198 protein-coding genes, 2 tRNA genes, 1 other RNA gene and 2 pseudogenes are annotated in these 230686 nt (G+C 72.9%); 127 read left to right on the top strand and 76 right to left on the bottom strand.

Annotation, left to right across the window (positions count from 1 at the left end):
- Positions 1-67 precede the first annotated feature (67 nt).
- The 7 genes from O7603_RS17050 to O7603_RS17020 form a co-directional block, all read right to left on the bottom strand.
- Positions 68-1024, bottom strand: a complete 957-nt coding sequence (locus tag O7603_RS17050) for a trypsin-like peptidase domain-containing protein (protein WP_281570798.1) — start codon at positions 1022-1024, stop codon at positions 68-70.
- A 78-nt stretch (positions 1025-1102) separates the two neighbouring features.
- Entirely contained in the window at positions 1103-1612 is a 510-nt protein-coding gene (locus tag O7603_RS17045) for a GNAT family N-acetyltransferase (RefSeq protein WP_281570797.1), read from the bottom strand.
- Positions 1609-2538 (bottom strand): ribonuclease Z, encoded by a 930-nt coding sequence (locus tag O7603_RS17040; RefSeq protein ID WP_281570796.1) that lies wholly within the window; start codon positions 2536-2538, stop codon positions 1609-1611. The genes O7603_RS17045 and O7603_RS17040 overlap by 4 nt, the downstream gene beginning before the upstream one ends.
- 371 nt (positions 2539-2909) lie before the next feature.
- Positions 2910-3572, bottom strand: a complete 663-nt coding sequence (msrA, locus tag O7603_RS17035; RefSeq protein ID WP_281570795.1) for a peptide-methionine (S)-S-oxide reductase MsrA — start codon at positions 3570-3572, stop codon at positions 2910-2912.
- A gap of 90 nt (positions 3573-3662) precedes the next feature.
- Positions 3663-4073 carry an HIT family protein gene (locus O7603_RS17030; RefSeq protein WP_281570794.1) on the bottom strand — a complete coding sequence of 137 codons (411 nt, stop codon included), beginning with the start codon at positions 4071-4073 and terminating at the stop codon, positions 3663-3665.
- A 52-nt stretch (positions 4074-4125) separates the two neighbouring features.
- A complete protein-coding gene (locus O7603_RS17025; protein ID WP_281570793.1) occupies positions 4126-4818 on the bottom strand; it encodes a nucleotidyl transferase AbiEii/AbiGii toxin family protein in 693 nt (230 codons plus the stop codon).
- Positions 4818-5144, bottom strand: a complete 327-nt coding sequence (locus O7603_RS17020) for a hypothetical protein (protein ID WP_281570792.1) — start codon at positions 5142-5144, stop codon at positions 4818-4820. Before O7603_RS17020 ends, O7603_RS17025 begins: the two co-directional genes overlap by 1 nt.
- A 95-nt stretch (positions 5145-5239) precedes the next feature.
- Here O7603_RS17020 and O7603_RS17015 point away from each other — a divergent pair, with 95 nt between their 5' ends.
- The 4 genes from O7603_RS17015 to ilvA are packed head-to-tail and all read left to right on the top strand — an operon-like array spanning position 5240 to position 10001.
- Positions 5240-6382, top strand: coding sequence for a cystathionine gamma-synthase (locus O7603_RS17015; RefSeq protein WP_281570791.1), 1143 nt, complete (start codon positions 5240-5242; stop codon positions 6380-6382).
- 16 nt (positions 6383-6398) lie between these two features.
- The gene (locus O7603_RS17010) at positions 6399-7808 is read left to right on the top strand and encodes an amidase (protein ID WP_281570790.1); all 1410 of its coding nucleotides are present in this window, start codon (positions 6399-6401) and stop codon (positions 7806-7808) included.
- A 49-nt stretch (positions 7809-7857) separates the two neighbouring features.
- The gene (locus tag O7603_RS17005) at positions 7858-8784 is read left to right on the top strand and encodes a DUF4328 domain-containing protein (protein WP_281570789.1); all 927 of its coding nucleotides are present in this window, start codon (positions 7858-7860) and stop codon (positions 8782-8784) included.
- Positions 8781-10001: a threonine ammonia-lyase gene (gene ilvA / locus O7603_RS17000; protein WP_281570788.1), complete on the top strand. Its 1221-nt coding sequence runs from the start codon at positions 8781-8783 to the stop codon at positions 9999-10001. The genes O7603_RS17005 and ilvA overlap by 4 nt, the downstream gene beginning before the upstream one ends.
- Positions 10002-10062: 61 nt before the next feature.
- Here ilvA and greA read toward each other — a convergent pair whose 3' ends face one another.
- Both greA and O7603_RS16990 read right to left on the bottom strand, forming a co-directional pair.
- The gene (gene greA, locus O7603_RS16995) at positions 10063-10560 is read right to left on the bottom strand and encodes a transcription elongation factor GreA (RefSeq protein WP_281570787.1); all 498 of its coding nucleotides are present in this window, start codon (positions 10558-10560) and stop codon (positions 10063-10065) included.
- A 268-nt stretch (positions 10561-10828) separates the two neighbouring features.
- Positions 10829-11266: a DUF4307 domain-containing protein gene (locus O7603_RS16990; RefSeq protein ID WP_281570786.1), complete on the bottom strand. Its 438-nt coding sequence runs from the start codon at positions 11264-11266 to the stop codon at positions 10829-10831.
- Between the two features lie 198 nt (positions 11267-11464).
- On the opposite strand from O7603_RS16990, the gene mca reads away from it, so the two are divergent.
- The 6 genes from mca (at position 11465) to purE (ending at position 19312) form a co-directional block, all read left to right on the top strand.
- Entirely contained in the window at positions 11465-12346 is an 882-nt protein-coding gene (gene mca / locus O7603_RS16985; protein ID WP_281570785.1) for a mycothiol conjugate amidase Mca, read from the top strand.
- Between the two features lie 48 nt (positions 12347-12394).
- Positions 12395-12688, top strand: coding sequence for a hypothetical protein (locus O7603_RS16980; RefSeq protein ID WP_281570784.1), 294 nt, complete (start codon positions 12395-12397; stop codon positions 12686-12688).
- Positions 12689-12903: 215 nt separating this feature from the next.
- Entirely contained in the window at positions 12904-15399 is a 2496-nt protein-coding gene (locus tag O7603_RS16975; protein WP_281576715.1) for a bifunctional diguanylate cyclase/phosphodiesterase, read from the top strand.
- A 128-nt stretch (positions 15400-15527) separates the two neighbouring features.
- On the top strand, positions 15528-17570 hold the full coding sequence (locus O7603_RS16970) for a thioredoxin domain-containing protein (protein WP_281570783.1): 2043 nt from the start codon (positions 15528-15530) through the stop codon (positions 17568-17570).
- A gap of 37 nt (positions 17571-17607) precedes the next feature.
- Positions 17608-18780 (top strand): 5-(carboxyamino)imidazole ribonucleotide synthase, encoded by a 1173-nt coding sequence (locus tag O7603_RS16965; protein WP_281570782.1) that lies wholly within the window; start codon positions 17608-17610, stop codon positions 18778-18780.
- Positions 18781-18820: 40 nt separating this feature from the next.
- Positions 18821-19312 carry a 5-(carboxyamino)imidazole ribonucleotide mutase gene (gene purE, locus O7603_RS16960; RefSeq protein ID WP_281570781.1) on the top strand — a complete coding sequence of 164 codons (492 nt, stop codon included), beginning with the start codon at positions 18821-18823 and terminating at the stop codon, positions 19310-19312.
- A 127-nt stretch (positions 19313-19439) separates the two neighbouring features.
- On the opposite strand, the gene O7603_RS16955 is transcribed toward purE, so the two are convergent.
- Positions 19440-24341, bottom strand: coding sequence for a permease (locus tag O7603_RS16955; protein WP_281570780.1), 4902 nt, complete (start codon positions 24339-24341; stop codon positions 19440-19442).
- Between the two features lie 162 nt (positions 24342-24503).
- Positions 24504-25931 carry a UDP-glucose/GDP-mannose dehydrogenase family protein gene (locus tag O7603_RS16950; protein WP_281570779.1) on the bottom strand — a complete coding sequence of 476 codons (1428 nt, stop codon included), beginning with the start codon at positions 25929-25931 and terminating at the stop codon, positions 24504-24506.
- 248 nt (positions 25932-26179) lie between these two features.
- Here O7603_RS16950 and O7603_RS16945 point away from each other — a divergent pair, with 248 nt between their 5' ends.
- Positions 26180-27343, top strand: a complete 1164-nt coding sequence (locus O7603_RS16945; protein WP_281570778.1) for an acyl-CoA dehydrogenase family protein — start codon at positions 26180-26182, stop codon at positions 27341-27343.
- Positions 27344-27386: 43 nt separating this feature from the next.
- Here O7603_RS16945 and O7603_RS16940 read toward each other — a convergent pair whose 3' ends face one another.
- Positions 27387-28043, bottom strand: a complete 657-nt coding sequence (locus O7603_RS16940) for a hypothetical protein (RefSeq protein ID WP_281570777.1) — start codon at positions 28041-28043, stop codon at positions 27387-27389.
- Between the two features lie 23 nt (positions 28044-28066).
- Here O7603_RS16940 and O7603_RS16935 point away from each other — a divergent pair, with 23 nt between their 5' ends.
- The 3 genes from O7603_RS16935 (at position 28067) to O7603_RS16925 (ending at position 31457) form a co-directional block, all read left to right on the top strand.
- Positions 28067-28585 (top strand): acyl-CoA thioesterase, encoded by a 519-nt coding sequence (locus tag O7603_RS16935; RefSeq protein WP_281570776.1) that lies wholly within the window; start codon positions 28067-28069, stop codon positions 28583-28585.
- A 251-nt stretch (positions 28586-28836) separates the two neighbouring features.
- Positions 28837-30834, top strand: coding sequence for an acetoacetate--CoA ligase (locus O7603_RS16930; protein WP_281570775.1), 1998 nt, complete (start codon positions 28837-28839; stop codon positions 30832-30834).
- 56 nt (positions 30835-30890) lie between these two features.
- The gene (locus O7603_RS16925) at positions 30891-31457 is read left to right on the top strand and encodes a hypothetical protein (RefSeq protein WP_281570774.1); all 567 of its coding nucleotides are present in this window, start codon (positions 30891-30893) and stop codon (positions 31455-31457) included.
- On the opposite strand, the gene O7603_RS16920 is transcribed toward O7603_RS16925, so the two are convergent.
- Entirely contained in the window at positions 31454-32143 is a 690-nt protein-coding gene (locus O7603_RS16920) for a TIGR03089 family protein (protein WP_281570773.1), read from the bottom strand. The two genes, O7603_RS16925 and O7603_RS16920, sit on opposite strands and share 4 nt — an antisense overlap.
- 154 nt (positions 32144-32297) lie before the next feature.
- Here O7603_RS16920 and O7603_RS16915 point away from each other — a divergent pair, with 154 nt between their 5' ends.
- Together O7603_RS16915 and O7603_RS16910 are read left to right on the top strand one after the other, a co-directional pair.
- Entirely contained in the window at positions 32298-33443 is a 1146-nt protein-coding gene (locus O7603_RS16915) for a glycosyltransferase family 1 protein (protein ID WP_281570772.1), read from the top strand.
- Between the two features lie 66 nt (positions 33444-33509).
- The gene (locus O7603_RS16910; protein ID WP_281570771.1) at positions 33510-34598 is read left to right on the top strand and encodes a sugar phosphate nucleotidyltransferase; all 1089 of its coding nucleotides are present in this window, start codon (positions 33510-33512) and stop codon (positions 34596-34598) included.
- On the opposite strand, the gene O7603_RS16905 is transcribed toward O7603_RS16910, so the two are convergent.
- A complete protein-coding gene (locus tag O7603_RS16905) occupies positions 34567-35169 on the bottom strand; it encodes an NUDIX hydrolase (RefSeq protein ID WP_281570770.1) in 603 nt (200 codons plus the stop codon). The two genes, O7603_RS16910 and O7603_RS16905, sit on opposite strands and share 32 nt — an antisense overlap.
- A gap of 39 nt (positions 35170-35208) precedes the next feature.
- On the opposite strand from O7603_RS16905, the gene O7603_RS16900 reads away from it, so the two are divergent.
- Both O7603_RS16900 and O7603_RS16895 read left to right on the top strand, forming a co-directional pair.
- Positions 35209-36312, top strand: coding sequence for a hypothetical protein (locus tag O7603_RS16900; protein WP_281570769.1), 1104 nt, complete (start codon positions 35209-35211; stop codon positions 36310-36312).
- Positions 36313-36705: 393 nt separating this feature from the next.
- Positions 36706-37701 carry a winged helix-turn-helix domain-containing protein gene (locus O7603_RS16895; RefSeq protein ID WP_281570768.1) on the top strand — a complete coding sequence of 332 codons (996 nt, stop codon included), beginning with the start codon at positions 36706-36708 and terminating at the stop codon, positions 37699-37701.
- A 128-nt stretch (positions 37702-37829) separates the two neighbouring features.
- Here O7603_RS16895 and O7603_RS16890 read toward each other — a convergent pair whose 3' ends face one another.
- Together O7603_RS16890 and cofD are read right to left on the bottom strand one after the other, a co-directional pair.
- Positions 37830-38918: a coenzyme F420-0:L-glutamate ligase gene (locus tag O7603_RS16890; protein ID WP_281570767.1), complete on the bottom strand. Its 1089-nt coding sequence runs from the start codon at positions 38916-38918 to the stop codon at positions 37830-37832.
- Positions 38915-39862, bottom strand: a complete 948-nt coding sequence (cofD, locus tag O7603_RS16885) for a 2-phospho-L-lactate transferase (protein ID WP_281570766.1) — start codon at positions 39860-39862, stop codon at positions 38915-38917. The genes O7603_RS16890 and cofD overlap by 4 nt, the downstream gene beginning before the upstream one ends.
- Before the next feature lie 99 nt (positions 39863-39961).
- On the opposite strand from cofD, the gene O7603_RS16880 reads away from it, so the two are divergent.
- The 6 genes from O7603_RS16880 to O7603_RS16855 all read left to right on the top strand — a co-directional run bounded on the left by O7603_RS16880 (position 39962) and on the right by O7603_RS16855 (position 46963).
- Positions 39962-40963, top strand: coding sequence for a hypothetical protein (locus tag O7603_RS16880; RefSeq protein ID WP_281570765.1), 1002 nt, complete (start codon positions 39962-39964; stop codon positions 40961-40963).
- Between the two features lie 463 nt (positions 40964-41426).
- Complete coding sequence (locus O7603_RS16875; protein ID WP_281570764.1) at positions 41427-43940, top strand: bifunctional FO biosynthesis protein CofGH; 2514 nt, start codon at positions 41427-41429, stop codon at positions 43938-43940.
- Between the two features lie 166 nt (positions 43941-44106).
- Positions 44107-44382 (top strand): hypothetical protein, encoded by a 276-nt coding sequence (locus O7603_RS16870; RefSeq protein WP_281570763.1) that lies wholly within the window; start codon positions 44107-44109, stop codon positions 44380-44382.
- A gap of 116 nt (positions 44383-44498) precedes the next feature.
- Positions 44499-45890: a DUF4331 domain-containing protein gene (locus O7603_RS16865; protein ID WP_281570762.1), complete on the top strand. Its 1392-nt coding sequence runs from the start codon at positions 44499-44501 to the stop codon at positions 45888-45890.
- Entirely contained in the window at positions 45887-46237 is a 351-nt protein-coding gene (locus O7603_RS16860) for a phospholipase (RefSeq protein WP_281570761.1), read from the top strand. Before O7603_RS16865 ends, O7603_RS16860 begins: the two co-directional genes overlap by 4 nt.
- A gap of 468 nt (positions 46238-46705) precedes the next feature.
- Positions 46706-46963, top strand: a complete 258-nt coding sequence (locus tag O7603_RS16855) for a WhiB family transcriptional regulator (protein ID WP_007455784.1) — start codon at positions 46706-46708, stop codon at positions 46961-46963.
- 103 nt (positions 46964-47066) lie between these two features.
- Here O7603_RS16855 and O7603_RS16850 read toward each other — a convergent pair whose 3' ends face one another.
- Positions 47067-47516, bottom strand: a complete 450-nt coding sequence (locus O7603_RS16850) for a metallopeptidase family protein (RefSeq protein WP_074316962.1) — start codon at positions 47514-47516, stop codon at positions 47067-47069.
- A gap of 165 nt (positions 47517-47681) precedes the next feature.
- On the opposite strand from O7603_RS16850, the gene O7603_RS16845 reads away from it, so the two are divergent.
- Positions 47682-48044, top strand: a complete 363-nt coding sequence (locus O7603_RS16845) for a DUF3499 domain-containing protein (RefSeq protein ID WP_281570760.1) — start codon at positions 47682-47684, stop codon at positions 48042-48044.
- A 10-nt stretch (positions 48045-48054) separates the two neighbouring features.
- Here the strand turns inward: O7603_RS16845 and O7603_RS16840 are convergent, their stop codons facing one another.
- The 4 genes from O7603_RS16840 to O7603_RS16825 form a co-directional block, all read right to left on the bottom strand.
- On the bottom strand, positions 48055-48411 hold the full coding sequence (locus tag O7603_RS16840; RefSeq protein WP_281570759.1) for a nitroreductase/quinone reductase family protein: 357 nt from the start codon (positions 48409-48411) through the stop codon (positions 48055-48057).
- A 107-nt stretch (positions 48412-48518) separates the two neighbouring features.
- Complete coding sequence (locus O7603_RS16835; RefSeq protein WP_281570758.1) at positions 48519-49895, bottom strand: FAD-dependent oxidoreductase; 1377 nt, start codon at positions 49893-49895, stop codon at positions 48519-48521.
- Position 49896: 1 nt separating this feature from the next.
- Positions 49897-51243 carry an aspartate aminotransferase family protein gene (locus O7603_RS16830; RefSeq protein WP_281570757.1) on the bottom strand — a complete coding sequence of 449 codons (1347 nt, stop codon included), beginning with the start codon at positions 51241-51243 and terminating at the stop codon, positions 49897-49899.
- Positions 51244-51879: 636 nt separating this feature from the next.
- A complete protein-coding gene (locus O7603_RS16825) occupies positions 51880-52392 on the bottom strand; it encodes an Lrp/AsnC family transcriptional regulator (RefSeq protein ID WP_281570756.1) in 513 nt (170 codons plus the stop codon).
- Between the two features lie 209 nt (positions 52393-52601).
- On the opposite strand from O7603_RS16825, the gene O7603_RS16820 reads away from it, so the two are divergent.
- The 10 genes from O7603_RS16820 (at position 52602) to O7603_RS16775 (ending at position 62439) form a co-directional block, all read left to right on the top strand.
- A complete protein-coding gene (locus tag O7603_RS16820; protein WP_281570755.1) occupies positions 52602-53786 on the top strand; it encodes a spermidine/putrescine ABC transporter substrate-binding protein in 1185 nt (394 codons plus the stop codon).
- Between the two features lie 22 nt (positions 53787-53808).
- Positions 53809-54960 carry an ABC transporter ATP-binding protein gene (locus tag O7603_RS16815; protein WP_281570754.1) on the top strand — a complete coding sequence of 384 codons (1152 nt, stop codon included), beginning with the start codon at positions 53809-53811 and terminating at the stop codon, positions 54958-54960.
- Positions 54957-55868, top strand: a complete 912-nt coding sequence (locus O7603_RS16810) for an ABC transporter permease (RefSeq protein WP_281570753.1) — start codon at positions 54957-54959, stop codon at positions 55866-55868. Before O7603_RS16815 ends, O7603_RS16810 begins: the two co-directional genes overlap by 4 nt.
- Positions 55865-56707: an ABC transporter permease gene (locus tag O7603_RS16805; RefSeq protein ID WP_281570752.1), complete on the top strand. Its 843-nt coding sequence runs from the start codon at positions 55865-55867 to the stop codon at positions 56705-56707. The genes O7603_RS16810 and O7603_RS16805 overlap by 4 nt, the downstream gene beginning before the upstream one ends.
- Entirely contained in the window at positions 56704-58125 is a 1422-nt protein-coding gene (locus tag O7603_RS16800; protein ID WP_281570751.1) for an FAD-dependent oxidoreductase, read from the top strand. The genes O7603_RS16805 and O7603_RS16800 overlap by 4 nt, the downstream gene beginning before the upstream one ends.
- A complete protein-coding gene (locus O7603_RS16795; RefSeq protein ID WP_281570750.1) occupies positions 58125-59327 on the top strand; it encodes a saccharopine dehydrogenase C-terminal domain-containing protein in 1203 nt (400 codons plus the stop codon). The genes O7603_RS16800 and O7603_RS16795 overlap by 1 nt, the downstream gene beginning before the upstream one ends.
- Positions 59324-60337 (top strand): agmatinase, encoded by a 1014-nt coding sequence (gene speB, locus O7603_RS16790; RefSeq protein WP_281570749.1) that lies wholly within the window; start codon positions 59324-59326, stop codon positions 60335-60337. Before O7603_RS16795 ends, speB begins: the two co-directional genes overlap by 4 nt.
- 320 nt (positions 60338-60657) lie before the next feature.
- Entirely contained in the window at positions 60658-61335 is a 678-nt protein-coding gene (locus tag O7603_RS16785; RefSeq protein WP_281570748.1) for a G5 domain-containing protein, read from the top strand.
- 543 nt (positions 61336-61878) lie between these two features.
- Positions 61879-62031: a hypothetical protein gene (locus O7603_RS16780; RefSeq protein ID WP_281570747.1), complete on the top strand. Its 153-nt coding sequence runs from the start codon at positions 61879-61881 to the stop codon at positions 62029-62031.
- 117 nt (positions 62032-62148) lie between these two features.
- Positions 62149-62439 carry a DUF559 domain-containing protein gene (locus O7603_RS16775; RefSeq protein WP_281570746.1) on the top strand — a complete coding sequence of 97 codons (291 nt, stop codon included), beginning with the start codon at positions 62149-62151 and terminating at the stop codon, positions 62437-62439.
- A 130-nt stretch (positions 62440-62569) separates the two neighbouring features.
- On the opposite strand, the gene O7603_RS16770 is transcribed toward O7603_RS16775, so the two are convergent.
- From O7603_RS16770 to O7603_RS16760, 3 genes are all read right to left on the bottom strand, one after another.
- Entirely contained in the window at positions 62570-62914 is a 345-nt protein-coding gene (locus O7603_RS16770) for a DUF779 domain-containing protein (RefSeq protein ID WP_281570745.1), read from the bottom strand.
- Positions 62915-63060: 146 nt separating this feature from the next.
- On the bottom strand, positions 63061-64566 hold the full coding sequence (adh, locus tag O7603_RS16765; RefSeq protein WP_281570744.1) for an aldehyde dehydrogenase: 1506 nt from the start codon (positions 64564-64566) through the stop codon (positions 63061-63063).
- Positions 64567-64605: 39 nt separating this feature from the next.
- Positions 64606-65910 carry a GAF domain-containing protein gene (locus tag O7603_RS16760; RefSeq protein WP_281570743.1) on the bottom strand — a complete coding sequence of 435 codons (1305 nt, stop codon included), beginning with the start codon at positions 65908-65910 and terminating at the stop codon, positions 64606-64608.
- A gap of 143 nt (positions 65911-66053) precedes the next feature.
- Between O7603_RS16760 and O7603_RS16755 the strand changes: the two genes are divergently transcribed.
- The 7 genes from O7603_RS16755 to O7603_RS16725 all read left to right on the top strand — a co-directional run bounded on the left by O7603_RS16755 (position 66054) and on the right by O7603_RS16725 (position 73618).
- Positions 66054-66914, top strand: coding sequence for a hypothetical protein (locus O7603_RS16755; protein ID WP_281570742.1), 861 nt, complete (start codon positions 66054-66056; stop codon positions 66912-66914).
- Between the two features lie 149 nt (positions 66915-67063).
- A complete protein-coding gene (locus O7603_RS16750; RefSeq protein ID WP_281570741.1) occupies positions 67064-67729 on the top strand; it encodes a response regulator transcription factor in 666 nt (221 codons plus the stop codon).
- Positions 67726-68796, top strand: coding sequence for a HAMP domain-containing sensor histidine kinase (locus tag O7603_RS16745; protein WP_281570740.1), 1071 nt, complete (start codon positions 67726-67728; stop codon positions 68794-68796). Before O7603_RS16750 ends, O7603_RS16745 begins: the two co-directional genes overlap by 4 nt.
- A gap of 122 nt (positions 68797-68918) precedes the next feature.
- The gene (locus O7603_RS16740) at positions 68919-71102 is read left to right on the top strand and encodes a pyridoxal-phosphate dependent enzyme (protein WP_281570739.1); all 2184 of its coding nucleotides are present in this window, start codon (positions 68919-68921) and stop codon (positions 71100-71102) included.
- Complete coding sequence (locus O7603_RS16735; protein ID WP_281570738.1) at positions 71099-72232, top strand: D-alanine--D-alanine ligase family protein; 1134 nt, start codon at positions 71099-71101, stop codon at positions 72230-72232. Before O7603_RS16740 ends, O7603_RS16735 begins: the two co-directional genes overlap by 4 nt.
- A complete protein-coding gene (locus tag O7603_RS16730) occupies positions 72229-72864 on the top strand; it encodes a M15 family metallopeptidase (RefSeq protein ID WP_281570737.1) in 636 nt (211 codons plus the stop codon). Before O7603_RS16735 ends, O7603_RS16730 begins: the two co-directional genes overlap by 4 nt.
- A 79-nt stretch (positions 72865-72943) precedes the next feature.
- Positions 72944-73618, top strand: coding sequence for a hypothetical protein (locus O7603_RS16725; protein WP_281570736.1), 675 nt, complete (start codon positions 72944-72946; stop codon positions 73616-73618).
- 219 nt (positions 73619-73837) lie between these two features.
- Here O7603_RS16725 and gabT read toward each other — a convergent pair whose 3' ends face one another.
- Positions 73838-75109, bottom strand: a complete 1272-nt coding sequence (gabT, locus tag O7603_RS16720; RefSeq protein WP_281570735.1) for a 4-aminobutyrate--2-oxoglutarate transaminase — start codon at positions 75107-75109, stop codon at positions 73838-73840.
- Between the two features lie 3 nt (positions 75110-75112).
- The gene (locus tag O7603_RS16715; RefSeq protein WP_281570734.1) at positions 75113-76549 is read right to left on the bottom strand and encodes a gamma-aminobutyraldehyde dehydrogenase; all 1437 of its coding nucleotides are present in this window, start codon (positions 76547-76549) and stop codon (positions 75113-75115) included.
- Between the two features lie 141 nt (positions 76550-76690).
- Here O7603_RS16715 and O7603_RS16710 point away from each other — a divergent pair, with 141 nt between their 5' ends.
- The 11 genes from O7603_RS16710 (at position 76691) to ahcY (ending at position 88647) form a co-directional block, all read left to right on the top strand.
- Positions 76691-78130, top strand: coding sequence for an aldehyde dehydrogenase family protein (locus O7603_RS16710; RefSeq protein ID WP_281570733.1), 1440 nt, complete (start codon positions 76691-76693; stop codon positions 78128-78130).
- A 211-nt stretch (positions 78131-78341) separates the two neighbouring features.
- Positions 78342-78932 carry a DinB family protein gene (locus O7603_RS16705; protein ID WP_281570732.1) on the top strand — a complete coding sequence of 197 codons (591 nt, stop codon included), beginning with the start codon at positions 78342-78344 and terminating at the stop codon, positions 78930-78932.
- Between the two features lie 158 nt (positions 78933-79090).
- Complete coding sequence (locus tag O7603_RS16700) at positions 79091-79471, top strand: hypothetical protein (protein WP_281570731.1); 381 nt, start codon at positions 79091-79093, stop codon at positions 79469-79471.
- A gap of 134 nt (positions 79472-79605) precedes the next feature.
- Positions 79606-80355: a deoxyribonuclease V gene (nfi, locus tag O7603_RS16695; protein WP_281570730.1), complete on the top strand. Its 750-nt coding sequence runs from the start codon at positions 79606-79608 to the stop codon at positions 80353-80355.
- Positions 80356-80559: 204 nt separating this feature from the next.
- Positions 80560-81672 (top strand): hypothetical protein, encoded by a 1113-nt coding sequence (locus O7603_RS16690; protein ID WP_281570729.1) that lies wholly within the window; start codon positions 80560-80562, stop codon positions 81670-81672.
- 75 nt (positions 81673-81747) lie between these two features.
- Positions 81748-83133: a phosphomannomutase/phosphoglucomutase gene (locus O7603_RS16685; protein ID WP_281570728.1), complete on the top strand. Its 1386-nt coding sequence runs from the start codon at positions 81748-81750 to the stop codon at positions 83131-83133.
- A 61-nt stretch (positions 83134-83194) separates the two neighbouring features.
- Complete coding sequence (locus tag O7603_RS16680) at positions 83195-83380, top strand: Trm112 family protein (RefSeq protein WP_281570727.1); 186 nt, start codon at positions 83195-83197, stop codon at positions 83378-83380.
- Positions 83377-84573: an SIS domain-containing protein gene (locus O7603_RS16675; RefSeq protein WP_281570726.1), complete on the top strand. Its 1197-nt coding sequence runs from the start codon at positions 83377-83379 to the stop codon at positions 84571-84573. The genes O7603_RS16680 and O7603_RS16675 overlap by 4 nt, the downstream gene beginning before the upstream one ends.
- A gap of 67 nt (positions 84574-84640) precedes the next feature.
- On the top strand, positions 84641-85639 hold the full coding sequence (locus tag O7603_RS16670; RefSeq protein WP_281570725.1) for a cation diffusion facilitator family transporter: 999 nt from the start codon (positions 84641-84643) through the stop codon (positions 85637-85639).
- 3 nt (positions 85640-85642) lie between these two features.
- Positions 85643-86806, top strand: a complete 1164-nt coding sequence (gene manA, locus O7603_RS16665) for a mannose-6-phosphate isomerase, class I (protein ID WP_281570724.1) — start codon at positions 85643-85645, stop codon at positions 86804-86806.
- A gap of 344 nt (positions 86807-87150) precedes the next feature.
- The gene (gene ahcY, locus O7603_RS16660; RefSeq protein ID WP_281570723.1) at positions 87151-88647 is read left to right on the top strand and encodes an adenosylhomocysteinase; all 1497 of its coding nucleotides are present in this window, start codon (positions 87151-87153) and stop codon (positions 88645-88647) included.
- Positions 88648-88696: 49 nt separating this feature from the next.
- Here ahcY and O7603_RS16655 read toward each other — a convergent pair whose 3' ends face one another.
- The 3 genes from O7603_RS16655 to O7603_RS16645 are packed head-to-tail and all read right to left on the bottom strand — an operon-like array spanning position 88697 to position 90170.
- Positions 88697-88858: a hypothetical protein gene (locus O7603_RS16655; RefSeq protein WP_281570722.1), complete on the bottom strand. Its 162-nt coding sequence runs from the start codon at positions 88856-88858 to the stop codon at positions 88697-88699.
- Positions 88855-89727, bottom strand: a complete 873-nt coding sequence (locus O7603_RS16650) for a tetratricopeptide repeat protein (protein WP_281570721.1) — start codon at positions 89725-89727, stop codon at positions 88855-88857. Before O7603_RS16650 ends, O7603_RS16655 begins: the two co-directional genes overlap by 4 nt.
- A complete protein-coding gene (locus O7603_RS16645; RefSeq protein WP_281570720.1) occupies positions 89724-90170 on the bottom strand; it encodes a hypothetical protein in 447 nt (148 codons plus the stop codon). The genes O7603_RS16650 and O7603_RS16645 overlap by 4 nt, the downstream gene beginning before the upstream one ends.
- A 244-nt stretch (positions 90171-90414) precedes the next feature.
- Between O7603_RS16645 and efeU the strand changes: the two genes are divergently transcribed.
- Genes efeU through efeB form a run of 3 tightly spaced genes read left to right on the top strand, consistent with a single transcriptional unit; the run spans position 90415 to position 93757 of the window.
- Complete coding sequence (gene efeU / locus O7603_RS16640) at positions 90415-91308, top strand: iron uptake transporter permease EfeU (protein WP_281570719.1); 894 nt, start codon at positions 90415-90417, stop codon at positions 91306-91308.
- Between the two features lie 21 nt (positions 91309-91329).
- Positions 91330-92460 carry an iron uptake system protein EfeO gene (efeO, locus tag O7603_RS16635; RefSeq protein ID WP_281570718.1) on the top strand — a complete coding sequence of 377 codons (1131 nt, stop codon included), beginning with the start codon at positions 91330-91332 and terminating at the stop codon, positions 92458-92460.
- Between the two features lie 19 nt (positions 92461-92479).
- Positions 92480-93757 (top strand): iron uptake transporter deferrochelatase/peroxidase subunit, encoded by a 1278-nt coding sequence (gene efeB / locus O7603_RS16630; protein ID WP_281570717.1) that lies wholly within the window; start codon positions 92480-92482, stop codon positions 93755-93757.
- Positions 93758-93866: 109 nt separating this feature from the next.
- On the opposite strand, the gene O7603_RS16625 is transcribed toward efeB, so the two are convergent.
- The gene (locus O7603_RS16625; RefSeq protein WP_281570716.1) at positions 93867-94997 is read right to left on the bottom strand and encodes an RDD family protein; all 1131 of its coding nucleotides are present in this window, start codon (positions 94995-94997) and stop codon (positions 93867-93869) included.
- Between the two features lie 41 nt (positions 94998-95038).
- Here O7603_RS16625 and O7603_RS16620 point away from each other — a divergent pair, with 41 nt between their 5' ends.
- A complete protein-coding gene (locus O7603_RS16620; protein ID WP_281570715.1) occupies positions 95039-96052 on the top strand; it encodes a stage II sporulation protein M in 1014 nt (337 codons plus the stop codon).
- A 34-nt stretch (positions 96053-96086) separates the two neighbouring features.
- Here the strand turns inward: O7603_RS16620 and O7603_RS16615 are convergent, their stop codons facing one another.
- The 5 genes from O7603_RS16615 to O7603_RS16595 are packed head-to-tail and all read right to left on the bottom strand — an operon-like array spanning position 96087 to position 101473.
- Entirely contained in the window at positions 96087-97397 is a 1311-nt protein-coding gene (locus O7603_RS16615; protein WP_281570714.1) for a DUF58 domain-containing protein, read from the bottom strand.
- Positions 97394-98386, bottom strand: a complete 993-nt coding sequence (locus tag O7603_RS16610) for a MoxR family ATPase (RefSeq protein WP_281570713.1) — start codon at positions 98384-98386, stop codon at positions 97394-97396. The genes O7603_RS16615 and O7603_RS16610 overlap by 4 nt, the downstream gene beginning before the upstream one ends.
- Positions 98383-99852 carry a DUF4350 domain-containing protein gene (locus tag O7603_RS16605; RefSeq protein ID WP_281570712.1) on the bottom strand — a complete coding sequence of 490 codons (1470 nt, stop codon included), beginning with the start codon at positions 99850-99852 and terminating at the stop codon, positions 98383-98385. Before O7603_RS16605 ends, O7603_RS16610 begins: the two co-directional genes overlap by 4 nt.
- Positions 99849-100634: a DUF4129 domain-containing protein gene (locus O7603_RS16600; protein ID WP_281570711.1), complete on the bottom strand. Its 786-nt coding sequence runs from the start codon at positions 100632-100634 to the stop codon at positions 99849-99851. The genes O7603_RS16605 and O7603_RS16600 overlap by 4 nt, the downstream gene beginning before the upstream one ends.
- Positions 100631-101473, bottom strand: coding sequence for a hypothetical protein (locus O7603_RS16595; protein WP_281570710.1), 843 nt, complete (start codon positions 101471-101473; stop codon positions 100631-100633). Before O7603_RS16595 ends, O7603_RS16600 begins: the two co-directional genes overlap by 4 nt.
- A gap of 211 nt (positions 101474-101684) precedes the next feature.
- Between O7603_RS16595 and mtrA the strand changes: the two genes are divergently transcribed.
- The 5 genes and pseudogenes from mtrA to raiA all read left to right on the top strand — a co-directional run bounded on the left by mtrA (position 101685) and on the right by raiA (position 107568).
- Positions 101685-102374, top strand: coding sequence for an MtrAB system response regulator MtrA (gene mtrA / locus O7603_RS16590; RefSeq protein ID WP_281570709.1), 690 nt, complete (start codon positions 101685-101687; stop codon positions 102372-102374).
- Positions 102375-102386: 12 nt separating this feature from the next.
- Positions 102387-104147: an MtrAB system histidine kinase MtrB gene (gene mtrB / locus O7603_RS16585; RefSeq protein WP_281570708.1), complete on the top strand. Its 1761-nt coding sequence runs from the start codon at positions 102387-102389 to the stop codon at positions 104145-104147.
- Positions 104144-105958 carry an LpqB family beta-propeller domain-containing protein gene (locus tag O7603_RS16580; RefSeq protein WP_281570707.1) on the top strand — a complete coding sequence of 605 codons (1815 nt, stop codon included), beginning with the start codon at positions 104144-104146 and terminating at the stop codon, positions 105956-105958. Before mtrB ends, O7603_RS16580 begins: the two co-directional genes overlap by 4 nt.
- Positions 105959-105963: 5 nt before the next feature.
- Positions 105964-106679: pseudogene (locus tag O7603_RS16575) on the top strand (ComF family protein).
- 250 nt (positions 106680-106929) lie between these two features.
- Positions 106930-107568 (top strand): ribosome-associated translation inhibitor RaiA, encoded by a 639-nt coding sequence (gene raiA / locus O7603_RS16570; RefSeq protein ID WP_281570706.1) that lies wholly within the window; start codon positions 106930-106932, stop codon positions 107566-107568.
- 95 nt (positions 107569-107663) lie between these two features.
- On the opposite strand, the gene O7603_RS16565 is transcribed toward raiA, so the two are convergent.
- Positions 107664-108773, bottom strand: a complete 1110-nt coding sequence (locus O7603_RS16565; RefSeq protein WP_281570705.1) for a GNAT family N-acetyltransferase — start codon at positions 108771-108773, stop codon at positions 107664-107666.
- Complete coding sequence (locus O7603_RS16560; protein WP_281570704.1) at positions 108770-109924, bottom strand: GNAT family N-acetyltransferase; 1155 nt, start codon at positions 109922-109924, stop codon at positions 108770-108772. Before O7603_RS16560 ends, O7603_RS16565 begins: the two co-directional genes overlap by 4 nt.
- 168 nt (positions 109925-110092) lie before the next feature.
- On the opposite strand from O7603_RS16560, the gene secA reads away from it, so the two are divergent.
- Positions 110093-113017 (top strand): preprotein translocase subunit SecA, encoded by a 2925-nt coding sequence (secA, locus tag O7603_RS16555; RefSeq protein ID WP_281570703.1) that lies wholly within the window; start codon positions 110093-110095, stop codon positions 113015-113017.
- Between the two features lie 534 nt (positions 113018-113551).
- Here the strand turns inward: secA and O7603_RS16550 are convergent.
- Positions 113552-113704: pseudogene (locus O7603_RS16550) on the bottom strand (DNA-binding protein); the annotation flags it as partial.
- A 220-nt stretch (positions 113705-113924) separates the two neighbouring features.
- On the opposite strand from O7603_RS16550, the gene O7603_RS16545 reads away from it, so the two are divergent.
- Positions 113925-114434, top strand: a complete 510-nt coding sequence (locus O7603_RS16545; protein WP_281570702.1) for a hypothetical protein — start codon at positions 113925-113927, stop codon at positions 114432-114434.
- 66 nt (positions 114435-114500) lie between these two features.
- On the opposite strand, the gene O7603_RS16540 is transcribed toward O7603_RS16545, so the two are convergent.
- Positions 114501-115655, bottom strand: coding sequence for a hypothetical protein (locus tag O7603_RS16540; protein WP_281570701.1), 1155 nt, complete (start codon positions 115653-115655; stop codon positions 114501-114503).
- Positions 115656-115904: 249 nt separating this feature from the next.
- On the opposite strand from O7603_RS16540, the gene pruA reads away from it, so the two are divergent.
- From pruA to O7603_RS16490, 10 genes are all read left to right on the top strand, one after another.
- Positions 115905-117533: an L-glutamate gamma-semialdehyde dehydrogenase gene (pruA, locus tag O7603_RS16535; RefSeq protein ID WP_281570700.1), complete on the top strand. Its 1629-nt coding sequence runs from the start codon at positions 115905-115907 to the stop codon at positions 117531-117533.
- Between the two features lie 93 nt (positions 117534-117626).
- Positions 117627-118430, top strand: a complete 804-nt coding sequence (locus O7603_RS16530) for a tryptophan 2,3-dioxygenase family protein (protein ID WP_281570699.1) — start codon at positions 117627-117629, stop codon at positions 118428-118430.
- Between the two features lie 189 nt (positions 118431-118619).
- Positions 118620-119135, top strand: coding sequence for a helix-turn-helix transcriptional regulator (locus O7603_RS16525; protein WP_281570698.1), 516 nt, complete (start codon positions 118620-118622; stop codon positions 119133-119135).
- Between the two features lie 117 nt (positions 119136-119252).
- Complete coding sequence (gene prfB / locus O7603_RS16520; RefSeq protein ID WP_281570697.1) at positions 119253-120374, top strand: peptide chain release factor 2; 1122 nt, start codon at positions 119253-119255, stop codon at positions 120372-120374.
- Between the two features lie 118 nt (positions 120375-120492).
- A complete protein-coding gene (gene ftsE, locus O7603_RS16515) occupies positions 120493-121173 on the top strand; it encodes a cell division ATP-binding protein FtsE (protein WP_091083937.1) in 681 nt (226 codons plus the stop codon).
- A 65-nt stretch (positions 121174-121238) separates the two neighbouring features.
- Entirely contained in the window at positions 121239-122114 is an 876-nt protein-coding gene (gene ftsX, locus O7603_RS16510) for a permease-like cell division protein FtsX (protein WP_281570696.1), read from the top strand.
- A gap of 145 nt (positions 122115-122259) precedes the next feature.
- Positions 122260-122739 carry an SsrA-binding protein SmpB gene (smpB, locus tag O7603_RS16505; protein ID WP_281570695.1) on the top strand — a complete coding sequence of 160 codons (480 nt, stop codon included), beginning with the start codon at positions 122260-122262 and terminating at the stop codon, positions 122737-122739.
- Between the two features lie 106 nt (positions 122740-122845).
- Positions 122846-123221: a transfer-messenger RNA gene (gene ssrA, locus O7603_RS16500) on the top strand.
- A 241-nt stretch (positions 123222-123462) separates the two neighbouring features.
- A complete protein-coding gene (locus tag O7603_RS16495) occupies positions 123463-123933 on the top strand; it encodes a hypothetical protein (protein ID WP_281570694.1) in 471 nt (156 codons plus the stop codon).
- A 122-nt stretch (positions 123934-124055) separates the two neighbouring features.
- Complete coding sequence (locus O7603_RS16490; protein WP_281570693.1) at positions 124056-125015, top strand: hypothetical protein; 960 nt, start codon at positions 124056-124058, stop codon at positions 125013-125015.
- A 46-nt stretch (positions 125016-125061) separates the two neighbouring features.
- On the opposite strand, the gene mdlC is transcribed toward O7603_RS16490, so the two are convergent.
- Positions 125062-126657 carry a benzoylformate decarboxylase gene (gene mdlC / locus O7603_RS16485; RefSeq protein ID WP_281570692.1) on the bottom strand — a complete coding sequence of 532 codons (1596 nt, stop codon included), beginning with the start codon at positions 126655-126657 and terminating at the stop codon, positions 125062-125064.
- A 160-nt stretch (positions 126658-126817) separates the two neighbouring features.
- Positions 126818-127621, bottom strand: a complete 804-nt coding sequence (locus O7603_RS16480) for an S-methyl-5'-thioadenosine phosphorylase (protein ID WP_281570691.1) — start codon at positions 127619-127621, stop codon at positions 126818-126820.
- A 160-nt stretch (positions 127622-127781) separates the two neighbouring features.
- Here O7603_RS16480 and O7603_RS16475 point away from each other — a divergent pair, with 160 nt between their 5' ends.
- Together O7603_RS16475 and O7603_RS16470 are read left to right on the top strand one after the other, a co-directional pair.
- Positions 127782-128372 carry a YqgE/AlgH family protein gene (locus tag O7603_RS16475; RefSeq protein WP_281570690.1) on the top strand — a complete coding sequence of 197 codons (591 nt, stop codon included), beginning with the start codon at positions 127782-127784 and terminating at the stop codon, positions 128370-128372.
- Between the two features lie 96 nt (positions 128373-128468).
- Positions 128469-128541 (top strand) — tRNA-Ala (locus O7603_RS16470).
- A 112-nt stretch (positions 128542-128653) separates the two neighbouring features.
- On the opposite strand, the gene O7603_RS33050 is transcribed toward O7603_RS16470, so the two are convergent.
- The 7 genes from O7603_RS33050 to O7603_RS16435 form a co-directional block, all read right to left on the bottom strand.
- On the bottom strand, positions 128654-128827 hold the full coding sequence (locus O7603_RS33050; protein WP_348651020.1) for a tyrosine-type recombinase/integrase: 174 nt from the start codon (positions 128825-128827) through the stop codon (positions 128654-128656).
- Positions 128828-128883: 56 nt separating this feature from the next.
- Positions 128884-129246, bottom strand: coding sequence for a hypothetical protein (locus O7603_RS16460; protein ID WP_281576919.1), 363 nt, complete (start codon positions 129244-129246; stop codon positions 128884-128886).
- Between the two features lie 431 nt (positions 129247-129677).
- A complete protein-coding gene (locus tag O7603_RS16455; protein ID WP_281570688.1) occupies positions 129678-130856 on the bottom strand; it encodes a low temperature requirement protein A in 1179 nt (392 codons plus the stop codon).
- Positions 130857-131162: 306 nt separating this feature from the next.
- On the bottom strand, positions 131163-132338 hold the full coding sequence (locus tag O7603_RS16450) for a low temperature requirement protein A (protein WP_281570687.1): 1176 nt from the start codon (positions 132336-132338) through the stop codon (positions 131163-131165).
- Positions 132339-132669: 331 nt separating this feature from the next.
- Complete coding sequence (locus tag O7603_RS16445; protein WP_281570686.1) at positions 132670-133962, bottom strand: IS110 family transposase; 1293 nt, start codon at positions 133960-133962, stop codon at positions 132670-132672.
- Between the two features lie 778 nt (positions 133963-134740).
- Entirely contained in the window at positions 134741-136117 is a 1377-nt protein-coding gene (locus O7603_RS16440; protein WP_281570685.1) for a hypothetical protein, read from the bottom strand.
- The gene (locus O7603_RS16435) at positions 136114-136341 is read right to left on the bottom strand and encodes a hypothetical protein (protein ID WP_281570684.1); all 228 of its coding nucleotides are present in this window, start codon (positions 136339-136341) and stop codon (positions 136114-136116) included. The genes O7603_RS16440 and O7603_RS16435 overlap by 4 nt, the downstream gene beginning before the upstream one ends.
- Positions 136342-136487: 146 nt before the next feature.
- On the opposite strand from O7603_RS16435, the gene O7603_RS16430 reads away from it, so the two are divergent.
- Together O7603_RS16430 and O7603_RS16425 are read left to right on the top strand one after the other, a co-directional pair.
- Positions 136488-136558, top strand: a tRNA-OTHER gene (locus O7603_RS16430).
- A 128-nt stretch (positions 136559-136686) separates the two neighbouring features.
- On the top strand, positions 136687-138516 hold the full coding sequence (locus O7603_RS16425) for a glycoside hydrolase family 15 protein (RefSeq protein WP_281570683.1): 1830 nt from the start codon (positions 136687-136689) through the stop codon (positions 138514-138516).
- A 22-nt stretch (positions 138517-138538) separates the two neighbouring features.
- Here O7603_RS16425 and O7603_RS16420 read toward each other — a convergent pair whose 3' ends face one another.
- Entirely contained in the window at positions 138539-139393 is an 855-nt protein-coding gene (locus O7603_RS16420) for a helix-turn-helix transcriptional regulator (RefSeq protein WP_281570682.1), read from the bottom strand.
- A gap of 99 nt (positions 139394-139492) precedes the next feature.
- Between O7603_RS16420 and O7603_RS16415 the strand changes: the two genes are divergently transcribed.
- A complete protein-coding gene (locus O7603_RS16415; protein WP_281570681.1) occupies positions 139493-140257 on the top strand; it encodes an SDR family NAD(P)-dependent oxidoreductase in 765 nt (254 codons plus the stop codon).
- Between the two features lie 139 nt (positions 140258-140396).
- Here O7603_RS16415 and O7603_RS16410 read toward each other — a convergent pair whose 3' ends face one another.
- The 3 genes from O7603_RS16410 to mgrA all read right to left on the bottom strand — a co-directional run bounded on the left by O7603_RS16410 (position 140397) and on the right by mgrA (position 142570).
- Positions 140397-141191: an alpha/beta fold hydrolase gene (locus O7603_RS16410; RefSeq protein ID WP_281570680.1), complete on the bottom strand. Its 795-nt coding sequence runs from the start codon at positions 141189-141191 to the stop codon at positions 140397-140399.
- A 160-nt stretch (positions 141192-141351) separates the two neighbouring features.
- Complete coding sequence (locus O7603_RS16405; RefSeq protein WP_281570679.1) at positions 141352-141474, bottom strand: 50S ribosomal protein L36; 123 nt, start codon at positions 141472-141474, stop codon at positions 141352-141354.
- A gap of 100 nt (positions 141475-141574) precedes the next feature.
- Positions 141575-142570 carry an L-glyceraldehyde 3-phosphate reductase gene (gene mgrA, locus O7603_RS16400; RefSeq protein WP_281576714.1) on the bottom strand — a complete coding sequence of 332 codons (996 nt, stop codon included), beginning with the start codon at positions 142568-142570 and terminating at the stop codon, positions 141575-141577.
- Positions 142571-142760: 190 nt separating this feature from the next.
- On the opposite strand from mgrA, the gene O7603_RS16395 reads away from it, so the two are divergent.
- The 8 genes from O7603_RS16395 (at position 142761) to O7603_RS16360 (ending at position 151683) form a co-directional block, all read left to right on the top strand.
- Positions 142761-143675 carry an ATP-binding cassette domain-containing protein gene (locus tag O7603_RS16395; RefSeq protein WP_281570678.1) on the top strand — a complete coding sequence of 305 codons (915 nt, stop codon included), beginning with the start codon at positions 142761-142763 and terminating at the stop codon, positions 143673-143675.
- A 150-nt stretch (positions 143676-143825) separates the two neighbouring features.
- A complete protein-coding gene (locus O7603_RS16390; RefSeq protein WP_281570677.1) occupies positions 143826-144332 on the top strand; it encodes a hemerythrin domain-containing protein in 507 nt (168 codons plus the stop codon).
- A 55-nt stretch (positions 144333-144387) separates the two neighbouring features.
- Complete coding sequence (locus O7603_RS16385) at positions 144388-145635, top strand: histidine kinase (protein WP_281570676.1); 1248 nt, start codon at positions 144388-144390, stop codon at positions 145633-145635.
- On the top strand, positions 145632-146282 hold the full coding sequence (locus O7603_RS16380) for a response regulator transcription factor (RefSeq protein ID WP_281570675.1): 651 nt from the start codon (positions 145632-145634) through the stop codon (positions 146280-146282). Before O7603_RS16385 ends, O7603_RS16380 begins: the two co-directional genes overlap by 4 nt.
- Positions 146283-146518: 236 nt before the next feature.
- Positions 146519-147592: a hypothetical protein gene (locus O7603_RS16375; RefSeq protein ID WP_281570674.1), complete on the top strand. Its 1074-nt coding sequence runs from the start codon at positions 146519-146521 to the stop codon at positions 147590-147592.
- Positions 147593-147657: 65 nt separating this feature from the next.
- Positions 147658-149148 carry a sigma 54-interacting transcriptional regulator gene (locus tag O7603_RS16370; RefSeq protein WP_281570673.1) on the top strand — a complete coding sequence of 497 codons (1491 nt, stop codon included), beginning with the start codon at positions 147658-147660 and terminating at the stop codon, positions 149146-149148.
- Positions 149149-149150: 2 nt separating this feature from the next.
- Complete coding sequence (locus tag O7603_RS16365) at positions 149151-151103, top strand: VWA domain-containing protein (protein WP_281570672.1); 1953 nt, start codon at positions 149151-149153, stop codon at positions 151101-151103.
- A gap of 118 nt (positions 151104-151221) precedes the next feature.
- Positions 151222-151683, top strand: a complete 462-nt coding sequence (locus O7603_RS16360) for a hypothetical protein (protein WP_281570671.1) — start codon at positions 151222-151224, stop codon at positions 151681-151683.
- A gap of 131 nt (positions 151684-151814) precedes the next feature.
- On the opposite strand, the gene O7603_RS16355 is transcribed toward O7603_RS16360, so the two are convergent.
- On the bottom strand, positions 151815-152843 hold the full coding sequence (locus O7603_RS16355) for a helix-turn-helix domain-containing protein (protein ID WP_281570670.1): 1029 nt from the start codon (positions 152841-152843) through the stop codon (positions 151815-151817).
- A 70-nt stretch (positions 152844-152913) separates the two neighbouring features.
- Here O7603_RS16355 and O7603_RS16350 point away from each other — a divergent pair, with 70 nt between their 5' ends.
- The gene (locus tag O7603_RS16350) at positions 152914-154224 is read left to right on the top strand and encodes an MFS transporter (protein WP_281570669.1); all 1311 of its coding nucleotides are present in this window, start codon (positions 152914-152916) and stop codon (positions 154222-154224) included.
- Positions 154225-154300: 76 nt separating this feature from the next.
- Here O7603_RS16350 and O7603_RS16345 read toward each other — a convergent pair whose 3' ends face one another.
- Positions 154301-155032 (bottom strand): RICIN domain-containing protein, encoded by a 732-nt coding sequence (locus tag O7603_RS16345; protein ID WP_281570668.1) that lies wholly within the window; start codon positions 155030-155032, stop codon positions 154301-154303.
- A gap of 235 nt (positions 155033-155267) precedes the next feature.
- On the opposite strand from O7603_RS16345, the gene O7603_RS16340 reads away from it, so the two are divergent.
- Entirely contained in the window at positions 155268-156497 is a 1230-nt protein-coding gene (locus tag O7603_RS16340; RefSeq protein WP_281570667.1) for a sialidase family protein, read from the top strand.
- Positions 156498-156568: 71 nt separating this feature from the next.
- Here O7603_RS16340 and O7603_RS16335 read toward each other — a convergent pair whose 3' ends face one another.
- Positions 156569-158560 carry a beta-galactosidase gene (locus O7603_RS16335; protein WP_281570666.1) on the bottom strand — a complete coding sequence of 664 codons (1992 nt, stop codon included), beginning with the start codon at positions 158558-158560 and terminating at the stop codon, positions 156569-156571.
- A gap of 223 nt (positions 158561-158783) precedes the next feature.
- On the opposite strand from O7603_RS16335, the gene O7603_RS16330 reads away from it, so the two are divergent.
- From O7603_RS16330 to O7603_RS16320, 3 genes are all read left to right on the top strand, one after another.
- Positions 158784-159482, top strand: coding sequence for a FadR/GntR family transcriptional regulator (locus tag O7603_RS16330; protein WP_281570665.1), 699 nt, complete (start codon positions 158784-158786; stop codon positions 159480-159482).
- Positions 159483-159631: 149 nt separating this feature from the next.
- Positions 159632-161596 carry a sialidase family protein gene (locus tag O7603_RS16325; RefSeq protein WP_281570664.1) on the top strand — a complete coding sequence of 655 codons (1965 nt, stop codon included), beginning with the start codon at positions 159632-159634 and terminating at the stop codon, positions 161594-161596.
- A gap of 87 nt (positions 161597-161683) precedes the next feature.
- A complete protein-coding gene (locus tag O7603_RS16320; protein ID WP_281570663.1) occupies positions 161684-162676 on the top strand; it encodes an acetylxylan esterase in 993 nt (330 codons plus the stop codon).
- A 3-nt stretch (positions 162677-162679) separates the two neighbouring features.
- Here O7603_RS16320 and O7603_RS16315 read toward each other — a convergent pair whose 3' ends face one another.
- The 5 genes from O7603_RS16315 to O7603_RS16295 form a co-directional block, all read right to left on the bottom strand.
- Positions 162680-163612, bottom strand: a complete 933-nt coding sequence (locus O7603_RS16315; RefSeq protein ID WP_281570662.1) for a dihydrodipicolinate synthase family protein — start codon at positions 163610-163612, stop codon at positions 162680-162682.
- Positions 163609-164640, bottom strand: coding sequence for an ABC transporter ATP-binding protein (locus tag O7603_RS16310; RefSeq protein ID WP_281576567.1), 1032 nt, complete (start codon positions 164638-164640; stop codon positions 163609-163611). Before O7603_RS16310 ends, O7603_RS16315 begins: the two co-directional genes overlap by 4 nt.
- On the bottom strand, positions 164637-166601 hold the full coding sequence (locus O7603_RS16305) for a dipeptide/oligopeptide/nickel ABC transporter permease/ATP-binding protein (RefSeq protein WP_281576566.1): 1965 nt from the start codon (positions 166599-166601) through the stop codon (positions 164637-164639). Before O7603_RS16305 ends, O7603_RS16310 begins: the two co-directional genes overlap by 4 nt.
- Entirely contained in the window at positions 166601-167560 is a 960-nt protein-coding gene (locus tag O7603_RS16300) for an ABC transporter permease (protein ID WP_281576565.1), read from the bottom strand. The genes O7603_RS16305 and O7603_RS16300 overlap by 1 nt, the downstream gene beginning before the upstream one ends.
- A gap of 85 nt (positions 167561-167645) precedes the next feature.
- Positions 167646-169262 carry an ABC transporter substrate-binding protein gene (locus O7603_RS16295; RefSeq protein WP_281576564.1) on the bottom strand — a complete coding sequence of 539 codons (1617 nt, stop codon included), beginning with the start codon at positions 169260-169262 and terminating at the stop codon, positions 167646-167648.
- A 223-nt stretch (positions 169263-169485) separates the two neighbouring features.
- Between O7603_RS16295 and O7603_RS16290 the strand changes: the two genes are divergently transcribed.
- On the top strand, positions 169486-170208 hold the full coding sequence (locus tag O7603_RS16290) for an FCD domain-containing protein (RefSeq protein ID WP_281576563.1): 723 nt from the start codon (positions 169486-169488) through the stop codon (positions 170206-170208).
- Positions 170209-170229: 21 nt separating this feature from the next.
- Here O7603_RS16290 and O7603_RS16285 read toward each other — a convergent pair whose 3' ends face one another.
- On the bottom strand, positions 170230-170700 hold the full coding sequence (locus O7603_RS16285; protein ID WP_281576562.1) for a YbaK/EbsC family protein: 471 nt from the start codon (positions 170698-170700) through the stop codon (positions 170230-170232).
- A 96-nt stretch (positions 170701-170796) separates the two neighbouring features.
- Here O7603_RS16285 and O7603_RS16280 point away from each other — a divergent pair, with 96 nt between their 5' ends.
- From O7603_RS16280 to O7603_RS16240, 9 genes are all read left to right on the top strand, one after another.
- A complete protein-coding gene (locus O7603_RS16280; RefSeq protein WP_281576561.1) occupies positions 170797-172197 on the top strand; it encodes an FAD-binding oxidoreductase in 1401 nt (466 codons plus the stop codon).
- The gene (locus O7603_RS16275) at positions 172194-173537 is read left to right on the top strand and encodes a class I SAM-dependent methyltransferase (RefSeq protein WP_281576560.1); all 1344 of its coding nucleotides are present in this window, start codon (positions 172194-172196) and stop codon (positions 173535-173537) included. Before O7603_RS16280 ends, O7603_RS16275 begins: the two co-directional genes overlap by 4 nt.
- Positions 173538-173676: 139 nt before the next feature.
- Positions 173677-174234, top strand: coding sequence for a helix-turn-helix domain-containing protein (locus O7603_RS16270; protein WP_281576559.1), 558 nt, complete (start codon positions 173677-173679; stop codon positions 174232-174234).
- Positions 174227-175108: an SRPBCC domain-containing protein gene (locus O7603_RS16265; RefSeq protein WP_281576558.1), complete on the top strand. Its 882-nt coding sequence runs from the start codon at positions 174227-174229 to the stop codon at positions 175106-175108. The genes O7603_RS16270 and O7603_RS16265 overlap by 8 nt, the downstream gene beginning before the upstream one ends.
- A 357-nt stretch (positions 175109-175465) precedes the next feature.
- Positions 175466-176371, top strand: coding sequence for a CHRD domain-containing protein (locus O7603_RS16260; RefSeq protein ID WP_281576557.1), 906 nt, complete (start codon positions 175466-175468; stop codon positions 176369-176371).
- A gap of 237 nt (positions 176372-176608) precedes the next feature.
- Positions 176609-178015: an MFS transporter gene (locus tag O7603_RS16255; RefSeq protein WP_281576556.1), complete on the top strand. Its 1407-nt coding sequence runs from the start codon at positions 176609-176611 to the stop codon at positions 178013-178015.
- On the top strand, positions 178012-179112 hold the full coding sequence (locus O7603_RS16250; RefSeq protein ID WP_281576555.1) for a hypothetical protein: 1101 nt from the start codon (positions 178012-178014) through the stop codon (positions 179110-179112). The genes O7603_RS16255 and O7603_RS16250 overlap by 4 nt, the downstream gene beginning before the upstream one ends.
- Positions 179109-180608, top strand: coding sequence for a hypothetical protein (locus tag O7603_RS16245; protein ID WP_281576554.1), 1500 nt, complete (start codon positions 179109-179111; stop codon positions 180606-180608). The genes O7603_RS16250 and O7603_RS16245 overlap by 4 nt, the downstream gene beginning before the upstream one ends.
- A gap of 144 nt (positions 180609-180752) precedes the next feature.
- A complete protein-coding gene (locus O7603_RS16240) occupies positions 180753-182963 on the top strand; it encodes a tachylectin-related carbohydrate-binding protein (protein WP_281576553.1) in 2211 nt (736 codons plus the stop codon).
- A 188-nt stretch (positions 182964-183151) separates the two neighbouring features.
- Here the strand turns inward: O7603_RS16240 and O7603_RS16235 are convergent, their stop codons facing one another.
- Positions 183152-184087, bottom strand: coding sequence for a S41 family peptidase (locus tag O7603_RS16235; protein WP_281576552.1), 936 nt, complete (start codon positions 184085-184087; stop codon positions 183152-183154).
- 99 nt (positions 184088-184186) lie between these two features.
- Between O7603_RS16235 and O7603_RS16230 the strand changes: the two genes are divergently transcribed.
- The 3 genes from O7603_RS16230 (at position 184187) to O7603_RS16220 (ending at position 187966) form a co-directional block, all read left to right on the top strand.
- Positions 184187-184714 (top strand): winged helix-turn-helix domain-containing protein, encoded by a 528-nt coding sequence (locus tag O7603_RS16230; RefSeq protein ID WP_281576551.1) that lies wholly within the window; start codon positions 184187-184189, stop codon positions 184712-184714.
- Positions 184715-184878: 164 nt separating this feature from the next.
- Positions 184879-187158: an EAL domain-containing protein gene (locus O7603_RS16225; protein ID WP_281576550.1), complete on the top strand. Its 2280-nt coding sequence runs from the start codon at positions 184879-184881 to the stop codon at positions 187156-187158.
- Positions 187159-187207: 49 nt separating this feature from the next.
- Complete coding sequence (locus O7603_RS16220) at positions 187208-187966, top strand: MerR family transcriptional regulator (RefSeq protein WP_281576549.1); 759 nt, start codon at positions 187208-187210, stop codon at positions 187964-187966.
- 57 nt (positions 187967-188023) lie between these two features.
- On the opposite strand, the gene O7603_RS16215 is transcribed toward O7603_RS16220, so the two are convergent.
- Positions 188024-189298 (bottom strand): serine hydrolase, encoded by a 1275-nt coding sequence (locus O7603_RS16215; protein ID WP_281576548.1) that lies wholly within the window; start codon positions 189296-189298, stop codon positions 188024-188026.
- 138 nt (positions 189299-189436) lie between these two features.
- On the opposite strand from O7603_RS16215, the gene O7603_RS16210 reads away from it, so the two are divergent.
- Positions 189437-189721: an antibiotic biosynthesis monooxygenase family protein gene (locus O7603_RS16210; RefSeq protein ID WP_281576547.1), complete on the top strand. Its 285-nt coding sequence runs from the start codon at positions 189437-189439 to the stop codon at positions 189719-189721.
- 7 nt (positions 189722-189728) lie between these two features.
- Here the strand turns inward: O7603_RS16210 and O7603_RS16205 are convergent, their stop codons facing one another.
- Positions 189729-191291 carry a gluconokinase gene (locus O7603_RS16205; RefSeq protein ID WP_281576546.1) on the bottom strand — a complete coding sequence of 521 codons (1563 nt, stop codon included), beginning with the start codon at positions 191289-191291 and terminating at the stop codon, positions 189729-189731.
- A 422-nt stretch (positions 191292-191713) separates the two neighbouring features.
- On the opposite strand from O7603_RS16205, the gene O7603_RS16200 reads away from it, so the two are divergent.
- The 3 genes from O7603_RS16200 (at position 191714) to O7603_RS16190 (ending at position 196787) form a co-directional block, all read left to right on the top strand.
- Positions 191714-192904, top strand: a complete 1191-nt coding sequence (locus O7603_RS16200) for a hypothetical protein (protein ID WP_281576545.1) — start codon at positions 191714-191716, stop codon at positions 192902-192904.
- Positions 192905-193029: 125 nt separating this feature from the next.
- A complete protein-coding gene (locus O7603_RS16195; RefSeq protein WP_281576544.1) occupies positions 193030-195414 on the top strand; it encodes an acylase in 2385 nt (794 codons plus the stop codon).
- A 218-nt stretch (positions 195415-195632) separates the two neighbouring features.
- On the top strand, positions 195633-196787 hold the full coding sequence (locus O7603_RS16190; protein WP_281576543.1) for a hypothetical protein: 1155 nt from the start codon (positions 195633-195635) through the stop codon (positions 196785-196787).
- Between the two features lie 294 nt (positions 196788-197081).
- Here O7603_RS16190 and O7603_RS16185 read toward each other — a convergent pair whose 3' ends face one another.
- On the bottom strand, positions 197082-197666 hold the full coding sequence (locus O7603_RS16185) for a hypothetical protein (RefSeq protein ID WP_281576542.1): 585 nt from the start codon (positions 197664-197666) through the stop codon (positions 197082-197084).
- A 160-nt stretch (positions 197667-197826) separates the two neighbouring features.
- On the opposite strand from O7603_RS16185, the gene O7603_RS16180 reads away from it, so the two are divergent.
- Both O7603_RS16180 and O7603_RS16175 read left to right on the top strand, forming a co-directional pair.
- Positions 197827-198312 carry a hypothetical protein gene (locus O7603_RS16180; RefSeq protein ID WP_281576541.1) on the top strand — a complete coding sequence of 162 codons (486 nt, stop codon included), beginning with the start codon at positions 197827-197829 and terminating at the stop codon, positions 198310-198312.
- Between the two features lie 120 nt (positions 198313-198432).
- Entirely contained in the window at positions 198433-199722 is a 1290-nt protein-coding gene (locus O7603_RS16175) for a hypothetical protein (RefSeq protein WP_281576540.1), read from the top strand.
- A 106-nt stretch (positions 199723-199828) separates the two neighbouring features.
- Here O7603_RS16175 and O7603_RS16170 read toward each other — a convergent pair whose 3' ends face one another.
- A complete protein-coding gene (locus O7603_RS16170; RefSeq protein ID WP_281576713.1) occupies positions 199829-200266 on the bottom strand; it encodes a VOC family protein in 438 nt (145 codons plus the stop codon).
- A 186-nt stretch (positions 200267-200452) separates the two neighbouring features.
- Between O7603_RS16170 and O7603_RS16165 the strand changes: the two genes are divergently transcribed.
- The 11 genes from O7603_RS16165 to O7603_RS16115 all read left to right on the top strand — a co-directional run bounded on the left by O7603_RS16165 (position 200453) and on the right by O7603_RS16115 (position 213889).
- Entirely contained in the window at positions 200453-201256 is an 804-nt protein-coding gene (locus O7603_RS16165; protein ID WP_281576539.1) for a PPOX class F420-dependent oxidoreductase, read from the top strand.
- Between the two features lie 229 nt (positions 201257-201485).
- Positions 201486-202370 (top strand): hypothetical protein, encoded by an 885-nt coding sequence (locus O7603_RS16160; protein WP_281576538.1) that lies wholly within the window; start codon positions 201486-201488, stop codon positions 202368-202370.
- Between the two features lie 108 nt (positions 202371-202478).
- Complete coding sequence (locus O7603_RS16155; RefSeq protein ID WP_281576537.1) at positions 202479-203414, top strand: hypothetical protein; 936 nt, start codon at positions 202479-202481, stop codon at positions 203412-203414.
- 94 nt (positions 203415-203508) lie between these two features.
- Positions 203509-203817 (top strand): helix-turn-helix transcriptional regulator, encoded by a 309-nt coding sequence (locus O7603_RS16150; protein ID WP_281576536.1) that lies wholly within the window; start codon positions 203509-203511, stop codon positions 203815-203817.
- A gap of 83 nt (positions 203818-203900) precedes the next feature.
- Positions 203901-205145: an RNA polymerase sigma factor gene (locus tag O7603_RS16145; protein ID WP_281576535.1), complete on the top strand. Its 1245-nt coding sequence runs from the start codon at positions 203901-203903 to the stop codon at positions 205143-205145.
- Positions 205146-205297: 152 nt separating this feature from the next.
- Positions 205298-205669 (top strand): YciI family protein, encoded by a 372-nt coding sequence (locus O7603_RS16140; RefSeq protein ID WP_281576534.1) that lies wholly within the window; start codon positions 205298-205300, stop codon positions 205667-205669.
- Between the two features lie 273 nt (positions 205670-205942).
- Entirely contained in the window at positions 205943-206611 is a 669-nt protein-coding gene (locus O7603_RS16135) for a hypothetical protein (RefSeq protein WP_281576533.1), read from the top strand.
- A gap of 3 nt (positions 206612-206614) precedes the next feature.
- The gene (locus O7603_RS16130) at positions 206615-207448 is read left to right on the top strand and encodes a cobalt transporter (RefSeq protein ID WP_281576532.1); all 834 of its coding nucleotides are present in this window, start codon (positions 206615-206617) and stop codon (positions 207446-207448) included.
- Between the two features lie 51 nt (positions 207449-207499).
- Positions 207500-211705, top strand: coding sequence for a LamG-like jellyroll fold domain-containing protein (locus tag O7603_RS16125; RefSeq protein WP_281576531.1), 4206 nt, complete (start codon positions 207500-207502; stop codon positions 211703-211705).
- 108 nt (positions 211706-211813) lie between these two features.
- A complete protein-coding gene (locus O7603_RS16120; RefSeq protein ID WP_281576530.1) occupies positions 211814-212929 on the top strand; it encodes a MerR family transcriptional regulator in 1116 nt (371 codons plus the stop codon).
- A gap of 702 nt (positions 212930-213631) precedes the next feature.
- A complete protein-coding gene (locus O7603_RS16115) occupies positions 213632-213889 on the top strand; it encodes a TM2 domain-containing protein (RefSeq protein WP_281576529.1) in 258 nt (85 codons plus the stop codon).
- 528 nt (positions 213890-214417) lie between these two features.
- Here the strand turns inward: O7603_RS16115 and O7603_RS16110 are convergent.
- The 7 genes from O7603_RS16110 to O7603_RS16080 all read right to left on the bottom strand — a co-directional run bounded on the left by O7603_RS16110 (position 214418) and on the right by O7603_RS16080 (position 222436).
- Positions 214418-214783 (bottom strand): hypothetical protein, encoded by a 366-nt coding sequence (locus O7603_RS16110; RefSeq protein WP_281576528.1) that lies wholly within the window; start codon positions 214781-214783, stop codon positions 214418-214420.
- 198 nt (positions 214784-214981) lie between these two features.
- The gene (locus tag O7603_RS16105) at positions 214982-216298 is read right to left on the bottom strand and encodes a toxic anion resistance protein (RefSeq protein WP_281576527.1); all 1317 of its coding nucleotides are present in this window, start codon (positions 216296-216298) and stop codon (positions 214982-214984) included.
- 12 nt (positions 216299-216310) lie between these two features.
- Positions 216311-217447: a hypothetical protein gene (locus O7603_RS16100; protein ID WP_281576526.1), complete on the bottom strand. Its 1137-nt coding sequence runs from the start codon at positions 217445-217447 to the stop codon at positions 216311-216313.
- A 10-nt stretch (positions 217448-217457) separates the two neighbouring features.
- Entirely contained in the window at positions 217458-218054 is a 597-nt protein-coding gene (locus O7603_RS16095) for a hypothetical protein (protein ID WP_281576525.1), read from the bottom strand.
- A gap of 9 nt (positions 218055-218063) precedes the next feature.
- Positions 218064-219698, bottom strand: coding sequence for a vWA domain-containing protein (locus O7603_RS16090; RefSeq protein ID WP_281576524.1), 1635 nt, complete (start codon positions 219696-219698; stop codon positions 218064-218066).
- A 236-nt stretch (positions 219699-219934) separates the two neighbouring features.
- Positions 219935-220192 (bottom strand): hypothetical protein, encoded by a 258-nt coding sequence (locus O7603_RS16085; protein WP_281576523.1) that lies wholly within the window; start codon positions 220190-220192, stop codon positions 219935-219937.
- Positions 220193-220372: 180 nt separating this feature from the next.
- Positions 220373-222436, bottom strand: coding sequence for an MMPL family transporter (locus O7603_RS16080; protein WP_281576712.1), 2064 nt, complete (start codon positions 222434-222436; stop codon positions 220373-220375).
- 180 nt (positions 222437-222616) lie between these two features.
- Between O7603_RS16080 and O7603_RS16075 the strand changes: the two genes are divergently transcribed.
- Together O7603_RS16075 and O7603_RS16070 are read left to right on the top strand one after the other, a co-directional pair.
- The gene (locus O7603_RS16075) at positions 222617-223921 is read left to right on the top strand and encodes a histidine kinase (RefSeq protein WP_281576522.1); all 1305 of its coding nucleotides are present in this window, start codon (positions 222617-222619) and stop codon (positions 223919-223921) included.
- Positions 223873-224517 (top strand): response regulator transcription factor, encoded by a 645-nt coding sequence (locus O7603_RS16070; protein WP_281576521.1) that lies wholly within the window; start codon positions 223873-223875, stop codon positions 224515-224517. Before O7603_RS16075 ends, O7603_RS16070 begins: the two co-directional genes overlap by 49 nt.
- Positions 224518-224750: 233 nt before the next feature.
- Here O7603_RS16070 and O7603_RS16065 read toward each other — a convergent pair whose 3' ends face one another.
- Entirely contained in the window at positions 224751-225602 is an 852-nt protein-coding gene (locus tag O7603_RS16065; RefSeq protein ID WP_281576520.1) for a hypothetical protein, read from the bottom strand.
- Complete coding sequence (locus O7603_RS16060; RefSeq protein WP_281576519.1) at positions 225599-226108, bottom strand: SigE family RNA polymerase sigma factor; 510 nt, start codon at positions 226106-226108, stop codon at positions 225599-225601. Before O7603_RS16060 ends, O7603_RS16065 begins: the two co-directional genes overlap by 4 nt.
- Before the next feature lie 317 nt (positions 226109-226425).
- Between O7603_RS16060 and O7603_RS16055 the strand changes: the two genes are divergently transcribed.
- Positions 226426-228570: an MMPL family transporter gene (locus tag O7603_RS16055; RefSeq protein ID WP_281576518.1), complete on the top strand. Its 2145-nt coding sequence runs from the start codon at positions 226426-226428 to the stop codon at positions 228568-228570.
- A 67-nt stretch (positions 228571-228637) separates the two neighbouring features.
- Positions 228638-229186, top strand: a complete 549-nt coding sequence (locus O7603_RS16050; protein ID WP_281576517.1) for a hypothetical protein — start codon at positions 228638-228640, stop codon at positions 229184-229186.
- Positions 229187-229210: 24 nt separating this feature from the next.
- Here the strand turns inward: O7603_RS16050 and O7603_RS16045 are convergent, their stop codons facing one another.
- Positions 229211-229546: a helix-turn-helix domain-containing protein gene (locus tag O7603_RS16045; protein WP_281576516.1), complete on the bottom strand. Its 336-nt coding sequence runs from the start codon at positions 229544-229546 to the stop codon at positions 229211-229213.
- A gap of 192 nt (positions 229547-229738) precedes the next feature.
- Here O7603_RS16045 and O7603_RS16040 point away from each other — a divergent pair, with 192 nt between their 5' ends.
- Complete coding sequence (locus tag O7603_RS16040) at positions 229739-230635, top strand: alpha/beta hydrolase (RefSeq protein WP_281576515.1); 897 nt, start codon at positions 229739-229741, stop codon at positions 230633-230635.
- The last annotated feature ends 51 nt before the right edge of the window (positions 230636-230686 follow it).

Raw genomic sequence — 230686 nt, 5'->3', positions numbered from 1 at the left:
ACGGGCCCCGCGCCGACGCCGGACGTCGACGCGGGGCCCGGTCCGTGCTCGGTGGTGGCGGCCGCTGTCAGCGGGTCAGCTCGGTGGGCACCGCCACCACGTCGACGAAGGCGCCCTGGCGCAGCACGGTCACCGGCAACCGGGTGCCGATCACCGAGCCGAGCATGAGCCGTTGCAGGCCCTGGCCGTCGCCGATCGACCGGCCGCCGGCGGAGAGGATCACGTCGCCGAGGTAGATCCCCGCCGTTCCGGCCGGGCTGCCCGGCACGACCTCCACGACCCGCAACCCGCGCCGCTGCCCGGTGCGCGCGGCCACCTCGGGCGGCAGCGGCACCGGCACGCCGGCCACGCCCAGCCAGGCCCGGCGGACCCGACCGTCGGCGGTGAGGTCGGCGATGATCTGCTGCGTGGTGGTGTTGATCGGCACCGCCAGCCCGAGCCCGTACCCGGCGACCGCGGTGTTCACCCCGATCACCCGGCCGGTCGAGTCGGCCAGCGCACCGCCGGAGTTGCCCGGGTTCAGCGCCGCGTCGGTCTGGATCACGTCTTCGATGAGGCGGGTGACCCGCCCGTCGCGGGCCGGCAGGGACCGGCCCAGGCCGGAGACCACGCCGGCGGTGACCGAGCCGGCCAGCCCCATGGGGTTGCCCACGGCGACCACGAGCTGGCCGATCCGCAGCGCGTCGGCGTCGCCCAGCTCGACGGGCGGCACGGTGGTCTCCTCGACCCGCAGCACGGCGAGGTCCGACAGCGGGTCGGCGCCGACCACCCGGAACCGGGTCTCGGTGCCGTCGGCGAAGGCGGCCGTCCCGTCCCGGGCGCCCTGCACCACGTGTGCGCTCGTCAACAGAAGGCCATCGGTGCCCACGGTGACCGCGGAGCCGGCGCCGGCCCCGCGCGCGGTCCGCACCGACAGGGCGGCCACGCTGGGCAGCACCCGGGCCGCCACGGTCGTGACCACCTGGGAGTACGCGTCCAGAGCGGCGGCCTCGGCCCGCTCCGGCGCGGTGTGCTCGGTGTCCATGACCCTGCCAACGCGGCCGGATCGACGGGCATGCCCGGATCAGCTCAGAGCGAACGGGCGGTCACCCGGAGCGGGCGGTCACAGCGGACGCGTGTAGCGCAGCTGGGTGGTGACCGCCGACCCGATCGCGTCCTCCCGCTCCACCCCGGCCGCCGACCAGCCGCCGCGCTCGTAGAAGCGCCGGGCATGGCCGTTCTCGGCGAGCACCCAGAGCGCCGCCCGCCGCCAGCCGCGGCCCCGCATGGTGGCCAGGGCGTCGATCATCAGCTCCCGGCCGACGCCGCGTCCCCGCTCGGCCGGGTCGAGGTGGATCGCGTAGAGCAGGCCGGTCGCCGGGTCGCCGTCGTCGTCCGGGCCGACGTAGCTGAAGCCGACCAGCCCGCCGTCCCGCTCGGCGACGGTCATCAGGTGGGTGTCCGACTCCCAGCTCCACCGCTCGGCCCAGTACCGCCCCATCGCCTCGGGCGTCGGCTCGGCCAGCGCCTCCGCCGGCAGGAAGGACGAGTACGCCGCGAGCCGGGAGCGTTGGTGCAGCGCGCCGATCGCCAGGAGGTCGTCGGTGGCGGCCCGGCGCAGCGTGACGGTCACCCGGGCGAGGGTACCCGCCGTGGCGGGACCTGGACGGTGGTCAGGTCCTCGGCGATCACCAGGTCGCCGTCGAAGTGCGCCCGGGCCTCGTCGAGGAACCGGCGGGGGTCGGCGTAGCGCTGCGAGAAGTGGGTGAGCACCAGCCGGCGTACCCCCGACTCGGCCGCCACCCGGGCGGCCTGCGCCGCGGTGAGGTGCCCGACCTCGGCGGCGAGCGCGGCCTCGGAGTCGAGGAAGGTCGACTCGATGACCAGCAGATCCGCGTGCTCGGCCAGGGCGTAGACCCCGTCGCACAGGCCGCTGTCCATGACGAAGGCGAACCGCTGCCCCGGCCGGGGGACGCTCACCTCGTCGCGGGTGACCCGGCGCCCGTCGAGGTCGAGGTGGCCGACGCGGATCAGCTCCCCGACGGCCGGGCCGCCGATGCCGTACGCGGCCAGCTTCTCCGGCAACATCCGGCAGCCGTCCGGCTCGACCAGGCGGTAGCCGTACGTCTCGATCGGGTGCCGCAGCCGGCGGGCCTCCAGGGTGCCGCAACCCAGCGGGATCCGTTGGCCGTCCGCCTCGATCGGCTCGACCCGCAACTCGGCGGTCTCGTAGAAGCTGGACGCGTGCCGGAGCCGGGCGAAGTACTCCGCGCCGCCGGCCGGAAAGTGCACCGCCACCGGGTGCGGCACCCGGTCCAGGGAGAGCCGCTGGATGGTGCCGGGCAGGCCCAGGCAGTGGTCGCCGTGGAAGTGGGTGACGCAGATCCGGGTCAGGTCGGTCGCGGTCACCGTCGTGTGCAGCAACTGCCGCTGGCTGCCCTCGCCGGGGTCGAAGAGGATCACCTCGTCGTCCCAGCGCAGCACGTACCCGTTGTGGTTGCGCTGCCGGGTCGGCGCCTGGCTGGCCGTCCCGAGCACCACCAGCTCGCGCATCGACACGGCGTGCCCCTCCGCTGCGTATGAAGCGACCCCCGGGGTTTCCGCGCTCGCGCGCGGGCCGGCTGGACTGAGGCCGGCACCCCGGGGGTCGGGTGGCTGTCGTGGTTTCGCCGCACCGCTGCCACACGGTCTCGACGATCGTGCCTGTGCCCGCCTCGCGGCGGACGTGAATCACTGTCGAGGACAGCGGCTAGCGGACAGCCACCTCACGAGTCCGATTGCTATACAAGTCTGGACCACCTCCTTTCCCGTGTACGGCCACGCTATCCAGACGCCGCGGGGCCCGGCAACGGATTTCGATCACACGGCCGGCGGGAATGCGCGTCGCCCGCGGCGCGGGGCCGCGGGCGACGGACGGCGTTCGGGTGAGATCAGCCGGCGGTACGGGCCACGCCCACCGGGCAGCTCAGCCCGTTCGGGCCGTGGTTGCAGTACCCGTTCGGGTTCTTGGTCGGCGCCAGGTACTGCTGGTGGTAGTCCTCGGCCAGGTAGTAGTTGCCGAGCCGGTCGATCTCGGTGGTGATCTCGCCCTTGCCGGCGCGGGCCACGATCGGCGCGAACGCGTCACGGGAGGCGGTCGCCGTGGCCAGCTGGTCGTCGGTGGTCGCGTAGATCGCCGACCGGTACTGGGTGCCCACGTCGTTGCCCTGGCGCATGCCCTGGGTCGGGTCGTGGTTCTCCCAGAAGACCTTCAGCAGGTCCTCGTAGCTGATCTTCGAGGGGTCGTAGACCACCTGGACGGCCTCGGTGTGCCCGGTCATCCCCGAGCAGACCTCCTCGTACGTCGGGTTCGGCGTGTAGCCGCCCGCGTAGCCGGCGGAGGTGGTGATCACGCCGGGCAGGGTCCAGAACAGGCGCTCGGCCCCCCAGAAACACCCCATACCGAAGACGGCCACCTGGCTGCCTTCCGGGAACGGGCCCTTCAGCGGGGTGCCCAGCACCTCGTGCCGGTCGGCCACGGGCATCGCGATCACACGGCCCGGCAGGGCCTTGTCGGGGGTGGGGAGCTCGGCCTTCATGCGGCGCAGGAACACGGTGGGACTCCTCTCCTACCTCTCCCAGCGTGCAACACCAGGGGGCCTCGCTTCCTTACCCGCGCCACGCTGAGTCAGGCCCCACCTCGCTCAGAGCGCGGCGGCCACGCGGTCGGCGTAGGCCTGGGCCTCGGTGTCGTCGGTGTAGCGGGTGCGGGGCCAGAAGAAGCCGCGCAGCCCGTCGCCCTTCGTCCGCGGCACGACATGGGTGTGCAGGTGCGGGACGGACTGGGACACCCGGTTGTTCATCGCCACGAAGGTCCCACCGGCTCCCAGACCGGCCTCCACCGCCACGGCCACCCGCTGCACCAGCCCGAAGTAGCCGGGGAGCGACGCCGGCGGGAGGTCGGCGAGCGTCACCAGGTGGGTACGCGGCACCACCAGCACGTGGCCCTTGAACACCGGCCGGGTGTCCAGGAACGCCACGCCGTCCGGCTCGTCGACAACCCGGAACGCGGGCACGTCACCCGCCACGATCCCGCAGAACACACACCCGGCCACCGGCCCAGGTTAGTGCGGCCGGCTGCGGAGCGCCCCGTCCCGCCCGGCGCGGTCACCGCCCGTCCAGGTAGCTGTCCCACTCACTCTCGACGACCCCGACCGGCCCGGTCTCGCCGCTCGCCAGGCGGGCCCTGATGTCCGCCTCCCACCGTCGCGCCCAGCCTCGCAGCTCGTCGATCTCGGAGTCGCCGAGCCCGTACGACCGGAAGGTGCGCTCGTCCCGCTCGTCGACGGCACCGAGTCTGTCGGCCAACTCCTCCAGCGAGAAGTCCCCGGTATGACGGGCGCCCAGCCGTTCCAGCTCGGCCCATTCGAGCCGGCTGTTCGCGGCGCGGATGTCGATGAAGTCACGGTGAGCCGCACGGTCATGGAGGGCGCGCATCTTGAGCCCGACCGCGTCGTCGAAGGCGACGACCGGGCCGACGGTCAACCTGGCCGGTGGCCCGAGTGCCTCCTTGAGCAGGTCAACTTCACAAGTGCCCGTGGCGTCCGAGACGACCAGGCGGCCCATTCGAGGTGTGACCTCGATGATCGAGGCGGAGAAACCGGCATTCGCGAATGCCGCGGCGAGTCGGTCCGCCACCTCCGGAAGCGGGAGTGCGGAGGCGGTGGCGAAGTCGATGTCCTGTGACGGTCGGTCCAGCAACTCGTGTGCGCACATCGCGTACCCGCCGGCCAGCACCAGACCGAGATCGTCACCGGCCTCGAAGCCGATCTCGAGTAGCCGGCGGTGCAGGGGTTCCATCAGGCGCCGGCGAGATCGGGCAGCAACTGCTCCCAGAGGGAGATCATCCGCCGGGCGGTCAGCCGGCGGATGCGTGGCCAGTCCTGACGCAGCAGCCGGGCATTCACGTAGCGGACGACGTCGTCGCGTTGCCCGCAGTCGAGCAGGAGGCAGTAGAGCGTCAGCCGTTGCCCTGGGTCGTCGACGACGAAGTCGCTCGGCCCGGACCAGGCGAGCCGGACGGGAAGCTCGACCCGGCCGTGATCCGGGCCGGTCAGCTCGTCGAGCGAGGCCGGGATGCGGTCGGCCGCGCCGATCAGGCGGGAGGGGAGGCCGGTCGAGGTCACCGAGCCAGTATCACCGACCCCTACGACAGGCTGCTGGCGTGACCCGCCTCCGGGTTCCCCGCATCGGGACGAGGTGGCGGACTAACGTCACGGGAATGAACCACGGCTTCGAGACGCTCGCCATCCACGCCGGCCAGGACCCCGAGGCCCGCACCGGCGCGGTGATCCCACCTATCTACCAGACCAGCACGTACGCGCAGGACGCCGTCGGGGCGCCGCGGCTCGGTTACGAGTACAGCCGTTCCGGCAACCCGACCCGGGACGCGCTCCAGGAGTGCCTGGCCGCGCTGGAGGGCGGGGCGGTCGGCCTCGCCTTCGCCAGCGGCCTCGCCGCCGAGGACACCCTGCTGCGCACCGTCTGCAAGCCCGGCGACCACGTGGTCATCCCCGACGACGCGTACGGCGGCACCTACCGGCTCTTCGCCCGCGTGGTGGAGCGGTGGGGGCTCGACTTCACCCCCGCCAAGGTCTCCGACCCGGCCGCGATCCGGGCCGCGATCCGCCCCGGCCGCACGAAGATCGTGTGGGTGGAGACGCCGACCAACCCGCTGCTCGGCATCGCCGACCTCGCGGCGCTGGCCGCCGTCGCGCACGACGCCGGCGCCCTGCTGGTGGTCGACAACACCTTCGCCTCCCCGTACCTCCAGCAGCCGATCGCGCACGGCGCCGACGTGGTGGTGCACTCGACGACCAAGTACATCGGCGGACACTCCGACGTGGTCGGTGGCGCGCTGGTCGCCGCGGACGCCGGGCTCGGCGAGGACCTGCGCTACCACCAGAATGCGATGGGCGCGATCAACGGACCGTTCGACGCCTGGCTCACCCTGCGCGGCATCAAGACCCTGGGCGTACGGATGGACCGGCACTGCGACAACGCCGAGCGGCTGGCCGCGTACCTGGACGGGCACGCGAAGGTGGCACAGGTGATCTACCCGGGGCTGCCCTCGCACCCGGGCCACGAGGTGGCCGCGAAGCAGATGCGCCGGTTCGGCGGCATGATCTCCTTCCGCGCCGCCGGTGGCGAGGAGCACGCGGTGGAGATCTGCAACCGGGCCAAGCTCTTCGTCCTCGCCGAATCGCTCGGCGGGGTGGAATCCCTGATCGAGCACCCGGGCCGGATGACACACGCAAGTGCTGCCGGCTCGCCGCTTGAAGTTCCCGGCGATCTCGTGCGACTGTCTGTCGGCATCGAGACGGTCGACGACCTGCTCGCCGATCTGGAGCAGGCGCTGGGCTGACCGCTGGCTGGGGAGGGTGGCCGTGCAGGACATCATGCCGACCTGGGTCGGGGCGACCGCCAAGCAGATCGCCCGCGGCGTGCGGCGGGGCGACGTCTCCGCCACCCAGGTCGTGGCGGACCACCTCGACCACATCGCCCGGGCCGACGCCGACCTCGCTGCGTTCCGCACGGTACGCGGCGGGGAGGCGATCACCGAGGCGGAGAAGGTCGACGAACAGGAGGACCTGGCCAACCTTCCACTGGCCGGGGTGCCCGTGGCGGTCAAGGAGAACACTCCGGTCGCCGGCCTGCCCACCTGGAACGGCTCGGTCGCCGCGCGTACGCCGGTGGCCGAGTTCGACCACGAGGTGGTCCGCCGGCTGCGCGGCGCCGGGGCGGTGATCCTCGGGGTGACCCGGATGCCCGAGCTCGGCCTCTGGGCGCTCACCGACGACGACACCGCGGTGACCCGCAACCCGTGGGACGTCCGGCGTACCCCGGGCGGCTCCTCCGGCGGTGCGGCGGCGGCCGTGGCCGCCGGCCTGGTGCCGATCGCGCACGGCAACGACGGCCTCGGCTCCATCCGCATCCCGGCGGCCTGCTGCGGCCTGGTCGGGCTCAAGCCCGGCCGGGGCGTCATCCCGCGCCAGCTCGGCGCGGAAGACTGGTTCGGCCTCGTCGAGCACGGCATGCTGACCACCACGGTCGCCGACGCGGCGGTCGGCTTCTCGGTGCTCGCCGGTCGGCGTCCGGAGAAGCTGGTGCCGCCGCAGCGGCTGCGGGTGGGTGTCTCGCTCCGCTCGCCGGTGCGTGGGGTCTCCCCGGACGCGCCGAACCGGGACGCCGTCGCCACCGCGGGCCGCCTGCTCGCCGCCGCCGGCCACGACACCGTGCCGGCCGACCCGGTCTACCCGACCAAGCTCGGTCTGAAGGGGCTCGCGACCTGGTTCGCCGCGGCCGCTGCCGACGTCGAAGCCGCCGGCATCGCGCGGCGCGACCTCCAGCCGCGCAGCCGCCGGCACGTGGCGCTCGGCGAGTGGGCGCAGCGGCGCGGGTACGTGCGGGAGGCCGACCGGACGGCCTGGCGGGAACGGTCCATCGGCTTCTTCACCGACCACTCGGTCGACCTGCTGCTCACGCCGGCGCTGGCGGGCGCGCCGCCGGAGGCCACCGCCTGGTCCGGCCGGTCCTGGCGCGCCAACATGGCGGCCAACATCCGGTACGCCCCGTACGCGGCGCCGTGGAACATTGCCGGCCTGCCGTCGATCGTGGTGCCGGTGGGCCGCCGCCCGGACGGCCTGCCGGTGGCGGTGCAACTGGTCGGGCCGCCCGGCTCGGAGCTGCTGCTGCTGGGGGTGGCCGGCCAGTTCGAGATGGCCGCCCCGTGGTCGCGGCACGCCCCCGGCTACCCGCGCGTCGGCACGGGGTCGCCGGCCGTCGCATGATCGTCTAGCGTGTGCGCGCACCCATCGCGCCGCACCCTGGACGGTCATCATGCAGTGCCCGACCTGCGGGGACGCCACGTCCCCCGCGCTCGACGAATGTGCCCGCTGTTTCACCCCGCTCGGGCAGCCGGCGGTCAACCCCGGCCTGCCCACGTACGCCGTCCGTGGCCTGGGTCGGGCCGCGTCGATCGCGGTCGGCGCCGCCGCCCTGCTCTACCTGCCGGCCGCGCTGTTCCCCCTCGTCGGCATGCAGATCGCCCGTACGGCGACCGAGCAGGGTGACCGCGATCTGCTGCTCGGCGCGGTGCTGGCGGAGGTCGCGCTCACGGTGCCCTACCTGCTGGCAATCCTGGTCGCGTCCGTACTGGTGATCATCTGGACCTGGCGGGTCCGGAAGAACATCGACGCCTTCCCGGGCGCGCTGCCGTCGCTCAGTTCGGGCTGGGCCATCGCCGGGTGGCTGGTGCCGTTCGCCAACTTCGTGGTGCCGGCCCGGGTGGTGGCCAACGTCGCGCGGGACAGCCTGTGGCGCCGGAGCACCCCTGGGCTGGTCGTTGTCTGGTGGGCGGCGTGGCTCGCGTTCACCATCGGCGACCGCGTTGTCGCCAAGAACGACGACCGCAGGTACGCCGAACTCACCGAGTTGCCCCGCAACGAGGCGGAGTTCCAGACGTACGTCCGCTACTACCAGGAGACGATCGGCCCCCGACTGATCCCGGCGGTGGCGTGCGTGGTCGCGGGCGTCGCGTTCATCGTGCTGATCCGGCGGATCTCCGCCGCCCAACAGGACCGGATTAGCCGCGCTCCGGGCGCGTGGCCGTACCACCACCCCGGCTGGCCGACGCCGGGCGCGCCGGTCGGCTACGCCCCGCCTCCGGCGCAGCCCGTCACCGGTTCGTCGCCGCAGGTGGCGACCGACTCGACCGTGGCGTCGCCGCCGGTCCCGCCGCCGGCGGGTGGCACGATCGGGGCATGACGGAACTGGTCGGTCTCGCCGACGTACAGGCCGCGCGGGAACTGCTCGCGGGCGTCACCCGGACCACCCCGCTGGAGCCGTCGCGTCCGCTCAGCGCGGCGCTGGGCGGGCCGGCCTGGCTGAAGTGCGAGAACGTGCAGCGCGCGGGCTCGTACAAGGTGCGCGGCGCGTACGTGCGGATCTCCCGGCTCTCGGCGGAGGAGCGGGAGCGGGGCGTGGTCGCGGCGAGCGCCGGCAACCACGCCCAGGGGGTGGCGCTCGCCGCCGGCCTGGTCGGCACGCACGCCACGGTCTTCATGCCGGTGAACGCGCCGCTGCCGAAGGTGGCGGCGACCAAGGGGTACGGCGCGCAGGTCGAGCTGGTCGGGAGCACGGTGGACGAGTCGTTGGTCGCGGCGCAGACGTTCGCCGAGCGGACCGGCGCGGTGCTGATCCACCCGTTCGACCACCGGGACGTGATCGCCGGGCAGGGCACGGTGGCGCTGGAGATCCTCGAACAGTGCCCGGACGTGAAGACGATCATCACCGGGGTCGGCGGTGGCGGGCTGGTGTCGGGGATCGCGGTGGCCGCCAAGGCACTGCGGCCCGAGGTCCGGGTGATCGGGGTGCAGGCGGCCAGCGCCGCGGCGTACCCGCCCTCGCTGCTCGCCGGGGAACCGGTGCGGTTGCCGGCGTTCAGCACCATCGCCGACGGCATCGCGGTCGGCCGGCCCGGCGACATCACCTTCACCCACGTCCGCAAGCTGGTGGACGACGTGGTCACCGTGTCCGAGGAGGACATCTCCCGCGCCCTGTTGATGCTGCTGGAGCGGGGCAAGCAGGTGGTCGAGCCGGCCGGGGCGGTCGGCGTCGCCGCGCTGCTGGCCGGCGTGGTGGAGGTGGAGGCCCCGGTGGTCGCGGTGCTCTCCGGCGGCAACATCGACCCGCTGCTGATGCTGCGGGTGATCGAGCACGGGCTGGCGGCCGCGGGGCGCTACTTGCGGTTCACCGTGCGCTGCACGGACCGGCCGGGCCAGCTCGCCTCGCTGCTCAGCGAGATCGCCGAGCACCGGGCGAACGTGGTGGACGTGGAGCACCAGCGGGCCAACCCGCACCTGCACCTGGGTGAGGTGGAGGTGGCGCTGTCGGTGGAGACCCGCGGGGTGGAGCACTCGGACACGCTGATCAGCGCCCTGCGGGCGAGCGGCTACCAGGTGGTCTTCGCAGGCGAGGCGTGACACCGACCGGTGTCACGCCTCGCTCGTGGAAGTGGTGCGGCGCGGGGCCCCGGCCGCCGGCTCAGCCGGAGTACGGCTCGAAGCTGACCACGGTCACCTTGATGTCGGCGCCGCTGGGCGCCGTGTAGGTGCAGGTCTGCCCGGCCCGGCCGCCCAGGATGGCCTTGCCGAGGGCCGACTCGGGGCTGTAGACGGTCAGGTCGGTGGTCGACGCCACCTCGCGGGAGCCGAGCAGGAAGGTCTCGGTGTCGTCCTTGTCGTCGTCGAAGTAGATGGTCACGACCATGCCGGGCGACACGGCGTCGGCCGACGGGGCCTCGCCGACCTTGGCGGTGCGGAGCAACTCCTGGAGGTAGCGGATGCGCCCCTCGGCCTTGCCCTGCTCCTCGCGGGCGGCGTGGTAGCCACCGTTCTCCCGCAGGTCGCCCTCCTCGCGCCGGGCGTTGATCTCGGCGGCGATGACCGGCCGGTTGGCGATGTGCTCGTCGAGCTCAGCCTTGAGTCGGTCGTGAGCGTCCTGGGACAGCCAGGTGGCCGGCGCCTCGTTGCCAGTGGACACAGGCGGTCTCCTCAGTTGTGCGTGGCTGACGACAGGTGAACTTCCGAGTTTACCAGCGGGGGACGACACGAGGTGGCGTCGATCACCACCCGTGCCGTCGTCGGGCACGGGCGGTCACCGTGTCGACCCCGTCGACCGGCCGCCTGTCGTCCCAGCTCACCGGGGGTTTGCGGGCGACAGCGCGGCGGTCGGCCGACTCAGGCGGGCGGGCCTGCGCGGCGCGTCGGCCGACTCAGGTGGGCGGGCGACAGCGCGGCGGGCGGCCGACTCAGGCGGGCGGGCGGCAGCGCAGCACCTCGCCGATGAAGGGTCGGCCCGTGGTCGTGAGCATGTGCCGCGTGGTGACGTGCCGCTTCCCCGGGGGCGCGGTCACCGTGACCTGTTCCCGGGCCACCTCGGCGCCGTCCCGGCTCCGGGCGCGTAGCAGGCAGACCGCCGAGCCGCCGGTCGGCACGGTCAGCCGGAACTCGATCTGCACCTGAGTGTCCGTGATGTCGGTGTACGTCACGACCTGGGCGTCGTAGTTCGGATCGCCGTACTGGCGGTAGAGCCGGACCGCGATGAGGCTCAGGACGGTGGCCAGCACGACCAGGACCACCGCGGCCAACAGCAGGGGGCGGCGCCCGCCGGACTCCCGGCGGCGGCCGTACCGCCCGGGCGGGAAGACCGGCGTTCCCGGTGGAATTGTGGCGTGCGTCTCGCTCACCGGCGGGTATCTCCTGGCGTTGTTGTCGGTGGCATCGGCAAGAATGGCAGAGTCCATCCTCCCAGCCCGGCTCCGCGTCAAGCATGGCAGGTCGGCCGTCGGCACTGACCGGCCGCCGCCGGTCGGGCCGCGGGAGGGCGGAATTCCGGCAGGTCAGCCGGCCGGCCCCGGGGCCGACCCAGACGAGGAGCGCCGAAGTTGGCAGAACAGCTGCGTCTCATGGCCGTCCACGCCCATCCGGACGACGAGTCCAGCAAGGGCGCCGCGACCACGGCGAAGTACGTCGCCGAGGGGGTGGACGTCCTGGTCGTGACGTGCACCGGCGGAGAGCGCGGCAGCGTGCTCAACCCGAAGCTCGACCGACCCGACGTCTGGGCCAACATCGCCGAGATCCGCCGCGGCGAGATGGACGCCGCCCGGGCGATCCTCGGCATCGAGCAGGCCTGGCTCGGCTTCGTCGACTCGGGGCTGCCCGAGGGCGATCCGCTGCCGCCGCTGCCCGAGGGGTGCTTCGCCCTGCAGGACGTCGAGGTGGCCGCCGGCCCGCTGGTGCGGCTGATGCGCCAGTTCCGCCCGCACGTCGTCACGACGTACGACGAGGAGGGCGGTTACCCCCACCCGGACCACATCATGTGCCACAACGTGAGCGTGGCCGCCTTCGAGGCCGCCGGCGACCCGCAGCGCTACCCGGAGCTGGGCGAGCCGTGGCAGCCGCTGAAGCTCTACTACGACATCGGCTTCTCCAAGGGCAAGATCATGGCGCTGCACGAGGCGATGCTCGCCGCCGGCCTGGAGTCGCCCTACGAGGAGTGGCTCAAGCGCTGGGACGAGCGCCCGGACAAGGGCCCGCGGATCACCACCCGCGTCGAGTGCGCGGAATACTTCCCGGTCCGCGACGACGCGCTGCGCGCCCACGCCACCCAGGTCGACCCGGACGGCTTCTGGTTCCAGGTGCCGATGGAGCTCCAGCAGGGTGCGTGGCCGACGGAGGACTACGAGCTGGTGCGCTCGATGGTCGACAGCCCGCTCCCCGAGTCGGACCTGTTCGCCGGCGTGCGCGAGACCGCGCATGCCCGCTGAGCCGGCGCGGCGCTACGCTGGTCACCAGTCGTCCATCGGAGGAACGCCATGCTGACCGCCGCACAGGTGCTCGCGGAGAACAACTTCGGGGACACCCGCACGGGTGGCCTGGCCGGGCCGATGGGTCTCTTCCTCATCCTGGTGCTGGGCACCGCCACCGTTCTGCTGATCCGCAACATGAACGCCCGGCTGCGCCGGCTGCCCGACCGGTTCCCCGAGCAGGGGCGCCCGAGCGAGACGGGCCGGGCGGACGCGGCAGTCACCGATCCGACAGACGGGACCGGAGGACCGGATTCATCCTCGGACGCTCCCACGGGGCGTCAGCAGCGCCGGAACGGGTAGTCCGCGCATGAATCACGCCGAACCCGGTCGTCGACCCCTGTTGCGGCCATCGGGTTTGGCTTAGCCTTCCGCCGGGGGGACCAAAAGTCCCCGAGCCGTGCGCGGAAGGGGGCGCCGATGACCGTCACAGCAGCGGCGGCCCGTCGTACGGTCGGTCGGTCGGTCCAGAGGGCGGGTCGGTGACGTCCGGTAGGGCCGGCGAGCAGCTCGACCGGCTGGGGGTTCGCAGCACGCCACCCCGGGTGCTGGTGCTCACCGCCGCGGTGACCCTGACCGCGGTGATCGCCGCCCTGGTCGGTTTGAGCCTGCCGCACCGGCTTCCCGCCGACGATCCGATCCCCGCTCCGGCCCGCTACGCCATCGCCGTGGCCGTCCTCGCCCTCGCCCAGCTGGCCCGGCTGCGGTTCCGCGCCGCCGCCGGCATGGTGAGCATCAGCTGGGGCGAGGCGGCGCTGATCATCTGCCTCTACCTGGCGCCCGCCGGCTGGCTCCCCTCCGCCACCCTGCTCGGCGCCGGGCTCGCCTGGTCGGCGCTCTCGGCCTTCGGGGAGCGCAGGCCGGTGCTGGAGGTCGTCCGCATCGCGGCGTCGCTGGCCGCCGCGTCGGCGGTCGCCGTGTCGGTGACCACCGCGCTCGGGCGCCCGCTGCTGGCCGCGCCCACGCCGGGGCTGGCCGTCGCCGCGATCGCCGGATCGGTGACCTACCTGCTCGTCACAGCTTGGATCGGAGGGGTCACGCTGGGCCTGCGGCACGGTGTGCCGATCGGGCCGTCGCTGCTCGCGGCGCTGCGCGGCAAGCTGCTGATGTTCGTCGGCAACGTCGCGGTCGGCCTGCTCGTCGTGGCGCTGCTGGAGATCGACCCGCGGTGGCTGCTGCTGCTTCCACCGCCGCTCTGGCTCCTCCAGCAGACCTACCGCCACCGGCTCCGCGTCGACCAGGAGCGCCGGACCTGGCGGGCGTTCGCCGACGCCACGGCCGCGCTCAACCAGCTCGACGAGCGGGGCGTGGCCAGCGCCGCGGTCACCGGGGCGCTGACGCTGTTCAACGCCGAGCTGGTCGATGTGGACGTGGCGCGCGGCGACGGGCGCTGGCGGCGCTACCGGGGCGACGCCGCGGGCGGGATGGTCGACCGGGAGATCACCCGGCCCGTGGCCACCGAGCCGGACGAGCGCGAACTGGTGCGCCCGCTCACCGTCGGCGCGGTGCCGGTCGGCCGGCTGCGGGTGCGCTTCCCCCGATCCGCGAGCCCCGGTGGGCGCGACCGGGACGCGCTGGCCGCGTTCGGCGAGGCGCTCGCCGCCGCGTTGCACGACGCCGCCACCCACCGCGAGCTGAGGTTGGTCACCGCCCGGTCGTCGTACGAGGCGGTGCACGACCCGCTCACCGGCCTGATCAACCGGGCGGCCATGCTCAACAAGGGTGACCAGGCGCTGCGGCAGCTCGCGCACGACCACCCCGTAGCGCTGCTGCTGCTCGACATCGACCAGTTCCGCGGGGTCAACGACACCCTGGGCCACGCGGCCGGGGACCAGCTGCTCCGGCTGACCGCCAACCGGCTGGGCGCGCTGGCCCGCTCGGGTGACCTGCTCGGCCGGCTCGGCGGCGACGAGTTCGCGCTGCTGCTGACGTCGGTGCCGGTGATCGGTGACCGCGCCGCCCCGATGGCGTACGCGCTGCGCCAGGCCCGCGAGATCGCCGAGCGGCTGGCCGCGCCGACCGAGGTCGCCGGAGTGCGGATGTCCGTCGAGGTGTCCGTCGGTGTGGTGGTGGCCGACGCCGGCACCGCCGACCTGACCGAGCTGCTGCGCCGGGCCGACATCGCGATGTACCAGGCCAAGGAGGGCGGCGGCAACGTCGCCGCGTACGACAGCACGCGGGACGCGGCCAGCACCGACCAGCTCGCCCTGCTGGCCGAGCTGCGCGAGGCGCTCAAGGTCGAGGACCAGCTCGTGCTGGCGTTGCAGCCGGCGGTCGATCTGGCCACCGGCGCGCCGACCGGTGTCGAGGCGCTGATCCGCTGGCGGCACCCGCGCCGCGGCTGGCTCGGCCCGGTCGACTTCATCCGGCCCGTGGAGAACAGCGAGCAGCTCGGCACGTTCACCCGGTACGTGTTGGACAAGGCGCTGGGGATCGCCGCCGGGTGGGCGCGGGAGGGGCTGGAGATCCCGATCTCGGTCAACCTCTCCGCGCGGAGCCTGCTCGACCCGCGACTGCCGACGGAGATCGCCGACGCGCTGCGCCGGCACCAGGTGCCGGCGCAGCGGCTGGTCCTCGAGATCACCGAGACGGTGGTGATGAGCGAGCTGGAGGTCATCGACGAGGTGCTGGCCACGCTCCGGTCGATGGGTGTGCAGCTCGCGGTGGACGACTTCGGCACCGGATTCTCGTCGCTGACCTTCCTCACCCGGATCGCGGTGGACGAGCTGAAGGTGGACCGCTCGTTCGTGATCCGGATGGTCGACTCCCCGGAGGCCGCGGCGATCGTCCGGACCACCGTGGGCCTCGCGCACGAGCTGGGGCTGCGGGTGGTGGCCGAGGGCGTGGAGACCGCCGAGCAGCGCTCCGCCCTGGCCGAGCTCGGCTGCACCGCGGCACAGGGCTACCACTTCTTCAAGCCGATGCCGGCCGACAAGATCGGCGCAGTGCTGGGCACCCTCCTCGACGAGGCCCGCCCCAACGTCTTCCCGCTCCGCGCCGACGGCGCGTCCTGACCCTTCTGGCTCCGGCTCTGCGACCGTGGCGTGTTGATCATGAAGTTGGTGCGCCGACACGCCGCCCTCGGCGGCAATAACTTCATGATCAACAGGGCGAGGTCGGGCGGGGTGGATATGGTCGTCGGGTGAATCGACTCGCCGAGGCGACCTCGCCGTACCTGCTCCAGCACGCCGACAACCCCGTTGACTGGTGGCCGTGGTGCGAGGAGGCGTTCGCCGAGGCGCGGCGGCGCGACGTACCCGTGATCATCTCGGTCGGCTACGCCGCCTGCCACTGGTGTCACGTGATGGCGCACGAGTCGTTCGAGGACGAGTCGGTGGCCGCGCTGATGAACGCCGACTTCGTGTCCGTCAAGGTGGACCGGGAGGAGCGCCCGGACGTCGACGCGGTGTACATGACCGCCACCCAGGCCATGACCGGCCAGGGTGGCTGGCCGATGACCGTCGTCGCCACCCCGGACGGCAGCCCGTTCTTCTGCGGCACCTACTTCCCCCGGCCCAACTTCGTCCGGCTGCTCCAGTCGGTCACCAGCGCGTGGCGGGACCAGCGGGACGCCGTTCTCCAGCAGGGCGCCGCGGTGGTGGAGGCGATCGGCGGCGCCCAGGCCGTGGGCGGTCTGACCGCCCCGCTCACCGCGGACCTGCTCGACGCCGCAGCCGCGCAGCTCGCCGAGGAGTACGACGAGACGAACGGCGGCTTCGGCGGCGCCCCGAAGTTCCCGCCGCACATGAACCTGCTCTTCCTGCTGCGGCACCACCAGCGCACCGGCTCGGCCCGCAGCCTGGAGATCGCCCGGCACACCAGCGAGGCGATGGCCCGGGGCGGCATCTACGACCAGCTCGCCGGTGGCTTCGCCCGCTACTCGGTCGACGGGCACTGGACCGTCCCGCACTTCGAGAAGATGCTCTACGACAACGCGTTGCTGCTGCGGTCGTACACCCAGCTCTGGCGGCTGACCGGGGACCGGTTGGCCCGCCGGATCGCCCGGGACACCGCCCGGTTCCTCGCCGACGAGCTGCACCGGCCCGGCGAGGGCTTCGCGTCCGCGCTGGACGCGGACACCCAGGGCGTCGAGGGCCTCACCTACGTCTGGACCCCGACGCAGCTCGTCGAGGTGCTGGGAGAGGAGGACGGCCGCTTCGCCGCCGACCTGTTCGGGGTCACCGAGTCCGGCAATTTTGAGCACGGCACGAGCGTGCTGCGGCTGGCCCGGGACGTGGACGACGCCGACCCGGCGGTGCGCCGACGCTGGCAGGAGGTGGTGGGTCGGCTGCTGGTCGCCCGGGACGCCCGGCCCCAGCCGGCCCGCGACGACAAGGTGGTCGCCGCCTGGAACGGGCTGGCGATCACCGCGATCGCCGAGTTCCTGCAGGTCGCCGCGCTCTACGCGAACCCGGACGACGAGGACGCCAACCTGATGGACGGCGTCGCCATCGTGGCCGACGGCGCGCTGCGCGACACCGCCGAGCACCTGGCCACCGTGCACCTGGTGGACGGGCGGCTGCGCCGGGTGTCCCGGGACAAGGTCGTCGGCGAGCCGGCCGGGGTGCTGGAGGACTACGGCTGCGTGGCCGAGGCGTTCTGCGCGCTGCACCAGCTCACCGGCGAGGGGCGTTGGCTGGAGCTGGCCGGCCGGCTGCTGGATGTCGCGCTGGACCGGTTCGCCGCGCCGGACGGCGGGTTCTACGACACCGCCGACGACGCCGAGCGGCTGGTCACCCGGCCCGCGGACCCGACCGACAACGCCACCCCGTCCGGCCGGTCGGCGATCGTCGCGGCGTTGGTGGCGTACGCGGCGCTGACCGGCGAGACGCGGTACCGGGAGGCGGCGGAGACCGCGCTCGGCACGGTGGCGCCGATCGTCGCCCGGCACGCCCGCTTCACCGGGTACGCGGCGACCGTCGGCGAGGCCCTGCTCTCCGGGCCGTACGAGATCGCGGTGGTCACCGACCAGCCCGCCGGCGGCCCGCTGCTCGCGGCGGCCCACCGGTACGCCCCACCGGGCGCGGTGATCGTGGCGGGTCGGCCCGACCAGCCGGGCGTGCCGCTGCTCGCCGACCGTCCGATGGTCGACGGGCGGCCCACCGCGTACGCCTGCCGCGGTTTCGTCTGCGAGCGTCCCGTCACCGAGGTGGATGACCTGGTCGGGCAGCTCGGCGGCCGGTAGCGGCCGGCGTCCCCGGCCCCGATAGGCTGGCGCCGCTATGGATTCCCGTACCGGTCTGCCTGTTGTCGGCATGGTGGGTGGCGGCCAGCTGGCCCGGATGACCCACCAGGCCTCGATCGCCCTCGGCCAGTCACTGCGCGTCCTCGCGCTGGCCCCCGACGACGGCGCCGCCCTGGTCGCCGCCGACGTCCAGTACGGCGACCACACCGACCTCGCCGCGCTGCGCACCTTCGCCAAGGCCTGCGACGTGGTCACGTTCGACCACGAGCACGTGCCGAACGAGCACATCCGCACGCTCGCCGCCGAGGGTGTGACCCTGTACCCGCCGGCCGACGCGCTGCGCTACGCGCAGGACAAGCGCGCGATGCGGGAGCGGCTGAGCGAGCTGGGCGCCCCGGTGCCGGCCTGGCGACCGGTCGGCGAGCCGGACGACCTGGTCACGTTCGGTGCCGAGGTGGGCTGGCCGGTGGTGCTCAAGGCGGCCCGCGGTGGCTACGACGGGCGGGGCGTCTGGATGGTGACCGACGCGACGCACGCCGCCGAGCTGGCGGCCACGCTGCTCGCCGGGGGCACCGAGCTGATCGTCGAGGAGCGGGTGCCGCTGCGTCGGGAGCTGGCGGTGCAGGTGGCCCGTTCGCCGTTCGGGCAGGTCGCCGCGTACCCGGTGGTGGAGACCGTCCAGGTCGACGGCATCTGCGTCGAGGTGCTGGCCCCCGCGCCGGACCTGCCCGAGGAGCTGGCGCTCGCCGCCCAGCAGCTCGCCATCGACCTGGCCACGTCCCTGGGCGTGGTGGGTCTGCTGGCGGTGGAGCTGTTCGAGGTCGCCGACGGCGCCGGTAGCCGGGTCGTGGTCAACGAGCTGGCGATGCGGCCGCACAACTCCGGGCACTGGACGATCGAGGGTGCCCGGACGTCGCAGTTCGAGCAGCACCTGCGGGCCGTGCTGGACTACCCGATGGGAGACACGGCGCTCGCCGCGCCGGTCGTGGTGATGGCGAACGTGCTCGGGGGCGAGCCGGGCGGGATCTCCATCGACGAGCGGCTGCACCACCTCTTCGCCGCCGAGCCGGGCGCCAAGGTGCACCTCTACGGCAAGCAGGTTCGTCCGGGCCGCAAGATCGGGCACGTCACGGTGCTCGGTGACGACCTGGCCGACGTACGGGCGCGGGCCGCGCGCGCGGCCCGCTGGCTGCGCGAGGGACACGAGTGAGCGGGCGAGCCCGACGATCGGGAACGAGAGGGAGTCGAGCGTGAGCACGGTCGGGCTGATCATGGGCAGCGACTCGGACTGGCCGACCATGAAGGCTGGCGCCGAGGTCCTCGACGAGTTCGGGGTGCCCTACGAGGTCGGCGTGGTCTCCGCGCACCGGACCCCGGTCAAGATGATCGAGTACGGCCGCACCGCCGCGGACCGTGGCCTCAAGGTGATCATCGCGGGGGCCGGCGGCGCCGCCCACCTGCCCGGCATGGTCGCCTCGGTCACCCCGCTGCCGGTGATCGGCGTGCCGGTGCCGCTGAAGCACCTGGACGGGATGGACTCGCTGCTCTCCATCGTGCAGATGCCGGCGGGCATCCCGGTCGCCACCGTCTCGATCGGCAACGCCCGCAACGCGGGCCTGCTGGCCGTACGCATCCTCGCGGCGGGTGACGCTGACCTGCGCGCCAGGATGGTCGCCTACCAGGAGAGCCTGGAGCAGCTGGTCGCCGACAAGGAAGCCAAGCTCCGAGCCACCCTGCCCTGACCCACCCGTCCCTCTCCACCCCGCGATCTTGCACCTGTTCCGGGGCGCAGACTGCAAGATCGCCCAGGGCCGCGCGGACCAGGCGCTCTCGACCCACGCACGACGGCGCCCGCCGTGACCCTCCGCTTCATCTCATGCCGCGCAGCGCGGACTGCAGGCGTTCCTGCGCGCGGCGGCGGCGCTCGTTGCTCGCCCCGAGCACCAGGAGCAGGATGCCGACCGGGATCAGCGCCAGCCACGGCCCGAAGGCGAACAGCGCGTGGATGGCGGTGATCGCGGTGACCGTCGCCCCGACGATGACCGGTGCCTGTTGGCGGCTCGACGAGCCGAAGACCAGAACGGCGACCGCGCCGAGCAGCAGGAGCACCTGCCGCAGCGTGCTCGACTCGGTGGCCAGCACGATCGCCAGGGTCGGCAGGAACGCGGCGACCAGCGCCGGCCCGTACGCCACCCAGCTGCTCAGGTCGGGCCGCTGACGCAGCTCCAGCACACCGACCAGCAGGGCCAGCGCGGCGAACGGCAGCGTGTACGCCTCCGGCAACGCCACGTCGGCGACCCGCATCAGGATCCACCAGGCGGTGATCTCGCACAGCACCACGGCCCAGAACAGGATCCGCCGTTCCACCGGTCGGCGCCCGGGCCGGGCCGCGGCCACCCCGAGCACCGCGCCCCAGGCGGCCAGCAGGGCGGCGATGTGCCGGGGCGAGTCGAAGGCGAGCGCCAGCGCGATCAGCGCGGCCGCGTAGCCGCTCCACTCCACCGTGGCCGCCTCGCGCTGTGCCTCCGGGCGGCGCAGCCAGGGCAGGGTGGCGGCGAAGACCTGCAGGACCGCGCCGACGGCGAGCACCCCGAACGCGGACCAGACCGCGGCGAGCCCGGCGACCAGGCCCGCGGTGAGCACGAAGAGCTGGGCCATCAGTGAGGCGAAGAGCCAACCCAGGATCCGCGCCCGCTGGGTGGTGCCGAAGAGCGCCGCGACCGTGCCGACGCCGACCGCACCGCCGAGGGTGAACAGCGTCAGCTCCCGGGTGGCCAGGCTGCCGGCCAGCCCGGCGCCGCCGGCGGCCAGGCCGATGACGAAGACCAGCACCCGGGCCAGTCGCAGCGACCGGGCCGGCTCGACCAGCGACGGTGGCGGGGTCAGGGCCAGGCCGAGCATCGCGATGGTGAACACCGAGAGCGCGGCGAGCACGCTCGCGGGCCAGCCGCTGCCCAGCGCGATCGGAGTGATCAGCAGCGTCACCGCCGCGCCCGGCAGCACCACCGGCACCGCCCGCGCCCGCCGGCCGCCCGCGAAGCCGGTGGCGGCCAGCGCGGCGGTCACGGTGAGCAGCAGCGCGGTCAGCACGTGGGTCGGATCCACCGCGCTCTGCGGCGGAGTCAGCAGCTCCGGAGGCGGCCCCTCCCAGATCCTCGTCAATGTGCGGTGCGGCTCGACCAGCGCGACCTCCAGGGCCCGCGCGATCGAGGCGAGCGCCAGGGCGGTCGGCAGGGCGGCCGCGGCCAGCGCCCCGGCTGCCGGGCTGACCCGCCAGCGGCGGCGCTCCGGGTCGTCCGGCAGCCGTCGCAGGGCGCCGTTCAGCAGCACCGACCAGCGCCGCACTGGTTGGGCCGACCCGGCCGGCGGGGTGGTGGCCGCGCGGGCCAGCTCCGCCAGCACGCCGAGCAGGGCCGCGGCGGCCGCGTACACGCCGACGTCGAGGCCGGTGGGGAAGGCGGCCAGGGCGCTGACCGTGGCGCCGCCGGCCACGGCCACACTGGCCCAGGGCAGGTACTGCGGCACCTGCCGGCGAGCCGCCGCCACCGCCGCCAGCCCGAGGCTGGACGCGGCCAGCGCTCCGGTCAGCACCACCTGGGCCGAGTGGCCGAATTCGGCCGCCAGCGCGGCGACCGCGCCGGGGAGCGCGAGCAGCGCGGCGCCGGTGGCGACGCCCCCGATCTGCGCCAGGTGCGGCGGCATTCCCTCGGTGTCGACGTCCTCCACCAGGGGTGCGGCGAGGCTACGGGCGAGCCCTGCCACCACCATGCCGATCAGCGTGATGCTGGCCAGCGCGAGCGCGGTCGTCCACGGGCGGACCAGGCCGGCGCCGGCCGCGTGCAGGGCGACCACACCGGCGGCGGTGGCGCGGGACAGCGCGGCCCGTGGGTCGACCGCGGCCACCGCGGCCATCCCGAGGACGGTGGCCACCATGCCGCCGACCAGGACCGGTGACCACCAGGGCAGGTCGAAGGCGGCCGGTACGCCGATCGTGGCGAGCACCATCGCCACGCTTGAGACGTCGTACTTCCACGGGGGAGGCAGCAGGATCCCGGCCGCGAGCGCGAGCAGCGCCAGGGCTACCGGTGCCTGCCAGGTCGAGCCCCCGGTGGGCGCGGCCGGCCAGTCGGAGAGGTCACCTGCCCAGATCGGGCCGGGGGTGGCCAGCACGCCGACACCGCCGCGCAGCGCGGTCCAGCCGGCCAGCAGACCGATCAGCAGGCCACCCACGGCGATGCCGAGGATCGGCCCGCGCCGCCACTCGTCGGGCATGGCCCGGGCGGCGACGGCCACGACCAGCACCAACCCGGCCGCCACCGCGAGCTGCCCACCGGGGGCGAGCACGGCCGCGACCCGGACCAGCGTGGCGATCAGCGCCGCGGTCACCGCGGCGGCGGCGAGGTCCGAACCGTCCAGGGTGAGGTCGGAGCGCCGGCCGGCGTCGATCGACGGGGCCAAGAAGAGCAGCACGGCGGCGACCAGCAGCAGCGCGCCGACCCACGCGTCGGCGACGGTCGCGCCCGGGGCGCCGAAGGCGGCGGCGGTCACCACCAGCGCGCCGAGCCCGGTGCCGACCGCCAGCGGCGCCGGGATGTGCCGCTGGGACACCTGCACGATCGCGGCGTACCCGAGCGTCACGCAGACCGCCAGGAAGGCGGCCGCCAGCACCGGCACGGTCACCTCGCGCAGGCTCCCCGGGGTGGGTGTCGGGTCGGTCGGCGCGGTCGCGGTGACGAAGGCGGCCACCGCCCCGGGGAGGGCGAACGCCGCTCCGCCGGCGGCCCAGGCGGAGACGACGTCGGCCGGGGCCGGTGCGATCCGGACCCGGGGCGCGACCGCCACCAGGACGCCCGCGACGAAGAGCACCAGCAGGACAGCCGTGGTGAGGGCGGGTCGGGCCAGACCCGCGCCCGCGCCGAACAGGCCCACCCCGGCGGCCCCGATCGCGTGCGCCTGCGCGGCCCGGACGGTGCGAGCGGAGAGCCCCGCCACCCCGATGCCGACGGCGGCCAGCACCATCGGCCACGGTGCCAGGGCCCAGCCGAGACCGAACGAGGCCGGGACGGCCAGCGCGGTCAGCGCCGCCCCGGCCACCGCGAACTCGCGGCGGATGCCCGACGGCAGGGCCAGCATGGCGGCGACGGTGAGCAGGAACGCGCTCGCGGCGAGCTGCCCGGCGGCCGGGCCGACCGAAGCGGCCAGCTCGGCGGGGTGTCCGTCGAGGTCGGCCGCCCAGGCGGGGAGCGCGGCGCGGATCGGGGCGACGCCGGCTCGCAGCGCGCCACCGGCCACCACCAGCCCGCTTACCGTGAGCGCCACCGCCGAGGCGAGCTGCGGCCCGCGCCGGGCCGCCTCCGGGACGGCGCGGACGGCCAGCCCGGCGACCGCGATGACCGCGGCGATCAGCAGCAGCGCCCGCCCCGGCAGCGCCACCGACGCGATCCGGCTCAGCGCGCCGATGACGGCGAGGGTGAGGATGCCGGCGCCGACGTCCGGTAGTGGTGGGCGGCGCAGCACCAGCGTGCCGGCGAGGCCGGCCGCGGCGGCGAGCAGCAGCACCAGCCCGGCGCCGGTCGCGGTCGGCAGGGTGCTCGCGCGCAGGAGCGCGGTGACCGCGTAGGCGAGGGCGACCGCGACCGCGATCCCGTGCAGCAGCCACGTCAGCTCGCGCAGCCCGGGAACCGGCCGGACGGGGGAGTCGACCGGTGCGGCCACCGGCGAGACCACCTCGCCCGTCTCTTCCGGCGCGCCCTCGGGGCGGCCGTCGGCGGTCCGCTGGCGGGGCGCCGCGGCCGGTGGGGGCGGCGCCGGCGGCTCCGGCAGGTCCCGGCGGACGGGGCGCTCCACCACGATCCCGGAGCGGACCAGCCCGAGGTCGAGCAGGGCGACCACGGTCAGCGCCAGCGCCCAGCCGGCCGGCCCGGTGATGCGCTCGTACGCTAGCAGCGGCACCACCGGCTGGGCGGCGAGCACGGCGGCGTAGCGGGGCACGCGCAGGCCGGTCCAGCCGGCGTAGCCGACCGAGACGGCCGCGGTGACCGCGAAGATCACTCCGGCGAAGACCGCGCCCGAGGCGCCGCCGTTGCCGATCCGGTCCACCGCCCAGAGCGCGTACCCGGCGAGGGGCACCAGCAGCAGGCCGACCGCGGCGATCGTCTCGGCGGTCGACGTGAGCCCGCGCTTGGCGAGCACGGGCGGGGCGAGCAGCAGCAGCACGGTCGCGACGACCAGGATGGCGAGCCGGGCCACCGCGTCCATCGAGCTGGTCGCCACCGCGGCGAAGACCACCGCGGCCACGCCGAGCAGCAGGGCGCCCAGCCCGAGAGGGATGTTCTGCACCTCCCGGGAGGAGGCCTCCGGCGGGTGCTCGGGATCGTCGGCGTCCAGCCAGGTGGCCGGAGGCGGCGGGGGCGGCTCGGCGGGCCCGGCCGGCGCGCCCTGGCGGGGCACCCGGGGCGGGGCGCCGGTCGTGGCGGTGGGCGGGCGGCGGCCGGGCCGCCGGCGCAGCACCCGGCGTGGCCGGGTGGTCTGCTTGAGCCGCTCCTCCCCGGCGTGCGCGAGGATGTCCCGCTGGAAGAGCGCGGCCTGCATCTTGGCGGCGATCTGTCGCTGCTCACGGGCGATGGCGGCGTCGCGCGCCTTCATCTCCGCTATGGACCGCTCGATGTCCGCCAGGTGCTCGACCCACTGGGGTTGCTCGGCGCCGCAGTGCGGACAGCGGACGGCCGGCTTGATGTCCCGACCGCACGAGGAGCACTGAAACGTCGCCACGACACCCCTCCACCCGCACTGTGGACTCTCACTGTCGCAGCATGCCCAAACCTGGCGCGTTTTTCGACAGTTGTCGGCGGGTCCAGGACAAACGAGTCCGGGGCGTAAAGGAAACGGCCGGCCGCGGAGCAGCTCCGCGGCCGGCCGTCGTGGCGGTACGGGTCAGGGACGGCCCAGGCCGCGGTACTCCCAGCCGGCCTGCGTCCACAGTGCCGGGTCGAGGCAGTTGCGCCCGTCGACCACCTTGCGGCCGGTCACCAGCTCGCCGAGGGCGACCGGGTCGGCGTTGCGGAAGTCGGCCCACTCGGTGAGCACGCAGACCAGGTCCGCCTCGGTCACCGCGTCGGTCATGCTGCCCTCGTAGGTCAGCTCGGGCACCGCCCGGCGGGCGTTCTCGGTGCCCTGCGGGTCGTAGACGTGGACGTCCGCCCCGGCCTTGTGCAGGAGCGCCGCGACCGCGAGCGCCGGGGCGTCGCGTACGTCGTCGGTGTTGGGCTTGAAGGTGGCGCCGAGCACGGCGATCCGGGTGCCGGAGAGGTCCGGCCCGGCGGGGCCGGAGCGGCGGCCGAGCAGCTCCGCGGCGAGGTGGAGCACCCGGCTGCGGCGGCGCTGGTTGATCAGGTCGACCTCGTGCAGGAAGCGCAGCGCCTCGCCCGCGCCCAGCTCCTGGGCCCGGGCCTGGAAGGCGCGGATGTCCTTGGGCAGGCAGGCGCCGCCGAAGCCGAGGCCGGCCTGGAGGAAGCGGTTGCCGATCCGCGGGTCGTAGCCGATGGCCCGGGCGAGCTGGGTGACGTCGCCCCCGGCGACCTCGCAGACCTCGGCCATCGCGTTGATGAACGAGATCTTGGTGGCCAGGAACGCGTTGGCGGCGACCTTGACCAGCTCGGCGGTGGCGAAGTCGGTGACCACCAGGGGCACCTCGCGGTCCTCGGTGGCGGCCAGGTCGAAGACGCCCTTGTGGGCGGCGTAGAGCATGCCGTTGGCCCACTCGCTCTTCACGCCGACGACGATCCGGTTGGGCCGCAGCACGTCGTCGACGGCGAAGCCCTCCTGGAGGAACTCGGGGCTCCAGGCCACCTCGATCCCCAGGTCGGCCGCGGTGTGCTTGCCGACCAGCTGCTCCACCCACTCGGCGGTGCCCACCGGCACGGTGGACTTGCCCACGATCAGCGCCTTGCGGTTCAGGTGCTGGGCCAGGCCGGTTACCGCCGCCTCGACGTACGACAGGTCGGCGCCCATGCCGTCGGCGCGCTGCGGCGTGCCAACGCAGATGAAGTGCACGTCACCGAAGTCGGCGGTCTCGGCCATGTCGGTGCTGAACCGCAGCCGCCCGGCGGCGAGGTTGCGCTTGAGAAGCTCGTCCAGGCCGGGCTCGTGGATCGGCACCTGGCCGGCGTTGAGCATGGCGATCTTGTCGGCGTCGACGTCGAAGCCGAGCACCTCGTAGCCCAGTTCCGCGTAGCAGATGGCGTACGTCGCACCGAGGTAGCCGGTGCCCAGGAAGGTCACCCGCGGCCGCGCGGCGCCCGAGGGAGGCGTCACGGCGGCGATGGCGGGCACCGGCTGGCTGTTGGGGTACGGGATCGTCACGCCTGTCTTCTCCGCTCGCACTGGGCGGCGCACCGTCGCGTCGCGTTCTGCTGCGGCGCCTGGCCGGGCACCGGAGGGGTGGCACTGTTGTCTTCCATCATCGCGCAGTGGCGTGGGTGCTCCGTCAAGCCTCTACCTACGCGCCGGTAACATCACCTGAACCCTGGTCGCTATCCTTCAGTCTGCGCGGTCAGCGGTCAGGAGACGGTACAGACTGCGCATGATAGCGGTGAAGGGGAGGGGCCGACATGGCCGCAGAGGAGTCGTTCGACGTCTACCGCTTGCCCGAGGAGCACGAGGCGATCAGGGAGGCGGTCCGGGAGGTCTGCGCGGCGAAGGTGGCCCCGAACGCCGCCGAGGCGGACGAGACCGGCGAGTTCCCCAAGGCGTCGTACGACGCGCTGCGCGCCGCGGACTTCCACGCGCCGCACATCCCGGTCGAGTACGGCGGCGCCGGAGCGGACGCTCTGGCCACGGCCATCGTGATCGAGGAGGTCGCCCGGGCCTGTGCCTCGTCCTCGCTGATCCCGGCGGTCAACAAGCTCGGCACGATGCCGCTGATCCTGGCCGGCTCCGAGGAGCTCAAGCGGCGCTACCTGACCCCGGTCGCCGCCGGTGACGCGATCTTCTCCTACTGCCTCTCCGAGCCGGAGGCGGGCAGCGACGCCGCGTCCATGACCACCCGCGCGGTGCGTGACGGGGATCACTGGGTGCTGAACGGCGTGAAGCGGTGGATCACGAACGCCGGCGTGTCCGAGTTCTACACCGTCTTCGCCGTCACCGACCCGTCTGCCCGGTCGCGGGGGATCTCCGCGTTCGTGGTCGAGAAGTCCGACCCTGGCGTGAGCTTCGGCGCGCCGGAGAAGAAGCTCGGCATCAAGGGCTCGCCGACCCGTGAGGTCTACCTGGACAACGTACGGATCCCGGCGGACCGGATGATCGGCGCCGAGGGAACCGGCTTCGCCACCGCGATGCGCACCCTCGACCACACCCGGGTCACCATCGCCGCCCAGGCGGTCGGCATCGCCCAGGGCGCGCTCGACTACGCCAAGGGGTACGTGAGCGAGCGCAAGCAGTTCGGCAAGGCGGTCGCCGAGTTCCAGGGCGTCCAGTTCATGCTCGCCGACATGGGCATGAAGCTGGAGGCGGCCCGGCAGCTCACCTACGCGGCGGCCGGCAAGTCCGAGCGCGGCGACGCTGACCTGACCTACTTCGGCGCGGCGGCCAAGTGCTTCGCCTCCGACGCGGCCATGGAGATCACCACGGATGCGGTGCAGCTGTTGGGCGGCTACGGCTACACCCGGGACTACCCGGTCGAGCGGATGATGCGGGACGCCAAGATCACCCAGATCTACGAGGGCACCAACCAGGTCCAGCGCATCGTCATGGCCCGTCAGCTACTCAAGGGCTGACAGCGGGTCGGGGGCGGGCCGGCGGTGCCGGCCCGCCGCGGTGTCAGCGGATGCCGGTGTTGTCCTCGGGCCGGTTGGCGGCGCGGGGCGGCGCCGACCAGGGCGATTCGCCGCCGGTCCGCCGGGGCAGCGGCTCGGTCGGCGTGGGGTCCGGGTAACCGAGGGTGAGCGGCGCGGTGTCCCGGTCCGTCGACTCGGTCGACGGCCAGTCGGTGAGCGTGAAGTCGCTGCGCGCCGGCGGGTCGGTGGCGGCCGGAGCCGCCGCCATCTCCGGATGCGGCCAGCGCCGCCAGCGCTGCACGCTGAACGTCGCCATGAGCAGCAACAGGCCGATCAGGAAGAGCGTGCCGTTCTCGACGGGCAGCTGGAGCGGCAGCGGATCGCCGAACACCTTCCAGCCGTCCGGGATGTTGTCGCGCACCGCGAACGGCGCGGCGAACAGCCCGATGTACGGAGTGACCAGCAGCAGCCCGGCCACCAGCGGACCGGCCGGCGAGATGCGCAGTGTGCCGAGCAGGCCCAGGAGGACACCGCCGACACCGAGGTAGACGGCCGGCTCGATCAGGTTGGCCGTGTTGAACGTACCGATCTCCACCCAACGGTCGACCGTTCGGCTCGACCCGTCCTGTCCGAGCGTGACCAGCACCCACGTGATGGGCGCCACCACCAATCCGGCGAGGAAGCTCCAGAGATGACGCATTCGCGCACCGTACCGTTTCCGGCATGACCGAGCACCCCTCGACCACCCCGGTCGGCAAGCCGACGTCGTACTCCCGCGTCACGCTGAGCCGAATCATGACCGCCGTGGACGTCAACCTCTACGGCAGCGTGCACGGCGGAGTGCTGATGAAGTTCGTCGACGACGTGGCCGGCGCGTCCGCCGCCCGGCACAGCGGCGGGACGGCGGTGACCGCCGCGATCGACGAGATCGTCTTCTCCGAGCCGGTGCGGGTCGGTGACCTGGTGCACGCGCACGCCCAGGTGAACTGGACCGGCCAGACCTCGATGGAGGTCGGCGTGCGGGTGGTCGCCGAGCGGTGGGACTCGGCCGAGGACGAGCCGGTGCGGGTGGCCACCGCGTACCTGGTCTTCGTCGGTGTCGACGTGGGTGGTTCGCCGCGCCTGGTCCGGCCGGTGCTGCCGGAGACACCGGAGGACGAGCGCCGGTTCCGGGAGGCGGAGATCCGCCGGGCGCACCGGCTGGCCCGACGCCGGGCGATCCAGGCGCACCGGGCCGGCTGACCGGCGGGGCGTGCGGTGACCGACCCCGATCCGGGCGCAGCGGGCCGGCGACCGGCGGGGCCGCGGTGACCGCCGATCCGGGCGCACCGGGCCGGCGGCCGGCGGCCACCCACACAGGGTGGTCGGTGGGGGTGTGGGGCGGGCACGCGTCGGCGACGGCACCCGGTGCGCAGAATGGCGCTCTGAGGTAGGGCAAGATGGCGCCACGGCCCATTCACAGTGTCGTGCCAGGGCCAGGGGAGGGTGGAGCAGTGGGTGACGTGCTGTGGACGCCGCCGGCGGACGTGAGCGAGCGGTCCCGGATCGGGGCCTACCTGCGCTGGCTCCGGGAGCACCGGGGCCTGGACTTCGCCGACTACGACGCGCTGTGGCGCTGGTCGGTCACCGACCTGGACGCCTTCTGGCGCTCGATCTGGGACCACTTCGAGGTGGTGGCGCACACCCCGCCGACCGCCACGCTCGCCGAGCGGGCGATGCCGGGGGCTCGGTGGTTCCCCGGCGCGACGCTCAACTACGCCGAGAACGTGCTGCGGATGCCCGGCCTGGACGACCACGACCCGGTGGTGATCGCGCACGGCCAGACCCGGCCGCCGGTGACCCTGACCGCGGCGGAGTTGCGCGACCAGGTCCGCCGGGTGGCCGCCGGGCTGCGCCGGCTCGGCGTGACCGAGGGCGACCGGGTGGCCGCGTACGCGCCGAACATCCCCGAGACGTATGTGCTGCTGCTCGCCACCAGCAGCCTGGGCGCGATCTTCTCCTCCTGCGCGCCCGAGTTCGGCACCCGCAGCGTCACCGACCGGTGGCAGCAGATCGAGCCGACGGTGCTGGTCGCGGTCGACGGCTACCGGTACGGCGAGAAGGCGGTGGACCGGCGGGCCGAGGTGGCCGCCATCCGGGCCGCCCTGCCGTCGCTGCGGCACACCGTCGGGATCGGCTACCTCGACCCGGCGGCCGCGCCCGAGGGGGCGGTCTCCTGGGCCGAGCTGGCCGCGCCCACCGACGAGCCGCTGGCCTTCACGCCGGTCGCGTTCGACCACCCGCTCTACGTGCTCTACTCCTCCGGCACCACCGGCCTGCCCAAGCCGATCGTGCACGGGCACGGGGGCATCCTGCTGGAGCACCTGAAGATGCTCGCCCTGCACCACGACCTGGGCCCGGCGGACCGGTTCTTCTGGTTCACCACCACCGGCTGGATGATGTGGAACTTCCTCGTCTCCGGGCCGGCGGTCGGCGCCGCGATCGTGCTGTTCGACGGCAACCCCGGCCACCCCGACCTCGGGGCGCTCTGGCGGCTGGCCGAGGAGACCGGCACCACCTACTTCGGCACCTCCGCGCCGTTCCTGCTGGCCTGCCGCAAGGCCGGTCTGGTCCCGAAGGAGATCGCCGACCTCGCCGCGCTGCGCGGCCTCGGCTCCACCGGCGCGCCGCTTCCCGCCGAGGGCTTCACCTGGGTGTACGAGACGGTCGGCGACCAGCTCCAGCTCCAGTCCCTCTCCGGCGGCACCGACGTGTGCACGGGTTTCGTCGGCGGGGTGCCGCTGCTGCCGGTGCACGCCGGTGAGATCACCTGCCGGGCGCTCGGCGCCAAGGTCGAGGCCCGCTCGGCGGACGGCACGGCGGTCGTCGGCCAGCTGGGCGAGCTGGTGATCACCGAGCCGATGCCGAGCATGCCGGTGGGCTTCTGGAACGACCCGGACGGCTCCCGCTACCGGGAGGCGTACTTCGACGTCTACCCGGGGGTCTGGCGGCACGGTGACTGGATCACGATCAACGAGCGCGGTGGCTGCGTGATCACCGGGCGCTCCGACGCCACGCTCAACCGGGGCGGCGTCCGGCTCGGCACCGCGGAGTTCTACTCGGTGGTCGAAGGGCTCGACGAGGTTGTCGACTCGGTCGTCGTGCACCTGGAGGACGACGAGGGCGGCGCCGGCGAGCTGCTGCTCTTCGTGGTGCTCGCCGAGGGTCTGGAGCTGGACGACGCGCTGCGCGGGAAGATCTGCCGGGAGCTGCGTACGGCGCTCTCGCCCCGGCACGTGCCCGACGAGATCCACCAGGTTCGCGCGGTGCCGCGCACCCTGTCGGCGAAGAAGCTCGAGGTGCCGGTCAAGAAGATCCTCACCGGCACTCCGGTGGACAACGCCGCCGCCAAGGGCGCCCTGGCGAACCCCGAATCGCTGACCGCCTTCGCCGCCTTCGCCCAGCGCCGCGCTCACGCCGGCGAGTCCACCAGCCTGACCCGCCGGCACTGACGCTCCGCAGTTCGTGGCGCCGGAGCCCGGCGACGTGCGGGCTAGAGTTGCCCGCCATGGAGGAGGTCCGGCAGTCGCGCCGTGACGGCGGCATCACCGCCCTGGTGGAAGGATTCTTCGGGGCGGCCTGGTTCGGCTGGGGGCACGCGGCCCCGCCCGCCTGGTTGGACCCATGGCTGACCGTTGGCAGTGTGGCCGCCCTGCTCGTTGCGGTCGCCGGGGCGGTGGTCGGCTTCGCCAGCGCGGCGTCGACCGCTGCGATCAACAACCGTGCCGCCGGCCGGCGGTACGGGATTATCGTGGGTGTCGAGTTCGCCCTGGCGGGCCTGGGCGCCGCCCTGTTGGGGGCGCTCGGACAGCCGGACTACATCCCCGTGTGGATCTGCGCCGTGGTGGGTGTCCATTTCCTGCCGCTGGCGCCGGTTCTCCGCGACCGGAACCTCATCCCGCTGGGCATCCTGGTCTCGGCCACCGCGGCCGTGGCGCTGGTCGGTGGCCTGACCACGGACGTGGTGCCGAGCACGATCACTGGGGTCGGGGCGGGATTGTCCCTGTCGGTGTTCGGCGCGTACGCGCTCATCGGGGCGCTGCGCCAGCCGCGCCGTCGCCCCGAGGCGGCCTAGGCGAGGCTGCGGGTGACCTTCTCGGTCGCGGTGCGCGCGTCGAGGCGGGAGGGGTCGAGGTTGCCGCAGAGGACGACGCTGGCGCCCACGGTGAGCGGGGCGAGCAGCCAGTCGACGAAGTCGGGGTGGCGGGCCGCGTCGACCAGGACCCGGTCGCCGGCGGCGAGCCCGAACTCCGTCGCCCGGCCGGCCGCGCGGGCCAGCAGGTCCGTGTCCGCCGCCCCGCCCGAGGGGTACGGCGTGAAGTGGTCGCCGTGGCCGCGTACCTCGACCACGTAGTCGGCGAAGCCGGGCGGCACCTCGCGTAGCGGCATGGCGAACGGGGCGAGCGCGAGCGCGTACCGCTCGTTCGCCGGCCAGGCGGGCGCCTCGGGCACCCGGTCGGCGGCGGCGAACAGCACGTCGACCGGGCCGGGGGCCTCGGCCACGGTGAGCCCGGCGGACCAGCAGCCCACCAGGACCGCCGCGGTCTGCCAGTGCGGCGGCAGGAGCACCCCGGCGGTGTCGTCCGGCCCCACGGCCAGCTCGTCGACCAGCAGGTTGGCGGTCTTGTTCACCCAGTTGGCCAGCGTGGCGCCGGAGAGTTCGGTGCGCTCGCCGGTGGCGTCGTCGTACCAGGTGAGCAGCGGTCGGGTCGGGTCGGGCGCCACCGCGTCGGCGAACACCCGGGCAATGTTCTCGGCCATCGGCGCGAACGATACGCCCCGGCGGGACGTACTCGATGACGATGACAACTCGGCGTACGGTCGGGTCGCAGTCAGCGTCCGGGCCCGGCTCCGGCGTAGGCTACCCCCCGGAGTGTTGTTCCCCACAGATCCACCAGCATCAAGGAGTCGCCCCGTGACCGCCGGTCGCCCGCCCCGCGTGCTCATCGACGCCACGAGTGTCCCCGCCGACCGCGGCGGCGTCGGTAGATACGTCGACGGCCTGCTCGGCGCACTCGGAAAGGTGTGCGGGACGAGCGTGGAGCTGGCGGTGGTCAGCCTCCGCACGGATCTGGAGCGCTACACCCGCATGCTCCCGGGAGCGGAGATCATTCCCGCTCCCGCGGCCGTGGCGCACCGGCCCGCCCGGCTCGCCTGGGAGCAGACCGGGCTGCCGCTGCTGGCCCAGCAGGTCGGCGCGCATGTGCTGCACTCGCCGTTCTACACCTGCCCGCTGAGGGCGGGTTGTCCGGTCACGGTGACCGTGCACGACGCGACCTTCTTCACCGAGCCGGAGCACTACGACAAGTCCCGGCGGACGTTCTTCCGCAGCGCCATCAAGACCTCGCTGCGCCGGGCCGACCGGGTGATCGTGCCGAGCAAGGCCACCCGGGACGAGCTGATCCGGCTGCTGGACGCCGACCCGACCCGGATCGACGTCGCCTACCACGGGGTGGACCACGCCGCCTTCCACGCGCCCAGCGAGGAGGAGAAGGCCCGGGTGCGGGCCCGGCTGGGCCTCGGCAGCAGCAGCTACATCGCGTTCCTCGGCGCCAAGGAGCCCCGCAAGAACGTGCCCAACCTGATCCGCGGCTGGGCCCGGGCGGTGGCCGACCGGCCCAACCCGCCCGCGCTGGTGGTGGCCGGCGGCCAGGGGCACGACGACGACATCGACCGCGCGGTCGCCGAGGTGCCGTCACACCTGCGGCTGCTGCGCCCCGGCTACCTGCGCTACGCGGATCTGCCCGGCTTCCTCGGCGGGGCGTTGGTGGCGGCCTACCCGTCGTACGGGGAGGGTTTCGGCCTGCCGATCCTGGAGGCGATGGCGTGCGCCGCCCCGGTGCTCACCACGCCGCGGCTGTCGCTGCCCGAGGTGGGCGGCGACGCGGTGGCCTACACCAGCGAGAGCCCGGAACAGATCGCCACCGACCTGGCGGCCCTGCTCGACGACGAGCCGCGCCGGTTGACGCTGGCCAAGGCTGGCTTCGACCGGGCCAAGGAGTTCACCTGGGAGTCCAGCGCCGAGGTCCACATCGCCGCGTGGAGCCGGGCCCGCGCCTGATGTCCCGTTCCGGTCGGCCCCGGCAACCTCCCGTCCGTCCGTGCGAGCGTCGGGCATGATGTGCTGATGCTCTACGCCGTCATCCCTGCGGGTGGCAGCGGCACAAGGTTGTGGCCGCTGTCCCGAGCCGGGCACCCCAAGTTCCTGCACCCACTCACCGGGTCGTCCGCGTCGCTGCTACAGGCGACCGTGGAGCGGCTGGGGCCGCTGACCACACCCGAACGGACTCTGGTGGTCACCGGGGCCGCGCACGTGGCGGCGGTGGCGCGGCAACTCACCGGCCTGCCCGAGGAGAACATCCTGGTCGAGCCCTCGCCGCGGGATTCCTGCGCGGCGATCGCGCTGGCCGCCGCGGTGATCGCGTTGCGCGACCCGGACGCGGTGATGGGTTCCTTCGCGGCCGACCATCTCATCGCCGACCCGGAGAACTGGGCGGAGACGGTCCGCGAGGCGATGCGGGGCGCCGAGCAGGGCCTGCTGATGACGGTCGGGATCACCCCGACCCGCCCGGAGACGGGCTACGGCTACCTGGAGTGCGGGGAGCTGCTCGGTGGCGGCCCGCTGCGCATGGTCGACGAGTTCAAGGAGAAGCCGGCCGCCGAGGTGGCCGACGCGTACGTGCGATCCGGCCGGCACCTCTGGAACGCCAGCATGTTCGTCTGGCGGGTGGACGTCTTCCTCGCCGAGCTGGCCCGGCAGCGGCCGGCCCTGCACGCCGGCGTTACCGCGATCGCGGCCGCCTGGGGCACCCCGGAACAGGACGACGTGCTCGGCACGGTGTGGCCGACGCTGCCGAAGATCTCCGTCGACTACGCGGTGATGGAGGGCGCGGCGACGGCCGGCCGGGTCGCGACCGTGCCCGGCGACTTCGGCTGGAACGACGTCGGCGACTTCCACACCCTGGGCGACGTGCTGCCGGCCGACCCGGCGGGCAACGTGGTGCTCGGCGGCGCCAAGCCCGGCGTCCTGCTGCGGGACAGCAGCGGCATGGTGGTGGTGCCGCACTCGGGGCGGCTGGTGGCCGCCGTCGGGCTGCACGATCTCATCGTGGTGGACACCCCCGACGCGGTGCTGGTCTGCCCCCGGCACCGCGCCCAGGAGGTCAAGGCCGTGGTCGACGAGCTCAAGGAGCGGGGCGAAGAGGGCTACGTCTGAGGGCCGCCCGGGCCGGCGCGACGAGCTGGACGGTTCCGTCGGCCAGCGGCTCAGGCAGCTGGTCCGGCGGGAACCAGCCGAGCGCGGCGGACTCGTCGCTGACCCGCTCCACCGCGCCCGTCGGTGCCAGGACGGCGAACCGGACGTCGTGGTGCAGCGAGCCACCCTGGCAGGCGACCGGGTGGATGTCCACGTCGATCGGCACCGGGTCGATTCGCAGGCCGGCGATCCCGGACTCCTCGGTGGCCTCGCGCAGCGCCGCGTCGACGAGAGCCCGGTCGCCCGGCTCGCAGTGCCCGCCGAGCTGCACCCAGCGCTGGAGCTTGCCGTGCAGGCAGAGCAGCACCCGCGTGCCGGTGGCGTCGAGCACCAGCACGCTGGCGGTGACGTGCCCGGGACGGTGAGCCCGGCTCATCGCCACCGGTCCGGCGTCGAGCAGCGTCAGGGTGCGGTCCCGGGCCAGGCCGCCGGCCCGGCTGGTCGGGATCCATCCGGCCAGCAGCGCGGCCGCGTCGGCGTGCAGGGCGGCGTACGTGTCGGCGGGGGCGGTCGCGGGTGGGGCGTCGGGCATGCCGACACTCTACGAGCGGGCGCCGCCTACGCTGGCCGGGTGACCTTGCGACTCGTGGAGTTCGTCGTCGGCGGGAACGAGGCCAGCGACCTGCTGCCGGTCCGGTCCGCGGCGCTGCTGCGTGCCCACGGCGCCCGGCGTGGCTTCTGGACGGTGCTGGACGAGGGGCCGGTGGAGCGCTGCCTGGCGCTGCTGCTGGAGCGCGACGACGGTGTGTGGGTGTCCCACCACGTGGCGGCCGACGCCGGGGCCGAGAACGGCCGGACCGAGGACGGCGAGGCGCTCGCCCACCACGACGGCTGGGTGTACGTCTTCGGCTCGCACTTCGGCTCGAAGTCGGGCCCGCTGCGGCCCCGGCGAGCCTTCGTCGCCCGGTTTCGGGAGGACGACGCGGCGGCCGGCCCGGTGCCGGTGCGGGTGGTGCGCAACCGGTTCCGGCTGCACCGGGCGGTCAACGACGCGCTCGCCGGGGCGGCGCTGACCGCGCTACCGCCGGGCGAGCGGGTCCGGGCCCGCTTCATCGTGGAGACGCTGGCCCGGGGCACCGCCCGGGCGAAGAGCTGGGTCAGCCGCCTGACTCCGGACGACCTGCCGCTGAACGTGGAGGCGGCCGTCTTCACGCCGACCGGGACGGTCCTGCTGGGGCTTCGTTTCCCGGTCACCACGGACGGTGAGCCGATCCTGGTCGAGCTGGCCGGCGTGCCGGCCATGTTCGACGCCGAGCCGGCCTGGCCGCGGGCGCTGCGGGCGTACGCGGTCACCGGGGTGACGCCGCCGGGGGCGCTCACCGGCTTCCGGGCGATCGCCCCCACGCCCGACGGCGCGTACGCGGCCGTGATCGGGTCGATCGACGCGCTGGGCAAGGGGTCGGTGCTGCTGGACGACCATCCGAAGGGCGGCGACGTCACGTCCCGGCACATCCGCTTCCGCCTTCCGGCCGGGTCGGACCGGGCCGTCACCGACGGGCCCCTCGGATCGGACGGAGCCGCGACCGGCGCACCGGCGGCGGAGGGCCACCTGCTCGCCGGGGAGTTGGTCGCCGAGCTGTCGCCGTTCCACCACGTCGAGGGGTTGGCGGAGCTGGACGGCCGGTGCTTCTACGTCACCGACGAGGACCACCGGGTGGCGCTCTGGGTGAGTTGAGCGGGCCGCGGGCCCACGGCGCGCCGCATCGCGGAGCGGGCCTCCCCGAGAGGAACTTGCGGGCATCGTCGGGTCGCACGTGTGTGCGCACCGCCGACAGAGCGGGTGCGGCGGCCGGCCTCGAGTGTGCCGGGCGGGACGGCCGGGCGGCACCCCTGCGGTGCAAGGGCCGCAGACCCTCGTGGTGCCGCCCGGGCGTCGGTCCTCCCCGGTCCCGGTGCCCAAGTGCCGTGCGCGGTCGACGCGCCGACACCATCGGGCAGTGGAAGCATGCCCAACGGGCCCCAGGGGCGTCGAGGTTTTTCAGCCCACGCTTAAAGATGGAGATAAGTGCCGGCCGGTAGAGTTCGAACGGTCGCCCGGTAACCCCCGTCGGGCGAGCGGGAGCGCACCATGCTGAAGATCTACTTTTCTGGCGAGGACATCCTCCGGACCCGGGTGGCGCCGACGGCCGACCCGGTCTGGGAGCTGATCCTGAGCCTGCACCTGTTGCAGGGCCGGAGTCGGGATCCGCTCATGTCGACCTGGCGCCGCACTGTCGCGCGTACGTTGCGCCAGGACATCGCCTCCGACCACCTCCGCCTCCTCTTCGCGCTGAACCCGCCGCGCGGCTACTTCCCGGACTTCCTCACCCCGTACGCCAGCGTGGGTGGCTTCGAGGCGGGCCTGGAAGCGGTCCGCAGCACCCCCGCGTCGCTGCTGCACCGCGACCTGACCCTGCTCGCCACCGAGAACGCGCTGCCCTCGTCGGCCTCGTCGCTGGCCCGGGGCGAGCCGGCGGCGCTGCGGCACCTGACCGACTCGATGGAGCAGTACCGGTCGCTGGCGATCAGCCCGTACTGGACGCGGATTCAGGCCGCGGTGGAGGCGGACCGGAGCCGCCGGGCCCGGGCCCTGCTCGACGGCGGTGTGGAGGGCCTGCTGAACAGCATGCGCCCGGCGATGCGCTGGGACGCCGGGCTGCTGGAGGTCCGCGACTACCCGGACAGCCGCGAGTTGCACCTGGACGGTCGAGGGCTGCTGCTGGTGCCGTCGTTCTTCTGCGCGCGTACCCCGGTGGCGCTGCTCGACCCGGCGCTTCCGCCGGTCCTGGTCTATCCGGTGGACCGGCTCGGCGGGCTGGCCCCGACGGCGGGCGACGGCGGCGGGCCGAACCAGGGGCGGGAGGCGCTCGCCGCGCTGCTGGGGCGTACCCGGGCGGCCGTGCTCCAGGTCAGCGACGACGGCTGCACCACCGGCGAGATGGCCCGGCGGCTGAACATCTCCCCGGCGGCGGCCAGCCAGCACGCCACCGTGCTGCGTAACGCCGGGCTGCTGGTCAGTCAGCGGGACCGCAACACCGTGCTGCACACCCTGACCCCGCTCGGCCGCGCCATGCTCGACGCCTGACCCACCCCGGCGGGCGCCTCGCCCCATTGATCATGAAGTTGTTGCCCGTCGGCGCGGCGTGTCGCGGCAACAACTTCATGATCAACCTGTCGGGCGGCGGGCGGCGGGCGGGCGCGGGGGCGCGGGAGTTACAGGGCCAGGGCGGCGCTGGCGGTGCTGCCGGCGGGGGGTGGCAGGAGCAGCGACGGGATCCCCTCGACGGCGAGGGCGATGCGCAGCCGGTGCAGGTCCGCCCCGAACCGGACCAGGTCGCTCGGATCCACCGGCGTCGGCGGCGAGCCGAGGACCAGGGTGGTGGCCTGCGGCGGCCAGCCGGGCACCGCGGCGACGAGTCCGGCGCGTACCTCGTCGTCTCCGCCGACCAGGGTGAAGACGGTGCCGGGTGCGACCACGCCGGCCACCGCGTCGATCACCCGGCGCACCGCGAGCGGGTCGGCGGGCGTCGGGCCCGGGGCGTCCGGCAGGGTGACGCCGGCGGCCAGGCCGGCGGCCCGCGCCTCGGCGGTGCCCAGCGAGAAGAGGTCCTGTGCGGCGTCGCGGACCAGCGCCGACGCGCCGGTCTCGTCCTCGCGGGTGGCGGTCAGGTAGCCGCGCACCACCGCGACCGGCACCTGGTCGATCTTGCCCTTGATCAGCTCGCCGGCGGCGGCCAGCTCGTCCACCACGGCCATCTGGGTCAGCTGGAGCTCGTTGCCGTACGGGTCGACCTCGCCCCGATGGTCGCGGATCGCCTCCATCCCGGCCACGCCGAGCGCCACGTCGGTGAGGCCGTTGCGCCACGGCCGCCCCATCGTGTCGCTGATGATCACCGCCACGTCCCGGTCGTGGCGCTCGCGTAGCGCGGCGCGCAGCGCCCGGGCCGAGGCGTCCGGGTCCTTCGGCAACAGCACCAGCTGGGTCTTGTCGACATTCGACGCGTCGATCCCGGCCGAGGCCATCACGAAGCCGTGGTGGGTCTGCACGATCCGCGTCGCGCCCCGGGTGGCGACCACCCGGGCGGTCTCCGCGGCCAGCACCTCGTTCCGGGCGGTGTCCCGCTCCGGCCCGTCCGCAGGGACGTCCACGAGGCGGCCCTCCGCCTTGGAGACGATCTTGCTGGTCACCACCAGCACGTCACCGTCGCGCAGCCAGGGGGCCGCGGTGGCGATCATCGCCGCAAGGTCGTCGCCCTCGGACACGTGGCCGATGCCCAGCACCGGCAGGATCTCCAACCTCACCGGAACTCCACCGCGGCACGGACCATGGCCGCCGTCGCCGCCTCGTCGGTCATCCGCAGCGGTACCGCGCGGACGGTCACCTCCGGCACCAGCGTGCCCTCGTCCTCCTCGGCGACCAGCCAGCCGTCCAGCAGGCCGCCCGCCGACCGGGCGCCGTAGAGACCGCCCACCCCGGCCGCGCTGCAGTCGACGCCGAGCACGGCCAGGCAGCGGTCGGCCATCCCCCGCACCGGGGCGCCGCCGATGATCGGCGACACGCCCACCACCGGCGCCGGACCGTCAGCCACCGCCTCGCGCAGGCCCGGCACGGCCAGGATCGGCGCGATGCTCACCACCGGGTTGCTCGGCGCGACCAGCACGACGTCGGCCGAGGCGAGGGCGTCCAGCACGCCGGGCGCCGGCTTGGCGGTCTCCGCGCCGACGAACACGAACCGGTGGGTCGGGATGTCCGCCCGGTACCGCACCCACCACTCCTGGAAGTGGATCGCCCGCTGGCCACCGTCCCGGTCGACCACCGCGTGCGTCTCCAGCCGGTCGTCGGTCGCCGGGAGCAGTCGTACGCCGGGCTGCCAGCGGGTGGCCAGCGCCTCGGTCACCGCGGAGAGCGGGTAGCCGCCGTTGAGCATGGTGGTGCGCACCAGGTGGGTGGCGATGTCCTTGTCGCCCAGCCCGAACCAGGACGGCTCCGCCGCGTACGCGGCCAGCTCGGACTTGACCGTCCAGCTCTCCCCGACGCGTCCCCAGCCCCGGTCCGGGTCGGCGCCGCCGCCCAGGGTGTACATCACGCTGTCCAGGTCGGGGCAGATCTTCAGGCCGTGCAGCCACAGGTCGTCGCCGACGTTGACCACGGCGGTCACCTCGGCGCCCACCTGTCGGGCGTACGCCCGCACGCCGACCAGGAACCGGGCGCCTCCGATGCCGCCCGCGAGAACCACGATGCGCATACCGACCATCCTCGCGCACGCGACGCCTGCGGTCCGCCGCTGACCGGGGAGACTAGGCTCACGTCGGCAACTGTCCGCATTCGCCCCTAGGGGGAGCTCGTGACCAGCCCCGCCGAGCCTGCGTCCGCCGACGCGAACCAGGCCCGCCAGCTGACCAAGCCGCTACGCGAACTCGCCGCGCTCGTACTGCTCGGCGCGAACGCCGTGCTGCTGTTCGTCGGCCTGATCCGGCTGCTGACGCCGGCCGACTTCGGTTCGTTCACCGACCGGGCCGGTGCCGCGTACGGCGCGTTCGTCGGCGTCGAGGCGGTGGTGATGCCGGTGCTGGCCGTGCTGCTTGCCACCCACGTGCAGCCGGTGCTGCCGAAAGCGAAACTGATCACCCAGGTGGCCCTCGGGGAGTACGCCGTCAGCGCGCTGTTCGGCGCGCTGACCCTGATGATCTGGCTGGTCGGCCGGCTGGCCGAGGCCGAGGTGCTCGACGCCCTGCTCGGCCTGCTGGCCCGACTGGCCTGGCTGGCCGTCTTCGCGGTCGCCGCGTACGTGGTCTTCACGATCTGGCGCGCGTGGTACTACGTGCCGAAGCCCAAGCCCCAGCCCGGCGTCTACGGCTCGCCGCAGCCCGGCTGGCCGCAGCAGCCCGGTGGCTGGCCCGGCGCTGGCCAGGCCGGCGGCTACCCCGGGCAGCCCGGCGGCTACCCGGCCCCCGGCCAGCCGGGCTACCCGGCCCCCGGCCAGCCCGGCGGCTACCCGGCCCCGGTCCCGCACGCCGGCCAGCCCGGTCAGCCCGGCCAGTACGGCCAGTACGGTCAGTACGGCCAGCCGACCCCGCCGTTCGCCCCGACGCCGCAGTCCGCTCCGCCGTTCAGCCCGGCGCCGCAGTCGGCCCCGCCGGTCAACCCGGTGCCGCAGTCCGCCCCGCCGGCCGGCCCGGCCCCGCACTCCGCGCCGCCGTTCGGACAGCCGCCGTCGGCCGATCCCACCCAGGCCATTCCGCGTCAGCCCGCCGAGCCGACCCAGGCCATCCCGCGCCCCGCGGACGGCGAGAGTGACCGCACCCAGCGGATCAACCCGGGCGACGACCCGAGCGCAACCCGCTGACCGTCCGCCGCGTCCACCCAGATCCGGCGCCACGGGCGCCTGGGCGGGGCGCGCGGGCGCGGTGGCCGCGCAGTTTCACGGAAAGAGTGGCCTCCCGACGCGGGGAGGCCACTCTTTCCGTGAAAGAGATGCCTCGGCCCGGCGCCTTGGCCCGGCGCCTTGGCCCGGCGCCTTGGCCCGGCGCCTTGGCCCGGCGCCTTGGCCCGGCGCCTTGGCCCGGCGCCTTGGCCCGGCGCCTTGGCCCGGCGTCTTGGGCCGGCGTCTTGGCCCGGCGTCTTGGCCCGGCGTCTTGGCCCGGCGTCTCGGTCTGGCGTCTCGGTCTGGCGTCTCGGTCTGGCGCCTTGGTCCCGCCCGTCGGTCGGACGGGTGGCGCGATCGCCCCGGGCGGCGTCGACGGGGTGCGGTTGCCCACGGAGCGGGCGGACGTGGCGGCACTGTCCCGATCACCGCTTAGTCTGGGCGGATGGTTGATCGCATCGACTCCGGCCCGACCGAGGCGAGCGTCCGTCGGGCGTTGCACCGGGCCGCGACCGGGCGGGCGCTGGACGTCGACGAGGCGACCGCGCTGCTCGGCGCCCACGGCGAGGCCCTCGACGAACTGCTCGGCGTCGCCGCCGGGATCCGCGACGCCGGGCTGCGCGAGGCCGGCCGGCCGGGCGTGGTGACGTACTCCAAGAAGGTGTTCATCCCGCTGACCCGGCTGTGCCGGGACCGTTGCCACTACTGCACGTTCGCCACCGTGCCGCACCGGCTGCCGGCGGCCTTCCTCGACCGGGACGAGGTGCTGGAGATCGCCCGGGCGGGCGCGGCGCAGGGCTGCAAGGAGGCGCTGTTCACCCTCGGTGACCGGCCGGAGGAGCGCTGGCCGGCGGCCCGGCAGTGGCTGGACGAGCGGGGCTACGACTCCACACTGGACTATCTGCGGGCGTGCGCGGTGGCGGTGCTGGAGGAGACCGGTCTGCTGCCGCACCTGAACCCGGGCGTGCTGTCCTGGTCGGAGCTGCAACGGCTCAAGCCGGTCGCGCCGAGCATGGGGATGATGCTGGAGACCACCTCGACCCGGCTGTGGTCGGAGCCGGGCGGCCCGCACTTCGGCTCACCGGACAAAGAGCCGGCGGTGCGGCTGCGGGTGCTCGACGACGCCGGCCGGGTCGGCGTGCCGTTCACCACCGGCATCCTCATCGGTATCGGAGAGACCCACGCCGAGCGCGTCGACGCGATCTTCGCGATGCGGCGCGCCCACCGGGAGTACGGCCACCTCCAGGAGGTGATCGTGCAGAACTTCCGCGCCAAGCCCGACACCGCGATGCGCGGCATGCCGGACGCGGAGCTGCACGACCTGGCCGCCACGGTGGCGGTCGCCCGGGTGCTGCTCGGCCCGCGGGCACGCATCCAGGCACCACCGAACCTCATCGCGGGCGAGTACGACCTGCTGCTGCGCGCCGGCATCGACGACTGGGGCGGGGTCTCCCCGCTGACCCCGGACCACGTGAACCCGGAGCGTCCGTGGCCGCACCTGGACGATCTGGCCCGGCGCACCGCGGAGGCCGGGTTCACGCTGCGGGAGCGGCTCACGATCTACCCGGAGTACGTCCGCGCCGGCGACCCGTGGCTCGATCCGCGCCTGCTCGCGCACGTCACCGCGCTGGCCGACCCGGAGACCGGGCTGGCCGTCGAGGACGCCCGCCCGGTCGGCCGTCCGTGGCAGGAGCCGGAGGAGGTGTTCGGCGGGCGGACCGACCTGCACGTCACCATCGACTCCGCCGGGCGCGCCACCGACCGCCGGGGCGACTTCGACAGCGTCTACGGCGACTGGGCCGAGGTGGCCACGAAGGTGACCGCCGCGCCGGCCGGCGCCGGCGCCGGCGACGCGGACCTGAGGGCCGGCCTGCGGCTGGCCGCCGACGACCCCGGGGCCCTGCTGGAGCCCCGGCACACCGACGCCGCGCTGGCCCTCTTCGGCGCGGACGGCAAGGCGCTGGACGAACTGTGCCGGCTCGCCGACGACGTCCGCCGCGCCGCCGTCGGCGACGACGTCACCTACGTGGTCAACCGGAACATCAACTTCAGCAACGTCTGCTACGTCGGCTGCCGGTTCTGTGCCTTCGCGCAGCGGGAGCGGGACGCGGACGCGTACCGGCTCTCGGTCGACCAGGTGGCCGACCGGGCCGAGGAGGCGTGGGCGGCCGGCGCGACCGAGGTGTGCCTCCAGGGCGGCATCGACCCGAAGATGCCGGTGACCGGGTACGCGGAGATCGTCCGGGCGATCAAGGCGCGGGTGCCGGGGATGCACGTGCACGCGTTCTCGCCCATGGAGATCGTCACCGCCGCCGCCAAGGCCGGGGTCCCGGTCCGGGAGTGGCTGACCCAGCTGCGCGAGGCCGGGCTGGACACCATCCCGGGCACCGCCGCCGAGATCCTCGACGACGAGGTCCGCTGGGTGCTGACCAAGGGCAAGCTGCCGGCCGCCGCCTGGGTCGAGGTGGTGAGCACGGCCCACGAGTTGGGCATCCGGTCCAGCTCCACGATGATGTACGGCCACGTCGACCACCCGGGGCAGTGGCTGGCCCATCTCCGGGTGCTGGCCGGCGTGCAGGACCGCACCGGCGGCTTCACCGAGTTCGTGGCCCTGCCGTTCGTGCACACCAACGCGCCGATCTACCTGGCCGGCCTTGCCCGGCCCGGGCCGACCTGGCGGGAGAACCGGGTGGTGCACGCCATGGCCCGGTTGCTGCTGCACGGCCGGATCGACAACATTCAGTGTTCCTGGGTGAAGCTCGGCGACGCCGGAACGGTGGCGATGCTCCAGGGCGGCTGCAACGACCTGGGCGGCACGCTGATGGAGGAGACCATCTCCCGGATGGCCGGCTCGGCCAACGGGTCGGCGCGTACCGAGGAGCAGTTGCGGGCGATCGCGGCGGCGGCCGGGCGGCCGGCCCGCCGGCGGACCACCGCGTACGGCCCCGTCCACCACTGAGATCGAACCTTTCCGCTCCGCCGGCCGTACCACCGGGCGCTGGCGGCGGTGACGGCGAGAACCGCCGCCGGCGCTCCCAGGCGGGGCCGGCGGCGGCCGTCACTCGGCGCGCCGCCGGCTTCCGTCCGCCATCGCGGGCGTGCCCGCGCCGCCGGAAAGGTTGCCCATGAGCAGTGACGAGCGGAAGCGGCCCTGGCCGCGACTGACCCGCCGGCAGACGCTGACCGCGGCGGCGAGCGCCACGCTCGGCGCCGCCGCCCTCACCGTGCCCGGGTTGTCGGCCGCACAGAACGCGCCGGGCGCCGAAGCGGCCGACGAGCCGATCGTCGTGCACCTGCGCGACGCCGACACCGGGACCATGGACGTCTTCGTCGGCACGTCCCGGATCGAGGTACGCGACCGCGGCCTCGCGGAGCGGCTACGGCGCGCCGCCCGTCGCTGATCCCGGCCGTCAGCTCTGCTCCGGCCACCCCCGTCCGCCCGGCCGCACCCGGCCCGGGGCCGTCCGGCACCGGCCGATCCTCGACCCGTCCCCCCGTCCAGTGAGGTTGGTCCGCCATGTCTTCGCACCGCGAGGCCCCGGAAATCGCCAAGGATCCGGTCGCCGATTCCGCCGACCTGTACGCGTTCGTCAGCCCCGACCGGCCCGACACGGTCACGCTGATCGCCAATTACGTGCCGCTGCAACTTCCGTCCGGCGGGCCGAACTTCTTCGAGTTCGGTGACGACGTGCGGTACGAGATCCATATCGACAACGACGGGGACGCCCGTCCCGATGTCACCTACCGGTTCGAATTCACCACCGAGGTCACGAATCCGAACAGCTTTCTCTACAACACCGGCCCGATCGAGTCGCTGGACAGCCGGAACTGGAACCGGCGGCAGTTCTACAGCCTGACCCGGGTGGCGGGCGGCAAGGAGCACCGCCTCGCGCACACGCTGCCCTGCCCGCCGTGCAACGTCGGCCCACTGTCCACCCCGAAGTACACCGAGTTGGTGCGGCAGGCCACTTTCAGCCTCTCCACGGGTGAGCGGGTCTTCGCCGGGCAGCGGGCGGACGGATTCTTCGTCGACCTGGGCGCGGTCTTCGACCTGGGCACGCTGCGGCCGTTCCAGCAGCTGCACGTGGCCGGGAAGAAGCTCTTCCGGGCCGAGGGGGAGCCGGTCAACGCCACGGACCGGATGAACGTGCACAGCATCGCCCTCCAGGTGCCGTTGAACCTGGTGCGCCGGCGGGCCAACCGGTACGGGGCGGCAGACCGCTCCTCCGTGCTCGGGGTCTGGACGTCGGCCTCCCGCCGGCAGGTCCGGGTGCGGGGCACCGACCCGGGCGGCGACGTGGCGACCGGGCCGTTCGTGCAGGTCTCCCGGTTGGGCAACCCGTTGTTCAACGAGGTCGTCGTGCCGATGTCCAGAAAGGATCTGTGGAACTCGCTGCCGCCCTCGGAGGACAAGCGGTTCGCCCGCTTCGTCGAGCAGCCGGAGCTGGCCGCGCTGCTGCCGGCGCTCTACCCCGGCGTCTTCCCCAACCTGGAGAAGCTGACCAAGGCGGGGAAGCCCCGGGCGGATCTGGTGGCGTTGCTGCTCACCGGCGTGCCGGAGGGGTTGGTCGACGGGTTCACCAACGCCACGGGCGACATCCAGGCGGACATGCTGCGGCTGAACACCGCGATCCCGCCGAGCCGGCGGCCGGACCGGTTCGGGGTGCTCGGCGGCGACCTGGCCGGCTTTCCCAACGGCCGCCGGGTCGGCGACGACGTGGTCACCGTCGCGCTGCGGGCCATCGCCGGGTTGACCGTGCCGCTGGTGGACCGGGCGTTCCGGCCGGACGCGGCGGCCGCCGCGGTGACCCCCGGGCTGAGCGCCGCCGACGTGACCGCGCCGTTCCTGGCCGGCTTCCCCTACTTGGGCACGCCGTACGACGGGTTCGGCAACCCGTCGGCGGCGTGAGCGGGAGGGCTGACGTGTACCGGCACGCGTACGGGCCGTCGACGACCGGCAGCGTGGTGCTCGACCTGGGCGGTGAGACCGGTGCCCTGATCATCTACACCGGACCGGATCTGCACGGCCGCGAGATCGAGGTGAGCCCGGGGGTGGCGGGGCCGCGTACCCACTCGGCGGTGCGGGAGCGCCACGTCCGCGACGGCACCTTCCACAGTGCCGTGTACCCGGACCTGGCCGCCGGGGTCTATACCGTCTGGTGGGACGAGGACACGCCGGCCGGGACGATCCGGGTCGCCGGCGGTGTGGTGGCTGAGTTCACCTGGCCGAGCAGCGCCCCGGCGGGCTCCGGTTGACGTCCGACCCGCTCCCGCACCCGCGCTCCGTCCACATGGTGGACGGAGCGCGGTCGTCGTCTACCGGTCGACGGGCGGTCCGGCCCGAGGCGCGTTAACCTGTGCCCCACCAAGATCAGCATCTCGGTCCGGGGGCGCCCCCGCGGCGTGCCGGCCACTGTCGGATGGGCGCGGCACGGAGGCGCCACGGCAGAAATCTCCGGCAACTCGCCGGAGAGGGCGTTACTCGGGCGGGGTCTGAATCGATAGGGCAGGTTGCGAGGCCGGGTGGCCGGATGGCCGACCGGGGCGTGTCGGGAGGGCGACTCCATTATCAAGTTTGGCTTGACGGCGCACGCATTACACGCGTGTAATTTGAATGGGGTTGTTCGCACGGAACGCATCAAAACGGGTCCGGACGGACAAGCACGCCTTTCGCGTGGGGGGTTGCAGCGGCGATGACGCCGGTGCGCGGCAAGGAGGCATTTGATGGACGGCCAGCTTGAGGTGGCCGACCTGCTCGGAAACGCGCCGGAGTGGCAGGAGCGGGCGCTGTGCTCGCAGACCGATCCGGAGGCGTTCTTTCCCGAGAAGGGCGGTTCGACCCGCGAGGCGAAGCGGATCTGCTCTCGCTGCGAGGTCAAGACGGAGTGCCTCGAATACGCTCTCGGCCACGACGAGCGGTTCGGGATCTGGGGTGGGCTCTCCGAGCGGGAGCGGCGCAAGCTGAAGCGGCGAGCCGCCTGATGGACGCCGGGCCCGGGCGGTGGGGGCCGCCCGGCTCAGGCCGCGTCCCAGCGGGAAAGGCCCGGCCCGGTGGCGGCTGGCGGCCCGGTGGGGGCCGGGTCGCTCACGCCAGCTCGTCCGGGTCGACCCCGAGCAGGTTCGCCACCTGCTCGATGATCACGTCGTGCACCAGGTCGGCGAGATCCTCCCGGTCCATCGCGCGGAACTCCAGCGGCCGCCGGTAGAGCACGATCCGCGGCGGCACCTCCTGCCGGCCCGGCCGGCCGGGCAGCAGTCGGGCCAGCGGCACCTCGCCGTCCTCGAGCACGTCGGAGTCGTAGACGTTGAGGTCGGGCGGAACGTCCTCCACCGCGAACTCGACCCCGGCCAGCTCCTTGGCGAACCGGCGCTCCAGCGTCTCGACGGTGTCGAGGACCAGGTCGTCGAAGACCTCGGCCTTGGTCCGGGCCAGTGGCACGGTGGCCGGCACCAGCCGTCCGCGCAGGCCGCGCCCGTGGCGGTCGCGGTGGGCGCGCCGGCCGGAGCCGGGGCGGCGGTGTTCCGGGCTCGTCATGAGGCACAGGGTAGCCCGCGCGCCGGCCTGGCCTGCGGCAGCGCCACCGTCGGGCGCGCCGGAGCCGGAAGCGACGCGCAGAGGGCGCGAATTGTGATCACCGTGACGGGCGTGTCGCAACGCGAAGCGGTGCGCCGGACCCGGTAATGGGGATACCCTGCCGCCGTGAGGTCACCACGGCGCTGCTCCCGTAACGGCTGCCCCCGGCAAGCGGTCGCCACATTGACCTATGTCTACAACGAGTCGACGGCGGTGGTGGGCCCGCTGGCCGCCTTCGCCGAGCCGCACACGTACGACCTCTGCGAACCGCACGCCCGCAGCCTGACCGCGCCCCGGGGCTGGGACGTGGTGCGCCACGAGGGCGAGTTCGAGCCGCCGCCGCCCACCACCGACGACCTGGTCGCGCTGGCCGAGGCGGTCCGTGAGGCGGCCCGCCCGGCCCCGCGCCCGCCGGAGGACGACCAGGACGCGCAGTCGCACCCCACCGGCCGTCGGGGCCACCTCCGGGTCATCCCCCCGAACGTCTGAGCCGGGGCGGTCAGCCGAGCGGCACCTGCACGGCGACGTCGTGCTTCGGGTAGTAGCTCGTCACCTGCTCCGCGCCGTATTTGTCGCGGAACATCCCCACCACGTGGTCGACCTGGTCCGGTTCGATGATCGGGGTGGCCGGGGCGTTCACCGCCGTCCCGTTCGCCGCCACCCGGATCATCGGCGTCCGGCTGACGTTCTTGAACCAGTCGCTGTCCGAGCCGGTGATCGGCATCAGGAACATGCTCTGTTCCTCCTGCACGAACCAGACCGGGTGGCTGATCTGCCGCCCGCTCTTCCGCCCGGTCACGGTGAGCTCGACCTCCTGCTCGCCGTCGAACGCGTCCATGATCGCCTCAGTGCTCACGCCGGCCTCCGTCAACGTTCCGAGCTGCTCCTGAGTGCCAGGCTAGGGAGCCGGACGCGGGCCGGGTGCCGGTTCCCGCACACCCGTCCCGGGGCGCGGCGGCCGGCTCAGTGGCCGAGGAAGCGGCCGAAGACCGCCGCGCGGCGCGCCGGGCGGCCGGTGCGGGCCTCGGCCGCGTCGGCCGAGAACATGACCCGCAGACCGGCGTTGACGGCGAGCCAGCGCAGCGGCTCCGGCTCCCAGCGCGGAGACCGGTGACCCACCCACGGCAGCGCGGTCAGGTCACTCGCCACGCCGCGGATCAGGTCGGCGAGCGTACGCCCGGCGAGGTTGGTCGTCGAGACGCCGTCGCCGACGTACCCGCCCGCCCAGGCGAGCCCCGTCGACCGGTCCAGCCCGACGGAGGCCGACCAGTCCCGGGCCACCCCGAGCGGCCCGCCCCAGCGGTGGGTCACCGGCACGTCGGGCCCGAGCACCGGGAAGAGATCGCCGAGGGTACGACGCAGCGCCGCGAAGACCGCCGGCTCCCGGTCGTAGCCGGGCCGGACCCGGGAACCGAAGTGGTACGGCGCGCCCCGCCCGCCGAAGGCGAGCCGCCCGTCCGCGGTGCGCTGCCCGTAGATGATCACGTGTCGGTGGTCGGCGAAGGTCTCCCGGGCGGCCAGCCCGATCCGCGCCCAGGTCTCCGCCGGCAGCGGCTCGGTGGCCACCATCAACGAGTAGACCGGCACCACCGTGCGTCGCTGCCCGGGCAGCTCCGGCGTGTACCCCTCGGTGGCACGGACCACCACCGGCGCGCGGACCATCCCGGCCGGGGTGACCGCCGCGCCCGACCGGATCTCGGTGACCGGCGTCCGCTCGTGGATGCTCACCCCGAGCCGCTCCACCGCCCGGGCAAGCCCCCGGACCAGCTTGGCCGGGTGCACCGCCGCGCAGTGCGGCGTGTACGTCCCGCCACGTACGCCCTCGGCGCCGCAGCGGGCGGTGGCCTCGTCGGCGTCGAGCAGCGCCAGGTCGTCCGGGCCGAAGCCGAAGGCGCGCGCCTCGGCGACGGCAGCGCGGGCCCGGCCGAGCTGGACGTCGGTGCGGGCGAGCACGACGGTGCCGCCGGGCGCCCAGTCGCAGTCGATGCCCTCGGCCGCGACGACCCGTCCGACCTCGCGCACCGTCTCCCGCATGGCCCGCTGCATCGTGATCGCCGCGTCCCGGCCGTGCCGCCGGGCCAGGCCGGTGAGCGAGGTGGGGAAGAGCGCGGAGCACCAACCCCCGTTGCGCCCGGACGCCCCGTAGCCGGCGATCTCCCGCTCTAGGACGGTGATCCGCAGCGTGGGGTCGGCAACGGCCAGGTAGTACGCCGTCCACAGCCCGGTGTAACCGGCCCCGACGATCACCACGTCCGCGTCGGCGTCTCCGGGCAGCGGCGGGCGGGGTGTCAGCGGTTCCTCCAGGCTGGACAGCCAGTACGACAGGTCCCGGTAGCCCACGTCAGAGGCGCTGCCAGGCCTCGGTGAGCACGGCGCGGAGGATCTGCTCGATCTCGTCGAACTGCTGCTGGTCGGCGATCAGCGGCGGGGCGAGCTGCACGACGGGGTCGCCGCGGTCGTCGGCGCGGCAGTAGAGACCGGCCTGGAACAGCGCGGTGGAGAGGAATCCGCGCAGCAGCCGCTCCGACTCGGCCTCGTCGAAGGTCTCCCGGGTGGCCTTGTCCTTCACCAGTTCGATGCCGTAGAAGTAGCCGTCGCCCCGCACGTCGCCGACGATCGGCAGGTCGTTGAGCTTCTCCAGGGTGGCGCGGAACACCGCCTCGTTGGCCCGGACGTGACCGACCAGGTCCTCGCGGGCGAAGACCTCCAGGTTGGCCAGGGCCACCGCACAGGAGACCGGGTGACCACCGAACGTCACGCCGTGGGCGAACATGCCGGTCTCGGTGAGGAACGGCTCCATCAGCCGATCGCTGGCGATCATCGCGCCGAGCGGGGCGTAGCCGGAGGTGATGCCCTTCGCGGTGGTGATGATGTCCGGCTGGTAGCCGTAGCGGACGGCTCCGAAGTACTCGCCGAGCCGGCCCCACGAGCAGATCACCTCGTCCGAGACGAGCAGCACGTCGTACGCGTCGCAGATCTCCCGGACCCGCTCGAAGTAGCCGGGCGGCGGCGGGAAGCAGCCGCCGGAGTTCTGCACCGGCTCCAGGAAGACCGCGGCCACGGTGTCCGGCCCCTCGCGCTCGATCGCCCGCCCGATCTCGTCGGCGGCCCACCGGCCGAACGCCTCCGGCGAGTCGCCGTGCTCCGGGGCGCGGTAGAAGTTGGTGTTCGGCACCTTGATGCCACCCGGGACCAGTGGCTCGAAGTCGCTCTTGATGCCTGGTAGGCCGGTGATCGACAGCGCGCCCATCGAGGTGCCGTGGTACGCGATGTAGCGGCTGACCACCTTGTGCTTGTTCGGCTTGCCGGTGCGCTTGAAGTAGGCGCGGGCCAGCTTCCACGCCGCCTCCACGGCCTCGGAGCCGCCGGTGGTGAAGAAGACCCGGTTCAGGTCGCCCGGCGTGAGCGTGGAAATCTTCTCGGCCAGCTCGACCGCCTTCGGGTGGGCGTAGGACCAGAGCGGGAAGTAGGCCAACTCGGCCGCCTGCTTGGCCGCGGCGTCCGCCAACTCGGTGCGGCCGTGGCCGGCGTTCACCACGAAGAGGCCGGCGAGCCCGTCCAGGTAGCGGCGGCCCTGGGAGTCCCACACGTACGCGCCTTCGCCGCGCACGATGGTCGGCACCTCGCCGGCGGAGTAGCTCGCCATCCGGGTGAAGTGCATCCAGAGGTGGTCGGTGGCGTTGGCCATGTCAGCCCCATCGGTCTCGGGCCGGTCAGGGGGACGTACCGGCCGCTCTGCCCACGGTTATCGCACAGCTCGCACCGCTCTGGCAAGTGGTATCGGTGGTGTATAGCCTGCATGGCAACGAATTCTGCTTATCGGTGTCGGCCATACAACGGAATCCGCATCGCCGTGTTGGGCCTGGTGGAAGCCCGCTCGCGGGTGCCGCCTCCCCCGCCGGTCTGCTCGCCGGCGACCCGCCACGGTCTGGCTGGTGGGTGGGCCGGGTCCTTTGGAGCTGAGTCGTCTACGACATCACGCGGTCGGCGCGGCGGCAGAAGCGGGGCAGTTCCCGCCGGGGCTGGGGCACGGGCCGGGGTCGAGGCGCGGGGCCGGGCGCGGGGCGGGGGTGCGGGGTAGTGGCAAGGGGCCCGGGCTCGGGGCCCGCGCTTGGGGCCGGGGCCGGGGCCGGGGCGCGGGGCGTCGGGGTGGGTGCCGGCACGTCCGGGAACTCCAGCGCCATCGGCAGCATCGGTGCGGTCGGGCGAGCGTCGGGGTGGTGCCGCGCCCTGCGGTGAGTCGTTTACGACATCAGCTCTAAAGCGTCGGCATCACAGGTTGCAGGTGGGCCGGGCTCGCGGCGGGCCGCGGGGGCGGGCGGCGTCAGGCCGTACCCCAGGTGTAGGTCTGCTTGCGGAGCTTGAGGTAGACGAACGCCTCGGTGGAGAGCACTCCCTCGACGGCCCGCAGCCGCTGCAGGATCTCCAGCAGGTGGTCGTCGTTGCGGCAGACCACCTCGGTGAGCAGGTCGAACGAGCCGGCGGTGATCACGACGTAATCGACCTCCTCCAGCTCGGCGAGGCGGTCGGCCACTGCCTCGAGGTCGCCGTCGGTGCGCAGGCCGATCATCGCCTGCCGGGGGAAGCCGAGCTGGAGCGGGTCGGTGACCGCGACGATCTGCATCACGCCGGCGTCGAGCAGGCGCTGCACCCGCTGCCGCACCGCCGCCTCGGAGAGCCCGACAGCCTTGCCGATGGTCGCGTACGGCCGGCGCCCGTCCTCCTGGAGCTGCTCGATGATCTGCTTGGCCACGTCGTCTAGCAGAGCGTGACTGGCGCCGTCGCGCACGGCCAGCCGCCGTCCGCCGTTGCCGTTCTCCTGCTGCCGGTTCGTCATCGACCGCTCCCCATGTCGGTTCCCGCGCTGTGAGCCTAGTGCCTCGCGCAGTCTGGCGTATTTCGTCGTCCAGAGCTAATCCCGCAACGGAATCCCTTGTAAGGAAGGTCACCCCATGTCAGGATCAGTCGTCCATCGCACTTGACCCTCCCGCCGGCGTCGCCACCCCCGTCCCCGCCGCCGACGATGACCCCCGAAGGAGTCGTCACATGCGTAGTCCCCTCCGGCCCCTCTCCCGGCGCGGTCTGCTCACCGGCACCCTCGGCTCGGCCGCGATGCTCGCCGTCGGCGGGTCGCTGGCCGGCTGCGGCACCAAGGGCGCGCAGCAGACCGAGGCCGGCTGCGTCAGCGAAGACCTCTCCGGCACGGAGAAGAAGGTGGCCTTCTCGAACTGGCCGCAGTACATGGACGTCGACGAGAAGGACGAGTCGAAGCGGCCGACGCTCGACGCGTTCATCGCCAAGAACGGCATCGAGGTCACGTACACCGAGGACGTCAACGACAACAACGAGTTCTTCGGAAAGGTGCAGAACCAGCTCGCCGGCTGTCAGTCCACCGGCCGGGACATCATGGTGCTCACCGACTGGATGGCGGCGCGGATGATCCGCCTCGGGTGGGTCCAGAAGCTGGACAAGTCCAAGATCCCGAACGTCGAGGCGAACCTGCTGGCGTCCCTGCGCGGTCGCTCGTTCGACAAGGACAACCAGCTCGCCGTGCCGTGGCAGTCCGGCCTGGCCGGCATCGCCTACAACGGCAACGTCACCAAGGAGCTGCGCACCGTCGACGAGCTGCTCACCCGCCCCGACCTCAAGGGCAAGGTGACGGCGCTGTCCGAGATGCGCGACACCATGGGCCTCCTGCTGCAGTCCAACGGCCACGACCCGTCCAACTTCACCGCCGCGCAGTTCGACGACGCGGTCAACAAGCTGAAGAAGGCGGTGGACTCGGGGCAGATCCGCAAGTTCACCGGCAACGACTACGCGCCCGACCTGGCCAAGGGCGACATCGCCGCCTGCATCGGCTGGTCCGGCGACGTCATCCAGCTCGGCTTCGAGGACGAGAAGGTCAAGTTCGTGGTGCCCGAGTCCGGCGTGATGCTCTGGTCGGACAACATGTTGGTGCCGAACAAGGCCACCCACAAGGGCAACGCCGAGCAGGTCATGAACTACTACTACGACCCGGCGGTGGCCGCCCAGCTGGCCGCGTACGTGAACTACATCTGCCCGGTCCAGGGCGCGCAGGCCGAGATGGAGAAGATCGACCCCGAGCTGGCGGCCAACCCGCTGATCTTCCCGGACGAGGCGATGCTGTCGAAGTCCAAGGTCTTCATGGCACTGGACGAGAAGCAGGAGCGCGAGTACGAAGGCAAGTTCCAGCAGGTCATCGGGGCCTGACGACGGATTGGGCGGGACGACAGTGGGACGCGACACCCCGGCCGGCGACCTGCGACTGGCCAACCTCACCAAGCGGTTCGGCATCTTCACCGCGGTGGACGACCTCAGCCTGACCATCGCGCAGGGTTCGTTCTTCGCCCTGCTCGGCGCGTCCGGGTGCGGCAAGACCACGACGCTGCGGATGATCGCCGGGCTGGAGGAGCCGACGAGTGGGCAGGTGTTGCTCGGCGACCGGGACATCGCCCGGCTGCGGCCGTACAAGCGGCCGGTGAACACGGTGTTCCAGAGCTACGCCCTCTTCCCGCACCTGGACATCTTCGAGAACGTGGCCTTCGGGCTGCGGCGGCGCGGGATCCGCAAGGTCGACGACCAGGTCGAGCGGATGCTGTCGCTGGTGCAGCTCGACGGGTACGCCCGGCGTCGGCCGGCCCAGCTCTCCGGCGGGCAGCAGCAACGGGTCGCGCTGGCCCGCGCGCTGATCAACCACCCGCAGGTGCTGCTGCTGGACGAGCCGCTGGGGGCGCTCGACCTGAAGCTGCGTCGGCAGATGCAGATCGAGCTGAAGCGGATCCAGACCGAGGTCGGCATCACGTTCGTGCACGTCACCCACGACCAGGAGGAGGCCATGACGATGGCCGACACGGTCGCGGTGATGAACGCGGGGCGGATCGAACAGCTCGGCGCCCCGGCCGACCTCTACGAGTTCCCGGCCACCGCGTTCGTGGCGAACTTCCTCGGCCAGTCCAACCTGCTGGCCGGCGACGCCGCCGGCACCGCGGGGAGCGACGTGCCGGTGACCGCGCACGGCGCCCGTCACACGGTGCCCGCTGACCGGGCCCGGGTCGACCGTGGGCCCGTCTATCTGGGCGTACGCCCGGAGAAGCTGCACCTGGTCGGCGGAGCCGACCAGGTCCCCGACGGCCACCAGCACGTCACCGGGGTGGTCACCGACGCCTCCTACGTCGGCGTCAGCACCCAGTACCTGCTGCGGACCGGCTGGGGCAGCGAGCTGTCGGTCTTCGCGGCCAACAGCGGCGCCGCCGAACGGCTCGCAGTCGGCACCGAAGCCGTCGCGCACTGGGACCCGCGGCACGCGTTCCTGCTGCCCCGGGAGCCGGGCGAAGCCGACCGGACCAGCCCGGCGGTCGACGAGCCGGTGGGTGTGACCTCGTGAGTGCTCTCGCGCACGTACCCACCGGGCAGTCGACGGCGACGCCGCCGCCGGCCGCCCGGCGCGGGCGGTACCGGTTCCTGCCGTACCTGCTGCTGCTCCCCGGCGCGGCCTGGCTGTTCGTCTTCTTCGCCCTGCCCCTGGTGCAACTCGCCGCGGCCAGCCTCTACGACCCCACCGGGTCACTGTCCACCGGTTACGCGTTGACCTGGGCGTTCGGCAACTACCCGGACGCGCTGTCGGCGTACTGGCCGCAGTTCCTCCGGTCGTTCCTCTACGCCGGACTGGCGCTGGTGCTCGCCCTGCTGATGGGCTACCCGCTGGCGTACGCCATCGCGCAGAAGGCCGGCCGGTGGAAGAACCTGCTGCTGGTCTGCGTGGTCGCGCCCATGTTCACCAGCTTCCTGGTCCGCACGCTGGCCTGGAAGACGATCCTGTCGGACAACGGCTGGCTCGTCGGGCTGCTGCGCGACATCCACCTCCTCGGCCCGGACGGCCGGCTGCTGGCCACCCCGTTCGCGGTGGTGCTCGGCCTGACGTACAACTTCCTGCCCTTCCTGGTGCTGCCGCTGTACGCGAGCCTGGAGCGGCTGGACCACCGGCTGCTGGAGGCGGCCAGCGACCTGTACGCGAGCCCGCTGCGGGCGTTCCGCAGGGTGACGCTGCCGCTGTCCATGCCCGGTCTGGTCGCCGGCACGCTGCTCTTCTTCATCCCGGCCAGCGGCGACTACATCAACGCCGAACTGCTCGGCACACCGAACGAGTACATGATCGGCAACGTCATCGATTCGGCGTTCCTGGTCCGGCTCGACTACCCGCAGGGCGCGGCGCTCTCGTTCCTGCTGATGGCGGCGATCCTCGCGGTGGTCTTCGTGTACCTGCGGCGGGCCGGCACGGAGGAGGTCCTGTGAGACTGTCCCGTTGGCTGGCCGAGCGGTGGGTGATGGTCGTCGCGCTGCTGGTGCTCGGCTACCTGTCGCTGCCGATCCTGGTGGTGGCCGGGCTGTCGTTCAACCGGCCGTCCAGCCGGCTGTCGTACGACTTCCACGAGTTCACCCTGGACAACTGGCGGAACCCGTGCGCCACCTCGGACATGTGCGACGCGGTGGTGCGCAGCGTGCAGATCGGCTTCATCGCAACGGTGGTGGCCACGGTGCTCGGCACGCTGATGGCGTTCGCCCTGGTCCGGCACCGCTTCCGCGGCCGGTCCGGGATCAACGTGCTGATCTTCCTGCCGATGGCGACGCCGGAGCTGGTGATGGGCACCTCGCTGCTCGCGCTCTTCGTTTCCGCCGGGGTGCCGCAGGGCTTCTGGACCATCGTCATCGCGCACGTCATGTTCTGCGTCTCATTCGTGGTGGTGACGGTCAAGGCGCGGCTGGCCGGGATGGACTCCCGGCTGGAGGAGGCCGCGATGGACCTCTACGCCAACGAGTGGCAGACGTTCCGGCGGATCACCCTGCCGCTCGTGCTGCCCGGCATCGTGGCCGCCGCGCTGCTCGCCTTCTCGCTGAGCTTCGACGACTTCATCATCACGAACTTCAACGCCGGCACCACCGTCACGTTCCCGATGTACGTCTGGGGCGCCGCCCAGCGGGGCATCCCGCCGCAGGTCAACGTCATCGGCACCGCGATGTTCGTGATCGCGCTGCTGCTGGTGCTGGCCAGCTCGGTGCCCGGCCGACGCCGTCAACGCGCCGCCCTGCGGGTCGGCGCGGCGGGGGACGCACCGGCGCGGCGTCCGTCATGACCGGTCCGCATACCGGCCGGGCGCTGGCCGACGCGGCGCCCGTGCCGCACTGGCTCGACCGCCCGGAACGCCCCGACCCGCTCCCGCCGCTGCGGGGCACCCACACCGCCGACCTGCTCGTGATCGGCGGCGGGTACAGCGGGCTCTGGGCGGCGCTGCTGGCCAAGCGGGACGACCCCGGGCGGGACGTGCTGCTGCTCGAGGCGGGCACCTGCGGGTGGGCGGCGTCCGGGCGCAACGGCGGCTTCTGCGCCGCCTCGCTCACCCACGGCCTGGCCAACGGGGTCGAGCGGTTCCCCGACGAGATCGAGGAGCTGGAACGGCTGGGCCGGGAGAACCTGGACGCCATCGCGGACACGATCGCCGAGTACGGCATCGACTGCGACTTCGAGCGCACCGGTGAGCTGGCGGTCGCGGTCGAGCCGTACCAGCTGGACGGGCTCGCGGAGGAGGCCGAACTGGGCCGCCGCTACGGCCGCGACGTGCGGCTGCTCGACCGCGACGAGGTACGCGCCGAGGTGGACTCACCGACGTACCTCGGCGCGCTCTGGGACGCCGACCGGGTCGCCCTGCTCGACCCGGCCAAGCTTGCCTGGGGGCTGCGCCGGGCCTGCCTGAGCCTCGGCGTGCGGATCGCCGAGCACACCCGGGTGACCGGGCTGCGCCGCGACGGCGGCGCGCTGCGGGCGGTCACCGCCGGCGGCGCGGACGCCGCCCCCGGCAGCGTGCGGGCCGGCCGGGTGGTGCTCGCCACGAACGCGTTCCCGCCGCTGCTGCGCCGGCTGCGGGCCTGGCTGGTGCCGGTCTACGACTACGCGCTGATGACCGAGCCGCTCACCGCCGCGCAGCGCAAGGCGATCGGGTGGGCCAACCGCCAGGGGCTCGCCGACACCGGCAACCAGTTCCACTACTACCGGATCACCCGCGACGACCGGATCCTCTTCGGCGGCTACGACGCCGTCTACCACTACGGCAACCGGATGGCCCCCGCGCTGGAACAGCGGCCGGCCACCTTCACCACGCTCGCCGCGCACTTCTTCACCACCTTTCCCCAGCTGGACGGCCTGCGGTTCAGCCACCGCTGGGGCGGGGTGATCGACACCTGCACCCGGTTCTGCCCGTTCTTCGGCACCGCCTACGACGGACGGCTGGCGTACGCGGCCGGGTTCACCGGCCTCGGCGTCGGGGCCACCCGGTTCGGCGCCCGGGTCATGCTCGACCTGCTGGCCGGCGCGGACACCCCGCTGACCCGGCTCGACCTGGTGCGCAGCGCGCCGATGCCGTTCCCGCCGGAGCCGTTCCGCGCGGCCGGCATCAACCTCACCCGCTGGTCGCTCGCCCGCGCCGACGCGCGCGAGGGGCGGCGCAACCTCTGGCTCCGTACGCTCGATCGTCTTGGTTTGGGGTTCGATTCCTGATGCGCATCCTGCTCGTCGGGGCCGGTGGCGTCGGCTCCGCCGCCGTCGCCATCGCCGCCCGCCGTTCCTTCTTCGAGATCATGGTGGTGGCCGACTACGACCTGGGTCGGGCCAGCCGGGCCATCGCCGACCACGACGCCCGGTTCGTCGCCGCCCCGGTCGACGCCTCGTCGGCCGACGCGGTCGCCGCGCTCTGCCGGGAGCACCGGATCACCAACGTGCTCAACGCGGTCGACCCGCGCTTCGTCATGCCGGTCTTCGAGGGCGCCTTCGCGGCCGGCGCGGACTACCTGGACATGGCGATGTCGCTGTCCCGACCGCACCCGTCGCACCCGCACTCGCAGACCGGCGTCAAGCTCGGCGACGAGCAGTTCGCGGCCGCCGAGCGGTGGGCCGAGACCGGCCGGCTCGCGCTGTGCGGCATCGGTGTCGAGCCGGGCCTCTCCGACGTCTTCGCCCGGTACGCCGCCGACGAGCTGTTCAGCGAGATTGACGAGATCGGGATCCGCGACGGCGCGAACCTGACCGTCGACGGCTACGACTTCGCACCGTCGTTCTCGATCTGGACGACCATCGAGGAGTGCCTGAACCCGCCGGTGGTCTGGGCGGCCGAGCGCGGCTGGTACACCACACCGCCCTTCTCCGAACCGGAGGTCTTCGACTTCCCCGAGGGCATCGGCCCGGTCGAGTGCGTCAACGTGGAGCACGAGGAGGTGCTGCTCGTCCCGCGCTGGGTCGACGCGAAGCGGGTCACCTTCAAGTACGGGCTCGGCGACGAGTTCATCGAGGTGCTCAAGACGTTGCACAAGCTCGGCCTGGACTCGGTGGCACCGGTGCGGGTGGGTGACCTCTCGGTGTCCCCGCGCGACGTGGTGGCCGCGTGCCTGCCGGATCCCGCCACGCTGGGCGGGCGGATGCGCGGTAAGACCTGCGCCGGCACGTACGTCACCGGCACCGGCGTCGACGGCCGGCCCCGCCGGGTCTACCTCTACCACGTCGTCGACAACGAGTGGTCGATGAAGGAGTACGGCCACCAGGCGGTGGTCTGGCAGACCGCGGTCAACCCCGTGGTGGCCCTGGAGCTGCTGGCCGGTGGCGCGTGGGCCGGGACGGGCGTGCTCGGCCCGGAGGCGCTGCCGCCTCGTCCCTTCCTCGACCTGCTCGCCGGCTACGGTTCGCCGTGGGGGATGGAGGAGCGATGACCCGCTACGGGGCCATGTACGGACCGGACCTGACGTTCCTCGGGGTACCCGCGTGCGACCTGTCCGACCCGGCGTCCTTCGCCGACGCCGACGTGGTGATCGTGGGCGCGCCCTTCGACGGCGGCACCTCGCACCGGCCGGGCACCCGGTTCGGGCCGTCCGCCATCCGGCAGGCCTGCTACCTGCCGCACGACGGCTCCCGCCCGTCCCTCGCGCTGCGCGTCGACGGCCTTCAGGACCTGCGGGTGTACGACGCCGGCGACGTGGAGATGTTCTCCGGCGACATCGAGCGGTCGCTGTCGGCGTTGGAGGCTGCCGTCCACACGGTCGCGGCCGCGGGCGCCATCCCGATCGTGCTCGGCGGCGACCACTCCATCGCCCTGCCCGACGCCACCGGGGTGGCCCGACAGCACGGGCTGGGCCGGGTGTCGCTGGTGCACTTCGACGCGCACGCCGACACCGGGGACATCGAGTTCGGCAGCCTGCACGGGCACGGCCAGCCCATGCGGCGGCTCATCGAATCCGGCGCGGTACGCGGCGACCGGTTCCTCCAGATGGGGCTGCGCGGCTACTGGCCCGGCCCCGACGTGCTCACCTGGATGGCGGAGCAGCGGATGCGGTCGTACGAGATGACCGAGCTGGTCGCGCGGGGGCTGGACACCTGCCTGTCCGAGGCTTTCGAGATCGCCGTCGACGAGTGCGAGGGCGTCTTCCTCTCCGTCGACGTGGACGTGGTCGACCCTGGCATGGCCCCCGGAACCGGGACCCCCGAGCCGGGCGGGCTCACCTCACGGCAACTGCTCGACGCCGTCCGGCGCTGCTGCTACGAGCTGCCCGTGGTCGGGGTGGACGTGGTCGAGGTCGCCCCTCCGTACGACCACGCCGACATTACCGCGTACCTGGGCAACCGGGTCGTGCTGGAGGCGCTGTCGGCGATAGCCCGCCGCCGCCACGACGCCACCACCGGCACCCCCTGGAACCCGCGCCAACCCCTGCTGGACAACCGCTGACCCGACACCGGCGCGGCGATCCTCGTTCTCGAAGAGGAATGCGACCACCGCGTTCGGCTCGGTCCCCGTTGGCCGATCGGTTCACGCCCTCGTCGACTGGTTGAGCTCACAACTACCTTTGTTGTCAGTCACCATCCGCGCTGTTGTCGTCTTCGACGGTCGTCGCAGGTGAAGCAACAAGTCAGGGGATCTCTAGAACGGGTCCGGCGACGAGACTCGGCGGGGTGACACATCAACCGCCGCCATTTCCCCCGCCGCATGGGACCGGGTTCGTCCCGCCATCCGCGGCTCGCCCGAACTGGTTCCGCCGGCTCAGTCCCGTGCAACGGGCCCTGACGATCGTCGGCGCCGGGGTGCTGTCCTTCGTGCTGCTCTGTTGTGGAGGAACAACCGTCGTCGCCGCGGTGTTCGGGGAGCCGAAACCGAGCCAGCCGGGTGCCGCGGCGGCCCAGCAGGGCGAGCCGATCGTTGCCGGGCCGAACGAGGAGCCGACGAGCGAGGCCCCAGTGCTGCCGGTCGACCCTGCCAGCCCGTCGCCGGCCCCACCCGCCAGCCCGTCGCCGGCCGAGACGTCCCCCGCCCCGAGTCCGAAGGTGGAGACCCGCACGGTCACGGAGACGGCCACCATCAAGTACGGCGAGCGCACCGTGAAGGACCCCAATCTGGCCGAGGGCAAGCGGGTCATCCGGACCAAGGGCGTGAACGGCGTGCGCACCCTGACCTATCAGGTGACCCTGACCGACGGTGTGCAGACCGGAAGGAAACTGATCAAGTCTGTGGTCAGCAAGCAGCCGGTCACCCAGGTCGTCGCCGTCGGCACGAAGCAGGAGCGGCAGTGCCATCCGGGCTACGGCGGCTGCGTGCCCATCGCCAGCGACGTCGACTGCGCGGGCGGCTCCGGAAACGGTCCGGCCTACGTCACCGGACCGGTGAAGGTGCTAGGAGACGACCCTTACGACCTGGACCGGGACAACGACGGCTACGGCTGCGACGACTAACCCGGCCCCACCCACCCACCCGCCCACCCCACCCTCCCCACCCACCCACCCTCCCCGCGTGGATCATGCAGTTGTGGTGCCAGTTTCCAGCCGACTCGCGCCTTTGTGAGGCACCACAACTGCATGATCGGCGAGGTGGTGCGTGGGGGCTAGCACGTGGGGGTGGCTTGTGGGCGGTTTCCACAGGGGTGGACGTTGTCCACAGGCTCGCCGCGTGGGGGTGGGTGGGTTCCTGGGGTGCGGCAGGGTGCCGGGGCATGGCACAGCTGTACCGCTACTCGGATCTGATCGGTTCCGGCATCAGTCGTGAGCAGGTAAGACAGCGACTTGAGGCCGGGCATCTGGGTCGGCTGTCGAGAGGCGTCTACGGACCGGCCGACGAGCGGGAACGGCCGGCTGGCGGCGCTCTTCCGCCGGCTCCCAGAAGGTGCCGTCGTCGGATTCTCCACCGGCGCTCGACTGCACGGCTTCGGAGCCGCCGGCAATGGCGTCCACGTGATCGTGCCGGCGGGTGTGGTCGTACCGAGGATCAGGGGCGTCATCGTGCACGAGGCTGTGCTGCCGGTCCGGGATTCCGTACGGCTGGTCGGGGTGCCCTGCGCACCGGCTGCCCGATGTGCCGTCGACCTTGCCCGGACGGTCCGCCGCATGGACGCGATGCCGTTGCTCGACCTGCGTCTGCGGGTGGGGGCGTGACGGCCGGAGGAGCTTTCGGCCGAGATCGTGCGCCACGCCCGGCTGCGCGGAATATGCCAGGCACGACAGTTGGTCCGGTTCGCCGACCCGCGTTCGGAGTGCCGTCGGGAGAGTCAATTGCGTCTTCTGCTGATCGACGGCGGCCTGCCGGTGCCCGAGCCGCAGTTGTGGGTGCGGGACAGAAACGGAATCCCGCTCTACCGGCTTGATCTCGGCTACCGGGAACGCCGCGTGGGCATCGAGTACGACGGCCGGACCCACCTCGAACGGGAACGCCTGCGACGCGACCGGTCACGGATGATCTGGCTCGCTGCCAACGGCTGGCGAATGCGCTACTTCACCGACGTGGACCTCTACCAACGCCCGGCCCACATCCTCGCAACGGTCAAGCCTCTCCTCCACGCGTAGCTCCGCTCTCTGACCCTGGCCGATCATGGAGTTGTGGTGTCTCACAAAGGACGGCGAACCGTCAGCAAATCGGCACCACAACTGCATGATCGACGGGGCGGGGAACCGGGGGGCGGGGAGGGGGTCGGGGTCAGGCGAGGTGGGAGCGGGTTAGGAAGCGCACGCCTTCGGGGGCTTCCAGGGAGAAGCCGCTGCCTCGGCCGGGGACGACGTCGACGGTCAGCCTCGTGTGTTTCCAGAGCTCCCACTGGCTCTTCGACATCCAGAACTCCACCGGCTCGGGGACGCCATCGACCTGCAGCGCGGCGAGGAGCACGTCCGAGCCGCCGGTGCGGAACTCGCCGGCCGGGTAGCACATCGGTGCGCTGCCGTCGCAGCAGCCGCCGGACTGGTGGAACATCAGCGGCCCGTGCTGTTCCCGCAGTGACCGCAGCAGTTCGGCCGCGGCCGGCGTCACGGACACCGGATCCGTCACGGGCGGCAGCGAGATCGGCGACACCGCCCGAGGCGGCGGAACCACGGGCGGCGGGACCGCAGGCGACACCGCGCGCGGTGGAATCGCGGGCGGCGCCGCGGTGCCCGGCGGACCGGGAACCGCGGCGCCCTCTCCGGAGCCACCCATCAGAAGAAGCCGAGCTTCTTGGGGGAGTAGCTGACCAGCAGGTTCTTGGTCTGCTGGTAGTGCTCCAGCATCATCTTGTGGTTCTCCCGCCCGATGCCGGACTGCTTGTACCCGCCGAACGCGGCGTGCGCCGGGTACGCGTGGTAGCAGTTGGTCCACACCCGGCCGGCCTGGATCGACCGCCCGGCCCGGTACGCGGTGTTCATGTCCCGGGTCCAGACGCCCGCACCGAGTCCGTACAGGGTGTCGTTGGCGATCTTCACGGCGTCGTCGAGGTCGGCGAAGGAGGTCACCGAGACGACCGGCCCGAAGATCTCCTCTTGGAAGATCCGCATCGAGTTGTCGCCCTCGAAGATGGTCGGCTCCACGTAGTAGCCGCCGGAGAGCTCACCGCCCAGGTCCGCCCGCGAGCCGCCTGCCAACACGCGAGCGCCCTCCTGCCGGCCGATGTCCAGGTAGGACAGGATCTTCTCGAGCTGGTCGTTCGAGGCCTGCGCGCCGATCATCGTGTCGGTGTCCAGCGGGTGTCCCTGCCGTACCGCCTTCGTCCGGTCCACCGCCGCCGCCAGGAAGTCCGAGTAGTGACCCTGCTGGATCAGCGCCCGCGACGGGCAGGTGCAGACCTCGCCCTGGTTGAGGGCGAACATGGTGAAGCCCTCGAGCGCCTTGTCGTAGAAGTCGTCGGACTGCGCGCTCACGTCGTCGAAGAAGATGTTGGGGCTCTTGCCGCCCAACTCCAGCGTGACCGGCTTGATGTTCTCGCTGGCGTACTGCATGATCAGCCGCCCGGTGGTGGTCTCGCCGGTGAACGCCACCTTGGCGACCCGGGACGAGGAGGCGAGGGGCTTGCCCGCCTCGACGCCGAACCCGTTGACCACGTTGACCACGCCGGACGGGAGCAGGTCGGCCACCAGCGAGAGCCAGTAGTGGATCGACGCGGGAGTCTGCTCGGCCGGCTTCAGCACCACGGCGTTGCCGGCGGCCAGTGCCGGGGCGAGCTTCCAGGTGGCCATCAGCAGCGGGAAGTTCCACGGGATGATCTGCCCGACCACGCCGAGCGGCTCGTGGAAGTGGTACGCGACGGTGTCGTCGTCCAGCTCGCCGAGCGAGCCCTCTTGGGCCCGGATGGCCCCGGCGAAGTAGCGGAAGTGGTCGATGGCGAGCGGGATGTCGGCCGCGAGGGTCTCGCGTACCGGCTTGCCGTTCTCCCAGGTCTCGGCGATCGCCAGGGATTCCAGGTTCTCCTGCATCCGGTCGGCGATCTTGTTGAGGATCAGCGAGCGTTCGGCGACCGGGGTGCGGCCCCACGCGTCGGCAGCGCCGTGCGCGGCGTCGAGTGCCTTCTCGACGTCCTCGGCGGTGCCCCGGGCCACCTCGCAGAAGGTCTGTCCGGTCACGGGGGTGGGGTTCTCGAAGTACCGTCCGCCGTGCGGCGCGACGTACTCGCCGCCGATAAAGTGGTCGTAGCGGGACTGCCAGTGGGTGGGCGCGTCGTAGCGAGTCATGGTTACCTCCGCCGTCGAGGTGCGGTGACGGCGGCGACGTTAGTTTCCGGGACGTTGCAGCCACGTTGCGCGCGGTAGGTCGTACTCCCGCGCGAGCTGGTGGATCCGGGCGACCGCGAGTGGCCGGCGCGGCGCGCCTGGCGGCAACGCCCGGGCGAGGGTCTGCCAGGCGGTCAGGTCGTCGGCGCCGGCGGGCGTCGCGGTCCAGGCGGCCAGCAGCGCCGGGTCCGCGGTGGCCAGCACGGTCGCGCGGAGCTGGCCGTCGATCAGCTGGCGCAGTCGCGCCACTCCGGGTGCGTCGGAGGCGGGCAGGAGCGGTCCGGCGTATGCCCCGAGCGCGCCCGCCGGGTCGCCCCGGTCGAGCAGTTCGGTCACGGTACGGAAGTCGGCGCGCACGGTCGGCCGTAGCCGGTACGGGCGGGAGTCGAGCAGCTCGGGGCCGAGCACCCGGCGTAGCCGGGACAGCTCGGCGCGCAGGGTGACCGGGTGCAGCCGGTCGTCGCCGTAGAGGTCGAGGCCGAGCTGCTCCCCGGTGCGTCCCTCGGGGTGGTCGACCAGCAGGACGAGCAGTTCGCTGTGCCGGCGGCCGAGCCGGATCCGTCGGCCGTCCACCCGGAGCTCCGCCTCGTCCCGGCCGAGCGCGGCGATGGTGGCCACGCCCGGCTCGACGGGCCGGTCGGCGGCGAGCTGCGCCTCGGCGGCCCGGGCGGTGGCGCGGACCAGCGCGAGGCTCTGCGGGTTGGCCAGGTGGTCGCCGCCGGTGATGTCGACCGCGCCGAGGAGCCGGCCGGTGACGGGGTCGTGGATGGGCGCCGCGGCGCAGGTCCACCGCTGCACCGGTCGGCTGAAGTGTTCGGTGGCGAAGATCTGCACGCTGTGGTCGACGGCGAGGGCGGTGCCGGGGGCGTTGGTGCCGGCGTGCGACTCGTCCCAGCGGGCGCCGGGCACGAAGTTCATCCGTTCGGCGTGCCGGAGCACGCCGGGGTGCCCCTCCACCCAGAGCAGCCGCCCGTGCGCGTCGCAGACCGCCATGAGGTGTGCGCCGTCCTGGGCGATTCCGCCGAGCAGGTCCCGGAAGAGGGGCAGCACCCGGGCCAGCGGGTGGGCGGCCCGGTAGCTCTCCAACGCGTCGTCGGTGAGGTCGACGGGCGGGGTGGTCTCCGGGTCGAGGAGCGCGCCGGCCGAGCGGCGCCACGAGTTGGCCACCACGTCGCGCAGGTGCCGGTCGGTCCGCCGGGCCGCCTCGGTGCCGCCGGCCAGGAACGCCTCGTGGGCGGCACCGACCTGCGCGATCCGCTCCGCCGGATCGACGCCGAATTCCAGGGCGAGCCACGGGTCGGCCATGGGCGACCTCCTCGGGCCCATCGTGACGCAGCTCACCCTCGATCGCCAACGGCGGAACGGCCGACCTCCATCTTGTCATTGACAAGATGCCCTCACCTCGATAACTTGACAGTGACAAGATTCGCCGTTCGGGGAGGTCGACAATGGAACTCGCGATGGTGCGGCGGCTGTGGCAGCTGATCGAGCCGGTGCATGCCCTGCTCTACTACGCGCCCGAGGTGACGGAGGAGGCGGCCGGGCTGGGCCTGGCCACCGACGAGCGGTGGCCAGGCTACTTCGCGTTCCGCTCCGCCCCGCTCGGCGCGGCCGGGCCGCGCCTCGTCACCGCCACCTACTACAGCTTCAGCCCGGGCATGGTCGCCGAGTACGTCCCGGCGGTCTGGGCGGCCGCCGACCCGGTCAAGGTGCTCGCCGCCCGGCTGTCCGGGATCGACCGCGCGCTGCGCGCCGTGCTCGGCGACCGGGTCGACTCGCCGGAGCTGGCCGAGGCCGCCGCGCTGGCCCGCCGGGCGGTGCGGGCCGCCGACCTCGCCGGGCGCCCGTTGGCGGCCGCCAACGCCGACCTGCCCTGGCCGGACGCCCCGCACCTGGCCCTCTGGCAGGCCGCCACGATCCTGCGCGAACACCGCGGTGACGGGCACCTCGCCGCGTTGCTCGCCGCCGGGCTCGACGGCGTCGAGTCGCTGGTCTCGTTCGCCGCGGTCGGCGCCGCTCCGCAGGAGGTCTTCGCCAGCCGCCGGTGGTCCGCGCAGGAGTGGGCCGCCGCCCAGGACCGGCTCGCCGGCCGTGGCCTGATCGACGCCGCCGGCGTGGCGACCGAGGCCGGCCACCGGCTGCGCGACGAGGTGGAGCGGCGGACTGACGAACTGGCCGCGACGCCGTGGCGCGCGCTGGGCCCGCAGGTCGGGCGGTTCGCCCAGTTGGTGGCGCCGCTGACCGGGGCCGTGCTGGCGTCCGGGCTGCTGCCGGCGCAGAGCACCCTCGGGATCCGCCGTCCGGTGTGACGCGGATCACCCCCCGGCCTCGGCCCTCTTGGGGGGATTTGTCCGCAGCGCTGCCGCGTGGAAGATGGCTCCGGCAGGTCCTTACAGAACCCTTAACTCCAGCTTGAGACTGTATGCCGGACGACGAGGGACCACGGGGGAGCGGAAGCGTGCGGGTGCTGGTGGCGGACGACGAGCGGTTGCTGGCGGACATGGTCGCCGAAGGGCTGCGTCGTCTCTCGATGGCGGTCGACGTCTGCTACGACGGCGACGGCGCGCTGGAGCGGATCGGGGTGAACCGGTACGACGTCGCCGTCCTGGACCGGGACATGCCTGGCCACACCGGCGACGAGGTGTGCCAGAGCCTCGCCGGCTCCGCCGCCGGCACCCGCGTGCTCCTGCTCACCGCGGCCGCCGGCATCCGGGACCGGGTGGAGGGCCTCGGGCTGGGCGCCGACGACTACCTGACCAAGCCGTTCGCCTTCGCCGAACTGGTCGCCCGGGTGCAGGCCCTCGGGCGGCGGTCCGCACCGGCGGTGCCACCGGTGCTGGAGCGGCACGGGCTGGCGCTGGACGTGGCCCGGCACGCGGTGACCCGGGACGGCCGCCCGCTCAACCTCAGCCCGAAGGAGTTCGCCGTGCTCCACGTGCTGATGCGCGCGGAGGGCCGCGTGGTCAGCGCGGAGGAGCTGCTGGAACAGGCGTGGGACGAGTTCGCCGACCCGTTCACCAACGCGGTGCGGGTCACCGTGATGACGCTGCGCAAGAAGCTCGGCCAGCCGGCCGTCATCCAGACCGTGCCCCGCGCCGGCTACCGGATCGGCGGCCCCGAGTGACCCCGCGCCGGCGCGTCCTGCTGGTCGGCGTGCTCGCCCTGCTCGTCGGGTACTCGCTGCCCGCCCTGGACAAGCAACTGCTCATCACCCTGTGGAGCCGCGGCCGGCAACTCTGCGGGCTGCCGTTGCCCGGGCTGGGCGTGGTGTGTGAGCCGGCCCGTGGCGTCTTCGGAGAGCTTCCCCAGCTGGTCCTGCTGGTGGTGTCCGTTGTCGCGCTCGTGGCCGCGGTGGTCGCGATCTGGGGCGCCGCGGTGTGGTGCCTGCGTCCGGTGCGCGATCTCGTCGAGCCGATCGCGCACGTCGGGCCGCAGAACCTCGGCCACCGGATCCGTCGCCGGGGCAGCGACGAACTGGCCCGGCTGTCCCAGTCGATCGACGAGATGATGGAGCGCATCGCCGCCGGGTACGAGGGGCAGCGGCGGTTCGCCGCGAACGCCTCGCACGAGCTGCGTACGCCGTTGGCGGTCCAGCGGACGCTCATCGAGGTCGGCATGTCCCGGTCGCTCAGCGGTGACCAGATGGAGCTGGTGACCGCCCAGCTGCTGGAGACCAACGAGCGCAACGAGCGGCTCATCGAGGGGCTGCTCGCGCTCAGCGAGAGCGACCAGGGCCTGCACTCGCGTACCCCGCAGCGGCTCGACGAGATCGTCACCGGGGTCCTGGTGGCGTACCAGGACCGGGCCACGGCGGCCGGGGTGACGGTGGAGGGCCACCTCGTCCCGCGCGTGGTCCTCGGCGAGCGGGTGCTGCTGGAGCGCCTGGTGACCAACCTGGTGGAGAACGCGATCAAATACAACCGGCCCGGCGGCACGCTCACCGTCGCGGTCGGCGACGACCCGGCGCTGACCGTGGTCAACACCGGCCAGGTCGTGCCGGCCGAGGCGGTCGCCGGCCTGTTCGAGCCGTTCCGGCGCCTGGCCCGGGACCGTACGAACCACGGCGGCGGGGCCGGGCTCGGCCTCGCCATCGCCCGCTCGATCACCCAGGCGCACGACGGCATCATCGCCGCCCGCCCCGCCGAGTACGGCGGACTGCGGGTCGACGTCCAGCTGCCCGCGCCGCACTGACCCGGCCCGCCGGCCGGCACCACATCCCCAACGCCCTGGAGGGGGTCCGCATACGCGGCACCCCGGCCTCCGGCGTGCCCGAAACCGGCCGATCCGTGTACCGCCGGCCGAGAGGAGAGACCGTGACGACCCGTACCGACCCGACCCGGCCGACCGCCGCCGGCGGCGAACGCCTGGCCTGGGCGGACGTCGCCAAGGGCGGCTGCATCGTCCTGGTGGTGCTCTGGCACGTGATCGTCAAGGACTACCTCCAGGTCGACTGGGCGGTCGGGCTGCCGGTGGCGGGCGCCTGGGGGACGCTCGGCGAACTGCTGCTGCCGATGCGGATGCCGCTGTTCTTCACCCTCTCCGGGATCTTCGCGGCCAACGCCGTACGGCGGTCGTGGCCGGTGGCCGGCCGACCCCGGATCGCCCGGAACCTCTACCTGTACGCCGTGTGGCTGCTGATCCACACTGCCGTGCTGGCCCTCGCGCCGGGCTTCCCGACCGACCGGGCCACCAGCGTGGGCGGGCTGCTCGCCCAGCTCACGGTGACCCCGTCCAACCTCTGGTACCTGTACGCGCTGGCGCTCTACTTCGTCCTCGCCAAGGCGCTGCGCCGGGTCCACCCGGCCGTGCTGCTCCCGGCGGCGGCCGCGCTGTCCGCCGTCGCGGCGGCCGGCCTGCTCGACACGCCGGGAAACCGGGGCGGGCTCTACCAGAACCTGGTGTTCTTCCTCGCCGGCGTCCACCTGCGGCCGTCCGTCCACCGCTGGGCGGCCGCCGTGACCGGCCCGCGCCTGCTGCTGGCCCTCGCGGCGTACACGGCCGCGCTGACCGCCGTGGCGGCGACCGGCACCGGCCAACTGCTCGGGGTGGCGCCGGTCGTGTCCGTCGTCGCGGTGGTGTTCGGCATCGCCGCGGCGGTCCGGCTGGCCCGGCGGCCGGCACTGGGTGGCGCGCTCGCCGCGCTGGGGCGCCGGACGTTGCCCGTCTACGTGATCCACATGCCGGTGCTAGCGCTGCTGCACCGGTTCCTCGTCGGCCCGGTCACCGAGGTCGGCGGTCCGGCGCGGCTGCTGCTGGCGACCGGCTACCCGGTCCTGCTCACCGCGGCGGTGCTGGCGCTCAGCCTCGCCGTCCACCGAGGGCTGTTGGCGGCCCGTGCGGGGTGGCTGTTCGACCTGCCCCGCCGCGCCGGCGCCCGCCACGTCCACGAAGGAGAGACCATGTCCCGCACAGATTCGTCGAGTCCGGCCACCGTGCCGGACCGGGCCCGCGTCGAGGAGGCCGCCTGGTGGCTGTCCGGCCGGGTGGTCCGTACGCCCGTGCTGAACTCGCCGGCGATCGACCGGCTGGCCGGCGCCCGGATCCTCCTGAAGGCGGAGAACCTCCAGGCCGGCGGCTCGTACAAGATGCGCGGCGCGATGCTGGCCGTGGGCCGGATCGCCGCGGCGGGCGACACCGGGGTGGTCGCGCAGAGCACCGGCAACCACGCCGTCGCGGTGGCCCTGGCCGCCCGACGGCACGGGATGGCGGCGACCGTGGTCCTGCCGGTCGACGCGGCGGCGACGAAGGTGGCCCGGGCCCGGTCGGCCGGGGCGCGGGTCGTCCTCGCCGGCACCACGCTGGAGGAGCGGGTGGCCGTGGCGCGCCGGATCAGCGACGAGTCCGGTCATCCCCTCGTCGACGCGTACGACCATCCGGACGTCATCGCCGGGCAGGGCAGCGCGAGCCTGGAGCTGATCGAGGAGGCGGAGCGGGCCGGCACTCCGCTGGACGCGCTCGTGGTGCCGGTCGGCGGGGGTGGCGGCGTCGCGGGCGCCTGCCTGGCCGCGGCCGGGAGGCCGATCGAGGTGTACGGCGTCGAGCCGGTCGGCTGCGACTCGCTGGCCCGCAGCCTGGCGGCCGGCCGACCCACCCCGGTCTCCCCGGCGCCCACGATCGCCGACGGTCTCCGGCCCACCTGCGTGGGTGAGCTGCCGTTCGCCGTCCTGCGGGACACCGTGCGGGGCGTCGTCCGGGTCGACGACGACCAGATCGCCGAGGCGTTCCGGCTGCTCCTGCTGGACCTGAAGGTGCTTGCCGAGCCGTCCGGGGCGGCCGGGCTGGCCGGCGCGCTGCGGCTCATGGCGGGCCTGGACGGCGAGGCGTCCGGCCGGGCCGGCGGCGGCCCGGGGGACGGGGGCGGCGGTGGCCCGGCCGGCGGGCCCGGCGCGGGACGGGAGAGGTACCGCACGGTCGGCGTCGTGCTGACCGGCGGCAATGTCGAGGCGGACCTGGTCGCCCGGTTGGCGACCCGGCAGTGGGAAGGGGTGGCGGCGTGAGCGCGCCGGTTCGGATCGGAATCCTGTTCGGAGGCCCGTCGGCGGAGCACGAGGTCTCCTGCGCGTCCGCGCTCGGCGTGGTCCGGGCCCTGGCCGCCGGTGGCCACCGGGTGGTCGCCATCGGTGTCACCCGCACCGGTGGCTTCCGGCTCGTGCCGGAGGGGGTGCTGGCCGAGCTGCGGGACGGCGTGGCCGAAGGCCGGGCCATCGACGACCGGCTGACGGTGACCGGACCGGTCGTGGAGCTGCGGGCCGGTCACCGCGCCGGGACGGCGTTGGTCACCGCGACGAACGCGCCCGGCGCCGTCCACGCCAAGCTGGACGTCGTCTTCCCGGTGCTGCACGGCCCGTTCGGCGAGGACGGGGTGGTGCAGGGGCTGCTCGAGTCGTTGGGCGTGCCGTACGTGGGGTGCGGCATCCTCGCCTCCGCGGTGGGGATGGACAAGGTGGCGATGAAGCGGGCGCTGCGGGCCGAGGGCGTGCCGATCACACCGCACGTCTCGTTCGACGCGCAGACCTACCGGGCGACCGACGACCCGGAGAAGCTGGTGGTGGGGCTGCGCCGGCCCCTGTTCGTGAAGCCGGCACGGATGGGCTCCTCAATCGGGATCTCCCGAGTGGCCGACGGCGACGACCTGGCGGCGGCGGTCGAGGAGGCGCTCCGCCACGACACCGTCGTCGTGGTCGAGCAGGGGGTGACCGGCCGGGAGCTGGAGTGCGGCGTGCTCGGCGGCACCCGGCCGGACGCCTCCGCGGTCGGCGAGGTGCGGGTCACCGGTGGCTGGTTCGACTACCGGCAGAAGTACTTCGGCGACGCGGACCCGATGGTCGTGCCGGCGCCGCTGCCCGACGACGTGACGGAGCGGATCCGGGAGCTGTCGGTACGCGCGTTCGCCGCGATCGGCGGCTGGGGGCTCGCCCGGGTCGACTTCCTCTACGACGAGGCGGCCGGCGACCTCTACGTCAACGAGCTGAACACCATGCCGGGCTTCACCGCGCACTCCATGTACCCGAAGGTGTGGGCCGCCGCCGGCGTCGGTTACCGGGAGATCGTCGACCGGCTCGTCGCGCTGGCGCTCGCCCGGCACGCGGAGCGCCCCGGCGTGACCCAGGCGGGCGGCCCGCGATGATCCTCCTCTCCGACCCTCGCGTGGCCGCGGTGCCCGGCGCCGACGACGGCGAACCATTGGTCGACCTGCGTGACCTGCCCGACCTGTGGCTCGACGCCCGCGCGGCCGATCCCGGCGGCGCGTACGCCCGGGTGCGTCGTGGGGTCGCGGAGCGGTTGGTGGCCGCGCAGCGCGCGCTGCCGGTGGGCCTGCGCCTGCTGGTCATCGAGGGGTACCGGCCGCACCAGGCACAGCTCGGCATCTTCACCGGCTACCGGGACGAGCTGCGCGAACGGCATCCGGACTGGTCGGCGGAGCGGCTGCACCGGGAGACCACCAAGTTCGTCTCGCCGGTGGAGGTGGCGCCGCACAGCACCGGCGGGGCGGTGGACCTGACGCTCTGCGCCGACGACGGCGTCGAGCTGGACATGGGCACCGCCGTGGACGCCACCCCGCTCGCGAGCGCGAACGCCTGCTTCACCGCCGCGCCGACGATCGGCGCCACCGCCCGACGGCACCGCCGGATCCTGGTGGACGCGCTGAGCGGCGCCGGTCTGGTGAACTACCCGACCGAGTGGTGGCACTGGTCCTACGGCGACCGCTACTGGGCGCTGCTGACCGGTGCGCCACGGACCCGTTACGGTCCGTTGTAATCTTCCGCCCCCGCTGAACGTTGCGGCTCTCCCGTCCGTACCAGGCGTCGACGGACACCACCGGACGACGGGAGACACGGTGAAGGTGCAGCGGAAGCACATGCTGGCGGCGGGTGTGGCGGTGGCGGCGACGGTGGTCGTCTCGATCGGCACCGGGCTCGGGTTCGCGGACACCGCGCCGGCGCGGGCCTCGGTGTGCTCGGGGTCGGTGACCTTCTCCGCCGAGGGCGGCGCGCCCGCGGCGACCAGTGACCGGTTCCCGGTGGGCACCCGGCTGCGCGTGACCAACCTGGACAACGGCAGGTCCGCCACGGTGACGGTGACCGGCCCGTCGGGCAGCTGCGTGCTGCTCAACGCCGCGGCGATGGAGCTGGTCCGGGAGCCTGGCAAGAACGTGGTCCGCCGCAACGTGGTGGAGCAGGTGGACGGGGCTGCCGCACAGCCCGCCCCGGCGCAGCCCGGTGCGGTCCGCCCCGGCATGGCCTCGCCCGGTGCGCCGGGGCCGGCGCCGGCGTCGGCCTGCTCCGGGGCGATCACCTTCTTCGAAGAGGGCGCGGCGCCGGCGGCGACCAGCGGCCGGTTCCCGGTAGGCACCCGACTGCGGGTGACGAACCTGGACAACAACCGGGCGACCACGGTGACGGTGACCGGCCCGTCGGGCAGCTGCGTGCTGCTCAACAACGCGGCCATGGACCAGATCCGGGAGCCGGGCAAGAACGTGGTTCGCCGCAACACCGTCGAAGTGCTGCGCTGACGTCGCGCCGGCCCGGGCCCGCTGCGCGTGGGCCCGGACTGCGACACGGGGGGCGCGACCTACTCCGACGAGCGTTATGACTCAGCGGCATATTTCTGCCGCTGAGTCATAACGCTTCCAGGGCCATGCCGCTTCTCCGGCGATTCGAGGAGCACGACGGCGGCAGGAACCGGCGTGACACGGCGACCGCGCCCGCGACACCCCGTCGGTGTCGGGCGGTCAGCCGAAGGCGGTGTCCAGGACGTCGAGGCCGCGGGTGAGCTCGTCCTCGGAGATCACCAGCGGGGGGAGGAAGCGCAGCACGTTGCCGTAGGTGCCGCAGGTGAGGGTGAGCAGGCCGGCCGTGTGACAGGCGGCCGACACCGCGGCGGCCGCCGCCGGGTCCGGGGTGAGCGTGCCCGGCCGCACCAGCTCCACGGCGAGCATCGCGCCGCGACCGCGCACCTCGGCGACGCGCGGGTCCCGATCGGCGATCGCGCGCAGCCGGGGCGCCATCACCGATTCGATCCGCCGGGCCGCGGCCGCCAGGTCCAGCTCATGCATCGTCTCGATGCTGGCCAGGGCGGCGGCGCAGGCGATCGGGTTGCCGCCGTACGTGCCGCCAAGGCCGCCGACGTGCACCGCATCCATCAGGTCGGCGCGGCCGGTCACCGCGGCCAGCGGCAGCCCACCGGCGATCCCCTTGGCCAGCGTGACCAGGTCCGGCTCGACGTCCTCGTGCTGGCAGGCGAACCAGTCGCCGGTCCGGCAGAACCCGGTCTGGATCTCGTCGGCGACGAAGACCACTCCGGCCGCCGTCGCCCACGCGCGCAGCGCGGGCAGGAACCCCGGCGCCGGTACGACGAAACCGCCCTCGCCCTGGATCGGCTCGATCAGCAGCGCGGCCACGTTCTCCGCGCCCACCTGCTTCTCGATCATCTCGATCGCCCGGGCCGCGGCGGTCGCGCCGTCCAGCCCGCCGTCGCGCAGCGGGTACGACATCGGCACCCGGTAGATCTCACCGGCGAACGGCCCGAACCGGTGTTTGTACGGCATGTTCTTCGCGGTCAATGCCATGGTCAGGTTGGTCCGCCCGTGGTACGCGTGGTCGAACACCACCACGGCAGGCCGTCCCGTGGCGTGCCGAGCGATCTTCACGGCGTTCTCCACCGCCTCGGCGCCGGAGTTGAACAGCGCCGAGCGCTTCTCGAACCCGCCCGGGGTCAGCGCGTTGAGCTGCTCGCACACCGCCACGTACGACTCGTAGGGCGCGACCATGAAACAGGTGTGGGTGAACCTCTCGACCTGGGCCCGCACCGCCTCGACCACCCGCGGCGCGGAGTTGCCCACGCTGGTCACCGCGATGCCGGCGGCGAAGTCGATCCACTGCCGCCCGTCGACGTCGATGAGAGTGCCGCCGGCGGCGCGGTCCACGTAGGACGGGATGACGCTGCCGACGCCGCGGGCGACGGCCGCGCCGCGCCGCTTGTGCAGTTCCTCCGAGGACGCCATTGGTCAGCCCTCGATGTTGTGCATGACGTGCTTGAGCCGGGTGTAGTCCTCCAGGCTGTAGACCGAGAGGTCCTTGCCGTGCCCCGAGTGCTTGAAGCCGCCGTGCGGCATCTCGGAGATGAACGGGATGTGGGTGTTCACCCAGACGCAGCCGAAGTCGAGCCGCCGGGTCATCCGCATCGCCCGGCCGTGGTCCTTGGTCCACACCGAGGCCGACAGGCCGTACTCCACGCCGTTGGCCCAGCGCACCGCCTCGTCCTCGTCCGAGAAGCGCTGCACGGTGATGACCGGCCCGAAGACCTCCTGCTGGATGACCTCGTCGGCCTGCTTGACCCCGGACACGACGGTCGGCGCGTAGAAGTAGCCGCGCTCACCGACCTGCGAACCGCCGGTCACGACCTTCGCGTGGTCCGGCAGCCGGTCCACGAAACCGCGCACCCGGGCGAGCTGGTTGGCGTTGTTCAGCGGGCCGTAGAGCACGTCCTCGTCGTCCGGCGCGCCGGTCTTCGTGTTCCGGGCCTGCTCCGCGAGGGCGGCCACGAAGTCGTCGTGGATACCCGGGCCGGCGAGCACCCGCGTCGCCGCGGTGCAGTCCTGGCCGGCGTTGAAGTAGCCACCGACCGCGATCGCCTCGGCCGCCGCGGCGACGTCCGCGTCGTCGAAGAGCACCACCGGGGCCTTGCCGCCCAGCTCCAGGTGGGTGCGCTTCAGATCCGGCGCGGCCGCGGCGGCGACCTCCATGCCCGCGCGGGTCGAGCCGGTGATCGACACCAGCTGCGGGGTGGGGTGCGAGACCAGGGCGCGACCGGTGTCCCGATTGCCGCAGACGACGTTGAACACGCCGGGCGGGAAGAACTCGGCGGCGATCTCGGCCAGCAGCAGCGTCGACACCGGCGTGGTGTCGGAGGGCTTGAGCACCACCGTGTTGCCGGCGGCCAGGGCGGGGGCGATCTTCCAGACCGCCATCATCAGCGGATAGTTCCAGGGCGTCACCTGGGCGCAGACGCCGATCGGCTCACGCCGCACGTACGAGGTGTGGCCGGCCAGGTACTCGCCGGCTGAGCGGCCCTCCAACAGGCGGGCGGCGCCGGCGAAGAAGCGGAACTCGTCGACGGCCGGCGGCAGCTCCTCCTCGGCGGTGAGCTGGCGCGGCTTGCCGGTGTTGCGCACCTCCGCGTCGACCAGCTCGGCGGCCCGGGACTCGACCGCGTCGGCGAGCTTGAGCAGCGTCTTCTGCCGCTCGGCCGGCGTGGCGTCGCGCCAGCCCTCGAAGGCGTCGGCGGCGGCCTTCATCGCCGCGTCCACGTCGGCGGCGCCGGAGACCGGCGCCTGCGCGAAGACCTCGCCCGTGCACGGATCGACGAGGTCGGCGTACCCGCCGTCCACCGGGTCGACGTACTGGCCGTTGACGAAGTTGCGCAGCTGCTGCTGGTCACTCATGAGGAGTCTCCGAAAGGTGGCCGGGGGCGAGGTCAGCGGAGGTTATCGCAATCTGACTGCCATCTTGGCTACTGAATTCGCGGCAGACAAGGCCTTGAGCGACTGTTTCCGTGAGCGGAGGCGGTCGTCTACGCTGCGGGCGTGGAGTCGAGAGCCTTCTACGTCGCCGGTCGTCCCGCCCACGGCGAGGGCGAGCTGACCGTCCACCATCCGTACGACGGCCGGGCGGTGGGGCGTACCACCCTCGCCACGCCGGACCAGGTCGAGGCGGCCGTCGCGGCCGCCGCCGGCGTCGCCGCGGAGGCCGCGGCCCTGCCCGCGCACGTGCGCGCGACCGCGCTCGACCACGTCTCCCGGCGGCTCGCCGAGCGGGCCGACGAGGTCGCCCGACTGATCACGGCCGAGAACGGCAAGCCACTGAAGTGGGCCCGCGCCGAGGTGGGCCGGGCGGTCTCGACCTTCCGGTGGGCGGCCGAGGAGGCCCGGCGGTTCTCCGGCGAGCTGCAACGCCTCGACACCGATCCGGCCGCCACCGGCCGGATCGCCCTGGTGCGCCGGGTGCCCCGCGGCCCCGTGCTGGGCATCTCGCCGTTCAACTTCCCGCTCAACCTGGTCGCGCACAAGGTGGCCCCCGCGATCGCGGTCGGCGCGCCGATCGTAGTCAAACCGGCGCCGGCCACCCCGCTCTCCGCGCTGCTGCTGGGCGACCTGCTCGCCGCGACCGACCTGCCGCCGGGGATGTTCTCGGTGCTGCCGCTGCCGAACGAGCGGGCCGCCGAACTGGTCACCGACCCCCGGCTCCCGGTGGTGTCGTTCACCGGCTCCGGGCCGGTCGGCGCGGCCATCCGCCGCTCGGTGCCGGAGAAGCACGTCACCCTGGAACTGGGCGGCAACGCGGCGGTGGTGATCTGCGAAGACTGGACCTCCGACGAGGACCTCACCTTCGCCGCGCAGCGGATCGCCACCTTCTCCAACTACCAGGCCGGCCAGTCGTGCATCGCCGTGCAGCGGGTCTACGTCCACGAGTGGATCTACGACGGGTTCCTGCCCCGGCTGGTCGCCGCGGTGCAGGAGCTGCGCACCGGGGACCCGGCCGACGAGCTGACCGACGTCGGGCCGCTGGTGTCTGAGGACGCCGCCCGCCGGGTCGAGGAGTGGGTCGACGAGGCGGTGCGAGCCGGCGCCAGCATCGAGGTCGGCGGCCGGCGGGAGGGCGCGACGTACCCGCCGACGGTGCTCTCCGGCGTGCCCGCCGACGCCAAGGTCGCCGCCGAGGAGGTCTTCGGGCCGGTGCTGGTGGTCGGCCCGATCACGGACGACGATGCCGCGTTCGCCGCCGTCAACGACTCGGCGTACGGGTTGCAGGCCGGCGTCTTCACCCACGACCTCCGGACGGCGTTCCTCGCCGCCCGGGTGCTCGAGGTGGGCGGGGTGATCGTCGGGGACGTGCCGTCGTACCGCGCCGACCAGATGCCGTACGGCGGCGTGAAGGGCAGCGGCGTCGGCCGTGAGGGGCTGCGCAGCGCCATGGACGACTACACCGAGCCACGCGTCATGGTGCTCACCGGGCTGCAGTTGTAGTGACTCATGGTCTACGTCTTCCTCACGATTGCGAGGGCGCAACGGTGATTGCAGGAGACGACCCCGAGTACGACGAAGAGATCTGGACGAGCAGGTGCGCCAACACAAGCAACGCCACCTGGCCGGTGAGCGGCCGCGATTGGGGCTGCGGCGAATCTGACTACCCGAAACGGGGTTGCGGGTGCGACTACGCGTGGGCAAGTGTCGCCGTATGGCGGACTCACCCACCGACGACGCGGGCGACGAGAAGCGTGCGCAGGGCTTTGCGTGGTCGAACATGTTCGTGCACCCGGACGACGACCCGCGCTCCGATGGCGGGTTCGACGACGAGCGGACGACGCTCGTCGGGTACCTGCGCGACCAGCGCCTCACCCTGGAGCTGAAGTGTGCCGACCTGGACGCCGAACAGTTGACCCGGCGGGCCGTACCGCCGTCGACGCTGTCGCTGCTCGGCCTGGTCCGGCACATGGCCGAGGTGGAGCGGGGTTGGTTCCGGCGGGTGATGGCCGGCGAGGACGCGCCGAGGATCTACAAGACGGAGACCGACCCGGACGCGGACTTCAACGATGTGGTCGCCGAACCGGAGGTGGTCGCGGAGGCATGGCGGAGTTGGCGCGCGGAGGTCGAGTTCGCCGAACGACTGGTCGACGCGACGCCTGACCTCGGCACCACCGGCACCATGCGTGACGGCGACACGATCTCGTTGCGTGAGCTGCTCGTGCACATGATCGAGGAGTACGCCCGGCACAACGGCCACGCCGACCTGCTCCGTGAACTGATCGACGGCCGCATCGGGCAGTAGCGGCCATGGACCCGGTGACCGGTGACGACCGGCTCGGCGGGGCGACGTAACCCCGCGAGCGTGCCGTTGGTCGAGGAGGCAGGGCGCCGGCGAGCGGCGACCAGCGCCGCGGGATCGCGAGGAGCGTGCCGCTCGTGCTGCCGGAATACCATCGAGCGATGGCGAGATCCGACAACGGAAGCGCGCAGCCCGCCTACTGGGCCTGGCCGGTCGGCCTTCTGCTCGGCCTCGTCATCGGCTTGGCCGCGATAGGTGGGGCGGGCGGCGTCGCCTTCGGCATCGGCATCGGCATCGCCTTCGCGATCGCCTTCGGCGCGACCACCCGCAGGAACACTGAACGCGGCCCCGAGCAGGACCCGGGCAAGGACCAGGCCGGCGGTGGAATGCAGCGCGGTTCCGGCCAGGAGCCGGGCAACGACCAGGCCGGCGGTGGAATGCAGCGCGGTTCCGGCCAGGAGCCGGGCAACGACCAGGCCGGCGGTGGAATGCAGCGCGGCGGCGACGGGGGTACGGACTCCGACTCCGGGCCGCCCGCCTGATCCACTCGAGATCAGGGAAGTGGGGGTGTCCGAGCGTGCGGAAAGCCCGACTTCCTTGACGTCGAGTCGATCATGAGCGGGCCGAGGGGATCGAGGGCGCGGCCACGCCGGGGGCCGGGATCAGGACGGGGGGCATGCTGGGGATGACAGCCGCAGCGGTGCCGGAGCCGGCACGGGGGCCGGTACCGGAGGCCACCGGCGGCGGGTACGCCGTCGGGACGCCGCGCAGCGTGGCGGAGGCGGTGGCCGTACAGGAGGAGTTGCGGTCGCGGGTCGACCTGGTCGGGCCCGGTCCGGCCGCGCCCGCGACGGTGGCCGGGCTGGATGTGGCGTACGCCGAGAGCGGTGACCTCCTCGCAGCGGCCGTCACGGTGCTCGACGGCCGGACGCTGGACGTCGTCGACGAGGCGGTCAGCGTGGGTCGGCCCGCCTTCGGCTACGTGCCGGGGCTCTTCGCGTTCCGGGAGTTGCCGGCGCTGCGCGCCGCGCTCGACCGGCTGACGACCCGCCCGGACCTGCTGGTCTGCGACGGGCACGGGCTTGCTCATCCGCGCCGCTTCGGGCTCGCCTGTCACCTCGGCGTGGTCACCGGCCTGCCAGCGATCGGGGTGGGGAAGACCCCGCTGGTTGGCGACTGGACAGCGCCCGCGGCGCACCGCGGCGCCTGGTCGCCGTTGCGGGACGGGGGCGAGGTGGTGGGCCGGGTGCTGCGTACCCGGGACGGGGTGAAGCCGGTCTTCGTCAGCGTCGGCCACCGGATGAGCCTGGACAACGCCGCCGGGCAGGTGTTGGCACTGACTCCGCGTTATCGGCTGCCGGAGACCACCCGGACCGCCGACCGGCTCTGCCGGAACGCCCTCGCCGCGGCTGGCCAGGGCACCTGAGCGGCCGGCCGGGCCACGCAGGCGGGGCCAAGCCACCCACCTGAGCTGCCGGGACAGGCGCCTGGTGGTCGGCCCCAGGGCTGCGGCGGGCGGGTCGGGGAGCGTAACGCGGCGCACATCCGGGGCGCTCTATGACCGGTGCGTCGGATGGGGCGGTAGTAGCCTACCGGCGGACCCCATCCGGGGAGAGACGGCGAGGTGATCATGGCGGTACGTCGGCACACGGCACGGCTCGCGACGGTCTGCGCGGTGCTGGGCGGCCTGGTCATGGTCGGCGCGTCGCCCGCGCTGGCCGACGACGACTCGGTGCGGGTGCGTTCCGCCAGCAGCTTCACCGCCGGCGGCTCGGCCCAGGGAGTGACCGTCGAGGTGCGCAAGCGCAGCGAGGGTTGTGTGCTGCTGCGTACGGCGCTCGGGCTGCGCCTCGCCGGTCTCGGTGCGGACCAGGTGACGGTGCACGTCAGCTACGGCGGCCGGTGGTTCCCCGTGCCGGTGGGCGGCGGCTCCGGCCAGGTGGCCACCTCGCAGACCTCGCCGGCCAAGCCCAACCTCTGCAAGGGCAAGGGCATCACGGTCCGGTACCGGGTCGCCTTCGCGGCCGGGGCGCCGGACGGCCGGCTCAGCGTGACCGGCGAGGCGACCGACGCGATGGGCCGTGCGCTCGGCCGGGCCGCCGACTCGTCCCGGGTGGTCGGTGGCCGCGCCTCCGCCTCCCCGACCCCGTCGAAGAAGCCCTCGCCCACCCCGACCCCGGTGGCCACCGAGGCGGCCACCGACGGTGACTCGACCCCGGCGGCGCTCGCCGAGCCGAGCGGCGGCGGGGGCGGGAACAGCGCCGCCGAGGAGTCCTCCGGGCTGTCGCCGGTGATGTTCATCGGCCTCGCGCTGGTGGTCGCCGGGGCGTTGCTGATCGTGCTGCTGGTCCGCCGGTTCCGGGAGGACAAGGCGTCGACCGACGAGCCGGGGGCGCTGGGCGACCCGGGTGGCAACACGTACCGCTCCGCGGGAGGAGCGTCGGGCGGACCCGGCTGGCCCGGGCAGGTGTACGGCCAGCCGCCGGCGGCGGGTGGGACGTACGGGGCGCCGCGGCCGGCCGGCGGTGTCTACGGCGCCCGTCCGGACGCCGCGCCGGATCCGACCCGGCCGCTGCCCGGGCAGTGGAGCGAGCCCACCCAGCTCGGGCCGACGCTGTCCGGCCCCACCGCGCCCGGCCCGTCCGCCGGTCCGGGCGCGCCGCCGTCGGCCCCCGGGCAGCCGGATGTCCCGCCGGCTCCCTCCGGCGGAGGCGACCACACCGTCTACATGCCCCGGCTCTGAGGCTGGGGCAGGCGGGACCGGAACCCTCCGATACGCTCAGGGTGCGTGACGACCTGCAGCCAAGGAGTGGAATCGGTGTCTGATCTGTCCCAGATCGTGAAGGCGTACGACGTCCGAGGGACGGTGCCGGACCAGTGGGACGAGCGGGCGGCCGAGGCCCTCGGCGCCGCGTTCACCCAGCTGCTGAACGCCACCGACGAGCCGGGCGACGCCGTGGTCATCGGCTATGACATGCGGCCCACCTCGCCGGGGCTGGCCGCCGCGTTCGCCGCCGGTGTCCGCGCCGAGGGGCGCTCGGTCATCGAGATCGGGCTCGCCTCCACCGACATGCTCTACTTCGCCTCCGGTTCGCTCGACCTGCCCGGGGCGATGTTCACCGCGAGTCACAACCCGGCGCAGTACAACGGCATCAAGATGTGCCGGGCGGGGGCCCGGCCGATCGGGCAGGACAGCGGGCTCGCCGAGATCCGCGACCGGGCTCAGGCGCTGCTGGACAAGGGCGAGTCGCATCCGGCCGGCGCGCCGAGCCGGCCCGTCGAGCAGCGGGAGATGCTGGCGGACTACGCGGCGTACCTGCGCAAGCTGGTCGACCTCGCGGACATCCGTCCGCTTCGGGTGGTGGTCGACGCCGGCAACGGGATGGCCGGCTACACGGTGCCGACGGTGCTGGGTGACGCCACGCTGTCGCCGCTGCCGCTGGAGATCGTGCCGCTCTACTTCGAACTGGACGGCAGCTTCCCCAACCACGAGGCCAACCCGCTGGACCCGGCCAACCTGGTCGACCTTCAGCGGGCGGTGGTCGCGCACGGCGCCGAGATCGGGCTGGCCTTCGACGGCGACGCCGACCGCTGCTTCGTGGTGGACGAGCGGGGCGAGCCGGTCTCGCCTTCGGCGATCACCGCGCTGGTCGCCGCCCGCGAGTTGGCCAAGCATCCCGGTTCGACGGTCATCCACGGCATCATCACCTCCCACGCCGTTCCGGAGATCATCCGGGAGCACGGCGGGGAGCCGATGGTGGCGCGGGTGGGGCACTCCTTCATCAAGGCGGAGATGGCCCGTACCAACGCCATCTTCGGCGGCGAGCACTCCGCGCACTACTACTTCCGTGACTTCTGGTTCGCCGACACCGGCATGCTGGCGGCGATGCACACACTGGCCGCGCTCGGTGAGCAGTCGCAGCCGCTGTCGGTGCTGGCGGCCGAGTACGAGCGCTACGTCGCCTCCGGCGAGATCAATTCGACGGTGGCCGACCAGGGCGCGACGATGCGCGAGGTGCGGGCCGCGTATCCGGACGCCGAGGTGGACGAGCTGGACGGGCTCACCCTGCTCTTCTCGGACGGCGCCTGGTTCAACCTGCGCGCGTCCAACACCGAGCCGCTGCTGCGGCTCAACGTCGAGGCGCCCACCCGCGCGCGGATGATCGCGCTTCGCGACGAGGTGCTCGACCGCGTTCGCCGATAAGATCGCCTGCGCCGCCGGCACCGCCGGCGGCTGACGCCGCACACGTGGAAGGAGCCGCGCCGTGGCCCTGGACCCGCAGTTGCTCGAGATACTGGCCTGTCCGGACACGCACCACGCACCGCTCGACTACGACGCGCAGGCGCAGACGCTGACCTGCACCGAGTGCGGCCGGATCTTCGAGGTCCGCGACGACGTGCCGGTGCTGCTGCTGGACGAGGCGCGCGGCGGCCCGGGGCAGCAGCCGTGATCGACGGTACGGCCGGGGTCAGCGGTTACCGGAACGCCGACGAGGCCCTGCTCGACGACCCGGACGCGCTCGCCGAGCGCGACCCGGGCGGCATGCTGCGGCACACCGCCTCCGCGGGGGCGCAGGTGCGCGAGTCGGCCGCGCTGGCCGCCGAGGCGAACCTGTCCGCGCTCGCCGACGACGGCCGGCCGCGGGCCGTGGTGATCGCCGGCATCGGCACCGCCGGCCGCACCGGTGACGTGCTCGCCACGGTCGCCGGCCCGCGCTGCCCGGTGCCGGTGATCGCCCACCGCAGCGCCGGTGTACCGGGCTGGGTGGGCGCCGCCGACGTGGTCATCGCGGTGAGCGCCTCCGGTCGCAGTCCGGAGGCGTTGGGCGCCGCCGAGGCGGCGCACCGCCGCGGCGCCCGGCTGGTCGCGGTCGGCGCGCCCGACTCGCAGCTCCAGTCCGTCGCCGAGCGGGCCCGGGCGCCGTTCATCCCGGTGCCCCGCCGCGCCCCGGCCCGAGCCAGTCTCTGGGCGCTCACCGTGCCGGTGCTGCTCGCCGCCCGTTCGCTCGGGCTGGTGAAGGTGAACGAGGCGGACCTCGCCGAGACCGCGGCGCGGCTCGACGCGGACGCCGACCGGAGCCGGCCGACCGCGGAGTCGTTCGTCAACCCGGCAAAGTCGTTGGCCCTGGGGCTGGCCGGCTCGATCCCGATCGTCTGGGGCTCGTCCCCGCTGGCCACCGTCGCGGCCCGCCGTTTCGGCGACACCCTCTCGGCCAACGCCCGCTACCCGGTGGTGACCGGAGCGCTGGGTGAGGCCGGGCGGGGCCGGGTGGGGCTGCTCGACGGCGTCTTCGGCGGCCTGGTCGAGGGGGAGCGGGACATCTTCGCCGACCCCGACGAGGACGCGGGCGACGCGACGCGGCTGCGGTTGGTGCTGCTGCGCGACGGCGGCCTGAACCCCGAGGACGACGCCGACGAGCCGCTCGCCGTCGAGGAGCGTCGCGCCGACGCCGTGCAGACGCTGGCCGAGCGCCGCGGGGTGCGCTGCGACGTGGTGACCGCCGAGGGCGGCTCGGCGCTGGAGCGGCTGGCCTCGCTGGTCGCGGTCCCGGACTTCGCCTCGATCTACCTCGCACTGGCCCACGGGCTGGACCCGATGGCGGTGCCCGCCATCACCGAGATGAAGGAGCTGTCGAACCAGTGAACGGACGTAGCCGGCGGCGCGCGGCGCTCGGACGAGGCCGCGTCCCGCGGCGGAGCGGAGCCGGGGCGTGAGCGCCGAAGGCGGGACCAAGGCGATCGTCGCCGCTCTGCTGGCGAACATCGGCATCGCCGTCACGAAGTTCCTCGCGTTCGCGCTGACGGGCTCCTCGTCGATGCTGGCCGAGTCGATCCACTCGGTCGCCGACTCCGGCAACCAGGGACTGCTGCTGCTGGGTGGCAAGCGGGCCAAGCGGGAGGCCACCCCGCAGCACCCGTTCGGCTACGGCCGGGAGCGCTACATCTACGCGTTCATCGTCTCCATCGTGCTGTTCAGCGTCGGTGGCCTGTTCGCGCTCTACGAGGCTTACCACAAGTGGCACGACCCGCACGGCATTGACAACTACCAGTGGGTTCCGGTGACCGTGCTGGTGATCGCGATCATCCTGGAGTCGTTCTCCTTCCGGACGGCCATCAAGGAGTCCAACCACGTCCGCGGCAACCAGTCCTGGGTGAAGTTCATCCGGCGGGCCAAGGCCCCGGAGCTGCCGGTGGTGCTGTTGGAGGACTTCGGCGCGCTGCTCGGCCTGATCTTCGCCCTCTTCGGCGTCGGGATGACGCTCGCCACCGGCAACGGTGAGTGGGACGCCCTGGGCACCGCGATGATCGGCGTCCTGCTGGTGACCATCGCGGTCGTGCTGGCCATCGAGACGAAGAGCCTGCTGCTCGGCGAGGGCGCGGAGTCGCACGACCTGGCCGCCATCGAACGGGCCGTGACCGACGGCCCGGAGGTGGAGCGGATCATCCACATGAAGACGCTCTACCTCGGGCCGGAGGAACTGATGGTGGCCGCGAAGGTCGCCGTGGCACCGTGCGACAGCGCCGAGGAGTTGGCGCGCGGCATCAACGTCGTCGAGGCGCGGATCCGCTCGGCGGTGCCGATCGCCCGGGTCATCTACCTCGAGCCGGACATCTACAGCGCCGCCGCCGAGCAGGCGGGCACCGGCGCCGCGTCACACACCGCCGTGGCGGAGCCGGAGGACGAGGCGTCCGGGCGGCCTGGGAGCTGATACGTGGAACTGCTGTACGGGCCGATTCGGGACTACGCCTGGGGGTCCCGCTCGGCGATCGCGACGCTGCAGGGGCGCCCGGTGCCGAGCGACGGCCCGGAGGCCGAGCTGTGGCTCGGCGCGCATCCGGGGGCGCCGGCGGCGGTCGAGCGCGACGGTACGCGGGTGAGCCTGGCCGACGTGCTGGCCGCCGACCCCGAGCACTGGCTCAGCACGCCGGTGGTCAACCGGTTCGGCACCCGGCTCCCGTTCCTGCTCAAGGTGCTCGCCGCCGACGCGGCGCTGAGCCTGCAGGCCCACCCGGACGCGAAGCAGGCCCGGGCGGGGCACGCCGCGGACCTGGCGCGTCCGGAGGGGCAGCGCAACTACGTCGACCCCTACCACAAGCCGGAGTTGCTGGTCGCGCTGTCGCCGTTCGAAGCGCTCTGCGGATTCCGTGACCCGATGGAGTCGGCGGCCGCGATCGCCGCGTTCGGCGTACCGGCGTTGGAGCCGGTCGTCGCCGCGTTGCGGAGCGGGGTTCCGGGTCTGCGCAGCGCCGTACGCACGCTGCTGACCTGGCCGGGGGACGATCGGGCCGGGCTGGTGGCCGCGGTGGTGGCGGCCCCGGTCGACGGGCCGGACGCCGCCCTCGCCCGCGCCCTGGCGGCCGACTATCCGGCCGACCCGGGCGTGCTGGTCGCGCTGCTGCTGCACCACGTGCGGCTGGCGCCCGGTGAGGCGATCTGGATGCCCGCGGGCAACCTGCACGCCTACCTGCGGGGCTGTGGCGTGGAGATCATGGCGGCGAGCGACAACGTGCTGCGGGGCGGTCTGACGCCGAAGCGGGTGGACGTCGACGAGTTGCTGCGGGTGCTGCGCTTCGAGGTGCTGGACGAGCCGGTGTGCGCGGCCCGCCCGGTGGGTCCCGGGGTGGACTCCTGGCCGGTGCCGGTGGAGGACTTCGCGCTGTACCGGGTCACCGTGGGCGGCGACGTGCCGGCGGTGGACCTCCCGGTGACCGGGCCCCGGGTGGTGCTCTGCGTGAGCGGCTCGGTCACCGTGGACGACGGCACCGGCGCGCTGACCCTCGGTTCCGGTCAGGCGGCCGTGGGCGGTGCGGCCGCCGGGTCGGTGCGAATCGGCGGGTCGGGTGAGGCGTACGTCGCCTCCAGCGGCCTGCGGTGAGCCGGCGGCGGCCCGACGGCCAGGGCGCAAGTCCGACTTTCCCGGAATAGCTTGACGCGCCGCTCGCGCAGTGTGACTCTATGGGTACGCAGCGTTATCGCGACGACGGTCCGAGAGCGCGCGGGGAACCAAACCGGGGGGATGCACGGGGCGGCCGAGTGGTGAGCGGAGAGTCCGTTCACTGTCGACCGCCCCGTGCGCTGTCCGCCTCCGGGCCCCGCCCCGACGGCCGGTTGGCGCCGCGTCGACGGCCGGCAGGCGCCGCATCGACGGCCGGCCGGGCGCCGCCGCCGGGCGCGCGTAAGGTGGAGGGTCGCGCAGCACATCGTCCGACAGGAGCTTTCATGACCAGCACCCTCCCGGCGTCCAGCGGCACGCCGTCCGAGGCCCGGCCGAGCACCGTCGCCGAGGGCGACTTCAAGGTGGCGGATCTGGCGCTCGCCGAGTTCGGGCGCAAGGAAATCCAGCTCGCCGAGCACGAGATGCCCGGCCTGATGGCTCTCCGCCGTGAGTTCGCCGACGCCCAGCCGCTGGCGGGGGCCCGGATCACCGGCTCGCTGCACATGACCATCCAGACGGCCGTCCTGATCGAGACCCTGACCGCGCTCGGCGCGCACGTCCGGTGGGCGTCCTGCAACATCTTCTCCACCCAGGACCACGCCGCCGCGGCGATCGTGGTCGGCCCGCACGGCACGCCCGACGCGCCGTCCGGCGTGCCGGTGTACGCCTGGAAGGGCGAGACGCTCGAGGAGTACTGGTGGTGCACCGAGCAGGTGCTGACCTGGCCGGACGGCCAGGGCCCCAACATGATCCTCGACGACGGCGGTGACGCCACCCTGCTGGTGCACAAGGGCGCCGAGTTCGAGAAGGCCGGCGTCGTGCCGCCGGTCGAGTCCGCCGACTCCGAGGAGTACGCGGTCATCCTCGGCCTGCTGCACCGCTCGCTCGCCGAGGACGGGCAGCTCTGGACCCGGGTCGCCGGCGGCATCAAGGGGGTCACCGAGGAGACCACCACCGGTGTGCACCGGCTCTACGAGATGCAGCGCGAGGGCAGCCTGCTCTTCCCCGCGATCAACGTGAACGACTCGGTGACGAAGAGCAAGTTCGACAACAAGTACGGCTGCCGCCACTCGCTCATCGACGGCATCAACCGGGCCACCGACGTCCTCATCGGCGGCAAGATGGCCGTGGTCATGGGCTACGGCGACGTGGGCAAGGGCTGCGCCGAGTCGCTGCGCGGGCAGGGCGCCCGGGTGGTGGTGACCGAGGTGGACCCGATCTGCGCGCTGCAGGCGGCGATGGACGGCTACCAGGTGGCCACCCTGGACGACGTGGTCGAGCAGGCGGACATCTTCGTCACGGCGACCGGCTGCTTCAGCGTCATCACCCACGAGCACATGGCCCGGATGAAGCACCAGGCCATCGTCGGCAACATCGGCCACTTCGACAACGAGATCGACATGGCCGGGCTGGCCAAGCGCTCGGACGTCGAGCGGGTGAACATCAAGCCGCAGGTCGACCTCTGGCGCTTCGAGGACGGCCACGCGATCATCGTGCTCTCCGAGGGGCGCCTGCTGAACCTCGGCAACGCGACCGGGCACCCGAGCTTCGTCATGTCGAACTCGTTCTCGAACCAGACGATCGCCCAGATCGAGCTGTTCACCAAGACGGACGAGTACCCGATTGGCGTCTACGTGCTCCCCAAGCACCTGGACGAGAAGGTCGCCCGGCTGCACCTGGACGCCCTCGGCGCCAAGCTGACCACGCTCCGCAAGGAGCAGGCCGCCTACCTCGGCGTGCCGGTGGAGGGCCCGTTCAAGCCCGAGCACTACCGCTACTGATCCATCCGACGACCCGGGCCGGCCGCACACCGCGGCCGGCCCGGTGTCGTCAGCGGGGAGGGTGGTCGCGGCGGCGGTTGGGGCGGATCCAGGTCCAGACGCACCAGGCGAGCCAGGCGAGCGACACCGCCGTCGCCAGCGCCCGCAGGCGCAGCGCGCTCAACAGGACAACCACGGCCAGCACCGCCAGCCAGGGCCCGAAACCTCTCACGGCCGCCACCGCCCTTGAACGAGCCGCCGGACCAGGGCCGGGGCGATCAACGCGTACGCGCAGTAGGTGATCCAGAGCAGCCCGAGCAGCCCGGCGAGCAGGTCCAGCCCGGCCAGGGCGGGCAGCGCCATCATGGCCACCGCCACCAGCCAGGTGCGTAGCATGCCCCATCGGCGCAGCGGTCGCAGCGGCAGCAGCAGCGGGTGGACGTGCAGTCGCGCCTCCCAGGCCGCGTCAGCCGCTCCGACGTCATCAGGGGAGTGCGACACGGCCTGCCCGAAGGAGCGGTACGCCGCCCCCATCCGGCCGCGCTGGGCGGCGGCCAGGCCGTGCATCGCGAGCGCCGCCGGGTCGTCCGGCCAGGCGCCGAGGAAGTCCCGGGCGATGCGCTCCGCGGCCCGGTGCCGGCCCTGGACGTACGCGACCTGGAAGCGGGACGCGAAGACGGCCGGTGACCGCGGGGCCAGCGCGGCGGCCCGCGCGACGAGCCGTGCCGCCTTGTCGGTCTGGCCCACCGCCGTGCAGAGGTCGGCGTACTGGCAGAGCAGCCCCGGGTTCGTCGGCTCGACGGCCAGCGCCTCGATCAGCACCCGCTCCGCCGGCGCGTACTCGCCGTGGCGGCGCAGCGCGAGGGCGAGCCGGGCAGACAGTTCCGCGTCCGGCCCGGCCTCGGCCAACCCCTGCCGCGCGGCGGTCGCCACCTCGTCCCAGCGGTCCAGGCCGGTGAGCGCGGCGGCCCGCAGCCGGAAGGCGGTCACGCCGAGGGCCACGTCGGCCGGCAGCCGGGCGAGTTCGTCCAGGGCCGCCTCGGCCCGGTTCACCTCGAGCAGGTGCGCGGCCCGGGCGAGTGCCACATCCGCCCCGCTCACCCGCGCACGACCAGGCGGATCAGCAGGCCGTCGACGAGGCCGAGCAGCAGGATCGCGGCGAGGCCGGGCAGCAGCAGTGCGGCCGGCTCGCCGCCGCGCCACTCGTACGCCCGGTAGCGCGTCTTCTGGGTGACCGAGACGGCCACCCAGGCCAGCGCCCCGGCGAGCGACCCGATCAGCCGGGCCGGCCCGAAGGTGGCCTCGGGCAGCAGGGTCGCGGTGACCGCCACCCGGGCGGCCAGCGCGGCGAGGCCGGCGCCGAGCACGGTCAGGGTGGCCCGCCGGGACAGGCCGAGCCGGCCGGCGTTGAGCAGCGCGAGGACGGTGACCGCGGTCGGGCCGCCGAGGATCGCCGGCACCAGCAGCGACTGTGGACGCCACGGCTTTCGTTTCAGCTGATAGTCGGCGGGCGCGATGGTGGGGGTGAGCAGATCGTCGGGCACCGTCGTCCTGTCTGCGGTAGGGACGTGCCGGATCCTGCCACAGCCGTCCGCCGGCCACGGTCCGCCATCTGGGGCGTGCGCCCGGGCCGTCCGCCGCCCCTCCGCGCCGCGCCCCGTCGGCTGGGCGACGTGCGGGAACGCGACGGTGTGCTGTTGCCCTGAACAACTTGACGGGGCCTCCCATCAGGAGGAAGGTATGGCTGCCCTAACTAAGCTGAGGCGTGCCTAACCACCCGGAGCTCGGATGTTCGCCACCTACCTGATCGGCCTGCGCGAGGGTCTGGAAGCGACTCTCGTGGTCAGCATCCTCGTCGCCTTCCTGGTCAAGTCGCAGCGCCGGGACCGGCTGCCCCAGGTCTGGGCCGGCGTCGGCTTGGCGGTGGCGCTGTCGGTGCTCTTCGGCTGGCTGATCGAGTACACCTCCACCACGCTGCTGGCCCGTTCGGAGGATCGCGAACTGTTCGAGGCGGTGACCTCCGTCGCGGCGGTGGTCTTCGTCACCTGGATGATCTTCTGGATGCGGCGGGCGGCCCGGACCATCGCCGGCGAGCTGCGCGGCAAGCTCAGCGAGGCGCTGGCGGTCGGGTCCCTCGCCGTGGCCGGGATGGCCTTCCTGGCGGTGATCCGCGAAGGGCTGGAGACCGCGCTCATCTTCTACTCGGCCGCCCAGGGCGCGGCGGGCGACACCGGCCCGCTGCTCGCGCTGATCGGCGGCATCGTCACCGCCGTGGTGATCGGCGTGCTGCTCTACGCGAGCGCCCTCCGGATCAACTTGACCCGCTTCTTCACCTGGACCGGCGCGCTGCTGATCCTGGTCGCCGCCGGCATCCTCAAGTACGGCGTGCACGACTTCCAGGAGGCCGGCGTCCTGCCCGGTCTGAACGACCTGGCCTTCGACATCACCAGCGTGCTCGACCCCAGCACCTGGTACGCGGCGCTGCTGACCGGGATGTTCAACATCACCGCCGCGCCGACGGTGCTCGAGACGATCGCCTGGGTGGCGTACGCCGTGCCGGTCCTCGTGCTCTTCCTGCTTCCCGCCCGCCGCGCCGCGGCGCCCACCCCCACGAAGGCCGCGCCCGAGGCCGGCCGGACCGACGCCGACACCGAGGCGGCCTCCACGCCGCAGCGTGCCTGACCCACGAGGAGAACAGCTCAGATGCGTACGACCCGTTACCTGGCGCTGGCCGCCGCCGGTGTGCTGGCCGCGGCCGGCGTCGCCGGGTGCTCCGACTCCGGGGCGAAGGACGCGGCGGCCGGCGGCCCGATCACGGTCAAGGCCAGCGACACCGCCTGCGACGTCGGTGACACCGACCTGGACGCCGGGACGGCCACCTTCAAGGTCACCAACTCCGGGGCGAAGGTGACCGAGTTCTACGTCTACGCCAGCGGTGACCGGGTGATGGGCGAGGTGGAGAACATCGCCCCCGGGCTGAGCCGCGAGCTGCGCGTCGAGCTGCCCGCCGGGACGTACGAGACGGCCTGCAAGCCGGGCATGAGCGGCAAGGGCATCCGGGGCGCGCTGAAGGTCAGCGGGTCGGCCGCGCCGCTCACCGACGACGCCGCGCTCGCCGGCGCGACCGACAACTACCAGCGCTACGTGAAGAGCCAGACGACGGCCCTGCTGGAGAAGACCGAGGAGTTCGTGACCGCGGTCAAGGCTGGGGACGTGGCGAAGGCCAAGGCGCTCTTCCCGGTCGCCCGGACCTACTGGGAGCGCATCGAGCCGGTCGCGGAGATCTTCGGCGACCTCGACCCCAAGATCGACGGCCGCGAGGAGGTCATCGAGGAGGGGATGGAGTTCACCGGCTTCCACCGCATCGAGAAGGACCTGTGGACCACCGGCGACGTCAGCAAGGACGGCCCGATCGCCGACCGGCTGCTGGCGGACGTCAAGGAGATCGTGGCGAAGGCCAACGCCGAGAAGCTCTCCCCGCTCCAGCTCGCCAACGGTGCCAAGGAACTGCTCGACGAGGTGGCCAGCGGCAAGATCACCGGCGAGGAGGACCGCTACTCGCACACCGACCTCTGGGACTTCAACGCCAACCTCGAGGGCTCCAAGGCCGCCGTCGCCGCACTCCGCCCCGCGCTGGAGCAGCGCTCGCCGGACCTGGTGAAGCAGCTCGACACCGAGTTCGCCAACGTCGAGACGCTGCTCGGCAAGCACCGGGACGGTGACGGCTGGAAGCTGCACACCGCGTTGAGCAAGCCCGAACTCAAGGAGCTGTCCGACGGGATCAACGCGCTCGCCGAGCCGATCAGCAAGGTCGCCGCGGTCGTCGCGAAGTGACCGGGGGCGGGGGGAGTCGATGAACGGGAACAGGTTGTCCCGGCGGCGGGCGATCACCATCGCCGGCGCCGGGGTGGCCGGTGCGGCCGGTGCGGCGGCCGGCGTCGGTGCGCTGATCCGCGGCACCGGTGAGCAGGCCGCGGCGAGCGACCACGCCGCCGGCGCGGTGCCGTTCCACGGCGAGCATCAGGCTGGCATCGTCACCCCGGCGCAGGACCGGCTGCACTTCGTCGCGTTCGACGTGATCACCAAGGACCGGGCCCGGCTCGTCGAGCTGCTCCAGGAGTGGACGGCCGCCGCCGCCCGGATGACCGCAGGTCGCGACGCCGGCATCCTCGGTGCGGTCGGCGGCCTACCGGAGGCCCCGCCGGACGACACCGGCGAGGCGCTCGGCCTTCCCCCGTCGCAGCTCACCCTGACCATCGGCTTCGGCCCGACCCTCTTCCGGGACGCCGACGGCCGGGACCGGTTCGGCCTCGCCGACCGGCGTCCGGCCGCCCTGGCGGACCTGCCCCGGTTCCCCGGCGACGCGCTGCAGCCGCAGCTCTGCGGCGGCGACCTCTGCGTCCAGGCGTGCGCCAACGACCCGCAGGTCGCGGTGCACGCGATCCGCAACCTGGCCCGCCTCGGCATGGGCGTGGTGAGCGTGCGCTGGTCCCAGCTCGGGTTCGGCCGGACCTCGTCCACCTCGCGCGGCCAGGCCACCCCGCGCAACCTGTTCGGCTTCAAGGACGGCACCGCCAACCTGAAGGCCGAGGACGCCGACCTGCTGCGCGACCAGCTGTGGGTGCAGCCGGGCGACGGGCCGGACTGGCTGACCGGCGGGTCGTACCTGGTAACCCGCAAGATCCGGATGTTGGTCGAGACCTGGGACCGGACCTCGCTCGCCGAGCAGGAGGAGATCGTCGGCCGGGTCAAGGGCAGCGGCGCGCCGCTCGGGCAGGGCGACGAGTTCGACGAGCCGGACTTCGCGGCCAAGGGCGACGACGGCGAACCGCGCATCCCCGAGCACGCGCACGTCACCCTCGCCCACCCCAGCCGCAACAACGGCGCGCACCTGCTGCGCCGCGGTTACAACTTCGTGGACGGTTCGGACGGGCTGGGTCGACTGGACGCTGGGCTGTTCTTCATCGCCTACCAGCGCGACCCGCGCAAGCAGTTCGTGCCGATCCAGACCCAGCTGGCCCGGCACGACGTGATGAACGAGTACCTGCGGCACGTCTCCAGCGGCATCTTCGCCTGCCCACCCGGCGTGCGGGACGGCGGCGACCACTGGGGACGCGCGCTCTTCGGGTGACCCCGCCCAGCGCCCCGGGGACGCTGTCGACCTGCCCCAGATCCGGGGCTCCGCCGCGAAGGCCCGCACTCCCCGCCCGTCCGCCGGCTGGTCGCCGGCGGCCGGACGGTCAGGCGCCGGGCCGCTCGCCGGTCGCGGTGGCCGGGCGTACCACCTGCGGACTCGCGGGGGTCGATGGCGCGGGTGCGGTCGCGGGGCGTACCACCGATGGGTTGGCTGGTGTCGACGGCGCGGGTGTGGCCGCCGGGCGGAGTATCGGCGGGCCGGGCTGGGCGGGGGGCGCGGGCGGCACGGGTGGTCTGGCCGCGAACGCGGGGGTGGCCTCCGGCGCGGCCGGACGGATGGGCTCGGCCGGCGGGACCGGCATCAGCTCCGGCCACAGCGCGGCGGCTACCGACCGGCCGCGCCGCATCCGGTGCATCGCCCGGCGGTGCCGCTCGCCGAGGACCGCGGCCAGGTAGACCGTCTCCGGCGCGGCCAACGGCGGGGGCGGGGTGGTCAGCGCGGCCACCTCGGCCCAGAGGCCACGAGCCAGCCGCGTCCGGGCCGGCTCGGCGAGCTGGTGCACCCGGGCCAGGTACTGCCGCGCGGCGAGCGCCAGGCCGTCGTCGAGCCGGCTCAGGTCCAGGGTGTACGCCCAGGCGACCAGCGGCGGCACCGCGGTCGCCACCGGCCGCCACACGGCGGCGGTGCGGGTGTGCACGACCAGGGTGCCGGCGACCAGGTCACCGAGCCGCCGCCCGCGCCGGTCGGTCAGCATGACCGTCACCCCGGCCACCCAGCTCAGCAGGGGCAGCACGAGGCCCGGCCACTCGACGGCGACGCCGACCAGGGCCCGGGTCAGCGACTGCCGCAGCCCGACCGGGCCGCCGTCGGCGCTGACCACGCGCAGCCCGACCGCCGCCTTGCCCGGCGTACGCCCGTTGTTGAACCGCTCGAAGAGCACCGGATAGCCGACCAGGACCAGGACCAGCGAGATCGTGCCGACCGCGCCGCTGAGCGCCGCGTCGACCAGTTCGATCGGCAGGGCCGAGAACAGGATCGCGACCAGGATCGACAGCACCAGCGCGAACCCCAGTTGGGCCAGGACGTCCAGCAGCAGCGCGAGCACCCGGGAGCCGAGCCGGGCGACCCGGATGTCCAGCTCCACGGCTTCGCCGCTGACCAGCCCGGCGTCGCCCCACGCCGGCGTGCGGGCGGCCGGGCGGGTGGCGGTCGACGACGGCGGGTGCGCGCTCACCCCGACAGTGAACACTATGATCGCCGGGACGGGGGTGGGGAGTGGATCTCGACGCGTACGTCGCGGAGCACGGGGGCCAGTGGCGGCGGCTCGAAGAGCTGTGCAAGCGCCGCCGGCTCGACGCCGCCGAGGTCGACGAGTTGGTGGCGCTCTACCAGCGGGCCGCCACCCAGCTCTCCGCGCTGCGCAGCCGGTCACCCGACCCCGCGCTGGTCAGCCAGCTCTCGCACCTGGTGCTGCGGGCCCGCGCCCGGCTCACCGGCCGACCCCGCCCGTCCTGGGCGGTCGTCACCCGCTTCCTGCTGGCCGGCTTCCCCGGTGCGGTCTACCGGGCCTGGCCGTGGTGGTGCGGGGTCGCGACCGGGTTCAGCCTGCTCAGCTTCTTCCTGATCTGGTTCGTCGCCAACAACCCGGACAGCGCCGCCGCGTTCATCGGCGAGGACGCGGCGGCCGACTTGGTCGACTCCGGCTTCGCCGGCTACTACACCGAGTTCTCCGCGCCGACCTTCGCCTTCCACCTCTGGACCCACAACGCCTGGATCGCCGCGCAGTGCCTGGCCTCCGGGGTGCTGATCGTGCCGGTGTTCTACCTGCTGTGGCAGAACGCGCTCAACATCGGCGTGGTCGGCGGGGTGATGGTCTCGTACGGTCGGGCGGACGTCTTCTTCGGCCTGATCACCCCGCACGGCCTGCTGGAGCTGACCGGCGTGTTCGTGGCCGCCGGGGTGGGCCTGCGGACGGGCTGGGCGTGGATCGCGCCGCCGGCCGACCTGACGCGGGGCCAGGCGGTGGCCCGGGCCGGGCGCTCCGCGATCCTGGTCGCCCTCGGCCTGGTCGGGGTCTTCGCGGTCTCCGCGTTGGTCGAGGCGTTCATCACCCCGGCCCCCGTGCCGGTCGCGCTCCGCGTGGGCCTCGGCGCCGCCGTCTGGCTGGCCTTCCTGGCGTACGTCGTCGTCCTCGGCCACCGCGCCACCCACTCCCAGCCCGCCGACGCCCCGACCCAGTCCGTTGATCATGAAGTTGTTGCCGCGACACGCCGTGACGGCGCGCAATAACTTCATGATCGACCGACGTTGTCGGGTGGTGGGGTCAGAGCTGGCCCAGGGACTTCAGGCGTAGGTAGGTGTCGGCGAGGGTGGTGGCCAGGGCGCCGGCGGGGGCGTCGACCACGGTGACGCCGTAGCGGGCCAGGGCGGCGCGCACCCGGTCCCGTTCGCCCAGGGCCCGCCAGCCGGCCGCCGCCGCGTACGCGTCCTCGGGCCGGGCCGGGGTGCCGGTGGTCAACTCCGCGAGCACCGGGTCGTGGATCGCCGCGATCAGCACCTTGTGCCGGGCGGCCAGGCGGGGCAGCACCGGCAGCAGGCCCTCGCCCAGCGCGCCCGCCTCCAGCGCGGTGAAGAGGACCACCAGGCTGCGCTGGCGTTGCCGGCGCAGCACCTCGCCGGCGATCAGCTCGAAGTCGGTCTCGACGAGCGCGGGCTGGAGCGGGGCGAGCGCATGCACCAGCCGGGGGAGCAGCGCCGGCCGGCCGGTGCCGGTGACCGTGGCGCGGATCGCGGTGTCGGCGGCGAGCAGGTCCACCCGGTCGCCGGCCCGGGCGGCGAGTGCGGTGAGCAGCAGCGCCGCGTCGATCGCGGTGTCCAGCCGCGGCTCGTCGCCGACCCGGACCGCCGAGGTGCGGCCGGTGTCGAGCACGCACACCAGCCGCCGGTCCCGCTCCGGCCGCCAGGTGCGTACCAGCACGTCGGCCTGCCGGGCGCTGGCCCGCCAGTCGATCGACCGGACGTCGTCGCCGACCACGTACTCGCGCAGCGTGTCGAACTCGGTGCCCTGGCCGCGGCCCCGGCTGACCTGGGTGCCGTCGATGACCCGCAGCCGGGCGAGCTTCTCCGGCAGGTGTCGGCGGGAGTCGAAGCGGGGCAGTACCCGCAGCGTCCACGGCGGGGTGGCGGGCCGCCCGGCGCGTTGGCGGTACGCGAGCCGCAGCGGGCCGAGCGAGCGTACGGTGAGCGCGGCTGCCGGCCGGTCGCCGCGTCGGGTTGGGGTCAGCCGGCTGGGCAGTAGCACCGTGTCACCGGGAGCCACCGTGACCAACCGCCGCGGTGGGGTGTGCGGGACCGCGCCGGCCGAGGGCACCCAGGCGTCGCGCACCTGGGCGCGCAGTGTACGCCCGGAGGGGTTGCCGAGCCGGAGCGCGACGGTCGCGGTGCCACCGAGCCGCACCACCCGGTCGCCCTCGCGTTCGACGGTGAGCGCCGCCGGCGGGGCCGCCAGCAGCCGGTCCACCGCCACGAGGAGCAGCACCGCGCCGGTCATCACCAGCACGCCGGCGAACGGCGACGGCCAGAGCGGCAGGGTCAGCGCCCCGGCCGCCAGCAGCAGCGCCGCCCGCCAGGTCATCGCGGCGTCGGCACGGTGGCGAGCACCGTGTCCAGCACCGCGTCGACACCGACGCCCTCCAGCTCCACCTCGGGCCGCAGCCGCAGGCGGTGCCGCAGGGTCGGGCGGGCCACCGCCTTCACGTCGTCCGGGATGACGTGGTCGCGGCCGGCCAGCCAGGCCCACGCCTTGGCGGTGTTCAGCAGCGCGGTCGCGCCGCGTGGCGAGGCGCCCAGCTCCAGCGCGGGGGTGCCGCGGGTGGCCCGGCACAGGTCGACGAGGTAGCCGAGGAGTGGCTCGGCCACGTGCACCCCGCCGACGGCGGCGCGGGCGGCGGCGAGGTCCGCCGCGGTGGCCACCGGGCGTACGCCGGCGGCGGCCAGGTCGCGCGGGTCGAAGCCGGCGTGGTGCGCGCGGAGCACGCCCAGCTCCTCCTCGCGGGTCGGCAGCGGCACGGTGAGCTTGAGCAGGAACCGGTCCAGCTGGGCCTCGGGCAGCGGGTAGGTGCCCTCGTACTCGATCGGGTTCTGGGTGGCGGCCACGATGAACGGGTCGGGCAGCGGACGCCGGGCGCCCTCGACCGACACCTGCCGCTCCTCCATCACCTCGAGCAACGCCGACTGCGTCTTCGGCGGCGTCCGGTTGATCTCGTCGGCGAGCAGCAGGTTGGTGAAGACCGGCCCTTCGCGGAACGTGAACGCCGCGGTGTGCGGGTCGAAGATCAGCGAGCCGGTGACGTCGCCGGGCATCAGGTCCGGGGTGAACTGCACCCGCTTGGAGTCCAGATCCAGCGCGGTGGCCACGGTGCGGATCAGCAGCGTCTTGGCCACCCCCGGTACGCCCTCCAGCAGCACGTGCCCCCGACAGAGCAGGGCGATCACCAGCCCGGTGACCACCGAGTCCTGGCCGACGACCGCCTTGCCGACCTCGGCCCGCAGCCGGTGCAGGGCGGCGCGGGCGTCGTCGGGGCCGGTGGTCGGCAGCTCGGCGGTTCCGGTGGGTCGGGTCACCGGGGTCCTCCTTCGGTCGGGTCGGTTCGGGGCGCGGCGGCGGGGTGCGGCGCGTCGGGCGGGACGCCGGCGACGGTACGGGTGACCCGGTCCAGTGCCTGGGCCAGGTCCAGCAGTTCCTGGTCGGTGGCCGGGTCGTCGCCGAACAGCACGTCCTCGGTCCAGCCCGGGTCGTCGCCGGTGCGGGCGGCCACGGCCGTGGCCACCCCGTCGGGTGGGGTGTCGGCCGGCAGGTTCAGCCGGGGCAGCAGGCGGGCCAGGGCGGCGGCCCGCAGGGTCCGGGCGGCCGGTCCGCGGGCGCCGGCCCGGCGGTAGAGCCGGGCTCGCCCGAGCACCGTCTCGGCGGAGCGTACGGTCACCGGCAGTGGTTCCGGGGCCGGTGGTCCGAGCCGGCGGGCCCGCCAGAGCGCGGCCAGCAGCAGGGCCAGCGCGAGCTGCGCCAGCAGCGCCCAGAACCAGAGCGGGAACGCGTTCCAGAGCGGGTTCGGCGGGTCCTGGTCGGGTGGGCCGTCGGCCGATCCCTGGTCTCCGTCGCCCTGCCCGGACGAGTTGTCGGATCCGTTTCCCGACCCGCCGGGCTGTCCGTCGCCACGCCCCGGGCGGCCGCCGTTGCCGGGGCCGTTGTCGCCCTGGGAGCCGTCCGGTGCCGACGAGCCGGCCGGGCCGCTGCTGCCCGCGAACGGCGGGGGTGGGGCGGGACCGTCCAGGTCGAGCCAGATCACCCGGCCGCGTGCGCCGAGGACGGCGGTGGCCAGCGCCTGGTTGTCCTGTTCGCCGATCCGGTTGTTGCGGAAGGGGTCGTCGGCCCCGGCGACCACCGTCTCGGCCGACCCGGGAACCCGGGCCAGCCCGGCGGCGAAGCACAGGTCGGCGGTGGCGGTGCCGTCGGAGGCGTACCGCTGGCGCTCCGCGGCGGCCTGGCGCACCGGTCCCAACTCGGCGAGCGGGCAGGGTCGACCGGCGGTCTCCGGGCCGGTCACCCTGGTGGTCCACCGCCGGTCCGTGCGGGTCAGCGGCACGTCGGCGCCGGCCAGTACGCGCCGGGACGGGTCCACCAGCACCAGGCGGGTGCCGCCGGGCAGGGTGGCCAGGCCACCCAGGGTGTCCGGATGCAGCAGGTCGGGAGCCGGCACGAAGAGGGTGGCCGACCCGGCGCGGGTGGCCCGCAGCGCGGCGAGGGTGTCGGTCTCGCGCTGGACGTTGACACCGCGCTGGCGCAGGGCCTCGGCGAGCCGGCTGCCGCCGTGCTCGCCGGTCTCCACGGGGGAGAGGTAGCCCCGGTCGCCGGGGTCGGGCCGGTCCAGCGCCCGGGTGACCAGGCTGGTGACGACCAGCGCGGCGACCAGCCCGAACGGGATCGCCACCCGGTGCCAGCGGCGGCGTTGCCGGGCCGGCGGAGCGGCCGCGGGGCGTGTCCGGCCCGGTGCGCCGGCCGGTGCGCCGGCGGTCTGGGGTGCGGCGGTCACGGTCGATCCTCCCGCGCGGCGGCCTGCTCGGGAACGGTGTGCGGGGCGGCCGGCGGCACCGCGGGCGGGGAGGTGGCCGGCGGCCCGGCGGGCACCGCCGGGGGCGGTGCGACGGCGGGGAGCGCGGTGGGGCGCGGCAACGTGGTGCCCGGCGGGCCGGTGAGCACCCGGTGCAGGTCGGCGGCGAGGTCCCGCATGCGGCGGTCGTGCTCGGCCGAGGCGGGGCGCTGCGCGTACCAGAGGTCGGCGAAGATCGCGCCGGCGGCGGCCACGGGTGGGCCGGTGGGTGGCCGGTTCCGGGCCGCGGCCGACACGACCTCGATCACGGTGAGCCCGGGCTGGAGGGAAACCACCTGCCGGGCGACCAGCTCGGCGATCATGTCGCGCAGCCGCTCCCGTACCGCCTCCGCGTAGCGGCCCTCTGCGGCGAGCCGGTCGGCGAGCGACAGGTGGGCGGGGGCGGGCCCGGTCGGGACGTCCTGCGGCGCGGGCGGCGCCGGTTCGGCGGCCGGCGTGGCCTTCCGGTCGGGCCGGGGGCAGCGCCGGAGTCGGGGCAACCGCAGCCTCGGCAGCCGGAAGCGGGGCAGCCGGAGGCGGAGTCGGGGTAGCCGGAGGCGCGGAAGCCGGAGGCGGGGCAGCCGGCGCGGCACCCAGGCCGGGAAGGTGTGCCAGGCCAGCGCGGCCAGCGCCGCCGCGACGAGCAACAGGAGCAGGACCGCCGGCAGCGGGACGCGGTCGCCGAGCGTCGCGGTGGTCTCCGTCCACCAGCGGCTGAAGCTCATCGGTCCGCCGCCAGCAGGACCGGCTCCGGCGTGCCGGCCGGGGCGCGGGAGAGCAGGATGTCCAGACCCTCGGTGCGCATCCGGGTCTCCAGGTGCAGCACCGCGTCGAGGCAGGCCAGCGCCGGGTAGGCGATCGTGTTCACCCCGGCCCAGACCAGCAGGCCGGCCGGTACGGACTGGGGGCTGTCGATGAGGTCCAGCTCGGCCAACCCGAAGAGGGCGCCGACCGCCAGGCCGACCCGGAGGATCCACCAGCCGACGTAGCCGAGGATCCGGACAAGGCCCGCCCGGGCCCCGCCTCGCGTGGCCAGGGCGACGGCACGGGGTAGCGCGCGCAGCACCGGGACCCGGTCGACGGCGAGTGCCGGCACGACCGCGCCGAGCAGGGCGAAGCCGACGAACCAGGCCGGTCCGCAGAGCGCGGCGGTGAGCATCAGGGCACCGACCACCAGCGCGAGCGGGACCGTGGCGCCCCACCGGGCACCGGCGGGGCGGAGCAGTTCACGGGCGCCGGCCCGCCGGCCGAGCAGGGCGGCCGCGGCGGCGCGGGAGGCCGGGTTGCCGAGCAGCGCGATGATCAGCCCTTCGGCCGCGGCGCCGACGGCCAGCAGCAGCCAGTACGCGGAGAACTGACCGGTGGCGAACCACCAGATCGGCGGCTCGCTGCCGGCCGCCAGGCGCAACGGCAGCAACAGGAGTTGCTCGGCCGCGGCGAGCAGGGCGGCGAGTGGCACCAGCACGCGGGCCTGTTCACGCAGCAGCAGGACCGCCGAGTCCAGCAGCTCGCCCACGGTGAGCGGGCGGCGCGGGAGCACGGCGATCGGGCCGGCGTCGGGCACGCGTACTCCTGGGGGAAACGAGCGACGGTGGCGCGCGGCGGCGCACGCAGGGATCATGGTGACACGCGCAGCCCGATCCGGTGGACCGCAGGTCCGTGCCGCGCGCGGTCGCTCGGCGGCGCGGGTTCACTGTGGCAAGCTTGCCCGCGGCGGTACCGTTCCGGCCGAACGCCGATCCCACAGATGTGAATGGGGATGGAAAATTAATCCCATGAGAGCCCGGGTACTGGTGGTCGACGACGACCCCGCGCTCGCCGAGATGCTCGGCATCGTGCTGCGCAGCGAAGGTTTCCTCCCGTCCTTCGTTGCCGACGGGGAACGGGCACTCGCCGCGTTCCGCGACAACCGGCCCGACATCGTCCTGCTCGACCTGATGCTGCCCGGAATGAGCGGTATCGACGTGGCACGGGCGATCCGGGGCGAATCGGGCGTCCCGATCGTGATGCTGACGGCCAAGAGCGACACCGTCGACGTGGTGCTGGGGCTGGAGTCCGGGGCCGACGACTACGTCGTCAAGCCGTTCAAGCCGAAGGAGTTGGTCGCCCGGATGCGGGCCCGGCTGCGGCGGGGCGAGGACGTGGCGCCGGAGATGCTGACCATCGGTCCGCCCGGCAACCAGATCAGCATCGACGTGCCGGCGCACACGGTCAGTCGCGACGGCGACGAGGTGAAGCTGACGCCGCTGGAGTTCGATCTGCTGGTCGCGCTCGCCCGCAAGCCGCGTCAGGTCTTCACCCGGGAGGTGCTGCTGGAGCAGGTCTGGGGCTACCGGCACGCCGCCGACACCCGGCTGGTCAACGTGCACGTGCAGCGGCTCCGGGCCAAGATCGAGCCAGATCCGGAGCGGCCGGAAATCATCCTCACAGTGCGGGGCGTGGGCTACAAGGCGGGTACCGGATAGCCTGGTCGCACTGTGGCCTCCTCCCCGCTCCCGCACCCCGAGTCAACGACTCCCCGTCGGCGTGGCGCCGTCGGGGAGCTATGGCGTGGGTTGGCCGGGCGGGGCGCCCGGCTGGTCGCCGGCGTGCACCAGACCTGGCGCCGCTCGCTCCAGGTCCGGGTGGTCACCATCACGCTGGTCGCGTCCAGCCTGCTGGTGGGCGGGTTCGCCTACCTGATCGCTGACAAGATCACCAACATCCTGCTGGAGAACGCCAAGACGGACGTCCGGCTGCGGCTGAACAGCGGAGCGGACTACGCGGCGAAACAGGTCTACCTCTACGGCCAGCCGCAGGAGGCCCAGCTCCAGGAGACCATCGAGGGCACGGTCAACTACCTGGCCGGCGGAGATCCGCAGCAGACCAGTGGGGTCGTGGTGGCCATCACCGCGGACCGCTACCCCGGCGTGATCCAGACCCGGACGGCCCCAGCGGTCAACGTCCAGCCGCTGATCAGCCGCGAGCTGCGGGCCGCGGTCGCCGACGGCAACGTGGCCAGCCAGATCAGCACCGGCCGGCTGACCGGCGACCGGACGAAATACCTGGTCTACGGCTCGCCGGTGCCGACCCGGTTCGGCCAGGTCGAGCTCTACTACCTCGTGCCCCTGGCCCGGCAGGACGCCACCGCGGCGGACGCCCGGGCCACCGTGGTGGCCACCGGTGTCGCCCTCGTGGTGCTGCTCGGGCTGCTGGCGGCCCTGGTGACCCGGCTGGTGGTGAACCCGGTGCGGGTGGCGGCCCGGACGGCCCAGCGGCTCTCCGCGGGCCTGCTCGACCAGCGGATGGTGGTCAACGGGGAGGACGACCTGGCGTTGCTCGCCGCCTCGTTCAACCAGATGGCCACGAACCTCCAGCGGCAGATCATGCGGCTGGAGGAGATGTCCCGGTTGCAGCGCCGGTTCACCTCGGACGTCTCGCACGAGCTGCGTACCCCGCTCACCACGGTCCGGATGGCGGCCGACCTGATCTTCGCTGAGCGCGACGAGTTCGACCCGGCGGTGGCGCGCAGCGCCGAGCTGCTCCAGGCCGAGCTGGACCGGTTCGAGGAGCTGCTCACCGACCTGCTGGAGATCAGCCGCTTCGACGCGGGCTTCGCGATGCTGGACGCCGAGCCGACCGACCTGGTGCCGGTGGTGCACCGGGTGGTGGACCGGCTGGCCGGGCTCGCCGAGCGGGTCGGCGTACCGATCGAGCTGGACCTGCCGGGTGCCGAGGTGATCGCCGAGGTGGATCCGCGCCGGGTCGAGCGCGTCCTGCGCAACCTGGTCGGCAACGCCGTCGAGCACGGTGAGGGGCGGCCGGTCCTGATCACGCTGGGCGTGGACGACACCGCGGTGGCGATCACCGTGCGCGACCACGGCGTGGGGCTCAAGCCCGGCGAGGAGAAGCTGGTGTTCAACCGGTTCTGGCGGGCCGACCCGTCGCGGGCCCGGCAGACCGGCGGCACCGGGCTCGGCCTGTCGATCAGCCTGGAGGACGCCCGGCTGCACGGCGGCTGGCTGGAGGCGTGGGGTGCGCCGGGCCAGGGCGCCCAGTTCCGGCTGACCCTGCCGGCCCGGGCCGGGGACCGGCTGACCACCTCGCCGCTGCGCCTGGTGCCCGGGGACGCCCGACTGCCCTTCGGCGGCCCGCGTGACGGCGGCCCGCTGGCCACCGGGTCCGGCAGCGGCGCGCTGGCCATCACCCCGGTGCCGACCGGGGACCCGGACACCGCGCGGGCGGAGGTGCGTTCATGAGGCGACGGATCGTGGCCGGGGCGCTCTGCGGCACCCTCGCGGTCGCCGGGATCACCGGCTGTGGGATCCCGGAGCGGTCCGACGTGCGAGTGGACGAGCGACGAGAGCCGGCCGCCGAGCCCGGCTCGGTCAACGGCCGGCGCAACGAGCCGCCGAGCCGGACGGCGAGCGGCGCGGACGCCGCGGCGTTCGTCCGCAACTTCATGTCCGCGGCCGCCGGCGAGCCCGACCGGGCGTACTACCGGGTCAAGCAGTTCATCGCGCCGGAACACAAGGGCCGGCTCCAGGAGAAGCAGGGCAGCGAGGTCGCGCTGACCGTGGTCCGGCCGGTGGACCGCCCGGTCTTCACCGGCAACAGCGACAGCACGACGACGGTGAGCATCGAGGTGCGGCAGGTCGGCCTGCTCCGCGCGAACGGCACCCTGGTGCCGCCGGTCTCCACCGAGACGAAGTACGAGTTCCGGCTGCGCAGCGCGTCCCCGGCCGGCCCGGGTGACGACGGCGGCGGGCTCTTCGTCCTCGATCCACCGAACGTGCTGCTGCTGAGCGACATCGCGTTGCAGGACTACTACCAGAGCGAGTCCATCTACTTCTGGAACTCGGATCGCACCCGTCTGGTGCCCGACCAGCGGTACCTGCCGCTCGCCGTGCCGGACGAGCGGCGGCTCAACGAGGTGGTGAAGTGGCTGGTCGGCGGTCCGTCCGACTGGCTGCGGCCGGGTGTGGTGGGCCTCCCCGACCGGACCGAGATGATCAACAACGCCACCGGCGACAACGGCCGGTGGGAGGTCAACCTGGACATGTCCGGCGACGACCGGAACCGGATCGACCAGCTGGTCACCCAGCTCGCCTGGTCGCTGCCCGAGCTGGACGGCCAACTGGAGCTGAAGATCCGCAACAATCCGCAGCCGGCCCAGGATCTCGCCCAGCGGCGGCTGACGCACCCGCTGTATCCGCTCACGGTCGGTCCCCAGCGGTTCTGCGTGTACGAGGGCGCGATCCATCCGCTGGACTTCGCCGGAGAGCCCAGCGGCACGGTGCCGCTCCGGCCCCAGGACAACCGGAACGTGGTGTCGGCCGGGTTCGCCCGCACCGCGGACGAGGTCCTCGCCGCGCTGGTGGTGACGGCGTCGGAAGGACGGCAGCGGCTTGCCGTGGGCACGGGCGCCAACCCGGTGACGGTCCTGGGCAGGGGCCCGGAGCACGGTGCGATCGGCCGTCCGGTCTGGTTGCGCGCCACCGACCCGCACCAGCCGCAGGGCCTCGTGGTGGCCGACGGCAAGCTCTACCGGTTCAACCAGAGCGCACAGATGACCCAGGTCGCGCTCAACCTGCCGCCGGGCCAGGTGACCGCGGTCGCCACCTCGCTGGACGGCCAGCGGATCGCCCTGATCGCCGGCGGCGCGCTCTACGTGGCGGCGGTCAGCCTGGACGGTGGTGGGGTCGCCGTCGGGCCACCCCGGCGGGTGGTCACCTCGATGACGAACCTCTCGGCCGTGGACTGGGGCGGCGAGGACCGGCTCATCGTGGCCGGTTCGGCCGGGCGCCCGGCGATCTACGAGGTCAGCGTGGACGGCGCCCTGCAGACCCCGCTCAAGGACGACGTGGGCGCCAAGGTGACGCACCTGTCCGCGTACCCCACCAACCGGACCATCAAGGTGCCGGCCGGCGCCTTCATGTACGAGGCGAACGGCGTGGCCTACCGGAGCAGCCCGGTCGACCGCATTCATCCCGACCAGGTGCTCGAGGTGACGCCTCCGCCGACCGGGGTGCGCCCCGGTAACCCGTCCGCCCCCTTCTTCCTCTTCTGACGCCGGTGCGCGGCCTCGGCGGGCTCTGGACGGACCTCGCTGACCTGGTGCTGCCCGCCGACTGCGCGGGCTGCCGGCAGCGCCGCCCGGGGCTGCGACACGGCGTCTGCCCGGAGTGCGTGGAGGCGATCGACGCTCTGCGTCCCCGGCCGGTCCGGCCCACTCCCGCGCCACCGGGCCTGCCACCGTGCTTCGCCCTCGGCCCGTACGCCGGGCCGCTGCGGGAGGCGCTGCTCGCGTACCAGGAGCACGGCCGGCACGGGCTGGCCCGGCCGCTCGGCGCGCTGCTGGCCGAGGTCGTCGCCGCCGGCGTCGGCACGGTCCGTCCGGTGGCGCTGGTCCCGGTGCCGGACACGGCGGCGGCGGCCCGGGCCCGCTACGGCGACCACCTCGACCGGCTGGCCCGGCGCTGCGCCGAGCGGCTGCGCGGAGCCGGCTGGCCGGTACGGGTGGTCCGGCCGCTTCGGGCGCTGCCCCGGCCGGACTCGGTGACGCTGGACAGCGCCGGGCGCGCCGCGGCGGCCGAGGCGGCGTTCCGGCCCCGGCCGCGACAACGGATCGGGCGCGGGGACGGCGCCGCCCCGACGGCGCTGGTGGTGCTCGACGACATCGTCACCACCGGGTCACCCTGGCCGCGGCGAGCCGCACGCTCGCGGTGACCGGCCGTTCACCTCTCGTCGCGGCGGTGCTCGCGGCGACCAAGAGACGGTCACCGGCGTAACCGTTCGTGTTTCCTTTTCACCCGTTGGTGTATGAGCCGTGAAAAATCCTGGGCCTTCTCGGCAACCAGGGGTGACTGCCGGGAGAACAGGAGTTAGCGTTTTGCTGTCGGGGGTAGGAGGTCTTTCCACCCGCCCCCGGCGGTGAAAGGAGGCGTAGCCGTACTGACCGGTCGACGCCGAGCGGGGCCCTCCCCCTGGGGCGAGCGACCGGGTTACCGGATCGAGGACCGTCCGAACAAGGGAGGTCACGTGGACATCGTGGTCAAGGGCCGAAACGTCGAAGTGCCAGACCATTACCGGGTGCACGTAGCCGAGAAACTCGCGAAGATCGAACGCTACGACCACAAGCTTATTCGGGTCGATGTGGAGCTGTTCCACGAGCGCAATCCGCGCCAGGCCGATCACTGTCAGCGGGTGGAGATCACCTGCGTTTCCCGTGGCCCGGTGATCCGGGCCGAGGCCTGCACGAACGACTTCTACAGCGCGCTGGACGCCGCCATCGCGAAGCTCGACACCCGCCTACGCCGGGCGGCCGACCGCCGCCGGGTGCATCGGGGTCGGCACGCGCCGCTCTCCGTCTCCGCCGCGACGGCGGGTCTGCCGGTCGCCGACCTGGGCAGCGACCCGTTCGGCGCGCTCAGCGACGGGGCGGCCACCGCCACCGCGGTCGCGGAGCGGGTCGAGGAAGACGAGTACGACGACCAACCGTGGCACCTCGCGCGGGAGAAGGTGCATCCCGCCGAGCCGATGACCATCGACGACGCCCTGTTCCAGATGGAGCTGGTGGGCCACGACTTCTACCTGTTCCAGGACAAGGAGTCAGGCCGCCCGAGTGTGGTCTACCGGCGACACGCCTACGACTACGGCATCATCTCGCTGGCCACCTGAGCCGCGCGCGTCGGTCGGGGAGCCGCGGTGGCCGCCACCGCGGCTCCCCGACCGGCCGGCGTGCCCGAGATCCGGGGGTGAAACGCTCGGCGCCGTCAGCGAAGCTCCGCCTTGAGCAGGCCGAAGACCAGGTCGTCGACGCGGGTGCCGGCCAGGCCGGGTAGCCGGCCGCGCAGCAGGCCCTCCCGGCGGAATCCGACCTTCTCCAGGACCCGGTGCGAGGCGACGTTGTCCGGCACGGTCCCGGCGGCGAGCCGGGCGAGGCCGGCCGGCCCGAAGGCATAGCCGGCGAGGAGGCGTACTGCGCGGGTGGCGTACCCCCGGCCGCGCCAGTCCGGCAGCAGGGCGTACCCGACGCTGCCCTCGCCCGCGGCCGCGTCACTCACCGAGAGCCCGCAACTTCCCGCGGGCGTGCCGCTCGCCGCGTCGAGGATGAGCAGCCGAGCGATCCCACCGACCAGCCACTGACTCTCCGACAGCCGGCACCGCCGCTCGATCGCGGCCCGGGCCGGCGGCACCGGCGGCGCCTGGTTCGCCACCACCTCCGGCAGGGTGTGCAGCCGGTACATCAGGTCCGCGTCCGCCGGCTCCAGCGGGCGCAGCGTGACCACCCCGTCGGTCAGCCGCCCCTCCGGCAGGTCCGGCAGCGGTCGCGGGGCGGGACCCGGCGGGTCGTCGGCGACGCGTACCCAGGCCAGCAGGTCGTGCCGCCCCCCGCCGCGCGACGGACTGGCCGCCCGGCGTACCCCCTCGTAGCGGAAGCCCGCCGCCAGCGCGACCCGCTGGCTGGCCGTGTTCTCCTCCTGGGTCAGCAGCTCGAGCCGGGCGGTCCCGGTGGCGAAGGCGTGCTCGCTGAGCGCGCGGGTCGCGGCGCCGGCCACCCCGCGTCCACGGGCGGCCGGCATCACCCAGTAGCCGATCTCGGCTTCCGCCCGGAAGGGGACCGGCTGACTCAGCCCGATCGTGCCGAGCAGCCGGTCCGTCGCCGGATCGGCGACGGCGTACGCGGCCCCGCCGGCGGCCCAGGCCGCCGGGGCGCCCTCGGCGATCCACCGCACGGCGTCCGCCTCGGTGTACGGCGCGGGCAGGCCGGTGAGAAAGCGCTGGGTCAGCGGGTCGGCGCAGCCCACGGTGATGTCGGCGGCGTCGTCGGCGCGGAACGGCCGCAGCCGCACCCCGTGCGCCTCGACGACCTCGGGCGTCACGCCAGGTCCCCGGCGAGCAGGGCGCCCACCCAGGCGTCGGTGCGCTCGCCGCGGTGGTTCAGGCCGCCCCGGGCGGTGCCCTCGACCGTGAAGCCGGCCTTCTCGGCGGCGCGCCGCGAGGCGGTGTTGCCCACGTTGGCCTTCCACTCGATCCGGGCCAGCCCGAGGGTGGTGAAGCCCCAGGCGCAGAGCGCGACCAGCGCGGCCGGCATGAAGCCGCGGCCCCGGGCGGCCGGGGCGGTCATGAAACCGACGTCGGCCAGCAGCGGGTCGCTGGGGCTGAGTCGCAGGTCGATCGAGCCGGCGTACCGGTCGTCCGGACCGCTGAACACGAAGCAGGCGCTGGTGCCGGCCGCCCAGGTGCCCCGGACGAAGGCCAGGAACGCCTCGGCGTCCGCCCGCTCGTACGGGTCGGGGACGGTGGTCCAGCGGATGGTTTCCGGGTCCCGGCAGGCGCCCACGATCGCGTCGAGGTCGCGCTCCTCCACCGGGCGCAGCCGCAGCTCGGTGGGGCCGGCGGTGGCGAAGAGCGTGGGCTGTGGCCGACCGAAGACGGCGGCCCGGAGGGCCTCGACGGTGCCCGGGCCGGCGGGACCGGGTTCGCCGACCGCGGGCACCTCGGCGGGGAGCAGGGAGCCGATCCAACCGTCGGCGCGGCCGTCGGGGGCGGGGTCGGCGAGCCGCAGCCGACCCTCGACGCGGAACCCGGCCCGCAAGGCGACCAGCCGGGACGCGTGGTTGCCCACCTCCGCCTGCCAGATCAGCCGGCGCAGCTTCAGCGAGTCGAACGCCCACCGGGCGACCGCCCGGACGGCGCGCACGGTCACGCCCCGGCCCCGCGCCCAGGGGGCCGTCCAGTAGCCGATCTCCCCGGAGCCGAGGCGGGCGTCGATCGTGACCAGCCCGCAGGAGCCGAGCAGCTCGCCGGTGGCGGCGTCGCAGACCGCGAACGGCGCCCCGGTGCCCTCCGCCCAGGCCCGTCCGCTGATCTCCGTGACGAAGCCGTTGGCGTGTTCCGGCAGGTACGGCCGGGGTACGGTGGTCCAGCGCTGGATGTCCGGATCCTGGCAGGCGCGGTGCACGGACTCGGCGTCGGAGGCGCGCCACGGGCGCAGCAGCAGGCCTTCTTCGGTGATCTCCACGGACTCCATCCGAGCATCGTGCCGGACCGTTCGCCGACGGCGTAACCGGATATCCACCGCCGCCCGCGCCCGGCGCGCCTTATGTCGGTTTCCTGGCGCCGGTCCACCGCCACCAGTGACCATCGCCCCGATGGAGCGCCTACGATGGTTCGAGACTGTCTAGGGGAGCGTTGATCCGTGTCGATTCTGGAAAAGGTCCTCCGCGCCGGCGAGGGTCGCATGGTGCGCCGGCTCAAGGCCATCGCCGCCGCCGTCAACTCGATCGAGGACGACTACGTCAACCTCACCGACGATGAGCTGCGCGGCATGACCGAGCAGTTCAGGGAACGGCTGGCCGACGGCGAGACGCTCGACGACCTCCTGCCGGAGGCGTTCGCGGTCTGCCGGGAGGCGGCCGCCCGGGTGCTCGGCCAGCGTCCGTACGACGTCCAGGTGATGGGCGGCGCGGCGCTGCATTTCGGCAACATCGCCGAGATGAAGACCGGTGAGGGCAAGACCCTGACCTCGGTCATGCCGGTCTACCTGAACGCGCTCTCCGGCAAGGGCGTGCACGTGGTCACGGTCAACGACTACCTGGCCCAGCGCGACGCCGCCTGGATGGGCCGGGTGCACGAGTTCCTCGGCCTCACCGTCGGCGTGGTGCTGCCCAACCGGCCGGCGAGCGACCACCGCGAGGCCTACGAGTGCGACATCACCTACGGCACGAACAACGAGTTCGGCTTCGACTACCTGCGCGACAACATGGCCTGGTCGAAGGACGAACTGGTGCAGCGCGGCCACAACTTCGCGGTGGTCGACGAGGTCGACTCGATCCTGATCGACGAGGCGCGCACGCCGCTGATCATCTCCGGCCCGGCCGAGCACTCGGCCCGCTGGTACGGCGAGTTCGCCGGGGTGGTGGCCCGCCTTCAGGCCGGTAAGGACGGCGAGGGCGACTACGAGGTCGACCTCTCCAAGCGGACCGTCGCGGTCACCGAGCGAGGCGTGGCGAAGGTCGAGGACCGGCTGGGCATCGACAACCTCTACGAGTCGGTGAACACTCCGCTGGTCGGCTACCTGAACAACGCGATCAAGGCCAAGGAGCTCTACAAGCGGGACAAGGACTACATCGTCAGCGACGGCGAGGTCCTGATCGTCGACGAGTTCACCGGCCGCATCCTGCACGGGCGCCGCTACAACGAGGGCATGCACCAGGCGATCGAGGCCAAGGAGGGGGTGGAGATCAAGCAGGAGAACCAGACCCTGGCCACCATCACCCTCCAGAACTACTTCCGCCTCTACGAGAAGCTGTCCGGGATGACCGGTACCGCGCAGACCGAGGCCGGCGAGTTCAACAAGGTCTACAAGGTCGGCGTGGTGACCATCCCGACCCACCGGCCGATGGTCCGGCAGGACCGGCCCGACGTGATCTACAAGACCGAGAAGGCCAAGTTCAACGCCGTGGTCGAGGACATCGCCGAGCGGCACGAGCAGGGCCAGCCGGTGCTGGTCGGCACCGTCTCGGTGGAGAATTCCGAGATCCTCTCCCAGCTGCTGCGCCGCCGCGGCATCCCGCACTCGGTGCTGAACGCCAAGTTCCACGCCCGGGAGGCGGAGATCGTCGCCCAGGCGGGGCGCCGGGGCGCGGTCACCGTGGCCACGAACATGGCCGGCCGGGGCACCGACATCCTGCTCGGCGGCAACGCCGAGTTCCTCGCCGCCAACGAGCTGCGCCAGCGCGGCCTCGACCCGGTGGAGAACGAGGAGGAGTACGCCAAGGCGATGGAGGAGGTCCTGCCCCAGTGGAAGCAGGCCTGCGACGCCGAGGCGGAGGAGGTCGCCGCCGCCGGTGGGCTCTACGTGCTGGGCACCGAGCGGCACGAGTCGCGCCGGATCGACAACCAGCTGCGCGGTCGTTCCGGTCGGCAGGGTGACCCGGGCGAGTCCCGCTTCTACCTGTCGCTCCAGGACGAGCTGATGCGGCGCTTCCGGGCCGGCGCGGTCGAGGCGGTCATGGAGCGCTTCAACATCCCGGAGGACGTGCCCATCGAGTCGAAGATGGTCACCCGCCAGATCAAGAGCGCCCAGGCCCAGATCGAGGGCCAGAACGCCGAGATCCGCAAGAACGTGCTCAAGTACGACGAGGTGCTCAACAAGCAGCGCCAGGTGATCTACGCCGAGCGGCTTCGGGTGCTCAACGGCGAGGACCTCTCCGAGCAGGTCCGCAACATGATCGACGACGTCGTCGGCGCCTACGTGCAGGGGGCCACCTCCGAGGGTTACGGCGAGGACTGGGACCTCGAGCAGCTCTGGTCCAACCTCAAGCAGCTCTACCCGGTCGGCATCACGATCGACGAGCTGGAGGAGGAGGTCGGCGGCTCGCGCGCCGGCATGGACGCCGACTTCCTGATCGCCCGCCTCAAGGAGGACGCGCACGCCGCGTACGACCGCCGTGAGCAGGAGCTCGGCGAGGAGGGCGTCCGGCAGCTGGAGCGGATGGTCCTGCTCCAGGTCATCGACCGCAAGTGGCGCGAGCACCTCTACGAGATGGACTACCTCCAGGAGGGCATCAGCCTCCGGGCGTACGCCCAGCGCGACCCGGTGGTGGAGTACCAGCGCGAGGGCTTCGACATGTTCGCCACCATGATGGACGGCATCAAGGAGGAGACGGTCGGCTTCCTCTACAACCTGGAGGTCCAGGTCGAGGCGCCGGAGCCGGCGGCCGAGGAGGAGGTCCAGCTGCTGGACAAGCCGGTGGAGCTGCGGGCCAAGGGCCTCAACCGGGCCCCGCAGCAGCAGCCGCTGCAATACTCCGCCCCCACCATCGACGGCGAGGCGAGCCCCGGCGCGCCCACCGTGGAGCAGACCGACCAGCAGGCGCCGGCGCTCGGTGTCGGGCGGTCGCCGAAGGCGGCGCCGGCCGGCCCGGGACGGACCGCTCCGGCGGCCCCGCAGCGCCCCGCGACCGGGCTTCGCGGCCCGGCGGTCGCCGGCAGCTCGACCCGCCGCGCCGACCCGGGGCAGGCGGACGCCGGCAACGGCCCGTCCCGCAACGCGCCCTGCCCGTGCGGCTCCGGCCGCAAGTACAAGCGGTGCCACGGCGCGCCCAACGGCGGCGCCTGATCACCGCGCCGGCGCCGCTCGGCGCCGGCCCTGAGGTGGAGCCCGGGGCGCCTACTGACCGATCCAGGTGGACCCCGGGCGCATCGTCCGACGTGCCCCGGCCTTCTCGGCCGGGGCACGTCGCGTTCCGGCCCTTCCCCGTCCGGTCCTGTTGCCCGGCTGGCCGGGGCGTCCGTGACGCGGTGGGGCGGCTGGGGCCGCGGGCCGCTGGTCGCGCGGTCGCTGCGCTGTGGCTCGGTCGCACGGTGTGGGCCCTTGTCGTCGCTGGTCAAGGTCAATTCGCCTTCAATGAAGTTGGGGTGCCCGGGCCGGGGGACACTCCGACTTCCTTGTAAGGCGAGTCGATCATTGCCCGCCGGGCCGCGCGGTGTTCCGCGCGCTTCGTTGCCCCTTCGCGCCCTGCCCCGTGCGCCCTGCGCCCCGCGCGCCTTCGTGCCACGCCCGCGCCCTGTGCTTGCTGGAACGGCCGGGGCTCGGACCGGATTGTGGCGTTGGCCAGCTCGGCCAGCAGGTAGTGCGCCCGGGCCGGGGTTGCTCCTCCGGCCGGGCGCGCTCCACGCGCCACTGGCCGCGTCCACCGATCTTGATCGGGGGCAGTTCAGCGCTGGCCACCATGTGGCAGACCTGCGAGTCCGACACGTTCAGCTCGGCGGCGACGTCGGACAGCAGCAGGAACCTCGGTTCCACGGGGGAGTCCCTCGATTGTCATCGGTTGCTTCGGTTTGCCATCGCCTGCCGACAGCCACCCAGCTCGGAGGGTCGCTGGTGGCCTGGCGTCGGGCGGGGACACACCGGCGGGGGAACTTCCACCGGTCGGACGCGAGGTGTATGACGGTCACGGCGTACGGCATGATCTGCGCCCGGGCCGGCGGACGCCGGTGGAAGCACCTGAGCGGGGAGACGACCGGTGACCGACGAGCTTGTCCGGGTGTACGTGCCGGCGACCGTGCCCATGCTGGCCCGGCTGCGCGAGCACGGGCTCACCGCCGCCGAGGCGCACGCGGTCACCCCGTCGCTGCGCGAGTGGTACGCCGAGGGCGACGAGGAGGAGTTGGAGTACGTCGCCTTCACCCGCGCCGCCCAGGACGCGCTGCAGCTGCTCCGGGCCGACCCGGGCGCCCCTCGTCGTCGGGTCGTGGTCTCCGCTGACCTGCCGGCCGCGGCGGTGGGCCGGGCGGACCCGGAGCTGGGGTCCAGCCGGGTCGGGCTGGCGGCCCCGGTGCCGGTGGGCGCCGTCGCGGCGATCCACGTGGACGGCGCCGAGGCGGTCGAGGAGGTCGCCGCCGCGGCCGAGGTGGTGGCCGAGGCGCTGGCCGGTGACCCGGACGCCCAGTTCACCGTCGACGGCGCCGAGGATCACGAGCTGGAGTGGTACGACGTGACCGAGCTCGACCTGCTGCTCCGCGACGCCTCCTGACGGGAGCGCCGGTCAGCGGGCTCCGGGCGGCGGCGCGGGCGGCCGGGTGCCGGAGCGGCGCGCCGGTCAGCGGGCGGCGTCGGGTTCCAGCGCGTCCTCGGCAGGCTCGTCACCGGCCGCCACGGGCTCGTCGTCGGACCGGGCCGGGCCGAGCGTGCGGCCGAACGCGATGAGCGCGGTGAGCGCCCCCACGAAGAGCACCCAGATCCCGTTGTCGACCCGCGAGGTGCCGAGGCTGGTCTGCGCCACCGCGTCGGCCTCGCTCAGCGCGCTGGCCAGGTCGAGCAGGGAGCGCCCGCCGATCCGGATGATCACCTCGGCCAGCAGCAGGAGCAGGCCCGGCCCCGCCCCGGCCAGCAGGTACGCGGGCCAGCGCGGGGCGGTCGCGGTCCCGCGGGCGGCGGCCCGGCGCCGCGCCCAGGTCAGGTATCCGAAGGCGAGCAGCCCGGCGAGCAGCCCGGCGAGCAGGGACTCGGTGCGGGACACCCACTTGGCCGCGTTCACCATCGACTCCTGCGTCTCGCCGGCCCCGAAGAGGTTGAAGAGCGGGTCCCGGGCCTGACTGAACGCGACCACGAAGATCAGCGCGCCCAGCGCGGCGGAAACCACGGCGCCGACCACCGGCGCGGTGCGGGCGCCGGCCATCGCGCCACCGATGATCGCCGCGGCCGCGGTGGTGCCGGCGATGACGTTGGTGATCGAGTTGTCGGCGTAGGTGAGGTTGACCACGACCGCGGCGGCGAGCCCGATCAGCGCACCGGTGCCGATCGCGGCGACGAAGCGCAGGGTGGCGCGCTCGCCGACCCGGTGGGCGAGCAGGTCGACACCGAAGAGCGCGAAGGCGGCGCCGGCGACCAGCGCGGCCGAGATGACCCCCGGGAGCGCGAAGGCGGAGAGACTGATCGCGGTGACGCCGACCGCCGCGGAGTGGATCGCCTCGCGGGTCGACCAGAGCATCGCGGCCAGCCACCCCAGCGACAGCAGCGCGAGCAGCACCGCGGCGGGCACCGGCACCGGCCCGTCGACGGTTCCGGCGGTGCCGTGCGCCGCGGTCCCGTCGTCTTCCGGGGCGTCGCCGGCGTCGCGCCCAGCCTCGCCGTCGACGGTCGCCGGGTCGGCGTCCGCCGTCGGGGCGGCCTCGCCCGGCGTGGTCGGTGCGCTGTCGCCGACCGCGGGCTGGTCCGGCTCCGCGGCCGTGGAGCCGCCGGGCTGCTTGGTCATCGTGTTCCCTTCGCGGGTCGGCAGGTCACCGGCCACCCAGCCTATCCGCCCCCGGTTCCGGCACCCGGCACGCATCGGCCCCCGCCGTGCCCTGGCCGGGGGGAGCGGGACGTTCACCGGCGCGTGGGAGAATCGCGGCAGGTCCCGCCGCCGTGGCCGGTCATCCCGGGTGGCGTGCGGCGTCCGACCGCCCGGTCGGTGCCCGCGGGTCCGGTTCCGCCACCGCTGTCGAGATCGCCAGGAGCCTTGATGGACGCCGTGTTCTCCGTACCCGAACCGCGCAACGAGCCGGTACGCACCTACGAGCCGGGCAGTGCCGACCGGGAGCGGCTGCAGCGGCGCCTGACCGAGCTGGCCGCCGAGCGGATCGACCTCTCGATGACCATCGCCGGCGAGCAGCGGATGGCCGGCGGCGAGTCGATCAATGTGGTGCAGCCGCACAAGCACGCCCACGTCCTCGGTGTCACGGGCCACGCCACCCACGACGACGCGCGCGCGGCGGTCAAGGCCGCCAAGGACGCCGCCCCGATGTGGCGGGCACTGCCGTTCGAGGAGCGGGCCGCCATCTTCCTGCGGGCGGCCGAGCTGCTCGCCGGCCCGTGGCGCGACACCTTGAATGCCGCCACCATGCTGGGTCAGTCGAAGACGGCGGTGCAGGCGGAGATCGACTCGGCCTGCGAGTTGATCGACTTCCTCCGGTTCAACGTGCACTTCGCCCGCAGGCTCCTCGCCGAGCAGCCGCTCTCGTCGGCCGGCACGTGGAACCGGTTCGACCACCGGCCGCTCGAGGGCTTCGTCTACGCGGTGACCCCGTTCAACTTCACCGCGATCGCCGGCAACCTGCCGTCGGCGCCGGCACTGATGGGCAACACCGTGGTCTGGAAGCCGGGCCCGACCCAGCAGTTCGCCGCGCACTTCACCATGCGGCTCTTCGAGGCGGCCGGCCTCCCGCCCGGTGTCATCAACATGGTCACCGGTCGCGGCGAGGAGGTCTCCGACGTCGTCCTCGCGGACCCGGACCTGGCGGGCATCCACTTCACCGGCTCCACGAAGGTCTTCCAGCACCTGTGGCGCACCGTCGGCGAGAACATCTCCGGCTACCGGGGCTACCCGCGGCTCGTCGGCGAGACCGGCGGCAAGGACTTCGTCGTCGCGCACTCCAGCGCCGACGTGGACGCGCTGCACACGGCGCTGATCCGGGGCGCCTACGAGTACCAGGGCCAGAAGTGCTCGGCGGCCTCGCGGGCGTACGTGCCGCGCTCGCTCTGGGAGGGTGGGCTGCGGGATCGGCTCGCCGCCACCGCCGACTCGCTGTCCTACGGCGACGTCACCGACTTCCGCAACTTCGGCGGTGCGGTGATCGACGACAAGGCGTTCGCCCGGCACACCGCCGCGCTGGAGCTGATCTCCGGTGACGACACCTGCCGGATCCTGGCCGGCGGCACGGCGGACGACTCGGTCGGCTGGTTCGTGCGCCCGACGCTCTTCGAGTGCACCGACGCGTCGCACGAGAGCTTCACCACCGAGTACTTCGGTCCGATCCTCGGCGTGCACGTCTTCGACGACGCCCGCTTCGACGAGGTGGTGGCCCAGGCGGAGGCGATCGCGCCGTACGCGCTGACCGGGTCGATCTTCGCGACCGACCGCCAGGTCGTCGACGCGGTGGCGGAGAAGATGCGCTACGCGGCCGGCAACTTTTACATCAACGACAAGCCGACCGGCGCGGTGGTCGGGCAGCAGCCGTTCGGCGGCGCCCGGGCCAGCGGCACCAACGACAAGGCGGGCTCCTGGCACAACCTGGTCCGCTGGACGTCCCCGCGGACGATCAAGGAGACCTTCGTCCCGCCGACCGACCACACGTACCCCCACATGGGCTGACCCGGCTCGGCCGCCGGCGACCCGGGTCGCCGGCGGCCGGACCGGCCCCGCGGCCGAGGGCGGGAGCGCCAGCGCGGGCGTAGCCTGACCGGGGTGACCGACGTGACCCCTCCTCACGACGCCCGGTTCGGCGAGCAGGGCGGGCTGCTCACCTACAGCGACTACCTGCGGCTGGCCGACCTGCTTGCCGCCCAGGTGCCGGAGTCCGACCCGGCCTCGCACGACGAGTTGCTCTTCATCACCATCCACCAGGTCTACGAGCTCTGGTTCAAGCTGCTGCTCGCCGAGCTGACCGACGCCCGCGACCGGATGTTGGCGGGCGAGACGTACCTGCCCCGGGTGCGGTTGGAGCGCTGCCACGTGGTGGAGCGGGTGCTGATCGGGCAGGTCGACGTGATCGACACCATGACCCCGCAGGACTTCCTGGCCTTCCGCACCAAGTTGGCCCCGGCGTCCGGTTTCCAGTCGGTCCAGTTCCGGGAGATCGAGTTCCTCTCCGGGCTCAAGGACCCGGACTTCCTGCGCCGGTTCCGTCGTCTGCCGCCGGGGGAGCGGGAGCGGCTGGAGCGGCGGCTGGCCGAGCCGAGCCTGTGGGACGGCTTCCTCGCCGTGCTGAGCGCCGCCGGGTTCCCGGTCGGCACGGCGGCGGAGCGCTTCGCGGCGTATCAGGAGATCGCCGCGGACCGGGAGCGGTTCGGGCCGCTGTGGGATCTCGCGGAGGCGCTGGTGGGGCACGACCAGTCGTTCTCGCTGTGGCGGGCCCGGCACGTGCTGATGGCGGAGCGGCAGATCGGCACGAAACCGGGCACCGGCGGCTCGGCCGGCGGCGTCTACCTGCGCTCCCGGGTCGAGACCCGGTTCTACCCGGAGCTGTGGGAGTTGCGCAGCAGGCTCTGAGCGGCCCACGCGGCCGGCTCTCCGCGCCCGCCGCCGGCGCGGGACGGCGGCGTCGGCGACACCCGGGATCGGAGGCATCGATAGTCCTCAACGGACTGTCGTCGGCCGACAGTGCACATTGGAAGTCCTGTCGGGTGGCAAACCGTGAAATCCTGGACGCCGCGTCGGCAAAGTGGCAGCGTAATGGCCATGGCGGATTCCGGAGTCAACCCCACGGCGGCGGCCCTGCTAGGGCTGCTCCACGAGGGCCCGATGACAGGCGGTCAACTGATGGCCGCCGCTGAGCGCCGGCTGGCGCCGTACTGGTCGATGACCCGTAGCCAGGTGTACCGGGAGTTGCCGGTCCTGGCCGAGCGGGGTCTGGTCCGGATGGGCAAGCCCGGGCCGCGGTTGAGCCAGCCCTATTCGATCACCGCGTCCGGAAAACGGACATTCTCGAAGTGGTTGGCCGAAAACCCCGGTCGGGACACCATCCGGAATCCGATCGCCCTGCGGATGGCCTTCGGCGACCTGCACTCGCCCAGCCAGCTGAAGAGCCTGTACGCGTCGGCCAACGAGTACCACACGGAGGCCCTGGCGGCGGTCCGCGAGCAGGTCAAGAACGCCAAGAAGGAGGGCGAGACCTACGACGCGAGCGCCCTGGAGTTCGCCGTCGCCTATCACCGGGCGGCGCTGTCCTGGCTGAAGGCCTCCCCCGTCGGGTGACCTCCGGCGGTTCCGCCGTGAGAAAGCGCCACTCCGGCCGCGGCGCCAGGGGGTTTTTGGCCTCGGCCCGCGGGGCTCGCAAGCTCACTCGGCGCCCGAGCAGTACGCTTGTCTGTCGTGACCGCTGCCGATTATGCCGAACAGCTCAAGGAACTCGACGCCACCCTGCGCAACATCGAGGCCGTGCTCAACCTTGACCGGCTGCGCGAGGAGAAGGCCCGCCTGGAGGAGGAGGCCTCCGCGCCCGACCTTTGGGACGACCAGGCCAAGGCGCAGCAGGTGACCTCGCAGCTGTCGTACGTCAACGGCGAGATCGGCAAGCTGTCCAGCCTCCGCTCCCGGCTCGACGACGCCCAGGTCCTGCTCGAGCTGGCCGAGGCGGAGTCCGACCCGGGCGTGCTCAACGAGGTGGAGAGCGAGATCACCGGGCTGACCAAGGCCATCCAGGAGATGGAGGTCCGCACCCTGCTCTCCGGCGAGTACGACTCCCGGGAGGCGCTGGTCGCCATCCGGGCCGGCGCCGGCGGGGTGGACGCGGCGGACTTCGCCGAGATGCTGCTCCGCATGTACCTGCGCTGGGCCGAGCGGCACGGCTACCCGACCGAGGTCTACGAGACCTCGTACGCGGAGGAGGCCGGCCTGAAGTCCGCCACCTTCACGGTCAAGGTCCCGTACGCCTACGGCACGCTCAGTGTCGAGTCGGGCACCCACCGGCTGGTCCGGATCAGCCCCTTCGACAACCAGGGGCGCCGGCAGACCAGCTTCGCCGGCGTCGAGGTGCTGCCCGTGGTGGAGCAGACCGACCACATCGACATCCCCGAGAATGAGATGCGGATCGACGTCTACCGCTCCTCGGGTCCGGGTGGGCAGAGCGTCAACACCACCGACTCGGCGGTGCGGATCACCCACATCCCGACCGGCATCGTGGTCACCTGCCAGAACGAGAAGTCCCAGCTGCAGAACAAGGCGTCCGCGCTGCGGGTGCTCCAGGCCCGGCTGCTGGAGCGCAAGCGTCAGGAGGAGCAGGCCAAGCTCCAGGGTCTGAAGACCGACGCGGCCGGCTCGTGGGGCGACCAGATGCGCTCGTACGTCCTGCACCCTTATCAGATGGTGAAGGATCTCCGAACCGAGCAGGAGACCGGCAATCCGAGCTCGGTCTTCGACGGCGAACTGGACAGCTTCATCGAAGCCGGGATCCGGTGGCGTAAGCAGCGGGAGCTTGCCGGCGACAGTGCGTGACGGCCTGCGGGCGGAGCGCGTCATCGATCTCCGCACAACCCACTAAATCGATGACGCGCCTCGCATCATCGGGGCGTGGCACTTGGCTCTCCGGTTACACCGCGTAGACTCACCACCCGTGATTCAGCTTGAGCAAGTGACGAAGACGTACCCGAAGGCGTCCCGGCCTTCGCTCGACAACGTGTCCGTCTCCATTGAGAAGGGCGAGTTCGTCTTCTTCATCGGGCCATCCGGCTCCGGCAAGTCCACGATCATCAAAATGCTGCTGCACGAGGTCAGCCCCAACAAGGGCCGGGTCGTCGTCAACGGCAAGGACGTGACGTCGATGCGGTCCTGGAAGCGACCCCACTTCCGGCGCTCGATCGGCTGCGTGTTCCAGGACTTCCGGCTGCTGCCCAACCGCACCGCGTACGAGAACGTGGCGTTCGCCCTCGAGGTGATCGGCAAGACGAAGGCGGTCGCCCGCCGGGTCGTGCCCGAGGTGCTGGAGCTGGTCGGGCTCGGTGGCAAGGAGCACCGCTACCCGCACGAGCTCTCCGGTGGTGAGCAGCAGCGGGTGGCCGTCGCCCGGGCCTTCGTGAACCGTCCGCTGATCCTGCTCGCCGACGAGCCGACCGGAAACCTGGACCCGGACACGTCGATCGAGATCATGCGCCTGCTGGACCGGATCAACCGCACCGGCACGACCGTCGTGATGGTCACGCACGACTCCAACATCGTGAACCAGATGCGCCGCCGCGTCATCGAGATCGAGAGCGGCCGCATCGTGCGCGACCAGGCCCGCGGCGTCTACGGGTGACCTGACCCCCTCACCCCGCAGCCTGACGACGAACACCTCATGCCGGAGACCCGGAGGAATTCCCGATGCGCGTGAAATACGTCCTGTCCGAGGTACTGGTCGGACTGTGGCGCAACGTGACCATGACCATCGCGATGATCATCACGATGGCGGTCTCGCTGACCATGCTCGGCGCCAGCGGTCTCATGTACCGCCAGGTTGACGACATGAAGGACCTCTACTACAAGAACATCGAGGTCTCGATCTTCCTCAGCCAGGAGGTGACCGAGCAGCAGCGCACCGACCTGGACAGCAAGCTGAAGACAGACCCCCTGGTCAAGGAGGTCCTGTACGTCAACAAGGACGAGGCGTACAAGCGCTTCAAGGAGATGTACCAGGACGCGCCCGACCTGGTGAACGCGGTCAAGCCCGACCAGCTGCCCGAGTCGTTCCGGCTGAAGCTGGTCAACCCGGAGCAGTACAAGAACATCTACGACCAGTACAAGGACACCGAGGGCGTCGACGAGATCGTCGACCAGAGCCGGCTGCTGGACAAGATCTTCAACATCCTCACCGCGATCCAGAACATCGCGCTGGCCGCCGCGGTCGTGATGGCCATCGCCGCACTGCTGCTGGTCGCGAACACGATCCAGGTGGCCGCGTACAGCAAGCGACGTGAGGTCGCCGTCATGAAGCTGGTCGGCGCGTCGAACTGGTTCATCCAGGCGCCGTTCGTGCTGGAGGCGGTGGTCGCCGGTCTGATCGGCGCCCTGCTCGGCCTGGTGGCCCTGATCCTGGCGAAGTATCTGCTCTTCGACGGCTCGCTCGAGGCGCTCCAGGGTCTGCTCTCCCCGATCAGCTGGGGCGACATCCTGTTCATCTTCCCGTTCATGGCGCTGATCGGCGGCCTGGTCAGCGCGATCACCGCGTGGGTCACGCTCCGCTTCTACCTGCGGGTCTAGTCGCCGTACGGGTCGTCCCAGACGTCGTCCGAGGGCCCTTCCGCGCCAGGAATAAACGGCGCGGGAGGGCCCTTGTCATTCGGGTAGCATGATCTCCGCCGTCCGGCCGGATCACCCCGGCCCACCAGGAAGGGAGGTGGCGCCGATGCCACGGGAAAAGGGACGAAAGGTCGTCGCCTCCAACCGCAAGGCGCGCCACGACTACGCCATCCTCGACACGTACGAGGCGGGCATGGCGCTGACCGGCACCGAGGTCAAGTCGCTGCGTGCGGGGCGCGCCTCGCTGGTGGACGCCTTCGCGCAGGAGCGCAACGGCGAGCTCTACCTGCACGGCATGCACATCCCCGAGTACACCCAGGGCACCTGGACGAACCACGAGCCCCGGCGTACCCGGAAGCTGCTGCTCAACCGCCTGGAGATCGACCGGTTGATCGGGAAGACCCGGGAGGGCGGCCACACGCTGGTGCCGCTGCAGGTCTACTTCGCCGACGGCTGGGCCAAGGTGGAGATCGCCCTGGCCAAGGGCAAGAAGTCCTACGACAAGCGGCAGGACCTCGCCAAGCGGGACGCGGACCGGGAGATCGCCCGGGTCAGTGGCCGGCGTGGCAAGGGGATGAACGACTGAATTGTCCGCCCTGTCCGGGTCGGCGCGCCCGACCCGGGCCTCGGGATGAAACCCGTTGCGGCAGGCGTTAGGCTTGTCAGTGCCGCCGCATCCGGCGGCCTGTCGAGGGGGTGACTGGTTTCGACTTCGTACGTTGCGGCAGGGGAAGCGAGCCGAGGAAGCCGACGTCGTCTCGAGAATCGGTCGTCGGAAACCAATAAGCGCCAAGAACAATCGCGCTGACTTCGCTCTCGCCGCCTGAGGCGAGTAGTGAGTCTGTCGGCCTGGGAGCGCCTTCGACCCAGTTAGCCGGCATCAGCTAGAAGGCTGGCCAATCGGACCCGGTCGCGGGGTCCGTGCGGCGAGATCAATCAGCGACTGGGCCCGTCACACCGACTCGCTCGCGTGATCGGAGGGGCCGAGTAGAGGCATAGCGAGCTGCGCTCGGAGAAGCCCTGACAAACCGGCGAAGGACCCGGGTTCGATTCCCGGCACCTCCACCACCTGACCTGTGCGCCCCGGTCCACCGGACCGGGGCGCACCGGCGTTTCCGGGGACGGCGCCCGCCGCCTGTTGTTAAGGGCGCCCGGTCCAGCGCCGCCGGAAGGCGCACTCCAGGGGCGGTTGTGGCCACTGCGACTGCTGGTGCCCATGGGACATATGAGGCGATCGGGGAGCCTGGACAGCCGGCAGCGGCGGGTTCACCATCGGCGTACGCGGTCAGACGCAGCGCGGGAGGTGCCCATGGCCACCCAGCCGATCCAGCAACCGTCCGCCGTCAGCGGGGTACTCCAGCCGCCCGCCGCCCGTCCCGGCCCGGCCTCCCTCCTCCGCGACCTGCACGCCCTCACCCGGCTGCTCGCCGCCGCGCCGGGAGAGCCGCGCTGGCGGGAGGGGGTGGAGATCGGACTCGCCCCGGTCCGGCAGGGCTTCGCCGAGCACGTCGCGGCGACCGAGGGGCCCGCCGGCCTCTACGCCGAGCTGCTCGCGCAGGCGCCGCGGCTGGACCGCGGGGTGCGCCTGCTGACCCGGGAGCACGAGGCGATCGCCGCGGCGCTCGCCGCCCTGCAGCACGCGGCCGAGCGGCCCGGCGCGCCGGCCCATGAGCTCCGCATGCTCGCCGCCCACCTGCTGCGGGCCCTGTCCCGGCACCGGCAGCGCGGCGCCGACCTGCTCTGGCTGGCGTACGAGACCGACCTCGGCGGCGAGACCTGACGCCGCCGGACCGGGCTGTCACCCGCCCGGGTCGGCGTGCGGTCCGCCCGGGATCCGGCCGTCCCCGGGCCGGCGCCCCGGCTCGGGGGAACCGGCCAGCCGGGTCGGGCGTCGAACCGGGCATGCGTCGCTCACTCGTCCTGCTCAGCCTGCCCCTGCTGGTGCTGGCCGTCGGCTGCGCGCCCGCCGGCTCCGGTTCCGACGCGCCGGCCACCAGCCCGGACCACCGCTGGGAGGGGTTCCACCAGCGAGCCACCGAGGTCGCCGAGGCCTGGCGCCCCGGTCCGACGTGGACGCAGGGGTACGTGCCGCTGCAGGGTCCCACCGTGCTGACCGGCGACCCGGGGTTCACCGTGGACACCGAGACGGCATTCCAGGCCGGCTGGTACCGGGAGCAGGTTCCGCTGCCCGGCACGCCTCCGGCCGAAGGCACGATCCGCTTCCCGGACGGGACGCTGACCGTCCCACTGGTGAGCGCCGCCGAGGCGTACCGGCAGCTGGACCAGGGGGATCCGCCGCCGTGCGAGGAGCGGCCGCAGGCGCCGTCGCCGCGGACCAAGGGCGGGCCGACCATCGAGCCGGGCCCGGACGGCTGGGTGACCGGCCCGCCGCAGTCCGCCTGCACGCCGCTCACGGTCACCGCCGTGCGGCTCGGCACGGCACCGGTGCGCACCAGCCGGGGCGAGGCGCAGGTGCCCGCGTGGCTGTTCACGGTGGAGGAGCTGTCCGGCCCGGTGGCCCGCCTGGCGGTCGCGCCGGACGCGATCGCCGCCGCGCCGGAGCCGAGCGCGCCGGCCCGTCCCGCGCCGGACGGGGTGGTCGGCGCGCAGGACCTCCAGGCGGTCGACGGCGTCCGGGTCACGTACCGCCTCGGGGTGGGCGCCTGCGACACCGGGATCACCCCGCTGGTGCAGGAGCGCGGCGACGCGGTGGTGGTCGGCGGCGGTGTGATCCGGTCCAGCGGCGTCTGCACCGACCAGTTGAAGCTCGCGCCGGTCACCGTCACGCTGAAGGCACCGCTGGGCGCCCGCCCGGTGCTGGACGTGCTCACCGGCACACCGCTGCCACTCGGTCCGCGCTGAGGACGGGCGGGTCGGAAGGCCGGCCCCAGCGCGGCCGCCGGAGAGGTCAGAGGATCCGGGGCGGGTCAGTGCTGATCGGCACCGGCAGCACGGTGGGACCGTCGGCCCGCAGTCCGGCGGCGAGCGCCTCGCCGAGCTGATCCGGCGTCTCCAGCACGGTCGTGGCGCAGCCGTACCCCCGCGCCACGGCCGTGATGTCCAGGCCCGGCAGGTCCAGGCCGGGCACCCCCGGCGTGTGCTTGAGCTCGGCGAACGCCTTCAGGATCGCGTACTGCTGGTTGACCGGCACCACGACCACCAGCGGCAGCCGCAGCCGGGCGGCGGTCCAGAGCGCCTGCACCGAGTAGTGGAACGAGCCGTCGCCGATCACCGCGACCACCGGCCGGCCGCGGCCGGTGTCCCGCTCGGCCAGCGCCACCCCGACGGCCGCCGGCAGGCCGTAACCGAGGCCGCCGCTGGCCATGGTGAAGTACGACGCCGGCCGGGTGATCCGCAGATGCCGGCGCAGCGCGGGCAGGTTGGACGGGCTCTCCTGCACCAGCACCGCGTCCGGTGGCAGGTGCCGGGCCAGCGCGGCGAAGAGCGCGTCGGCGCTGAGCGGTGTGGTCACCTCGGGCGGCGCGGGTGCGGGTCGGGGGGTCGGTGGTGGCCGCTGCGCCGGCGGCAGCAGGTCGACCAGCGCGGCCAGGGCGAGCCCGGGGTCCGCGAGCAGGCTGTCCCCGACGGGCGCCCGGGCGGCCTCGTCGGGGTCGTCGGTGACGTGCAGCAGCCGGGTGCCGTCGGGCAGGTACGCGCCCGGCACGTACGGGTAGTAGCGGAATACGGGCGCGCCCACCACCAGCACCGTGTCGTGGCCGCGCAGCTTCTCGGCGAGCGGGCCGATGGCGAACGGCAGCACGCCCCGGAAGTGCGGGTGGTCCTCGGGGAAAGCGGCCCGCTCCGGCGCGGGGGCCGACCAGACCGGCGCGGCCAGCCGGTCGGCGAGGGCGGCGGCGAGCGGCCAGGCCTCGGCCCGGTCCACCGCCGCGCCGAACACCAGCGCCGGGTTGCCGCTGCCGGCCAGCACGTCGGCGAAGCGCCGCAGCTGTTCGGGGTCGGGCGCGAAGCGGGTGGCCACGGATCGCGGCGGTGGCGGCGGGTCGGCGGGCTGCGCCCAGTCGTCCAGCGGCAGCGAGAGGAAGACCGGCCCGGCCGGCGGCTGCACCGCGGTCGCGTAGGCCCGCAGCAGCGCGCCGGGGATGTCCTGGGCACGCACCGGTTCGTAGGCCCATTTCACGTACGGCTGGGCGAACTCGGCCGCGCGGCGGCTGGTGAGCCGCGGTTCGAGCAGCAGCATCTCCCGTGCCTGTTGGCCGGCGGTGATGATCAACGGAGTCTTGTTGTGCCAGGCCGTCACCAGGTTGCCCATGCCGTTGCCGGTGCCCGGGGCGGTGTGCAGGTTGACGTGCGCGGGGCGGCCGGTGGCCTGCGCGTAGCCGTCGGCGATACCGACGGCGGACGCCTCGTGCAACGCGAGCACGTAGTGGAAGTCGGCCGGGAAGTCCTGGAGGAACGGCTCCTCGGTGGAGCCCGGGTTGCCGAAGACGGTGGTCATGCCGAGGCTGCGGAGCAGGTCGTACGTGGTCTCCCGGACCGTTGCCATCGCCACCTGCCTCCGCGTCGCGGGCGTGCTCCGCTCGCCGGAGACGGCGCGCCCCGACCCTGCCGAATCTATCGGGACGAGCCGGGCAGTTCGGGCCTTTCCCCGTCGCCGACGAGCCGTGATCACCCGGCCGGGTCGGAGGTGGTCGCGGGGCCGGCCGTCAGGGCAGCGCGAAGGGCAGCCGGATGCCCTCTAGCGCCCGGCCGCACGGGCAGGTCCGCTCGGCGGGGAGCGCGGCCAGCGCGTCCAGCAGCACGCCACGCAGCCGGTCGGTGTTCTCGCCGAAGACCCGGAACACCTCCTCCTGGGTCACCGACTCGCCGGCGGTGAGCCCGGCGTCCAAGTCGGTGACGAGGGCGATCGCCGAGTAGCAGAGCGCCAGCTCCCGGGCAAGCACCGCCTCCGGGTGACCGGTCATGTTGACCACCGTGCCGCCGATCGAGGCATACCAGCGGGACTCGGCACGGGTGGAGAACCGCGGTCCCTCGACGACCACGACCGTCCCACCGTCGACCGCCGCGACGTCCCGGCCGGCCGCGGCGGCCAGCAGCGTACGACGCCCGTCCGGGCAGTACGGGTCGGCGAACGGGACGTGCACCGCACCGCGGTCGTAGTACGTCTGCGCCCGCCCGCTGGTGCGGTCGATCAGCTGGTCGGGCACGACGAAGGTCCCCGGCCCGAGGTCGGGGCGCAGCCCGCCGACCGCGCACGGGGCGAGCACCTGGCGCACCCCGAGCGAACGCAGCGCCCAGAGGTTCGCCCGGTACGGGATCAGGTGCGGCGGGTGGCGGTGATCCCGGCCGTGCCGGGGCAGGAACGCCACCCGCCGGCCGCCCACCTCGGCGATCGTCACCGCATCCGACGGCGGCCCGTACGGGGTCGCCACCTCGTGCTCCGTGGCGCCGTCGAGCAGCGCGTAGAGACCCGAACCGCCGATGACCGCCACGTCGGCCGTAGGACCCACCGGTGCTCCCCCTCCACTGCCCGATCACCCGCCGCTCAGACCTTAGCCAGCACCCCGGTCGCAGGCTATGGTGCCAGGCATGGCGTTGACAGCGCGGAGGCCGGCCGGCCCGCGGGACAACGGGTCCCGAGTCCGGGTGCGCGGGTGACAGGTGCGTGACATGCAGGGAGAGGGCCAGGCGATCGGCGGGCGGGCGATGGAGGCGATGACCGGGCGGCTGCTGGTCGCGACTCCCTCGCTGAAGGACCCCAACTTCGACCGTACGGTAGTGCTGCTCGTGGCCCACGAGCCGGGCGGTGCGCTCGGCGTGGTGCTCAACCGCGCCACCGAGGTGCCGGTGGCCGACGTGCTCGGCGACTGGAGCGACCTGGCCCGCGACCCGGCCGTGCTCTTCGAGGGCGGCCCGGTCCAGCCCGACTCGGCCATCTGCCTGGCCCGGATGCGTCACCCGGTGAAGCGGGTGAAGGGGTTTCACCAGGTCTCCGGCGCCGTCGGCACGCTCGATCTGTCGGTCGACCCCGAGCGGTTGCGGGAGAGCATCGGCTCCATCCGGGTCTTCGCGGGCTACTCCGGTTGGGGCTCCGGCCAGGTGGAGCAGGAGATCGAGGAGGGCTCCTGGTTCGTGCTCGACGCGCTGCCCGGTGACGCCTTCGTCGACCGGCCCGACGACCTGTGGCCGATGGTGCTCCGCCGGCAGGGCGGGATGATGGCGGCGGTGGCCCACTTCCCGCCGGACGTGGCGCTCAACTGAGCCCCGGAGGCGCCGGCACGGGACCCCCGCGATGTGACCGCGCCGGCCGGGATGTGTATAGTTTCGCAAGTGCCCGGGCGACCGGGACAGCAGCATGGGGCCGTGGCGCAGCTGGTAGCGCACCACACTGGCAGTGTGGGGGTCAGGGGTTCGAGTCCCCTCGGCTCCACCCTCGCGATAAGGGCGTTCGTCGGACACGACGGACGCCCTTCGTCATTTCGGACGTCGGATGTAGCCAACCGAGTAGCCAAGCTAGTGCCCCTCGGCCTACAGCACGTTCTTCATGGCGTCGGCGGCCTGGACGAGCTGAGTGGGCATGACGTGGCTGAGATGTTCATGGTGATGCCGATCTGAGAGTGGCGCAGGAGTTCCATGAGCACTCGGGCCGGCACGCCTTGCGCCAGCAGGAGCGTGGCAGCGGTGTGCCGCAGGTCATGAAGCCGGACCTTCGGCACGAGGCGGGCCGATACGTCGGGAGCTACTACTTCCTCGCATCGAACATTGGCCGCTATCAGGAGCGCCTTGAAAGACCGGGTGTCGTTCCGGTGGGGTCTACCCAAGTCTCACCGAGGGCGTCTCGCTCCTGGCGCTGCCGCTGCTGGTGCTCCCCGAGAGCGACGACCAACGGAGCTGGCAGCGGTAGGACCCGCATGGATTTGGCCGACTTCAACGGGCCGAATGACAACTTCTCGACTGGTATACGGGCGCGGGTGAGCTGCCGGCGTACCCGAAGCGTCGCGGCGTCGAGGTCGATGTCCTCCCACCACAGGCCGAGTACCTCGCTCTGGCGCAGTCCGAGCGAAAGACCGATGATCCGCCGGGCCTTCATCCGGTCACCGTGTGCGGCCGCGACGAGCTGCCGCGCCTCTTCCACGGTGAGAGGGCTTACCTCCTTGTGACGCAGGGGGCGCCGAGGGTCGTGGCGGTTCGGGTTTGCGGCCCTTGAACCTGGCGACGTCCATGGCGGTGGTGCGGGCGACTTCGGTGAGGAGTTGGTCACCGTTGTGGACGCGGAAGGTGGTGTCGGCGGCTTCGACGGTGAGGGTGGATCCAGCGTGGGCGACGCCGACGTGGATGCGTTGACCGGCGATGACTAGGGCTCCGCGGGTGCTGACGCGGCGTTCGACCCGCAGCGGCTGGGACGCGGGCTGCGGTGGTGGTCCGGCCGGGACGCCGTCGTCGGCGAGGAGCTGGTGCAGGTGGCCGGGGGTGAGCCGGGACGGGACGGTCTTGGGTCGGACGCCGTCGCTGACTGATGGCCAAGGCTCGGGGATATTGCTGGTTCTTCACGGTGTGGGTGAGTAATCATCTGGCACCTGCGGTCGGCTGCCACATGATTCGTTCGTAGCAGACGAGGGCGGCGAGGACAGCGGTGATCACGCCGAAGGCGCCGAGGGCGGGCAGGCTCCGGGCGACGGGAAGCAGTGCGAGCATGATGCCGGCCGCGACGATTGGGGCGCGTGGGGTGTGTCCGACGGTGAAACGGAGGAACAGGCCCCGGCCGATGAGGTAGACGACCGGGCCGCCGAACAGGGCCGCTGTGGAGGTCCAATCCAGGGGCGCCCCGGCAGGATGCTGCAACGGGTGGTGGGCCAGGTGCTCGACGACGAGTTCGATGCCCAGGGCCAGGTAGATGATCCCGGCGATGAGCGGGAAGTGGGCCAGGCTGTAGGCGTTGATGGCAGGCCGGACGCGGTCCTGTTCGGGGAGGCGCGCCAGGGCCTGTCCGGCCGGTGCGGCGGCGTTCTCGAAGTACAGCCACCACAGGGCCGTGGCAATGGCCACGGCGAGCAGTGCGGCGATCAGGACAGGCCAGTGGGTGACCGCCGATCCGGCGCCAGCGCCCACCGCGATCAGCGACTCGCCCAGGGCGATAATCAGTAACAGGCCATGCCGGTCGCACAAGTGGCTAGCGCTGCGCAACTGAAATCGGTCTCTGCTGAACACCGAGGCGCACGCGGTACCGAGGCAGTCGATGAGGAACGCTACGGCCCACAACAGCGTTTGTGTGGCGCCGCCGAGCACCGCCCCGAGCAGCAGCGGAATCCAGCCCCCCGCGATCGGGATGGCATAGCGGAAGCCGGGCGCCGGGATTCGCGGCTTAACGACGGCGACGTGCCAATTGAGTAGGTAAAACGCGGTCCGGATCACGATGTACGCCACCGCCACCGTCAGCGCTTCGGAAACCGTCCACCTGCCGTTCCCCCACGCGTACGGGATGACCAAGCCGGCCACGAACATTGCGGCCATCACCACGACCAGCCCGGCGCGGACCAGGCCCACGTCGGCGCGGACCTGGTTGGCCAGCCAGGCGAAGGTAGTGAAGGGCCACCACAGCAGCATCAGGAACACCAGGCCCTGCACCAGGACGAGCGGCGTCGGCGACCCTGCCATGAACGTGGCCACGCGGATGAAGGCGAACGCGAACACCAGGTCGAAGAAGACCTCAAACGGGGTGGTGCGTTGGGCCTCGCCGATCGGCACCGGTCGCCGAATCCCCAAGATTTGCCCCATAGGCGCATCTTCCTACCGATCCGGCCAATACGGACCCGGACGTCTAATATGGTGCCAGTCCACCAACGGTCCACAGCCGAGACGTTCCCAACGGTTCGGGCGATCTCCGTCGTCGACGCACCGCCTGGACTTCCAGCACCACGCGATTCCGCTGCTCCGTCGCGGCAAACTCCACCAGCACACGGCGCACTGTCACGCAGGTTCTGCAATCAGACAGGTGTCGGGTCTCAGAACGTCCGTGACAGAACAGCCTCGGGACGTGGTGACACTTTCCGGCTAGCCCGGTGGTGCGGGCGGCTCGGGTGGGTGTCCTCGGGCGCGGGCTGCGTCGGATACGGCGATCCCGGCCAGGACGAGAGCAGCGGTGGCGGCGACCAGGAGCGGCGGCAGGACGATCGTTGCCGGGGAGGTGGCGGGGAGTACGAGGATCCCGGCCACGCAGCCTCGGGACACTCGGCCGAACACCGAGTACTCGAAGATGGCCCGTCCGGCGAGGAACAGTGCGGGTCCGCCGAGGATGACGGCGGCCCACGCCGGTGGTGTGTTCCCGAGCGGGTGCTCGATGACGAGCTCGTCGCTGACGGAGATCGCGACGATGCCGCCGACCATGACCGGGTGGGCGAATCTCGCCGGCAAGGCAACGCGGAGCGGATCACGGGCCGTGGCGACGGCCTCGCCCAAAACCTCCCCAGCACGGTGGATGTAGATCCGCCACAGCAGCACCGTGGTCGCGAACGCCACCACGGCCGCCGCGCTGCGGTCCGCCTCGAAGCCGTTGCTGCTGAGCCCCAGCCCTGCCACCAGGATCAGCTCGCCGAGCGCGATGATGACGAACTGCCGATGCCGCTCGGCCAGGAACTCACCCGAGATCGAAAACTCCGCCGCACTGACGCGGCCCAGCCTCGGCGTGGGCCAGCCGAGTATGGCCACCGTGTATTCCACCACCACCGCCAGCGCCCATAGCGCCCCACGCGGCCAACCCTGCACGGCAGCGCCCGCGAGCCATGGCACCGCCGACACGCCGAACCAGAACAGCGCCCGCGTCTCGGGACGCTGCCGTTTGTCGCCCCGCGTAACGATCACGAGAAACAGGCTGCGACCGACCTGGACGGCGACGTACGCGCCGGCGAAGACCAGGCCATGCGCGCCGAACGCCTCAGGCACCGCGGCTGCCAGCACGAAGCTGCCGAACATGCACCCGATGGCCAGCACCTGCATCGCCGGCCGTCGCGGGTCGAACCTGTCGCCTGCCGCCGCCGACTGGTCCCACACCCACCACACGGCGAGCAGCAACACCAGCGTTTGGAAGGCGCCGCTCCAGTCCAGCTGTTCCCGCAGCCCGTGCGAGAGCCGGAAGAGCGCGAAGACAAACACCAGGTCGAAGAACAGGTCCAGGAACGTCGCCCGCTTCTCCTCCGGTCCCCGCACCAGCCGGGCTGCGCCACCCGTCATCGGTTCGCCCCGTTTCTGCCGCTTCTGTCAGCCTTGAAGCAGTCGTACCACCCGGCACCGCTGGTTGATGTGGATGTGCTGCTGCGGCCCGGGATCGAACGGCCCCGCTCGTGGCGGGCGACGGTAGAGGCCGATCAGGTCCCGCCAGCCGTCGCCGCCGGTTCTGACCAGCTCGTCGACCTTGGCCCAGGCGTCGGGGCTGCTAGAGGTGGCAAACTGTCACGCAGGTCCTGACCCGTAAATCAACGGACGTGTGGGCAGGCGGCAGCGTCGGGGCAGCGCCCCGACAGCGTGCCGTGTGGAGTGCTGTCGTTGCGTGACAGCGGTGAGGTTACGCGGCTTGGACTTCGATGATCGCTTGGCCATCCCGGATGGTGATCTTCTGGCCGGTGACGGCTTGCAGTGCGGCGGCCAGGCTGCGGGCCCGGCGGTTCCTGTCGATGCGCGTGGTGAAGTAGTCGGCGCCGAGGTCGTGGAACTGGGCGGTGGGGTCGGACAGCAGATGGTAGGCGATGGTCAGCACGCAGTTGCCGGTGGCGACAATCGCTTTCTGCGGCCCGCGGCGTCGGGCGATGCGTCGGTGCCGGGCGCCGAGGAAGCCGGCACCGCTGCGGGCGACGGTCGCGGCGATGTTGCCCAGGGTGGCGGCCAGCCAGGGGTTGCCCTTGGCACGGCCCTTGTTCTTCTTCTTGCCGGCCGACTCGTGGGTCTGTGGGCAGAACTTGGCCCAGGACACCAGGTGGGCGGCGGACGGGAACCGGGCCATGTCTACGCCCACTTCGGCGATGATCTCCTGCGCGGCGATGGGGCCGGCTCCGGTGATCTGCGCCAACTGCTGTGCTTGATGTGCGAACGGGGTGATCGCCTGCTCGACCATCGTGTCCAGGGCGGCGATCTGGGCGGTGAGCCGGTCGATGTTGGAAAGCATCATCGCCAGGATGGCACCGTGATGATCGGTGAAGAACCCGCGCAACGCCTCCTGCAGCTGTGCGATCTTCGGCCGTAGGCGGCCCTTGGCCAACTGCGCGAGCACCCTCGGGTCGCGCTGCCCGGCGACCAACGCGTCCAGGATCAGCCGCCCGGTCACCCCGAACAGCTCACTGACCACCGAGGACAGCTTGATCTGGGCGTCCTCAAGCAGCTTCTCCGCCCGTTGCATCTCCCGGGTGCGATCGCGGATCAGAGAACGCCGGTACCGGGTCAGGTTGCGTAACTCCCGGATCGGTCGGGGCTGCACCAGCGACGGTCGGCACATACCCCGCTCGGCAACCTTGGCCAGCCACACCACATCGAGCTTGTCGGTCTTGGCTCGGCCCGGGACGTTCTTGACGTCCCGGGCGTTGACCAGCCAGCACTCGAAGCCCTCCGCCTCCAGCAGGTAGTAGGCACCTTTCCAGTAGTCGCTGGTGCTTTCCATGACCACCCGGGTCACACCCCAGATGCGGAACCAGTCCGCCATCTGCAGCAACGCCACCGTGGTGGTCGGGTAGGTCCGCACCTCCTGCATCCGCCGGCCCGGCCTGGACTCGTGCGGCACCCGCACACACGCCTCCAACACCGCCTTGCCAAGATCAAGCGCGGCTACCCGCTCGACGTGTAGCTCCTGCTCATCGACTTCTTCCATGACAACCTCTGAGGAGGAAAGGGGGATCGGGGACGGTCACCCGCGGGAGCCATCGGGGAAACAGGAAGAGTCGGACCCTCGTGCTCGTAGCTACAATGCGCAGCCCCTCGTGGCGGCTCCCAGCGTCAAACTGATACACGGCCTCACCTGCGCCAAGGACGACCGACGTCGGCGGGCGACCAACCCGATTTTCCCGCACGCGCGGCGTCCCCATGGACCAGAAAACTGATACCGATCTGTCATCCATGTCCCGAGACCGGACAACCGGCTGCCGGCGAAGTGGTTCATAGTCCACGCCAAGCGGCGGTGGCGTGCCAGATCCGTGCCAGGTCGACAAGTTACACGAGGGGAGTGGCGGGGACTGGCGGAGTAAGAGGAGGGCTGACCGCAGGCCGGCGCAGCACGAGGTCAGAGAGATCCGAGAGACCCCCTCTGGCAGTGTGGGGGTCAGGGGGTTCGAGTCCCCTCGACTCCACCCATCACGATCAGGGCGTTCGTCGGACACGGCGGACGCCCTTCGTCAGGTCCGGCACCAGAAGTAGCCAAGCAAGTAGCCACAGCTATTGCCCCCGATCCCACCGCACCTCCTTCATGGCCTCGGCCTGGACGAGTTGCGTGGGCATGACGTGGCTGTAGGTGTTCATGGTGACGCCGATCCCCGAGTGGCCCAGGGTTTCCATGAGCACTCGGGCCGGCGCGCCCTGGGCAGTACAGCTAGCAGGAGCGTGGCAGCGGTGCCGCAACGCGTGGTCCGAGCGCGCCGCGGTTAGAAGATCGGCTATTCCACTTCCGGTCGTCGGAGACGCGTGGACGGACGTATCCGGCGCCAGAGCAGGAACGCGGCGGCGAGGACGACGACGCCGAGGACGACGGTCACGAGTGTCGGCCGGGGGCCGCGCTGCGGTCGACCGGCGCTCCTTACCGTCAGGTCGGGCAGCAAACCGGTGGCGAGGTGCAGGTCGAACACCTGGCAGGTCTGGGTGCCCAGTTCGCAGTTGTGGCCCGTGTCGAAGCGGGACAGGGTCCGGCGGGTGCCGGTGTCGAGTTGTATCTCTGCCAATGACGTGTGACCCGCGGTGTTGATGGTCGCGACGACCACACTGGCCGCCGAGCGCCAGCCGAGCAGTTGCACGACATCGCGGACCGGCGTCGGTGGGGTGCTGGTGCCCTCGACGGGCATGAAATCGACGTCGCCGACCTTCCAGAGGAAGGTCCCGTGACGGCCGGTTTCGCCGCCGGAGGTGCCGTTGAATGGCCCGTCGTAGATCCATGGCACGGTGGCGAGGAACCTGCCGTCCGGCGACCAGCCGACGTCGGCGGCCAACTCGCGTCCGGCCTTGATTTCGAGGCTGCCGTACTCGCGGCCGTCGAGGTCCATGAGGTGGGCCTGCTGACCGACCTGCGCGGCGAGGCGCCGACTGTCCGGCGCGAACGCCGCCGTCCAGGCGGGTTTGATCGCTGGCACCTCGGTGCTGTGTCCGGTCGACAGGTCGAGCAGCCGCAGCGTGCCGGTTCGGGCCACCTCGGCCTCGACCAGGTTGACGGTGCCGAACTCGCCGGAGTTGGTGAGGGGCGCGGCGCTGTACGCGATGTGGCGGCCGTCGGGGGACCAGGCCAGCAGCCGCACGCCGACCGGGTCGCCGAGCGGGATCGACCGGCGCTCGCCGGTGCTCAGATCGACGAGGATCAGATCATCGGTCGCGCCACGTTCGTCGCCGAGCAGCACACGGGTGCCGTCCGGGGCGAGCAGCGCCGACGGCCGGTCCCGCTCCTCCATGGCGTCGACGCGCCGGTATGTGTCCGCGTCGGCTCCGACGACCAGTGACTGGAACATGTTGAACGTCTCGCCATTGCCGTAGCCGTAGAGGGCGATCGCACGGCCAGGCGGAGCTTTCGCGACGGTGCTGGTGAGCATCGAGTACCCGGCGAAGCTCTCCGGCAGGCTCGGCTTCGTCGACGGGGCTGCTGGACGGACGGGGAGCGGGACATCGGGCACGACCAGGGCGGCCAGGATGAGCACGACGACCGCCCACACCGCGGCCGCGCCGATCCGCTGGCGCCGAACCGAGCGACGGCCCCGGGTCAGCACGGTGTCCAGGTAGCCGGGCGGTGCCGGCGGCGGTTCGTCGGGCAGGGTGGCGAACAGTTCTCTCATGGCGCGTCCAACCCTCCTGGCACGTAGTTGGGCAGCAGGCGGCGCAGCGCCGCTATGGCGAACGAGGTCTGGCTCTTGACGGTCCCGGTCGAGCAGCCCAGCGCCTCTGCGGTAGGTGCGATGTCGAGGTCCTCCCAACACTGTCCGCACAGTCTGTACGTCAGCCGTCGCAGCCACGGCATGCGTGCCTGCACGTACTCGACGTACTCTCGTTCACTCCGCAATCTGGCCTCCCACCAACACTATGAGTGGCCCGAGACCCGATGCGGTTGTGGTGGGTCGTGATCGAAATCGCGCGGTGGTCGTATCGAGGCTGATCCAGCCAAGCCGGTCCGAGCCTCGCCACACTCATCCGTCCCGGCTGCCGGCAGGCGGCGCTGGCGCGACCTCGCCCGCTCCTGGCAGTGCGGGGGGTCAGGGGTTCGAGTCCCCTCGGCTCCACCCATGCGAAAGGCCCTGATGGGAACGCCAATCAGGGCGTTTTGTCGTATTCTCCCCGGACCGGGGCCCGGCCCGCTCTTAGGCTGGACATATCGCTCTTAGCGTGTGACCAGGGACAGAGAGGGCCGATGGACTCGTACCCCGCCGTGGAGGCGCACGGTCTGATCGGCGACCTCCAGACGGCCGCGCTGGTGAGCGACGACGGGACGGTGGACTGGTTCTGCGCCCCTCGCTTCGACTCGCCGAGCATCTTCGCCGGACTGCTGGACAAGCAACGGGGTGGCCACTTCCAGATTTCGCCGGACGGCGTCGACTACACGAGCAAGCAGTTGTACCTGCCGGGCACGCCGATCCTGATCACGCGGTTCCTGACCACGGACGGCGTGGCCGAGGTGGTGGACTTCATGCCGGTGGCCGGTGACCGGGCCACCGACCGGCATCGCCTGGTCCGCATGGTGCTGGTGGTGCGCGGCACCATGCGGTTCCGGGTCGACTGTCAACCGCGGTTCAACTACGGACGGGACCGGCACGAGGTCGACGTGCGTCCGGACGGGGTTGTCTTCCGCAGTCCGACGCTAACCGTGAACCTGAGTCACGTCCGTTCTGGCGGGCGGCTGTTCGAGGACGCGGAAGTGGTGCGGATCGAGCAGGGAATTCACCTGGTCGTGACGCTGCACGAGGGCCACGTGGGCGGCGTGATTCTGGAGACCGCCCCGGCCGGAGCGCCGCGCGTCGTGACGCCCGACGAGGTGCGGGAGTTGGCCGACCTGACTCAGAGCTTCTGGCGGCGGTGGCTGGCCGGCTCCCGCTACCGGGGTCGGTGGCGGGAGATGGTGGAGCGGTCGGCGATGACGCTCAAGCTCATGACGTACGCGCCCACCGGCGCGCTGGTCGCCGCGCCGACGGCCGGGCTGCCCGAGCAGGTCGGCGGGGAGCGCAATTGGGACTACCGCTACGCCTGGGTCCGCGATGCTTCCATCTCGGTGTTCGCACTGCTCAACCTGGGCTTCACCGACGAGGCCGAGCGGTACCTGACCTGGGTCGAGGACCGGGTCCGGGACAGCGCGGGCGACGGGGCGCCGCTTCAGATCATGTACCGGGTCGACGGTTCACGTGATCTCGGCGAGGAGGTGCTCGACCACCTGGAGGGCTACCGAGGATCGGCGCCGGTGCGGATCGGCAACAACGCGGCCGACCAGTTGCAGCTCGACATCTATGGCGAGGTGCTGAACTGCATCTACCTCGCCGCCGGCCGGGGGCTGCAGAGCTCCCACCACGGGTGGCGGAGCGTCGTGCGGATGGTCGACTGGCTCAGCGAGAACTGGGACCAACCCGAGGACGGTGTGTGGGAGACCCGTGGTGGCCGTCAGGAATTCACCTCCGGACGGTTCATGTCCTGGGTGGCGCTGGACCGGGCCGTCCGCCTGGCCGCGGGGACCGGCTGGCCGGCGAGCACGGCCGGGTGGGCGCGCGCCCGCGACGCGATCTACGAGCAGGTCATGTCCCGCGGCTTTCACCGCGGACGCGGCGCGTTCGTGCAGCACTACCGGACCGACGTCCTGGACGCGTCGATGCTCGGCATGCCGTCGGTCGGTTTCATCTCGCCCAGAGACCCGATGTGGCAGTCGACGCTGCGGGCCATGGACGACGAGCTCGTCTCCGACAGCCTTGTCTACCGCTACAACCCGGCCGCGTCGCCCGACGGCCTTGCCGGGAGCGAGGGCACCTTCAGCATGTGCAGCTTCTGGTACGTCCGCTCGCTCGCCGAGTCCGGCCGCCTCGACGATGCCCGCCTGACGTTCGAGAAGATGCTCACCTACAGCAGCAACCTCGGCCTCTACTCGGAGGAGATCGCGGCGAGTGGTGAGCAGATCGGCAACTATCCCCAGGCGTTCAGCCACCTGTCCCTGATCACCGCCGCCATGTACCTCGATGAGCAGATGGACGGCGTGCCGTAGGTGCAGGTCGGAGGAGGCCGAGCTAATCGCCGGAGACGTCGGCGGCGAACCTCTCGTGCCCCAACACGCGCAGCAGCTGCAGCTTCTCGTAGCTCTCCGTACGCGGAGCGGCGGTGAGCACGAGCAGTGCCTGGGACTGGTCCTCGGTGAAGAGCGCCTGGCAGTCGAGTTCGATCGCGCCGAGTTCGGGATGGACGAGCGTCTTGTGGTCGCCGAAGCGCTTGCCGACCTCGTGCCGTTCCCACAGGTCGGCGAACTCCGGGCTGGCCTTCCGCAGCGCCCGCACCAGCTCGCCGGCCCGCGACTGCGCGCCCATCGACCCGTAGGCGGCACGCAGGTTGGCGACCTGGGTGCGGCTCTGCCGGTCGCGGTCCTCCGCCGGATAGCGCAGCCGCTCGGCGGGGTCGGTGAACCAGCGGTAGATCTCGCTGCGGGCCAGCCCGGTGTAGCCGGACCGGTCGCCCAGCAGGGCCGCGGCCATCCGGTTCTGGACGAGCACCTCGCCGAGGTTGGAGAGGATGAGCGCCGGGGTGTCCTCCAGGCGGTCCAGCACGCGCAGCAGGGCCGGCGCGACGTGCGTCGCGGCCGGTACCGAGGACGGGGCGTTGCGCCCGGCCATCTGGAACAGGTAGTCGCGCTCGCCCCCCGTCAGCCGCAGGGCCCGGGCCAGCGACGCGAGCATCTGCTCGCTCGGCTGCGGGCCGCGCTGCTGCTCCAGCCGCGTGTAGTAGTCGGTCGACATCGCCGCGAGCGAGGCGACCTCCTCGCGCTTGAGCCCGCGGGCCCGGCGACGCGGCCCTTCGGGCAGGCCGACGTCCCCGGGCTGCAACGCCTCGCGGCGGCGGCGCAGGAAGTCGGCCAGGGCTGCACGGTCCATGAATCCAGTATCCGCCGGCGCCCGGCGCGAACCAGGGACCGCGGATCCCCCGATGAGTGCTCTCTGCCCCCGCCCCGGGCGGTCGCCCAGTCTCGAAGCATGAACATCACCGGAAACACCATCTTCATCCCCGGCTCCACGAGCGGTATCGGTCTGGCCCTCGCGCTCCGCCTGCGGGCCCGGGGCAACACAGTGATCATCGGTGGCCGCCGCGCCGACCTGCTCCGGCGGATCTCCGAGGAGAACCCCGGCCTCGACACCGTCCAGATCGACACCACGGACGCCGCGAGCATCGAGTCGGCGGCCAAGGAGGTGCTGGCACGGCACCCCGACCTCAACGTCCTGGTCACGATGTCCGGCATCATGCGGATCGAGGACTGGCGCCGGCCCGAGGACTTCCTGGCGTCCGCCGAGTCGGTGGTGACGACCAACGTGCTCGGTCCGATCCGTCTCATCGCCGCGTTCGTCGAGCACCTGCAGACGCAGCCGGACGCCACCATCGTCACCGTCTCCTCGGGCCTCGCGTTCACCCCGCTCAAGGTCACGCCGAGCTACAACGCGTCGAAGGCCGCCATCCACATGCTCAGCGAGTCGCTTCGGCTCCAGTTGGCCGACACGAGCGTGAAGGTCGTCGAGCTGGTGCCGCCGTCGGTCCGTACGGCCCTGCTGCCCGGCCAGGAGACCAGCGAGTTCGCGATGCCGCTCGACGAGTTCGTGACCGAGGTGGTCGGCCTGCTGGAGGCGCAGCCGGACGCGAGGGAGATCCAGGTCGAGCGCGTGAAGTTCCTGCGCTACGGCGAGGCACGCGGTGACTACGACCAGGTCGTGGCGACGGTCAACGCCGCCGACCCGCACGGGAAGTAGTCCCGGCCGGGCTGCCGCCGGCGCGGTGTCCACGCCGCGTCGGCGGCCCGACGGCGGCGACCGGCACCGCGCCGACCGGGCGGCGTCGGGCGCGGTCGCGATCCGCCCGACGCCAGGAAGGCGGACGTCGGGTGCCGGGCTACCGGGCGTGCGCGAGGGCCCAGGTGAGGACCTCGTCGGCGATCTGCTGCCAGCCCGGCTGCGCGGGCAGCAGGTGGGCGTAGCCGGGGTACTCCTTGACCTCGGTGAGGGCGCTCGACTTGTAGTGCTTGGCGTTGGAGCGCTGGACGCTGGGTGGCATGAGGTGGTCCTCGCCGCCGGAGACGAAGAGCAGCGGGGCCCGGTCGTCGTTGCCGTAGTCGACCCAGGTGTCCTGGCGGCCGGGCTGGAGGTTGGCGAGCACGCTGGCCCAGACGAGCGATCCGGACGCCGGGACGTGGTAGCGCTCGTAGAGCGCGCGCGACTCCGGCTCGCTGAACGTGTTGGTGAAGACGTAGTGCCACTGCTCGGGCGTGAAGCCGACCGCCTTGTGCCGGTTGGCCGGGTTGCGGAGCACCGGAAACAACGACTTCAGCTGGGACGGCGGCGCCGTCAGGACGCCTTCGGTGGGCGCCGAGTTGAGCGTCACGCCGGCCGCGCCGAAGCCGTGGTCGAGCAGGATCTGGGTGAACGTGCCACCGGCCGAGTGCCCGATGAGGATGGGTGGCGTGGGCAACTCGCGGACGATCGACTCCAGGTGGGCGACGATCTCCGGCGCGGTGACCCTCTCGATCGGGGTCGGGTCGGCGTTGAGCGCCTCGACCTCGACCTCGAACCCGGGGTACGCGGGCGTCAGCACCCGGTAGCCCTGCCGCTCGTAGTGCGCCTTCCAGTGCTCCCAGCTGCGCGGTGTCACCCAGAATCCGTGGATCAGGACGATCGTGTCCGGTTTCATCGGTCCTCCAGCCGGAAGGTCGCGCAGGTCAGAGCCACTCCTTGTGAGTGTCGGTGATTCCGCGCGCTCGCCTCGGCTGGATGGCCAATCCCGTGCCCGGAATCGGGCACGACGCACGATCGGCGCCGTCGCGGTGCGACGGCGCCGATCGGTGGTTCATTCAGCCCTGGCGGCTCTTCCACTGCGGGTTGGAGCGGTTCACCACGACCACCCGACCGCGGCGGCGGACCACCACGGAACCCGGCTTCTGCTTCAGCGACCGCAGGGAGCTACGTACCTTCATGTCTCATTCTCCTCCGGCTCGGGTCCTGCCTCGTGCCGTACGCAGGAGAAAACGCCGGTGCGGGCGCGGTGATTCCCCGCTGGTGATCGACTCGGGGCGGTCAGCCGAGCTGCCGCTCGATCTCGGCCAACTCCTCGGCGGTGAAGTCGAGGTTGTCCAGCGCGGCGATGTTCGTCTCCAGCTGCGGGACGCTGCTCGCCCCGATGATCAGGCTGGTCATGCGTGGGTCGCGCAGCGCCCAGGCCAGCGCGAGCTGCGCGAGCGACTGGCCGCGCCGCTCGGCGATCGCCCCGAGCCCGCGGATGGTCGCCATGCGCTCCTCGCTGAGGTCGCTCTCGTTGAGGAAGACGCTGGTGCGAACCCGCGAGTCGGCCGGGATGCCGGCCAGGTAGCGGTCGGTCAGCAGGCCCTGCGCCAGCGGGCTGTACGCGATGCACCCCGCGCCGACCTCTGCCAGGGTGTCCAGCAGGCCGTCGGCCTCGGTCCAGCGGTTGAGCATCGAGTACGACGGCTGGTTGATCAGCAGCGGCGTGCCGAGGTCGCGCAGGATCGCGGCGGCCCGGGCGGTCTGCTCGGCGTCGTAGTTGGAGATGCCGACGTAGAGCGCCTTACCGGAGCGGACGATGGCGTCCAGCGCCCCCATCGTCTCCTCCAGCGGGGTCTCCGGGTCGAACCGGTGCGAGTAGAAGATGTCGACGTAGTCGAGACCCATCCGGCGCAGCGACTGGTCCAGCGAGGAGATCAGGTACTTGCGGGAGCCCCACTCGCCGTACGGGCCGGGCCACATGAGGTAGCCGGCCTTGCTGGAGACAACCAGCTCGTCCCGGTAGGGCTTCAGGTCGGTGGCGAGCAGCCGGCCGAAGTTCTCCTCGGCGGCTCCGGGCGGCGGGCCGTAGTTGTTGGCCAGGTCGAAGTGGGTGACCCCGAGGTCGAACGCGCGGCGGACGATGTCCCGCTGCCGCTCGAGCGGACGGTCCGGGCCGAAGTTGTGCCACAGGCCGAGGGAGATGGCGGGCAGCCGCAGGCCGCTGCGTCCGCTGCGCCGGTAGGTCATGGTGTCGTAGCGGTCGTCCGCGGCGAGGTAGGTCACGATCATGAGACTAGTCGCCACCCGCGGGACATGATCGGTGCGCCCGGGCGGTGGTGCCGGCGAGGGTGGAGGCGGAAGGTAACCGCTGCGCATCGATAGTCGACGACGGCCGGCGTCCCCGTCCGGCGCTGCCTACCGTGACGTTCATGCTGGCCGTCTCCGTCGCCGTCGCGACCGCACTCAACGCGGTGCGGCGATGAGCGCCGGCGCCCAGGGCGCGGGCGCGTCGGTGGCCTGCCACCGCCTGATGCACATCTACCCGACGGCGGCCAGCGACGTCATCGCGTTGTCGGGCGTCGACCTGCGCATCGAATCCGGCGAGATGCTCGCGCTGGTCGGCCCGTCGGGCTCGGGCAAGTCCACCCTGGTGTCGATCCTCGGCGGCCTGATGCGCCCCAGCGCCGGGCGCCTGTTCGTCGGTGACCACGAGCTGTCCCGGCTGTCGACCGGGCAACTCGCCGCCCTGCGAGGAACGCTGATCGGCACGGTGCTGCAGGGCGCCGAACGGAACCTGCTCCCGTACGCGTCGCTGTCCCGCAACATCTGGCTGGCGCAGCGGTCCGCCGTGCGGGTGTCCGACCGCCGGTTGGATCCTCCCGAGAGGATCCTGGAGCTGGTGGGTCTGGGTGGGGCGGGCCAGCGGCGTAGTGGCGAGCTCAGCCCGGCGCAACGACAGCGGGCCGCCCTGGCGCAGGGCCTCGCCGCCGGCCCTCGGCTGCTCCTGGTCGATGAGCCGACCAGCCAGCTCGACCATGCCGGGCGCGACGAGGTGCTGGATGCGTTGGAGACGATCAACGCCGCCCATGGCACCACCGTCGTCGTGGTGACCCACGACACCGAGGTGGGGGCCCGGCTCGGGCGGGCCGTCACGATCCGCGACGGTCGAGTGGGCGCCGAAGGGCGCGGCGGCCAGGATTTCGCCGTCGTGGCGGGTGACGGCACCATCCAACTGCCGCCCGAGACGCTGGCGACGTTCCCGTCCGGCACCCTCTTCACGGTCGACCACACCGAGGAGACGGTCACCCTGCGGGTACGGGGAAGGCCGACGACCGACTCCGACGGGCCGTCCGGGGCGGGCGCACCCGGGCCGGCGGCGGACGACCTGGCCTGAGCACCGACGCGGCAACACCGACCCCGCGCCAACCAGAGGTCCGCCCGCCGGTCATCGCCGCTCGCGTCGCGCCGCCCGCTCGCCGTCCGGTCGCGTGACCAAGTGCGCAGCCGGGAAGTTGACCCTCACGCCGAACATCAGAGCGGGGGAATGACCACGATGGACGACATCACCGCCATGATCATGGACGACCACGCCGCGTTCCGGCGCGGCTTCGCCCGCCTCGACGACGCCCGGGACGAACAGGAGCTGCTCGCGATCTGGGACGCGCTCGCCCTGCACCTGGACATCCACGCCGAGGCCGAGGAGGCCATCCTCTACCCGCACCTGGTGCGGCACGGCGACGACGGCGAGGCGGAGACCGCCGACGCGGTCGGGGACCACAACAAGATCCGGGACGCGATCGCGGAGGCGAAGCTGCACCCGGTCGGCTCCGACGAGTGGTGGGCGGCGGTCTGGCGGGCCCGCCGGGAGAACAGCGAGCACCTCGCCGAGGAGGAGGACGAGGCGCTGCCGGACTTCCGCCGGCATGCCGGCACCGAGCTGCGCGCCGAGCTCGGCCGGCGCTGGCTGACCTTCTACGGGGAGCACAAGAACGGCCGCAACCTGCCGTTCGTCGACAAGGACCCGCAGCGGTACGTGCGCGAGCACCGCTGACAACTCCCCGACGCGGGGGAGTCGCCGACAAGCCGGCCGGCGGCAGAATGAGCCGGTGACCCCCCGAGCGGCCCTGGCCCCGCTGATCGCCGCCACGACCTGGCGGCGCGGCGTCTTCCTGCTGCTCGGCGGGGTGCTCGTGCTGCCGTACGTGCTGCTCGCGGTGACGTTCGCGCAGCTCTTCACCGGCCCGGCGGTGCCCTGGCCGCTGTCGGTCGGCCTGCTCGTGGTGGCCGTGGTGATCGCCGTGGTGCCGCTGCTGCTCGACGGCAGCCGGGCGCTGGAGGTCGCCGCGGCCCGGGCGTTGCTCGGTGTGGACCTGCCCGATCCGGAACCCGGGCACCACGGCGACCGGGAGACCCGGCTGCGCGCCGCGCTCTGGATCGCCACCCACCTGACCGTCGGCGGGCTGGTGATGTTCGCGCTGATCAGCGCGGTGCCGATGGCGCTGGCCTTCATCGCCCAGCAGTTCGGCATCGGCACCGAACTGATCACCGCACAGCGGTTCGGGCCGCTCGACGGGCGCGACAGCGGCTGGCTGACGCTGACCGGGGTGCTGCTGCTGGTCGGCCTGGGCTACGCCGTCGCAGGCCTGGGCGCGCTGGCCGCGTCGATGGCGCCGGTGCTGCTCGGGCCGGCGCCGGCCGAGCGGATCGCCGCGCTCGAGGCGCGGGCCACCCGGCTCGCCGAACGCAACCGGCTGGCGCGGGAGCTGCACGACTCGGTCGGGCACGCGCTGACCGTGGCCACCCTCCAGGCCGGGGCGGCCCGGGCGGTGCTGGACACCGACCCGGAGTTCGCCCGCCGGGCGCTGGCCGCGATCGAGGAGGCCGGTCGCACCGCCATGGACGAGCTGGACCAGGTGCTGGGGTTGCTCCGCGAGCCGGACACGGCCCGGCCCGGCGTGGCGCCGCCGCGCACCCTCGCCGACCTGGACCGGCTGGTCGCCGACACCCGCGCGGCCGGCCTCGCGGTGGACGCCCGGCGCGCCGGCGACCCGGCGGCGCTGCCGGCGACGGTGTCCCGGGAGGGTTACCGGATTGTCCAGGAAGGGCTGACCAACGCCGCCCGGTACGGCCGGGGGCCGGTGACGCTCCGGCTCGACGTGGGGCCGGACGAGCTGCAGCTGGAGTTGGTCAACGACCTGCTGCCGGCCCCGCGCGGGCGGGACCCGGGCCGGGGCGGCCGCGGCCTCGACGGGATGCGCGAGCGGGTGCTGCTGCTCGGTGGCCGGCTGACCGCCGGGCCGGAGGGGGACCGGTGGCGGATCCGGGCCCGGCTGCCGTACCAGGGGGCGCAGTGACCGTCGGAGTGCTGATCGTCGACGACGACGAGCTGATCCGGGTCGGGCTGCGGGCGATCATCGACGCCCAGCCGGACCTGCGGGTGCTCGCCGAGGCCGCGGACGGCGCCGAGGTGCTGCCGCTGGTCGCCCGGCACCGGCCGGCGGTGGTGCTGATGGACGTGCGGATGCCCGGGATCGACGGCATCCAGGCCACCCGGCGGCTGCTCGCCGCGTCCGCCGACCCGCCCCGGGTGCTGGTGGTCACGACGTTCGCCAACGACGAGTACGTCTACGACGCGTTGCGCGCCGGCGCGAGCGGCTTCCTGCTGAAGCGGGCCCGGCCGGCCGAGGTGGTGGAGGCGGTGCGGATCGTCGCCGCGGGTGAGTCGCTGCTCTTCCCGGCCGCGATCCGCCGGCTGGTCGGGGCGTACGGCGGGCGGGGCGGCGACCGGCTGCGCGCGGCGCGGCTGACCGAGCGCGAGGCCGAGGTGCTGCGGCTGATGGCGGCCGGTCTGTCCAATCCGGAAATCGCCGCGCAGTTGGTGGTCGGCGTGGAGACGGTGAAGACGCACGTCGGCAACGTGCTGGCGAAGCTGGGCGTGCGGGACCGCACCCAGGCGGTGATCGCCGCGTACGAGTCCGGCTTCGTCACCCCGGCCGGCTGAACGCCCGCACCGCCCGGCGGCCCACATCGCCGCCCGGCGGCCGGCGAGCCGGCCGGTCGGGCGCGGTGGCCCGGGGTCATGGTGTCGCCGGGAGTCGACGACCGGGGTGCCCGGCCCCGACCCGCGGCCCGCCGGGGCCGGGTCGCGGGGCGTCCCCGCCGAGTTCCCCCGGCCGGGGGAGCGGGTTCCCCGGCGCACGGGAGGGTTTCGAAGCCGTGCCGGCCGAGGCTGAGGGCATGACGATCCTCGATGCACCGCCTCGCCCGGCCATCCGCTGGCCCGACCGACTCGCCCCCCTGGCCGCCGCCTGGCTCGGCCTCTGGGGCGTCCTCGCCCTGCTCGCCACCGTCACCGGCGCCGGCTACCCGTTCGGCGCGAACGACCCGGACGGCGACACCAACCTGCTCCGGGTGATCCCGGTCCGCGTCGGCGCGCCGCTGTTCGCCGCGCTGCTGCTCACCGCGGCCGTCGCCGCGCTGGCCATGAGCCGTCCGGCGGTCCGCCCGGCCGGTCCGCTCCGCTGGCTGCTCGCCGGCTACGCCGGGGCGGTCGCGCTCGTCCTGGCCGTGGTGGTGCCGGACGCCCGGGTGCTGGTCATCCTCGGCTACGCCCCGATGCTGATCATCGGTGCGCCGTTCGGCTGGCCGGACGTCGACTACGCCGAGATCTTCACGTGGCCGCTCTTCGCCCGGTTCGCCGCCGTGGTCGGTGGGCTGCTGCTGGCCGGCGCGGTGCTGGTGTGGCTGCGGCGGACCGCGAACGCCTGCGTGGCCTGTGGCCGGGCCGACGCCGAGCGCGGCTGGAACACCCCGGCCGCCGCCGCCCGGTGGGGCCGGTGGGCTGCCGGCATCGCCGCGGCCATCCCCTTCGCGTACGCGCTGACCCGGCTCGCCTGGGCGGCCAACATCCCGCTCGGCATGTCCCGGGAGTTGCTGACCGAGATGCGGGACGACGGTATCGCCTGGGCCGCGTTCGGGCTGGGGGCCTTCGCCGCCGTCGGCGGGGTGCTCACCCTCGGCCTGGTCCAGCGCTGGGGCGAGCGGTTCCCCCGCTGGATGCCCGGGCTGGCCGGCCGGACCGTACCGGTGCGGCTCGCGGTGATCCCCGCCACCGTGGTCGCGGTGGCGGTCACCGCGGCCGTCGTCGGGCTCATGGCGAACCCCCACTTCTGGGAGCTGACCGATGACGGGTTCAGCCTGGCCACCGCGCCGATGCTGCTCTGGCCGGCGTGGGGGCCGGCGCTGGGCCTGGCCACGTACGCGTACCACCTGCGGCGGCGCGGCGCCTGCGCGCGCTGCGGGCGCGGCTGAGGGTGGGAGCGGGGGTACCCGGCAACGCGGGGGCGCCCCCGCTCCCCGCGAGCTAGCGTGGGCGGGTGACTGCGCCCAACCCGGTAATCCCGGTCCCACCGGCCGACCTGCCCGGCACGCTCGGCGAGCTGCGGGCGGCCGGCCACCGATACCGCACCGTCAAGCAGGAACTCCGCGACAACCTTCTGGCCCGGATGCGCACCGGCGCCGATCGCTTCCCCGGCATCGTCGGCTACGACGACACCGTCCTGCCCGAGGTCGAGCGCGCGCTGCTCGCCGGGCACGACGTGGTGCTGCTCGGCGAGCGGGGCCAGGGCAAGACCCGGCTGATCCGCTCGCTGGCCGCGCTGCTGGACGAGTGGACCCCGGTCATCCCCGGCTCGGTGCTCAACGAGCACCCGCTGCACCCGCTCACCCCGGCCTCCCGCGCCCAGGTCGCCGAGGCCGGCGACGACCTGCCGGTCGGCTGGCTGCACCGCTCGATGCGGTACGGCGAGAAGCTGGCCACCCCGGACACCAGCGTCGGCGACCTGATCGGCGACGTCGACCCGATCCGGATCGCCCAGGGGCGCACCCTCGGCGACCCGGAGACGATCCACTTCGGCCTGGTGCCGCGGACCAACCGGGGCATCTTCGCCGTCAACGAGCTGCCCGACCTGGCCGAGCGGATCCAGGTGGCGCTGCTCAACGTGCTGGAGGAGCGGGACATCCAGGTCCGCGGCTACCAGCTGCGGCTGCCGCTGGACCTGCTGCTGGTGGCGAGCGCCAACCCGGAGGACTACACCAACCGCGGCCGGATCATCACCCCGCTCAAGGACCGGTTCGGCGCGGAGATCCGGACCCACTACCCGGTGGACCTGGACCTGGAGCTGGCGCTGATCCGGCAGGAGGCCGACCTGGTCGCCGAGGTGCCCGAGCACGTGCTGGAGGTGCTGGCGCGGCTCGCCCGGGCGGTGCGCGAGTCGCCGTCGGTGGACCCGCGCTCCGGCGTCTCCGCCCGGTTCGCCATCGCCGCCGCCGAGACGGTCGCCGCGTCCGCGCTGCGCCGCTCCGGTCTGCTGGCCGCCCACGCCACGTCCGGCTCCGCCGCCGCGTCCGGTGCGGTCTCCGGCGACCCGGCGACCCGGCCCGAGGCTCCGGTGGCCCGGGTGGGTGACGCCGTGTCGGTGACCTCGACGCTGCGCGGGAAGGTCGAGTTCGAGAGCGGCGAGGAGGGGCGGGAGGTCGAGATCCTGGCCCACCTGCTGCGGACCGCGACCGCCGAGACGTTCCGGGCCCGGTTGGCCGGGCTGGACCTCTCCGGCTTCACCGAGCTGGTCGCCGAGGGCGACGTCATCGAGACCGGCGAGCTGGTCGGCTCGGCCGAGCTGCTGCGTCAGGTGGGCACCGTGCCGGGGCTGGCGAAGGTGCTGGACCGGCTGGGGATGGGCGACGCGCCCACCCCGGAGGAGGCCGCCGCCGGAGTGGAGTTCGTCCTCGAAGGGCTGCACCTGACCCGCCGGCTCGGCAAGGACGTGACCGACAGGGGTCGCACCGTCTACGGCGGCCGGGGCTGAGCATGGCCGGCAACCGGTTCCGGTACGGGCAGTGGCGCGGCGGGCCGGACCCGCTGGCACCCCCGTACGACGTGCGCGAGGCGGTGGACGCGGTCGGCTCCGAGGTGCTGGCCGGCGGCAGTCTGCGAGAGGCGTTGCGGGACCTGCTGCGTCGGGGTCCGCAGGGGCGCGGCGGCCTGGACGACCTGGCCGCCCGGGCCCGGCGGCTGCGCCGGGAGGCGCTGCGCCGCGGTGACCTGGACGGGGCGGTGACCCGGTCGCAGGCCCTGCTCGACCAGGCGCTCGCCGCCGAGCGGGACGAGCTGCGCGGCCGGGACGACGACGCGGCCCGGTTCGCCGAGGCGGTGCTGGACAACCTGCCCCGCTCCACGGCGCGGGCGGTGCAGGAGCTGGCCGGCTACGAGTGGGCCAGCGACGAGGCCCGCCGGTCGTACCAGCAGATCCTCGACGGGCTCCGCGACGACGTGCTGGGCCAGCGGTTCGCCGGGCTGCGGGACGCGGTGCGCGCCTCCGCGGACCCGGCGGCGCAGCAGCGGCTGGCCGAGATGATGGGCGACCTGAACGACCTGCTGGCCCGGCACGCCCGCTCGGAGGACACCACCGACGCGTTCGCCGAGTTCATGCGCCGGCACGGCGAGTTCTTCCCGGAGCGGCCGGAGAACGTCGACGAGCTGGTCGACGTGCTGGCCCGGCGGGCCGCGGCCGGGGAGCGGCTGATGCGCTCGCTGTCGGACCGGCAGCGCGAGGAGCTGGCCGGGCTGATGCGGCAGTCGCTCGGCGACCGGCTGGCCGGTGAGCTGTCGACGCTCGACGGCCACCTGCGGGCGCTCCGGCCCGACCTGCGGTGGGGCCGCGGCGAGCGGGTGCGGGGGGAACAGCCGCTCGGTTACGGCGAGGCGGCCGGCGCGCTCGACGAGATCGCCGAGCTGGACGACCTGCTCGATCAGCTCGACCAGGAGCACCCCGGGGCGACCCTGGACGACGTCGACGTGGACGCGGTGGCCCGCACGCTGGGCCGGGAGGCGGCCGACGACGTACGCCGGTTGCGGGAGCTGGAGCGGGAGCTGCGCCGGCAGGGCTGGGTGAGCCGGGACGCGGACGGCCTGACGTTGAGCCCGAAGGCGCTGCGCCGGCTCGGCGGCACGGCGCTGCGGCGGGTCTTCGCCGACCTGACCGCCGGGCCGCGCGGCCAGCACGACCTGCGCTCGGCGGGCGCCGCCGGCGAGGTCAGTGGCGGGTCCCGGCCCTGGGAGTACGGCGACGAGCAGCCGCTGGACGTCGTCCGCACGCTGACCCGGGCGGTCCGCCGGGCCGGCCCGCGGGTGCCGGTGCAGCTCGCGGTCGACGACTTTGAGGTGGTGGAGACCGAACGGAGGTCGTCGGCGGCGGTGGCACTCTGCGTCGACCTGTCGTACTCGATGATCTCGCAGGGTCGGTGGGGCCCGATGAAGCAGACGGCGCTGGCCCTGTCGCACCTGATGGCGACCCGGTTCCCGCAGGACGCGCTGCAGATCATCGGCTTCGGCCGGCAGGCCATGCCGCTGACCCAGCAGGAGCTGGCGGGGGTGGACCCGGACCTGGAGCAGGGCACGAACCTCCAGCACGCGCTGCGGCTGGCGGCCCGGCACCTGCGCCGGCATCCGGACGCCGAGCCGGTGGTGCTGGTGGTCACCGACGGGGAGCCGACCGCCCACCTGGACCCGGACGACGGGGAGGCGTACTTCCACTGGCCGCCGCTGCCGGAGACGATCGAGGCGACGATCCGCGAGGTCGACCGGCTGGCCCGGTACGGGGCGACGTTGAACCTGTTCATGCTCGGCGACGACCCGGGGCTGCGCCGGTTCGTCGACGCGGTGGCCCGCCGCTCGAAGGGCCGCATGTTCACCCCCGACCCCGACGACCTGGGCGAGTACGTGGTCTCCGACTATCTCCGCGCCCGCCAGTCCCGCCGCTAGTCCCGTCCGCCCGCCCCGTCGATCATGCAGTTGTGCTGGTGCACGAAAGCCGCCCGTCCGGGTGAACCGGGCACCACAACCGCATGATCGACGGGGTGGGGCGGGGTTGACTGAGCCGGTGGACAGCGGGAGGTTGCGGCAGGCGTACGACGAGCTGCTCGTGGAGATCGACGCGGGCGGGTTCGGGGCGCCGCCGGAGGGCCAGCTGAGCGCCGAGCAGATCGTGGCGCACCTGGCCGCCAACGACGAGCTGATGAGCGAGGCGACCGAGGCGGTGCTGGCCGGGTCGCCGTTCGCGTACTACGACCTGGAGACGATCCACCGCCCCCAGGTGGACGCGCTGGTCGCCCAGTGCGGCGGGCTGGACGGGCTGGCCACCCTGTTCCGCGCCACCAGCCAGAAGCTCTGCGCACTGACCGAGCGGCTCGGGCTGGCCGCGGAGACCCCGGTCGACACCCACCTGCGGGAGGGCTACGACCTCAACGTCGACGATTCACTGCCCTGGGGCCGCACCCTGGACCTGCACACCAAGGTCCACCTCCCCAAACACCTGTCCCAACTCCGCCTCCTGCGCACCTGACGCCCCCTCCCGCGCCCCGCGATCTTGCACTTTGTGCCCCAGCAAAGCGGGCGTAACAGGGCAAACGAGGGACCGAAAGTGCAAGATCGCGGGAGCGGGAGCGGGAGCGGGAGCGGCGCGGGCGGCGGTGATCACACGGGTTGGCGGAAGGCACGGCGGTAGGTCGACGGGGCCACGCCCAGGCGTTGGTGCAGCTGTTGGCGTAGGGCGGCGGCGGTGCCGAAGCCGGCGCGCCGGGCCACCTGGTCGATGGTCAGGTCGGTGGTCTCCAGCAGCAGCCGGGCGTGGTCGGTGCGCTGCTGGAGCAGCCACTGCGCCGGGCTGAGCCCGGTCTCGGAGCGGAACCGGCGGGTGAACGTGCGTACGCTCATCCGCGACTGTTCGGCCAGGTCACGCAGGCTGACCGGCTCGTGCAGCCGCTGCCGGGCCCACTCCCGGGCGGCGGCGGTGCTGGTGTCGGCGACCTTCGGCACCGGGTGCTCGATGTACTGGGCCTGGCCGCCCTCCCGCCACGGCGGCACCACGCAGCGCCGGGCCGCCCGGTTGGCCACCTCGGTGCCGTGGTCGGTGCGGATCACGTGCAGGCACAGGTCGATTCCAGCGGCCACCCCGGCCGAGGTGAGTACCCGGTCGTCGTCGATGAAGAGCACGTCCGGGTCGAGGTCGACACCGGGGTGCAGCCGGCGGAACCGGTCGGCGTACGCCCAGTGGGTGGTGGCCCGGCGGCCGTCGAGCAGGCCGGCCGCGGCGAGCACGAAGGCGCTGGTGCAGATCGACATGATCCGGGCGCCCCGGTGGTACGCCGTGCGCAGCGCCTCGGCCACCTCCGCGTCCAGCGTCCCGTCGGTCAGTGGCGACCCGTCGTGGATGCCGGGGACGATCACGGTGTCCGCCGCCTCGATCAGCTCCAGCCCGTGCTCGGGGACCACCTGGTAGCCGGCGGTGCTGCGGACCGGCCGGCCGCCGGGGGTGCAGACCTCGACGGTGTAGAGCGGGTCGCCGTGCGCGTCCCGGGCGGTGCTGAAGACCTGCGCGGGGGTGCCGAGGTCGAGGCCGACCACGTTGTCGAGGGCGACCACGGCGATCCGGTGAGCGCGAGGGGTGAGCTTGCGAGCCTCGCAGTCGTGAACGGAAGGTTGGCACGGGGGCGAGAGGGTCATGGCCCGATTATTGCGCATCATGGCTTTCCGGCCACTCGTCGCGGCGGCCGCCGCTCCCCAGACTCGTACCGTGACCACACGCCGCCTGCACCCCGCCTGGGTCGTCGCCGCCGTCGCCTTCGTCGCGCTGGTGGGCGCGGCCGGCTTCCGTGCCACCCCGTCGGTGCTGCTGCACCCCCTGCACTCCGAGTTCCGCTGGCCGCTGGCCACCATCTCCGCCGCCGTCTCGGTCAACCTGCTCCTCTACGGCCTGACCGCGCCGTTCGCCGCCGCCCTGATGGACCGGTTCGGCATCCGTCGGGTGGTCGCCGCGGCGCTGCTGCTGGTCGCCGCCGGGAGCGGGCTGACCGTGTTCATGACCGCGAGCTGGCAACTCGTCCTCTGCTGGGGCGTGCTGGTCGGGCTGGGCACCGGCTCGATGGCACTGGCGTTCGTGGCGACCGTGACCGGCCGCTGGTTCGTCCGGCGTCGGGGCCTGGTCACCGGGGTGCTCACCGCCGGTGGGGCGGCCGGGCAGCTGGTCTTCCTGCCTCTGCTGGCGCTGCTGGTCCGCGACCACGGCTGGCGGGCGGCGGCGCTCGTCGTCGCCGGGGCCGCGCTGGCGGTCGTACCGCTGGTGGTGTGGCTGCTGCGCGAGCACCCGGCGGATCTCGGCCTGCCCGCGTACGGCGCGGCCGAGGTCACCGCGGCGCCGGCGCCGGCGGGCGGGGCCGCCGCCCGTGCGATCGGCGCGTTGGCCCAGGCCGCCCGGACCCGGCCGTTCTGGCTGCTCGCCGGCGGCTTCGCGATCTGCGGCGCGACCACCAACGGTCTGGTCGGCACGCACTTCGTGCCCGCCGCGCACGACCACGGCATGCCGGAGACGACCGCGGCCGGCCTGCTGGCGCTGGTCGGGCTCTTCGACATCGTCGGCACCATCGCCTCCGGCTGGCTCACCGACCGGGTGGACAGTCGGCTGCTGCTCGGCGCCTACTACGCGCTGCGCGGCGCGTCCCTGCTGGTGCTGCCGGCGCTCTTCGCCGACAGCGCCCAGCCGAGCATGCTGGTGTTCATCATCTTCTACGGGCTGGACTGGGTGGCCACCGTGCCGCCGACCGTGGCGCTGTGCCGGGAGTACTTCGGCGACGCCGGCGCGGTGGTCTTCGGGTGGGTGTTCGCCTCCCACCAGTTCGGCGCGGCGCTCGCCGCCACCGGCGCCGGACTGGTCCGCGACCGGCTCGGCGACTACGCGCTGGCCTGGTACGTGGCCGGGGCGCTGTCGATCGGCGCGGCCGGGCTGTCGCTGCTGCTGCGTCGCCGGCGCGCCGCCGGTGCCGAGCCGGCGCCGGTGCTGGTCAGCGCCGCGCCGGTCGCCCGGCGGGCGTGGAGCTACCGGGGCTGAGGGTGGGGCGGCGACGGGCGCCCGCTGCCTCCCCGCGGGCGCCGCGCCCGGCCGCCGCGGTCCGTGAGCGGCCGGGTCAGCCCAGCGCCCATTGCTGCCGCGGGGTGCCGTCGCACGGCTGCTGCTTGATCGAGTCGCCGGCCTCGGCGCCGTCGTCCTCCGCCTGGCCGCACTTGCCGCTCACCGCGGCGACCAGGAGCACCGGGCCGGTACCGGTCGGGACCAGCCGCCACTGCTGATTGGCCTGGCCGTGGCAGGGGAACTGCTGCAGCTTCGCCCCGTCGTCGGCGCTGCCGCCCTCGATGTCCAGGCACTGCCCGTACGCCGCGTTGGTCAGCGTCACCACGTCCCCCGAGACGGGGTTGGCGACCCACTGCTGCTCGGGCCCGCCCGAGCAGGCGGCGAGCTTCGCCTCGGCCTTTTCGCCGCCGCCGTCCAGCCCGAGGCAGAGCCCGGAGGTGGCCACCCGCAGGACCGTCGGCCCGGTGGGCGGTCCGGCCGGGGTCGTGGGCGCCGGTGGCGGGGTGGTCGGTGACGGGGTCGGCGTGGGCGCCTGCGAGGTCGGTGCCGGCTGGCTCGCCGGGGAGGTCGCGGGGGCCGTCGACGGGGTGGGGACCGCCGCCGGCGTCACCGGGTCGTCGGCTCCGCCGAACACCCCGGTGGCGAACATCAGCCCGAGGAGTACGCCGACCACCGCGACGGCGAGCGCCACGCGCATCAGCGGGTCGCGGGGCAGCAGGGCCGGTGACGAGCGGCGGCCGCCGTAGACGGTGCCGGTCGGATCGGGGCGGTCATCCGGTGCGGGCATGCGGCCCATCCTCACCCACCCCGGCGGGCGGAGGCCAATCGCCGGACCCCGCACCTGCGCGCGCGCTCCCGGTAGGCGGCAGGGCTGGCGGCCGTCGTCGACCTTGACCATATCGAACTCCGCCATTAGCGTCTGGATCGGACAGAGGACGTCCTACCTCATGCCCGACCAGGCGCGTCTCCGAGGACGCGCCGGCTCCACGAAGGGCCACCCCACCACCACGAAAGAGGTGCGCATGTCCCGGTCACCCCGTTCGATGATCGCCCTTGGCGCTGTCGCACTCGCCGCATCCCTCACCCTCGGCGCCCCACCGGCCACGGCGGAACAAGCCACGGCGGAGCCGGCCGCGGCCGGTGGCCGGTGCGGCACGTCCGTGCCGTTCACCTCCGGCGCCGAGGGCTACACCGGATTCCGGATCCCCGCCGTGGTCACGGCCCGGTCCGGGGTCCTGCTCGCCTTCGCGGAAGGGCGGCACGGCTCGTTGAGCGACGCCGGCAACATCGATCTCGTCCTGAAGCGGTCCACGGACGGCGGGTGCACCTGGGGGCCGCTGCAGATGGTGCACGACCGCGGGCCGGACACCGCCGGCAACCCCGCCCCGGTGCTGACGGCGAGCGGCCGTCTCGTGCTGTTGTCCACCGTGAACGCCGCCGACGCGTCGGAGGCCGAGATCATGCGCGGCGAGGTCACGGCCGAGCAGAGCCGCCGGGTCTTCGTCCAGCACAGCGACGACGAGGGAGCCACCTGGTCCGCTCCTCAGGAGATCACCGGGCAGGCGAAGGCGGAGAACTGGCGGTGGTACGCGACGGGGCCGGGCCACGCCCTGCGCCTGGCCGGCACGGCGCACCGGGGCCGGCTGGTGGTGCCCGCCAACCACTCGATCGCGCCGCCGGCCGGCTCGCCCGATCTCGGCACCGAGGCCAAGTACTACGGCGGCCACCTGCTCTACAGCGACGACGACGGCGCGAACTGGCAGATCGGGGCGGTCGACGACAACCCGGACGGCTACGTGAACGTCAACGAGTCCACGGCCGCGCAGCTGCCGGACGGCCGGCTCTACCTGAACACCCGGGAGCACAACGGCAGCGGGCCGGGGAACCGGGCCGACACCTACAGCGCCGACGGCGGCCAGTCGCTGGTGCTGCCGTACCGGCCACAGGCGACGCTGGTGGGGCCGGTCGTGCAGGCGAGCGTCCTGCAGTTGACCGGCCCGAAGGCGCCACTGCTCTTCTCCGGGCCCGCCGACCCGGCCAGCCGGGCCGCGATGACGCTGCGGATCAGCACGGACCAGGGCGCCACCTGGTCGCCGGCCCTGGCGCTGTCCGGCCTTCCCGCCGGCTACTCCGACCTGGTGCAACTGGACGCGCGTACGGTCGGTGTGCTCTACGAGACGGGCAACTTCGGCCCGTACGAGACCATCACCTTCCGCCGGATCCCGACCGGTGAACTGAAGCCGCGCGGGTGAGCGCGGGGGTGCGCCGCGGCCGCCGGCCGCGGCGCACCCCTCCCGGCCGGCAGCGGCGCCGGCTGGTCCGGTCAGGAGCGCAGGACGGCGACGCCGCGCGGCGGCAGGGTGACGCGCTCGGTCGGTCGGTCCGCGTCACCGAGCAGGTCGACGGCCGGGGACGGGAGCGCCACCGTCGCCTGCGTGTCGCCGTGGTTGAGCAGGAAGAGGTACGACCGGTCGTCGCCGTGGCGGCGGACGGCCTGCACGCCGTCGGGCAGGTCCGGCAGGACCGGTGCGACTCCGGCCTCCGCGCGGACCTGGTCGAGCACGGTGCGCATCAGCGCCGGGTCGGGGCGGGTCGCCAGGTACCAGGCGGTCCCGGCGCCGTAGCGGTGCCGCAGCACCGCGGGCCGGCCGGCCAGCTCGCCCTCGGTGAACCTCCCCGCCACCTGGGCCCCCGCCGGCTCGACCCATTCCGACCATTCCAGACCCCGACCCTGCCGACCGTCGAGGTCCAGGCCGATGGTGCCCCCGGCGGGCAGGGGCCAGAACTCCTCCACCCGCAGTCCGAGCACGTCCCGCAACGGCCCCGGCGCGCCCCCCGGATGAAGCCGCTCGGTGCCGTCGACGACACCCGTGAAGTAGGACACGAGCAGGGTCCCGCCGCGGTCCACGTGCTCGCGGAGCGCGGCGGCCGTCGCGTCCGACAGCAGGTACAGGTTGGGCACGATCACCAGGCGATATCCGGCCAGGTCGGCGTCGGGTGGCACGACGTCGCAGGTGACGTGGGCGTCGAACAGCGGCGCGTAGTGCGCCCGGTGGGCCGCCAGGAGGTCCAGCGGGGCCGGGTGCGCCTCACCCTCCACCGCCCACCAGTTGGGCCAGTCGTGCAGCAGGGCCACCTCGGCCCGTACCCGGGTGCCGGCCAGCTCGGCCGTCGCCGCGAGCTCGGCGCCGAGGTCGCGTACCTCGCGGTGGGTCCGGGTGTGCGCCCCGGCGTTCGGCAGCATCGCCGAATGGAACTTCTCGGCGCCGCCCGCCGCCTGCCGCCACTGGAAGAACAGCACCCCGTCGGCGCCGTGGGCGACCGCCTGCCAGCTCCACAGCCGCATCACCCCGGGTGGCTTGGGGGCGTTGCGCTCCCGCCAGTTGACCGCGCTCGGCGCCTGCTCCATGAGCAGCCAGGGCTGCCCCTGACGGGCCGAGCGGACGAGGTCGTAGCCGAACCCGGCGTCGACGTGCGTACGCGGGTCGTACGGGTCGGGATAACTGTCCAGGCTGACGACGTCCTGCTCGGCGGCCCAGCGGAAGGAGTCGATCGGCTTGTGCACGAGGCCGGTGAAGTTCGTGGTCACCGGGACGTCCGGGGTGTGCCGGCGCAGGATGTCGCGTTCCACGGTGTAGCAGGCGAGGATCGCGTCGTTGCTGAAGCGGGCGAAGTCGAGCTTGTGGGCGGGGTTGCCGAAGGTGGGCGCGGTGCGCGGCGGCAGGACCTCCGACCAGTCGTCGTAACGCTGGGACCAGAAGGCGGTGGACCAGGCGGCGTTGAGCGTGTCGACGTCGCCGTGGCGTTCGCGCAGCCAGCGCCGGAAGTCATCCGCGGAGACGTCGCAGTAGCAGGCCCGCACATGGCAGCCGTACTCGTTGCCGATGTGCCACAGCCGCAGGGCCGGGTGGTCGCCGTAGCGGGTGGCGACCTGTTCGACCAGCCGGGCCGCGTGTTCCCGGTAGACCGGACTGGACGGGCAGTAGTGCTGGCGGGCGCCGGGCCAGAGCGTCACGCCGTCCGCCCTGCTGGGCAGCACCTCGGGGTGCCGGCGGGACAACCAGGGCGGCGGCGAGGCGGTCATGGTGGCCAGGCTCGCGCCGATGCCCGCCTCCGCCAGGTGGTCCAGCACCCGGTCGAACCAGCCGAAGTCGTACTCGCCGGGCCGGGGCTCCACCTGGGCCCACGCGAAGATGCCCACCGAGACCAGCGAGACGCCCGCCTCCACCATCAGCTTCATGTCCTCGGCCCAGACGTCCTCCGGCCACTGTTCCGGGTTGTAGTCCCCGCCGAACATGATTCGGGGCATGGTCATCCTGCTCCACTCCTCGTCGCCGCGCGGTGCCGCCAGATGCCCCCGATTCGGGCGAGGCGGACATGGGATGTCATCCGTCAACCGGGCACACTAGGTGGGGGCGTGATGACCGTCAAGGCGGGGCGGGTGTAAATTCTGGCCCACCGCCCCCGCCTCGTCAGGGCCATGACGTGGGATGTTCGGAGCGTGAGAAGACCTGGTGGCGCGGAGTGTGGGAGGCAGCATGCGGGCACGCACGAGGGAGACCCTGCAGGACCGCATCGTCGCCCTCATTCACGAGCGTCAACTCGCGCCCGGCGCCCCGATGCCGACCGAGCCGCAGTTGATGGATCTGCTAGGGGCCAGCCGCAACAGCGTGCGGGAGGCGATCCGCGCCCTGCAGGCGCTGGGCATCGTGGAGATCCGGCACGGCTTCGGCACGTTCGTGGGGCATGCGCCGCTGGACGTCCTCACCCCGTCGCTGACGTTCCGGGTGCGTACCCGGCCCGGGCACGGCGTACGGGCGCTGCACGATCTGGTGGCCGTTCGCGAGATCCTGGAGACGGGGCTCATCGCCTCGGTGGCGCTCGACGTCAGCGAGGCCCGCCTCGCGGCCCTGGACGCCCTGGTCACGGCGATGGCCAGGGACAAGGAGGCGGACCGGGCCTTCCACTCGTTGCTCTACGAGTCCTGTGACAACGAGTTGGTGCTCCAGTTGATCGGGCTGTTCTGGGACGTCTACCACGAGGTGGAGCCGGCGCTCGGGCCGCCCGAGGACCGGGCGGCGGACATCGTCGCCAATCACCGGCGGATCGTCGAGGCGCTGCGCAACCGCGACGGGAGCGGCGCCCAGGAGGCGATGCGCCGGCACTTCCGCGACGTCAAGGCCAGGATCGCCCGGGCCGAGCGGTGGCTCGCCGAGGCGGGTCAACAGCCGGCCTGATCTCTCCGGTCGAGGGTGGCGGGCCCTCGGCTGCCCCGCCGAGGCGAAGCGCGCCCACCCGGTGGCCGAGCGGTGAACTGCCCCTTCCGGACATCCCACGTCCCACATAGGATGACCGACGCCATCACCGTCGATCTGAAGGGCGCGACATGAGTGAAGGGCATCGAACACGGCACCCCGCCGGCTGGCGTGGGCCCCGCCGCCGCGCCGGCGTCCTGCTGGCCGTGGCCGGCCTGCTCGCCGGCACGCTGACCGCGCCGCAGGCGGCGGACGCGGCCGACGCGGGCGCCGTGCGGGCAGGCGCGGCCGATGCACGGCCCGGGGCGACCGGTGCCGCCCCGTTCGTCGACGAACAGGTGCTCTACGGGCAGGGCCAGTTCGGATACGCCTGCTTCCGGATCCCGGCAGTCGTCCGGGCGGCGAACGGCATGGTCCTGGCGTTCGCCGAGGGCCGGGTCGACGACTGCGGCGACGACGGGGACATCGACCTGGTGCTGCGCCGGTCCGCCGACGGCGGGCGCACCTGGGGTCCGCTCCAGGTGGTCGTCCAGGGCGACGGCCGGACCCGGGGCAACCCGGTGCCGATCGTCGACGAGCGCACCGGACGGGTCGTGGTGGTGGGCACGAGCAACGGCCCCGCCCCGTGCCCGAACGGCTGCGACCGCGACCCCTACCTGGTCACCAGCGAGGACAACGGCGCGACCTGGTCGCCGGTACGGGAGTTGACCGAGGCCAAGCGCCCGGAGTGGAACTTCTGGTACGCCACCGGGCCGATGCACGGCATCCAGCTCCAGCGTGGCCCGCACGCCGGGCGGCTGGTGGTCGGGGCCAGCTTCGAGAGCTACGACGGGGTGGGCCCGCACGTCTACGGCACGCACCTGCTCTACAGCGACGACGGAGGGCTGACCTGGCAGATCGGCGCGGAGACGTCCCGGGACGACGGCTCGGTGATCGCCCAGGAGGTGACCGTCGTGGAGCGGACGGACGGGCGGATCTACGCGCTGGCCCGGGAACGGGGCACCGACCCGGGGCACCGGGCGTACGCGCTCAGCAGCGACGGCGGGCAGACGTTCGACGCGCCCTTCCGGACCATCCCCGACCTGGAGATACCGGACGTGCAGGCGTCGCTGCTGCGGTTCGGCGCGACCGACGCCGGCCAGCGCCGGAACCGGATCCTGCTCTCGTCCCCCGCCCACCCCGTGGCGCGGGAGGTGATGACGATTCGTTCCTCCTTCGACGAGGGCCGGCGCTGGCAGGACTGGGACGAGGGCAAGGTCTTCCACTGGGGCCCGACCGCGTACTCGGACCTCGTCCGGCTGGACGGCGACGAGGCGGCGCTGCTGTACGAGGCGGGGCAGGCGAGCCCGTACGAGACCATCCGGTACGCCCGGTTCAACGAGGCCTACCTGGCGACCCCGAACGGTACGCCGCCGGGGATCCCGGGCCCGCCGGCGCCGGGACCGACCACGCCCGACATCTCGCACCATCGCAACCCGGCGTACGTCCGCGGCGGGGCGCAGCCGACGGCGGGCCGCTTCGGCGACGGGCTGGCCCTGGACGGGGTGGACGACCGGGTCGAGGTGCCGTTCGACCGCTCGATCGACCTCGGCGGTGGGGACTTCACGTTCGCGACCTGGATCCGGTACGCGGACACGACGGGCTCGCACGCCATCATGTGGGCGTACCGCACCGGTGGCGGCACGACCCCTCAGCTGTGGCTGCGGGCGGAGCCGGCCAGCAACCGGATCCGCGCACTGATCATGGTGGATCGCTTCAACGTATCGGTCTCCTCGCCGCAGGCGTACAACGACGGACAGTGGCACCATGTGGTGCTGCAACGGGTCGACGGCCGGCTGGTTCTGCGGGTCGACGGTGCCGAGGTGGCCGCGGCGGCGGTGCCGCCCGGATCCGTCACCGCGGGTAAGGAGTTCGGTGTGCAGGGCATCCACCTCGGGCAGCGGGTGGACGGCGTGGACCGCTTCCGCGGCACGCTCGACGAGGTCCGCCTGTACCGCCGGGCGCTGTCGCCCACCGAACTCGAGCTGATCCGCGAGCGGAACCTGCCGATCGGCGGCCAACTCGGCCTGCGGCTGCCGCTGGAGACCGTGCGCTGACCCGCTGCCGCCGACCGGCACCGCGGCGCCCACCAGACGGTGGGCGCCGCGGTGCGCCGGAGGACGAACCGATCAGGGAGGAACGCTGTGCTCACCGACTGGCCACTCGACACGCTGCGCGACTACCGGCCCGCCCGGACCGAACCCGACGACTTCGACGATTTCTGGACCGCGACGATCGGCGAGGCCGCGGCCGCCGCCTGGCCGGCCCGTCTCGACCCGTACGACGCGGGACTCGCCACGGTGGAGGTGTACGACGTCACCTTCGCCGGCTACGCCGGCCAGCCGGTACGCGCCTGGCTGCTGCTGCCCCGCCACCGGTCCGGGCCGCTGCCCTGCGTCGTCGAGTACATCGGCTACGGCAACGGCCGCGGCCTGCCGCACGACTGGCTCTTCTGGAGCGCCGCCGGGTACGCCCACCTCGTCATGGACACCCGGGGCCAGGGCGCCGCCGGCTCGTTGACCGGGGACACCCCCGACCCGGACCCGTCCGGGTCACCCCAGGCCAACGGCTTCCTCACCCGGGGCGTCACCGACCCCGGCAGCTACTACTACCGCCGCGTCTTCGCCGACGCGGTGCGGGCCGTCGAGACCGCCCGGCTCCTCCCGCAGGTCGACCCGACCCGCATCGTGGTGGCTGGCGGCAGCCAGGGCGGCGGGATCGCGCTCGCCGCGGCGGGGCTCGTCGACGGCCTGGCCGGGGTGCTCGCCGACGTGCCGTTCCTGTGCCACTTCCGCCGGGCGGTGGACATCACCGACGCCGGACCGTACGCCGAACTCGGGTCGTACCTCCAGACGCGCCGCGGCGAGGTGGACCGGGTGTTCCACACCCTCGGGTACGTCGACGGGGTGAACTTCGCCCCCCGGATCACGGCGCCGGTGCTGATGTCGGTGGCGCTGATGGACGCGGTCTGCCCGCCGTCGACCGTCTTCGCCGCTTACCACCACTGCGCCAGCGCGGACAAGGACATCGTGGTCTGGCCGTACAACCGGCACGAGGGAGGAGCCGCCTTCCAGCGGGTGGAGCAGCTGCGCTGGCTCGGCACGCGGGTGCCCGCCGGCGGCCCCTCGACCCCCTGACGCTCAGAGCAGCCCGGCGTCGGCCAGGTACCGGCCGACCCGGGCGGTCTCCTCGCTGTTCAGCGGCACCTGCGGCCGGGCGGTGGTCGGATGGTCGATGATCCCCCGCAGGTGCAGCGCCGCCTTGAACGCGCCGAGCGCCGACGAGCTCATCCCCATCCGGTGCGCTCCCACGAACACCAGCTCGAACATCCGGAACAGCCGCTCCTGCTCCGTGCGCGCCGCCACCCAGTCGCCCTTGGCCGCGGACTGGTACAGCCGCACGTAGCCGTCCGGGTCGACATTGCCCAGACCGGGCACGACACCGTCGGCGCCCATCCACAACGCCGAGTCGACGGTGAGCTCCGAACCGGTCAGCACGCTGAATCCGGTGAGGTCCGGCCGGTCCCGCCGGCCGAGCAGCAGCCCCCGCATGCCGGCGTCGTCGCCGCTGGAGTCCTTGACACCGGCCAGCACCCCGTCCGCGGCCAGCCCGAGCACCAGTTCCGCGCCGAGCTTGGTGTGCACCGACACCGGCAGGTCGTACGCGTACAGCGGCAGGCCGGTCCGCTCGGCGATGGCCCGGAAGTGCGTGTCGATCTCCACCGGGTGGGTGCGGGCGTAGAACGGCGCGGTGGCGACGAGCGCCGCCGCCCCGGCCTGCGCGGCGACCCGGGCGTGGTCCAGCACCCGTGGGGTGGTCATGTCGATGACGCCGGCGAGCACCGGCACCTGACCCGCGACGTGATTGACCACCGTGTCCAACACGGTCCGCCGGTGCCCGTCGGGCAGGAAGGCCACCTCGGACGAGGAGCCGAGCACGAACAGCGCGTCCACTCCGCCCCGGAGCTGGTGGTCGACGAGCCGGGTGAGCGAACGGGTGTCCACCTCGAAGTCGGGGGTCAGCGGGGTGCACACCGGGGGGATGACGCCGGTGAGTGCGGCGGCGATGGTCATGGACGCTCCTGTGCTTGGCTGATCAGTTCGAGGTCGGTGGCGCCGACCGGCACGGGGTGGTGACAGCGGAACAGGTGCCCGTCCGTCCCGCCCTGCGCCGCGGGAAGCTCACGGGCGCAGGTGTCGTCCGCCTTCCAACATCGGGTGCGGAACGGGCATCCGGACGGCGGCCGGGTCGCCGAGGGGACGAGGCCGGACAGCGGGATCGGGTCGATCGGCGAGAGCAGGCCCGGGGTCGCGGAGAACAGCGCCCGCGTGTACGGGTGCCGTGCCTGCCCGGGCACGGACCGGGCGGGGGCCTGCTCCACGATCCGCCCGAGGTACATGGTGACCACCCGGTCGCTCATCCGCCGTACCGTCTGGATGTCGTGCGAGACGAAGACCATGGCGAGCCCGAGCTGGTCCTTGAGGTCCAGCAGCAGGTTGAGGATCTGGGCCCGCACCGACACGTCCAGCGCGCTCGTCGGCTCGTCGGCCACCACCAGGTCGGGTTCCAGCGCCAGGGCCCGGGCGATGGCGACCCGCTGCCGCTGCCCGCCGGAGAGCTGGCCGGGCAGCACGTCGGCGGAGCTGGCCGGCAGTCCGACGAGGTCGAGCAGCTCACGGACCCGCCGCTCCCGGTCGCCCGCGGTGCCGCGCCGGTGCACATCCAGCGGGTCGCGCAGGATCTGCCGGACGGACAGGCGGCGGTTCAACGCGGTCGACGGGTCCTGGAAGACCATGCCGGTCGTGGCGCCGATCGTCCGGCGGCGCCGCGACTCCGGTGTCGCCCACACGTCCTGGCCCCGGAAGCGGACGGTCCCGGCGGTGGGGCGCTGCAGCGCGACCAGCACGCGGGCCAGCGTCGACTTGCCGCAGCCCGACTCGCCCACGATCCCGACCGTCTCCCCGGGCGCGACGGTGAGATCGGCGCCGGTCAGCGCGTACACCCGGTCGCGGGCGAAGATGCCGCCCGAACGGGCCCGGTGGACGACGTGCACGTCGGCGAGTTCCAGCAGGGGGGCACCTGCCGATCCGGTCGGGTTCACCGGGCCTCCGTTCCCGCCGTGAGCGGCTGGGTGAGCGTGATCGCCGGGTGGTGGCAGGCCGCCGCATGCCGACGTTGGTCGCCGACCAGGTCGGGGGCGACGGCGTGGCACACGTCGGTCGCCATGGGGCAGCGGTCGGCGAACCGGCAGCCGGCCGGGAAATCGGCGGGGGACGGGACGACGCCGCGGATCTGCGACAGCCGGGCCGCCCCGGATTCCAGGGACAGCACCGAACCGAGCAGCCCCCGGGCGTAGTGGTGGGCGGGTGCGCCCACCAGTTCGGTCGTCACGCCGGTCTCGACGATCTGCCCGCCGTACATCACCACGACCCGGTCGGTCACGTCGGCGACCAGGGCGAGGTCGTGCGAGACCAGGATCAGCGCGAAGCCGAGTTCCGCGCGGAGCCGCAGCAGCAGCTGGATCACCTGTGCCTGCACCGTGACGTCCAGCGCGGTGGTCGGTTCGTCGGCGATGATGAGCTTGGGATCCCGGGACAGGGCCATCGCGATGAGGACCCGTTGCCGCTGGCCGCCGGAGAGTTCGTGCGGGTAGGCGGAGAGCGTGCGGTCCGGGTCGAGCCCGACCAGTTCGAGCAGCTCCGTCGCGGTACGCCGGCCGCCCCGCCGGACGAGCTGCTTGAGCTGGGCGCGGACGGTCATCGCCGGGTTGAGCGACGAGAGCGCGTCCTGGTAGATCATGGCCAGGTCGTGGCCGAGGAGCCGCCGTCGCGCCGTGCGGGGCATGCGGAGCAGATCGGCGCCGGCGAACCGGATGGCGCCGCGGATCCGGGCCTCGCGCGGTTGCAGGCCCATGACGGTCAGGGCGGTCAGGGACTTGCCGCAGCCGGATTCCCCGACGAGCCCGAGCACTTCTCCGGGTCGGACGTCGAAGGAGATCCCGTCGACGACGTCCACGCCGTCATGCCGGCCGTCGAAGCCGATGGCGAGGTTGTCCACCTCGAGGATCGGCGGGCCGTCGGGCAGGGGGCGGGCCCGTTCGGCGAGCCGGCGGGCGGCTTCGGCGAGCCCGGGCAGTTCGGTGACCTCGCCCGATCCGGGTCGGGCCTGCTCGATCGTGTCGACGTCGCCGGCGCGCCGGGTCGCCGGGCGGCGGGCGGCCGGTGTGGCCCAGGCGTCGGAGATGCCCTCGGACAGGATGTTCAGGGCCAGCACGGTGAGCAGGATCAGCAGGCCCGGGAAGACGGTGGCCCACCACCCGCCGAGCAGCACCAGGTTCTTGCCATCGGCGATGACACTGCCCCAGGAGGGGTCCGGTGGGCGGACGCCCGCGCCGATGAAGGACAGCGACGCCTCGAACACGATCGCGTCGGCGACCATGACGGTGCAGAAGACCAGGATGGGCGCGGCGCAGTTGACCGCCACGTGCCGGACGAGGATGTACGGCGTACGGGCGCCGATGGTCTTCTCGGCGGCGACGTAGTCCTCGCCGTACTGGGCGAGCACGTTCGCCCGGACGATGCGGGCGACGGGCGGGGTGTTGAGGAACCCGATCGCGGCGACCAGGACGCCGACCCCGCCGCCGAACACCGCAACCAGGACGGCCGCCAGCGCGATGCCGGGGAAGGCCATGATCACGTCCAGGACGCGCATGACCCCTTCGTCCACCCACTTGCGGGAGGTGGCCGCGACGGCCCCGATCACCGACCCGGCCAGCAGCGCCAGGCCGGTCGCGCCGAGCCCGATGAGCAGTGACCACCGGGCGCCGTGCAGCAGGCGGCTGAAGATGTCCCGGCTGGCGCTGTCCAGGCCCATCCAGTGGGTGGCGGAGGGGCCGCCGCCGGCGGAGTGCTGGGTCAGCGGGGAGTGCGGCGCGATGATCGGGGCGAGCAGGGCGGCGAGGGCGACCACCACGAGGACCCCGAGCGCGACCCAGGACAGGGGCGGCAGCCGGCGGAATCCGATGCCGGGTCGGGCCAGCCGTTCGGTGAGTCGTCGACGCATCAGCCGGCACTCCTCAGGCGTGGGTTGACCAGTAGGTAGAGGACGTCGACGACGAGGTTGACCACGACGAAGCCGGTGGCGATGGTCAGCACGACGCCTTGCACGACGGCCGGGTCGCCGTTGGTCACGCCGTCGATCATCAGCTTCCCCATGCCGGGGAGGGAGAAGATCGTCTCGATGACCACCGCGCCGCCGAGGAGGTAGCCGACCCGCAGGCCGAGCACGGTGAGCGGATTGATCAGCGCGTTGCGCAGCACGTTGCGGCCGACCACGACGACCGGCGGCAGGCCGCTGCCGATCGCGGTGCGTACGTAGTCCTTGTCCAGCTCCTCCACCATCGACGTCCGGACGATCCGGGTGAGCTGAGCCGCGACGGGCAGCGACAGGGCCAGGGCCGGGAGGGTCAGCGACCGCAACCAGCCGGTGAAGGAGTCGGCCGGGTTGATGTATCCGCCGGTGGGGAAGAGGCCGGCGTCGACGGCGAGGTACTGGATCATCAGCAGGGCGAGCCAGAACGACGGTGCGGCGACACCCGTCAGCGACAACACCCGGATCAGCTGGTCCGGCCAGCGGTCCCGGAAGATCGCCGCGGTGACGCCGAAGACCAGGGCGGTGACCACGGCGATCAGCAGGCCGAGGAAGGTCAGCTGCAGGGTCAGCGGCAGCGCGGTGAGCACCGAGTCCAGCACGGGAGACTTGGTCAGGACGCTGGTGCCCATGTCGCCCTGCGCGAGGTCGCCCACGAACCGGACGTAGCGGACCGGCAGCGGATCCAGGAGGCCGTTCTCCAGTTGGAACTGGTGGATCTGTTCCGGCGTGGGGTTCGCCCCCTGGAAGTACGCGTACTCGGGCTTGTTCTCCGAGAACCGCATGACGATGAAGACGAACAGGATCACGCCCAGCAGGAGCGGGATCAGGATGAGCAGGCGGCGGACCAGCATTCTGGCGATGACTGCCACGGTGTGACTCCTCGGCGGGTGGGACGGCCGGGCCGGAGGTGCGGCCGGGCGGGCGGCGACGCTCCGGTCGCCGCCCGCCCCGCCGTCAGACGCGCTCCGCTTGGAGCAGGTTGATGCCCGGGTAGGCCTGCGGGCGGATGCTGGCGAGCCGCTTCGGGTCCCAGGCGGTCATCAGCTCGGTGTGCACCACCGGGTAGAGGACGGCCTGCTCGGCGATGACGTCCAGGTACTGGTGCGTCAGCGCGAGCTTGCGGGTCTGGTCCGGCTCCCGGGTCGCCTGGTCCATCAGCGCGAAGAGGCTCTTGGCCTCGGCGCTGCTGTCCCACTTGGTGTACTTCATCCAGGTGCCGCCGGGGGTGTAGTTGTAGCGGAGGATGAGATCGGCGTCGAGGCCGAACTGGTTGGGGTTCGACGCGGCCGCGACCACCTGGTAGTCCTGCGACTGGTCCATCTTGGTGAACAGCGCGCTGGTGTCCTGCGGCTGGAGGGTGGTCTTGACGCCGATCGCGTTCCAGGAGTTGGCGATGGTGGGGAGGCAGTCGGCGATCCAGCTGACGTTCACCGCCATGAGGGTGACCGACAGGTTGCTGACGCCGGCCGCGGCGAGCAGGGACTTCGCCTTCGCCGGGTCGTAGCCGTAGACCGTCTTCGCCTTGGCGTACGAGGGGTTCTGCTCGTTGAGGAAGCTCGTGGACGCGCTGCCGTGGCCCTTGAGCGCCACGTCGATCATCTTCCGCGTGTCGATGGCGTAGAGCAGCGCCTGCCGGACCCGCACGTCGTCGAAGGGCTTGGCGCCGGTGTTGAACATCAGGAACATGTGGTTCATGCCCTTGCCGCCCTCGACGGTGAGCCCGGACTTCTTGAGCTGGTCGATGTTGGCGTAGGGGATGTTGTCGGCGATCTGCGCCTCGGCGGACCCGCCGGAGATCTTCGCGACCCGGGCGGAGCTGTCGACGATCGACAACCAGTTCATCTTCTTGAACCGCGCCTTGCGGGGCCCGTTGTAGTCGGCGAAGGCCTCGAAGGTGCTGTTCGACTTGGGGTTGTGCGCGGTGAGCCGGTAGGGGCCCGACCCGACCGCCTTGCCGCCCTTGGCGGCGTCCCAGCCACCGGCGGCGCCGAACACGTGCTTCGGCATGATCTTGGCGATCGACAGGCGGCGCAGGGCGTCGGGGAACGGGAAGTGGAAGACGAGGTCCACACTCCGGTCGTCGACGCGCTTCACCTCCTTCAGCCAGGAGCGGAAGAAGGAACTGACCAGGGTGGACTTGTCGAGCACCCGGTCGAAGGTGAAGAGGACGTCGTCCACGGTGACCTGCTGGCCGTCGTGCCACTTCGCGCCCTCGCGCAGGGTGAAGCGCCAGGTGGTGGCCGCGGTGTCGGTGGGCAGCGCGGTGCCCAGCGCGGGGTAGGGCTCGCGGCTGACCGGGTCGGTCTCGACCAGCCCCTCGTAGATGTGGTTGTTGGCGGCCATGGAGAACGCCGAGGCCGTCATCGTCGGGTCCCAGCTCTGGTCGTTGCCGTAGCCGATGACCGCGGTGACCAGGTCCTTGTCGGTGCCCGCGCCCACCGAGCTGGTGGACGCCGGGCCGGACTGGCAGGCGGAGATGTTGGCGGTCACGACAGCCGCCGCGCCGAGCATCCCACTGAAGCGCAGGAAGTCTCGGCGGCTGTAGTGGGCGCGGGATACCGGGGCGCTCACGGTGCCTCCTACCGAGTTGAGGTGATTGACGTTACTGCTAGGACGTGGGACGTTCCACATCCCACCTCCCCGGTTAGGATGGAGGCTAGAGTGGCCGTGGCGACCGGGTCAAGGGAATGGGTCAGACAGGTTTCCCGGAGGTTTCGACCTCGTCCGGCTCGGTCGACGACCCGTCGGCCGGCCTGCGAGTCATAGGATGTCCAGCGGAAGGTTGAGCCTGACCATGAGCGTTGCCGACCGTCCCGTCCGCCCTCGAACGAGCCGCGCCGCCGAAGCGCGGGAGGCCGTCAAACGACTGATCCTCGACCGGGGCCTCGGCGTGGGGGACCCGTTACCCACCGAGTCGGAGCTGATGCGGGAACTCGCCATCAGCCGCAACTCCGTCCGCGAGGCGCTCAAGGCGCTGCAGGCCGTGGGCATCGTGGAGATCCGGCACGGCTTCGGCATGTTCGTCGGGCAGATGTCCCTCGGCGGGCTGGTCGACGAGCTGGCCTTCCACGGCCGGATCACCCCCGCCGGCGGTGGTCACCAGCTCGGCTATCTCATGCAGGTCCGGGAAGCGCTGGAGAGCGGGCTGGTCATCCAGCTCATCGAGCGGCACCGCGAGGCCGATCTGAGCGCGGCGGTCGACGTGCTGGACCAGATGGCCGCGGAGGCGCGCCTCGGGGCGGTCTCCCCGGAGACCGACCGGCTCTTCCACGACGTGCTCTACCTGCCGCTGCGCAACCCGCTCGTCGGCCAGCTGCTCGGCGCGTTCTGGGACGTCTACCACCAGCTGCGGCTGGACCTCGGCGCGCCGACCGAGTCGCCGGAGGAGGTCGTGCACCGCCACCGGGTGATCCACGAGGCCGTGGTCGCGGGCGACAAGGAGGCGGCCGTCATCGCCGTCCAAGCCCACTTCGACGGCGTACGCGAGCGGCTGGCGCGGCTGCGCGACCGGTCCTGACCCGGCGCGCCCGGTGGTCGTTCAGCGGGTCGGTTCCGGGTCGGTGACGTCGGCGACGGTGGCGCCCAGCACGTCCAGCGTCGTGTCCGCGTCCACCGCCACCGCCACCCCGTGCTCGCCGGCGCCGAGCGTGATGGTGCGGCCGCGCACCCGCTCGTCGGCCACCACGGGCCAGGCCGTGGTGGCGCCGAACGGGGTGATGGTGCCGCGCTCGTAGCCGGTGACGTCCTTGGCGGTGGCGGCGTCGGGCATCGACAGGCGACTGACGCCGAGCAGGGCGCGCAGCTTGGGCCAGGAGATGACCCGGCCGCCGGGGGTGAGCACGAAGAGGTGGTCGTCCGGGCCGCGTCGCACGACGATGGTCTTCACCACGTCGGGTACCTCGACACCGCGCACCGCCGCGGCCTCGGAGAGGCTGGTCGCCGGCCCGTGCCGGATCACCCGGTAGGGGAGGCCGGCGGCGTCGAGGGCGGCGAGCGCGGGGGACGACATGCCGTGCACGGTAACCCGCCGGGACCTGGCCGGAAGTGTGAAAAGGCCAACGTGGACAACCGGTGCTTCGGGCAACGAGGAGCGTACAGTGATCACATGCGCGCCGTCCGTGTGGATCATGAATCGGTCGACCATGACAGTGCGGTGGACCTGCTGCGGCGGTCGTACGCGGCAGTGCCGCCCGGGGAGCCGGTCCGGCTCGCCAAGCGCACCTCCAACCTGTTCCGGCCCCGCGCCGCGGTGCACACCCCGGGCCTGGACGTCAGCGGCCTGACCGGCGTCCTCGCCGTGGACCGGGAGGCCCGCACGGCCGACGTGCAGGGCATGTGCACCTACGAGGACCTGGTCGACGCGACCCTGCCCCACGGCCTGATGCCGCTGGTGGTGCCGCAGCTGCGCACCATCACCCTCGGCGGCGCGGTCACCGGTCTGGGCATCGAGTCGACCTCGTTCCGCAACGGTCTGCCGCACGAGTCGGTGACCGAGCTGGACGTGCTCACCGGCTCCGGCGAGATCGTCACGGCCCGGCCGGACGGCGACCACGCCGACCTCTACGCGGCCTTCCCGAACTCGCTGGGCAGCCTCGGCTACGCCACCCGGCTGCGCATCGAGCTCCAACCGGTACGCCGCTACGTGGCGCTGCGCAACATCCGGTTCACCCGGTTGGAGGACCTGACCGACGCGATCGGCGAGGTGACCGCCACCCGGGCCTGGGCCGGGTCGCCGGTCGACGCGATGGACGGGGTGATGTTCAGCCCGGGGGAGTCATACCTGGTGCTGGCCACCTTCACCGACGAGGTGGAGCGGCCCAGCGACTACACCGGGCAGGACATCTACTACCGGTCCCTGCGCCGGCGCACCCGCGACACCCTGACCACGTACGACTATCTCTGGCGCTGGGACACCGACTGGTTCTGGTGTTCCGCGGCGTTCGGTGTGCAGCACCCGGTGGTGCGCCGGCTCTGGCCGGCGCGGTTGCGGCGCAGCGACGTCTATCACCGGCTGGTCCGGCTCGAGCACCAGTACGGTGTCGCCGCCCGGATCGACCGGCTGCGCGGCCAGCCCACCCGCGAGCGGGTGGTGCAGGACGTGGAGATCCCACTGGAGCGGACGGCCGACTTCCTGCGCTGGTTCGCGGGCAGCGTCGGGATGACCCCGGTCTGGCTCTGCCCACTGCGACTGCGTGAGCCGGCGGGTCCCGGCTCGGCCCGGTCCTGGCCGCTGTATCCGCTGCACGCGGGGCAGGACTACGTCAACATCGGTTTCTGGGGGAGCGTGCCGATGACCGAGGGCGCCGCCGACGGCGACGTCAACCGGTCGATCGAACGCGAGGTGTCGGAGCTGGGCGGGCACAAGTCGCTCTACTCCGACGCGTACTACGACCGGGACTCCTTCGACCGGCTCTACGGCGGGCCGACCTGGCGTGCGGTGCGGGACCGCTACGACCCGGAGCACCGGTTCACGGGACTGTACGAGAAGGCGGTAGCACGAGCATGAGCCTGACCGACCGAGACCAGGGGGCGACGAGCGCCCCCGGCACACCGCCGGCGGGGGGCCGGCGTCCGGGGCCGACCGTGGCGGAGGTGGTCCGCACGGTGACCGTCGGTGACCTTCCGGTGCGGATCACCGGCTACGACGACAGCGCCGTCGGCCCGGCCGACGCCGGGATCACCCTGTCCATCCGTTCCGAGCGAGGACTGTCCTACCTGCTCACCGCCCCGGGCGACCTGGGCATGGCCCGCGCCTACGTCAGCGGTGACCTGGAGTTGCAGGGGGTGCACCCGGGCGATCCGTACGAGGCGCTGCGGGTGTTGAAGGACGAGCTGCGGCTGCGCGTGCCGCCGCTCAGTGAGGGGCTGGCCCTGGTGCGCGGGCTGGGCTGGGAGCGGCTGCTCCCGCCGCCCGCCCCGCCGCAGGAGGCGCAGCCGCGGTGGAGGCGGGTCATGAACGGGCTGCGGCACTCCCGGGCCCGCGACAGCTCCGCGATCTCGCACCACTACGACGTCTCGAACGCCTTCTACGAGAAGGTGCTCGGCCCGTCGATGACGTACACCTGCGCGGTCTTCCGGTCCCCGGACGACACGCTGGAGCAGGCCCAGGCGTCGAAGTACGACCTGGTCGCCGGCAAGCTGGCGCTCAAGCCCGGGATGCGGCTGCTCGACGTGGGCTGCGGCTGGGGCGGCATGGTCCGGCACGCGGCCCGCGAGTACGGCGTGAAGGCGCTCGGGGTGACGCTGTCGCAGGCGCAGGCCGAGTGGGCGCAGGCGGCGATCGAGCGGGAGGGGCTCACCGAGCTGGCCGAGGTGCGGCACCTGGACTACCGGGACGCGCCGCGCGAGCAGTTCGACGCGGTCTCCTCGATCGGGTTGACCGAGCACATCGGCGTGCGCAACTACCCGGCCTACTTCGGCTTCCTGCGTGACCGGCTCCGTCCGGGCGGGCGGCTGCTCAACCACTGCATCACCCGCGCGGACAACCGGGCGCCGCACCGCTCCGGCGCGTTCATCGACCGGTACGTCTTCCCGGACGGCGAGCTGGCCGGCCCGGGCCGGGTGATCAGCGAGGTGCACGACGCCGGGCTGGAGGTGCACCACGAGGAGAACCTGCGCCAGCACTACGCACTGACGCTGGCCGGCTGGTGCCGCAACCTCGTGGACAACTGGGACTTCTGCGTCTCCGAGGTCGGCGCGGGCACCGCCCGGGTGTGGGGCCTCTACATGGCCGGGTCACGGCTGGCGTTCGAGCGCAACGGCATCCAGCTGCACCAGGTGCTGGCCACCCGCAACGAGCCGGACGGCCGCAACGGATATCCGCTGCGCCCGGACTGGCTGCCCTGAGCACCACCCGCTGACGAGAAGACCGCCCGTGCGCGGCCTTCTCCCGGCGGGCTGACACCACGGAAGGGCCGCGCGACCCGCGCGGCCCTTCCTCGAACCGATTGACAAAATCGCTTTGTACGTACAAACTGATTTTGCCATGAGAGATGTCCTGTACCTGGAGCAGATCGAGCAGGCCGAGGCCCTGCTCAAGCCGCAGCGCGTGGAGGTGCTGCGGCAGCTGGCCGAGCCGCGCACCTGCACCGAGGTGGCGGCCCGGCTGGAGCAGACGCCGCAGCGCGTCTACTACCACGTCAAGCAACTGGTCGCGGCCGGCCTCGTCGACCTCGTCGCCGAGCGCAAGGTCCGCGGCATCACCGAGGGCATCTACCAGGCCGCCGCCCGGTCCTACTGGCTCTCGCCCCGGCTCGTCGGCCGGATCGGGCTACGCCGGGCGCGCGACGAACTGAGCCTGGGCTACCTGCTCGACCTGATGGAGGAGGTCCAGGCCGACATCGCCGCGCTCGATCGCGCCGCGCCCGAGCTGCCCTCGGTCGGGGTGTCCGGCGAGATCCGGGTGCCGGCGGAGCAACGCCAGCAGTTCCTGCACGACCTGCAGACCGCTCTGCAGGACCTTTTCACCCGCTACGGCGGCGCCGAGGGAGACGCCTTCAAGCTCGCCGTGGCCTGTTACCCGAAGGGGAAAGACCGTGAGTGAACCGATGAAGCTGAGCGCCCGCCTGGCCGCCCCGATCGAGGCCGTCCGCCGGGCCGTCACCGACCCCGCGGAGCTGCGCGTCTGGTTGGCCGAGCACGCCGAGGTCGAGCTGCCGCGCCGGTACGAGTTCTGGGGCCGCTACACGCCCGAGGGGGACGCGCCGCACCAGCGGCTGCTGCACGCCGACGACGACACCGTGCGCTTCGCCTGGCTGCTGGGCGGCGTCGAGACCACCAGCGAGCTCCACCTGCGCGCCGACGGCGCCGAGGCGACCATCCTCACGCTCAGCCAGAGCCACTTCGACTTCGCCGAGGCGATCAGCGGCACCGGAAGCATCCGGGGTGTGCTCCAGACGTACTGGAGCCTGTCGATCGCCAATCTCGCTGCCCACCTGGAGGGCCGGCCGCAGCTGCCGAAGGTCGACTTCACCTCCGCCGACTTCCGGGGTGAGCTGCTGATCGACGCGCCGATGGCCACGGTGTACGAGTCGCTGACCGACTCCGAGCAGGCCAGCGCGTGGTTCGGCTACCCGATCGGGATCGAGCCGTGGGTCGGCGGGCGCTACGCCATGGGTGGCTTCGACGCCGGCTACGCGGCCAAGGTCATCGACGTGGACCCGGGCCGCAAGGTCTCGGTCGACTGGGGCCCGACCGGTGTGACCACCTGGGAGCTGGCCGAGTCCGGCGGGAAGACCAAGCTCACGTTCGTGCAGAGCGGCTTCGACGAGACCAACCCGCCGTACGCGGCCTGGGCCGGGTCGGTGGCGGGCCTGGCCGAGCTGCGCCGCTACCACGAGATGGCGGACTGGACTCCGATCTGGCTCGCCGAGGAGGTTCCCGGAGCGCAGCCGGAGACGGCGGCCGCCGCCGGCTGAGGTGTGGGCCTCGCCCCCTGTCACCGCATTCGCTGTGGTGGCAGGGGGCGATGCGTTTTCGGGCACCGGTTGGGGTCGCCCTTACCGTCCCGGCGCACTCCTTGTGGCATGAGCAGCGGCATATCACCTGATCCGGTGCCTTATTACCCCTGACCATCGGATCAGGGAAGCCGCCACCCGTATCCGCCAAAACGTGGGAAACTTTCACCAAAGGGGGCGTCGACCCGGCCGAGTGCCGAAGTTCTCAAGGACTCCCAATCCACGGTGAACGGCGCCTTCACGCCTGCGCGCCCCACGGATGGTCATCGCCGTCGGCGAATCCGGGCCCAGGCGTCATCTAGGGAAGGAGCAGCAGTGATGGTGGGACGTACCCGACTGTGGGCGGTGGCGATGGCGGTCAGCGCCGCGGTGGCGGCCACCGCCGTGGGAAGTGCGGCCATGGGCGACGGAAGAAGCGACTCCCGCGACTCGCACGACTCGCACGACTCTTTCGACTGGCGAGACGCGGGCAACCGGGACGGGCGGGACCGGGGTGACGAACGGGACGACCTGGAGACGGTGCGGGCGAAGCTCAGCGGCTACGAAGAGGACCCGAAGACGATCTCGACGCCGGGCTCCGGCCGATTCGAGGCCAAGATTGACGAGCGGGACAAGGAGATCAAGTTCCTGCTCAGCTACGAGGACCTGAAGGATGTCCAGCAGGCGCACATCCACTTCGGTGGGCGGCACCAGAGCGGCGGCATCGCCGTGTTCCTGTGCTCGAACCTGAAGGACATGAAGGGTGGCCACGCGTCCAAGGACACCCAGTCCTGCCCCGAGGCGCCCGCCAAGATCGAAGGGACCATCAAGCCCGATGACGTGGTCGGCCCCGCCGACCAGGGCATCGAGCCGGGCGAGTTCGACGAGCTCGTCGACGCGATCAAGGCCGGCGTCACGTACATCAACGTGCACACCAAGAAGTACCCGAACGGCGAGATCCGCGGTCAGGTCGAGAGCGACGACCGGGACAAGGGTCACGACGACGACTGGGGCTGGAACGACGACGACTGGGGCCGGGGCGAGGACGACCACGGCGACAAGGACGACCACGGCGACAAGGACGACCACGGCGACAAGGGCGACCACGGCGACAAGGGCGACCACGGCAAGGACGACCACGGCAAGGACGGCAAGGACAAGGACGACCACGGCAAGGACAAGGACGACCACGGCAAGGACGACAAGGACAAGGACGACCACGGCAAGGACAAGAGCAACGGCTGACCGTCGCGCTCACCCGATCGGCTGAACGCCCGACCCGGCATTACGGGCCGGGCGCTCAGCCGTACGCGGCGTCAGCGCTGCGGAGGCAGCCCGGGTGACCGGGCGCCCGCTTTCCCCCGTTGGCTGAGCGGCCGCCGACTGGCAGCCCCAGCAAGGGTGTGATCTTCCACCCGCATCGGGCTCGCCACCACCTGCGGCGCTTACGCTCAGGGGCTGCCGTCCAAACGGGGAGAATCGTTGCGCAACCACCCGGCCGTCGTGCTGGTCGCCGTCCTGCTGTCCACGTTGTCGTTGCCGGTGTCCCTGACCGGCGCGTCGGTCGCCCTGCCGGACATCGGCCGCGACCTCGACGCCGGGCTGGCCGCGGTGCAGTGGGTGGTCAACGGCTACAACGCCACGTTCGCGAGCTTCATGCTCGCCACCGGCGCGCTCGCCGACCTGCTCGGCCGGCGCCGGGTCTTCGCCGTCGGGGTGACGATCTTCGCCGGATCCGGGCTGCTCGGCGCGGCGGCCGGCGACATCATGCTGCTGGACGCCGCACGGGCGCTCGCCGGTGTGGGCGCGGCCGCCGCCGCGACCAGCGCGTCCGCGCTGCTCGCCGGCACGTTCCACGGCCGGGCGCGGGCCCGCGCGTTCAGCATCTTCGGTACGACCATCGGTGTCGGCCTCGCCTTCGGCCCCTCCATCGCCGGGCTGCTCATCGACACCATCGGCTGGCGGGCGGTGTTCGCCGTGCCGGCCCTGGCCGGGGTGGTGGTGCTCGCCCTGGTCCCGCTGCTGCCCGAGTCGCGGGCGCCGGAGGCCGGCCGGATCGACTGGCCGGGGACCGTCTCGTTCACCGCCGCGCTGCTGCTGCTGATCTTCGGCTTCGTGCAGGGGCCCGAGTTCGGCTGGTCCGACCCCCGCATCGTCGCCGCGTTCGTCGGCGCCGGCGTGCTGCTGGCGCTCTTCGTGCGGGTGGAGCGCCGGCGCGCCGACCCGATGTTCGACCTCGCCCTGCTGGCCAGCCACCGCTTCCTCGGCATCTGCCTGGCGGCGGCCACCATCGTCGCCGTGCTGGTGCCGCTGCTGGTCTACCTGCCGTCGTACCTCACGACGGTGGTCGGGCTGACGCCCGGCGCGGCCGGGATGACGCTGATCCTGCTCACTGCGCCGACCCTGGTCCTGCCACTGCTGACCGGGGTCCTGACCCGCCTGGTGCCGGCGGCGCTGGTGATCGTCGTGTCGGTGGCCGTGGTGGCGCTCGGCGCGGCCTGGGCCACGGTGCTCAGCCCGCACAGCCACCCCGCCGGGTTGGCCGGCCCGCTGCTCAGCATCGGCGTCGGGGTCGGCCTCTCCATCGGACTGCTCGACCAGCTGGCCATCGGCAGCGTGGCGCCGAGCCGCGCGGCGACCGGCGCCGGCATGATCAACACGGCCCGCCTGGCCAGCGAGACCATCGCCATCGCCGTGGCCGGCGCGGTCCTCGCCAGCACCACCGCCGGCCGGCTCGCCGACCCCGGCTTCACCGGCGGCCTGCGGACCGTGCTCTGGGTGATGGCCGGCCTCGCGGTGCTCGCGGCGGCGGTCACGGCGCTGCTGCTGCGCGGGCGGAGCGCCACACCGGCCGAAGGGGCGTTGACCGCCTATCGTGGCGGATCATGACGAGCAGCGAGCAGCGACTGGCCGCCATCCGGGGTGGCGCGGCGCCCCGGCGGCACAACGCGCGGACGATCGCCGCGCTGACCGGCAACCCGGGCTGCACCCGGCGTGCGGTGCTGGACGGCGCGGGCGTGGACAAGCCGAAGCTCGCCGAGCGGATCGGCTTTCCCGCCCGCTTCGGTCAGTCCCGGTTCGCCATCACCCGGGGCAACGCGTTCGAGGCGCAGGTCAAGGCCGACGGTGGGGCCGAACTCCTCCGGCTGGTGGCGGAGCGGCTCGGTGTGGAGCCCGGCGACCGGGCCGACTGGACCGACCTCGGCGCCGACGACGACCTGCCCGAGCGGCACGCCCGGTCGCGGGAACTGCTGACCGCCGCCGTGCCCGCCGGCGCGGACCAGCCGGCGGCGCTCTTCGACCACCCGCTGCTCGGCCTGGAGGTCGCCGGCCGGCGCGTGCACCTCGAACCCGACCTGGTCGCCGCTCGCCTCGCCGGCCGGTTCCACGTCGTGGAGGTCAAGTCGTTCCCGGTCATCGACGGGCAGGCCGACCCGGCGAAGGTGTCCGCGGCCGCGATCCAGTCCGCCGTGTACGTGCTGGCGCTGCGCGAGCTGCTGGCCTCGGCCGGCCACGACCGGGAGCTGGTGTCGCACGAGGTCGTGCTGGTCTGCCCGCGCGACTTCGCCAACCGGCCGGTCGCCAGCCTGCTCGACGTGCGCAAGCAGCTGCTGGTGCTGCGCCGCCAGCTGGACCGGATGGCCCGGCTCGACGACCTGCTGGCGACGGTGCCGGAGGACTTCACCGCCGACCTGACCGCCGAGCCGGCGACGCTGCTCGCCGCACTGTCCACCGTGGAGGCCCGCTACGCGCCGGAGTGCCTGGCCGCGTGCGAGCTGGCGTACTTCTGCCGGCACGAGGCGCGGGGCGGCACCGGCGTGCTCGGCCGGCCGGTCCGCGAGTCGCTCGGCGGGATCGCCACCGTGGCGGAGGCGCTGGCGCTCGCGGCCGGCGAGCGCACCCCCGACCCGGAACAGGCCGAGGCCGCCGCGCTGCTGCGCGCCGCCGCCCGGTTGCGCGCCGACGCACTCGCCGCACCGGCATGAGTACGCTGCGCGCGCTCGCGAAGGCCCAGGCCGTCGCCGCCGGGGTGGCCCAACCGGTGGCCACCGTCCGGCACCTGCACCTGCACGACCGGCCCCTGGTGCTGGTGCCGCTCGCCCTCGCCGGCGAGGCCAACGCCCCACTCGCCGCGCTGGTCGGGGCGACGCCCGACGAGCCGCGGCTGCTGGTCGTGCCGCAGCCCCGCAACCGGGACCACCGCTACCGGTTCGCCGCGGAGCTGGCCGCGATCGTCCTGCCGCACCTGGACGCGCACCGGGGGGTGAGCGAGGCGGTGCCGGTCGACCGGGGCCGGGACGTCCGCCACCGGTACGTGGACGCCCCGCAGCTGCTGGTGCCCAACCCGGCCGGGATCACCTTCCTACGGCTGCTCGGCCGCTCCACCCGGTTCCGCCGCACCGACGGCGACTACCCGGTGCCCCCGTCGGTGCCGCTGCTCGGGCGCTGGCTGACCTTCTTCGCCGAGCGGGCCGAGCATCCCGGCTCGTCGGCGCTGCTGGCGATGACCGACGCGATGACCCTGCACTGGGCGACCGGGCAGAGCGCGGTGGAGGACCTGCACCTGCCGGCCCTGCTCGGCTGGATCGACCCGCCGCCCGGGCTCAGCGGTGCCGAGGCGGCGGCCCGCGCCGAGGACCCGGACACGCACCCGCCGGCCGGCCCGGCGACCGACCCGGACTTCGACAACCACCGCCTCGCCTCGGCCATCACCGCGTACGCCGAGGCGGACGACGACCCGAGCGCCCGCGCCGAGGCGTACGCGGCGCTGGAGGGCCTGCTCCGCGACCAGCTGACGCCCACCTGGGAGTTGATGTGGCGTGGCGTGGGACTGCTGCGCGGCCTGCCACCGGGCGCCCGCATCGAGGGCCGGTGGGCCGGCGACCGGGACGCGTTCACCGGTCACGCGGAGCACGTCGACGCGGGCGGCGGCCCGCAACCGCGCCGGGACGGCCCGGTGGCCGCGGCCGCCCGGCTGCACCGGCTGGAACGGGCCCTGACCTCGTACGCGGTCCAGCGCGCCTACGACGACCCGCTGGTGATGGCCGAGCACCGGCTGACCGGTGAGGCGTTCGTCGGCGAGGTGACCCTGGCCGACCCGAAGCGGGTCGACGACAGCGGCAAGCGCCCGGTGCTGCGTCCTCGGATCCAGCTGGTTACCACCGAACCGGTGCTGGTGCCGGTCGGCGCGGCGCTCTCCTCGCCGGCCCGGCCGGGGCAGAAGGCCCGGGTCGTGTTCGTGACCCCGGCGGACGGCAAGACCGAGGTGGTGCTGGAGCTCTCCGGCGGGATGGGGCGCGGGCTGACCGCGGCGCCAGGCAGCGTGCCGGAGGTGGGGGAGCGGCTCTGCTACACGACGCTGTCGGACGCGTTCCTGCCGTCCGCCGCCTTCCCGGCGCCGGAGGAGACACCGTGGACGCACGGCGGCCCGCCGTCGGGCGTGGGCAGCGGTGACGGCGACCCGGCGGAGGAGTGGACCTGACGCTCCGGTGCGCAGTGTGTGGAGATCGCCAGGAGTGGGTGTTATGCACGCGGGAGCCACACGAATTCGCATCTCTCGATAACATTCGCTGGCCCGGACGAACGGTCCGTCCGGGGCTCATGACTCGAGACACGGGGGCCTGCTTTGTCAGCTCGTCGCGCCCGCCGCTGGGGCGCCGCCCTGGTCGGCGCCACCCTCGCCGCCGGACTGCTCGGTGGCGGATCGGCCTCGGCGATCGCCGCCGCCGATCCGGTGCCGGACGGCACGTACCGCTTCAGCTCGAAGATCACCTTCGGTGACCTGCGCTCCTGCTCCGGGGCGCTGGTCGACCAGAACTGGCTGCTGACCACCCGGTCCTGCTTCGCCGTCGACACCCCGCCGACCGCGCCTGGCGCGCCGGCCCGGCCGACCACCGCGGTCGTCGGCCGGACGGACCTCACCGGCACCGCCGGCCAACAGCGCACCGTCACCCACGTGGTGCCGCACCCCGGCCGGAACCTCGCCCTGGCCCGGCTCTCCGCGCCGGTGACCGACGTCCCGCCGGTGGCGCTGTCCACCACGGCGCCCACCGCCACCGAGACGCTCACGGTCACCGGTTACGGCCGGACATCCACCGAGTGGGTGCCGGACCGGCTGCACCGCGGCTCCTTCACCGTCCAGGAGGTGACCGGCGGCTCGATCGGCCTGCTCGGGGCGTCCGCCGGCGCCACCCTCTGCAAGGGCGACGCCGGCGGGCCGGCGTTCCGCGACAACGCCGGCACTGTCGAGCTGGTCGCGGTCGCCGCGTCCTCCTGGCAGAAGGGCTGCCTGGGCGAGACGGAGACTCGCGACGGGGCCACCGCCACCCGGGTCGACGACCTCGGCGCCTGGGTGCGCGAGCAACTCGCCGACGTGCAGATCTTCGGCGTCAACTCCGACAACCGGCTGACCTACGGCGTGATCGACTCCGTCACCGGTGACCTGCGCGCCAACCGGACCTCGACCGCGGCCCTGAGCTTCACGCCGAAGGCGATGGCGACGCTGAACGCGGACACCATCCTCATGAACGACGCCGCCGGCAACCTGTACCGGATCGACGTGACCGGGAACGACCCGCTGACCTTCACCGCCACGGACATCGCGGACGGCTGGTCGGCCTACAACCGGCTGACCTACGACGGCTACGGCTCGCTCTACTACATCAACGGCACCAGCAACCAGCTCTACCGGCGCACCATCACCAGCGCCAAGCCGACCGGAGCAGACCTGACCTGGGCCACCGCCATCGACACCGGGTTCAGCCAGAAGACCATCACGTCCCCGGCCGCCGGCCGAATCCTCGGCACGACCTCGGACGGGCGCCTGCTCTCCTACCGGGTCTACGGCAACGCCACGACCGGCGTCGGCTGGACCGTCAGCCCGCTGGCCACCACCGGGTGGGCCGGCCCGACCCAGGTCGTCTCCCCCGGCGGGGGCCTCTACTACGCCCGCACCGCCACCGGCCGGTTGGACCGCTACCGGGACGCCAACCCGGTCGACGGCAGCGGCGCCGACCTCCAGAGCTTCCCGACGGACCCGGTGAGCACCTCGGGCTGGAACCAGGTGCTGCTGTCCGCCCGGCCGTGGGCCGGTCTGGTCTCGGTCTTCGGCACGAAGGCGGACGGTCGGCTGTCGTACACGGCCTTCGACCCGGTCACCGGGCTCAAGCGGGTCGCCACGGTGTCGCAGCAGACTCTCGGCTTCACGCCGAAGGCGATGGCCACGTTGAACTCGGACACCCTGCTGGTCACCAGCACGGCCAGCCAGGTCTACCGGGTCGACGTCACCAGCTTCGACCCGCTGGTCTTCACCCGCACCGAGTCGCTCGCCGGCGGCTGGACGCACGACCGGCTGGTGTACGACGGCAACGGCGCCCTCTTCGGCACCGCCGGCGGGTTCCTGCGCCGCTACAAGGTGAACAAGGCCAAGCCGGTCGCCGCCGACCTGCCGGGGTGGCCGGTCTACAACGGCGACGGCACCCCCGCGGACGGCTTCAGCCTGCCGACGCTGGGCGCCACCGGCCGCAACCAGCTGATCGCCACGGCGGGCACCAACCTCGTGCAGTACGAGATCGACGCGAGCAACATCTGGCGCCGCACCAACCTCGTGACGACCGGGTGGAGCGGATACACCTCGCTCCTCTCGCCCGGTGGCGGCCACTACTACCGCCGCGACGCGAACGGGGTGCTGACCGGCTGGCTGGACCGCACCCCCTACGACCGCAACGGCAGCGACGTGGCGGCGTACGTGCCGGCCGGCACCGTCAGCGGCGGCTGGGACCCGATCCTCTCCGCCCGCCCGTACGACTCCTGGCCGGACAGCACCCGCCGTTGGTGACGTGTTGACCGACCGACCGCAGTGATGGTGCGGGCCGCCCGATCACGGGCGGCCCGCACTCTGGTGAACCGGCCGAGCCGACGACCGCGTCGGCCAGGGGCGCGGTCTCTCTCCCGGCCGTCGCCGCAGCCGTGCGATCCTGCCCGTGCGACCGGGCGGTGCGGCGCGCTGGTTCATCGGGCGATGGCTCAGCGTGGGGCGGTGGCCAGCGGCGCGGTGGACGACACCGCGTCGAGGCGGGCCCGCGCGGCCCGGTGTGCCACGTCGAGGGCCTCGGCGGCCGGCGCCTCGATGTCGGGGGTGACGCCGGTGCCCTCCCAGTTGGTGCCGGTGACCGGGTGGACCGGCCGGGCCACCGGGACGGTGACCTCCAGATGGGCGTGCGCCCGGAAGCCGATCCGCGGGTGCCCCCCGCCACCGGTCCGCTCGCCCACCACCGTGGCCCGGCCGAACTGCTGGAGGTTGTAGGTCAGCTCCTCGCCGCCGGAGAAGGTGCGGCGGCTGGTCAGCACGTGGACGGGCTTGTCCGGGGCGTATCGGGGGACCGGCAGGTAGGCGGCGCTCCAGGACTGGCGGACGGGGTCGCCGGCACGGTCGTACATGGTGTGCAGCAGGGTCGGCTCGTCGAAGAGCCAGCCGCAGAGCAGCGCGACCATCTCGGGGGTGCCGCCGACGTTCTCGCGCAGATCGATCAGAAGCGCGTCGGTGCCGGCGAGCAGCCGCAGCGCCGCGGTCATCTGGTCACCGGCGAGCTGCGGCGGAAAGAGGTACGGCCGGATCTCCAGCACGCCGACGTTGCCCGCCAGCAGCTGCACCCGCCCGATCCCGCCCATGGTGCTGGCGGCCAGCCGGATGATGCGGTCGTCGTCCGGGTCCCGATCCCGGTCGGCCAGTGGCTCGTCGTGGTGCTTGAGCCGCAGGTGCAGGTCGTTGTTGACGGACTGGAGGTCCGCGGTGACCAGCTCCCCGAGTGCGCGGGGGTCCTCGGCGGCGGCGTAATGCCCGGCGGCGAGGTGGTCGGTGAGCAGGCTCGCCAGCCGGGCCGCGACGTCGGGAAAGACGTAGTGCTCGTCGACCAGCGTCGCGGTCCGCTCGACGACCTCGGTGATCTCGGCCTGGCGCATGGCGGTCTCCTGCCTGTCGGCGATGTCCGGTCCGTTGTGGTGCTGAGCAGTAGATCAGGACGATTGACAAAGCGTCAAGAGGGCTAGACACTTTCTGGCATGGCCGACCCGCTTCCCGACCGTCCGCTCGACGAGCTGCTGGAAGTCACCACTCCCGAGCAGTTCAAAGCGCTCGGCCACCCGTTCCGCCAGCGCCTGCTCTTCTCGCTCGGCCAGCGGCCGGCCACGATCAGCCAGCTCGCCGCCGCGCTCGGCGCGGCCAAGGGCAATGTGGCCCACCACCTGAAGGTGCTGCGGGACGCCGGCATGGTGCGGGTGGTGCACACCCGGCCGGTGCGCGGCGGCACCGAGCAGTACTACCAGCGCTGCGCCCGGCGGCTCAGCGTCGCGCCCGGCCACCCCGGCGCCACCGCCGCGTTGCTGGGCGCCGTCGCCGAGGAGATCGCCGCCGCCCCCGACGAACCGCTGCTCCAGTTGCGGCACCTGCGGCTGACCGCCGCCCAGGCCGAGCGGCTGCGCGCCGCCCTGCTCGCTCTGGTCGAGGACGCCGAGGAGGCCGGCGACGACGAGCCGCGCCACGGTGTCCTGGTCAGCCTCTACCGGCAGGGCACCCCGCCACCGTCCTGAACGGACCGTCCTTTCGCCCCGGTGTCGGGGATGCGACCTCCGACAACACCGGACGCGCCGGTCGGCCCTGGCGAGCGCACCCACGGGCTGGCTAGGCTGCGGTGGTTTGCCGGGGACCGGTCCGTGCCGTCGAGGTGCCCGCACGGGAGGGAGCCGGAGCGACCGTGTCGCCGCAGGAGCTTGAGCCTTCGCCGGCCAGCGCGCCGTCCAGGGTCGCCGCGGCCGGCCGCGCGGGTCTCCTCGCCGCCGGCTCCGTCGTCCTCCTCGAGGCGTTCTGGCTGGTGGCGGCACTTCCCGGCGCGGCCCTGGTCAGCGATCTCGGCGCGTTGCTGGTGGCCGGTGTGGCCACGGCGGCCTGCCTGGACGCCGCCCATCGGCACCCGCCCTCGCTGCGGCGGTTCTGGGTGCTCCTGGCCGCCACCATGGCGCTCGCCGCGGCCGGCCGGGTGTTGTGGACGGTGCAGCGGGTCGCCGGCGGCGAGCTGCCGCACACCCCGCTGATCGGGGCGGTGTTCACCGCCGGCATCCTCACCGGGACCGCCGCGCTGCTCTGCTCGCTCACCGCGCCCCGCACCGCGGTCGGCCGGGCCCGCACCCTGCTCGACGGGGTGATCGTCGGTCTGGCCCTGGTGCCGATCGGTTGGGTGGTGGTGTTCCGGGACGTCGCCGAGGCCGACCTGGCGGATCCGGTCCGCACCCTGGGACTGCTCTACCCGATGCTCGACCTGATGCAGCTCACCATCCTGGTGGCGGTCGCCGGTCCGGTTCGGCCGATGTGGCGGCCGATGACGCTCATCGCGGCGAGCCTGGCCACCCGGGCGCTGGCCGACACCGCGTACGTGTCGCTCGCCGTGCGCGGCGACTACTTCTCCGGCCACCCCGTCGACGTCTGCTGGCCGCTCAGCTACCTGCTGATCGTCGCGGCCACCCGGTACCCACCCCCGCCGACGTGCCCCGACACGGACGACACCGCGGACGTGCCGCTGCCGCCGTGGTGGCGGGTGGCGCTGCCGTACCTGCCGGTCGGCGGGGCGATCGTGGCCGTGGTACTGGCCAGACAGCCGACCGGGCAGACCCCACAGCTGATCTTCGTCGGCATGATGGCGCTGCTGGCCGCACTCGCGGTGCGGCAGGGGCTGGCCGCCAACGAGAACCTGTGGCTGGTGGCCCGGCTGCGGCGGCTCGCGTACACCGACCAGCTCACCGGGCTGCCGAACCGGCTCCTGTTCACCCGGCGGCTGCGCCGGGCGCTGCGCGGCGACGGCCGGGTGGCCGTGCTGCTGCTCGATTTGGACGGGTTCAAGCAGGTCAACGACCGGTTCGGGCACGCCACCGGCGACACGCTGCTGACCGGGTTGGCGGCTCGGATGCAGACCGCGGTCGACGGCGACGGGACCATCGCGCGGCTCGGTGGCGACGAGTTCGCGGTGCTGGTCGACGGCGTACGGGCGGTGTCGCCGCAGCGGCTGGCCGAACGGCTGCTCGACGCGTTGCAACCCTCCGACGGTGACGAGGACGTCGGGGTGCACCCGTCGGCGAGTATCGGCATCGCCGAGTACGGCCCGCAGCACGCGTCCCACACCGACCTGCTGCGTGACGCGGACATCGCGATGTATGCGGCCAAGGCGGCGGGCAAGTCCGCGTACCGGATCTGCACGCCGCTGCTGCGCGAGTCGGCGGTGTCCCGGGCCGAGCTGATCGCCGACCTGCGCCGGGCCGTCGACGAGCGGCAGCTTCGCCTGGAGTTCCAGCCGATCGTGGACGTCGCGACGGGGACGGTGCGCAGCGCGGAGGCGCTGGTGCGCTGGTGGCATCCACGGCTGGGGGTGCTGACCCCGGCCCGGTTCCTGCCGCTGGCCGAGGAGGCGGGCCTGATCCTGCCGATCGACCGGTGGGTCATCCACGAGGCGTGTCGGGCCGCCGCGACCTGGCGGGGCCGGGCGCCGGACGCGACCGTCGCGGTGAACATCTCCGCCGCGCACCTGCGCCGGCCGGATCTGATCGCCACGGTCACCGCCGCGACCGCGGCCGCCGGCCTGGCGCCCCGCGCGCTCACGCTGGAGCTGACCGAGTCGGCGTTGATCGAGGGGAGCGACACTGTCCTGGACCGGCTGCGGCAGCTGCGCGAGTTGGGGATCGGGATCGCCATCGACGACTTCGGCACCGGCTACTCGTCGCTGAGCTACCTGCACCGCATCCCGGCCACCGAGCTGAAGATCGACCGTTCGTTCGTGGCCCGGCTCGACTCCGCCGACGACCGGGCATACGCGACGGTCGAGATGGTGACCCGGCTCGCCGGCGCGTTCGACCTGTCGGTGGTGGCCGAGGGGGTGGAGACCGAGCGGCAACACGCGGCGATCGCGGCGATCGGCTGCCCACGCGGTCAGGGCTACCTCTACGGGCGGCCGGACCAGCCCGCCGCGGTGGGCCAGAATCGGACTTGACCCTCACGTAGCGGCAGGCGGGAGCCTGGTTTCCGGAAGGGAGGGAACCATGGCGTACACGGTGGGCCAGGTGGCGAAGGTCGCCGGCGTGACGGTACGGACGCTGCACCACTACGACGAGATCGGGTTGCTGTCGCCGAGTGGGCGTACCGCGGCCGGCTACCGCCGCTACGACGACGCGGACCTGGAGCGGTTGCAGCTCATCCGCTACTACCGGGAGCTGGGGTTCCCGTTGGAGGAGATCGCCGCGATCCTCGACGACCCGGCGGCCGATCCGGCCGCGCACCTGCGCCGTCAGCACGAGTTGCTGACGGTACGGGTGAAGCGGTTGCAGGAGATGGTCACGGCGATCGAGTTCGCGATGGAGGCGAGGAAGGTGAACATTCGGCTGACCCCGGAGGAGCGGTTCGAGGTGTTCGGGGACTTCGACCCGGACGCGCACGCCGAGGAGGCGGAGCAGCGGTGGGGCGGGTCCGACGCGTACCGCGAGTCGAACCGCCGCGTGGCCCGGTACGGCAAGGACGACTGGCTGCGGATCAAGGAGGAGAACGAGGACTGGGGCCGGCGGATGGTGGCGGTCATGTCGTCCGGTGCGGCGGCGGACAGCCCGGAGGCGATGGAGTTGGCCGAGGAGCACCGGCAGATCATCAGCCGCTGGTTCTACGAGTGCTCGTACGAGATCCAGACGGGTCTGGCCGACATGTACCTGGCGGATCCGCGGTTCACCGCGCACTACGAGAACATCGCGGCCGGCCTGGCGGCGTACCTCAACGAGGCGATCCACGCCAACGCGATCGGTCGCGCCTGACGGCGCCGACCGGTCCGGCGGGCCGCGCCCGGATGGGCGCGGCCCGCCACCGGGGGGTTACTCCTCGACGGCGCCGGGCAGTGGGCCGTCGAGGTAGTCGTAGACGGTGCGGGCCAGTTGGCGGACTGTCTCGTCGCCGCCGGCCATCGGGCCGGAGGTGAGGAACGCGACCGCGACCTGCGAGCCGGGGATCAGGTAGTAGCCGACGTCGTGCGAGGCGTCCGGCAGGTCGCCGGTCTTGTGGGCCACCGGCACGCCGGGCGGCAGCGCGGCCGGGATCTTGGTGTTCAGGGTCTGCTCGGCCATGAAGCTGATCATCAGGTCCCGGGAGGCCGGGGTGAGGATCTGCGCGTCCCAGACCGCGCCGAGCAGCGCGACCACGTCGTCGGGGCTGGTGTAGTTCTCCTCGCCGCGCATGGCGGCCTCGGTGTCGAGCATCTTGCGCGCGAGGATCGTCGCCCGCTGGTTCATCGAGTCGATCAGGTCGTTGACCGGCGCGAAGCCGCCGAAGTAGTCGATCAGCACGTTCGCGGCCGTGTTGTCGCTGTACTTGATCATGTATTCGGCGAGCCGGTGCAGGGTGACGACCTGCGGGAAGGTCTCGTGTTGCAGCTCGCCGGTGCCGTCGACCACCTGGGCCGGGGTGACCAGGACTCCGTCGTCCAGCGACACCTGGCCGCAGTCCACGCGGCGCAGCAGCTCGACGAGGATCCACAGCTTGATCACGCTGGCGGCCTTCGGGCGGAAGGTGGCGTTCACCGCGACCTGCTGGTCGCCGTACCGGCCGGAGAGGTCTCGGACGGTCACGCCGGCCGGGTTTGCGGTGGAGGCGTCGACCACCTCGCGCAGTTGGCCGGTGAGCGGGAGCAGCCGCCGGCCGGCGATCGGGTCGGTGGGTGGCTGGGGTTCGGTGACCACGTCGCCGACCAGCCCTTCGGGCTCGGCGTCGGGCCGGGTCACCTCGACGATGCCCCGGGTGCGGCCGACCAGCGGGACGTCGTAGGCGTAGGTCGTACCGTCGACGGTGACCTCGCCGCTGGCGATCCGGTGGTCTACGCGCATGTCGGGGTCGGCGATCCGGCCGGTGTCGCCGTCGCAGGCCCGGTAGCGCACGGTGCGTGATTCGCTGTCCACCGAGAACACCCCGCCGGGGAAGGCCAGCCAGGCGAGCGTGCTGGCCGGCGGTCGCGGTGCCGCGGGGCCGCCGCCGTCGGCCGCCGCCGGCTCGGGGGCCAGCAGCGCGAGCGCGAGGCCCGCGGCGGTCAGGCCCGCCAGTCGTACGCGGGACACCGCGCCCCGGGAAGATGAGCGCCTCTTGTCGGTTTTACTCACGTTTGTACGATATGAAGCGCACGGATCGGATGGCGCGCGTGCCGACCGTGTCACCCGTCCGAGGGTGGCGACGGCGCGAAAACGTCACACTGCGGGAGTATCACCGGGTCACCGATATCACCGACCCGGAGGTCCACAGTGCTCATCGTCGCCGGCAGCCTGTACGTCGATCCGGCCGGGCGGGACGCCTACCTGGCCACCTGCCTCGAGACGGTCCGGCAGGCGCGGTCCGCGCCGGGCTGCGTCGACTTCGCGATCAGTCCGGACCCGGTCGAGCCGGGGCGGATCAACGTCTACGAACGCTGGGAGTCCGACGAGCAGTTGCTCGCCTTCCGGGGCTCGGGGCCGGCCGAGGAGCAGACCGTGGCGATCCTCGGCGCCGAGGTGCACCGCTACCGCATCTCCGCCGTCGAGGCGCCCTGACGGCGGGTCACGTCGGCGGTGGGGCGGGGTGCGGTTCCGGGGGCAGGCCCGGCGCCAGCCGGCGCAGTGAGGTGAAGGTGGGCACGAGCGCGTCGAACAGCTCGGCGAACAGCGGCAGCAGCGAGGCGTACGTGGCGGCGGCGGCCGCGTCGGGGCGGATGGTCTCCTCGATGTGGACCAGGTCGGCGGCCACGTCGATGGAGGAGATCAGGCCCAGCGCCTGCATGCCGAGCAGCGCGGCGCCGAAGCTGGAGCCCTCGGGGCCGGTGGGGAAGCTCACCGGCATGCCGAGCGTGTCGGCGAGCATCTGTCGCCACAGGCCGCTGCGGGCGAACCCGCCGCTGGCCCGCACCTCGTGCACCTCGTTGCCGGCGGCGCGGACCGAGGCCAGCACCAGCGCGAGCTGCTGGCACACGCCCTCCAGCGCGGCGCGGATCAGGTGCTCGCGGCGATGTCCGTGGGTCAGTCCCACGTACGCGCCGCGGGGCAGCGCACTCCAGTTCGGCGCGCGTTCGCTGAGCAGGTACGGCAGCATGATCAGCCCGCCGGAGCCGACCGGGGCGCGGGCGGCCAGCGCGGTCAACTCCTTCTCGGAGTGTGCGCCGAGGTCCGGAGCGAGCGCGTCGCCGGCCCACCGGAGCACGACGCCGCCGTTGTTGATCGCGCCGCCGACCACCCAACGGTCCTCGGTCAGCGCATAGCAGAAGACTCCGCCGAGCGGGTCGACGCCGGGGCGTTCCACCATCACCCGCATCGCGCCGCTGGTGCCGATCGAGCAGGCCACCACGCCGGGATGCACCGCGCCGAGCCCGAGGTTGGCCAGCGGGCCGTCGCCGGCCCCGACCACCACGGGGGTGCGCTGGGGCAGTCCGGTGGCCGCCGCGGCCCGCGCGGTGAGCCCGGGCAGCACGGTGGTGGTGGAGACGAGCCGCGGAAGCTGCTCCGCGGTGATGCTGGCGATGGCGAGGGCCTCGGTGTCCCAGTCCAGCCGGTGGATGTCGAACAGCCCGGTGGCCGAGGCGAGTGAATGGTCGGTGACCAGCGTCCCGCACAGGCGCAGCAGCACCCAGTCCTTGATCCCGACCCAGTGCGCGACCCGCTCGAAGAGCCGCGGCTCCTGCTCGGCGAACCACAGCAGCTTCGGCAGTGGGGACATCGGGTGCACCGGCGTGCCGGTGCGGCGGTGCAGCGCCAGCCCGGAGGGGACCGCGCGGAGTCGTTCGGCCTGTCGGCTGGAGCGCGAGTCGGCCCAGGTGATCGACGTGGTGAGCGGATTGCCGTCGGCGTCGAGGCCGATCAGGCTGTGCATCGCGCCGCTGAGCGACAGCCCGGCGACCGGCCGGTCCAGGTCGGCGACCGTCGCGCGGAGCGCGGTCAGGACGGCGTCGAATATCTGCTGCGGGTCCTGTTCGGCGTACCCGGGTTGCGGCTCGTCGAGGGGGTAGCCGGCGGAGTGCGCGGCGAGTTGCGTGCCGCGGGTGTCGTAGGCGACGGCCTTGGTGCTGGTGGTGCCGATGTCGACGCCGATCACCACTTCCGGGGCTGCGCCCGAGTCGGCCACGACGCTCACCCCCTCGCACCGGACCGGTGGGCGACGCCACCCCCGCTGCGGCCGACATTACCGACACACCCGGCACGCCGTACGGGGATCACGCGGCTCGCCCCGGCACGGTCGGCCGGGACGGTCCGGCAACGGCAGGCCGGTTTCGCGAACAGCGTCGGAATGCTTGGTTCTGTTACATCTCGTGGCTTCGGCCGCGCCTTTTCACGTTCCGCGTATTCAAGCGAATAAGACGGATCGGCCGGCCGGGAACGCAGCGGACCTCACGGGGTGCCCGGTGACTGGCGATGCTCATATGCTGCCCGGCAGTCCCCTTCCTCTGTCAATAGAGGAAGTCCAATGTTCTTCCTTCGTCCCAGTCAACGCGGAACGGGAAGTCGGGAATGGGTTCGGCGACCCCCACCGCTCATGCGTTATCGCCGGGGGGATCTGTGGCTGTCGTCGTCGTTCTCGACATTGATGAGACCGTGCCCGAGCGGCAGAGCCTGACGATCGAGGTGCGCTCCGACGACGCGCGGGCTCCCACCGGGATGGCCGCGCTTCGGGACGCGCTCCTTCGACTCGAGGCGATAGGCGTCGGCGGGGAGCTGCTGGGCCCGGCCTTCGTCTCGGCGCCGATCCCCCTGCCCGGCGCGCATCTCCTCCTCGTCGACCTCGGCCCGCTCCCCGCCGAGAACATCCTCGCCGTACCGGAGCTGCTGGCCTGGCAGCTGCGGGACGCGGGGGTGCGAGACGCCGTCGTCTCGGTGGTCCGGCCTGCTCCGGTCGACGCCGTCGAGGAACTCGGCCCGTCGGCCCGCGCCTACCTGCGCGGTCCGCTCGGCATGCCCTTCGGCGACCGGCGCGTGGCCGAGGTCTCGGCCGGCAGCCCGTCGGCGCGGCTACCACTGCCCCTGCTCGACATGGCGCTGCACTGGTGGCACGCCGAGCGCCACCCCACCGACCCGGTGTCTGCCGCCGTGCTCGGGGTCCAGGTGCCGCTGACCGCCGAGACGGCCGGTCCGGCCGCCGCCGCCGTGCTGTCCACCCTGCCGACGGCCACCGCGGTGACGCTGCTCGCCGGCGACGGCGCCGACCGGCTGGCGGCGGCAACGGTCGGCAGCACCCAGCACGGTGCCCCGCCTGCGGCGGCGCTCAGCGTCGTGTCGCCGCGCGGCGACCCCGCCGACCTGACCGGGCGGATGCGCCGACTGCGGGACCTGCTGTGCGCGCACGCGGCGACGCTGCTGTGGGCGGGCGTGGACGTCGAGCCGGACAGCCGGCGGGTGCTCGTGCCGCAGTGGTCGCAGCGGCCCGAGGCCGGCCGGACGCCGGTCAGCCGCCGACCCGGGGTGGAGGTGCTCGCCGACGAGCTGGTCCCCGACGCCATGTGGTTCCAGGTCCTCTCGGCCGGGCATCTCGACCGGCTCGGCGGGCTCCCGCCCGGCGCTACGCCGCTGCCCGAGGGGCGGGCCGAGCTGACCGTCGGGCAGCCGGAGCAGTGGCTTCCCGGGCACCCCGACGCCGCCGCGGTCCGGGCTCGGGGCCGCAAGCTGCTCGCCGGCCTCCTGGTGGACGAGGCGTACGCGTGGAAGATGTCGGCCGACCGGCTGCGCCGCTGCGCGCCGCCGGACAGCCGCTGACCGCACCGGGTCGGACGGTCGGCGCGCCGGGGGTGTACGCCGCGACGCGGCGGCGACGAGAATGCCGACCAACGTGAATGTCCCTCGGGCAACGGCGTTCGAGGGACGCGACGGGGGGAGGACGCGTGAAACCATCCACACGCCTCGGTGCGGCGGTGGCCGCCCTGGGGCTGGTCGTGACCGGGCTCGGCGCCGCACCGGCCGGCGCGCACCAGCGGGACGGGGGCTACTCGGCGGAGATCCGACGCGCGTCGTACGGGGTTCCGCACATCACCGCTGCCAGCTTCGCCGACCTCGGCTTCGGCGTCGGCTACGTGCAGGCCGAGGACAACCTCTGCGTCATCGCCGAGAAGGTGGTGACGGTCAGCGCCGAGCGGTCCCGGTGGTTCGGCGCCACCGGCGCGACGGACCCGAACGTGCGCAGCGACCTGTTCTTCCGCAAGGCGATCGACGACCGGGCCGTCGAGCGGCTTCTCGACGGCCGCCGCGACGGCGTGCACTCGCCGTCCGACGACGTGCGCGACCAGATCCGCGGCTTCGTCGCCGGCTACAACTCCTACCTGCGCCGCACCGGCGCGGCGAACCTGACCGACCCGGCGTGCCGGGCCCGGCCCTGGGTTCGTCCGCTCACCGAACTGGACATCTGGCGTACCACCTGGGCCAGCATGGTCCGGGCCGGCTCGCGGGCGATGCTGGACGGGATCGTCGCCGCCGCCCCGCCCACGGCTACCGGCCCGGCCGCCGTGCAGGACGCGCCCGGCGCGGCCGCGGTCGTCGCCGCCGCCGACGGCGCGCCCGCGGGCGTGGGCAGCAACGCGTACGGGCTGGGCGAGCAGGCGACCGCCAACCGCGGCGGGATGGTGCTGGCCAACCCGCACTTCCCGTGGGACGGCGCGGAGCGCTTCTACCGGATGCACCTCAAGGTCCCGGGCCGCTACGACGTGGAGGGCGCCGCGCTGATCGGTGACCCGATCGTCGAGATCGGACACAACCGCACGCTCGCCTGGAGTCACACCGTCTCCACCGCCCGCCGGTTCGTCTGGCACCGCCTTACCTTGGTCCCCGGCGACCCCACCTCCTACTACGTCGACGGCCGGACCCGGAAGATGACCATCCGCACCGTCACCGTCCAGGTGCCCGGCCCGGCCGGCGGCCTGGTGCCGGTCAGCCGCACCTTCCACGACACCCACTTCGGGCCGGTCGTGGTGGTGCCCGGCACCTTCGACTGGACCGCCGACACCGCGTACGCGATCACCGACGTCAACGCCACCAACAACCGGGCGTTCGACGGGTGGCTCCAGATGGGCCGCGCCTCGACGGTCCGGGAGTTGGAGCGGGTGCTCGACCGCTACCAGTTCCTGCCCTGGGTGAACGTGATCGCCGCCGACTCCCGGGGCGAGGCGCTCTACGCCGACCACTCGGTGGTGCCCCGGGTGACCGACGCGCTCGCCGCCGCCTGCATCCCCGCGCCGTTCCAGCCGCTCTACGCGAGCAGCGGCCAGGCCGTGCTGGACGGTTCCCGGTCGGCCTGCGCGCTCGGCGCCGACCGGGACGCCGTGGTGCCCGGCATCCTCGGCCCGCGGAACCTGCCGGTCCGCTTCCGCGACGACTACGTGACCAACTCCAACGACAGCTACTGGCTGGCCAACCCGCAGTCGCCGCTGCAGGGCTACCCGCGGATCATCGGGGACGAGGGCACGGCGCGCAGCCTGCGGACCCGGCTCGGTCTGGACCAGGTGCGGCAGCGTCTCGCCGGCACCGACGGGCTGCCCGGCCGGGGGTTCACCGCCGAGCGGCTGTGGCGCACGGTGTTCGGCAACCGGGCGTACGGCGGCGAGCTGGTCCGCGACGACCTGGTGGGGCTCTGCACCGCGCAGCCCACGGCGACCGCCTCGAACGGCGCGACCGTGGACCTGCGCGACGCGTGCGCCGCCCTGAGGGGCTGGGATCAGCACGTCGACCTGGACAGCCGCGGCGCCCACCTGTTCACCGAGTTCGTGCTCGCCGGCGGGCTGCGCTTCGCCGATTCCTTCAGCGTCACCGACCCCGTACGCACCCCGAGCCGGCTCGCCACCACCGACCCGCGGGTACGCACCGCGCTCGCCGACGCGGTACAGCGCCTCGCCGGCATCCCCCTCGACGCCCGGCTCGGCGACGTCCAGACCGAACCGCGCGGCGACCGGCGCATCCCCATCCACGGCGGCCGCGCCGAGGCCGGCGTCTTCAACATGATCATCAACAACCGGGTGCCCGGCGTCGGCTACCCGAAGGTGGTGCACGGCTCGTCGTTCGTGATGGCCGTCGAACTGGGCCCGCACGGCCCGTCCGGGCGGCAGATCCTCACCTACTCCCAGTCGACCAACCCGAACTCCCCCTGGTACGCCGACCAGACGGCCCTCTACTCGGGCAAGGGCTGGGACACCATCAAGTACACCGAGGCGCAGATCAAGGCCGACCCGAACCTGCGCACCTACCGGGTGGGGGAGGGCCGCCGCCACTGGCACCGCTGACCCGTCCCGTCCCGTCGCGCCCGCCGGATCGCCCGTCGATCGGCGGGCGCGACGCGACACGCCCGAGGGGCAGAAATCGACGCGGCAATACCGCCCTATCGTCCAACTTGCTCCGCCGATTGGCCAATTCGTCCGGTGCCGGCGTGTCCGCGCCGCACACCGCCGCAGTTGTCCCGAGTGACACCCCGGTTGGTGGCCTGCGCGGCGAAGGAGTCGGCGTGGCAAAGACTGATTCGACGGGTTCCACATGGCGGTACCGGTGGGCGCACCGGCAGAACGAGCGCCGACACCGGACGTACCGCAGCGCCGAGGCCGCCTGGCGGCGGCGCGACGACGAACTGCGCCGGCTGCGGGCCCTCGCCGCCGACTTCCAGGGCTCCGCGGCGGCCGGCGCCGGTCTCCCGCTGGAACTCGCCGCCGACGAGGTGGTCCTCTGGGTGCTGCCCGCCGCGCAACTGGTCGAGGTCCGGCACACCGCGGTGCTGCCCGCGCCGGACCTGACCGTCCAGCCGGAGACGGCGACGTCGCTGCGTCCACGCCGCCCGGACGGGGTCCGGGTCACCGACGCGGGAATGGCCGTGATCACCAGCCGCCGCCTGGTGCTGCTCGGCGGGCGCGGCCGGCGCGACTGGGCGTACGGGAAGATGACCGGGCTCGCCCACGACCCGGCGGCGCCGGTCACCCTCATGCAGGTGTTGGACCGGCGCCGCACCTCCGGGCTGATGGTGCCGGTCGACGCGGCGGCCGACTTCCGGTTCACGCTGACCCTGGCGTTCGCCGACGCCATCGAGCAGCGCCCGGCGGTGCTCGCCCAGCTCGACGAGCTGATCGCCGAACACGCCCAGCTCAAGCCGTTCCGGCCGGCGGTCGCCACCCCGGGGCAGGCCCGGCTGTCCGCGCTGGTGCCCGGCGGCCGGCGGACCGTCGCGGTCGCCGCGGCGATCGCCCTGCTGGTGCCGGCCGCGCTCATCGAATCCAGCCCGTCCGACCCGGCGGGGGAGCGGGCCGTCGCGGCCACCCCCGCGCCGAGCGCCAGTCCGGTCCCGGCGCTGGTCCGCCCGGCGGCCTCGGTCCCGGCCGCCCCGACGGCGAAGCCGACCGAGCCGAAGCCCAAGCGCACCACGCCGTCGCCGACACCGAGCGCCGAGCGGCGCTGCGGGGCGCCGGTCAACCCCATGGGGTACGACTTCTGCGGCGGCTACCGGGTCCGCAAACCCGCCGCCGAGGTCTGCGACTTCTTCGACTGCGCCCAGGAGTTCTGGGCCGGTCGGGGCTACCTGGTGCAGTGCCGCGACGGCGTGGTCAGCCTGACCGGCGGTCAGCGCAGCGCCTGCGCCGGGCACAGCGGCGTGCGCCGCACCGTCTGGACCTGACCGGCGGCCCGGCTCGCCGCCGAGCTGGCCGAGACCGCCACCGACCGGCGGCCTCGCTCGCCCGTTGTGCGCGGGTGAGCGGCCGGGGCGTCGCTGTCGAAGTTGAGCAGTGGTTACGGTCGCCACCGACCGCGGCCCGCACGCACGCTCGTCGGGTGCCCGCCCGGACCATGGCGCCACGTGCGATGCGGGATGCCCACCCGAGCCGGGCGCTGGCGTGAATTCCGCCGTGCGCAACCCAGGAAATGACCCGCACCGTGCGCGGGCCGCTGTCTCGTCCACTGGCCCCGGCGTTCAGCGGCCGTCGTCAGTGAGCGGGTGGCCGCGCAGGGGCAGGAGCCCGGCGAAGATGAGCGCGCCCGCGATCGGCAGCAGGTCGAGGTTGACCGCGATCGCGGCGAAGCCGAGCAGCACCACCGGTGGCGCCCAGCGCGGCAGCCGGCGGGGCCGGACGGTGGCGGCCTGGACGAGCAACGTCAGCAGGCCGAGCTGGAACAGCAGCGGCCCGACGAGGAGCAGCGGATCGGGCAGGGGTGCCGCGTCGGCCAGGCCGGCGACGAGATCACCCAGGATCACCCAGAGGAACGCCGCGGACCCCGACAGCGCCGCCGCCGTGGCCACCTCGGTGAGGACGCGCAGGCGGGGTGTGGCGGCCAGCAGCATCCGCCGCAGACCCACGGCCAGGACGGCGAAGAGCGCGATCGAGGCGAAGAAGAGTGTGTGGCCGACGTTCCACGCCCAGCCCGGCCCGTGGCCGCCGTCCAGGCCGTCGAGCAGCCGCAGGATCCCGTAGAGCAGGAGCAGCACGGGTGCGCCGAGAGAGGCCACCCGGAGCGCGGGAACGATCGGCGCGAAAATGCGCGCATCGGTGGCAATCATTGTCTTAGCCTGACAGCTCCACGAGCGGCCCGGCATCCGGGTCTCCCCGCAGTCGACCCGGAAACGCCACCCCGGAGCAGGTCAGGGGCTGGATGTGAGCTATCCGATCATCACCCGGTTTCAACCCAATTGGTAGCTGATGTCCGAGATGATGACCGGCATGGAGATACGCTCCGACGACGGTGCGCGGCTGAGGATCCGGCCGGTCGGCTACCAGCCGGGCGTCGAGCCGCCGGTCGATCCGGAGGAGGCGGCGGACTGGGACGACTGGCTGCTCATCGAGGCGGACGCCCGCACCGCCGACGGCCAGGCCTGGTCGCACTGCGACCCGAGCCTGACCGTGACCGAGGCGGGGATGCTCGCCGACTGGCTGCGGTGGCAGGCCGAGAGCGCCGCGGGCGCGGGAGCGCCGGCCGCCCTGCTGCGTTTCACCGAGCCGAACCTGGCGTTCCGCACCCAGGTCATCCGCCGCCGGCGGCTGGAGTTGACCGTCGAGTTCTCCTACGAGTCGTTGCCGCCGTGGATGCGCCGTCCGCTGACCGCCGTGTACCGCCTGCCGCTGACCGTCTCCGCCGACGCGCTGGCGCTGGCCGCCGAGCACTGGACGCAGGAGGTCGAGGCGTACCCCCATCGGGTCATCTCCTGATCGGCCACTTCCGGGGACGGGGCCGGCATCGGTGCGGGCCAATTCTCTCTTATCGGGAACAAAGGGAAGCATCGATCCCTGACGCGTGACCTGTCCCGAACACGAGCTGTTGTACCGCGTGTGACCATCACATCACCCGGCAGCACTGCACCGGCGACCGCGCGACCTCCCGCCTGGCGGGTCGCCTGGGCGGAACGCGAGAACGAGCGGCGGCGCGGCGCCCACCGGGCCGAGGTCGAAGCCTGGAGCCGGCGCGCCGACGAGCTGGCGCGGCAGCGGATCGAGGCCGCCGGCTTCCTCGGCGCCACCCAGCCCCGCACCGGCCTTCCGGTGGAACTCGACCACGACGAACTCGTCTACCGGGTCCTGCCCCACGTCGAACTGGTGGAGGCCGTCGCCAGGCACGTACCCGGACTGCCCGCACCCGACCTCACCGTCGGGCCGCCCGACGCGACCGGCCGGGCGCTGCCCAGGGGACTGCGGGTCGTCGACGCCGGCCTGGCCGTGGTCACCAACCACCGCGTGGCCTTCGGCGGCCGCGAGCACCGGCGCGAGTGGCGGTACGCGGACCTGACCGGCCCCGCCCACCACCCCGACGTGCCGCTCACCCTGCTGCACACCAGCGAGGCGGGTCGGCTGGCCGGGCTGCTGGTGCCGGCCACGACCGCCGCGAACACCCGCTTCTACCTCACCCTCGCCGTCGCCCACGACCGTGGGGAACGCGCCTTCGTCGTCGCGGAACTCGACGCGCTCGCCGAGGCCCACCAGCGCCACCGGCCGCCCCCGCCGCCGCTGGCGGGCCCGCACCAGGCGCCCCTGACCGCGATACGTCCCGAGCGGCGCGCGGTCGCCGTCACCGCCGCCGCCGCGATGGCATTCGCGACGCTGAGCGCGACCGCCATCGGCTCGGAGCAGAGCGGACCGCGCTACCAGGTGGAAGCGGGCGCCGCGGACACCGACGGGCCCTGGGCGATCGGAGCCGTCATCCCCACCCTCACCGCCGCACCGACCGCGCCGGACACCGGTGCGACGCCGCCCGGCGGCGACCCGGTGTCACCGCCCACCGTCGGCGATGCGCCGACCGGGCCGGCCGAGACGGCGCCGACCCCGCGCACCGAGCCGACCCGCCGCCCGCAGGCCCCGGGAGCGGGCGGTGGGTCCGGCCCCGGCGTGGCCCCGGCGCCCGGCCCGACCACCGCACCGGCACCGCCCACCGGCGGCACGACGCCGGCCCACCCTGCCCCGACGCCGACTCCGACCACCCCGCCGGCCCCCAGCAGCCCACCGCCGACCGCGGCCCCCGCGCCGACCACGCCGCCCGCATCGCCGGAGGCGCGGCTGCTCACCGTCTGCCTCGACCCGATCCAGCTGCCGCTGTTGGACCCGCTGCTATGCCCTCGCCCGGAGTAGCCCTCGGCGCGGCCCGAGCGTTGACGCGCAGGGCAGCGGCCTGCTCCGCCGGACGCCGGCGGCTGGCCTGCGGCGTCGTGCGCTCGCGCGGGCCGCTGGGCAGGGCTCAGCCGGTGGCGCCGAAGTCGGGGAGGGTCAGCGCGCCGTCCGGGCCGAGCGGGAAGCCGGGATTCCAGGCGATCTCCCAGACGTGACCGTCCGGGTCGGCGAAGCAGCCGGCGTAGCCGCCGTAGAACGTCTCTCGGGCCGGCTGCGTGACCGCCGCGCCGGCCGCGGCGGCCGTTGCCATCAGCTCGTCGACCTCGCCGCGGGACCGGACGTTCTGCGCCAGTGTCATCCCGCCGAACCCGTCGCCGCCCGCGTCGTCGACGCCCGCGTCCGCGGCCAGCTTGGCCCGCCCCCACAGCACCAGCGCCAGACCGCCGGCCTGGAAGAACACCGTCTCCTCGACCTCCTGGCCGCGCCAGCCCAGCTGTTCGTAGAACGCCCGGGACCGGGGCAGGTCGGCGACGCCGAGGGTGACCAGGCTGATCCGCTGCTCCATCGTCACACCCCGATCATTCCTGGCAAGGCCCGCACCGCGTCGCGGACCTGGATGGACAGGTCGATCATCACTGCTCCTCCGGGCTGTCGTCCGCCTCACGGTAGGCCCCGGGTGTGACCTGCGGCGGGATTCGGCCCCGGACCGTCACAGGGCCGGACGCCGCCGCGTCCCGCTGGCATGACACGAATGATCCGTACCATCGCGGTCCTGCTCGGCCTGTCGGCCGTCGCCGTCGGGGTGTGGGCGCTGTTCGCACCGGCCTCGTTCGCCGAGGCCGTCAACTTCCCGCCGCACCGGCACTTCGTGCACGACATCGGCTCGTTCCAACTCGGCATCGGGGCGACCCTGCTGTTGGCCACCGTCTGGGCCGACGCGTTCACCGTGGGCCTCGCCGGCTACCTGGTCGGCAGCGTCGCGCACACGATCGTGCACGTCGCCGACCACGACCTCGGCGGCAGCGCCGGACAGACCCTGATCATCGGGGTGTCGTCGCTACTGGCCGCCGTGGCGCTGGTGGAGCGCTGGCGCGAGCTGGGCTGGGTGCTCGGCCCGGTCGAGCCGGCCGGGTCGCCGCAGTGGGCGTCGTTCATCCGGCAGAAGACCGTCGCGCTCACCACGTTTCGCCGCGACGGCACCCCGGTCGCCACACCGGTGAGCATCGCCGTCGTGGGGGAACAGGCGTACGTGCGAAGCTACGAGCGGGCGTGGAAGTCCCGGCGCATCCGCAACAACCCCGCCGTCGAGGTGGCCCCGTCCACCGGGCGCGGCACGCCGACCGGCCCGGCCGTCCAGGCCACGGCCCGCCCGCTCAGCGGCGAGGAGTACGCGACGGCCCGGCGGGCGCTGCGCCGCAAGTACCCGCTGCTGCACGGCGTGGTGGTGCCGCTCACCCACCGGCTCGGCCGGGGCCGGACCGGCCGCACCGTGCACTTCGCGCTCGTGGCGGTGCCGGCTCGCGTCGACGTGCCGGCGACCAGGGGGCGGCCGTGAACGTCCAAGGAGCCTGACGCTCAGCGGAGGACTCGTCCGCCGGTGACCGGACTGTGCGGCAGCGATGTTGGCCGGCTGCGGTCCGGCGGCCGGTCCCGAGGCGGAGACCCCATCGGCGGCAGGGCTGCGTACGCCTCGCGCCGGCGCGGCTGAGGTCAGTTTCCGGCTTGTACGAGTCGACAACAATCCGGAGACAGGTACGAGTCGATTTCTACGGAAGGAGCGCTCCATGCGCCGACGCCGCACCTGGATGACCATGGGGACGGTCGTCATGTTGGTGATCGCCCTGCCGACCTCGGTGGCCAACGCTGCGACCGCCACGCCCGGCGGCCGGATCCTCTACACACACTCCGTCGGCAGCACCTCCGGCGTTCACGGAGAGTTGCGCAGCGTCCGACCGGACGGGACGGCGATGTACGTCTACAGCCTGCCTCCTGGCGCCTTCGTGTACCCCGACTACTCGCCGGACGGCACCCGGATCGCCTACGTCTCACAATTCAGCGTGCGCACCATGTCGGCGCAGGACGGCTCGGACGACCGGTGGCTGATCGACGGGCCGTGCGCCCCGGCCAGCCCGCGCTGGTCGCCGGACGGCACGCAGGTCGGCTTCGAGTCGTGCGGCGACATCTACGTCGCCAGCAGCGACGGTCCCTCGTTGCGTAACGCGACCGAGAGCGAATTCAATGACCTGCAAACGTCGTGGGCTCCCGGCGGCAAACGTTTCGCGACAGCGACCATGGCTGGCGTGCAGATCTATCGCACGGACGGTTCCCGCTCGCGCACACTCACCGACCTGCCGGGGGCCTGGCACCTCGACTGGAACCCCAACGGCCGCAGCATTGCCGTCCAAGCGGACGGCGACCTGTGGCTCGTCGATGCCGATACCGGCAGCACCAGGCGGCTCACCGATACGCCGGACATCACGGAGCTGAGCCCTACCTGGTCCCCGGACGGGCGCTGGTTGGCGTATGGCCGCGGCCCGAACGACCCCGAGGCCGGGGACCCGAACTCCGCGGCGATCGATCCGCAGATCTGGCTGATGACGCGGACCGGCGGCCGGCCCCACCCGATCGGCGTGCACGGCGTTCCGAGCAGCTGGCGCGCCGCCGGCTGACCTCGAGCGCGGCGGGACCGGCCGCACCGTGCACTTCGCGCTCGTGGAAGTGCACGGTGCGGGCCCACCTGTCGGCAACCGGGGCGCGGCGCTGAACGTCCAAGGGGTATGACGCTCAGCGGAAGGCTCGTACGCCGGTGGCTGGTCTGCGCGACGGCGGCGGTGGCGCTGGCCGGCTGCGGCCCGGCGGCCGGTCCCGAGGTGGAGACTCCCATCGGCGGCGCTCCCGTCGGGGAAAGCATCGAGCAGCTGCGCCAGCAGGCGCGGGAGGCGCTGGCCCGGTACGACACGGCGGTCGCGGGGGCGGGCGACAGCCCACGGTTCGTGCCGGTCGGTGAGCTGACCGGCCAGCTCGGCGACTGGGAACCCGCCCACGAGGACAACAAGCTGAAACTGCTCTCCGGCCAGGTCGTCGCCGCCGGGCCGCTGCCCGACACCCCCCGGCCGACCGGCGAGGTGCGCTGGGTGAGCGGGGAGACGAAGCAGGTCCCGCTGCTCTCGGCCACCGCGACCCTCGACCGGCTGCGGGCCGCCGGGGCCGGCGAGTGCCCGGGCTGCGTACCCATGAAGGTCACCGCGGCCCGCGCCACCACCGTGCGCATCGAGACCTCTCGCGGTCCGGCGACGGTGCCGGCCTGGGAGTACGACCTCGAGGAAACCGCGGTGCGGCTGACCCGGGTCGCCGTCGCCGACTCGGCCACGGTCACCGTCACCCCGCCGTCCTGGGACCCCCACCACGCGCCCGGCGGGCTGGGCATCCAGTCGGCCACCATCACCCGGCCCGGCACGCGGCTGACCGTCGCGTTCACCGGCTCACCCGGGCCGGCGAGCCAACCGTGCGGGGTCGACTACACCGGCGAGGCCGTCGAGTCGGCGAACGCCGTCGTCGTCATCGTCGTCGAGCACCGGAACCGCGACGACCAGGTCTGTCCGGCGATCGGCGCGGGCCGCACCGCCACGCTGGACCTCGCGCGTCCGCTCGGCGAGCGGGCCGTCCTCGAGGTGCAGCAGGGCATGCCGGTCCCGGTGACGATCACCGGTTAGCGGAGGCCGTAGGGCGGGCGGTGCCTGCCGAACCACCGCGACACGCACAGCCGAGAGCTGCGGAGTGTCCACCGAACGCCATAGCATCGATGCTATGGGCTTGAGGGGCGATCGGATCGACTGGAACGACTTGCGCGACCGTCGGATGGCCGAGCCAGGGGCGGCTGAGGCGTACGAGGCCACCCGGATCGCGTTCGAGCTCGGCCAGGAGGTGCGGCAGCTGCGGGAACACCACGGCTGGAGTCAGAGCCGGCTCGCGCGAGCGGCGGGTATGACGCAGTCGGCGGTGGCCCGCTTCGAGGCGGGCGGGACGGTGCCGACCCTTGTGGTGCTGGAGCGGCTGGCGCGAGCCCTCGAGATGACGCTGGATGTCCGATTCGCGCCGAAGTCGGACGCTGCCTGACAACGCCGGCCCTCCGTGGCAGGGACGACTGGTTGCGCTGGCCGTGTTGGCGGACGGCGGTCTGGGCTGCTGAGATGTGCTCCGTGGGGGAGACCGAGGTGCGGCGCACCGTCGAGACGGTGTGGCGGATGGAGGCCGGCCGGGTCGTCGCCGGCATCGCCGGGACCGTCCGGGACGTCGGGCTGGCCGAGGAGTTGGCGCAGGACGCGCTGGTCGCCGCCCTCGAACAGTGGCCCCGCGACGGCGTGCCGGCCAACCCCGGCGCGTGGTTGACGACCGTGGGCAAGCGGCGGGCCGTCGACCTGGTCCGCCGCGAGCAGACCCGCGACCGGGTGGTGGACGCGCTCGGCCGGGACCTCGACGAGCACCACACCCCCGACTTCGACGCTGCCGTCGAGGACCGCATCGAGGACGACCTGCTCCGGCTGATCTTCGTGGCCTGCCACCCGGTGCTCTCCCCGATCGCGCGGGCCGCGCTCACCCTGCGACTGCTCGGTGGCCTGAGCACCGGCGAGATCGCCCGCGCGTTCCTCACCACCGAGCCCACCATCGGCCAGCGGATCACCCGCGCCAAGCAGGCCCTCGCCGCCGCCAGGGTGCCGTACGAGGTGCCCGACCCGGCCGACCGCGCCGAACGCCTCGGCTCGGTGCTGGAGGTCGTCTACCTGATCTTCAACGAGGGGTACGCGGCCACCGCCGGCGACGACTGGACGCGCCCCGCCCTCACCCAGGAGGCGCTGCGCCTGGCCCGGCAGTTGCAGGGTCTGATGCCCGGCGAGCCGGAGGTGCACGGCCTCGCCGCGCTGCTGGAGATCCAGGCGTCCCGGATCCGCGCCCGCACCGGCCCCGACGGTGAGCCGATCCTCCTCAACGACCAGGACCGGGGCCGCTGGGACCAACTGCTGATCCGCCGCGGCCTCGCCGCCCTCGACCGGGCCCGCACCGAGCACCCCGGCCCGTACGCCGTCCAGGCCGAGATCGCCGCCTGCCACGCGCGGGCGCGTACACCCGAGGAGACCGACTGGGCGCGGATCGCGACCCTCTACGCGGAGCTGGCCCGGCTCGTGCCCTCGCCCGTGGTGGAGCTGAACCGGGCCGTCGCGGTCGCCCAGGCCGACGGCCCCGCCGCTGGCCTGGAGATGGCCCGGGCGCTGGCCGACGACCCGGCGCTCGCGCGGTACCACCTGCTGCCCACCGTGCTCGGTGACCTGCTCGCCAAGCTCGGCCGGCGCGACGAGGCGCGGCGCGAGTTCGAGCGGGCGGCGTCGCTGGCCGGCAACGCGCGCGAGCGGGCGCTGCTGCTCGACCGGGCCGCCGCGTGCGGCTAGAGGGGGTCGCCGGGCGGTTCGATCGGGCCCTCGTCGAAAGCTCAGAAAAAATCTTGAAGACGGATGTCGGATCCCGGTGGACCCGATCGACGCGTCAGTGAGAAGTCACCACGGCCCGCCCGCGCGGACCGGTATCTGGAAGGAACCTTGAGATGCGCTACATGCTGATGCACAAGCTCGACGAGGACCAGCCCGGCACCTTCGACCCGAGCCCCGAGTTCATCGAGCGGATGGGCGCCTTCGTCGGCGAGGCGGCGAAGGCGGGTGTGCTGCTCGCGGGCGAGGGGCTCGAGAAGAGCAGCAAGGAGTCGGGCCGGATCACCGCCGAGAAGGGCAAGGTCACTGTCATCGACGGCCCGTTCACCGAGACGAAGGAGCTCATCGCCGGGTTCGCGCTGATGGAGGTGCGATCCAAGGACGAGGCGATGGAGTGGGCGCGGCGGTTCGTGGACCTCTTCATCGAGTCCGGGGTCGACGTCGAGGTCGACGTGCGGCGGGTCTTCGAGGGGCCGGAACCCGCCTGACCCGGCCGGGGAAGACGCCGGGCGCACGCGGGACGAGGGTGCGGACGTGACGGTCCGCGCCCTCGTCCGCGCCGTCACGGCCGTCCGCCACCCGGCCCGACCGGGCTCGGCAGTCTTCGGAGTCCGGCAATCTCGCTGTCAACGTTCGCTCAGTTTCCGTGACCTCGCTGGTCACCTGCGGCCGAAACGATCACTGGGTTTCCGCCTGACCTCCGAGCGAACTGCGAGTCCACTGTGTTTTCCCTGCGCCACGCCCGGCGATGCTCCCTGGGAGTGCTCGCGCTGGCGCTGATCGTGGGGCTCGTCCCGGATCCGGCCTCGGCGCATCCGTTCGGCGCTCCACAGCAGATCGAGGTCGCGGGCGACGGCGAACAGGGCGTGCGGGTCCGCTGGCGCGTCGGCGGCACCGACGACCTGACCCTGCTCGGCATCGACCTCGGGGTGCTGCCGAAGGACCGGGTGATGCTCGACGGCGCGGTGACCTACGAGGACTCCGACGCCGCCGCGATGGCCACGGCTCCGGAGTTCGCGGGCTACCTGACCGAGCGGATCGCCGTGACGCAGGGCGGGCGGGCGTGCGCGGGAAAGGTCGACGTCACCGACGATCTGGCGGCCGACGGCGCCGACGTGCTGTTCAGCTGCCCCGGGCCGGTGAGCACGGTGACCGTGACGTCCCGGATGCTCACCGACCTGCACGAGGCGTACCGGACGCTCGCCCGGGGCCCCGACGGGCAGAAGGCGGTGTACGACGCCAAGCACGAGTCGGCGGACTGGAGCATCGCCGGCGGCACGGACGCCGGTTCCGGCGCCGCGTCGACCCGGACGGTGGCCGCGGTGTCGGCGGACGAGAGCGCCCGGCAGCTCCTGATCATCGGGGGTGTCGTGCTGGCCGCCGCCGCGGCCGGGATCTTCTGGTACCGCCGGCGTCGGCGAGCGGCCTGACCCATGGACGTCGCCACGAGCCTCGGCGCTGCTTCCGGCCTCTTCGACCGCCTCCTCAGCGGCGATTTCTTCGGCGCCGCCGGGTTCGGCGATCGGTTGATCGAGATCGTGCAGTCGCCGGGTTTCGTGCCGGTGGCGTTGGTGATCGCGTTCGTGGCCGGGGCGGCGCACGGGCTCGCGCCCGGCCACGGCAAGAGTCTCGCGGCGGCGTACCTGATCGGCTCCCGCGGCCGGGTCCGCGACGCCGCCTGGCTGGGTCTGTCGGTGGCCGCGATGCACAGCGTCTCGGTGCTGGCCATCGCGGTCGCCTGGACCTTCTTCTCCCTCTCCGATCTGGTCAGCCTCGAGCGACTGACCACCGGCCTGCAGTTCGCGGCCGGCCTGACCGTCGTCGCCGTCGGGCTCTGGCTGCTGCTGCGCCACCTGCGCCGGCGCGGTCATCACCACGCGCACGGCCACAGCCACGACCACAGCCACACTCACGACCACAGCCACGGCCATACCCACACCTCCCGCCCCGGTCTGCTCCTGCTGGGCGTGTCCGGTGGCCTGACGCCGTCGCCGGCGGCCTTCCTCGTGCTGGTGACCGGCATCTTCGCCGGCCGGGCCGGGTTCGCCCTGCTCCTCGTGGCCTGCTTCGGTCTCGGGCTCGCCGCGGTGCTCTTCACCGTCGGCCTCCTGGCCCTCACCGGCCGCTCCCTCGTGGCCCGCGCCGCCTCGTCCCGCGCGCTCCTGCAGTTGGGCGCGCGGGTGGCCCCCGTGCTGGCCGCCGGCGGGATCACCCTCATCGGCGTCGGCATCTCCGCCGCCGCCGTGGCCGGCCTCCCCGGGACCTGACCAGCGACCCAGCCGAACACCAACAGAACACCCCCAACCAAAGGAGATGTCGTGACGACACGACTCCATCCGATCGCCCGAGGGTGGCGCCGCCTCGGCGCGACCGCCCTCGGGCTCGTGGTGGCGGGCGGCACGCTGCTGTTGCCCGCCCAGGACGCGCCGACCCTGGGCGGCGTCAACCCGGTGGCCCTGGCCGTTCCGGCCGCCGACGTGCTCGACGTCGCGTTCACCGGCGGCGCCGCCACCGACCGGGCCCAGAGCCTCGCCGCCACCACCTGGGGCGCCCCCACCTACACCACCGACGCGACGTTCGGCCACGACCTCCTCACCGTGGACGGGGTCGACGACGCCGTCTCCTTCGACTTCGCCGACCAGTGGAGCCGCTTCTCCACCGGCTTCGCCATCGAATGCGTCTTCCGGGTCGACACCGCCATGCCGGTGAGCGGCGAGAAGGACCTCTGCTCCGACAAGGAGGGCGGCGGCTTCTCGGTCTACGTCAACGGCGGCAACCTGGGCACGATGGCCCACATCGGCGGCGGCTACAAGTCGGTGCTGACCCCGATCACCGGCAACCGCTGGTACCACGCCGTCTCGGTCTGGGACGGCCAGGCGCTGCGCCTCTACCTCAACGGCCAACTGGCCGGCTCCAGCGCCGCCAGCGGCGCGCTCGCGCTGCCGGCCGCCACCGCGCGCCGGTTCGTGATCGGCGCCGACGCGGCTCCCTCCGGCATCGGACAGGTCGCCCCGCCGGCCTCCTTCGCCGCCAGCAAGGTCTGGAGCCGGCCGCTGGACGCCGCCCAGGCGGCCGAGCTGGCGTCGGCGTACGGCCTCAAGCCGCCGGTGCCGGTCGCCGACGTCCTCGACGTGGACTTCGACGACAGCACCCCGAAGGACGACGCGCAGAACCTCGCCGTCACCACCGTCGGCGAGCCGGTGATCGCCCAGGACTCCGCGGTGAAGGTGCCGGTGGCGTCCTTCGACGGCGCCAACGACGCGTACGCGTACGCGATGGGCGACACGCAGTGGGCGAAGATCCGCAACCAGGTCTCGATCGAGTGCACGTTCAAGGACAACGGCACCCTGCCCAACTCCGGTGAGCACTCGGTCTGCTCCGAGAAGGAGAGCGGCGGTTACTCGATCGTCGTGTACGGCGACAAGCTGACGTTCGCCGTGTACGCCAACGGCGCGTACCGCAACGCGCAGGTGCCGATCTCCTCCGGGCGCTGGTACCACGCCGTCGGCACGTGGGACGGCGCCACCGCCCGCCTGTACGTCGACGGCGTGCTGGCCGCCTCGGTCGCCGCGCCCGCCCCGCTGGGGCTGCCGGGCGGCGCCGCGCGCAACAACTTCTACGTCGGCGCCGACTCGGTCAACCAGTTCTGGGCGCCGGCGACGGTGCGCAACGCCCGCATCTTCTCCCGGGTGCTCACCCTGGACGAGGTGCAGGCCCTCAACGTCGCCGCGCTCGGTGACGTCCGGGACGCGGGTGTCGCGGTCACCGCGACCGTGCCGGCCGAGGGCGCCCACCTCAGCCGCCCGACCGAGCTGCAGGTCAGCGTGACCAACCAGGGCAACGCCACCGGCTGGCGGTACCTGCTCGACGGCCAGCCCGTCCAGGTCGGCCAGGAGGTCGGCGCCGGCCTGAAGTCCGGCAACCACACCCTGGAGATCTCGGCGACCGACGTGTTCGGCAAGTCGGTCGCCAAGACGGTCCGGTTTACCTCCGACGCCATCCCGACGGGCGGCGGCACCGACGTCGGCCAGGGCAGCGGCCGGGTCACGCTGTCGGCGATCGCCCACAACCCCGACGGCGGTCCGGTGACCACCACCTTCAAGCAGGCCACCCCGAGCGTGCCGATGGGCGGCTTCCAGGGCGTCGTCCCGGTGATGCCGTCCACGCTGGACTTCTCGTACACCGAGGGGAGCCAGATCGGCGCGAGCCCGCGCCCCGACGGCAACCTGGCGAACAGCCCGTCCACGGGCAACATCCCGTTCCAGCGGTTCGACGTCCAGGTCCCGGCGTCGGCCGAGCGCCGCCAGATCCTGTGGAGCGGCGTGGTCGACCCCGAGCGGGCCGTCTCCCTGCACGCGTGGAACACCACCACGCGGGCGTGGACCGAGCTGGCCACCGCGCGCGGCCAGGCCGAGGGTGACACCACGCTGAAGGCCGCCGTACGGCCCGAGTTGGTCGACAACGGCGCGGTCCACGTCCTGGTGCTCGGCGAGGACCCGTTCGCCGACGACCTCGCGCCGCGCGACGGGTCCGCCAACGACCCGGCGAACCGGGACCACTTCGACGACCCGTCGACGTACGACTTCTCGCTCGCCCACTTCACCGACACCCAGTACCTCGCCGAGGGCGCGGCCGGCGGCACGTACGACGACTTCGACGGCGTCGACGAGCCGACCGACAAGATGACGATGGAGGAGCGGGCGCTCTGGCAGAAGTCCTACAAGGACACCACCCAGTGGCTGGCCCAGAACGCCGGCGGCAAGAAGATCGCCTACACCGCGCACACCGGTGACGTCATCGAGAACGACTACTCCGACCCGCTCGCCAAGGACTCCAGCGGCAACCTGCTCTACCCGGGCCTGGACGAGCAGGTGACCCGCGAGTTCCAGTTCACCTCGGAGGCGCAGCGGACCCTCGACGACGCCGGCGTGGTCAACCAGGTCGTCGCGGGCAACCACGACAACCAGGGCGGCAACGAGACCGGCCCGACGTCTCGCTTCAACCAGTACTACGGGCCGGACCGCTACTACGACGGCTCGCAGAAGTGGCCGACCGTGTCCAAGGCGTCGTACCACGCGTGGGACGAGACCACCGACGCGGCGGGCAACACGGTCACCCGGGGCAAGGACAACCAGAACAACTATGTCCTGTTCTCCGCCGGCGGGCTGGACTTCGTCGCGGTGGGCCTGTCGTACGGCGTGACGCAGGCCGAGGCCGACTGGGCCAGCTCGGTGTTCCAGCGGTACCACGACCGCAACGGCATCCTGCTGACCCACGCCTACCTCGCGCCGTCCGGAGCGCCGGACGGCCGGGGCGCCAACTTCTCCACCGACGGCTCCCGGGCCTTCTCGACCATCGTCGCGTCCAACCCGAACGTGTTCCTGGTCCTCGCCGGCCACGAGCACGGCGTCGGCACCAACCTCAAGACCGGGGTCGGCGTGACGGTGGCGCACGACGTGGTCGAGCTGCTCGCGGACTATCAGTTCTACAAGATGACCGCGGGCGAGCTGTGGCCGGAGAAGGTCGACGCCAACGGCAACCTCGACCTCAACGGCGACGGCACCGTCGACCACAAGAAGGACGACCTGCTCCAGTTCGGCGCCAGCTTCCTGCGGCTGCTGCAGATCGACGTCGACCGGTCCGAGATGAGCATCGACACCTACTCGCCGATGCTCAACAACTTCGGGGCCACGGAGTACGACGACCGTCGGCGCTACAACGGCGCCGAGGACAACATGGTGCTGCCGATCGACCTGTCCAGCCGGACCACCAGCTTCGGCACGGACAGCCTGGTCGTGGTCACCCCCACCGACACGGTGATCGGGACGGGCACCGCGAAGTCGGGCTGGCCCGCCAGCGTCGAGTGGAAGGGCCTGACCGAGGGCGAGCTGTACGCCTGGACCAGCACCAGCAGCACCGGCGACGGTGAGCAGGTCGGCTCGGCGGACCAGTTCGGCGGCGTCTTCGTGGCCACCGCGGCCGGCACGGACGTCACCCCGCCGGTGCTGACCGTCCCGGTCTCGACCACCGTCAAGCAGGGCGAGCCCTTCGACCCGCTCGCCGGGGTCACCGCGGTGGACAACACCGCCGGCGACGTCACCGACCGGATCCAGGTGGTCGGCACCGTCGACACCAACACCCCGGCCAGCTACGCGCTCACCTACCTGGTCTCCGACACCAACGGCAACCAGGCGGTCGCCAGCCGCGTGGTCACCGTGACGAAGACCCCCACCGAGGTGCTCATCCCGACGTCGGTCCGCGCCGACGACGTGACGGCGACCTGGCGCAAGAGCGCGAAGCTGACCGCCACGGTCAAGCCCAGCTCGGCGACCGGTCCCGTGCAGTTCCTCATCGGTGAGGACGTGCTGTGCGAGGCCACGCTGAAGAAGGGCGTCGCCAGCTGCACGGTCGACCGGCTGCCCCGGCCCGGCACCCACCGGGTACGGGCGGTCTACGGCGGCGACAAGAAGTACGCGCCGTCGTACGACGACTTCACCCTGAAGGTGGTCGACCGCCGGCACTGATCAAGCGGTACGCGTGAGCGGGGCCGGTCCGATCGGACTGGCCCCGCTCCTCGTCGCGGCAGCGAACCGCTTGCTCCTCACGCGACGTCATGGCACATAGTCGGTGACGTGGAGGAGCACCTGACCGTGGGGCGTGTGGCCGAGCTGGCCGGCATCAGCGTCCGCACGCTGCATCACTATGACGAGATCGGCCTCCTGCAGCCGTCCATGCGGACCGCGGCTGGGCACCGGGCCTACTCCTCGGACGACGTGGAGCGACTCCGGGAGGTGCTCGCCTACCGGCGACTCGGCTTCGGACTGCGGGAGATCGCGGATCTGATCGACGACCCGGCCACCGACGCGGTCGCGCACCTGTGCCGGCTGCGCGGCCTGCTGATGGACCAACGCGACCGCGCCGCTGCCATGGTGACGGCCATCGACCGGGAACTGGAGGCACGAGCAATGGGAATCAGGACGACGCCCGAGGAGCAACTGAAAGTGTTCGGCGCGCAGTTGTACGACGCCATCGGATCCGCATACCCAGCCACGCGGCGCACCGAGCCACGCATCGCCGCGCGCATCTGGGAGGCGCTCGGGGACGCACGAACGGTACTGAACGTCGGAGCCGGCACCGGCTCCTACGAACCACCCGACCGCGACGTCACGGCGGTGGAACCGTCGGCCGTCATGCGGGCGCAGCGTCCCGCGGGCGCGGCGCCGTGCGTGGCCGCCGCCGCGGAGAGCCTGCCGTTCGAGGACCAGTCCTTCGACGCCGCGATGGCGGTCAGCACCGTCCATCACTGGCCGGACCCGGTCGCCGGGCTGCGTGAGATGCGGCGTGTGGCCCGCCGCGTGGTCGTGTTCACGTACGACGCCGATGACACCGGCTGGCGTCAGCGGTTCTGGCTCACCCGCGACTACCTGCCCGAATTCGCGGACCTTCTCATCGGCTGGCCGTCCCTGGCCGACCTGACCCGCGCGATCGGAGGACGCGCGGAACCGGTGCTCGTCCCGTGGGACTGCGCTGACGGCTTCTTCGAGGCGCACTGGCGCCGGCCTGAGGCATACCTGGACGACCATGTACGCCGCGCGGTCTCGGTATGGACCAGAGTCGGACCGCAGGCCGAGCAACGGGCAGTCAGCACACTCCGCGAAGACCTCTCCTCAGGCCGATGGGCCGAGCGCAACCGTGACCTCATCGCCCTCGAAACGGCAGAGCTCGGGCTCCGCCTGCTCGTAGCCTGAACCACACGTCCCGGATCCTTACTGCCGCCCAGATCGCTACCGGTGGCACGCTGTCGGCCATGAATCATGGGGACCGGTCGCAGCGAATAATTGAGGAGCTCCGACGGATGCCTGAGCAGTGCGAGCCCAAGGCCAACCAAGATCCTCGGTACCTCCGGTACTCCACCGCCGTGTCGGCGCTGCGATGGATCATCGACGACTAGCCAAGGAGCAGGCGGCGCAGCCGGCGACGGAACGACATGTCGGGGAGCTTGGAGCGCTCGTCTCGGACGCTGTGACGGTTTGGCAACAGATGCCGTCTGTCGCTCCGGGCTGCGCGTCGTCCGGATGTTTGCCGTCCTGTCGCGTCCCTTGCTTGCCGGCGAGTTTGCTGCCTCCCTCCCGCATGCCCCTGCGGTGCCGTGGCTGGCGACGGAAATCATGTGGATCTCAAGCGCGCCCGTGCTATCGCCGGATCGGTCAACGCATACGGACCAGCTGTCCACAAGTTCCGCCCGCTAGCTGATCTTGGCCCACCGGTATCCGAGGTCTCGCAGCCCCTACGGCCGATATCACGGCGTTGATCTTTCCAACTAATCTCCTGCTGCACTCTGGGCCATCTGGCCAGCACAAACAGTTCCCCCAAGCGCGCAGCACTCGGCACCGAATGGCACCCGTGCGTCGGCGCTGCCTACACCCCCCTCATAGATCAGGAGTACTTCCATGTCTCAGCCGACCGCCTCGCCGCAGCAGCAGCCGATCCTCGTGCAGGTTCGCCAGAAGCAGACCGGTACCGCCTACCTGTTCTGGTTCCTGCTCGGTGTCTTCGGCGGCCACCAGTTCTACCTCGGCAAGACCGGACGTGGCCTGCTGTACCTGTTCACCGTCGGCATCTTCGGCGTGGGTGTCCTAATCGACCTGTTCACGCTGCCGAGCCAGGTGCGTCAGGTCAACACGCAGCTCGCCATCGGGATCCGTTGATCGTTTCCGTACCCGCCCGGGCATGCGGCGTGATTGACCTCCTCGCCAGTCCGTCGGCCGTCGCCGGCGGCCCGCACAGGAGCGGCCTCTAAATCCGTCGCGAAAGCTACAGAGGTTCGAAATCCCCCACCCGCAACCAGGTGCGAGAACGGCCTCTAGCCAGCAGAGATGCGGCTAGGGGCCGATCTTGTTTAGTCCCGCCGAGTCCAGCTGTCACCCATCATCGCCAGTCCTGCGGCGCATCTGGGGACAGGGCTGTGTGTACCGGCCTCAGAAGTACCCAACGGAGTTCCGTGATCTGTGGGGGGCAAAGTCGGCTGCCCGACACGGGGATCATTCATCTGCAACTTGCCCTCAAGCGCGTAGCGATCTCGGTGCTTACTAATGCCGTGTATGACGGCAACGGCCAAAACCGTGCCGGCAAGATCGACAGGCTGAACCTCGTACTGGGTGGCGAGGTGGGTAGCCGCGGCGTCCCGCCGAAGGTTTGTATGGTGACGGCGATGAACGTCCCACACTGTCAATTGATTAGCCGGACATTCGTATGGGCACGGCTACGACCACGGCGGTAGCGATGATGGCCAACAGAACACGCGGCACGCGTAGCCCGCGCCACCACGGCACCAGCCAAAGCAACAGCCACGCCGCGGCGAAGAGCGCCGCGTGCTCGCCCCACATGGCGAGGGTGGTCTCCTCGCACCTGTTGTCAGTCGAGGATGACGCGCAGAGCGCCGGTGGCTTATCGGCACCGAGCACTACGACCATCCCCACACAGCCAGCTATCACTGGGGCTGCCAGGAGCGTGACGAGCGGGGTGAACAACCACCCGGCGAGATCACGACGCCGATCGAGCCTGCCGATGTGCGTCAGTTCGGCGACTTCGACCTCCGGCATGAGGAGGAGGCTACTGCCTACACAGGCCCACCGCAGACCCGGCGGCGGCGCACAGACTGCGCGCTGCCAGAGAGATCAGTGTCGACCGGCTTGGGGAAGCTTCATCGAACCCTGCCTGGCGGCTGCAACTGGAAACAGTCTCGCGACGCTGTCCTCCTCGGCCCAGTGAGGATCGGGCGGTCACTGACGTCAACCGCCTCACCGCTGCTGGCTGGGAACGACCCCCGGCGCGTTCGCCAGGATCGAGTCGGGCAGCGCCGGCCCAGCCGGCAGCGCGACCGGCTCCTTGGCCCGGGTGACCAGCTCCACCACCGTACGGCTCAGCTGCTGAGCCGACGCCGACATCGACTCGTTGGCGGTGACGATCGCGGTGACCACCTCGGCGCGCTTCTGCTGGCCGTACCGGACCGCGTCCTCGATCCCCCGCGCCTGGGCGTCGATCGACTCGGCCACCTCCAGGATCGTCTCCGGCCGGATGGTCGGCGTCTGGATCACCCGCGCGATCTCCGGCACCGCGGTCTGCGACGCCCGCGCGTACGCCGACAGCACGTCGTTGGCGCCGTCTGCCACCGCCTGCTGCATGTCGGCCGCCTGGCTGCTCTGCAACAGCAGCGCCCACTGCGCGATGGTCAGCTTCATGGTGGGAATGGTGAGGTTCATCAGCAGGGCGAGCCGCTGACCCAGGCCGTAGTTGAGGGTGCGAATGTTGCGTACCTGCGGCGAGGTCGACCAGGCCACGAAGAGGCGCTGCTGGAACTCGTTGATGCGTACCTCGATGGCCTGGATGAACTCGGTGACCCGGGACAGCCGCTCCTGCTTGTCGCGTTGATCCACGTCGCCGGGGTTGATGGTGATGGTGGCGGCGTCGGCGACCGCGGCGTCGCGGACCAGCTCCATCACCGCGATCGCCCCGATGAGCTGCGCGATCGACGCCTCGTTGGCCTTGTACAGCTCGTCGCAGAGCACCACGTTGCGCTTGAGCTGCTGCTGCTTGTCGGCCAGCTGGCCGGCGACCCGGTCGAGTTGCCGCTCGACCGACCGCGCCTCCTCGAAGAGCATCTGCAGCATGTCGCGGCCCTTGCGGAAGATGCCGGCCACCGCGTCCATGAACCGGTTGAACGCCTCCCGGACCTTCGGGTCGCTGGGGTCGTACTTGCGGCGGAAGGTGCGCATCCGGTCGTTGAGGTCACGCATGATCGTCGTGAGCTCGGGGATGTTGACCTGCCCGACCTCCCGGAAGATCCGGTTGACCTGGGCGTTGACCTGGTCGATCGCGGTGTTGCCGAACGTGGCGAGCTGCTCGGTGTTGGCGAGCATGGTCGGGTAGAGCTGGGCCGCGGCGGCCTGCGCCTGTTCGCGTTGCGCCGGCGTGAGCAGGTCCTTGCAGACCAGTTGCCGTGGCCCGGTGGCGGCGAGGGCGGTGGAGACGGCGGTGTCCGCGGCGCCGGCCGGCGGGTTGGCCGACCCGCCGACGATGCTGCCGAAGTCGATCTGCAGAGCCGTGGCATCGGTCATGGCTATCTCCGTTCAGGCGCAGGTCTTGGCGTCTTTCAGGCAGTTCAGGAGGGCGAGCGTGACGTCGGCGGCCGGCGCCGGCGTGGTCCGGATCTGCTCGGCGAGCGGCAGGTCCTTGAAGGTCGTCAGGTCGTTGATTCCGACCTGGACGGCGGAACGGAATCCGTACTTCCGCCAGGCGATCGTCTGGATCTCCGGGTCCTTCATCGCGTCGATGAACCGGCCGGCGTCCGCGTCGAGCGCCAGGATCGGGTGGTCGCTGTAGATGGTCGGGTCGGGGTAGAGGATCCGCACGTTCTTGAGCAGGGACGCGCTGGCGTCGCCCGCCGCGACGACCTGCTGGATGAGTTGGTTCTCGTAGCCGGCGTAGAGCGGCGCCTTGAACTCGCCGCCCTGGGTGAGCCACTCCCGGAACCCGGCGTCGGAGCCGCGCGCCTGCAGGCCCTGCGCGTCGTAGAGCGCCCGCATCGTCGGCAACGCCGTGCGCGCCTGCTGAAGGTTGGGCGCGGAGAAGACGTCGGAGGTGGCCAGGATGCTCAGTTCGAGCTGGGCGAGGACGAACCCGCTGTTGGACTTCGCCGGGTCGGTGCTGGACACCGCGATCGGGCCGCGCAGGTCCGCGGCGCCGATCGACTCCCAGGTCTTGCGCTTGATGACGTAGTCCAGCAGCAGCGACTTCACGTCGACCATGTAGTAGCGGCCGTCGCGCTGCTGCACGAGCCCGGCCTTGACCAGGGCATCCGTGCCGCGCGGACCGGCGTAGACCACCTCGGGGGACTGCAGGACGTTCTCCCACCGGTAGTCGGGAAACGCCCCCTGGTGCAGGGACTCGAAGACGCTCTGCGCGCTGGCGCTCGACGGCCACAGGCAGTCGATCTGCCGGGCCCTCAGGTCGTCGGCGGAGAGCTGGACCTGGTCGTACGACCCGAGCGGCTCGAAGTTGACGTCGAGCTGGTGCCGGTCGCGCAGGATCCGCTCGACCTCGGGGTCGGCCATCAGCTCGGACTTCTCCGAGCCGCCGATGCAGGTGACGGTCATGGGCGCGGCGGTGGCGACCGGCCTGAACCGTTGCACCAGGACCGCGGTCGCGACGCAGACCGCGACCACGGTGACCAGGCCGATGAGGAACCGGGCACTTGGCAGTCTCACGCGAACTCCTCTATCCCAGCTCGGGTAGCTTCGGCGGTGCGACGGTCTCCAGGTTCGCGCGGTAGCGCACGATGTCTCCCTGGTTGACCAGCCGCACGCTGTCCAGGGCGAACTCGGCGAAGCGCTGGAACGCCTGTTCGCCGCTCGCCCGCAGGGTGCCCGCGTCCCGGTAGAGCACCGGGTCGCGCTGCACGTCGAGGTACTGCCGGACGGCCCCGTCCAGGCTCTCCAGGTGCCCGCCGATCTGGCTCGCCGTCGAGTAGAGGCTGTCCGGTGCGGTGGCCCGCACCCGCTCCAGCAGCTCCGGCACGTAGCGGCAGGCGTCCTCCAGCGCCGCGCGGGCCGCCGGGGCGTTCACCTCGCGGCTGAGTCGTCGCACGTCCCGGACGGTGCGCAGGGCCGCCTCCACCCGGCGCTGGGCGTCCTCGGCGTAGGTGTCGTCGTCCACCCGCGCCGCGGTGCGGTCGTCGACCATGAGGTAGACCCCGAGCGCGGCGGCGACGGCGAGCAGCGGCGACCACACCAGGCTACCGGTGAACGCGAAGATCCCGACGAAGACCACGACGGCCGTGATCAGCCCGGCCGGAGCGGCCAGCTTGTGTCGCACCGCCGGCTCCTACTTGTATCCGGCGGCCTGGCGCAGCGCCGCCACCAGGTCGTCCTGCTCGAAGAAGGCGCCGCCGGTCGCGTTCGCGACCTCCTTCAGCTGGGACGGGTCGGCGTCCGACCCGAACGCGATCGCCACCACCGGCACCTTCGCCGACTTCAGCGCCGCCAGCGCCGCCTCGCGTCCGTTCCGCTCGGACAGGCCGTCGGTCATCAGCACCAGCAGCCGCTTCCGGTCGCCGGACGGCGATCTGCTCAGCTCGTCGGCGGCCCGGTTCAGGCACTCGTACATGTTCGTGCCGCCGCCCGGCGCGTACTCGTTGATCTTCTCGGTGAGGCCGTGCAGGGCGGTGGCGTCGTTGCCGTTGACCGTCCACGGTCCCGCGGTGATCCCGCGGCTGAAGACCGTCACGGTGGTGGTGTCCTCCGGGTGGGTCTGCAGGAAATTCGCCGCCGCCTGGTCGGCGTCGAAGATCTGGCGGGCGGCCGCCTCGACCCCCGTCCAGCCGTCGTTGTCGCCCATCGAGCCGCTGCCGTCGAGGCAGTAGTGGGCCGCGACGGGGCGGCGGTAGTGGGTCTGGTAACGGTTCAGCGCCGCCTCGATCACCGGCGCCGCCGGGAACTGGATGCCCTGCTCGTTGACGGTCGCCTGGATGCCCCAGTCGGGGTTGAACACCGCGAGGTCGGGCTTGTCGAGGGTCAGCCCGATGCTGCTGGCCGGCCGCCGCCCCAACCCCAGCAGTTTCGCCTGCGCCTCCGGCGAGGTGAGCAGGTAGTCCTGCAGTTCGGTGAGGATCCGCCGCTTCCCGGCGTCGGAGTCGTCGTGGTGCGGCAGGAAGCCCAGCGGGGCGTCGCTGATGGCCAGCGACCCCCGCGGGTACGCCACCACCAGCGGCTCCCGACCGGCCTTGACCAGCTCCTGGTTCTTCTCGATGACCAGGTCCTCGTACGTGAAGAGGGTCTTGCAGTCGTCGGGGCGGGCCACGCACTCGTTCATGAGGGTGCCGGTCGACGGCGGGGTCTGGTCCATGGCCTTGATGAACCGGCTGATTCCGGTGTCGACGGCGGGCAGGTCCAACTGCTCCCGGGTCAGGGTCTTGCCGGGCCCGTTGCCGGCGAAGTGGTTCAGGAACCCGAACAGGACGGTCGCCCCGGAGTTGGACTGGGTGGGATTCGTCGCCCAGACCCGGGTCTTGCCCGACTCCACCGCCGTGAGGATGTCGCTGATCGACACGTCGGTGCGCCCGGCCAGGCCCAGCCGCTGCATCTCGCCGCGCCAACCGGCGTACACGACGGGGGTGAGGAACATCGGCTTGACGTCCTGCAGCGCGTTGGACTTGTCACCCACCTGAAGGAAGACGCTGCTGGCGAACCAGTACGCGTCGAAGGCCTTGTCGCCGGCGGAGAGCAACCGCGCCTGGTCGACGGAGCCCTTGAGGGTGGTCTCGCACCGGTAGCCCTTCGACTCGCACCAGGGCCGGACGATGGTGGCCAGCACCTTCTCCTGCTCCGAGCCGGCGACGATGCGCAATGTCGTGGCACCGTCGCGGCGCTCCGGCGGCCCATCCGACTTCCCACCGGTGGTGCATCCCGCGACCAGTATCAGCGCCGCCGCCCCGACCGCGACCAGTCCTCTGCCCCGCACCCGCGCTCCCCGATCTGCCCGGCCCCGGCCACCGCATCCGGTGGCCGATCTCTTGGTAGCAGGACCAAGCCACAGCACCGGCCGGCGGAAAGAACGCGAGATGAACGGCGGATCTCGATAGGACGGCTAATCGCGGAGTCGCCCCAAAGGGCCCCGGCCGGAGCCGCGCCCGCGCCGCGCGGACCCGCAGCGCCGGCTCAGGCCGGCACCTGCGGTCGCGGCACCGACCGTCCTGGTCAGGCGGTGCGGGGCGGGTCGGCCAGGGGCGTCGGGGTGGTGACGGACCGGGCGCGCGACCGGTTCGGCACCCGGTAAGTGACCGCGCCGGTGCCGCTGGCCGCGACCACGAACGCCAGCACGGCGGTGACCCACTGCCCGGCCGTGATCGTCTCCCAACCGGTGTTCTCGCCCTGCAGCGCGGTCAACAGCGACGACAGGAAGGCGATGATGCCGCTGGCCACCGCCGACCAGACCGCTTTCAGATAGGGGCCCACAGCTTCCTCCCGGTGGCTCGGGTGGATCCGCTCACTACCCACTGTGACGCCCCGGCAGTCGCCGTGTCAATGTCCATCCCCGACGTTTGCGCTGGTCAAGGGCGTCGGCCGTCGACCGGTCGGCGGCGGGCGCCGGCCGTGCGGCACGGCCGGCGCCGACAATCGTCGCTCTTCGCGTTCCTACGACACCGCCGGCGCCCGCTCCACCGGCGGGGCCGCGACCGACCGGCGTGCGGTCCGGGCCAGGCGGCTCGGCCACCAGGTGCGGGAGCCGAGATGCAGCGCCAGCGCCGGCACGAGCAGGGTGCGGACGAGGAACGTGTCGAGCAGCACGCCGACCCCGATGATGACCGCCGTCTGCACGGACGGCACCAGCGGCAGCACGCTCAGCGCACCGAACGTGGCGGCCAGCACCACGCCCGCACTGGTGATCACCCCACCGGTGACGGTCAACGCGTGCAGCACCCCGTTGCGGTGCCCGAGCCGCGCCGCCTCCTCCCGAGCCCGGGTGCTGAGGAAGATGGTGTAGTCCACGCCGAGCGCCACGAGGAACAGGAACGTCTGCAGCGGGATCCCGACGAACAGGTTCGGGTAGCCCATCGCGTCGAGGATCAGCCCGGCCGCGCCCAGCGCGGCGACGTAGGACAGGACCACACTCGCCAGCAACAGCAGCGGCGCGACCAGCGCCCGCAGCAGCAGCACCAGGATGACGAGGACGACCGCCAGCACCAGCGGCACCACCACCCGGTTGTCCCGGTCGACCGTCCGCTCCTCGTCGATCAGGTACGCGGTGTCCCCGCCGACCAGCGCCTGCGCGCCCGGCACGGCGTGCACCGCCGCGCGGAGCCGCTCGACCGTGTCCATCGCCGCGTCGCTGTCCGGCGTGTCGGCCAGCACCGCGGCGATGCGTACCCACCGGCCGTCCGGCGACCGTTCCGGCGCGCCCACCTCGGCGACCCCCGGCACGGTACGGGCGGCGGCCGCCACCTGCTCGGCCGGGCCGGCGGCGGCGACGATCTCGGCGGGCGCGACCGACCCCCGCGGGTAGTGCGCCTCGATCATCCGCTGGCCGGTGACCGAGCCGACCTCCTTGGTGAACGACTCGTCGTGCGGCATGCCGATGCTGAGGTTGACCATGCCGAAGCTCAGCGCGACCAGCGCCACCGCCGTACCCAGCCACACCGCGCGGGGGAGCCGGCCCACGAACCCGGCGATGCGGCGCCACAGCCCATGCTCGGCCGCCACGTCCAGCCCGACCGCGTCGGGCGCGTACCGGGGCACGAACGGCCAGAACAGCCACCGCCCGAAGATGACCAGCACGGCCGGCAGCAGCGTGGTCATGGCCAGCAGCGCCGCCACGATCCCGACCGCGCCGACCGGCCCGAGCCCCCGAGTCGAGGGCAACTGCGCGGCGAGAAGGCACAGCAGGCCGAGCGCGACGGTCGCCGCCGACGCGGCGATCGCGCCGATCGACCGGCGCAGCGCCACGGCCATCGCCGCGTGCCGGTCGGCGTGCCGGCGCAGCTCCTCCCGGTAGCGGGCGATGAGCAGCAGGGCGTAGTCCACGCCGACCCCGAAGACGAGCACGGTCAGGATGCTCTGGCTCTGGAAGTCCACGGCCAGGTCGGCGTACCGGGCCAGCAGGTACACCACCGCGCTGGCGAGCTGGTTGGCCAGCGCTACCGTGATCAGTGGGATCAACCACAACACCGGGCTGCGGTACGTGATGAGCAGCAGCAACGCGACGGTGCCCGCGGTCGCCAGCAGCAGCGCGGTGTCCATGCCGGCGAACGCGTCGAAGACGTCGTCCTCCCCGCCGGCCGGGCCGGTGAGCGCGGTCCGCAAACCGTCGGGCACGTCGGCGGTCAGGCGATCCTTGACGGCGGCCACGGCGTCGGCGCGCTGGTCGGCGTCCCCGGCGACGGGGAAGGAGAGCAGCAGCGCCCGCCCGTCGTCGCTGGGCACCGGCGGGGACACCTGACCGCCGTCGGCGTACGGCGCGAAGGCCGCACGGTCGGCGTCCACCCGGGCGCGGTCGGCGTCGGTGAGCCCGGCCTCGCGGACGTAGACGGCGACGGCGAGGGGCTCCTGCGAGTCCGGGAACGCCTCCTCCGCCCGCTGCACCGCCCGGCTCGCCTCGGCGCTGGCCGGCAGCGCGCCGAGGCTGTCGTTGTCCTGCACCTCGGTCAGCTTGATCGCCAGCGGCCCGGCCGCCGCGACGAGGACAAGCCAGAAGACGAGCATCACATACTTGCTGCGGCGGCCCGACGGCAGACCCGCCAGCCGGTGTCGCGTGGTTTCGTTTTTCCTGGTCATGCCATCGATCCTTCGGCCCGCGCGGCTCGAAGACAGGGGTGGCAGGTCCCGAAAGCGGGTGGTGGTAGCACCACCGATTCCCGTGGACGCCGGGCGGAGAATGACGCCGTGGACAGCTCCGTACGCTCGATCGTCTGGCGGCAGATCCGGCCCGGCGCGCTCGCCGCCGTGCAGGGCCTGGCCGTGGCCCTGCTGACCCTGACCACCAACGTGGCGCTGTTCGCGCTGTCGGTGGTCTCCCTCGCGCTCATTCCCGCGCTCGGCATCGGGTTCGCGCTCTTCCCGGCGGTCACCGTGCTCGTACGGCAGTCGCTGACGCTGCAACGCCGGCTCAGCCGGGCCGCCGGGGTGCCCATCGCCTCGCCGTACGCGCCGGTGCCCGCCGGCGCCCGGCTCGGCACCTGGCAGCGGTTCCGCTGGGTGGTCGCCGACCCGGCGACCTGGCGGGACTTCGCCTGGCTGATCCCGGGCACGGTCACCGGCGGCGTCTGCCTGCTCGCGTTCGTCCTGCCGGCGTACGGGCTGGAGGGCGTCCTGTTCGTGCCGCTGGTGCTCCACCTGACCATCGGCTGGTACGGCTACGGCGTCTTCTGGCCGATGGACACCTTCGCGGAGGCGTGGCTGGCCGCCCCGCAGGGCTGGCTGTTCCTCGCCGGCGGCCTGGCCGCCGCGCACTGGCTGGTGTGGCTGCACTTCCGATTCGCCGGCTTCTTCCTCGCCCCCACCCGCGCGCAGGAGCTGGCGCTGCGGGTCCGGCACCTCGCCGCCACCCGCGCCGACACCATCGACACCCAGGCCGCCGAGCTGCGCCGGATCGAACGCGACCTGCACGACGGGGCACAGGCCCGACTGGTCGCGCTGCGGATGAGCATCGGCCTGGCCGAGAAGCTCATGGCCGACGACCCGGCACGGGCGGCGCGACTGCTCAGCGAGGCGCAGGAAACCAGCGGCCACGCCCTCGCCGAGCTGCGCCACCTCGTCCGCGGCATCTACCCGCCGGTGCTCGCCGAACGCGGCCTCCCCGGCGCGGTGGAAGCCCTCGCCCTGACCGCGCCGCTGCCCGTGGACGTCGACGTGCGGCTACCCGGCAACCCACCTGCGGCGGTCGAATCCGCGGCCTACTTCGCCGTGGCCGAGGCGCTCACCAACGTCGCCAAACACAGCGGCGCCGCGCGCGCCTGGATCTCCGTCGCGCACCGCGACGGCCTGCTGGCGATGGTGGTCGGCGACGACGGCCGCGGCGGCGCCACACCGGACGCGGGGACCGGCCTGGCGGGTGTGCGACGCCGCCTGGCAGCCTTCGATGGCACGATGACCGTGACGAGTCCGCCCGGCGGACCCACCGTCGTGACCATGGAGCTGCCGTGCGCGTTGTCATCGCGGAGGACCTCGCCCTCCTCCGGGACGGGCTGACGCACATCCTCGACGCCTACGGACACCAGGTCGTCGAGGCCGTCGCCGACGGGCCGTCCGTGCTGCCGGCCCTCACCCGCCACCGCCCCGACATCGCCGTCGTCGACGTACGCCTGCCACCCACCTTCACCGACGAAGGCCTGCAGGCCGCCCTCGCGGCCCGGGCCCAGCTGCCGGGGCTGCCGATCCTCGTGCTGTCCCAACACGTCGAGCAGCTGTACGCCCGGGAACTCCTCGCCGATCGCAGCGGGGGAGTCGGCTACCTGCTCAAGGACCGGGTGTCCAACGTCGGCCAGTTCATCGACGCGCTCCGCCGGGTCGCCGGCGGCGGCATGGTGATGGACCCGGAGGTGGTCTCCCAGCTGCTGGCCCGCAACACCGGCGCGCAGCGGCTGGGGGAGCTGACCGCCCGGGAACGGGAGGTGCTGGGGCTGATGGCCGAAGGACGGTCGAACGCGGCGATCGCCGGGCGGCTGTTCGTCACCGAAAAGGCCGTCAGCAAGCACATCAACAACATCCTCAGCAAACTTGGGATGCCACCGTCCGATGACGACAACCGGCGGGTACTCGCGGTGCTCGCGTACCTGAACGGCTGAGGCAGCCACCGACATCGTTCGCGGCCGGACTGGTCAACGCCCGGCACTCGCTGCGTCTTTTGCGCCCGGCTCGGCGATGCCGGCGCGGGCAGGCTCTGCTCGCTCACCGCGCCGCCAGCCAGGACTGCTGACCAGGGAACGCGGAGGGCCGGTCGCTCCCGACCGGCCCTCCCAGACATCGCATGGGGATTGGCGGCGCTAATTGTCGCTTCGGTAGCCCGTGCGGTGGCCTGTCACTGCAGATGGAACCGTTCATCGACGGCGAGGGCCGCCAGCTGCGGCACGGAGAACGGCAGCGTGGTCAGCCCCGGCCGGTCGTCGCCCAGCTTCGCGCGCTGCGCGACGTAGACCACCACACCGTCCGGGTGCCGGTACGCCGCCCACTGGTCGAACCGGTCGTCACGGCCCGGTCGGACCACCACCCCGACCTGTGCCGCGCCGACGGTCACCGGCTGACATTCGCCCTGCATGCCCCAGAACTGCCGGGCCAGCGCGCACGGCTCGGTCGGCAGCTGGTTGCCCACGGTGTGCACCTCGACCAGCAAGAGCCCCATCCGTTCGCCCTGCGCCAGGGCGGCCGAGGACATGTAACTCCACGCCTCCACGCCGTTCACCTTGGCGTCGAACTGCGCCTGGTGGGCCCGCAACAGCATCTCGTCAGCGGGCTGGTCCGGCGGGTTCTCCGGCACGGTGTAACCGGCGGGCACGATCGAGACGATCTCGTCGAGCAGCCGGACCCCCTGGTCGTACCGCGAACCCGCCCGCGCGGTCCGGTCCTCCTGGGGCCGGCCGTCCGCTCCGGTCGGCCACGGCTCCTTCGTCTGCGACGACGGTTGCGGCGTGGCCAGCGGCCCGGGACCCGCCGGGCTCACGCCATTGGACCCGTCGACGCCCGGTGCCCCGATGGCCGCGATGCCCGTGACCGCGAGAACCACGGCCGCGGATCCGGCGCAGGCCCAGGCGGCACGGCGGCGGACGACGGCCCGTCGCGCGGCGGCGAGCGTGGCGGCCGTGTCCAACGGTGGCGGCGGGGTGGTGACTGCCATCTCGCTGCGCAGGGCATCGCGCAGCTGTTCTCCGTTCATAGTTCCCCCTTCTCGATCCCGACGTGCGCGGGCGACAGGAGGCCGCGCAGCGTATCCAGGCCGCGGGCTGCCTGGCTCTTCACCGTCCCAGGTGAGCAGCCCAGGAGCGCCGCGGTTTCCTCAACAGACAGGTCCTCCCAGTACCGGAGAACCAGGACGGCCCGCTGGCGTGGCGGCACGGCGGCCAGCGCCTGCAGCAGCACCAACCGGTTCTCCGGAGAGTCGGGCGGTGTCGGCCGCTCGGTGTCCTCCCCGCCCACTCGCTCTCGGCGCCACCAGCCGCGGCGCCGCTCATCGAGGAAGGTCCGGATCAGGATCTGTCGCACGTAGGCGTCGAGCACCTCGTGCCGGGAGACCCGGTTCCAGACCAGGTAGAGCTTCGTGAACGCGGTCTGGACCAGGTCCTCCGCCCGATGCCAGTCACCACAGAGCAGGTACGCGGTGCCCCGCATCGCGCCCGACCTCGCCGCGAAGTACTCCGCGAACGCCGCATCGCGGTCGCCCATTCAAGCCTCCGATCCCCGGTTCGGGATAGTCACGCGGGGTGGGTCTGCGGGGGTTGCTCCGCAGAACGAAATCTTCGGAGCACCAGGCGCGCGTGATGCCCGCGGTCCGATGACGACAACCGGCGGGTGCTCGCGGTGCTCGCGTATGTGAACAGCTGAAACTCGCGCAGCCCTCGGAGCCCAAGCATCCGAGAAGGAGTGCCACGCGACGGTATTCTGCACGACGGGTAGCGAAGGATGCCGGCAGAGTGACGAGGCCGGTGCGCGGGGCGCTCCAGGCCCCAGACGTCGATGGTGCCGAACACGCGGGGGAAACCATGTTCGAGCGGCTGGGCAGATTCGTCGTAGGCAGAGCGTGGTGGGTGATCGCCGGGTGGGTGGTCGCCGCGATCGCCATCATCGCCACCACACCGTCGCTGAGCGACATCACCTCCGCCGACCAGGAAAGCTTCCTGCCCCGCTCCTACGAGTCGGTGCAGGCCACCGAGCTCGGGCAGAAGGCGTTCCCGCAGCAGGCCACCGCGACAGCGATCATCGTCGTCAAGCGCGCCGACGGGCAGAAGCTCACGCCGGCCGACGAAGCGAGGGTCGGCCAGCTCGCCCAGGCGCTCAAGGCCAAGAACATCCCGCACACCTCCGGCTACCTGACCGGGCCGCAGGCGGTGGCGCCGGACAAGTCGGTGCAGGTGGTCAACGTCGGCCTCGATGCCCCCACCCCGGACGACCCGGCGCTGCTCGACGCCGTACGCGACCTGCGGGCGGACATCGGCCCGGAACTGGCGAACAGTGGGCTGACCGCGGGCGTGGCCGGCGACGTGGCGAGCTTCGTCGACAACGAGGACACCTTCAACGACGCCTTCGCCGTGGTCGGCATCGCCACGATCATCCTGATCATCGGCCTGATCCTGATCATCTTCCGCAGCCCCATCGCCGCGCTGCTGCCCGTGGTGGTCGTCGGCGTCGTCCTCAGCATCACGACCGGTCTCGTCGCCGCCGCCGGCAAGGCCTTCGACCTCAGCGTCAGCCAGGATCTGCAGACGATCCTGCTGATCGTGCTGTTCGGCATCGGCACCGACTACATCCTGTTCCTGCTCTTCCGCTACCGAGAGCGGCTACGCGCCGGTGACGACAAGCGCACCGCGATGATCGTCTCCGTCCAGCGGGTCGGCGAGGTCATCACGTCGGCCGCCGGAGCGGTCATCGTCGCGTTCCTCGTGCTGCTCCTCGCCTCCCTGGGCTTCTTCGGCTCGCTCGGCCCGGCGCTCGCGATCGCGGTCGCCGTCATGCTGGTCACCTCGCTCACCCTCATCCCGGCGGTCGTCTCGCTGCTCGGCCGGTACGTCTTCTGGCCGTCGAAGGCGTGGCAGCGTACGCCCAAGGCCACCGTGTCGCACCGGCTCGGCACCGCCGTCGGGCGCCGGCCGGCCCTCGTCGCGGCGGCCTCCGGCGTCCTGCTGGTCGCGCTCGCCGCGGGCGCGCTGTTCTACAAGGCGGACTACGACTTCAGCGCCGGCTTCCCGCAGGACACCGAGTCGGCGAAGGCCGCGGCAGACCTGCAGCGCGGCTTCGCCGCCGGCGCGCTCGCCCCCACCGAGGTCTACCTGAAGACGGATAACGGGTCGCCGCTGACCGACCAGCAGGTCAACGACTTCGCGGCGGCCGTGGCGAAAGCCCCGGGAGTGGGCCAGGCGCAGCCCCCGGAACGCAGCACCGACCCGAGCGTCGCCCGGGTCAACCTGCTGCTCAACGAGAACCCGGTCTCCAACGAGGCGATCACCCTCGTCCGCGAGGACCTGCGCGGCGCCGTGCACACGGCGGCCCCGCCCGGCACCCGGGCGCTGGTCGGCGGGTCCACCGCGATCTTCGCGGACATCAACTCGGCGAACAACCGCGACCTGTCGGTGATCCTGCCCGTCGCGGCCGGCCTGATCGCGCTCATCCTCGCGCTACTGCTGCGCAGCCTGGTCGCGCCGATCTACCTCGTGATCGCGGTGCTGCTCAACTTCGCCGCCACGCTGGGCGCCACGGTCTACCTCTTCCAGAGCATCCAGGGCGAGCCGGGCGTCACCTTCCAGCTGCCGATCATCCTCTACCTCTTCGTGGTGGCGATCGGCACCGACTACAACATCCTGATGATCGCCCGGCTGCGCGAGGAGGCGCGGGAAGGCAACGAGCCACACGAGGCAGCCGCCATCGGCGTGGAACACGCCGGCCCGACGGTCGCCGCGGCCGGACTGATCCTGGCCGGGACGTTCGCGGTGCTGATCCTCGCGCCCATCTCGTTCCTGCAGCAGATGGGCTTCGCCGTGGCGATCGGCATCGTGCTGTCGGCGTTCGTCATGTCGATGTTCTTCGTCCCCGCCCTGACCGCGCTGATCGGACACAAGGCGTGGTGGCCGGGCCACGGCGACGAACGGCCGACCACCGGGCGGCACGCCCGGCCCGTCAACCAGCCGGGATAGCCGGTCGAGGCCGTCGGGCCGGCGCGGTTGACCGCGGCGGCGGCCGCACAGGCGTACGCTCGGTGCCGTGGTCGCGACGGGGCGTCGATACCGGTACGTCGGCCCGGCGGACGTGCGGGCGTCGGTCGGCGACGCCCCCGCGGGCGCGCCCATCCGATCAGCGGTCGACCTCGACGCCTACCTGGCGGCCGCGGATCCGCGCGACCGTGACGAGCCGTTCACCTACGTCATCGACCCCGACGGCACGCTGCGGCTCGCGCCGCGACGCAGCGAGCACGTCGCCTGCGCCGGCGGCGGGGACGTCCTCGGCGCGGGGGAGATCGCCTTCGCCCGCGAGCGGGACGGCTGGGTCGTGACCGAGGTGAGCAACCAGTCCACCGGCTACTGCCCCGACCCCGCCTCCTGGGCGGCGGTGGCGGACGCCCTCGACCGGGCCGGTGTCGGCCGCCCGGAAGGCTTCACCGCGGCGGTCGTCTTCCGGCGCTGCCTCGCCTGCGGCGAGCGCAACGTCGTCCGCGACGACGACTACATATGCGCGCTCTGCGGCGCCGAGCTGCCCGAGGATGTGGAACCCCGGCTGACGGCCCAGCCGCCGACCGTCCCGCGGTCGCGCTGACAACCAACCCCCCGCGTAGTTGTTTCAACGAGCTGACTGGCTCGTCGCGGCCCACTCGCAGATCGCCGTGAGAGGTTTCTCCAGCGTGTGCCCGAGGTCGGTGAGCTCGTACTCGACGTGTTGCGGCGCGCTCGCCTTGACCACACGGCGCCGCACGAGCCCGTCGGCCTCCATCCCGCGCAACGTCTCGGTCAGCACCTTCTGGCTGATCCCCGGCAGGCGGCGGCGCAGCTGCGCGTGCCGCTGCGGACCGGCCAGCAGCGCGTAGATCAGCAGGACCCGCCACTTCGCCGCGAACCGCTCCAACGCCTGCCGCGTCGAGCAGCTTTCCTCGAGTACGTCGGGAATGACGAGAACCATCGGATCTCCCGGTCGTTCGGCGCTGCTGTCGATAGCCGGTCGCGGCGTCGGCGCCGTACCGTCCGGGCGCGCACAACTCGCGCAGTTCCCGGCCGTGGCATGGGCACCGCGAAGTGCCTTCTGGTCCGTGCCGGCTCCGCCGCCCTACCGTCAGGCCCAACCCTAATTCGCCGAAGCCGATCGGACGTAGTCGTGACCGAGTTCCGGACCAACACCCACACCGCCGCCGAACGCGTCACGTTCACCAGCGACGGCATCGACCTGGTCGGCGAGCTGCGGCTGCCGCCCGGCGACGGGCCGGCGCCGGCGCTCGCCCTCACCGGGCCGTTCACCGGCGTCAAGGACCAGGTCGCCGGGGCGTACGCCGAACGGCTCGCCCGGGCCGGGTTCGTCACCCTCGCCTTCGACCATCGCGGCTTCGGCGAGAGCGGAGGTCGCCGGGGGCACGAGGACAGCCAGGGCAAGCTCGCCGACCTGCGGGCCGCGGTCGAGCTGCTGCGGTTCCGGCCCGAGGTGGATCCAGACCGGATCGGACTGGTCGGCGTCTGTCTCGGCGGCGGCTACGCGGTACGGGCGGCGGCGGAGAACCCGCGGGTCAAGGCGGTCGTCGGCATCGGCGGCGGCTACAACAGCCCGGCCTGGTTCGCCTCGCGGATGGGGATCGACACCTACCGCTCAGCCCTCGCCGGGTTCCTCGACGCGTACGACGGTGTCCTTCCCGCCGTGGCACCCGGCGGCGCGGAAGCGGCGATGGGCGGCGACGAACCCTACGCCTACTACGGCACCAGCCGGTCCGCCTCACCACACTGGGTCAACCAGGTGACCCGCGGCTCCCTGCACACGCTGATGACGTTCGACGCGCTCGGCGCGGCCCCGCTGCTCGCCGCGACTCCGCTGCTGGTCGTGCACGGCACGGTCGACGCCTACTGCGCGCCCGAACTCGCCGCCGAACTGCACGACCGGGCCGCCGGCGAGACGGAGATCGTATGGCTCGACGCTACCCGGCACATCGACCTCTACGACGAGGAGCCGTACGTGACCGACGCGGCGGACGCCGCAGCCGCGTTCCTGCACCGGCACCTTGGCTGAGGCGGCTGCGCGCCGCGACCGTCAGGGCGTGTCGTGGGTCGGCCTTGGCCG

It is taken from the genome of Micromonospora sp. WMMD812 (assembly GCF_027497215.1).
GTDB lineage: Bacteria > Actinomycetota > Actinomycetes > Mycobacteriales > Micromonosporaceae > Micromonospora.
The sequence above is the reverse complement of the archived record's forward strand: the minus strand, read 5'-3'. Positions and strand labels throughout refer to the sequence as shown.

Coding starts and splice junctions, on each gene's coding strand:
- efeO (WP_281570718.1), top strand. CDS start 91,330: ATGCGTACGACCCGTTACCTGGCGCTGGCCGCCGCCGGTGTGCTGGCC.
- mtrA (WP_281570709.1), top strand. CDS start 101,685: ATGAGAGCCCGGGTACTGGTGGTCGACGACGACCCCGCGCTCGCCGAG.
- O7603_RS16330 (WP_281570665.1), top strand. CDS start 158,784: ATGCGGGCACGCACGAGGGAGACCCTGCAGGACCGCATCGTCGCCCTC.
- O7603_RS16305 (WP_281576566.1), bottom strand. CDS start 166,601: ATGCGTCGACGACTCACCGAACGGCTGGCCCGACCCGGCATCGGATTC.
- O7603_RS16140 (WP_281576534.1), top strand. CDS start 205,298: ATGCGCTACATGCTGATGCACAAGCTCGACGAGGACCAGCCCGGCACC.
- O7603_RS16830 (WP_281570757.1), bottom strand. CDS start 51,243: ATGGCCAACGCCACCGACCACCTCTGGATGCACTTCACCCGGATGGCG.
- O7603_RS16560 (WP_281570704.1), bottom strand. CDS start 109,924: ATGGAGTCCGTGGAGATCACCGAAGAAGGCCTGCTGCTGCGCCCGTGG.
- O7603_RS16290 (WP_281576563.1), top strand. CDS start 169,486: ATGAGCGTTGCCGACCGTCCCGTCCGCCCTCGAACGAGCCGCGCCGCC.
- O7603_RS16110 (WP_281576528.1), bottom strand. CDS start 214,783: ATGCCGGAGGTCGAAGTCGCCGAACTGACGCACATCGGCAGGCTCGAT.
- speB (WP_281570749.1), top strand. CDS start 59,324: ATGACCCGCTACGGGGCCATGTACGGACCGGACCTGACGTTCCTCGGG.
- O7603_RS16920 (WP_281570773.1), bottom strand. CDS start 32,143: ATGGCCGAGAACATTGCCCGGGTGTTCGCCGACGCGGTGGCGCCCGAC.
- O7603_RS16580 (WP_281570707.1), top strand. CDS start 104,144: ATGAGGCGACGGATCGTGGCCGGGGCGCTCTGCGGCACCCTCGCGGTC.
- ahcY (WP_281570723.1), top strand. CDS start 87,151: ATGACCAGCACCCTCCCGGCGTCCAGCGGCACGCCGTCCGAGGCCCGG.
- O7603_RS16390 (WP_281570677.1), top strand. CDS start 143,826: ATGACCACGATGGACGACATCACCGCCATGATCATGGACGACCACGCC.
- O7603_RS16690 (WP_281570729.1), top strand. CDS start 80,560: ATGGCGGTACGTCGGCACACGGCACGGCTCGCGACGGTCTGCGCGGTG.
- O7603_RS16220 (WP_281576549.1), top strand. CDS start 187,208: ATGGCGTACACGGTGGGCCAGGTGGCGAAGGTCGCCGGCGTGACGGTA.
- O7603_RS16615 (WP_281570714.1), bottom strand. CDS start 97,397: ATGACCTGGCGGGCGGCGCTGCTGCTGGCGGCCGGGGCGCTGACCCTG.
- O7603_RS16105 (WP_281576527.1), bottom strand. CDS start 216,298: ATGACCGATGCCACGGCTCTGCAGATCGACTTCGGCAGCATCGTCGGC.
- efeU (WP_281570719.1), top strand. CDS start 90,415: ATGTTCGCCACCTACCTGATCGGCCTGCGCGAGGGTCTGGAAGCGACT.
- cofD (WP_281570766.1), bottom strand. CDS start 39,862: ATGCGCATCGTGGTTCTCGCGGGCGGCATCGGAGGCGCCCGGTTCCTG.
- O7603_RS16425 (WP_281570683.1), top strand. CDS start 136,687: ATGGACTCGTACCCCGCCGTGGAGGCGCACGGTCTGATCGGCGACCTC.
- O7603_RS16060 (WP_281576519.1), bottom strand. CDS start 226,108: ATGGGCGACCGCGATGCGGCGTTCGCGGAGTACTTCGCGGCGAGGTCG.
- O7603_RS16855 (WP_007455784.1), top strand. CDS start 46,706: ATGGACGGCCAGCTTGAGGTGGCCGACCTGCTCGGAAACGCGCCGGAG.
- O7603_RS16490 (WP_281570693.1), top strand. CDS start 124,056: ATGCGTCGCTCACTCGTCCTGCTCAGCCTGCCCCTGCTGGTGCTGGCC.
- O7603_RS16325 (WP_281570664.1), top strand. CDS start 159,632: ATGAGTGAAGGGCATCGAACACGGCACCCCGCCGGCTGGCGTGGGCCC.
- O7603_RS16365 (WP_281570672.1), top strand. CDS start 149,151: ATGGCCGGCAACCGGTTCCGGTACGGGCAGTGGCGCGGCGGGCCGGAC.
- O7603_RS16375 (WP_281570674.1), top strand. CDS start 146,519: ATGACGATCCTCGATGCACCGCCTCGCCCGGCCATCCGCTGGCCCGAC.
- O7603_RS16260 (WP_281576557.1), top strand. CDS start 175,466: ATGGTGGGACGTACCCGACTGTGGGCGGTGGCGATGGCGGTCAGCGCC.
- O7603_RS16760 (WP_281570743.1), bottom strand. CDS start 65,910: ATGGCCGACCCGTGGCTCGCCCTGGAATTCGGCGTCGATCCGGCGGAG.
- O7603_RS16245 (WP_281576554.1), top strand. CDS start 179,109: ATGAGTACGCTGCGCGCGCTCGCGAAGGCCCAGGCCGTCGCCGCCGGG.
- O7603_RS16235 (WP_281576552.1), bottom strand. CDS start 184,087: ATGCGCCAGGCCGAGATCACCGAGGTCGTCGAGCGGACCGCGACGCTG.
- O7603_RS17050 (WP_281570798.1), bottom strand. CDS start 1,024: ATGGACACCGAGCACACCGCGCCGGAGCGGGCCGAGGCCGCCGCTCTG.
- O7603_RS16445 (WP_281570686.1), bottom strand. CDS start 133,962: ATGGAAGAAGTCGATGAGCAGGAGCTACACGTCGAGCGGGTAGCCGCG.
- O7603_RS16755 (WP_281570742.1), top strand. CDS start 66,054: ATGGAACTCGCGATGGTGCGGCGGCTGTGGCAGCTGATCGAGCCGGTG.
- ftsX (WP_281570696.1), top strand. CDS start 121,239: ATGCGCGTGAAATACGTCCTGTCCGAGGTACTGGTCGGACTGTGGCGC.
- mgrA (WP_281576714.1), bottom strand. CDS start 142,570: ATGATCGTGACCTACCTCGCCGCGGACGACCGCTACGACACCATGACC.
- O7603_RS16115 (WP_281576529.1), top strand. CDS start 213,632: ATGTCTCAGCCGACCGCCTCGCCGCAGCAGCAGCCGATCCTCGTGCAG.
- O7603_RS16525 (WP_281570698.1), top strand. CDS start 118,620: ATGGCGGATTCCGGAGTCAACCCCACGGCGGCGGCCCTGCTAGGGCTG.
- O7603_RS16165 (WP_281576539.1), top strand. CDS start 200,453: ATGATCCGTACCATCGCGGTCCTGCTCGGCCTGTCGGCCGTCGCCGTC.
- O7603_RS16285 (WP_281576562.1), bottom strand. CDS start 170,700: ATGTCGTCCCCCGCGCTCGCCGCCCTCGACGCCGCCGGCCTCCCCTAC.
- O7603_RS16420 (WP_281570682.1), bottom strand. CDS start 139,393: ATGGACCGTGCAGCCCTGGCCGACTTCCTGCGCCGCCGCCGCGAGGCG.
- pruA (WP_281570700.1), top strand. CDS start 115,905: ATGGACGCCGTGTTCTCCGTACCCGAACCGCGCAACGAGCCGGTACGC.
- O7603_RS16870 (WP_281570763.1), top strand. CDS start 44,107: ATGAGCAGTGACGAGCGGAAGCGGCCCTGGCCGCGACTGACCCGCCGG.
- nfi (WP_281570730.1), top strand. CDS start 79,606: ATGCTGGGGATGACAGCCGCAGCGGTGCCGGAGCCGGCACGGGGGCCG.
- smpB (WP_281570695.1), top strand. CDS start 122,260: ATGCCACGGGAAAAGGGACGAAAGGTCGTCGCCTCCAACCGCAAGGCG.
- O7603_RS16935 (WP_281570776.1), top strand. CDS start 28,067: ATGACCGAGCACCCCTCGACCACCCCGGTCGGCAAGCCGACGTCGTAC.
- O7603_RS16895 (WP_281570768.1), top strand. CDS start 36,706: ATGCTGAAGATCTACTTTTCTGGCGAGGACATCCTCCGGACCCGGGTG.
- O7603_RS17025 (WP_281570793.1), bottom strand. CDS start 4,818: ATGGAACCCCTGCACCGCCGGCTACTCGAGATCGGCTTCGAGGCCGGT.
- O7603_RS16170 (WP_281576713.1), bottom strand. CDS start 200,266: ATGGAGCAGCGGATCAGCCTGGTCACCCTCGGCGTCGCCGACCTGCCC.
- O7603_RS16875 (WP_281570764.1), top strand. CDS start 41,427: ATGGTTGATCGCATCGACTCCGGCCCGACCGAGGCGAGCGTCCGTCGG.
- O7603_RS16825 (WP_281570756.1), bottom strand. CDS start 52,392: ATGACGAACCGGCAGCAGGAGAACGGCAACGGCGGACGGCGGCTGGCC.
- O7603_RS16450 (WP_281570687.1), bottom strand. CDS start 132,338: ATGACGGGTGGCGCAGCCCGGCTGGTGCGGGGACCGGAGGAGAAGCGG.
- O7603_RS16055 (WP_281576518.1), top strand. CDS start 226,426: ATGTTCGAGCGGCTGGGCAGATTCGTCGTAGGCAGAGCGTGGTGGGTG.
- O7603_RS16705 (WP_281570732.1), top strand. CDS start 78,342: ATGGCGGACTCACCCACCGACGACGCGGGCGACGAGAAGCGTGCGCAG.
- O7603_RS16230 (WP_281576551.1), top strand. CDS start 184,187: ATGGCCGACCCGCTTCCCGACCGTCCGCTCGACGAGCTGCTGGAAGTC.
- O7603_RS16355 (WP_281570670.1), bottom strand. CDS start 152,843: ATGACCCTCTCGCCCCCGTGCCAACCTTCCGTTCACGACTGCGAGGCT.
- O7603_RS16700 (WP_281570731.1), top strand. CDS start 79,091: ATGGCGAGATCCGACAACGGAAGCGCGCAGCCCGCCTACTGGGCCTGG.
- O7603_RS16495 (WP_281570694.1), top strand. CDS start 123,463: ATGGCCACCCAGCCGATCCAGCAACCGTCCGCCGTCAGCGGGGTACTC.
- O7603_RS16415 (WP_281570681.1), top strand. CDS start 139,493: ATGAACATCACCGGAAACACCATCTTCATCCCCGGCTCCACGAGCGGT.
- O7603_RS16185 (WP_281576542.1), bottom strand. CDS start 197,666: ATGATTGCCACCGATGCGCGCATTTTCGCGCCGATCGTTCCCGCGCTC.
- O7603_RS16540 (WP_281570701.1), bottom strand. CDS start 115,655: ATGACCAAGCAGCCCGGCGGCTCCACGGCCGCGGAGCCGGACCAGCCC.
- O7603_RS16715 (WP_281570734.1), bottom strand. CDS start 76,549: ATGAGTGACCAGCAGCAGCTGCGCAACTTCGTCAACGGCCAGTACGTC.
- O7603_RS16800 (WP_281570751.1), top strand. CDS start 56,704: ATGACCGGTCCGCATACCGGCCGGGCGCTGGCCGACGCGGCGCCCGTG.
- O7603_RS16910 (WP_281570771.1), top strand. CDS start 33,510: ATGCTCTACGCCGTCATCCCTGCGGGTGGCAGCGGCACAAGGTTGTGG.
- O7603_RS16280 (WP_281576561.1), top strand. CDS start 170,797: ATGCGCGCCGTCCGTGTGGATCATGAATCGGTCGACCATGACAGTGCG.
- O7603_RS16980 (WP_281570784.1), top strand. CDS start 12,395: ATGCTGACCGCCGCACAGGTGCTCGCGGAGAACAACTTCGGGGACACC.
- O7603_RS16730 (WP_281570737.1), top strand. CDS start 72,229: ATGATCCTCCTCTCCGACCCTCGCGTGGCCGCGGTGCCCGGCGCCGAC.
- O7603_RS16340 (WP_281570667.1), top strand. CDS start 155,268: ATGTCCCGGTCACCCCGTTCGATGATCGCCCTTGGCGCTGTCGCACTC.
- mdlC (WP_281570692.1), bottom strand. CDS start 126,657: ATGGCAACGGTCCGGGAGACCACGTACGACCTGCTCCGCAGCCTCGGC.
- O7603_RS16270 (WP_281576559.1), top strand. CDS start 173,677: ATGAGAGATGTCCTGTACCTGGAGCAGATCGAGCAGGCCGAGGCCCTG.
- O7603_RS16045 (WP_281576516.1), bottom strand. CDS start 229,546: ATGGTTCTCGTCATTCCCGACGTACTCGAGGAAAGCTGCTCGACGCGG.
- O7603_RS16160 (WP_281576538.1), top strand. CDS start 201,486: ATGCGCCGACGCCGCACCTGGATGACCATGGGGACGGTCGTCATGTTG.
- O7603_RS16080 (WP_281576712.1), bottom strand. CDS start 222,436: ATGCTCGTCTTCTGGCTTGTCCTCGTCGCGGCGGCCGGGCCGCTGGCG.
- O7603_RS16130 (WP_281576532.1), top strand. CDS start 206,615: ATGGACGTCGCCACGAGCCTCGGCGCTGCTTCCGGCCTCTTCGACCGC.
- O7603_RS16905 (WP_281570770.1), bottom strand. CDS start 35,169: ATGCCCGACGCCCCACCCGCGACCGCCCCCGCCGACACGTACGCCGCC.
- O7603_RS16820 (WP_281570755.1), top strand. CDS start 52,602: ATGCGTAGTCCCCTCCGGCCCCTCTCCCGGCGCGGTCTGCTCACCGGC.
- O7603_RS16275 (WP_281576560.1), top strand. CDS start 172,194: ATGAGCCTGACCGACCGAGACCAGGGGGCGACGAGCGCCCCCGGCACA.
- O7603_RS16600 (WP_281570711.1), bottom strand. CDS start 100,634: ATGAGCTTCAGCCGCTGGTGGACGGAGACCACCGCGACGCTCGGCGAC.
- efeB (WP_281570717.1), top strand. CDS start 92,480: ATGAACGGGAACAGGTTGTCCCGGCGGCGGGCGATCACCATCGCCGGC.
- O7603_RS16405 (WP_281570679.1), bottom strand. CDS start 141,474: ATGAAGGTACGTAGCTCCCTGCGGTCGCTGAAGCAGAAGCCGGGTTCC.
- O7603_RS16315 (WP_281570662.1), bottom strand. CDS start 163,612: ATGACCATCGCCGCCGCACTCACCGGCGTCATCCCCCCGGTGTGCACC.
- O7603_RS16795 (WP_281570750.1), top strand. CDS start 58,125: ATGCGCATCCTGCTCGTCGGGGCCGGTGGCGTCGGCTCCGCCGCCGTC.
- O7603_RS17015 (WP_281570791.1), top strand. CDS start 5,240: ATGAACCACGGCTTCGAGACGCTCGCCATCCACGCCGGCCAGGACCCC.
- O7603_RS16395 (WP_281570678.1), top strand. CDS start 142,761: ATGAGCGCCGGCGCCCAGGGCGCGGGCGCGTCGGTGGCCTGCCACCGC.
- O7603_RS16865 (WP_281570762.1), top strand. CDS start 44,499: ATGTCTTCGCACCGCGAGGCCCCGGAAATCGCCAAGGATCCGGTCGCC.
- gabT (WP_281570735.1), bottom strand. CDS start 75,109: ATGGCGTCCTCGGAGGAACTGCACAAGCGGCGCGGCGCGGCCGTCGCC.
- O7603_RS16940 (WP_281570777.1), bottom strand. CDS start 28,043: ATGCGTCATCTCTGGAGCTTCCTCGCCGGATTGGTGGTGGCGCCCATC.
- O7603_RS16150 (WP_281576536.1), top strand. CDS start 203,509: ATGGGCTTGAGGGGCGATCGGATCGACTGGAACGACTTGCGCGACCGT.
- O7603_RS16965 (WP_281570782.1), top strand. CDS start 17,608: ATGGATTCCCGTACCGGTCTGCCTGTTGTCGGCATGGTGGGTGGCGGC.
- O7603_RS16180 (WP_281576541.1), top strand. CDS start 197,827: ATGGAGATACGCTCCGACGACGGTGCGCGGCTGAGGATCCGGCCGGTC.
- O7603_RS16410 (WP_281570680.1), bottom strand. CDS start 141,191: ATGAAACCGGACACGATCGTCCTGATCCACGGATTCTGGGTGACACCG.
- O7603_RS16925 (WP_281570774.1), top strand. CDS start 30,891: ATGGAGGAGGTCCGGCAGTCGCGCCGTGACGGCGGCATCACCGCCCTG.
- O7603_RS16155 (WP_281576537.1), top strand. CDS start 202,479: ATGACGCTCAGCGGAAGGCTCGTACGCCGGTGGCTGGTCTGCGCGACG.
- O7603_RS16850 (WP_074316962.1), bottom strand. CDS start 47,516: ATGACGAGCCCGGAACACCGCCGCCCCGGCTCCGGCCGGCGCGCCCAC.
- ilvA (WP_281570788.1), top strand. CDS start 8,781: ATGACGGAACTGGTCGGTCTCGCCGACGTACAGGCCGCGCGGGAACTG.
- O7603_RS16065 (WP_281576520.1), bottom strand. CDS start 225,602: ATGAACGGAGAACAGCTGCGCGATGCCCTGCGCAGCGAGATGGCAGTC.
- O7603_RS16345 (WP_281570668.1), bottom strand. CDS start 155,032: ATGCCCGCACCGGATGACCGCCCCGATCCGACCGGCACCGTCTACGGC.
- O7603_RS16335 (WP_281570666.1), bottom strand. CDS start 158,560: ATGACCATGCCCCGAATCATGTTCGGCGGGGACTACAACCCGGAACAG.
- O7603_RS16250 (WP_281576555.1), top strand. CDS start 178,012: ATGACGAGCAGCGAGCAGCGACTGGCCGCCATCCGGGGTGGCGCGGCG.
- adh (WP_281570744.1), bottom strand. CDS start 64,566: ATGACTCGCTACGACGCGCCCACCCACTGGCAGTCCCGCTACGACCAC.
- O7603_RS16475 (WP_281570690.1), top strand. CDS start 127,782: ATGCAGGGAGAGGGCCAGGCGATCGGCGGGCGGGCGATGGAGGCGATG.
- O7603_RS16440 (WP_281570685.1), bottom strand. CDS start 136,117: ATGAGAGAACTGTTCGCCACCCTGCCCGACGAACCGCCGCCGGCACCG.
- O7603_RS17005 (WP_281570789.1), top strand. CDS start 7,858: ATGCAGTGCCCGACCTGCGGGGACGCCACGTCCCCCGCGCTCGACGAA.
- O7603_RS16945 (WP_281570778.1), top strand. CDS start 26,180: ATGGCCGCAGAGGAGTCGTTCGACGTCTACCGCTTGCCCGAGGAGCAC.